The following is a 227,591-nucleotide window of genomic DNA, read 5'->3' as shown; positions in this document are numbered from 1 at the left end:
TTGACGCTCACGCCGCGCTTGCCCATGTTGAGCTGCAGGAAGTAGGCGCTTTGCTGATCGTCGAGGACGGTGGCGTGCTGGCGTCCGGCATCGCCGCTGCCGGGACGTTCGACCTTGATGACTTCCGCGCCGAGCGCCGCGAGGCAGCGTCCGACATACGGACCGGCGAGAAAGTGGCTGTAATCGACGACGCGAATACCTTCGAGAGGACGGGCTTGCATCAGAACGCTCCCGGACGGCGCGGCACCATCAGACGATGCTCGCCATGCTGCACGACCTCGCCATGCTGATTGATCAGCTCGGACGGCAACACGACGATGCCCCAGTCAGGCCGGCTCCTGCTCGCGCGCATCGCGCCCACGCGGAATTTGACGTGCAGCACGTCGTTGACCTTGATCGGCAGATTGAAGTCCCACGTCCAGCCGAGCGACATGCCCGGCAGAAAGCGATAGTCGCTTTGCGTCTTGAGGCCATCGGCGATCGAGAGCCCGAAGAGGCCATGCGCGACGATCGAACCGAAGTGACTCGCGTTGGCGTATTCCTCGTCGACATGCACGGGCGTGTGATCGCCGGTGAGATCGGCGTACGCCAGAATGCGCGCTTTGGTGACGGTGTATGTCGGGCTTACGCACTCGTCGCCTTCGCGCGCATCGTCCCAGTATTTATCGATGATGGTCATGTTCAAGCCTCCGCACGCGGATTGATTTCGAGGGCCCGCGCAACGCACGAGGCCGGCTTCGCCTGGATCAGTTCGATGGCGAGGCCGTCGGGCAGACGCAGCCAGTTGCGGCCCTGCGGCATTGCCGTGGCGTCGTAGCGTTGCGCGGCGCTCAACGCGGCTTCGAGGTCTTCGCACATCACGCCGAGATGCGCGAGCCGGCCTTCGGGCGCTTCGTGCTTCGGGTCGTGGATGAATTGCAGGCCGCCGAGCGTCCAGTACTGACGGGGTGCATCGACGGTGCCGTCGACTTCGCGCATCGTCATGCCGAGCACGTCTTCGAAGAAGCGGATGTGCCAGTGAATGTCCTTCACGAAGATGGCGACATGCTCCAGATAGGCTTTCGATGCGCTCATGCTCGCGCTCCTTCACGTTGAAGGTCCGTCATGGCGCGCTCGATGCCCCTGATGCATGCAACCAGAGTGGCATTGACCGGAGTCGGCACGCCGAGGCGTTCGCCCCAGCGCACGACCGCTCCGTTGATGAAGTCGATCTCGGTGATCGAGCCTTTTTCGAGGCTTTGCAGCATCGACGTCTTGAAGGCCGAGGGCAGTCCTTCGGACGCGAGCGTCCACGCCTGGTCCGGGTCCGTGATGGATAGCGTGACGCCCGCCGCCTTCGCTGCGGCCATCGCTTCGGCGACGGCCGCGAGCGCGGTCGCCTTGAGAACGGGTTCCTCGTAGAGCTGTCCGTAAGTGAGACGGGTGATGCCCGTTATCGCGCCCGTCGCGACGTTGATCAGCAACTTGTCCCACATCGTGCCGAGGATGTTGTCGCTCACCGTGGTCATCAGACCCGACGCATTGAAGGCTTCGGCAATCGCCTGCACCCGCGCGGTGAGCTGGCCGTCGAGTTCGCCGATGTAGGTCAGTTTCCCTTTCACGCCGGACTGTATGTGTCCGGGCCCGCGCAGCACGCCGCCCACGTACGTCTTGCCCGCCAGCACGCGCTCGCGGCCCACGACGTCGGCGAGCACGTCTTCATGGCCGAGGCCGTTCTGCAACGAAAGCACCAGCGTTTCAGGTCCGATGAGATCGAGCGCGCCGCGCATGGCCGAATCGGTATGGAAGGACTTGACCAGCACGACGACCAGATCCACGGCGCCGACTTCGGCGGCTTTAGTGGCCGCGCGCACTTCGACGTGTCGGGAGCCATCGGCATCGTCGACTTGCAAGCCGTCGCGACGCATCGCATCGACGTGCGCCGGCGAGCGGTCGATCAGCCAGGTTTCGTGACCGCCCTGCGAGAGGGTGGAACCGATGGCGCAGCCCAGCGCGCCGGCTCCGAGAATTGCGATCTTCAATGGCGTCTCCCTGATGTGTTGACGCCACGATAGGAGTTGCCGCTCATCATGGCAATGCAATAGCTACAATGACGTCATTGCGTATGGTAATAACGCCATGATTCCGACCGAACTGCCGGACCTGAAGCTGCTGCAGCTTTTCGACCTTCTTTACGACGCTCGCAACGTCACGCGCGTGGCCGAGAAGCTCGGCCAGAGTCAGCCGACCATCAGCATCTGGCTCGGACGTCTGCGCGAGCATCTGCAAGACCCGTTGTTCATTCGCACGCCGGGCGGCATGGCGCCGACCCCGCAGGCCGATGCGCTGATCGGGCCGTGCCGGGAGATTCTCGAATCGTTGCGGCGCTTCACCGCGTGGGAGATCGCCTTTGATCCCGCCACGGCGAAGCGACGGTTTCGCATCTGCATGACCGATGCGAGCCATATCACGCTGCTGCCGCGAATGCTTGCGCATGTCCGCGCCCAGGCGCCGGGCATTCGTCTGGAGGCGGCGAGAATCGACGGCAACACGGAACGTGCGCTGGAGTCGGGCGAGGCCGATCTGGCCGTCGGCCATGTGCCCTGGCTAGGCGGCGGCATCTACCAGCAACAGCTCTATACGCAGGACTGGGTGTGCCTGACCAATCCGCATCATCCGCGTGTGCGCGCAAGGCTGGGTGTGAAGCAGTACCGCGCGGAAGGCCACGTCGCGATCGCGGCAGGCACCGGCGCTCAACTGCTGGAGCAGGCGCTCGTGCGCGAGCAGATCGAGCGGGATGTCGTTCTGGAATTGCCCGGCTTTCTCGGGCTGGGCGCGATCATCCAGACAACCGATTTGATCGCCACGCTGCCGCGGCATATCGGGCAGACGCTCGCGAAGGTCAATGGCCTTTCGCTTCATCCGTGCCCGATTCCCGTGGAGGGTTTTGCCGTGCGGCAGCACTGGCACGCGCGGTATCACCATGAAGCGGGCAATCGCTGGCTGCGCGATCTGATGGCACAGCTATTCAGCAGCTTGCGCTGAGCGCGATCGCGCGATCAGGCGTCGCGTTCGTCAGTCGCCGACGCCGCCTGCCACAAGGCAAATTCGCCGTGCGCGAGTTCCTGCTTGAGGAAGTCGATGCAAACGCGCACATTTGGCAACTGCGCGGCGCGCGCGGCCGACGACGACGCCGGAAGTGCTGCGCTTGAGCCCATCCTCTTACGAGAAAGCGACATGACGACGACACCTCAATTCGGCTGGTGCGGGCCGCTGCAAAACGCGAGCTTGATGAAGGAGGCTGGGCTCGACTACATCGAGGCGCAGCTCGTGCCGATGAAACTCGAAGACGACGCATCGTTCGCCGATGCAAAGGCGCGGGTGCCTGACCTGCCATTGCCCGCGAGCGCCTTCAGTTATTTGTTCCCGCACGATGCGCGCATCGTCGGTCCGGAGAAAGACGAGCGTCGCAATCGTGCGTATTTCGATCGCGTCGTCGAATTGCTGACGATTGCGCGAGCGCGCGTGGTCGTGCTCGGCAGCGGCTGGACGCGCAACATTCCCGAAGGCTGGACTCAGGCGCAGGCGGAAGACGAATTCCTGAGCGCGCTCGAATGGTGCGCGGACGCCTTGCGAGGCAGCGGCACCACGCTCGCGATCGAGCCGTTGAATCGCAAGGAGTCGAATCTGGTGAACAGCGTCGGCGATGGCGCGCGGCTCGCGACGAAGCTGAACCGGCCCGAAGTGCGCGGACTTGCGGACTTCTATCACATGGACGAAGAGAATGAGCCGCTCGACGAGTTACGCGAGCATTGCGAGTGGCTCGCGCACATTCATCTCGCCGACACCGGCCGGCTGAATCCGGGCACGGGTTCGTACGATTACCCGAGTTTTTTCGGTCATCTCAAAGCACGCGGTTATCAGGGTTTGCTCAGCGCGGAGTGCGGCTTCAAGGGTGAACCGCTGGCGTCGATGCGCGAGAGCGTGAACTTCATGCGGCAGGCGTGGAACGCCGCATAGCAAAGTGACGGCGGTACCCATCGTTTACCCTAGCTATGCCGATCATTCGCGCTCCGTCGAAAACTTATTCAGGCGCGAAATGTCCGACGGAGTCCCCGCGCAACACGCCGAACACGAAGCGCAAAGTTCGATAAATCCGGCCACTACGGGATTCCCCGCTCGTACCCTCCTTGAAATTGTCAAACTCGGTCCATATAATTAGCACTCACTGCACGAGAGTGCTAACAAGATTGCCGTCCGGCGAGATTGTTCTCAACGGACGGGTTTTCCCGCGTTTTCAGTCTCAATCAAGAGAGGAGTGTGTATGAACCTTCGTCCTTTGCACGATCGCGTCATCGTCAAACGTCTGGACCAGGAAACCAAGACCGCATCGGGCATCGTGATCCCGGAAGCAGCGGCTGAGAAGCCGGACCAAGGCGAAGTTCTGGCCATCGGCCCGGGCAAGCGCGATGACAAGGGCGTGCAGAACGCCCTCGACGTGAAGGTCGGCGACCGCGTCCTGTTCGGCAAGTACGCTGGCCAGACCGTCAAGGTCGACGGGCAGGAACTGCTCGTCATGCGCGAAGAAGACATCATGGCCGTTCTGGTCAAGTAAGCATCCTTCCTGCACGTTCGGCTTCGCCAACAAGCCGCAGCCCGTTTCGGGCGCGCTGAGCGAAGCCGGAAAATCGAATCGAATCAAGGAGTTTGGATATGGCAGCTAAAGAAGTCACTTTTGGCGATTCCGCACGCGCCAAGATGGTCGAAGGCGTGAACATCCTCGCCAACGCCGTCAAGGTCACGCTGGGTCCGAAGGGCCGCAATGTCGTGCTCGAGCGCTCGTTCGGCGGCCCGACGGTCACCAAGGACGGTGTCTCGGTCGCGAAGGAAATCGAACTGAAGGACAAGCTCCAGAACATGGGCGCGCAAATGGTCAAGGAAGTGGCTTCCAAGACCAGCGACAACGCAGGTGACGGCACCACGACCGCTACCGTGCTCGCGCAATCCATCGTTCGCGAAGGCATGAAGTACGTCGCATCGGGCATGAACCCGATGGACCTGAAGCGCGGCATCGACAAGGCCGTCACCGCAGCAATCGAAGAACTGCGCAAGATCAGCAAGCCCTGCACGACCAACAAGGAAATCGCGCAAGTCGGCTCGATCTCGGCGAACAGCGACACGTCGATCGGCGAGCGCATCGCTGAAGCGATGGACAAGGTCGGCAAGGAAGGCGTCATCACCGTCGAAGACGGCAAGTCGCTGCAAGACGAGCTGGACGTCGTGGAAGGCATGCAGTTCGACCGCGGCTACCTGTCGCCGTACTTCATCAACAACCCGGACAAGCAAGTCGCCGTTCTGGACAACCCGTTCGTGCTGCTGCACGACAAGAAGGTCTCGAACATTCGTGACCTCCTCCCGGTTCTGGAACAAGTGGCGAAGGCTGGCCGTCCGCTGCTGATCATCGCGGAAGACGTCGAAGGCGAAGCGCTCGCTACGCTGGTCGTCAACAACATCCGCGGCATCCTGAAGACGGTTGCCGTCAAGGCTCCGGGCTTCGGCGACCGTCGCAAGGCAATGCTGGAAGACATCGCGATCCTGACCGGCGGTCAAGTGATTGCGGAAGAAACCGGCCTGACGCTCGAAAAGGCGACGCTGGCTGAACTGGGCCAGGCGAAGCGCATCGAAGTGGGCAAGGAAAACACGACGATCATCGATGGCGCTGGCGAAGCCGCGAACATCGAAGCGCGCGTGAAGCAAGTGCGCACGCAGATCGAAGAAGCGACGTCGGACTACGACCGTGAAAAGCTGCAAGAGCGCGTGGCCAAGCTGGCTGGCGGCGTTGCGGTGATCAAGGTCGGCGCTGCGACCGAAGTCGAAATGAAGGAAAAGAAGGCACGTGTCGAAGACGCACTGCACGCAACGCGCGCAGCTGTGGAAGAAGGCATCGTGGCGGGCGGCGGTGTTGCGCTGATCCGTGCTCGCCGTGCGATCGACGGCCTGAAGGGCGCCAACGCCGATCAGGACGCAGGCATCAAGATCGTTCTGCGTGCAATGGAAGAGCCGCTGCGCCAGATCGTCACGAACGGCGGCGAAGAAGCTTCCGTCGTGGTGGCGGCTGTTGCTCAAGGTACGGGCAACTACGGCTACAACGCGGCCACCGGCGAGTACGGTGACCTGGTTGAAGCCGGCGTCGTCGACCCGACGAAGGTCACGCGCACCGCGCTGCAAAACGCGGCATCGGTGGCAGGCCTGCTGCTGACGACCGACGCAGCCGTTGCCGAACTGCCGAAGGAAGACTCGCCGATGCCTGGCGGCATGCCCGGCGGTATGGGCGGCATGGGCATGGACATGTAATCTGGCTTCGGCCGATTGCATCGGCGCGGACTTCGAAAGAGGTTTCGCGCCGTGCCAAGAAAAAACCCGCAGCGATGCGGGTTTTTTTTCGTCCATACCAAGGCTATTTGTTCATCTCGTCGCGAAGTTTCTGCGCGGCAGCCTTGTAATCGTAGGTCGGATAAAACTCCGTTCGATAGCCGCCCCACGCGGTGCTCTCGATCGCGCGGTTCACTTCGCGCAGCCGGTCGGCGGGGACGCGCAGCGTCACCACCTGCCCGATGCCCATCATCACGTACCACGACACCACCTCCACGCCCGGCGGCGGAAACTGCTTGAAGTAGCCTTGTTCCTTCAGTTGCTGATTGATCTGCGGCAGCGTCTTCGATTCATCGTGCTTGAGGAAGATCGTCAGCAGGAACGTGCCGTCGCCCGCGGGCGCGGCGCCGGGCGGCGGCGCGGCATTCTGGGCGTGAGCGGGCAGGGCGAGATTGAACAGCGAAACGAACAGCGTGGCTCCAAGCAAACGGGCGATTCGTGCTGCCGGCTTATGCATCGGGAAACCCTCCGTAGCGTCGAACGTGGTCAGACTTTGTGATGAATCCGCAACCGCTCCATCAGATGCAGCGCGTTGGGCTGCGCATGGCCCTCGGCGGTGTTATCGAAGATGCACCAGACTTCGGGCGTCTTTTTCGCGCGGTTATGCAGGGTGCGCGCGAGGTCGTCGAGATAGGTGTAGTCGTAGGAAGATTTGTAGAGCTCGGGCGAGCCGTGCAGCCGCACATAAACCAGCGACGCGTCCGCGCGATGCTTGATCTCGCATTCGTCGGGGATCGGGTCGGCGTCCACGTACGCGATGTGATGCGCCTTCAGCAGCGCCGCCGCGTGCGTCGTGAACCAGCTATGCTCGCGCGCCTCGAATGCGACCGGCAGCTTCGTGCGTTCGCGCAGGGCCTTGAGAAAAGTTTCGGCGATGTCGTGATCGAAGGGCAGGCTCGGCGGCAATTGCACGAGCCAGCAACCGAGCTTGTCGCCCAGGTGCCCGGCTGCCTGAAGGAATTCATCGAGCAGGGAAGCGGTATCGACGAGACGCGCATCATGCGTGATCGCCTTCGGCAGCTTGACCGAGAAGCGGAACGATTCGGGCACGCTCTCGGCCCAGTGCGCGTAGGTCTGCTCGCGATGCGGCTTGTAGAAACTGGAGTTGATCTCGACGCAGGTCAGCACATGCGAATAGCGTTCGAGGTGCGTGCCTTCGTGCGGAAAGCTCGCGGAGACGGCGCTCGACAGGCCCCAGCCCGCGCAGCCGATGCGGATTGCGCCTTGCGGGCCGGGCTTGTGCAGATGGGGCAGTCGATATGGCATGCGCTCGCGTCGCCTCCCTTATTGTTCGGGTGTCAGTGTCGGGCTTCTCCGGGCAGCCCCGTCGGATCATCAGGTAGCGCGGATGTTTCGCCGTCTTCGTCGGCGTCGTTCGAGCGCGCCCAGAAGAAGCGGTCCGGCAGATACGCGCCCATGCCGGGCCGAAAAGCGGCGCGCGCAGCCTGGAACACATATTCCTGCGCCTCGCGCGCGGCCTCGGCGGGCTCCTGGCCGTTCGCGAGCAAAGCGGCGACGGCCGAACCGAGCGTATCGGTCAGGCCCATGATGCGCTGCACGCCGCGCTCCCAGGTGTCCTGCCGCACTTGCCCCTCTTCGCTGTAGAGCGTGTTCACATGCCGGTGCGTGCCGGTTTCCATCGCGAGCACGTACTCGCAACCTTGCGCCAGGATGTGGGAAATCGCGGAATCGAGCGTCGGCGATTCGGCGTCGCTGTCCGGCTGGGCGAGCTGCAGTAACGTGGCGTGATCGGCGATCAGCATGGTGGTCTGCGGCACGAGCAGATCGGCAAGCGATTCGCGGAGTTCGTCGGCGGACAATACGTGTTCGTCGTCGAGCGTGAAATCGGGCGCGAGGATCAGCGGCACGTCGTCGTAATCGGACACGACTTCGGCGATGGCCGATACGAGTTCCGCGCGCGTCGCCGCACCGATCTTGAACGCGGCGATCGGCATGTCCTCCAGCAACATGCGCGCCTGGGTCGCGACCGTGTCCGGATCGAGCCCGGTCACTTCATCGCAGGTGGCGGAGTCGCGCACCGCGTAGCCGGTGAGCACGGTCGCGCCGTGGCAGCCCATGCTTGCGAGCGTGAGCAGGTCGGCTTGCAGGCCCGAGCCGCCCGTGGGATCGAAAAGGCCGAAGGTGAGTACGATCGGAGGGGAGTCGCCGGTCATGGCAAAAACGGACATTATGGTATTGATTGCTTGATTGGACGGTCGGCTCTAAGGGCACTCGCCCGCGCCTTGTGCGCGTGAGCGAATGCCCGCTCGGTCATGTCTGATTATGCGGCCTAATGTCGCCCGGCTGTTCTCTTTGCGCACTTTTTTCGGGCGCGCGAGCCTGGGTCGCGGAAAGCCGTCGCGGTGACCGTTTCGACCGATATCACGATGCGCGCACCCCGGACGGCCCGCTTGCTAGGCATCGACACGGCAACACGGTACCATCATGTCCTAATTTCAACCGACCTATCGACGCGGCATAAGTATGGAATACAGAAGCTGGATGTGCCTGATCTGCGGCTGGATCTACGACGAGGAGGCGGGATTGCCCGAAGAGGGCATCGCGCCGGGCACGCGCTGGGAGGACGTTCCGATCAACTGGACCTGTCCCGAATGCGGAGCCCGCAAGGAAGATTTCGAGATGGTTCAGATCTGATCTTGTCGTTCTGCCGCGCCGCATGACTCGCGTCATGCGGCGCGCGTTTTTTGCGGCCCGCGTTCGAATATGACAACGCGTGCCGCGCGCATGCTGCCGCCGTGCGGCTTGCCCGATTTTTCGGTTTTTGTAGCGTAAGGCGAGTTCGTTGCGGCGATTCCGGCGTCGCGCGATGTTGGAGAACAAAGGTGAAAGGTGCGAAAAGCCTCGGCGGGCGCATTCGATTTCCGCTCCCGCTGGATGAGGCATACGCTTGAAGCAGGCGTGGCGACGCTCGTCCCGCCTACCGATGACGCATTTTCAACGGCGTGCGACGGCGGCGTTCGATCACCGCGCCCGCGAACCGGCTTGTGAGCGCTTGTTATGACATCTCGTCCCGATCTGCCCGTTCCCTTCGAAGCCCTGCCCAATCCGCGCGGTGGATCGGTGCGACTCGCCGAAATGGCGCTGACCGACGCGCTGCACGCGTTCCAGCGCCAGGGCGAAACCGGGGCCGCGTTGAAGCGCGCCATCGCTGCGCTGCATTCGGCGGGCTGGCTGCCCGGGCAGCGTTTCGCCGAGGCGCTCGCGCTCGTCGCGCCGCTCGGCGACGAATCGGAGGGAAGCCACGCGCGCATCGCCGACGCGATCGCGGTGTTTCGCGGCGCGGTCGAGCGCCACAATCTGCGCGAACTCTCGTGCTCGACCGGGCTTTTCGATCACTATCGCGGGCTGCACGCGCTCCTGGCCGCGCACACGCGGGTCGCGCCCGTTTCCTACGACGACCTCGCGCTCGCGGGCCGCGCGATCGCGCCGGCGACACTGCGCGGCATCGCGCCCGAGCGGCTCGCGCACCTGCGGGCGCATTACGAGGCGACGCTGCTCAAATTGCTGCGCGGATCGGCCGAAGAATCCGCCAATGCCTTCGCGCGCCTCGATACCTGTCTCGACGAACTGCGCGGTTCCGATCCCTACGATTTCTGGCGGCTCGCGTCGTCGACGGTGCGGGCGCTGCGTGAGCGCGCCGAACGCAGCGGCGGCGCGCTCGACCATATCGCCGACGCGAAGCGTCTCTACGCGCGCTTCAATCTCGTGCTGGCGGACCAGGCGCACGCGCTGACGTACGCGCCGCGTTCGCTCGTGCGCGCGACGCTCGCGTTGCTGTGGCGCGATTTCGCGCTGTACGGCGCGGCGCCCGAAGACACCGAGCACGTCGACGTGCTGCGCGACTACGGACTGACCGTGGCGTGGCACGTCGCCGCGACGCAGGCATCGGAGGCCGCGTGGGAAGCGGGCGCCGCGCAGGCGAGCGAGGAAGCCTCGCGCGATGCCGCGACCCGCGATCTCGGCGTGCTGCGCGTGAACGCGGCCGCCTACGAGGATTTCCTGCAGAGCGCTGAGACATCGATCGATGCGCTCGTCGAGCGCGGCACGCAGGCGAGCGAAACCGGCACGGTCGACGAAGCCGCGGCGCTTTCCGCGGCGGACGCGTCGCATCGGCTGGGCGCGGCGGCGTGCGCGCTGGGCCTCGGGCATGTCGCGCTGCTCGCGGACACGCTCGGCCTGGCGTGGCGGCGCGTCGCGCATCACGGAGAAACGCACGCCGATGGCGCCGAAGGCGCGACACGCGGCATCGATGCCACCGTGCCCGAGCGCGCCGCGCAAATGCTGCGTTCGATGCTGCATCAGGCGGCGGCCGGCATCGCGCCTTCGGAAGGGCGCGGATCGATCGTCGCCCTCACCGCGATGATCGAGAAGCCGGCGCTCGTCGCGCGTTAGTCGTCCTCGGGCGGCGCGGCGTCTTTCGCGCCGGGCTTGCGCACGACGTCATAGCGCGCGAGCGTGCGCTTTCTGGCGGCGTCGTGATCGACGATCGGCTGCGGATAATCCGCGCCGATCGAGACTTTCGCGGCCTTCAGCGCATCCGGCTTCGCGAGCCACGGCGCGTGGATGTCGCGATCCGAAAGGCCCGCGATCTCCGGCACGTAATGCCGGATGAACTTGCCCGCCGCATCGAATTTCCGCGACTGCGTGACCGGATTGAAGATACGGAAATACGGTTGCGCGTCACAGCCGCTCGACGCGGCCCATTGCCAGCCGCCGTTGTTGTTCGATAGCTCGAAGTCGTTCAGCAGCGCTTCGAAATACGCCTCGCCGCGCCGCCAGTCGATACCGAGATCCTTCGTCAGAAAGCTCGCGACCACCATGCGCAACCGGTTGTGCATGTAGCCGGACGTATTGATCTGCCGCATCGCCGCATCGACGAGCGGATAGCCCGTCTGACCCGCGCACCACGCGGCGAAGCTCGCGTCGGCGGCGTCGCCCGTTTCCCAGCGAATGCGGTCGTATTCCGGCTTGAACGCGCGATGATCGCCCGCCACGCCGACATGCGGAAAATGGTGCAGCACGGAGAAATAGAACTCGCGCCAGATCAGCTCGCCGAGCCAGGTTTCCGCGCCCTTGTCGCCGTGACGCTGCGCATCGTGCGCGCTGCGGGCGAGCGCGCGAATCGACATGGTGCCGTGCCGCAGATGCACGCCGAGATAACTCGGGCCTTTCAGCGCGGGGAAATCGCGCGTGCGGCCGTAATCGGTCATGCGGTCGCGGAAATCGTCGAACAGCTCGTAAGCGCCGCTCGTGCCGGCGGGAAACGCGGGACCGTGCGTGTCTGGAAAGCCGAGCGCGGCGAGCGAAGGAACCGCGTGCTTCACGCCCGCCGGCGGCTTTGCGAGCGCGCTCAGATGATCCTCCGACGCATACGGCTTCAGCGCATCCGGCGTGAGCGCGGCGAGCCACTTGCGCTTGTACGGCGTGAAGACGGTGTAGGGCTTGCCTGCGCCTGTCATCACGTCGTCATGATCGAAGACGGCCTGATCGCGGAAAGTGAAAAAAGCGATGTCCTGACTCGCGAGCTTCTTCGCGACGGCCTCGTCGCGCGCCTTCGCGGCTGGTTCGTAATCGCGGTTGGCGAACACGGCATCGACGCCGCATTCGCGCGCGAGCGCCGGAACATCGTGAACCGGATGACCGTGCCGCACGATCAGCCCGCCGCCGGCCTCGCGCAGCGTGCGATCCAGTTCGACGACGCTCGCATGGATAAAGGGCACGCGCCGGTCCTTTTTTTCGAGCGGCGAGAGAATATCGCGATCGAAAATGAACGCACACAGCACGCGGCGGCACCGTGTAAGCGCATGATAGAGTGCAGCATTGTCTGCCGCGCGCAGGTCCCGCCGAAACCAGACCAGACCTACATCAAAGTCGGCCATCTCGCAGCGCCTTTGTTAAAATTCTGAATTATGTCCAAGACTTCCGATCGCATCAATTTGACGAATCAGTTCCTGATCGCCATGCCCAACATGGCCGATCCGACGTTTTCAGGAACGGTGGTCTACCTGTGCGATCACACGGAGAAAGGCGCGCTCGGCCTCGTCATCAACCGGCCGACCGATATCGATCTCCAGTCGCTCTTCAACCGCATCGATCTCAAGCTGGAGATCGAGCCGCTCGTCCATTTGCCCGTGTATTTCGGCGGTCCCGTGCAGACCGAGCGCGGCTTCGTGCTGCACGAAGCGGGCGAGGGCGAACCGTACAGTTCGTCGATGAGCGTGCCCGGCGGTCTCGCCATGACCACGTCGAAGGACGTGCTCGAAGCGGTCGCGAGCGGCAAGGGTCCCGAGCGTTTCCTGCTCACGCTCGGTCACGCGGGCTGGGGTGCGGGGCAACTCGAAGAGGAAATCTCGAAGAACGGCTGGCTCACGGTGGAAGCCGATCCGCGCATCATTTTCGAGGTGCCGGCCGAAGACCGCCTCGAAGCCGCGCTCTCGCTGCTCGGCGTGTCGCGCTCGATGTTGTCTGGCGAAGCAGGGCACGCATGAGCCGCGAAGCCACGCTGCTGGCATTCGATTATGGCGAGAAGCGAATTGGTGTCGCCGTCGGCAATACGCTCACGAAACACGCGCGTGCGCTCGTCACGCTGGAAAATCGCGATCGCGAATATCGCTTCGTCGAAGTGGGCAAACTGCTCGACGAGTGGAAGCCCGATACCGTGGTCGTCGGCATGCCGATGCATCCCGACGGCACGCCGCATGAAATGAGCGCGCTCGCGAAGCGCTTCGGCAATCAGGTGAACGGCCGTTTCAACGTGCCCGTGCAATGGGTGGACGAGCGCTACTCGTCCGTCGACGCCAAAGCCGATTTGCGCGAACGCGGCGTGCGCACCAACGCACGCGGCAGCTTCGACGATATCGACGCCGAAGCTGCCCGCGTCATTCTTCAACAATATCTCGACGGACTTCCCGACGATCATGAGTTCCATTGACGCCGAGTCGCTCTATCGCGCGCTGGTCGAACAGATTCGCGCTGCGTTCGGACAATCGCTTGCCGCACCGGATGGCCCCGTTCTCGCCGGCATCTACAGCGGCGGCGTGTGGCTTGCCGAGCGGCTCGCGAAGGACCTGAACGCACCGCACTTCGGCGTGGTGAATGTCGCGCTGCATCGGGACGACTATGCGAAAAAGGGCCTGCACAGCCAGGCCCGCCCGACCGAGCTGCCTTTCGATGTGAACGGCCGTCGCATCATCCTGATCGACGACGTGTTGTCGACGGGGCGCACCGTGCGCGCGGCGATCAACGAGTTGTACGACTACGGCCGCCCGGCGTCGATCGACCTCGCGGTGCTCGCCGATCGCGGCGGGCGCGAAATGCCGATCGGCGCGCGCTTCACGGGCGCGACGGTTGACGTGCCCGCGAACCAGAACCTCGTGCTCGCGCGTCGCGAGGACGGCGGATTCACTTTTACGACCGAAGCCCGCTGAGCGACGCTCGCAGCTTCTTTCCAGTAACACCCGGGATCACCATGAACACCGCCACTCAGGGCGCAACCGAGACGGGCGCGCCTACCCAAGACAAGTTCCGGTACGGCTTTCTCAAGGGCAACCCGCAGCTCACGAAGAACGGCGAGCTCAAGCACTTGCTGACCATCGAAGGACTGCCGCGCTCGATCGTCACGCACATTCTCGATACCGCCGAGCAGTTCGTGAGCGTGACCGACCGCGAAGTGAAGAAGGTGCCGCTCCTGCGCGGCAAGTCGGTGTTCAATCTCTTCTTCGAGAACTCGACGCGCACGCGCACGACGTTCGAGATCGCGGCGAAGCGCCTGTCGGCGGATGTGCTGAACCTGAACATCAACGCGTCATCGACGAGCAAGGGCGAATCGCTGCTCGACACGATCAACAACCTCTCCGCGATGCACGCGGACATGTTCGTCGTGCGTCACGCGTCGAGCGGCGCGCCGTATCTGATCGCCGAGCATTGTGCGCCGCACGTGCACGTGATCAATGCGGGCGATGGCCGGCACGCGCATCCGACGCAAGGCCTGCTCGACATGTACACGATCCGCCATTACAAGCGCGACTTCACGAAGCTGCGCGTGGCGATCGTCGGCGACATTCTGCATTCGCGCGTCGCGCGCTCGGACATTCACGCGCTGACCACGCTGGGCGTGCCGGAAGTGCGCGCGATCGGCCCGCGCACGCTCTTGCCGGGCAACCTCGACCAGATGGGCGTGCACGTCTATCACAATCTCGACGAAGGCCTGAAGGGCGTCGACGTGATCATCATGCTGCGCCTGCAGAACGAGCGCATGAGCGGCGCGCTCCTGCCGTCCGCTCAGGAGTATTTCAAGAGTTGGGGACTCACGCCGGAGCGTCTCGCGCTCGCTGCGCCCGATGCGATCGTCATGCATCCGGGCCCGATGAATCGCGGCGTGGAAATCGACTCGCAGGTGGCCGACGGCCCGCAATCGGTGATCCTGAATCAGGTGACCTTCGGCATCGCCGTGCGCATGGCGGTGATGGGCATCGTGGCCGGCAACAGCGACTGAAGAAGACGACATGAAGATCCAGATTCAAAACGGCACGATCATCGATCCGGCCGCGGGCACGGAAGAACGCAAGGACGTTTTCATCGCGGCGGGCAGGATCGTCGGCCTGGGCGAGGCGCCCGCGGATTTCAACGCGGCGAAGATCATCGACGCGTCGGGGCTTTACATCGCGCCGGGTTTCGTCGATCTGTCCGCGCGGTTGCGCGAACCGGGCTTCGAGCACAAGGCGACGCTCGAATCCGAAATGGCCGCCGCGATGGCCGGCGGCGTGACGAGCCTCGTGTGTCCGCCCGACACCGACCCGACGCTCGACGAGCCGGGCCTCGTCGAAATGCTCAAGTTTCGCGCCCAGAAGCTGCATCTCGCGCATGTGTATCCGCTCGGCGCGCTGACCGTCGGCTTGAAGGGCGAGGCCATCACCGAGATGGTCCAGTTGACCGAGGCGGGCTGCATCGGCTTTTCGCAGGCCGATAACCCGATCGTCGATACGCGCACGCTGCAACGCGCGCTGCAATACGCGACCACGTACGGCTATACCGTGTGGCTGCGTCCTCAGGACGCTTACATGTCGAAGGGCGGGGTGGCGGCGAGCGGCGCGGTGGCGTCGCGGCTCGGGTTGTCGGGCGTGCCGGTCGCGGCGGAAACCATCGCGCTGCATACCATCTTCGAATTGATGCGCGTGACCGGTGCGCGCGTGCATCTGTCGCATCTGTCGTCGGCGGCGGGCGTCGAACTCGTGCGCGCGGCGAAGGCCGAGGGTCTCGCGGTCTCGTGCGACGTGACGGTCAATCATGTCCATCTGACCGATATCGACATCGGCTACTTCGATTCGCAATTCCGTCTCGATCCGCCGCTGCGCTCGCAGCGCGACCGCGACGCGATCCGCGCGGGCCTCGCGGACGGCACCATCGACGCGATCTGCTCCGATCACACGCCGCTCGACGACGACGAAAAGCTGCTGCCCTTCGCTGAAGCCACCCCGGGCGCGACCGGTCTCGAGTTGCTGCTGTCGCTGACGGTGAAGTGGGCGCTCGACGCGAACGTGCCGCTCGCGAAGGCGCTCGCGCGCATCTCGTCTTCGCCCGCCGATGTGCTCAAGCTGCCCGCGGGCCGCATCGCGACTGGCGCGATCGCGGATCTCTGCGTGTTCGACGCGGCGGGCGAATGGCGCGTCGATCCGGCGAAGCTGAAGAGCCAGGGCCGCAACACGCCGTTCCTCGGCTATGAGCTGCCGGCGCGCGTGCGTGCGACGATCGTCGGCGGTCACGTCGCGTACGAGAGCCGCTGATCATGTTCGCTGGGCGAAAGCTGCGGCTCGTCATCCACTTGCTGTACGGCATGTGGGTCGTCGCGAGGCGCTTTCCGCGCGCGTCCGCAGGCGAGCGCGCCGCGATGAATCGCGTGTGGTCGCTCGAGATGCTGCGGCTTTCCGGGATGAAGCTCGTCGTGCATAACGACGAAGCCCGGCTCGATGCGGGCGTGCTCGTCGTCGGCAATCACATCTCGTGGATCGATATCTACGTGATCAACGCGTGGCGTCCGACGCCGTTCGTGTCGAAGGCGGAGATTCGAAAGTGGCCGGTCGTCGGCTGGCTGGCGCAACAGCTCGGCACGGTGTTCGTGCAGCGCGAGAAGCGTAGCGATGCGAAGCGCATCATGCACGAGCTGGCCAACCGGCTGCTCGCGGGCGAAATGATGTGCGTGTTCCCGGAAGGCACGACCACCGATGGCACGTCGCTGCTGCCGTTTCACGCCAACATGTTTCAGGCGGCGGTGTCGGCGTCGTGTCCGGTGCAGCCGATCTGCCTGATGTACGAGGACGCGCAAGGGCGGCAATCGACTGCGCCTGCGTATATCGGCGATATGTCGCTCGACGATTCGCTGAACGCGTTGCTCGGCGCGGGGGAGATCACCGCGCATCTGTATGTGTGTGATCCGCTCGCGCCGGGGGCGGATCGGCGGTTGCTTGCGAGCGAGGCTCAGGCTGCTGTCGACGCGGCGCTACAGCGCATGCGTGGTGCACCGGCCGTCGTCGAAACGACGGCCGAGGTCCCGCTCACTTCTTCATCGAGCAGCTCACCTGCGTGACCACGCGCTGCGCGGGATCGGCGGTCATGCGCACCGCCGATAGCTTGTTGCCCCAGACGCAGCCCGAATCGAGACACAGCACGTCGTCGCGGATCATGAGGCCCAGCGCGGCCCAATGGCCGAAGACGATCGTCACGTCCTGCGTACGGCGGTTCGGTACGTCGAACCACGGCATATAGCCGGGCGGGGCGGCGTCGGGGCCGCCGTTGTTGGCAAATTCCATTGCGCCTTCGGGCGTGCAGAAGCGGATGCGCGTCAACGCGTTGTAGATCACGCGCAGGCGGTCCGCGCCCTTCAGGTTGTCTTCCCAGCGATGCGGCTCGTTGCCATAGAGCGCCGCGAGCGTTTCTTTCCAGTTCGGCGCGCGCAAGGCCCGTTCGAGCTCGTGGGCGAGTTCCATCGTCATCGTCGCGTCCCATTGCGGCAGCACGCCGGCGTGGACCATCAGGATGTCGTTCTCGAAGTGCGCGACGGGCTTGTGGCGGACCCATTCGATGAGATCGGCTGCATCTGGCGCTTCCAGAATTTCATCGAGCGTGTCGCCTTTCTTCGGTTTGCGCAGACCGGCGGCGACTGAAAGCAGGTTCAGGTCGTGATTGCCGAGTACGACCGTCGCGCGCGTGCCGAGGGCGATTACTTCGCGCAACGTCTGCAATGATTTCGGACCGCGGTTGATGAGGTCGCCCGCGAACCAGAGCGGTGTGTCGGGAGCGGGGGCGGCTTTTTTCAGGAGGCGCTGGAAGGGGTCGCAGCAGCCCTGGAGGTCGCCGAAGACTAGGGGGGCGAGGGAGGTGGCGGTGCTGGAGGCAAGGGCGTCGGTCATAGAAAGTGAATGCACACGTACCGCGGCGAACTTGAAGTATGCGGAGATTATGGAGCAGGGGGTGAATACCGTCTGACTTGGTTTAACGCAACGCTAAAAGCGTTTCGCAGTTACACATTGCAACGCCGTGCAACTGAGCGTGGATAGCTGTATCAAGGTGTTATGCGTATAAGTTTTGCAGGGTCTAGCCTTATAATTCGAGGTTTTACGAAACTGAGGCTAGAGGCGTATTGAATCGGTCATAGATTCCGATTTGCGTTTAGAATCAGCGTCGGTTGCAATTTTTTCGCATATTCGAGCTTTGAGCGTGACGTGTAAGTCGCGTAAAAGCAACAAAGAGGGCCAAGTATGATTCTCGTGACGGGCGGCGCCGGTTTTATCGGCGCTAATTTTGTTCTGGATTGGCTCAAAGGCTCGGATGAACCCGTGCTGAACGTCGACAAGCTCACGTATGCGGGCAATCTGGGCACACTCAAAACGCTCAAGGACGACCCGCGCCACGTGTTCGCGCGCGCCGACATCTGCGATCGCGAGGCTATCGATGCGCTGCTCGAACAGCATAAGCCACGCGCCATTCTGCATTTCGCTGCCGAGAGCCACGTTGACCGCTCGATCCACGGTCCGGCTGAATTCGTGCAGACGAACGTCGTCGGCACGTTCATATTGCTCGAAGCCGCGCGGATGTACTGGAGCAAGCTGCCCGAAGACGAGAAGCAGGCGTTCCGCTTCCTGCACGTGTCGACCGACGAGGTCTACGGTTCGCTCTCCTCCACCGATCCGCAATTTTCGGAGACCACGCCTTACGCGCCGAACAGCCCATATTCCGCGACCAAGGCAGGGTCCGATCATCTTGTGCGCGCGTATCATCATACGTACGGCCTGCCGGTCCTGACGACCAATTGCTCGAACAACTACGGCCCGTACCAATTCCCCGAAAAGTTGATTCCGCTGATGATCGCCAATGCGCTCAACGGCAAGCCGCTGCCGGTCTATGGCGATGGCCAGAACGTGCGCGATTGGTTGTACGTTGGCGATCACTGCTCAGCGATCCGCGAAGTGCTCGCGCGTGGCGCGCTCGGCGAGACGTACAACGTCGGCGGCTGGAACGAAAAGAAGAATCTCGAAGTCGTGCACACGTTGTGTGACCTGCTCGATAAAGCGAAGCCGAAGTCGAGCGGTTCGTATCGCGACCAGATCACTTATGTGAAAGACCGTCCGGGCCACGATCGTCGCTACGCCATCGATGCGCGCAAGCTCGAGCGCGAGCTCGGCTGGAAGCCTGCGGAAACCTTCGAGACCGGTCTCGCGAAGACGGTCCAGTGGTATCTGGACAATCAGGCGTGGGCGGACGAAGTGGCTTCCGGCGAATACCGGAAATGGGTCGAGACGAACTACGCGCAGCGCGCGTAAGGGGCTGATGATGGCGCGCAAAGGCATCATTCTCGCCGGCGGTTCCGGCACGCGGCTTTATCCGATCACGCACGCGGTGTCGAAGCAACTGCTGCCGGTTTACGACAAGCCGATGATCTACTATCCGCTCTCTACGTTGATGATCGCGGGCATTCGCGACGTGCTCATCATCTCGACGCCGCAGGACACGCCGCGCTTCGAGTCGATGCTCGGCGATGGTAGTCAGTGGGGCATGAACATCCAGTATGCGGTGCAGCCGTCGCCGGATGGACTTGCGCAGGCGTTCATTATCGGCAAGGAATTTGTCGGCAACGATCCGTCGGCGCTGATTCTCGGCGACAACATCTTCTACGGTCACGATCTCGCGAAGCAACTCGAGAGCGCCGATCAGCGCACTGAAGGTGCGACCGTGTTCGCATATCACGTGCACGATCCCGAGCGATATGGTGTCGTCGAGTTCGACCAGCAGTTTCGCGCATTGTCGATCGAAGAGAAGCCCGCGAAACCGCGTTCCAACTATGCGGTGACAGGTCTCTATTTCTATGACAATAAAGTATGCGATATCGCGGCAGACATCAAGCCGTCGCCGCGCGGTGAGCTCGAAATCACCGACGTCAATTCGCGTTATCTCGAACAAAAGAAGCTCGACGTCGAGATCATGGGACGCGGCTATGCATGGCTCGACACGGGCACGCACGATTCGCTGATCGATGCGGCCACCTTCATCGCGACGTTGCAAAAGCGACAGGGGCTCGTCGTGGCGTGTCCTGAAGAAATCGCGTATCGCAAGCGCTGGATCGGCGAGGAACAACTGCTGGCGCTCGCGAAGCCGCTGGCGAAGAACGCCTACGGTCAATATCTGCTCAATCTTCCGAAGGACCAAGTCGCATGGCCATCCAAGTAACTGCAACGGCGCTGCCCGAAGTCAAAATTATCGAGCCGAAGGTTTTCGGCGATGCGCGTGGTTTCTTTTACGAGAGCTTCAACGCGCGCGAATTCGCGGAGCAGGTGGAAGGCGGCGTCGAGTTCGTGCAGGACAACCACTCGCGCTCCGCGAAGGGCGTGCTGCGCGGTCTGCATTATCAGATTCAGCATGCGCAGGGCAAGCTCGTGCGCGTGGTGGAAGGCGAGGTGTTCGATGTCGCCGTGGACGTCCGCAAAAGCTCGCCTAATTTCGGCAAGTGGGTGGGCGTGACTCTTTCGGCGGAAAATCATCGGCAACTGTGGGTGCCGCCGGGATTCGCGCACGGCTTCGTCGTGCTGTCGGATGCGGCGCAGTTCCTCTACAAGACGACGGATTACTGGTTTCCCGAGTTCGAACGCAGCATCGTGTGGAATGACAAAGAGATCGGCATCGAATGGCCGATCGATTTCGAACCCTTGCTCGCGGCCAAAGACGCGGCGGGCAAGCGCCTGGGCGAAGCCGAGTGTTTCGAGTGAGCGACGCGATGAAGAACGATGATCAACGCACGATCCTTCTGACAGGCGTCAACGGTCAAGTCGGCTTTGAGCTCGCGCGCACTTTGCAGGGACTCGGCAGGATCGTCGCACTCGACCGCAGCAAGCTCGACCTCGGCGATCTCAACGGAATCCGAAAGGTGGTTCGCGAGGTGAAGCCGTCGCTGATCGTCAATCCCGCGGCTTACACGGCGGTCGACAAGGCCGAAAGCGATGTCGAAGCCGCGATGTGCGCGAACGGCGAAGCGCCCGGTGTGCTCGCGGAAGAGGCGAAGCGTCTGGGCGCCGCGCTGGTTCACTATTCGACCGATTACGTGTTCGACGGCACGAAGGACGGCGTCTATGTCGAAGACGATGTGGTGAATCCGCAGAACGTCTATGGCAAGAGCAAGCTGGCTGGCGAGCAGGCGATCGCCGCTTCGGGCTGCGATCATCTGATCTTCCGCACGAGTTGGGTCTATGGGACGCGCGGAAAGAATTTTCTTCTGACGATGCTGCGGCTCGGTGTCGGGCGCGACGAACTAAATGTTGTTGCAGACCAGTTCGGTGCGCCGACGTGGGCCGTGACGATTGCCGCGCTGACCTCGAATGTGCTGGCGCAATCCATCACGGCGGATGATAGCTGGTGGGCGGTAAAATCGGGTGTCTATAATCTGACGGCAGGTGGATCGACCTCGTGGCACGGTTTTGCCAAGGCAATCTTTGAATCGAGCGGTCTCGACACAAAACCGGTCGTGAAACCCATTCCGACAGCCTCTTATCCGACGCCGGCCAAGCGGCCGGCCAATTCGCGCATGTCGGGAGAAAAGCTTTTCGCTGCCTTCGGGCTAGAGGCGCCTAAGTGGAATGACGCATTGCGCCTGAGTTTGGCCTCGCTGCCGAGACATTGTTTTTAGGAACCGGGCGCTGGAAAGATCAATATGGTTGGGAATCAAGGAAGCACCACTGCGGCGATCAGCAATCTATTGGTTGCTGAACCCGTGTCGCGACAGCGTCTTGGCGCATCGAAAGTTCTGATTGTTGGCGACGTTATGCTTGACCGCTATCTGTTCGGCGACGCGAATCGCATTTCGCCGGAAGCGCCGGTTCCAGTCGTGCATGTGCAGCGGACCGAGGAGCGTCTGGGCGGGGCCGCGAATGTCGCGTGCAACATCGCTGGGCTCGGCGCGCTGGCATCGCTTGTTTGTGTCATCGGCTGCGACGAACCCGGCGAGCGTCTCGTCTCGCTGCTCGAAAAGAGCAACGTGCAGGCGCATGCCGAACGGGACAGCACAATTGCGACCATAATCAAGATGCGCATCATCGCCCGGCATCAGCAACTCGTGCGTGTCGACTTCGAAGAAAAGCCAACCAAGGAAATTCTGCTGGCGGGTCTCGCGCGTTTCGAGGCCGTGCTCCCGAACGTGCAGGTCGTGCTGCTGTCGGACTACGCAAAGGGCGGACTGACACACGTGACCGCGATGATCAAGCGCGCCCGCGAAGCGGGCAAGCAAGTCCTGATCGATCCCAAGGGCTCAGATTGGTCCCGCTACCGAGGCGCGACCCTCATCACGCCGAACCGGGCGGAACTTCGCGATGTGATCGGCGCATGGTCCTCGGAAGAGGCGTTGACGGAGCGAATCACCGAGTTGCGCCTCTCGCTCGACATCGACGCGTTGCTGCTTACGCGCTCGGAGGATGGCATGACGCTGTACACCGACGACGCCATCCTGAATGTGCCTACCGAGGCGCGCGATGTATACGATGTCTCCGGCGCCGGCGATACCGTCATCGCGACTGTCGCGGCGATGCTCGGCGCCGGTCTTCCATTGGCCGACGCTGTAGTCTACGCAAATCGCGCGGCCGGCATCGTGGTAGGAAAGGTCGGCACGACGCCCGTGAGCTATGAAGAGCTCTTTCCGGCAGAGGCTTCGCAGCACTAACCCGTCCGTTCTCCTCCAAAATATCTAAATGACCCTCATCGTAACCGGCGCGGCCGGATTCGTCGGCAGCAATATCGTCAAGGCGCTCAATGAACGCGGCGAGCGCGTGATCGCCATAGACAACCTCGCGCGCGCGGACAAATTCAAGAACCTCGTCGACTGCGAGATCGACGACTATCTCGACAAAACCGAGTTTGTCGCGCGTTTTCGGCGAGGCGACTTCGGGCGCGTTCGCGCGGTTTTCCACGAAGGCGCGTGCTCGGACACGATGGAGTCCGATGGTCGCTACATGATGGAAAACAACTTTCGCTATAGCCGGGAAGTGCTCGACGTCTGCCTCGAGAATGATATCCAGTTCCTCTACGCGTCGTCTGCCGCGGTGTATGGCGGTTCGGAGCAATTTGTCGAACGCCGTGAATTCGAGAAGCCGCTAAACGTCTACGGTTACTCAAAGTTCCTCTTCGATCAGATCATTCGTCAGATTCTGCCACGCGCGAAGAGCCAGATTGCGGGGTTCCGCTACTTCAACGTGTACGGGCCGCGTGAAGCGCATAAATCCCGCATGGCATCGGTTGCCTTTCACAATTTCAATCAGTTTCTCGAGCAGGGCAAGGTCAAGCTGTTCGGTGAATATCTCGATTACGCACCGGGTCAGCAGACGCGCGATTTCATCTCTGTCGAGGACGTGGTCAGAGTCAATCTCTTTTTCTTCGATCATCCTGACAAATCTGGCATCTTCAATCTCGGCACGGGACGCGCGCAGCCCTTCAACGACATAGCGCGAACGGTGGTCAACACCTTGCGTGAACAAAGCGGCGAAGCTGCGCTGCCGTTGGAGGAACTGGTGGCGCGCGGTCTGATCGAGTACATCCCGTTCCCGAACGCGCTGCGCGGCAAGTACCAATGCTTCACGCAAGCCGATCCGTCGAAGCTGCGCAGCGCGGGCTATGATGCGCCGTTCCTGACGGTCGAGGAGGGCGTGAGCCGATACGTACGATGGATGACTGACCAACGTGGCTAACGGCAGTCCCCTCGGTATCGTCGTGGTCTATTACCACCCCGACGAACATTGCGTGCAGCGTGCGAATAGCTTCGCCGATTCGGGTGTGTGCGTTGTCGTCGACAATACCGAACAGGCATGCTCGAAGCGGGAGTTGGGGCTGCGCGAGAAGGTTCAGCTCATTTCCAATGGCGCGAATCTCGGGATTGCGACAGCCTTGAACCAAGGCGTTCGCGCCGTGCACGATGCCGGCTGCGACTGCGTTCTACTATTCGATCAGGACAGCGAGCCGTCCGGCGAACTGCTGAATGAATTGCCGCGGATGCTTCGCGCCGAAGCGGCGGCCGGACGGCGCGTGGCACTGATGGGTCCGGCCTACGAGGACGCTCGTTTGGGCGGGGTTACGCCATTCGTGCGCTTCGGGTTCCCAGCGTTGCAGCGAATCGCCCCCGTTGGCACGTTACCTCTTCAGGTCGATTTTCTGATCACATCGGGGTCCTGCTTGAATCTGGCGGCGTGGCCTGCCATCGGACCCATGGACGAGTCGCTGTTCATCGATTTCGTCGATCTCGAATGGTGCGCGCGCGCGCGCAGGGCCGGTTTCGATTTGCTCGGCGTGCCGCACATCCGGCTACGGCATTCGCTGGGCGGGGATCCTGTTCGCGTGCTTGGGCGCGCCTACCCGAGCCACAGTCCGCTCAGGCATTACTATCTGTTTCGCAATGCGGTCAATCTGATCGGCCGCGGCTACATGCCGTGGACGTGGAAATGGACCGAACTGGTGAAGATGCCGTTCCGCCTTGTTATTTATGGCGTTTGGCTCAAGCCCCGAACCGCTCACGTCAAGATGGCGTTCCTCGGCATCTGGCATGGATTGACCGGACACATGGGGGCGCTCAGAGGGCGATGAAGTCCCGGTGCCGGGAATAGCGAAGGGGCCTGCCGGCCCGTCCTCAATTAACGGAGTTGAAAGACCTACAATGTTCAAATCTGCATCCGCAGACCTGCGGCAAAGTCTTACGTCCTGGCGGCTATGGACACTTCTCGGCTGGCTCGAGGTTCGTCAACGCTATGCGCGCTCGCGAGTGGGACCGTTCTGGCTCACTATCAGCATGGGCGTCATGATCGGATCGATCGGCGTAGTGTACGGCACGCTGTTCGGCATGAGCATGCGTGACTATCTACCCTTTCTCTCCATCAGCCTCGTCATGTGGACGACGTTTGCGCAGACTGTGCAGGAGGGCAGTGTCGCATACATCAACAGCGGGACTTACATCCGGCAGGCGGCGACACCGAAGCTGATCTATATCCTTCAGGTGGTCTGGCGCAATCTCGTCATCCTTGCCCACAATTTCCTGATCGTGCTCGTTCTGCTCGTCATTTTTGGCGTCAAGAGTTGGGTCACGCTACCGATCTTCATCCCAGCACTGGTCGTCTACATGCTCAATGCAATGTGGATCGCCATGGTTGCCGGGTTGTTGTCCGCGCGTTTCCGGGACCTTCCGCAGATCATTGCGGCGCTGATTCAGATCGCGTTCTATGTAACACCCATCATCTATCGCCCTGATGCGCTCAAGCGCTTCTCGTTTATCGTCGAATACAACCCGCTCGCGCATCTCATCGAACTGGTCCGTTCTCCGCTGATTGGCCAGGGGCCGAGCGACCTGACCTGGATAGTGACGATCGGCATGGCGCTGGTCGGCTGGTCATTCGCGCTCGCGATGACGGGCCGTTTTCTAAAACGCATCCCTTACTGGGTCTGAGGTTAGTCCATCATGGCTTTCGTTGAATTGAAGGGCGCCACGCTAGACCTGCCGATCTACGACGTCCAGGGACGCTCGCTGAAAAAGCAAGTGCTGCGCATGGGTCGGCGCAATACGATCGCCGAAGACAATGCGGGCGTGATCGTGGTTCGCGCAATCGACAACGTCGATCTCCGTCTCGAGAGCGGTGACCGCATCGGGCTTATCGGGCATAACGGTGCGGGCAAGTCGACGTTACTCAGAACCATGGCCGGCATCTATTCCCCCACGACCGGAACGGTGACGAGCGAAGGCAAGATCGTGCCGCTGCTGGACATAAGTCTGGGCATGGACGACAACTCCAGCGGATATCAGAACATTCGTCTGCGCGGCCTGCTCCTCGGCATGACAGATGCCGAGATCAAGCAGAAGGCCGACGAGATCGCGGAATTTTGCGAACTCGGCGACTATCTTGACCTGCCTTTGCGAACGTATTCCAGCGGGATGCGCGTACGTCTCGCTTTCGCGGTTTCGACCGCCGTCGACGCGGAAATTCTGTTGCTCGACGAAGTTATGGGCGTGGGTGACGCTTCGTTCATGCACAAGGCGAAAGAGCGCCTCGCCGACCTGCACAGCCGGGCCGAGATCGTCGTGCTTGCGATGCACGCGAATGCGGAAATCCGCAGGGTCTGCAATAAGGCGCTCTGGATGGAGCGAGGCAAGGTGCGAGCGTTTGGACCCGTCGAAGAAGTCGTGGCCGCCTACGAGGCGCAGGTCTGATTCATGCGATGGCGCGCGGTGCTTCTATCGCCGCAGCAAATGCTGCGAACCGTCGGGCAGGCCATTCGCGTCCGCGGCGGTCCGCTGCCGGTTGCGCGTGCGTTGTTGAGCGTCGTGCGGCGCGAGGGCATGCATGGCGTGCGCCGGATGATCGCACGCGCAGGCAGGAGCGATGACTACGCCCGGTGGGTGCGTGATTTCGACAGCATCGACGATACGATGCGCGCGCGACTTAGGGCTGAAGCCGGAGCGCTCCCAATTGCGCCGTTGATCTCCGTGATCGTGCCCGTGTTCAACACGCCGCAGGCATTCCTGCGCGACATGATCGAGTCGGTGCGCGCCCAGTTGTATCCGCACTGGGAGTTGTGCATTTGTGACGACGCATCGACCGAAGCGCACGTATGGCCCATGCTCTGCGACTATGCGCGGCGGGACGATCGCATCAAGGTGATGCGGCGTTCGGCAAACGGTCATATCTGCGCCGCCAGCAACGACGCCTGCGCGCTGGCGTCTGGCGAATTCATCGCCCTGCTCGATCACGACGACCTGCTTGCGGAGCATGCGTTACTGATGGTCGTGCGCTATCTGTCGCGCCATCCCGATGCACGCATGTTCTTCAGCGACGAAGACAAGCTGGCGGCCGATGGCAGCCGCATTGAGCCGTATTTCAAGTCGGACTGGAATCCCGTGCTGATGCTCGGGCAGAACATGTTTTCCCATCTTGGCGTGTTTCAAGCAAGGTTGTTGCGGGAGACAGGCGGTTTTCGCGAAGGCATGGAGGGAAGTCAGGACTACGATCTGGCGCTTCGCTGCGCGTTGTGCGTAGACGCGGATCAGATCGTGCATATCCCCCACGTGTTGTACCACTGGCGGCTCGATGCGAGCAGCACGGCGGCCAACGTAGCTGCGAAACCCTACGCGAGAAATGCGGCGCTGCGCGCCGTGCGCGATCATCTGGCGCAAAGCGGCCGCAAGGCTCAGGTGGAGCCGTTGAACGACCGCTCGCCCATGTTGCGTGTGCGATTCGACGTTTTGAAGCCGACACCACTCGTTTCCATTCTGATCCCAACGCGAGACCGTCCGGACCTGCTGCGGCAATGCGTCGAGAGCATTCGGGCGAAAACGCACTACGGCTCGTTTGAAATCATCCTGATCGACAACGGCACGAACGATCCCGAAGCATTGGATCTGCTGCGGGAGTACGAGAAAGCGGAGAATACGGAAGTTCTGCGAATCGACGCTCCGTTCAATTTCTCGGCACTGAACAACGCGGCGGCGGCGCGCGCAGGGGGAACCGTGCTTTGTCTCATGAACAACGATATCGAAGTCAGCGATCCCGACTGGCTCGGCACGCTGTGCGGCTACGCCATGCAGCCCGGCGCCGGCGCGGTAGGCGCGGCGCTGTGGTACGGCGATGAGCGGCTGCAGCATGGTGGCGTCGTGCTTGCGGGGAATAGCGTTGCTGGTCATCTGCATCACCGCTTGCATCGGGGAGATCCAGGCTACTTCGGCCGTGCAGTGCTTGCGCAAGAGGTGAGCGCCGTGACCGCCGCGTGTCTGGTCGTGCGCAAGGATCGCTATGATGAAGTTGGCGGCCTCGACGAAGTACATCTGAGGGTCGCGTATAACGACGTAGACTTCTGTCTGAAGCTGACGCAGGCCGGGTACCACAATGTGTATGTGCCGTACGCCGCGCTGTTTCATCACGAATCGGCGACGCGAGGGCCTGACCGTGACGGAGCGCGAGCAAGGCGTCTCGAACAGGAAGCACATACTATGATCGGGCGTTGGGGCGATCGCCTCCATTCTGATCCTTTCTATAATTCGAACCTCGAAATCAATGGAGGACGGTTCTTTGCGCTGGCATGCCCTCCGCGCATTGGACAGTTCGACTAATAAGCCACACACGACGAAACCATGAAATTTACTGGCGGACTTTACGTTCCTGGTCAACACGGCAAGATAGAACTGGAACATCGCTATCTGTGCGTGGCGGAAGTTGCGGTCGGACGCGACGTACTCGATTTGACCTGCACCGACGGCCACGGCGCTGCCTTACTCGCACGGAAGGCACGCAGTGTCGTCGGCATCGAGCAATCCGCTGAGGCGGTGCGTCATGCGTGCGAGCGTTATCAAAGCAACAACATCGCGTTCCGTGAACGAGCAGCAGCAATTCCACTCGGCGATGCAGCCGTCGATGTCGTCGTCGATTTCGGACCGGAAGCACACTGCGTTGCAATGCTCGATGAAATCAAGCGCGTTTTGCGACCAGGCGGCGTGCTGATCGCTTCCGGCACGAAGGTGAATCGCGACGAGTTCGAACGGCTATTACACGCGGGTTTCTCAAACGTTTCAATCTATGGCCAGCGAGCTGTGCACGGGTCCGCGTTGTTGGGAGAAGGGAACGGTCCGCTCGCGAGCTTCGTGCAGGCAGAGTCCACCGGCACCGTGAGGCGCTCGAGCGGAGTGGTCGATCCGACCTGTCTTGTCGCGCTCGCATCGAGCGTCGAACTGCCAAAGCTGGATTCCGGCGTATTTGAACTCCAACAAACGAATCTCGCGCAAACTACGAATGCCGAGGCGATGCCACTGGTTGAGCGTGATGTCGAAATCGCACGGCAGGCCGCATCGCTGAACTCACTGGGAAAGAGTCTTTTCGAAGCGCGTGCGGAGATAGTCCGGCTGCAGCGCGAGAAGAAGCACGCGGAGGCGTCGATCGATCAGCTCAGCGCACGCATCGGAGTGCTGGACGCGGCCTTGCACGCTTATAAATGTTCGTGGAGTTGGCGCTTGTCGGCGCCGCTTCGCGTGCTGACGAGGGCCGCGCGAATGGCTAAGGATCTCGCCGTGATGCCAATGCGTTTCGCCGCGAATCGGTCGCGGCCGCCGTTCTCGCCGATAGTGGATGTCGAAGTCACGAAGTCGGGTTTCGTCAGTACTGGCAATGATCCACAGTTTCATGTCACTCCTGCTTGGACCGGCCTGAAGGCCGGTTGGGCGATGGTCGAGCTGGACATCGAAGCAGGCGGAACACAACTCAGTCCGATCCTTTATGCCTTCTCCGGTCACGACGGTTCGCAGGTCCATGCGTTTCCTATCGCCAGCTATAAGCGAGGTCTCGAACGGCGTCTGATCGTTCTGCCGCCGGACGTGCGTTCATTACGCTTTGATCCGACGGACCAGAGCGGCGTACGATTCACCATCCGTCATCTGTCGGTCCGCAACCTCAGTAAGCTCGGTCTCGCGCGCGAAGCTTTCGGCGCGCTGGACGCGGGGCAGCGCACGGCACTCGTGCGGGCAATCGTGAAAGGCAATCTCGGGCTGGCGAAAACACTTCTACAAGGCGGTGTCACGAGCCGTCACGACAGCGGCGAATATCGCGCGTGGGTCGAGTTGCATGATTCGCTTACTCCGGACGATATCGCCGCTATCCGTGCGAAATGTGCGGCCATGCCCGTCAAACCGCTGATTTCGGTCTTGATGCCCGTCTACAACACGCGTCCTAAATATCTCCGCAAGGCGCTGGATTCGGTGTTGGGGCAACTCTACGAAAACTGGGAACTCTGCATTGCCGACGATGCATCACCCTCTCCGGAGATTCGTCGTGTGCTCGAAGAGTACATGGAGCGCGATAGCCGCGTGAAGGTCGTGTTCCGGCAGAAGAACGGACACATATCGGCCGCGAGCAACTCAGCGCTCGAAATCGTGACAGGCGAGTTCGTGGCGCTGATGGATCACGACGACGCCATTCCTGCGCACGCACTTTATATGGTCGCAGACGAGATCGTGCGGCATCCGGACGTCGACCTGATCTATACGGACGAGGACAAGGTCGATGAGAACGATCGTCGTCACGATGCGCACTTCAAGACCGACTGGAACAGAGAACTGTTCTATTCTCAGAATTTCATTGCGCACATGGGGGTGTACCGGACGTCGATCGCGCGCAAGATCGATGGTTTCCGCGTCGGCTTCGAAGGCAGCCAGGACTATGACTTCGTGCTTCGCTTCCTGATGCATACGGAAGCATCGAAGATTCGCCATATTCCGCATGTGCTTTACCATTGGCGCATTTTTCCTGGTGTTACGAGCTTTTCAACCGACAATCCGGACTCGTCGGTCGAAACCGCTCGCCGCGCGCTGGTGGAGTATTTCCAGCAAGCGGAGCCGACCGCCGAAGTCGTCGGGATCACTCAGTTTCCCGGTTGGTGGCGCATCAAGCGCAAAGCGCCCGATGTCTTGCCGCGCGTTTCGCTCATCGTTCCTACACGGGATCGTCTCAATGTCCTCAAGGCGGCAGTGGAAGGACTGATGCACTCGACGCGCTACGATGATCTCGAAATCATCATCGTCGATAACGGAAGCATCGAGGCGGAGACGCTGCAATTCTTTGAGCAGGTTCGGCATGATCCGCGCGTGAAGATTCTTCGCGATGACGGTCCGTTCAACTTCTCCGCGTTGAACAACCGCGCTGCTGCCATGGCCACTGGATCAATCCTCGGCTTCTTCAACAACGACATTGAAGTAATTCACGACGACTGGCTCCTCGAAATGGTCGCGCAGGTCAGTCGTCCGGGCATTGGTGCCGTAGGCGCCAAGCTCTATTACGCTAACGAGACCATACAGCATGCCGGCGTGATCATGGGCTTATACGGAGTCGCCGCGCACGGACACCGGCATTTCCCGCGAAACTCCGTCGGCTATTTCGGCCGGCCGCTGCTCACGCAGAATCTCTCGGCTGTCACCGCGGCGTGCATGCTCGTGCCGAAGTCGGCATTCGAGGAAGTAGGCGGCTATGATGAGGAAAACCTGACCGTCGGATATAACGATGTCGACCTTTGCCTGAAGATCAGGGCGGCGGGCTACGATGTCGTCTACACGCCGTTTGCCGAGTTGTATCACCTCGAGTCGGTGTCCCGCGGTAACAACGTCAGCGCGGCGCAGATTGAGCGGGACGCGCGAGAACGGTCTTACATGTTGTCTCACTGGGCCGAAGTGATTGCTCGGGATCCTTTCTACAGTCCCAATCTCACAGTTTCGAGTGAAGATTTTTCGTTGGCGTTTCCGCCGCGTGCTCATAAACCTTGGCTGGAATAGGCTCCCATGGCCGACACATTATTCAAGCGCGGCGTCCGGCGCGTCATCAGACAGGTCGCGTCGAGCCTTCGCACTCCAGCGGCGCCGTCCGTCCGAGAAGAAGCACTCGGTCGCGCACGCGCGACGTTGTCGGGCGTGCAGGGACGTTTCGACGATGCACATCCTATTACAGCGGACACGCTAGTCCGGGCCGCGAAAGAGTCGTCGATGATCGTCGCGGGCTTTACGCCATTTCCGAACGTGGCGATGCTTGTCGATGCGCTTCGGTTAGAACGCATTCACTTGGGCGAACTGGTTATTGTCGATGCCACCGCTGAAGAGCCTAGGCTCGTCGCGATTCGCGATCATCGGCTTGCATGGGGAAGACGTCTGCCCTTGACCCGTATTGTCGTCGTGCCGTACGCGCGTCAGGAATTCCGATTCGCCGATGCGATGAACGAGGGCATGCGATATGCGAGCGGCAAGTACATCTGGATTGCTGGCCGCGACCTCGTGCCGGTTCAGGGGTGCTTCGAGTATTTGCTCAAGGCTATGCTCGCGCGAGGCGAGAAGGCGGTCGTGATCAGCGAATTGTTTGGACCCGACGGCCAGCGCATGGAAACGAACCTGCCTTCAGCCGCGACCAGCGGACGGCCGCTTCCGGGCGCGACGCAGTCGCTGGACGTCAGGCTATATCCTTCGTCGGTGTCGCCGCACAACGACCTCGCTGCCGATTTCGCGGAATCGGCTCCGCCGGTCTCAAACTTCATTCGCGGCCTCTTCGGCGGGCCACGCTCATTGATTGCAGATAAGTCAAACGGAGTGTTCGACCCGCGTTTCATCACGAACATCGCTGTCGCCGATTACTCATTGCGGCTTGCCGAGGGTCAGGTAAATATCTATCGGGCGCCGGCGGCTGCGTGGTCCCAACGGGGCGAACCCACCGATGCGGGGGCGCCGTGGGAAGCGCTGCACGACTGGCGCTGGCTGATCGATCGACGGGCGGAGCACGCGAAGTCGGAACGGATCGAACTTGTGTGTCCGTTCCATCGTGGTGATGTCGTGCTCGCGACTCAGGTGGCCGCCCATGCGGTCGGATTGGGCAAGCTTGTTCGGTTGCACGTTGCGCGCGGCTTGATGTCGTGGGTGCGTGATTTCGCGCCCGACCTTCCGTTAGAAGCGGTGGATGTTCCGATCGCGTCAGCTGAAGACACTTATCCGCTTCTGCTCCAGGCATATCACGCGGTGTCACAGCGTCCCGACGCATCTCCCCTGATCGCGCGCTGCCATCCGTCGAGAAGCTTGTCGGAAACGGGGCTGAACCTGGTCGAATACATGCTCGAAGAGGTCGGGTTGCCTCTCGATACGCTGCTGGGCAATATCGAGCCGCTGTCGACGGACGAACAACGGCGCGTGGCCGACGAACTGATGCGCGAATTTGGGTCGAACGTCATGTTCGTGCACCCTTTTGGCGGGTGGAGTTTGAAGTCCATTCCGCCGCATATCCTGCAAGAGTTCGCGCAGCACGTTCACGAGCACGGGTTCAAGCTGGTTCAGATCGGCGGTGCGCAGGACCGACGGCTGGAGTGTTGCGACGGTGCGATTCTGCAGAATTTCCTCCCCTCGCAGTGGCGTGAGATTCTCGCTCGAGGCAGTGCCCTGTCCGGCGTCGACTCCTGGACCGCTCATTTCGGTGCGATTCTTGATATCCCGCAGATATCGTTTTTTGGATCGACGCACCCGAAACATGTCAGTACGAAGCGATTCTTTGCGAAGCAAACGCGGCCTAACCTGGTATTAGGGCCAGTGGTGAACTGTTCGCCCTGCAACTCTCTGACTTGCATCTCGTTTCCTGATCGGGACTATTGCACCGGATACGCGATCGACGCAGACGCGCTGCATCAGTTTCTATCGGCGCTCGGGTGCTCGGGCGCGCAGATGTGGGAGCGGCGAATCCCTAACGAAATGGTCTTTCGTAAATAGGCTGACGAGATGATTTATCGGTTTTCTGCGCGGCGACCGGAATGCCACTGCATCGCGCCAGCGCCATACTTGAAGGGTGGCATAATTTCGTCCACCTCGAAGTTCAGAATAGAGGAGCCTCAATGAAGCGCATGAACATTCTCGTGAGTTCTAGTCGCCAATGGAATCCTGGAGATGAGTTCATCCGCAAAGGCGTCGAGAGGCTATTGCAGAACATTCTGGGAACCGACCAGAACTGGCTGCTATGGAACCGCAATCCCGACCTGTTCATTGACCGTTGGATCGATCGTCGGATGCGAACGGATTTCCTCACAAATTCAATGCGCGATCCCTCGCTTGACGTGGTCGATCTCGTCGTTTTCGCCGGTACCCCGGAATGGTTCGGCCAACCCGTCGAACGAATTTACCGCTGCCTGTTGACGCATCCGGACGTTCCGGTCCTAGTGTTGGGAGCAGGTTCGGGCACTGATATGCCGCAACTCGCGCCTTATGAGGTCGAGGTGCTCGATCGCAGTAATGTCTTCATCACTACGCGAAGTCCTGACCTCGCTGAGTGCCTGAATGCTCAGCTATCGACGCCAAAAGCAATCCCGCTGCCGTGCCCGGCGTTCTACAGTGCCGATGAGTCTCAAGGATGGGTCATGCGCCACCGTGTCGGAGTGATCGTGCAGAGCTCGGGGGCGCCGAATCAAAGCATTGGGGAAGAACTGGTACAGGGCCTGATCACTGAGTTGCGGAAGGCTGAGGGCAGAATCGAATTGGATATCATCAGTCTCTATATCGACGAGCATATGCGTTTCTCACGCCTCGGCCTGAAGCATCCGTGCATGTACAGTTATGAGCCCGATCACTTTCTGGCTCAGTTCTCGAAGTATTCGACCATTATCTCGACTCGGCTGCATGGAGCGATAGCAGGGCTATCTGCTGGTGTTCCTTCCATTCTGCTGGCGGAAGAGAACAACTTCAGATTGCGGAGCACACAGAAGCCGTTCAATGATTTCCTGCCGATTCATAGCGTGAGAGAGGCTTTCGGGCTCGCGGCCGAGACGTCGGCAGAGCAGTGTCGCCAGAAAGCAATGGATCTTCGATCATTCCGGACCAACGCGTTCAATGATCTCAAGGGAAGAGTGAAGGCGTTCATCGCCGATTTCATGCCTGAAGAGTCGGCGTGACCAGATCACTCGGCAATGGGCGGTTTGGCGCATGCAGATGGATCGATGCGATGTTGCGCTTCGCATGAAAGTCGGAATGCCGAAAGCGCTTAAAGGAGCGAGTCGGAGCCGAATTCGAGGCGCCCGGTTCAGCGGAAATCTAGCTGAAAAGGGCGGGGATGCCTTGAAAGTGTCGAGTGCACCGCGCCCTTCTCGTACTTCAAGCGCACTTCTGCGAGGTTGAGATTTCGCGCCGGTCGCTTAGCGAACCGCATCGTGACTGACGTCCTTTCAGACGTGCGGACCAGTTTCAGTCAGGCTGTCTCGGCAGCGTGTTCTTAATCTTCATCCTTGTGCAGGGAGGCATTCAAGCATCATGAGTATCCTTGACGCGATTCCGGTCGTTGCCGAGTTTTCCGCCTCCGATAGCCACAGCACCGAACAGTGGTGTACTGGGCTTCATTCAGGCAACATCGGCGATGTTATTTACTCATTGCCGACCTGTCAGATGCTCGGAGTCAATCACGTGATTCTCAACGTGTGTGCTGATCCGGCTTTCGGCGGGCGGGTGCTCAATGAGCAAGCCGCGAAGGCACTCGCACCTTTGCTGCTCGCGCAGGAATTTATTCGGCGCGTATCGATTATCAAATCCGGTGTTCCTTGGGAATATGCCGATCCGGCGCAACTTGGCGTCGACTACATCCTGGATTCGTTTCGGGCAAGCTTTACCAATCCCAGGCTGCATCTTTTGTACGCTCATGGTGTGCCGTTCAACCTGATGGTCGATGGCGCGAAACCCTGGGTCACGTTGGGCTCGGACGATGACCAGACACCAGCGAAGACGCAGCCGTACATCGTCGTTGGCCTGACGAGCCGCTATCGCCGTTACGACCACGCGTACTACGAGTACCTTTTCCGCAATGTACCGCCGGAACGGGTTTTCTTCGTCGGAGTAGGGCATGATCAAATCGAGCGGAGAAACATTGGAGGCACGGCGTTCCAGACGAAGAGCTTTCTCGATCTCGCGAGACTTCTGCAGAATGCCGCTTTGTTCATCGGGAATCCTTCGTTCGCGTATGCGTTGGCCGAAGGGCTCAAGCTGAATCGCATCGTCGAGGTTCCGGAAGAAAACAATGTGTACCCACTGGACGGATCAGGCTCGCTGCTTCACATGTTGGCGCCTGAAGCAGTGCGAGCGAAGATTTTCAACGCTCTGCAACTGAAGGATTGCTCCAATGCCTCAGCGCCGACCCTGCTGACGGGGTACACGCTGGCAAACATGCAGCATGCGCAGCTTTACTTCGATACCGGTCCAGGATTCAATGAGACGGAGTCGATCCCCAAGCCAGTTTTCAGAGGCGCCAATCGCTACGCGTTCGATGGTTTTCCAGAAGGTGCCAGCGTTCGGTGTTTACGATTTGATCCGGTCAACGATCACGTCATCGCGCGGGTCAATAGCATTAAACTGTCAGGCAAAGCCGGCGAAGCGAGTCTCAGTGCCACTCCGTCAAATGCATTGTGCGTAAACGATGGACAATATTGTTTCGCCAATGACGACCCGCAGTATTCGATCGACGTACCCGAGCAGTTTCGGAACGGTATCGAGCAGATCGTCATTGATATGGAAGTGATTGCGATTGGCACGGACGAAGTTGCGAGGGCACTGTATCCACGTCAAATCGAATCTCTCGTTGCGCGCCAGAGACAACTGGACGCAGACAAAGATGCGATGGCAATCGCCAATCAGCGGTTGCTGACGGAGCAAAGACGACTGACCGCGGAGAGAGACAGTCTGGTGGCGGGTCGGGACCAATTGCTGGCTGAGAAAAATCAATTGTCGGTACAACGAGATCGACTGACAGCGGAGCGAGATCAGCTGTCGGTACAACGAGATCGACTGACAGCGGAGCGAGAACAGTTAGCGGCGCAGCGAGCGGCATCGGACGAGCAATGGAATCAGCTGCTGAAGAGCCGTTCCTGGCGCATAACCGCTCCGTTACGCTGGCTGTCCCGGCGCCGCACATAGATTTGGAGGGAGCAGCGGTACGCATTTGCAGGAGCTTGATTCATCTGTGATGCACCCGCGAAGTTGAAGTCGCTTCAGCGGGTGGCTCGGATCGGTCGCTAGTCGCTTTACATCGTGCAGACTGCGGGCGGGTCCGTCGAGCTGTCCAGCCGAACCACCGTGCTCAGCCGCGCAGTCAGCAGCGCTAAATCTGGAGGGGGTCATCACCGCCGCTGAAAGTTCGTCGACGGGATGCCTACTCTCGCTCGATGGTCAATAATGGATATCTTGACGGGGCGGTTCTAAGAGTGCTGCGTCATGAGAGCGATTGATCAGCGAAGCCCGAAACGGCGTAGGAGCGAGGTCTTGACATGCATGCTCGTTGGGATCCCGAACTTCATGAAGCGATGCTCAATATGCCGATAAGTGATCGCGGAGCAAATAACGGTAAGCGCGCCAATCGCCGCAGTGATACACCAATATGTTTCCAATCTCAGCGACGCAATCGGAACGAAATGGTTCGCGAGTCGGAAAACGAGATACAGGATGATGTTATGAATCAGGTACGCGCTGTAGCTAATTGCGCCGAGCACTCGCGCAGGTCGACAAGTCAGTGCTCCGAACAGCGTGTTGCCACTCGCAATGATCAAGAATGCCAGGAAGAATAGCGGCGCCTGGTGAGGATCATAAGCGGTTTGAGCGGTCCTGGAGATCACGAACAGCAACGCAACGAGAGCAACAGATCCCATAGAGCCAGCCAATATCTTCCCGATCGAGGGAAGGTAGTAAATGACGTTTGCCGTCAGTGCTCCGTAAATGAAGTACCACTCGACATTACTGGATGAATGCCAGTAAATAAGTAACGCGCATACGCCGATAACAATGAAGGAAGCGAAGCCGCTTGCAAAGAAAATCAGTATTGGAAAAATCAGGTAAAACTTCCATTCGTATACAAGTGACCAATACACCGTATTGATTAAAGGCGTGTCAGAATATCCGTTGACAGCGGGCGTGCCCGGGAAAGTGAAAAGCAGCCAAGCAGAACAGTCTTTTGCGAACTGGGAGAGTGGAACGTGCAGGCTAAAGTGCGTCAGAGCACAAGCTACAAAGACTACGATAAAGGCAGAGGCCATGTACATTGGCACTATGCGCTGAATCCGTGACCAGAAGAACCGCCGCAGATTGAGCCGTCCTTTGAGCGTCAAAGCCCGATGCCAAAAGAGCAGCGATGTCACCATAAAAAACATGGCGACTCCGCCTTGTCCTGACAGAGTTGCTATGCGCGACGGTGGCGTTGACCATTGCCCGACGGAGTAGAAGAAGTAGTTCACCACGCAGTGGTGCAGCAGCACGAAAATGGCGAGAAAACCGCGAAGTCCGTCGATCGAATGGAATCGATTGGCTGCCTGTTCGCGGTCCACCAGTCGGGAATAGAATTCCGAGTGCCTTTCAATGAACCACGCCAACATCATGAGCACGGCGACGATAAGGAAACTGGGGGCGACGAGGTTGGCTAGGCCGGCTAATGGCATGGATATTTCGTGAGGAGAAGAGAAGTACGTTCTCTGAATGGCATGCTGCGCGATGATCCTACCGATGTTTGATTCTTCGCGACGTCGGTTACTGCTGCGGCCGGAATCGCGCCGTCGAACGTATCGAGAGCCTTCGATCTCGTTCCGAATCCGGATATCGAACTAGACGGCGACCGGCTCGCCCACGGACTGCCGTCCCTCGATGCGAATGCGTTCGTCGGCGCCGTCTGGCAATCACGCCACATATGAAGGCGCTGGGCGAGCTTCAGCGGGGCAGCGAGGCGTAGGCCGTGGCAAGATGGTACGCTGTGGTCGAAGGCATATCGGCGCGCGAGACGGCGCCATCTTCGGAACGACTTTCCACCCATCCTCGCGCGTGTAGGAATCGTCTTCGGTAGCGTTCGATTTGCGCGCCGAGCACATCGGCGGCGACGCCACGCGTCGCGAGTGCGCGCAAGTACTCGGTCTGCGCCCAAATGCGCTGGGTGCTGTCGATTACGCTGCCTGACTCATCGAGCGCGGCATAGACTGCGCCCGAGCGTTCGTCCACGCCATGCCGCTCCGCAAAGTCGAATGCGCGTGCGAGCCGCCGGTCCAGACCCGCCGACACGAACGCCGGATTATCGCTTCCCATGCACAGGAAAAACCATTCGAACTGGTGACCAGGCTCGATCCGATTGTCCATTGAGCCGATCGGTAATTCGGCGATGCAGCCCGTGGCCTCGTCGACGAACGTGCGTGCGACGCTTCGCAAAAGCGCGGCCAAGCGGACGTCGTAGGTCGAGTCGCCGGTCGCCTCGCGCGCCGCCAGCCATGCTTCCGCCAGGTGCATGAGGGGATTCTGCAGCGGTCCGGTTTGCGTCGCGCTGAAGTCCTCGGAAACCTCGGCGTTGAGCAGTCCATCGCCAGTGGCGAAGCGTGCTTCGATGAGCTTCGCAGTCTCATCGACTAAATCGAATGCCGCCTTGGTGCCTGAGATTCTCGCGTAATGCGCACAGGCGAACACGACGAACGCATGTGTATAGAGATCTTTCTGGCGCTCGAGCGGCGCGCCGTTTTCATCGACGCTGTAGAACCACCCACCGTTTTGCCCATCGTAGAAGTAGCGCCGCAACGATGCGAAGAGCGTTGCAGCATGCGTCAGATCTCCGATCTCGGAAAATACGAAGAGCTGTCGCGCACATGCCATCGCACGATAGCGTTTGGGCGGCAGTGGCATGTGATCCTCTGATGAGATGGCTTCGAACGGCAGACCCATCGCGGCATTGAAGCCAGCGTGACGCCATATCGGCAGCACGACGTTCAGATAGTGTGCACGTATCTCGGCGATGCCTGACTCAGACAACGATTGCGTGCTGCACGGGTGCTCGGTAAGGTAGGTGATTGGATTCTGCATGGATGAAGCGTTATCGTGAACTGACGGCTGCAGCACGGTCACGGGATTCAGTGGCGACCGCAAATGCGAAAGGCCACAAGGATAGCAAACCGCGCGAAGCCACATGGCGGCTTTGAAGGACGCTGCCTTGTCAGGGAAAGGAAATCATTTGTAGCTGAGCATTTGTTGGCCGTTACACTGGGATCCGAACGCCGTTCGATTACGGCCGTCTCACGCCGATGCCGGGTGATTCGATTCATCGATAAACGAGGGTCGACACCGGAATCGCAACTGCCACGGATTCATTGACGCGTCAGGCAGTAACGCACTTTTCCTCAAGCTCTGGCTCGGGGAGCGCGCCAAGGCAGCCAAGGAAGAAATCGGGCACGTCGGGCCTACATCGCATGTCAAATTCGCTAGGAAAGATGCGGTGACAAAGTGTGAATTGGTGATCTGCACGGCGAACGTATGTAAGCTCCATCGTGTCGGGCATCATGACACCACCGACGATTCCAATGTACCCATGGTTGTTTGCATGCACATGGACAGGCTGGTGCGTCCGGTAGAGCTTCTCAAGGACGCGAGCGATTCTCGTCTGCCGCTCAGGCCCGCCTAGTACGAGCATGTGCACTTCGAGAACAATCTGCGAGAACTGAAGCTGCGTCGACTCGCTCATCGACTCGAACGTCTCCCATTCGAATCCCTCGATGTCCATTTTGAGGATCAGGTCCTCGCGGCCTGTGTGTCCGTTTGCTTCAATCAGACCGTCCAGGCGATCCAGTAGGCCGTCATCTGTCGGTTTTGCTGCGATGCCCTTTTTGGACCAATGAAAGTTGGGATGCTCGACGGGAAGCCTGGAAATAGTGTGATCGTATTGATAGATGTGACACCCGATCGCTGCCATGTCGAGATCCCACGAAACGTCGTCATTGATGCCCAGTGAATAGGCGACAACGTTGTGAAGGTTGTGATCGACCATCATGTATCCGCCGTCGTGGGGACGACCTTTTCGGATCAGTTGCCTCCCCACGACGTCCATAGGGCGCATGAGCGACCACATTCGACGCGCGGTATCTCCCATACTGGGGTCGGCGCTTCCAAAAAGAAGAGGGTACGGTCCGCCCTCCCGTTCGACGAGCGACTTTGTGAGCGCCGCGTTCCTATCACGTAGTTCGGCAACTTGTGAAGTATCGGCTTCACACCTTTTTGTCAGTTCTCGAACATGCTGCTCCAAAGCGCATTGGGCGCTGCGCAGGCCGTCACGCTCGGCGGTGGTTTGCGCCAGTAGTTCAAGAACTTTCCGCACTCTCGGGATGCGTCGATGAATTCCGAAAGGGATTCGCATATGGATGCTCTCTCGTTGTGTCGCCGATCCATCTACTTTAAACCCAAATTTGTCTTCGTCCGCGCCGATTGCTCGTATTGGGGCACCCACCGCGCCCTCGGGAAGGAGGCGACGGTAGAAGTTGCTTGTCCTACGAATTTGAAGTCTTGTGCTTCCCACGTTGCAACTATTCGATGATATATGAAAGTCGCTTCAAGCGATCAAAGGCGCGTGCTGACGTCGGGGGCATAGGAGTCTGGACGCCGGTCCAGTGAATGTTTTGGGGGCTGACTACATCCGAAGGCCGCGGCGTTGCTCACTTCCGTAAGATGATTCATCGAATGGGTCTGGTCGGACGAAATTTGGATCGGTCCATTTAAGCATTCGAGCGCTTGCCACATGCGGACGTGTCGACGAATTCGCCTGCTACATCGGTTCATACGTCGGGTTATGTTTGCTCCTGCTGGCGTCGTTGGAACAATGAAAAGGTTCGCACCATTCATCGAGAGTTAGCAGCCCCTTCGTTCATTCTGTTAAGGGTTCTAAGTGCGTCCGCATACGGGAATTATTCAGCTCGGGTTACTTCGCTGGCCTTTACTGATCAGTTCGATCGATCGCTTCGCGAGGCATCTCGAGTGAAGGGGGAAACCTTGCGCATCATCAGACGGCTGCATCGACGTACATTATTTCCGCTGTTCCAAACGGTGCTCAACGTGGTAATGCATTCGACTGCCGCACGCGCCGCTGACGCATATGCGGGAACAATGGCCGCAGATTCATTGATCTGGTCTCGTAGCTGGCAGATAACGTTTTGGCCGTCACGAAAGGACTTGGACTCGACAAGAATGTATATTGCTCCGGTCCCAACATCGAACTACCTTTCCCTTCGGCTCGGGTCATCGTGCGAGAAGTGAGGCGCGTTCAAATAGCTATCCCGGTCCCTGACCATGCAACTCGCCCTGCTCTACACCTTCTTCGCCGCCATCGCGACTGCCGCCAACATCGGCGCGCAGGACCTCACCACGCGCCTCTACACTGGCCCGTGGCACATCCTGCTCTCGGTATTCATCGGCACGGGCGTCGGTCTCGTCGTGAAATACGTGCTCGACAAGAAATGGATCTTCCGCTTCAAGGCCGAAAGCGCGCGCCACGACGCGACCATGTTCACGCTTTACGTGACGATGGGCCTCGTCACGACCGCAATCTTCTGGGGCGTGGAATTCGGCTTCAACCACATTTTCGGAACGGCGGAGGCGCGCTACATCGGTGCGTGCATCGGCTTGGCGATCGGCTACGTGATCAAGTACCGCCTCGACAAGCGCTACGTCTTCCGCACCTTCGCCTGACCTAAAGCGAAGCCCGCTTAAACACAAAACGAGGCACATTGCGAATGATCAGCATGATGCCCCACCAGAACCACGGCGTATAAAGCACGTCCTTCTTCCTCTCGATCCCGCGCACGATATCCTTCGCGACCTTCTCCGGCGTCGCGACGAGCGGTCCCGGCAGCGGCAGACCCGCGGTCATCGGCGTGGCGACGAAGCCGGGCTTGATATCGACCACATGCACGCCCACCTTGAAAAGCCGCGCGCGCAAGCCTTCGAGAAACGCCTGTAGCGCGGCCTTCGCGCTGCCATAAAGATAGTTCGACGGCCGCCCGCGATCGCCCGCCACCGACGAAATCACCGCGAGCGTGCCATGCCGCTGCGCTTCGAGCCGATTGGCGATCGGCGTGAGCAGCGCGATAAGCGAGAGCGCATTGGTATGAAACTCCCGCACCGCGACGGCAGGATCGCTCTGGCAAGCGGCCTGATCCGGCAGCGTACCCGACGCGACCAGCACGATATCGATCGAATCCATCTTTGCGGCGCAGTCGGCGAGCATCGCGGCGTGATCGTCGAGCTTGTCGATATCGAGCCGATGCACAGTCGCCGAAGCAGCGCCGCGCGCGGTCAGATCGGCGGCGACCTGCTCCATGCGCTCCTGATTGCGCGCGACGAGAAAGAAGCGCGCGCCTTTGGTCGCCCATTCGCGCGCGCAGGCGATGGCAATGGCGGACGTGGCGCCCACGATGACGATGTTCTTCATAGGCCGGTCATTCGTTTCCAGAAATGCGACAGCATCGTCGGATCGCGGAGCGATTCGAGTTGCTGCCATCGAGGATAGGCGGCGCGAAAATCGGCGCCCGACATGTGCGCGTCCTTGGCCGGATAGATGCGTCCGCCGGCTTCGCGCACGATCGTGTCGAGCGCGCCGAAGAGTGACGAGTTGCGCATTTCGTGCTGCGGAAAGTCGAGCGCGAGCGAGGTGCCTTCCATCGGAAACGACAATAGTCCCGGCGATGAAATGTCTCCGCAACGCTTGAGCACCGCGAGAAACGAACCCGTGCCGCTCGATGAAATGCGATCGAGCATCGCGCGGACCGCATCGCGCGCGCTCGCCGCCGGCACGACGCACTGATACTGCTGAAATCCCGACGGCCCGTAGATGCGATTCCATTCGAGCAGGCTGTCGAGCGGATAGAAATATCCGTCATAGCCGACGCGCGAAAGCTCGATCGGCTTGCGCTGCTTGCGGTAATACAGTTCGTTGAACGCGCGCAGCGTGAGGCCGTTGATGAGCGACACGGGCGGCGTGAACGGCACGCGGCGCTTGTTGCGTTCCTCGACATCGAGCGAGCCGTGAATCGCATGATCGCCCGCCATGAAAATGCCGCGTCCGAGCGCAGGCCCGCGGCTCGCGCAATCGACCCACGCGACGCAGTATTCATGCTTCGCGTCGTACTCCTCCGATAGATCGAAGAACTCGTCGAGCTTGCCGAAGCGGATGCTCGTCACGTCGATGAGACTCGTGCGAATCGGCATCAACGAGAACTCGGCCCACAGGATGAGACCGGTGAGCCCGAGGCCGCCGATCGTCGCGCTGAAGAGTTCGGTGTTCGATTCGGGCGAGCATTCGACCAGCGTGCCGTCGCTGCGCGCGAGGCCGAACGCGCGCACATGCCGCCCGAACGTGCCGCGCACGTGATGGTTCTTGCCGTGCACGTCGTTGGCGATGGCGCCGCCCAGCGTCACGTACTTGGTGCCCGGCGTGACCGGCAGCATCCAGCCGCGCGGCACCGCGATCGCGAGAATCTGCTCGAACGTGATGCCTGGCTCCGCGCGCACGATTCCGCGCGTCCAGTCGGCGCTGATGATGCGATCGAGCGCGAGCGTCTGGAACACATGATTCGAACTGGCGAGGCAGACGTCGCCGTAACTGCGGCCATTGCCGAATGCGAGCGTCGTGCCGTGCGCGCTCTGCACGTCGTGCCAGCGCGTCTGCGCTTCGTCGCGCCAGTGCGCGGCGTGCGCCGTCTGCGGCAGATGCGGGTAGCGGCCCCAGGAGAGCAGATCGCTCATGGGTCAGATCGCGAGCCAGAACGCGACGCCGCACAGCGCGACGACGAGCAGGCTCATGCGATCGCGCGCCGCGAACACGATCGGATCGTCGTTCATTCTGCCGCGATGCGTGATGACCCATGTCCGGCTGAACCAGTAGAGCATCAGCGGACAAACCATCCAGATGAATTGCGGATGCCGGTAAAGCATCGTGGTGCGCTCGTCCTGGATATACAGCGCGAGCACGAGCACCGAGATATAGCCCGACGACGTCCCGAGCGACGACACGATCGAGAGATCGCTTGCCAGATAGCCGCGCCCGCGGGCGCTGTCGCGGCCGGCCTTCATCATCGCGTGAAGCTCGGTGTAGCGCTTCACGAGCGCGAGGCTCAGGAACGCGAACATCGAAAAAGCCAGCAGCCAGAAAGTAAGCGGCACGTGGATCGCCGCGGCCCCGGCGACGATGCGCGTCGTGTAGAGCGCGGCGAGCACGACGACATCGATCATCACCTGACGCTTGAGCGCGAGCGAATAGGCGAGCGTCAGCACGTAGTAGCCGATCAGGGCCGCGTTGAACTTCCACGACAGGAACGTGAGCGCGATCGAGAACGCGGCGGCGAGCAGGACAGGGCAGAGCGCCACGCCCCACGCGAGCGGCATCGTGCCGGCGGCGAGCGGGCGCTTGCGCTTCACCGGATGCTGGCGGTCGTCCTGCAGATCGAGCAGATCGTTGAGCAGATACACGCTCGACGCGCACAGGCCGAACGCGAAGAACGCGAGCACCGCGAAGCCGATCGCAGTCGGCGACTTCAACTGATGCCCTGCCAGCAGCGGTACGAAAATCAGCACGTTCTTCAGCCACTGATGCAGACGCAACGACTTCGCCCAGACCCTGAGCGTCGGCTGGCGATTCTCGAAAACCTGTTCGATGTTGTCGTGTTTCGACGCCGCGCGCATCACGCCCGCGTGCGGATTGACCACGTACGCGCGATCGGCGGCGGCCCAGACGGCGATGTCGTCGTGCGAATTGCCGACATAGTCGAAACCCTTCTCGCCATACTCCGCGACGAGCCGGTCGCGCTTGCGATGCGAGGAAAGGTTCACGTGCTCGTCGGTGGCGAACACGCGATCGAAGATGCCGAGATGCTCCGCGATCCGCTGCGCGAACGTCTCATGGCTCGCCGTGGCGAGCGCGATCGTGCGGCCCGCGGCGCGCATCTCCCGCAGCCAGTTCACGACCTGCGTGTTGTAGGGTAGCGTCGTGACGTCGATGCTCACATGTTCAGCGAGCCGCGACTTCAGTGCGGGCTTGCCGCCACTCGAGAGCCATTGCAGCGGCTTATAGAATCTCTGCGGAAACGATCTCAGGAAGGCGAATCCGCTCTCGACGAGAATGTCGGAGTGGATCAGCGTTCCGTCCAGATCGACGACAATGGGCTTGTTCATACAATTCACGTCAGGTGATCGGTTAAGCCCACAGCGCGTCCAGTCCGAAACAAACGAAAGACGCGGCAGAATCCATCACGTGCTCGCGGAATTTAGCACAATCTGTAACAAGAAAAATTCGACTTGCCTCGCTGTGTGTCATGCCGCGCGGTTGCCGAAAACACCCACATTGAGCACAATCTTGGCGTCTTCCACTCGTCGATGCGGTCCGTTTTCCTTTCGTGGCGCGGACACCCCCTCTGTCCGATGAACGCGAACGCATCACCGATCACCCTCAGCATCTCCATCGTCGTCTACCGGCCCGATACCGCGCTGCTCGCACGCACCATCGAAACGCTCGAAAGCGCGCTCGCGCAGTTGCACGACGTCGCCGGGCGCCCGTGTCTGTATCTGATCGACAACGGCAATCCAGGCGAACTCGCCGATCTGCCGACCCCGTCCGATGCCGAATTCGACACCGTGGTGCTGAAAGGGCACGGGAACGTCGGCTACGGGCGCGGCCACAATCTCGCGATTGCGCGCGCCAACAGCCGCTATCACCTGATCCTGAACCCCGACGTCGAACTCAATGCGGACGGCCTGCGCCGCGCGCTCGCCTTCCTGCGCGATTCGCCCGAAACGGGCCTGCTCGCGCCGTGGATCGGCGGTGACGACGGCCGTCAGCAGTTTCTCTGCCGCCGCTATCCGACCGTGCTCGATCTCTTCGTGCGCGGCTTCCTGCCGTCCGCGCTGCGCAAACCGTTCGCGGGACGCCTCGCGCGCTACGAGATGCGCGATGTCATCGGCGAGACGAACATCGTGTGGGATCCGCCGATCGTGAGCGGCTGCTTCATGCTCTTTCGCACCGACGTGCTCGAATCGCTCGGCGGCTTCGATCCGCGCTATTTTCTCTATTTCGAGGACTACGACCTGAGCCTGCGCACGCGCCGCGTCGCGCGCATCGCCTATGTGCCGTCGGTGCGCATCCTGCATCACGGCGGCGGCGCGGCGAAGAAGGGCTCCGTGCACATCAAGCTCTTCGTCACGTCGGCGTACCGGTTTTTCAACCGCTTCGGCTGGAAGTGGCTGTGAGCGATACCGGCCGACGTATCGCGATCACCGGCGCCAACGGCTTCGTCGGCCGTGCGGTGAGCCGTGGGCTGCTCGCGCGCGGCATCGGCGCGACAGGACTCGTGCGGCATGACGCGCAGTGCGAGCCGGGCGTCGACATCCGGCATATCGACAGCCTCGAATCGATCGCGCCCGACGCGTTCGCTGGCTGCGATGCGGTGATTCACCTCGCCGCGCGCGTTCATGTGATGACCGACGCTGCGCACAAGAACGCCGAGGCGCTGCTGAACGCGTACCGCGCGACCAATGTCGAGGGCACCCTCGCCGCCGCCGAAGCCGCGCGGCGCGCGGGCGTCACGCGTTTCGTGTTGATGAGCAGCATCAAGGCGCTCGGCGAATGCGATCCGGGCCGCCCGTTCACCGAGGACGACGAGCGCAATCCGCCCGATGCCTATGGCGTCTCGAAGGCGGAAGCCGAAGTGACACTGCTCGAATTCGGCAGCCGTACGGGACTGGAGGTCGCGATCGTGCGGCCGCCGCTCGTCTACGGTCCCGGCGTGCGCGCCAACTTCCTCGCGATGATGCGCGCGATCGCACGCGGCATGCCGTTGCCGCTCGGCGCGATCGATGCGCGCCGCAGTCTCGTCTCCGTCGACAATCTGGCGAGCGCGACCATCGAATGCGCGCTCAATCCGGCCGCCGCTGGACGCCTGTTCCATGTGACCGACGGCTACGATCCGAGCGTCGCCGAACTCGCGCGCAAGCTCGGCGAGCATCTCGGCAAGCCCGCGCGGCTCGTGCCGGTGCCGGCCGGACTCTTGCGCGGCGTCGCGCGCGTTGCCGGCAAGACTGCGCAGATCGATCGGCTGACCGGCAGCCTGCGGGTCGATTCGCGCCGCATCCGCGACACGCTCGGCTGGAACGCGCCGCAAACGCTCGACGAAGGCCTGGCCGCCACGGCCGCGTGGTTTCGTTCGACGCGCGGGCGATAACCGGTCTCGCGCCGCCGAAAAGGCCAGCCGCGAACGTTAAAATACGCGCTGCTTCGACGCAGGCATTGCAAGACGCCTGACAGATATCGTCGAGGCGATTTTCCTTATTTTTCATATATTTAAAACTAAAACCCGGCGGTCGTTCGCGTATGCTTCGGGGTCGATAACTCAATAACATTGCATGCTGCATTCGTATTTTGAAGCTTCGCCGCTGCTGGCCGCGATGGCGGTGGCGGTATTGGCCTTCGCCGCGTGCGCGCTGATTCTGCGGACGCTCATTCGCACCGGCCTCGCGTGGCGGCTCGCCACCGATATCCCCAACGAACGCTCGTTGCACGAACGGCCCACGCCGCGCGTCGGCGGCTGGGGCATCGTGCCGGTCGCCGTGGTCGCGCTCATCGTCGCGGCGCCGTCGATGTGGCTGGTCGCGGCCTGCGCCGTCTTTCTCGCCGCCGTATCGCAGATCGACGATCGCCGCGGGCTGCCCGCGCGCGTGCGGTTCGCGGCGCACATCGTCGCGGTGGCGCTCGTCATCGTCGTGCATCCGGCGGACGTGCCGTGGTGGGCGCTCGCGCTCGTCGGCTTTCTGATGCTGTGGCTGGTGAATCTCTACAACTTCATGGACGGCTCGGACGGACTCGCGGGCGGCATGGCGCTGTTCGGCTTCGGCGGCTACGCGCTCGCGGCGCTCGCCGGACCCGCGCCGCAAGCCGATCTCGGCCTCGCGAGCCTCGCTATCGCAGGCGCGGCGGCCGGATTCCTGACCCTCAATTTCCATCCGGCCCGGATTTTTCTGGGCGATGCCGGGTCTATTCCGTTAGGGTTTCTCGCGGGCGCGCTCGGTTATTGGGGCTGGCAACGAGGCGCATGGCCGGTCTGGTTTCCGGCGCTCGTGTTTTCGCCGTTCATCGCGGACGCCACAGTCACGCTGTTGCGCCGCCTCGCGCGCGGCGAAAAATTTTGGCAGGCCCACCGGGAGCATTACTATCAGCGCATGGTGCGCCTCGGATTGGGGCATGCGCGCACCGCAATCACGTGGTATCTGCTCATGCTGGCGGGCATAATGCTCGCAAACTGGGCGCTGCGGTTCTCTTTCGCGGGGCAGTGGGCGGCAGTTGCGGGCTGGGCAGTCGTGGTTGTGGCAGCGGGCGCGGTGGTCGACGCGCATTGGCGGCGTCATGAGGCCCGCCATTCCGGACAATCTTGAGGGTCCAAGCTGATGAATCGAATAAAAGCTACATGGCTATCGGCGGGGGCGTTCGGCTTCGATCTCGTGGCCGTCGTCGGATCCTGGCTCATTGCATATCTGTTGCGCTTCAACGGCGCGATTCCCCATGACTTCCGCCAGGGCGCGCTCGCCGCGCTCGTCTGGGTCGTGCCGGTCTACGCCGTCGTGTTCCGCGTCTTCGGCCTTTATCGCGGCATGTGGGTGTTCGCGAGCCTGCCCGATCTGATGCGCATCTCCAAGTCCATCATCGTGGGCGCGCTCGTCGTGATGGTGGGCGCGGTGATGTCGCAGCCGATTCCGATCATTCCCCGCTCGGTGCTCATCGTTTCGCCGCTCCTGCTCTTCCTGTCGATGGGCGGCGCGCGCGCTCTCTATCGCGCGGGCAAGGAGTTCTATCTGTACGGCGGCCTCGTCGGGCAGGGCAAGCCCGTGATCGTGCTCGGCGCGGGCACGGCGGGCGCGATGCTCGCGCGCGAACTGGCGCGTTCCAGCGAATGGCGCCTGGTCGGCCTGCTCGACGACGATCCCGCCAAGCGCGGACGCGAAGTGCTCGGCCACAAGGTGCTCGGTTCGTTCAGCGAGCTGCCACGCTTCGCCGAGCAGTTCAAGACGGATTACGTGATCATCGCGATTCCGTCGGCGTCGGTCGAGGAACAGCGGCGCGTCGCCACGCTGTGCGTGCGCGCCGGGGTCAAGGTGATGGTGCTGCCCGCGCTCAGCCAGCTGACGGCGGGCGAGGGCAACTTCCTGTCGCGCGTGCGCCAGATCGACCTCGAAGACCTGCTCGGCCGCGAGCCGGTGAAGATCGACATGCCGCACGTCGAACAACTGCTGCACGGACGCGTCGTGATGGTGACAGGCGCGGGCGGTTCGATCGGCTCGGAACTGTGTCGTCAGATTCTGCGTTTCTCGCCCGCGCAACTGGTCGCCTATGATCTTTCCGAGTACGCGATGTATCGCCTCATCGAGGAACTGCACGAGCGTTTTCCGGAATGCTCGGTGATTCCGGTCGTCGGCGACGCGAAGGACTCGCTGCTGCTCGATCAGACGATGGCGCGCTTCACGCCGCACATCGTGTTCCACGCGGCCGCGTACAAGCACGTCCCGCTGATGGAAGAGCAGAACGCGTGGCAGGCGGTGCGCAACAACGTGCTCGGCACGCTGCGCGTCGCGCGCGCGGCGATGCGCCACGACGTGCGCCACTTCGTGCTGATCTCCACCGACAAGGCCGTCAACCCGACCAACGTGATGGGCGCGAGCAAGCGTCTCGCCGAAATGACGTGTCAGGCGTTGCAGCAATCCGCGCCGCGCACGCAGTTCGAGACGGTGCGCTTCGGCAACGTGCTCGGCAGCGCGGGCAGCGTGATTCCGAAGTTCCAGCAACAGATCTCGAAAGGCGGCCCGGTGACCGTCACGCATCCGGAAATCACGCGCTTCTTCATGACGATCCCGGAAGCCGCGCAACTCGTGTTGCAGGCGTCGAGCATGGGGCGCGGCGGCGAAATCTTCATTCTCGACATGGGCCAGCCCGTGAAGATCGTCGATCTCGCGCGCGACCTGATTCGTCTCTACGGTTTCTCGGAAGAGCAGATCCGCATCGTGTTCACGGGCCTGCGTCCCGGCGAGAAGCTCTACGAGGAACTGCTCGCCGACGACGAAACCACCACGCGCACGCCGCATCCGAAACTGCGCATCGCGCAGGCGCGTGGCGTGCCGAACGATTTCATCGACGCGTTGCTGCCGTGGCTCATGCAGCATCGCGTGCTCTCCGACGAGGAAGTACGCCGCGACCTGCGCCGCTGGGTGCCGGAGTATCAGACGGCGACGCTGCCCGTCCTGCAGAGCGTCACGGCCGTGCCGACGGCGCGCGAGCGCGGCGCGGCGGGCTGACGCGCACGGTCACGCATGACGACGCTCGACGATGTTCATGCGCTGACCCACGCGGGCTCGCTGTTGTCGCCGGGCGGCGAGATCGTCGCACCGTACGATCTAGAAGTCGCGCACGCCGACGCATCCGGTTTTGCGGACCTGCCCGCCGATATTTTGAACGCGGGCCGAGAAGCCTTCGATGCGGACTACGCGCGTGCGCGCCACGTGCACCTCGTCAACGCATTCGGCGTCACGCTCGGCGATTCCGTCATCGGGCTATCGGCGCTCTTCGCGGTGAAGCGCCGTCATCCGCATCTTCGGTTCACGATCTATCGTCCGGCGCGCGCGCCGCGCTACGTTCAGCGTCTCTACGCGCTCGCCGCGCCGGGGTTCGGCGATATCGTCGATCTGCCCGTGCCGCTCGCGAGCCTGCCCGCGAACGGACTCAGGATCGACATCGGCAATCAGCTTTTCTGGCCGCGCTTCGCTTCGATGCCGATGATCGATTTCTTCCTGTGGGCGATGGGTGTCGCGCCCGAGAACATCGCCGCTGGCGACAAGCGCAATCGGTGGCTTGCCGATGTGCCGCTGAGAGCCATCGAGAGCGAGCCCTACGCGCTCTTCTGTCCGGACGCGAGCACGCCGGTGCGCAGCATTCCGGCGTCGGTGCGCGCGCGCATCGTCGCGCGGCTCGCGGACGAAACCGGCTTGCCGGTGCTGGGCTTCGGCGCGGTGGATCATCCGCGTTATCGGGATATCGCGCCGCTTTGCATCGACACGGACGATTTCCTCGCGTGGATCGGACACGCGCGCTATCTGGTCACGGCGGATTCGGCGGCGCTGCATATCGCGGCCGGCTTCGACGTTCCGACGACCGCGTTCTTCACGACGATTCCCGCCTTCATGCGCGCGCGGGATTACGCCAACTGCGTCGCGGTCGAATTCGCCTTGCCGCATCTGCAAGGCATTCACGCGAGCGCGCGCCCCGCCGATCTGGACGCGCTCCAACGCGCGTATCGCGACTACGACTGGCGCGCGATGCCGTTCGCGCGCGACGCATCGCTCAGTTCGAGTTCGGCTTGCCGCTCACCTGAAACGACGGCAGCCGCCCATACAGCTCCGCGACCCAGTCGATGAACACGCGCACGCGGCGCGGCTGATGGCGATTCGACGCATAGAGCACCGACACCACACGCGGATACGACGGATACTCTTTCAGCACTTCCCTGAGCGCGCCGCTTCTGATGAGCGGATCGAGCGTATAGCTCGAACTCTGGATCAGGCCGAGTCCCGTCACGCCCGCGGCGATGTACGAGTCGCCATCGTTCACGGCGATCTTGTGCTTCATCGCGACGATGCGCGTTTCGCCATCCACGACGAATTCCCAGTTGCGCACGCGGCCCGAGTTGTTGAGCACATAGCCGACGGCGAGGTGCTCCTCTAGGTCATCGAGCGACACCGGCTCGCCGTGCTTTTCGATGTATCCCGGCGACGCGCACGTGATCTGCGTATAAGCGCCGACGCGTTTCGCGACCAGCCCGACATCGCCGACCGCGCCTACGCGCACGACGCAATCGACCGCTTCCTCGACGAGATCGACTTGCCGGTCCGTGAGCAGCAACTCGACGCCGATATCCGGATACGCCGCGAAGAATTCCGGCAGCGCGGGAATGATCGTGTTCTTCGCCATCACCGTCGGCAGGCTTACTTTGACGTTGCCCTTGGGACTCAGCTTCGAGTGCGAGAGCGACGCTTCCATGTCGTCCACTTCGCCCAGCACGCGCACGCAGCGCTCGTAATAGGCTTCGCCGTCCTCGGTGATGCTGATGCTGCGCGTCGTGCGGTTGATGAGGCGCGCGCCGAGATGCGCTTCGAGCGCCTGGAGCGTGCGCGAGACGCTCGCGGGCGGCAGGCGCAGGGCGTCGGCGGCTTTGGAGAAACTGCCCGCCTCGACGACCCGCGCGAAGACTTTCATTGCAAGAAAGCGGTCCATGCTCGGGTTCCGGAAACGTGATCGCGCGCCGGCAAGGGCGCGCGCGAAAGGAGAGCGTGAGTTTTCAAGCGACGATCATACTTGGGATCGCCTCGACCGGACAGGCGATGAGATCAGATCCCGAGCCCCTGGCAGAGCCACCCCGAGTAGTGTTCGATCATGCGTTGAAACGGCGCGTGATGGCCGTAGGCGATCGACGACACGGCAAGCAGCCCGCAACCCGCGACGAGCGCGCGCGGCATCTTGCGCGGCTGATCGAAAACGCGCACGAGGAAGAGCGTGGCGATGATCGCACCGAGCACCCAGCCCGCGACGACTTCCGCGGGCGTGTGCGCGTCCTGCATGATGCGGCTCGCGCCGATCGCCGCCGCGAGCGCGAGTCCGCCCGCCGCGCCCAATCGATACCAGCCGCCGCCGAAGCCGCCGAGCAGCAGTCCGCCCGCGACCGTATAGATCGATGCGGCGAGCATCGTGTGGCCGCTGATCATGCGCAACTGGATCGCGGCGATTTCGAGGCCGCAGCCGGCGTAGAGAATCTTCGAGAGACCGACGAGCCCCATGCCGATCGCGAGCAGGATCGCCCAGCGCAACGCGAGACGCGCGTCCACGGTGCGCAGCCACAGCGCGCAGACGAGGGCGAGCGGGAGCAAGAAAGCCGCGTCGCCGAGATTCGAAAGTGTCCAGAGTACCTTTGATTCCATGCGTGTCCGTTAGAGGCAGGCTGGCTCGCGGGCTCGATCGAAAGCGCTACGAACCGTCGCCCAGTTTTCGGCGGCCGGCCAGCCGGTATTCGGTCGGCGATATCGACAGCCGTTTGCGGAAGATCTTCGCGAGGCCGTCGCCGCTGCCCGCGCCGCAACGCCGCGCGATCTTGTCGACGGGAAGATCGGTCGCGGCAAGCAACATGCAGCTCGCATCGAGGCGCGCGCGCAGCAGGTATTCCGATGGCGTGAGCCCGATCTGCGCCTTGAAGCGGCGCAGGAAATTGCGCTCGCTCATCGCGGCGACGCGTGCGGCGTCGGTGATCGAGATCGGCCGCACGTAGTTCTCGCGAATCCAGCGCGCGGCCGCATCGATCTTCTGGCGCACGCCGCCGGCTTCGGTATCGTCGAGAACGGTGGCGAGTTTTTGCCATGCGCCCGGGATCGAGCGCTCCGAGACTTCACGCGCGAGCGCGGCGCCGTGATCGCGCTTGATGATCGAAAGCGCCGCCGCGATCGGCCCTTTCGGATCGTCGAGGGTGAGCGTCTGCTCGGCGATGAAAAGCGGGTTCGACAACGCCGACGGAAGTGCGCGATGCCCGGACTCTCCGGTGAAATCGAGCGAGCGGTTCTGCACGGTGAGATTGGCGGCGGCGAGAATGTGTGCGCCTTCGCCGATCGCCTTGATGAACGGAATCTTCGGCGCGACGCGGCCAAGCCGTTTTTTCAGCACGACGTCGTTGCGCGCATGCCGGGCGCCGACGCCGCCTGCGATGAAGAGCGCGTCGCATTCGTTCGTCCAGCGCGTTTCGAGACCTTCTGTCCAGATGCGCATCGAGCAACTGCTCGCCACGCTGCCGCCTTCACTCGATAAAAACCGCAGCGAATAGTTCGGCGCTTCGGCGTGCTGGCCGGCGTCGGCGGGCACGCGAACCTGATTCGCGACCGAGAAGACCTCGGAGATCGAACTGACTTCGACGAGCGAAAAGTCCTCGAAGATCAGAATGCCGATCCGCTTCTCCGAGCTGGCCATATCGGCGGGCGGCGCGTCGGGCGCGACGCCGCGCACGACCTGAAGCCTGCCCGTACCATTGGCGTACACCATCGACTTCTCTCCGGTGCGGACTGGAGCCGGCGCTGTCACGCCTTGCCCGGGCCCGGTCCATGAAGGAACGTAAGTAACGGGAAAGTGAGCTTACATGGGTCGCACTATACGCGGCGCCTAACGGTCGCCGCGCCCCGAGTCCGAAATTGACGAACTGTTGGCAGATGATCTCGGTACGCGGGGAAGAGGCTCGCAGTCGGCCTGTCGTCTGACTAAATCGGACGGCGCGATTTGCGTTATCGCGCGCTCAAGAACGGACGCTCGCGTACCGTTATCAAGGGAAGCAGTAGATGATCGATGGTTCTTGGCGGTAGGGCGGGCGGCGCGCAGCAATGCGCGCCGTTTGTCCTTCAGCGCGCGCTTTCGATCCGGATCAGCGGAAGTAGGCCTTCGTGTACTCGTGCACGTCGTCGAGCGCGAGCAAGTCGTCGGGCAGGAGCCATCGATAGTCGCTGTGCTGATCGAACCGGCCGATCGGCACTTTGCCGCTCAGCGTCATCGTGTACGCGAGCACGATGTAATGCGTGCCGATTTCGTCGGCGCCCGCGAAGTTGTCGTCATACAGATGCTCGTACACGCCGAACAAACGCGAGGCCGAACGCTGCGCGCTCGCGACGCCGAGCTCGTTATGGACGATGCGCCTGAACGCGGCGTCGAGCGTTTCGTTCTTGGTGATGCGCCCGCCCGGCACGAACCACGTGCCCTGCGCCGGCCGGTTGCGCCGATGTCCCAGGAGAATGCGCCGGTTGCCGTCGGTGACGATCAGGTCGATCGCCACGAGCGGCGTAAGCCGCACCACCGTCAGGAAGTCCGCGTTGCTCAGCATCGTTGCTCCGTGTTAGCCGTCGTCGTGCGCAACGCAAACGATGCTGCCTGCGTCATCGCATGACCGTGCGCATGCGCACGCGCCGATGTGCTTCGTCCGAAGACGGGGAACATCGATTCTCAAGAGTGAAACAAGCAAGGCTGACGAGTTCGGCCATCACAGGTATTTCCATAAGCGGCAAACCTGACCGATCCGCAAGCCCGTTCGTCATGTCGAAATCGTCGCCGCGCGAATTGCGAACGTGCGCGCGAATTGGGCGGCATTCGACCGAAGAATGAAAAAGTTTGATTGGACGATTCAACAAATAGTGTCACAGCGTGCGCCGCCGCAAAAAGACTAGCCGATGGCGGACCGGGACAGTCCCCTGGTCCCGCGCGCACGCGGGTTCGACGCCGCCATTCGCATATTGCGGCACAGCATCCAGCCTCTTTTGAAAACACCGCATTATGCTCTTGAATAAAAATCGAAAGGGCTAATTTAAAATGGCTCGATTACCTGATATACGATTAATGGAAAATCAGCGCCATTCAACTGCCAATCCAATCGGACTTTTAAATAGGCGGCTGAAATATCTATTACATCCGGTTCCCAAATGTAACGGCAAACCCGAAATTTTCCGATTCACGCGGTACGAACGTCCGCTTTTTCGTCCACTCGACGTTTCAAATCTGAATCAATTTCTTTGATCCGACATGGCCGCCGAAGTGCGTGGCGACCCGCACAGGGCCGTCACTCGGGGCGTCGCGGCCGCGCGAATGTCCGATTTGGCGGCACGGCAATCGAATTGCGCTAAGCCCGCCCGGCAAAGTTTGTATGACAAATCCATTTCCCGTAATACATGCTTTGAAAACGGCATTCCAGAATCTGGGGAGCGATATCAATGTGCGCTCACCCTCACAGCGGAACAGATTCTGTGGTTTAAGCGCGAAAATCTAGAGCACAAAAAAGATTGTCTGCTTATTATTCAAGCCAGCGGATCGATTCCGCCAACACTTCGTTCCAATCGGTCACGGCAACCCGGCGAAGTTCGGGAAAGTCAATTGGTGCGCCGCAATGGCCGAGAAACTCTTCCGCGCCTTCCAGGAAGCAAAGCTGCAGAGGATGACCATGCCTTACGCCACTCTAGAACCCGCTGTCATGGGTTGGACACCTCCCGCGACGAAAGCCTCGCCGACCGAGGTCCGCCAGATCGCGATTTTGCTGTTCGACGGTTTTTCCCTGCTCGGCGCGGGGATCGTCGCGGAGGTCTTCCACATGGCGAACGAGTTCGCGTCGGCGAAGTCACGGCCGGACTGCAGCTACGACGTGCGCTTTCTGTCCGTCGAGGGCGGCAACGTGGCGTGCTCGTCGTCGGTGCGCGTGTGGACGGACGGACTGGACGCGCGCCACTACGGCGGCTTCGACGCGCTCTTCGTCGCGGGCGGCCGCGGCGCCGACGACGCCGCGAAGGACGATCGCATCATCGAATGGCTGCGCCGCGTGCAGTCGAAGACCACGGTCGTGCGCGCGATTTCCGAGGGCCGCAAGGTGCTCGACGCCGCGGGCATCGGCCAGGCGCAGGACTCGCAGGCGCGCTTCAACAACGCGATGCATCTCGTGCGCGACGAGCAGCAGGGCGACGCGGGCGATCGCTACGAGTCCATGAAGGGCGCGCTGCTGATCGTGAAGCGCGATCTGGGCATCGACGTGTCGCGCAGCGTGGCCGAGCGTCTGATGCCCGGCTCCGCCGCGAAGCTCGTGTCGATTCTCGGCGACAGCGGCGCGGCGTCCGCCGGCGACAAGATCCGCGCGGCGGCGCGCTGGTTGCAGGACAACTGTGAGCGGCCGATTTCGGTCGTCGATGCGGCGCAGGTGGCCGCGATGAGCGAGCGCAACTTTTTGCGCCGCTTCAAGATCGAGATGGGCATCACGCCATCCGATTATTTGTTGCAGGCGCGCCTCGCCGTGACCTGCGCGCTTCTGACGGATTCGGAATTGCCGGTCGACAAGATCGCGCGCAGAAGCGGCATGGGTAACGGCGACAGGCTCGCGAAGATTTTCCGCAAGCGTCTTCTGATCTCTCCGACGGAGTACCGGATGCAGAGCAGACGCGAGGCGAACGGCTGACCCGCGTGGAGTGTGACGTGGGCCGCTCTGACGCCGACTATGGCGAAAAGCGTCGGACCTTTGGCCGGACCCGATCGGTTCGGCATTTGATCATTTCCCGGACGGCATTGTCGTTCGAATGAATTTGCAGGCAGGAGTCCTCTATGACGAATGAAGCACGCACGAAAGGTGGGGTGGAGCAGGGAGCAGCAGGTGTGGAGGCAGGCCCGGCCAAGGTGGCCGGGCCGTGCCGCCGCCTCGTCCCTGTGATCCTCGCCGGCGGCTCGGGCACCCGCCTGTGGCCGATGTCGCGTGAACAGTTCCCGAAGCAATTGATCGGTGTCATCGGACATGACTCGTTGTTGCAGGCTACGGTTGCGCGGCTGAAAGGCTTTGCGGGCGACTTCAAGGTGGACGGCGAGCCGATCATCGTGTGCGGCGAGGAGCATCGTTTCACGACGGAAGAGCAGACGCGCGAGAGCGGCGTCGATGCACGCATCATCGTCGAACCGGCGCGCCGCGACACCGCGCCCGCGCTCACGCTGGCGGCGCTCGCCGCGGTGAAGGACGGCGAGGACGCGATCATGGTCGCGATGCCGGCCGATCACTCCATCGCGGACATTCCCGCGCTGCATCGCGCCATCGCGATCGCGGCGGAGCATGCGGAGCGCGGCGTGATCGCGACGCTCGGCATTCCGCCGACGCGCCCCGACACCGGCTTCGGCTACATCCGTCTGGGCGACGCGCTCGACGACGGCGCGCACAAGATCGATCGCTTCGTCGAGAAGCCCGCGGCGGAACTCGCCGCGCAATACGTCGCGGCGGGCACGTACTGGTGGAATAGCGGCATCTTCATCGTGCGTGCGAGCGTGTGGCTCGCGTCGCTCAAGAAGCTCAACGCCGACATGCACGCGGCCTGCTCGGCCGCCGCGCAGGAAGGCGAGGACGACGGCAAGTTCTTCCGGCCGCACGCCGCGCAATTCGGCCGCGCGCCGTCCGACTCGATCGACTACGCCGTGATGGAACACATCGGCACGCCGAGCAAGCCGTGCGACGGCGTCGTCGTGCCGCTCGTCGCGGGCTGGTCGGATCTCGGCTCGTGGGACGCCGTGTGGGACGCGATGGACAAGGACGAGTCCGGCAACGTCGCGAGCGGCCGTGTCGTGTTCGAAGGCGCGACGTCGAGCTATGCGCGCTCCGAAGGCGGACGCCTCGTCGCGTGCGTGGGCACGACCAACGTGATCGTCGTCGAGACGGACGACGCCGTGCTCGTCGCGGACCGTTCGCGCGTGCAGGACATCAAGGGGCTCGTCGCGCGCATTCGCGAGCAGCACGCGCCCGAAGCGGATACGCATCGCAAGGTGCGCCGTCCGTGGGGCTTCTACGATTCGATCGAGCACGGCGAGCGCTTTCAGGTGAAACGCATCGTGGTGTCGCCGGGCTCGAAGCTGTCGTTGCAGATGCATCACCATCGCGCGGAGCACTGGGTCGTCGTGTGCGGCACGGCGCTCGTCACGCGCGGCGAAGAGCAGTTTCTGCTCTCCGAGAACGAATCGACGTTCATTCCGCTCGGCGTGCGGCATCGTCTGGAGAACCCGGGCAAGGTGCCGCTCGAGATCATTGAAGTGCAGTCGGGCAGCTATCTCGGCGAAGACGACATCGTGCGCTTCGACGACACCTACGGACGCCATTGAGCGCTCGAAGGGCAAGGGCATGACGGTTTGAGGCAACTGACTTCTTTGCAACGGCTTTCATTCGAAAAGACGGGCTAAGGCGAGGAGGAGACTGAGGCGGGCGGTAAAGGGCTGATTGCGTTCCGGGGAAAAAAACATGCGCGATTTACAGGGATTGCTCGCGCGTCTGTTCGACGTCGTGATGATCGTCGGCGGCGCGGCAGTGGCGTCGCAAATCAGGTTCGAGTACATCGAGGCTCACACCTATTCGATGGCGTTCGTCGCGTTCGCGGCGGCGTTTTCGCTCGCCCTTTTTCCTGGCTTCGGCGTCTACCAGTCATGGCGCGGCCGCAGCAAGCTCCAGCTCGCCTGTCAGGTCTCGCTCGGCTGGCTCGTCGTGCAGGGCTGCGCGCTCGCGCTGATGTTCTCGCTGCACCGCCTCGATTATGTGTCGCGCCTCTGGTTCGCTTACTGGACCGCGATGTCCGGCGGCCTCATGATCGCCGGGCGCCTCATCACGCACGCGATCCTCGCGCACATGCGCAACGCCGGCCTGAACTTGCAGCAGGTGGCGATCGTCGGCAGCGGCAGGCATTGCGATGCGATCCTGCGCAAGATCGAGCGCTCGCAGGACACGGGCTTTCGCATGCGCGCGGCATTCAACGCGGCGCCGGGCAAGGCGCGGCTCAACACGCGCGTGCCGGTGTACGACGACTTCGACGACTTCGTGAGCTTCGTGCGCACGCAGAACGTGCACGAGGTCTGGCTCGCGCTGCCACTTTCCGAAGAGCCCACGATCCTGCGCTTCGTGAACGAATTCCGCGACGATCTGCTCAACGTGCGCTTCATCCCCGACGTGCGCAGCCTCGCGCTCTTCGAAAGCGGCGTGACCGATCTGCTCGGCCAGCCCGCGATCAATCTCGTCGCGTCGCCGCTGTCGGCATCCGCGCAGTTGCAGAAGGAACTCTTCGACCGCGTGTTCGCGCTCGGCGCGATCATCGCCGTCTCGCCCGCGCTGATCTGCATCGCGCTCGCGATCAAGCTGACTTCGCGCGGGCCCGTGCTCTTCCGGCAAAACCGCAAGGGCGCGGATGGCCGCGTCTTCACCATCTACAAGTTCCGTTCGATGCGCATGCACACGGAACAGGCCGGAGTGCTCCGCCAGGCCACGCGCGACGATCCGCGCGTGACCCGTGTCGGGGCGTTCCTGCGCCGCACCAGCCTCGATGAGCTACCGCAGTTCTTCAACGTTCTGCGTGGCGACATGTCGGTCGTGGGCCCGCGTCCACACGCGCTCGAACATGACGACCTGTATCAGAAGGTCGTATCGGGGTATATCCATCGTTACCGGATCAAGCCAGGCATCACCGGCTGGGCCCAGGTCAACGGTTTTCGTGGAGAAACGGATCGGATCGAAAAGATGGAAGGACGCGTCGCTCACGATTTGTACTACCTGGGTAACTGGTCGTTCGGACTCGATATGAGAATCATCGCCGCAACGATCTTCAAGGGACTACGCCACACCAACGCTTACTGAAGCAGGGGACGACCATTATGCACAACCAACAACAACCGGGCACCAACTCCATGGCCGCCAACACCAACGTGTCGCGTATCTTCCGCCTCACGAGCCTGGCTGCGGCAGCTTCCATCTCCGTGATCCTGACGGGTTGCGGGCTCTCGCCGGGCATGCACATGGAAAAGCCGGCGCAGCTCGTCGAGACGTCGAACGATCAGGGCGATCCGGCCACCACGACCAACATTCCGATCACCACGATCGATGCCGCGCTCGTGAAGAAGATGCGCACCGCGCAGCCTTCCGCGGCGACCGATCCGAACGCGTCGCTCTACGGCAAGCCTGCGCCGTACAAGCTGGGCGTCGGCGACGTGCTGCAGATCACAGTGTGGGATCACCCGGAACTCGTCGCGGCGCTCGGCCAGCCCGCGAATCAGACGCGCACGTCGGATGCCGCGCCTGGCTTCGTCGTCGATGCGGACGGCAATCTGCAGTTCCCGTATGTGCCGGGTTCGCTGCATGTCGCGGGCAAGACCGAGACGCAGGTTCAGCGCGAGCTGTACACGCAGCTTTCGAAGGTCTTCGTGAAGCCGCAGGTGACGGTGCGCGTCGCGTCGTTCCGTGCGTCGCAGGTGTATATCGACGGCGACGTGCGCACGCCGGGCTCGCAGCAGATCAACGACATTCCGATGACGCTCACCGAGGCGATCGGCCGCGCGGGCGGCTTCGCGACGACGGCGGACCAGAGCCGCGTCACGCTGATCCGCGACGGCGTCACGTACAACATCAACATGGCCGGCATGACGGCGAAGGGCCGCAGCCCGTCGGACATCATGCTTCGCCCGGGCGATGCGCTGCGTGTCGATTCGCGCGACGAGAACGGCGTCTACGTGATGGGCGAAGTGACCAAGCCCGCCACCGTGATCCCGATGCGCAACGGCAAGCTCACGTTGTCGGACGCGATCTCGCAGGCGGGCAGCTTCAACCCGGAAACGTCGAACCCGCGCGAGCTGTACGTGATCCGCAACGGCGCGACGGACCAGCCGGAGGTCTACAAGCTCGACGCGCTCTCGCCGGTGTCCATGCTGCTCGCGAACAACTTCGAGCTGCAGCCGCATGACGTCGTCTACGTAGACAACAGCGGGCTCGTCCGCTTCTCGCGCGTGTTGAACCTGCTCTTGCCGGCGATCAACGCGGGTCTGACGGCCGCCGTGCTGACGAAGTAAATGCTTTGACCGCAGGCGTTTGACCGGCGCGCGCGGGGGCGCGCCGGAGCATCATTGTTCGACTCAAAAAATACAAGCGAGCGAGATCATGGCCATGAACTTTGACACGCGGTATACAGACATATCGACAGCCGACGAATTGCGGCTGTCCGATTATCTGGCCGCGGTGATGCGCAACTGGAAGCTCGTGACGCTCGTCACGCTCGCCGTGGTCGCGCTCGGAACCGCCTACGCCTACCTTGCGCCGCCGACCTACAAGGCGGACGCGATGATCCAGGTGGACGAAGCCAGCGGCAACAACGCCAAAACGAACGCCAGCGCCGAGGCGGTGCAGGCGGTCGCGCCGCAACTCACCGATACGAAGTCCGTGACCGCCGCGCAGATCGAGCTTCTGCGTTCGCGCCTCGTCATCGACGATACGGTGCGGCGTCTGCATCTCGACATCGGCGCGTCGCCGCGTTCTTTTCCGGTCGTCGGCAAGCTCGTCGGCAACGTGTTCTCGATGCTGAACAGGCCGGTGCCGCCGGGCTATCTGTCGCGCTTCGCATGGGGCGGCGAAGAGATCGACGTGCCGCTCTTCGACACGCCGAAGGCGCTCTACGACAGGAAGTTCACGCTCGTCGCGGGCGAGCATGGCGCATACGTGCTTAAGGACCCGGACGGCCTCGGCATTCTCACCGGCCACGTCGGACAGGAAGCGTCCGGCATGACGCCGCAAGGTCTCATCACGCTCAAGGTCGACAAACTCACGAGCAAACCGGGCGTGCAGTTCGACCTGCAACGCTTCTCGACGCTCACGACCATCGATCGTTTGCAAAAGCGCCTCACCGTGGCGGAGACGGCATTGCAGTCGGGCATCATCGGCGTATCTCTGGAAGGTAGTAATCCGAAGGAAATTGCGGCGATCGTCAATAACATTGCGAACCGTTATGTGCAGCAGGACACGCAGAAGCGCTCGGCCGAAGCCGAACACACGCTCGCGTTTCTGGAGCAGCAACTGCCGGTCGTGAAGAAGCAGCTCGACGAAGCCGAGCAGCGCTACAGCGCGTTCCGCAACAAGCAGGGCTCGGTCGATCTCTCCGAAGAAAGCCGCCTGCTTCTGCAACAGGTCGTCGACAACAAGACGAAGCTCACGGATTTGCAGCAACAGCGCGCCGAACTCTCGCTGCGCTTCACGGCGAATCACCCGTCGGTGCAGGCGCTCGATGCGCAGATCGCCGCGCTCACCGTCGCGCAAACGCGCCTCGGCAAGAACGTGTCGACGCTGCCCGATACCGAGCAGACCGCGCTGCGCTACATGCGCGACGTGCGTTCGAGCACCGAGCTCTACACGAACCTGCTGAACAGCACGCAGCAACTGCGCATCGCGAAGGCGGGGCAGGTGAGCAACGTGCGCATCGTCGATCTCGCGCAGCCCGCCGACGATCCCGTGCGTCCGAAACGCGCGCTCGTGATCCTGATATCAGCGGGCATCGGACTCGTGCTCGGCATCATCGTCGCGTTCATTCGCAAGGCGCTGTATGGCGGCGTCGAGCGTCCGGAAGACATCGAACGGCAACTGGGTACGCGCGTCTTCGCCATCGTGCCGCGCAGCACGCAGCAGCTTCGTCTGCAACGGCAGGTCGGGATGCGCCGCGAAGGGCTGCACGTGCTCGCCGCGCAGGCGCCGGAAGATGCGGCTGTCGAAGGCATTCGCGGTCTGCGCACCTCGCTGCAACTGCAGCTTTCCGATGCGCGCAACAACGTCGTGATGCTGACCGGCTCGCGTCCGGAAGCGGGCAAGTCGTTCCTCTCGGCGAATCTCGCGACGCTCGTCGCCTCGACGAGAAAGCGCGTGCTATTGATCGACGCCGACATGCGCCGCGGCGATATCCACTCGCACTTCGGCGTGCGCCATTCGCCCGGTCTCTCCGACGTGCTGATGGGCGCCGACGTGATGAGCACGATCCTGCACGACGTACTGCCCGGCGTCGATCTGATTCCGAAGGGCGCGCTGCCTTCTCATCCGGCGGAGTTGCTCGCGAGCGACCGTCTCGGTGAAATTCTCGCCGAGCTGAAGCAGCATTACGATCTCGTGGTCATCGATACGCCGCCGGTGCTCGCCGTGACCGATGCGACCGTGATCGGCAGGCACGCGGGCACGAGCCTGCTCGTCGTGCGGCACGGCAAGAATCAGGTGCAGGAGATCGGCGAAACGATGAAGCGCCTGTATCACGGCGGCGTGCACATGAAAGGCGTGCTGCTCACCGATGTTCCGCAATCGAAGGTGCTGATGGGCAGCACGTACGCCGGCTATTACGGCTACGAAAGCATCGCGGAGTAGAGCCTCCGGCGCGCTTCAATACGGCGACTTGTAGATGTCGCGCGAGCGCGCCGCGGTCGGCGCCGGCGGGTTCAGGCCCGGCGGCGCCGGATAGAGCGCCGCCGCCGCGCTTTTCGGCGCCATCATCGACTTGGCGTCGGCCTTGTGTCCGCTCGGACGCAGCCGCGCGCCGCCCGCGGGATTCCCCACATAACCGTTCTGCTGCGCGAGCAGCTTGTCTGTCGGCGATGCATCGTCGGCATGGGCGGCCGAGGACGCGAGTGCGGTCATCGCCAGCGACAAAAGCGCCGTGCCTAGCGCATGTTTCATGATGTCTCCTCCGGGCTTGTCGGATGCGCTGACGGCGAGTCGCGCACGCATGAACACAGGATATTGCGCGCTGCCGGCCGCCGACGCCAAAAACCATGCACGAGCGGCCATTCACCCGATGCAGCCGAGTTTTACGCGCGACGAGAGCGGGCGTCGTTATAATCGCCGTCCGACCTGGTTTTTAGGCTGTCCGTCCGTGAAAAAGCTCATCGCTCTCGCACTCGCTTCGGTTGTCCTCACCGCCTGCTCGTCCGCCGAGAAGGAGCAGCAGAAGGAACGCACGTTCCTGCTCTCTCAGCAGACGCTCGACGACGCGCAACGCAACGCGACCGTCTCGTGCCGCGACGCCGCGCAATGCGATGCGGCCTGGAAGCTGACGAAGACCTACGTCGCGCAGAATTCGAAGGAACGCCTGACCCGCGCCGACGATGCCGCCATCGAAACCGATATGCCATCGGATTCCGGCAAGCCGGTGTTTTCGGCGACGCGCATCGCCAACGGAAACGGCGCGACGATCTCGCTCTTCGCCCAATGCAAGGACATGTACGGCGATGAACGCGCGCGCGGCTCCGATTTCAACGACTGCGCGACGAAAATCATCTCCGTGCAGAACGGCTTCGCGCAGTATCTGAGGGCGCACCTTCCCGCGCAGTGAACCTGACCGCGCTATTGCGCGGGCAGCGAGCCGGGCGCGCGCGAGGGATTCGCCGGCAGGATTTCCGGTAACGGTTCGTCCTGCGGGCGCATGTCGGGCGGCGTGCCAAACCACGGCGGTCTCTGCGGCGGCTCATACCCGGCCGCTTCGGCGGCGCGCATCTGCATGACGTGCGCGATGCGCGCATACGACGCGACGACGAGTCCGAGCGCGACGCCAAACACGACGCCCGAGAAGCGGTCGCCGAGCGGATTGCCGCCGATCGACGTCGCGGGTAGCGCCGCGAGCACGAAGAGCGCGCGTCCGAGCACGGACAGATGCGGCGCATCGGGCGCGCGATGCCGCCACGCGCGATAGGCCATCGAGCCGCGCCAGAGCGCCCACAGCACGGCGAGCGGCAGCGCGAGGCCGAACAGCAGGCCGCCCGCGAAGAACTGATAGACCCAGAAGTCGTGGCCGGCCGCCCAGATTCTGATCGCGTAGAAATCCTTCTCGCTGATCATGCCCGCGAGATCGGGCAAGTACGACGGCGAGTAGCGATAGTCGTGTCCGTATCCCATGCCGACCATCGTCGAGAGCGTCGAGGATGTCGTCTGATCGACCTGATCCTTCATTTCCGCGAGACGCGCGATCGTGACCGGATCGCGTGCGGCCGGCACGTCCTTCGCGAACGACATGTGCTGCATGAACTGCTGGGCGACGGTCGGGAAGAACGTGGCCGTTGCGGCCGCCATCGCGCCGAGCAGCGTCAGAATCGCGACCGCGCGCAGGCCGGCGGTGAAGAAAGGCCGGATCGAAGGCGCGGCGAGCCACGTCGCGTAAGCGATGAGCAGCACCGTGCCCACAAGCAGGCTGGGCGTGGCGCAGACGATCTCCACGGCGATCGTCGCGAGAAAGAGCAGCGCGGCGAGCTTCGCGATGCGCTGCGCGAAGACGAACTCGTGCAGCAGCAGCCCTTGCAGACAAAGGAACGTGACCGGGACGACATGCATGCTCATGTTCCCGGTTCCTTCGGACATCGCGATGTCGAAGCCGACGCCGAACACGATCGATGCGATCAGCGAGCCGATCATCGCGCGCTCGATCTGTTCGAGGCGCTGCGCATCCCACGGACGGCAGCCGACGAAATAGCCGAGCAGCATCAGCAGGAACGGCAGGATCACGCGCGCGTAGTTGCCCGCGTCGTTGCCTTGCAGCAATTGCGTCGCGACGCTGCCGAAGATCGTAAGCAGAAAGAGCGAGGTGACGAGCGTGCGCATGCGCGAACGGCGCGCGAAGCGCGGCGCGATCAGCAGAATCGCGCAGGCGGCGCCCATCGAGGTCACGGTGAGCAGAATATCGACCGTCCTGCTGGCCGCCTCCACGCCCTTGAAGTCGAATGCGAGCGGAAGCAGGCAAAGCCAGATCCAGATGACGGCGAACTTGTTGCGCATGACGACCCCGGGAACCCCATTTTTTGCGTCGAATATATCAGCGGCTTTTATCGCGCGCCGTCGCGGCGGCGTCAGGCGCCTAGTCTTCGGCGTGAAACGACGGACGCGCATGTGCGCCGCACCACGCATCGTTGGGCGCGTTTCTTCGTCGCGCGCGCCTGTCCGCAAAGCACGGGATTCTGGCGGATCGTCCCCGATTTGCGGACCGAAGATTGAATGGCCGGAAGCGACATGTTCCGGCGTGAGACCACTCAATACGTGCGATGTGCGTGCACGTGCCGATACGAGGTAACCCGGTTTCGGGGTAAGCAGGCCCACGAGGACGCGCGGTCCGCCGCGCGAGCCACTCGACAACAAACGACCCTCGCAGAAGGGAAACGGCATGGGCTTGTTCGGCGCAACACGCATGCAGGAACCCGATCGATCGATACGATTCGATTTCATCCGGGGACTCGCGATCATCGCAGGGACGGGTGGCCCGTTCTCCGCACGCCGAATCCGCGCGATTCAAAGCTGGCGCGCGCGCCGATTTTCGCGTATCAAATAGGTTCCTGCCGCAAGGCAGGCCGCGTTGCGCTTCGTGCATCGATCGCTTCGTCCCCAACGCGCGGAGCTTTCTCCGATAGCCCGTGTCTCATCGTCACACACGCGAATCACACTTCGATTACCGGCCAGGCGCGCGCTCGATCGGGCCTTTGCGCGCTTTCGATTCACGACATCACTCAGGAGACTCCCATGTCCGACAGGCTCAGCATCTCCACGCCCGACGGCAATTTCGACGCCTACGTCGCCTATCCCGCGCAAACGCCCGCGCCCGCCGTGGTCGTGATTCAGGAGATATTCGGCATCAACGCCGACATGCGCGAAACCTGCGACGAGTACGCGCGCCAGGGCTACGTCGCGCTGTGCCCCGATCTGTTCTGGCGGCTCGAACCGAACGTCGAACTGACCGACAAATCCGAAGCCGAGTGGCAACAGGCGCTGAAGTACTACAACGCGTTCGACGTGAACACGGGCGTCGAGGACATCGCGGCGACCATCGGCTTTGCGCGCGGACTCTCGCAGGTGCAGGGCAAGATCGGTTCGGTCGGATTCTGTCTCGGCGGCCTGCTGTCTTTCCTGACGGCCGCGCGCACCGATGTCGACGCATCGGTTTCCTATTACGGCGGCGGCACCGACCAGTATCTCGCCGAGCTGCCGAAGATCAAGGTGCCGCTGATGCTGCATCTCGCGGAAGAAGACGAGTTCATTCCCGCCGACGCGCGCAGTCGCGTGCTCGCGGCGGTGCAAGGGCACGCGAACGTCGAGGCGTTCACGTATCCCGGCTGTCATCACGCGTTCGCGCGCAATCAGGGCGCGCACTACGACGCGGCGGCCGCGCAGCTCGCGAACGGCCGCACCGCGGAGTTCTTCAAAAAGCATCTGACGTAAGCGAGGCCGCAAACGAAAACGCCGCCCGGAGCGGGGCGGCGTTCATCGACACGGAGAGCGCTTACTTCTTCACGGTGTGCGGCCGTCGGAACACGAGCCAGCGCGGCGACTTGAAGCGCACGATGCTCATGTAGAGCCACACATACGTCGCCGCGAACACGACGACGAAGCAGAACAGATGCACCGTGTGCCGCCAGAAGAGCGTCGCGGGAATCACCGCGATCAGGCACAGCAGCCACAGATACGGCGACGTGAGCGAGTTGCGGCGCGTCAGTTCGTGCGCGTTCTTCGCGCCGACGGCCCAGCGCATCAGCCGCTTGTAGACGAGCATATGCAGATGCACGCCGTCGGGAATGCCGGGCGAGATGCCGCGAATGAACTTCTTGCGATAGATCGAGAAACACGTCTCGAAGATCGGATACATGAAGAGCAGTACCGGATACCACGCGGAGACGTCGCGGTTGCGCATGACGAGCATGATGGAGAGCTCGCCCAGCATGAAGCCGACGAAATACGCGCCGCCGTCGCCGAGAAAGATCAGGCCGGCGGGGAAATTCCAGATGAAGAAGCCCATCACCGCGCCCATCATGATGAGCGATCCCGACAGCACGACGGGATCGTGCACCTGGAACGCCACGTAGGCGAGCGACGCGAACATCATGAAGCTGACCATCGACGCGAGGCCGTTGAAACCGTCGATGATATTCACCGCGTTCGCGAGCGCCGCGACGGCGAGCACCGTCACCGCGCAGGAAATGATCGCGTAGGACAGCAGGAAATCGAGCGGCGGCACGCTGATGCGCGTGACCGCGATATTCAGCAACGCATAGGCGAGGCCCGCGGCGGCCATCGTGCAGACGAGGCGGGCGAGCGGCGAGACGCGCTTGGTCAGGTCTTCGATCAGCCCGGAGAGAAACGCCGGCAGGCCGCACGCGACGATGCCGAGAATCCCGCCCGACACGGCCGGATAACTCCATCGCAACTGCACCGCCGATGCGGTCAGCCCGCAAATGATGCCCACGCCGCCGATGCGCGGCACCGGGCGCGCGTGAAACTTCTGCACGCCGGCGAGATCGGTGTCGCCGAGCACGCCTTCCTGCAGGTGTGCGAAGCGCACGATCAACAAGGTCACGAGCAGCGAGATCAGAAAAGCAAGCGCGAAACTAAGCATGAAAATAGAACCGGTTGGGAGAAGCAGCCCCGCATCGCTCGGAACGACGACGCGGGGCGCAGCGAGACTTTACGCGAACCCGTTCGGGTTTTGCGACTGCCAGCGCCAGTGATCCACGCACATGCGTTCGATGCCGTGCTCCGCGCGCCAGCCGATCAGTTCCGCGGCGGCGGCCGGATCGGCGTAGCAGGCGGCGATATCGCCCGGGCGGCGCGGCACGAGCTCGTACGGCACCGGTTTGCCCGACGCCGCCTCGAACGCCTTCACGACATCGAGCACGCTATAGCCCTGGCCCGTGCCGAGATTCACGACGAAACTGCGGTCGAGCGTCTTCAGCGCGTCGATGGCCGCGATGTGCCCGCGCGCCAGATCGACGACGTGAATGTAATCGCGCACGCCGGTGCCGTCGTGCGTATCGTAATCGCTGCCGAACACGCGCAGCCGCTCCAGCTTGCCGACGGCCACCTGCGCGACATACGGCATCAGGTTGTTCGGAATGCCCGCCGGATCTTCGCCGATCAGCCCGCTCTCATGCGCGCCGACCGGATTGAAATAACGCAGCGTCGCGATGCGCCACGACGGATCGGAAACTTCGAGATCGCGTAGGATCTGTTCGGCGATGAGCTTCGACTGGCCGTAAGGGTTGGTCGCCGAAAGCGGAAAAGATTCGTCGATCGGCACGCTCTTCGGCACGCCATAGACCGTCGCGGACGAGCTGAACACGAAGTTGCGCACGTTGCGCTCTTTCATCACCTTCAGCACGGCGAGCAGGCTGCCGATGTTGTTGTTGTAGTACTCGACCGGCTTCGCGACCGACTCGCCCACGGCCTTGAGCGCCGCGAAGTGGATCGCGCCGGTGATCTCGTGTGTGTCGAAGATATGGTTGAGCGCGGCTTCGTCGCGCGCGTCGGCGTGATGGAACGCGACGCGCTTGCCAGCGATGCTTTCGACGCGCTTCAGCGATTCCGCGCGGCTGTTCACGAGATTGTCGATGACCACGACGCCATAGCCCGCGTCGAGCAATTCGACGCACGTATGCGAACCGATAAAGCCCGCGCCGCCGGTGACGAGAATCGTGCCCTTCGTCGGCTGATTACCATTCATCTTTTGCTCTCCCGATTGCATGAAATCAGAGTGAAATGCCTGTAATGGCATGTATTGTGCCCTTGTAGCGTTCGACGACATTCTTTTCGTCGAATTCGCTCGTGACTTTTTCGCGGCCGCGCAGGGCCATCGCCTCGCGCTGGCCGGACGAGAGCGTCAGCATGCGTTCGAGCGCTTCGGCCAGGCTGTCGGCGTTCTTCACCTTGCAGAGAAGACCGTTCACGCCGTCCTCGACGACCTCGCGGCAGCCGGGCACATCGGTGGCGACGATCGGGCGGCCCATCGCCGAGGCTTCCATCAGCGTGCGCGGCACGCCCTCGCGATACGAGGGCAGCACGACGCAATCCGCCGCGGCGACGAGCGGGCGCACGTCGTTGGCTTCGCCCAGATACTCGACGATATTCTCCGCTTCCCACTTCTGCACATCCGTGCGGCTGATCGCGCTGGGATTGTCGACGCCGACCGGCCCGAGCAATTGAAAACGCGCGTGCGGATATTTCGCGCGAATCCTGCGTGCGGCCTCGACGTATTCCGCGACGCCCTTGTCCCACAGGAGCCGCCCGATCAGGATGAAAACGAAGTCCGCGCGCGCGGGCAGCGGCTGAAACGCGAATTCATCGAGATCGACGCCTTCGCCGTGCAGACGCCGCGCGCGCTCCGGATGCGCGAGCAGATTCTCGTGCAGAAAGGCTTCGTGATCGTCGCGATTCAGAAACCACACTTCGCGCGGAAAGCGGAACGCGAAACGGTAGAGCAGCTTCGCGACCTGCGCCGTGCGGCTCTTCTGGATGAAGACGTAGCCGAGGCCCGTGGTCACCGCGATCGACGGCACGCGCGCGAGCATCGCGGCGAGCGAGCCGTAAATGTTCGGCTTGATCGTGTAGTGAAACACGATATGCGGGCGCGTCGCTCGATATTCGCGATAGAGCGCGGCGAGCGTCCTGAAGTCCTGGCGCGGGTCCGTTCCCTTCGATGCGACCGGCAGCTCGACGCAGCGGCAGCCCATTGCCGTGAGCGGCTCGAAGGTGCGATCGCGCGGCGCGATGATCGTCACTTGCGCACCGGCCGCGGTCAGCATGCGCAGCACGCCTTGCCGGTAGGTGTAGATCGCCCACGCCGTGTTGCAGACGAGGGCGATGCGAAGACTCGACATTTCTTTCGTCATCCGGAAGAGCGCTCAACGTGGCGCGAACTGAACATTGGAATTTTCACGCGGAAGACGTGGACTTCAGCAATCGCGCCTTCAGACCACGCAACGCGCGATACGGCAGGACGAGATGCGCGATGCTTTTTGCGACGCCCGCCCAGTCGAGCGGATTCGTCACGCGCAGATGGTGCAGTTGCAGGCGCAGTGTCGACATCACCTGCACGCGCCGCTTCGTCGCGCTGATGCCGCCTTCGTTCAGCTCGTAGAACAGACCGAACTCGGGCAGGTTCGCGCCGTCGTGCCGTTGCAGGAGCCGCAGGATCAGATCGAGATCTTCCGCCGCGCGATAGTCCGCGCGATAGTTGCCCGCTTCGATCACGGCATCGATACGCAGCATCAGCGACGGATGCGTGAAGCACGTGCGCGCGAGCATCGTGCGGCGGATCGCGGCGGGCTCGGTCGGCGGCGTCAGGTCGAAGAGCGGCGCGCCTTGCGTCGAAACGACGTGCGTCCACATGCCCAGCACCGCGACGCGCGAATGGTCCTCCATGTACGCGCGTTGCTTCGCGAGACGGCCGGGCGTCGCCAGATCGCCTGCGTCGATGCGCGCCGCGTAACGTATGCCGCCCGTGGCGAGCGCCGCGATGCCCGCTTCGAGCGCGCGCTCGATGCCGCCGTTTCGCGGCATCCGCAGAATGTCGATGCGCATGCCGTCGATGACGGGCGCGACGATCGGCGGCGTGCTGCCATCGTCGACGATCAGCACGTTCACCGTCGAGGCTTCCCTGAACGATGCGAGCGTGCGTTCGACCTCGGCCTGGCCGTTGAACGCGGGCATCAGCACGGCGACATCGGATAGATCGTTCATGCGCGCAGCCGCAAACGGATGTAGTAAAAATTCACCGACGCCGCCGCGACATAGCCCGCCGCGAGCCCGATCAGCGCGCCGTAGCCTTCGATGCGCGGAATCGTGAACCAGTTCACCGCGAACGCGACGGCCAGCGCGAACAGCCATTTCGACAGCAGCACGTACTTCGCCTGATATTTCAGCACGACGAGATTGCCGATCGCCTCGATGCCCGCTGGCACGGACAGCCACACGGCCCAGCGGAAAATATCGGCGGCGCCCGCGTAGTTCGGGCCGAACACGCGCGCGATGATGAAGCCCGCGAGCGCATCGAGGACGGCGGCGCCCGCGATCATCAGCACGGCGGTCATCGCGAAGAGGCGCACGAGATTGCGCCTGAGGCGCGCGGTTTCCTGCACGCGATAGACGAACGCCGGCGCGATGGTCTGCGAGAGCATCAGCGCGAGCGCGATCCAGTTCTCGTTCAACTGCTGCGCTGCGGAGTAGAGCCCGAGTTCCGCGAACGACACGCGATGCGCGAGCATGAGCCGGTCGAGCTTGAGAAACAGATACATGCAGATGAGTCCGAGCCAGAACACCGTGCCCGCGCTCGCGAAATGTCGGAACAGTGCGCGATCGAAGCGCCAGCCGAGCGTGCCGCCGTGACGGCGCATGTAATACACGATGAGCGCGGCGCTGATCGCCGCGGCTTCGAGCGCCCAGAGCCAGCCGAAACTCGACGGCGCGGCCATCGCGCGCACCAGCGCGAACACGAGCGCCGCCTTGACGATGGCCGCCGCCATGCTCGCGATGAGTTGCGGCTTGCTGTAGGTGAGACTTTGCAGCCACGAATTGACGACGCCGATGAACGGCTCGCGAAAGAGCATCGTGACGGCGAGGCCGGCGAGCATCAGGCCGACCATCGGGTCGGTGCCGCCTGCCGCGATCCGCATCCATGTGACGACGAGCGCGATGATCGAGACGCCCATGCGCAGCACGAACGCGCTGCCGAGCACCGCGCCGGCTTCGGCGGGCGTGCGGTTGACGATCGTCGGCACGAGGATTTCCGCGCCGCAGACCCAGGTGATCGGCGCGATCACGAGCAGGAGCGTGTTCGCGTATTGCCATTTGCCGAAAACGTCGGGGCCGAGATAGCGCGCGAGCAGTCCCGAAATGACGATCGCCACTGCAATCTGCGTGAGCCGTTCGAGCCCGAGCCAGACGATATTGGCGAGCGCGCGGGCGACGTCCGGATTGCCGGAGCGCGTCAGCGCCTTCATGCGGCCGATCCGGCCGCACAGGCGGGCACACGGCGTGCTACCTCAGCCTGACCGCCCTGCAAGTCTGCGTGTTCGGTCAAGTTTTGTGTGTTTGCACGCAGACGCGCCTCATTCGAAGGCATCGAGGCGAAAGAGCGTTTGAGCATTGGATTAGAATGAACGCGCAGGCTTTGAACCGCCGCGCGCAACCACGAGAGCGCCGAAAGACAGCGATTATAAGTGCGATCCGCGGCTTGCCCGTTGCGCTGGTTTTGCATCCAGTTGCTTCCAATTGTTTCTTTCGTGTTGATTTGACAGACGCATAGGCAGAATTCGTACGTCATCTGGCAGTCGTTCACGCGCCTCGCACGCTGCATGGCGCGCCAACCGTCACGACCTGCATGCCCTCATGGCTGCATCGCCGAGAAACCATCAATTAATAGAGAAGAGGTAGCCATCTCATGAGCCAAGTATCCCAATCCATCTTCAAGGCCTACGACATTCGCGGCATCGTCGGCAAGACGGTCGACACGGATGTCGCGAAGAGCATCGGCCAGGCATTCGGCAGCGAGATCAAAAGCCAGGGCGGCGACTCGGTCGTCGTCGCGCGCGACGGACGTCTCTCCGGCCCCGAACTCGTCGGCGCGCTTTCCGAGGGCTTGCGCGCGGCGGGCGTCGATGTCGTCGATGTCGGCATGGTGCCTACACCCGTCGGCTACTTCGCGGCGAGCGTGCCGCTGCCGTTGCCTTCGGGCGAGCGTCGCGTGGATTCGTGCATCGTCGTGACGGGCAGCCACAATCCGCCCGACTACAACGGCTTCAAGATGGTGCTGCGCGGCGCGGCGATCTACGGCGACCAGATTCAGGGCTTGTACAAACGCATCGTCGATAGCGACTTCACCACGGGCGAAGGCACGTACACCGAGTTCGACGTATCGCAGATCTATCTCGATCGCATCGTGTCGGACGTGAAGCCGGTACGCGGGATGAAGATCGTCGTCGATACGGGCAATGGCGTCGCGGGCGGCCTCGCGCCGAAACTGTTCAAGGCGCTCGGCTGCGAACTCGTGGAACTGTTCACGGACATCGATGGCACTTTCCCGAACCATCACCCGGACCCGGCGCACCCGGAAAATCTGCAGGACGTGATCAAGGCGCTCAAGGAAACGGATGCCGAAGTCGGCTTCGCATTCGATGGCGACGGCGACCGTCTCGGCGTCGTGACGAAGGACGGGCAGGTCATTTATCCGGATCGCCAGCTGATGCTGTTCGCGCAGGAAGTGCTGTCGCGCAACAAGGGCGGCCAGATCATCTATGACGTGAAGTGCACGCGCAATCTCGCGAAGTGGGTGCGCGATCAGGGCGGCGAGCCGGTGATGTGGAAGACCGGCCACTCGCTCGTGAAGGCGAAGCTGCGCGAAACCGGCGCGCCGCTCGCGGGCGAGATGAGCGGCCACGTGTTCTTCAAGGACCGCTGGTATGGCTTCGACGATGGCCTGTACACGGGCGCGCGCATGCTCGAAATCCTGTCGCGCGTGGCGGATCCGAGCAAGCTGCTCAACGATCTGCCGAATTCGCTATCGACGCCTGAGTTGCAGCTTAAGCTGGAAGAGGGCGAGAACTTCGAGCTGATCGCGCGTCTGCAAAAATCGGCGAAGTTCACCGGAGCGGACGATGTGCTCACGATCGACGGATTGCGGGTGGAATATCCGGATGGGTTCGGGTTGGCGCGCTCGTCGAATACCACGCCGGTGGTCGTGATGCGTTTCGAAGCGGATAACGACGCGGCGTTGAAGCGGATTCAGGAGGATTTTCGTCGTGTGATTCTGGCTGAGAAGCCGGATGCGAAATTGCCGTTTTGAATGGTCTTGTCCGTAGATGACAAAGCGGCACGGTTTTTCGACCGTGCCGCTTTTTTTGTCACTCCGGATAGAACTCGGTCGACAGGATTTGTGCTGTCGACCAGGGAAGATTCTCGGGGAACAGGTCGAGTCCGGTTTCTTCGACGGCTTTGGAAACGGCGTCAGCCCAGGTTCCGGTCAGCCAGTCCGGGTCGGCCAAAGAGTTGCGAAGACTCGGCGTTTTCTGCAACGCGACGCCCACCGCGCGACGTTGCTCCCTGATCGTGCGTTGCCAGCTCGAGCCGCGGCGGCCGGGTTGATATTGCCACTTGAGCAGATGAGCCAACAGCACCGCCATGCGGCTCGATAGTTCGCGTTGTTCGCTCTTGCCCACGTCTTCGATTTCCTCTGCGATGTGCTCGACGTCGATCGCCGAGAACTTCCCTTCTCGCAGCAGGGCAGCTTGTTCCCGCGCCCACGCCACTACGTCTTGTTCGTAACGCGTTCCCATCGCGTACTCCTCTTGTCGTCGGATTTGCCCGGACTTCGACATGTTACCGGCTTTTTTCCGGCCCAAATCGCCCCGAGCGTGACGATCTGTGTCCGTTCAGCAAGCAAGCCGCGCTAAAATCCCCGTTTCCCTGCTCACCGCGCAGCGCCCTCCCGCGCCTCCCCACCCCAGCGTGCAAAAGATCCTGATCGTCCGCGTGTCGTCGCTCGGCGACGTCGTCCACAACATGCCGGCCATCGCCGACATCCTCCGCCGCTATCCCGATGCGCAGATCGACTGGCTCGTCGAGGAAAGTTTCGCAAGTCTCGTCGAACTGGTGCACGGCGTGCGCCGCGCGATCCCGTTCTCGCTCAGGCGCTGGCGCCGTGGGTTCGCATCGCCCGAGAACTGGCGCGAGATCGGCAAGTTCAAGCGCGAACTCGCCGCCGAAAAATACGATCTAGTCATCGACTGTCAGGGTCTCATCAAGACCGCGTGGGTCGCGAGCTGGGCGCGCGGGCCGCTCGTCGGTCTCGGCAATCGCACCGACGGCGCGGGCTACGAATGGCCCGTGCGCTTCTTTTACGACCGGCGCGTGCCGATCGAGCCGCGTACCCACGTCGTCGAACGCACGCGGCAACTCGTGGCGGCGGCGCTCGATCTGCCGAAGCCGCAGATGACCGACGACATCGACTTCGGCATCGACACGCGCCGCGCAACGCTCGCCGTCTCCGAGCTCGGGCTGAATCTGCCGGTGCCGTATGTCGTGTTCGTGCACGCCACCTCGCGCGCCGACAAGCAATGGCCCGAAGCCGCGTGGATCGAACTCGGGCAGGCGCTCGTTACGCGCGGCGCGTCGATCGTGCTGCCGTGGGGCAGCGACGCCGAACGCGCGACGAGCGAAAAGCTCGCGAAGGAATTCGGCGCGGCCGCGATCGTGCCGCCGAAGCTGTCGCTGCCCGCGGTGGTCGGACTGATCGACGGCGCGGCCGCGACCATCGGCGTCGATACGGGCTTGGTGCATATTGCCGCGGCGCTGAAGCGCCCGACCGTCGAGTTGTACAATTTCTCGACCGCATGGCGCACCGGCGGCTACTGGTCGCCGCAGGTGGTCAATCTCGGCGACGCGAGCCGGCATCCGACGCTTTCCGAAGTCAAGGCCGCGCTCGCGGGCTTCGGCCTGCTGTAGCGTGTCCTTCGCGCGCCGCGCCGTGCTCGGGCAACTCAAGGTCGTAGACACATGACGGAATCTCAAATCATCGAAGTCGCGTCTGGCGATTGGCAGGGAAAGAATCTTTCCGTGCCGCGCGAGACGCTCCTTGCCGGCGTCGAAAACGGCAAGGTGCTGTATTTCCCCAATCTGCGTTTTCCGATCGAAGGCGGCGAACTCGCGCTGCTCGATCCGAAGATCGCGGACCCCAAACGCAAGAACATCAGCCTCGCGCCCAACGGCGGCGCGCTGAACGGCGTGCTCGGCGAGAACGTGACGCAGTCGGCGGTGCGCTCGCTCATCAAGCGCTATCAGGATCACGCGCGCTCGCTCGTCGATGGCCTTTTCCCCGAATACGATGGCAAGCTGCGCGTCGCGCCCACGAGCCTCAGGCTGCATCAGGTCGAAACGCGAGAGACATCCTGGCGCAAGGACGACAGCCGCCTGCACGTCGATGCGTTCCCGTCGCGCCCGAACTACGGCGAGCGCATTCTGCGCGTGTTCACGAACATCAATCCGCAAGGCGCGCCGCGCGTATGGCGCGTCGGGGAACCGTTCGAGGACATGGCCAAGCGCTTCCTGCCCGGCATCAAGACGCAGATGCCCGGCTCGGCATGGCTCATGAATCTGCTGCACATCACGAAGTCGCCGCGCAGCGAGTACGACCACCTGATGCTGCATCTGCATGACGCGATGAAGGCCGATCTCGACTATCAGAAGACCGCGCCGCAGGAGGCGATGCCGTTTCCGCCGGGCTCGGTGTGGGTCTGCTTCTCCGATCACACTTCGCACGCCGTGATGTCCGGCCAGTTCATGATGGAACAGACCTTCTTTTTGCCCGTCAAGGCGATGGCGCGCCCCGATTGCGCGCCGCTCGGCATTCTCGAGCGCCTGAAGGGCAGGGCGCTCGTTTGAGCGGCGCCGCTTCCCCGGGCGCATCGGCTGCGGTGCTGAGGCTCGTCTATCGATCGCTCTGGTGGATCGTCGCGCCGCTCGCCGTGCTGCGGCTCTACATCCGTTCGCGCAAGGAGCGTGGATACCGCGAGCACATCGGCGAGCGCTTCGGATGCATCCCGCCGCGCCGCGCCGACGATCTCGCGCCGCTCATCTGGGTGCATGCGGTATCGGTCGGCGAGACGCGCGCGGCGCAACCGCTCATCGACGCGTTGCTGAAAACGCATCCCGAAGCGCGCGTGCTGCTGACGCACATGACGCCGAGCGGCCGCGCGACGGGCCTCGAATTGTTCGGCGATCGCGTGTGGCGCGGCTATCTTCCCTACGATCTGCCGGTTCTCGTACGGCGCTTCCTGCGTGCGTGGCGTCCGTCGCTCGGCATCGTGATGGAAACGGAAGTCTGGCCGACGCTCATCGATGAATGCAAGCGCGGCGACGTGCCGCTCGTGCTGACGAACGCGCGCATGTCGGAGCGTTCGTACCGGCGCGCGGCGAAGTTCGGGCGCGCGGTGCGCGAAGTGTTCGGCGGCTTTTCTCGCGTGCTCGCGCAGACGCCGTCCGACGCCGAACGGCTCACCGCGCTCGGCGCGCGCAATGTCGCGGTGCTCGGCAATCTGAAGTTCGATATGACCGCGCCGCCCGAACTGGTCGCGCGCGGTCAGGCGTGGCGCTCGGCGATCGGCGACCGGCCGGTGTGGGTCGCGGCGAGCACGCGCGAAGGCGAGGAGACGCTGGTGCTGCGCGCCTTCGCGGCGCTCAATGTCCCCGATGCATTGCTGATTCTCGTGCCGCGTCATCCGCAACGTTTCGATGAAGTGTCGGCGCTGATCGCGAGCCTCGGGCTGACGAGCGCGCGCCGTTCGCTGTGGGCGCCGAAGCCGGCCGCGGCGGGATCGGGCGCGGACGTGCCGGAACCGTTGCCGGCGAACGTGCAGGTCCTGCTCGGCGATTCGATGGGCGAACTCGGCGCGTATTACGCCGCGGCCGATCTGGCGTTCATCGGCGGAAGTCTGTTACCGCTCGGCGGGCAGAATCTGATCGAAGCGTGCGCGGCGGGCGTGCCGGTGCTGATCGGGCCGCACACGTTCAACTTCACGCAGGCGACCAACGATGCGATCGCGGCAGGCGCCGCGTTGCGTGTGCAGGACCCGCAGGAGCTTGCGCGCGGTCTGCGCGAAATCTTCAGCGACAAGGCGAGGCGGCTCGCGATGAGCGCGGCGGCGTCGGCGTTCGCGGCGCGGCATCGCGGCGCGACGGAGCGAACGGTGAGCGTGCTGAGCGCATTGCTCGAAGAGGAAAGCGACGCGGCGAAGTGATCGTTCGCCGCACCAGCGGCGCGCGCCCGATCGACTGGCCAATCCGCCCGCTTTTTCCGTTCTTTTCCCCGAATCATCTGACAAAATCGTGCATTCTGCCGACAAATAGAGGGTTGAACGTCGAAAAGGTTAGGGGGATACTGAACGCCCCGCCGGCCCCCTCGAACGGGTACCAATGGGCCGGACGCCTGCGAACGTGCTGCCAATCTTCTTTAGAGGACGCGCATGCAAGATCTCCTCAAGTCCGTTGTCAAAGACATGATGCCGCCCGGGCTCCTGCGCCTCTTGCGGCCACATCCGGGACCGACCGATGCATGGGGCACCGTCCGGTACGGCGCGCACGGTCTCGTGCTGCCGGGTAACCGGCGCTTCGAATATCGGCCTTGCGCGGCGGATCGCGAGGTGTGCAGACAGATCTTCTTCATGCGCGAGTACGCCACGGATCATCTGGTTCGCGCGAAGGAAATCGCGGCGTTTTACGATGCCTGCGAGAATCCGCTGATCGTCGATGCCGGGGCGAATATCGGCGCCGCCGCGGTGTGGCACGCGCTCACCTATCCGAAAGCGAAGATCGTCGCGATCGAGCCGGATGTATCGAATTTCGCGCTGCTCAAAAAGAACGCGGAGGCCTTTCCGTTGATCACGCCGCTGAATGCCGCGATCGCGGCGAGGCGCGGCACGCTCTATCTCAACGATCCGGGCGGCGGCGAATGGGCCTTCCGCACGGCCGACAAGCCCATCGAGAAAGGTTATGCCGTCGACGCGCTCACGCTCGAAGACGTGATGCCCACATCCGGCGTGACGCCGTTCATTCTCAAGATCGATATCGAAGGCGCGGAGTCGGACCTGTTCTCGCGCCATTGCGATGCGCTGAACCAGTTCCCGGTCGTCGTGATCGAGTTGCACGACTGGATGCTTCCCGGCGAATCGAACAGCCGCAACTTCCTGCAATGGCACGTCGAGATGAAGCGTGATTTCGTGCAGATGGGCGAGAACGCGTTCTCGATATCGAATTCGATATCGCTGATGTAGCGCGTCTCACGCGAGCAGCAGCCCCTTCTTCTCGATGAAGCGAATGACGTCATCGAGCCCGTCGAGCGCCTTCAGATTGCACATCACGAAGGGCCGCTCGCCGCGCATCTTTTTCGCGTCGCTTGCCATGATGTCGAGATTCGCGCCGACATGAGGCGCGAGGTCGGTCTTGTTGATCACGAGCAGATCCGACTTCGTGATGCCCGGACCGCCCTTGCGCGGAATCTTCTCGCCGCCCGCGACATCGATCACGTAGATGGTCAGATCGGAGAGTTCCGGGCTGAAGGTCGCCGCGAGGTTATCGCCGCCGGATTCGATGAACACGATATCGGCATCGGGAAACTTCGACACCATGCGATCGACGGCTTCGAGATTGATCGACGCATCCTCGCGGATCGCCGTATGCGGACAGCCGCCCGTCTCGACGCCCATGATGCGCTCGGCCGGCAGCGCGCCCGCGACCGTCAGCAGGCGCTGATCTTCCTTCGTATAGATATCGTTGGTGATGGCGACGAGGTCGTACTTCTCGCGCATCGCCTTGCAGAGCATTTCGAGCAGCGTGGTCTTGCCGGAGCCGACCGGCCCGCCCACGCCCACGCGCAACGGCGGCAGTTTCTTGGTTCGGCGAGCGGCGGAAGAGTAAGCGGGAGTGTTCATGGAATATCGGTTCAGGAGCGGAAAAGCCGCGAGTATTGCGATTCGTGCCGCGCGGACAAAACGCCGAGTTGCGGCGCGAAAGTGTTGACCCGTTCGGGCGATGTATCGAGCGCGCGGCGCACGGCGGCATCGATCGGCTCGCGCAACGCGACGATGATCCGCTGCCCCGCAAGCTGGCCGAGCGGCACGGCTTTTAGCGCGGCCGCCGCCTGATTCTCGACCCAGCTGAACGCGTAGGCCGCGAGCGCTGTTTCCGTCGTCGCATCGTGCGCGAACGCGGCGAAGGCGAACGCGCTCGGCTGCGCGATGGGTTTGATCGCGGCGAGCGTCGCGCGGCGCGCTGCGTCGCCCCATTCGAGCGATGCGCACAGTTGCGCGAGCGACCAGCCCATCTGCTCGGTTTCGCGTTTCAGCTCCGCCGATTCGCGGCTCGCGATGTATTCATCGTTCGCGGCTCGCAGCGCGGCTTCGTCGTGCGAACGCCAGTGTTCGATCTGATGCGCGAGCAACGGCAATTCGCCTCGCGCGAGGACGGTGCTCAGGCCGCTCGCGATCCAGTCGCGCGCGCTGTCGCCGTCGTGGATCAGGCCGTGCTCGATCGCCGCTTCGAGTCCCTGCGAATAGCTGAACGCGCCGATCGGCAGCGCCGGCGACGCGAGATGCAGAAGCGCGGTGAGCTCAGCGATGCGCATGACCGTGATGATGACGATCGTGGTCGTGATCATGACCGCACGAAGAGTGATCGTGATCGTGGTCGTGGTCGTGCGAATGATCGTGCCCGTGATGCTCGTCGAAAACCTTCTGCGCGAGCGCGTAGTCTTCGCTGAAGGTTTCGTCGTGGCCGTGCTTGTGGCCGCCGCCGTATGCGCCGGTTTCGGGCTGGAACGGCTGCGATTCATGCGCGACGAGCACGCCAAGACGCTTCAGCATGTCTTCGAGCACGGGATCGGCTTCGAGCTTGAGATAATCCGCGCCGACTTCCAAGGGCGTATGCCGGTTGCCGAGGTGATACGCGGCACGGGTCAATAGCCGCACGCTCGGCGCGCGCACGACGAGCACGTCCTCCGCCGCCGCGACCACACGCACGAAGCCGCCGTCATCCGCGACGAGCATGTCGCCGTCCGCGAGCACGGTGCCGCGCGGCATCACGAGGGCGACTTCCTCGCCGTTGTCGAGCGTGGCGGCGAGACGGCTCTTGCCGCGCGCATCGAAAGGCAGGGTCAGGGTGGGCGCGCGCTTCACGAGCACGGGCGCGAGCTTGGCGGTCAGACGTTTGTCGATGGTACGCATGGCGACTCAGAACAGGAAATAGCGCTGCGCCATCGGCAGAACGGTGGCGGGATCGCAGGTGAGCAATTGCCCATCGGCGATCACCTGATAGGTCTGCGGATCGACGCTGATGGACGGCTGCCATGCATTGTGAATCATGTCGGCCTTCGTCACATTGCGGCAGTTCTTCACCGCGACCACTTGCTTGCTGAGACCGTAACGATCCGCGATGCGCGCTTCCATCGCCATTTGCGACACGAAGGTCAGCGATGTCTTGCCGAGCGCGCCGCCGCGCGTCGCGAACATCTCTCGATAATGCACCGGCTGCGGCGTCGGAATCGATGCGTTCGGGTCGCCCATCTGCGCGACCGCGATCATGCCGCCCTTGACGATCATCGCGGGTTTAACGCCGAAGAACGCCGGCTCCCAGAACACGAGATCGGCCCACTTGCCCGGCTCGATGGAACCGACTTCATGCGCGATGCCATGCGTGATCGCCGGATTGATCGTGTACTTCGCCACATAACGCTTCGCGCGGAAATTGTCGTTGCGCGCGTTGTCTTCGGCGAGTGCGCCGCGTTGCACCTTCATCTTGTGCGCGGTCTGCCAGGTGCGGATGATGACTTCGCCGACGCGGCCCATCGCCTGCGAATCGGACGACAGCATCGACAGCGCGCCGAGATCGTGCAGGATGTCTTCGGCCGCGATGGTCTCGCGGCGAATGCGCGATTCCGCGAACGCGATATCTTCCGCGATCGACGGATCGAGGTGATGGCACACCATCAGCATGTCGAGATGCTCGTCGAGCGTGTTGATGGTATAGGGGCGCGTCGGATTGGTGGAAGAGGGGAGCACGTTCGATTCGCCCGCCACCTTGATGATGTCCGGCGCATGGCCGCCGCCCGCGCCTTCCGTGTGATACGTGTGGATCGTGCGGCCCTTGAACGCGGCGATGGTCGTCTCGACGAATCCCGCTTCGTTGAGCGTGTCGGTGTGGATGGCGACTTGCGTGTCGGTGTCGTCGGCGACCGAGAGGCAGTTGTCGATCGCGGCGGGCGTCGTGCCCCAGTCCTCGTGCAGCTTCAGACCGATCGCGCCCGCCTTCACCTGCTCGATCAGTGGCGCGGGCAGGCTCGCGTTGCCCTTGCCGAGAAAGCCGAGATTGACCGGCCAGCCATCGGCGGCCTGGAGCATGCGCTCCATGTGCCAGGGGCCCGGCGTGCAGGTCGTCGCGTTGGTGCCGGTCGCGGGGCCGGTGCCGCCGCCGAGCATCGTCGTGACGCCGCTCGCGATCGCTTCGTCGATCTGCTGCGGGCTGATGAAGTGGATGTGCGTATCCACGCCGCCCGCCGTGACGATCATGCCTTCGCCCGCAATCACTTCGGTCGCCGCGCCGATCGCGATGTTCACGTTCGGCTGGATATCCGGATTGCCCGCCTTGCCGATCGCGAAGATGCGTCCTCCCTTGATGCCGATATCCGCTTTCACGATGCCCCAGTGATCGAGGATCAGCGCGTTGGTCACGACCGTATCGACGACCTCGGCCGATGGACGTTGCGACTGGCCCATGCCGTCGCGAATCACCTTGCCGCCGCCGAACTTCACTTCTTCGCCGTAGGTGGTGAAGTCGCGCTCGACTTCGATGATGAGATCGGTGTCGGCGAGGCGCACGCGGTCGCCGGTCGTCGGGCCGAACATTTCAGCATAAGCGCGGCGGCCGATGCGTAGCGTCATGTTTTTGATGTCCTGTTCAGAGTGGGCCCATCACGAGGCCGTTGAAGCCATAGACGTGCCGGTCGCCCGCGAGCGCGACGAGTTCGACGGTGCGTTCCTGTCCCGGCTCGAAGCGCACGGCCGTGCCCGCCGCGATATTGAGGCGAAAGCCGCGCGCCTTCTCGCGTTCGAACTTGAGCGCCGCGTTGACTTCATAGAAATGAAAATGCGAGCCGACCTGCACGGGCCGGTCGCCATGATTCGCGACGAGGACCGTCACGGTCTCGCGTCCCGCGTTGAGCTCGTGCTCGCCATCGTCGATGAAATATTCGCCGGGGATCATGTTTTCAGGGGATCGGATGATGAACCGTCACGAGCTTCGTGCCATCGGGGAAGGTCGCTTCGATCTGGATGTCGGGAATCATCTCGGGCACGCCTTCCATCACGTCGTCGCGCGTGAGGAGGGTGGTGCCGTAGTGCATGACTTCGGCGACGGTCCTGCCGTCGCGCGCCGCTTCCATCAATGCGGCCGAAATGAACGCGACGGCTTCGGGATGATTGAGTTTCAGGCCGCGCGCGCGGCGACGTTCGGCGAGCAATGCCGCGGTGAAGATCAGCAGCTTGTCCTTTTCTCGGGGCGTGAGTTTCATGTCTCTTTCGTTTTAGGGCGCAAGGCATTGGGCCTTGCAATGCTAGCATCGGATGGGCTTTCGACGAGCTTGCAGTTCATTGGATGAAGCGCTGCAACTCGACCGTCGAAGGCCGCTCGAATATCTCTTCCGGCGCACCCGATTCCCACACGCGCCCCTGATGCATGAACACGACCTTGTCGCTCACCTTGCGAGCGAAGCGCATCTCGTGCGTGACCATGATGAGCGTCATGCCGTCGCGCGCGAGATCTTCGACCACCGCGAGCACTTCGCCGACGAGTTCGGGATCGAGCGCCGACGTGATCTCGTCGCAGAGCAAAACGGTCGGCTTCATTGCGAGCGCGCGCGCGATGGCCACGCGCTGCTGCTGGCCGCCGGAGAGCTGATCGGGATACGCATCGAACTTGTCGCCGAGACCGACGCGTTCGAGCACCGTGTGCGCGGTCGCGCGCGCCTTCGCCTTGTGGATCTTCCTGACGACCGTTTGCGCGAGCATCACGTTCTCTCCCGCGGTGAGATGCGGAAAGAGGTTGTACTGCTGAAACACCATGCCGACCTTGAGACGCAGCGCGCGCAAGTCGGCATGACGCGCATCGAAATGCTCGCCGTCGATTTCGATCGAACCTTCGTCGATGCTTTCCAGCCCGTTCAACGTGCGCAACAGCGTGCTCTTTCCCGAGCCGCTGCGTCCGATGATCGATACGACCTGTCCGCGCTCGACGGCAAAGTCGATACCCTTCAGCACCTGATTCGCGCCGAACTGCTTTTGAAGATTGCGGGTTTCAACGAGCGGCATTCCATTTCCTTTCGAGCGTGCGCGCATAGCGTGTCAACGGATAGCAAAGCACGAAGTAGATGATGGCGACGAGCCCATACACGAGGAACGGCCGGAAAGTCGCATTCGAAATCATCGTGCCGGCCTTCGTGAGTTCCGTGAAGCCGATGATCGATACGAGCGCCGTGTCCTTCACCGCCTGCACCGCGAAGCCGACTGTCGGACCGACGGCGATGCGCGTCGCCTGCGGCAGGATCACGTGCCGAAGCTGCTCGAAATAGCTCATCGCGAGACTCGACGACGCTTCCCATTGTCCCTTCGGCACCGCTTCGACCGCGCCGCGCCAGATCTCCGCGAGATAGGCGCTGGTGAAGAGCGTGAGACCGACCGTCGCGGCGAGCCACGGCGAAACGTCGATGCCGAGCAGCGGCAGTCCGAAGAACACGAGGAACAACTGCATCAGGAGGGGCGTGCCCTGAAAAATCTGGATATAGGCTTTGACGAACGCGCGCAGCACTTGCGATTTCGACACGCGCATGACCAGCAGCGCAAAGCCGGCGATGCCGCCCAGCACGAACGACACGATCGACAGCACGACGGTCCAGCGCGCCGCGAGCAACAGGTTCTCGAAAATCTGCGCGAGGGTGAACTCGATCATCGCGCGGCGCTCCGGTGGTTCATCAGAAAGCGTTTGCCCGCCGCGTTCAGCGCGGTGCGCAACGCGAGCGCCATCATGAGATAGGCTGCCGTGATGAAGAAACACGTCTCGAATGCGCGGAAGTTGCGCGACTGGATATAGCTCGCTGCATAGGTGAGGTCGGGCACCGAGATCTGCGATACCACGGCTGAGCCGAGCATCGTGATGACGATCTGGCTGGTCAGCGCGGGAAACACCTTCGCGAGCGCCTGCGGCAGCACGACATGGCGAAAGGTCTCGCCACGCGACATCGCAAGCGAAGCCGCCGCTTCGTGATGCCCCTTCGGCACGGCCGCGACGCCCGCGCGGATGATCTCGATCGAATACGCGCCGAGATTGAGCGTCATCGCGAGAATGGCCGCGACGTACTCGCTCAAATGAATGCCGAGCGCGGGCAGGCCGAAGAACACGAAGAACAGTTGCACGATGAACGGCGTGTTGCGGACCGCTTCGACATAGCCGCCGACGATCGCACTCAACCACGCACGCCGGCTGTCGCGCGCGGCGGCGCCGAGCACGCCGACCGACACCCCGAGCGCCGTCGAGACCGCGGTCAACGCGAGCGTCGTCGCCGCGCCACTCGCGAACATGCCCGCGTATTGCGCGAGATCGGCGAATTGAAGTTCATAGGCCATACGTTGCCGTGTGCTCTCTCAAAGGCTCGCGGGCAGCGGCTGGCTGAACCACTTCTTCGACATCGTGTTGAGCGTGCCGTCCTTTTTCGCCTGCGCGATGGTGTCGTCGACCTTGGTCATCAGGCGCGGCTCGTTCTTGTTCATGCCGACGAAGCAGGGCGAATCCTTGATGATGAACTTCGCTTCCGGGCGGCGCGGCGGATTCTTCGCGAGGATCGCAGCCGCGACGATGTTGCCCGCCGCGATCAGTTGCACCTGTCCCGAGAGAAACGCGGAGATGGTCGCGTTGTTGTCCTCGAAGCGCTTGATGGTCGCGTTCGGCGCCATCTGCGACAGCGCGATTTCTTCGAGCGCGCCGCGCGTCGCGCCGACGGTCTTGCCGGTGAGATCGGCGGGGCTGGCGACCTTGATGTCGGCGGGGCCGAACACGCCCTGGAAGTAGGGCGCATAAGGCGTCGAGAAATCGAGCACCTTCTCGCGTTCCGGCGTCTTGCCGAGCGATGAGATCACGAGATCGACCTTGTTGGTCGTGAGATACGGAATGCGGTTCGCGCTGTTCACGGGCACGAGTTCGAGCTTCACGTTCATCGATTTGGCGAGCAGCGCGGCCATGTCGACGTCGTAGCCTTGCGGCTTCATGTCGGCGCCGACCGAGCCGAAGGGCGGATAGTCTTCGGGCACGGCTACGCGCAGCGTGCCGTTCTTCGCGATGGTGTCGAGGGCGTCGGCGTGTGCGGCGAAGGGAGCGAGGGAAAGCAGCAGCGCGACGAGCGCGGTGCGTCGCGCGCGGGAGAAAAGGGTGAGCGTGATGAACATCGATGATCCTTCGGTCTTGAGCGGCCGCGTTGGAAGGCGCGGCTCTTGAGCCGAGGCTTAAAGCGAGAGTCGTGCCATCGATGTCTTTTCTTTGTATCGTCTGCGTTCGCGAGTTGCGCGTCCATGAGCGCGCACAACGGCTGTGCAAACGGATGCGCTTCTCTGGTGCGTACTAGGTAGTCCACAAACGCAGAGGCCGCGCATCGACGCCATGCACGATGGGACGAAGACGCGTCCAGCATTCGATGAGCGCGTTTTGCAGCGGCTCCATCGAGCGGCTGACTGCGCGCACGATCAGCACGCCCGGTCCGACGCACGATGCGCCAGCGCGCAGTTGATCGTCGAAGGGAAGTTGCGCGGTGAGGGCTTCGGCGAGCGCATCGTCGCAAGCGGGGCCGATCGCCCAAAGCGTGCCGTAGGCGGGGAAGCCGGCGAGTCCTTGCGCGGCATCGCGCAGCGGATCGTTCGCGTCGAGCAGCGTGCGCTCGAACCAGAGCGTCGTGCCGTCGCGCCGCGCGATGCGCGATATCGCCTTGATGTGTCCTTGCGTCCACGTCTCGCTGGCGGCGGCGCGGCCGAGCAGCATCGCATCCCAGCCGATAGCGCTCGCGCTTTCATCGAGCGTGAGATTGAATTCGAGCTCGACGTTCGACGATTCGAACACGATGTTGTTTTGCGGTAGCCAGTCGAGCTTCGCATGCGCCGCGAGACCGATGTCGATGCGCTGCGTCGCGAGCTTGCCGTTGGCCTTGTACCACTTGGTCGCGCCGGGCGTCGTGATGACGGCGTGCGTGTGCTCCTCAAGGCGAACATCGATGGACAAGCGATCGCCGCCTGCCACGCCGCCCGGCGGATGCACGATGACCGAGTGACAGATATCGCCTTCGGGGTAGAGCGGGCGTTGCAGCCTCAACGGCCCTTCGTGCTTGCGATGAACGCAAACCGTGCGGCCATGCTGATGCGCGTAGCCGAGTTCGAGCGAGCCGCGCCAGATGTTTGGATCGACGAGCGTTGCGTGGGATTCGTGGTGCATGAGCGGTGCGTTTCAGAGCTGAGCCTGAATCATACGGCGATCAGCTCGCGCACTCCATGCGCATCCATTTCCGATCCCGCGCCGCCCGCGACGATTTCGCCGCGGCTCATTACCCAGTAGCGGTCGGCGAGCTCGCGGGCGAAGTCGTAGTATTGCTCGACGAGCAGCACCGTCATGCCCATTTCATCGACGAGCTGCCGCAGCGTGCGGCCTATGTCGCGGATGATCGATGGCTGGATGCCTTCGGTCGGTTCATCGAGGATGAGCAGTTGCGGCTCGCTCATCAGCGCGCGGCCGATTGCCAGTTGCTGTTGCTGACCGCCGGAGAGATCGCCGCCTCGGCGGTTTTTCATGTCTCGCAGGACGGGGAAGAGATCGTAGATGCGGTCGGGAATCTTCGATGGCGCCTTGCGGCTTGCTGCGCCTACCAGCAGGTTTTCTTCTACCGTGAGACGGCCGAAGATATCGCGTCCCTGCGGCACGTAGGCGAGGCCGTTTGCGACGCGCGCATGCGTCGGCATCGAAGATATCTTGTTGCCGCGCCAGTTGATCGTGCCGCTTTTCGTTGGGACGACGCCCATCAGGCAGCGCAGGAGCGTCGTTTTGCCTACGCCGTTGCGGCCTAGCAGGACCGTCAGCTCGCCGTCGGGGACGGTCATCTTCACATCGCGGAGGATGTGGCTGCCGCCGTAGTATTGGTTCAGATTGTCGACTTGTAGCATTTTCGGTTTTCGGTTTTCGGGTTGGCTTTCTTTCGGGGAATCCTGAATTCGCGGTGGTCTATTAGCACTGCCCCTCCCCGGGGCGGGGGTCACTTTCTTTGCTGCTGCAAAGAAAGTAACCAAAGAAAGCAGCTATCCCCAGCCTAAGCACTTCACACCGGCCGCGGCACAGGCGATTGGCTGAATGGCCCGGCAGTAGCGAGTGCCTCCGCAAGCAGACAAAGACTTGGACCGCGCACGGTCTGACACCTCGCACCACGCAACAGACTGGTTCAGCACCAAATAGCTCCAGCCCGCTACGCGGCCGATGGGTCAATCGAGTGCGCGCGTGCTTCTTCTTCGGTTTCCCTCATATACCCGACGGCAGCGCGCAGCGCTGTGCCGATGCTCTTTCGTGCTGAACCCGCGCCCTAAAACAACTAGCTTGTCAGACCGTGCGCGAGCCAAGCCCGAGTGGGCCTATGAGGGCGACACTTAGGCGAGTGCCATCGACGGCTGGCAAGCATGGCCAAACTGCGTGTGACCGCGGGCGGTGAGAAGCTGTTTCTTTGGTTACTTTCTTTGCAGCAGCAAAGAAAGTGACTGCCGCCCCGCACAGGGGCAGTGCCAATAGACCACCGCGAATTCAGGATTCCACGAAAAGAAAGCCACCGACATAAAAAGCAAATCACCGCCCGAGATAAGACTCAATAACGGCCTCGTCCCGTTTGACGTCATCCAGCGTCCCTTCGGCAAGAACACGCCCCTCGGCCATCACAGTAACCTTCCCACGCTCCCCCGCAAGCGCGGCAACAAACTCCATATCATGCTCGACGACCATCATCGAACACGATCCACGCAGCTTGTTGAGCAATTCGGCAAGTTCCATCGTCTCATGATCGGTCATGCCAGCCGCAGGCTCATCGAGCAGCAAAAGAGAAGGCTGCTGCATCAGCAACATGCCGATTTCGAGCCGCTGCTTCTGTCCATGCGACAGCTCACCCGCAAGCCGCGTCGCCTGATGCTGCAATCGAATCAACTCCAGCGTTTCCTCGATTCGCGCCTGCGCCTGGCCGTCGAGCCTCGCGCGCAATGAAGCAAACCAGCGCTTGTCGGTCTTCATCGCGAGTTCGAGGTTTTCCCACACGGGATGATTCTCGAACACAGTCGGCTTCTGAAACTTGCGGCCGATGCCCGTGCGCGCGATCACCGGCTCCGACATGCGCGTGAGGTCGAGCGTCTGCCCGAGAAACACCTTGCCGTCATCGGGACGCGTCTTGCCGGTGATGACATCCATCATCGTCGTCTTGCCCGCGCCGTTCGGTCCGATCACGCAGCGCAACTCGCCGACATCGATGGACAGCGTCAGCTTGTTCAGCGCGCGAAAGCCGTCGAAGCTCACGGTGACGTCTTCGAGATAGAGAATCGTGCCGTGCGATACGTCGATCTCGCCGGGCGCGAGCACATGGCCCAGGCCGGAGATGACGTTGATGTTCTTGTGGTTCGATTCGAGCGAGTCCGGCGCGGGCGGAATCGGCGGAAGATCGACGATCAATGCATTGTGTGCGGTCATTCTGCGGAGTCTCCTGCGCTCTTTCTGCGGCGCGCGAGATCGACGAGACCCATGATGCCGTTCGGCAGAAGCAAGGGCACGAGCGTGAAGATGAGGCCGAGAAAAAACAGCCAGTATTCCGCGAAGTACGCGGTGAAAAAGCTCTTCGCACCATTCACCGCGAATGCGCCGACGATCGGACCGATCAACGTGCCGCGTCCGCCGACCGCGACCCAGATCGCCATTTCGATCGAGTTCGCCGGCGACATCTCGCTCGGATTGATGATCCCGACCTGCGGCACATACAACGCGCCCGCGATGCCGCACAGCACGGCCGACACCGTCCAGATGAAAAGCTTGTACGCGAGCGGGCTGTAGCCGAGGAACATCAGACGTGCTTCGCCGTCGCGCACGCCGGTCACGACACGCCCGAGCTTCGACGTGACGACCCAGCGCGCCGCGAGAAACGCGAGCACGAGAATCGCGAACGTGATGAGGAAGAGCGCCGTGCGCGTACCCGGATGCGTGATCGGAAATCCCGCGATGCGCTTGAAGTCCGTGAAGCCGTTGTTGCCGCCGAAGCCCGTTTCATTGCGATAGAAGAGCAGCATCGCGGCGAAGGTCATCGCCTGCGTGATGATCGACAGATACACGCCCTTCACGCGCGAGCGAAACGTGAAGAAACCGAACACCCACGCGAGCACGCCGGGCACCAGCACGACGAGCAGCAGCGCATACCATAGATGCTCCGTGCCTTCCCAGTACCACGGCAGCTTGTGCCAGTCGAGGAACACCATGAAATCGGGCAGGTCGCTCTGATACGTGCCCTCGCGGCCGATCGAGCGCATCAGGTACATGCCCATCGCGTAGCCGCCGAGCGCGAAGAAGAGCGCGTGGCCCAGGCTCAGGATGCCGCAATAGCCCCACACGAGATCGAGCGCGAGCGCGCCGATCGCGTAGCACATGAGCTTGGCCGTGAGCGTCATCGCATAGGCGGACAAATGGAACGTGCTCGTCTCCGGCAGCACGAGCGCGCTGACCGGCACGAAGATGCCCATCGCGATGATGAGCGCGATCAGCGCGAGCCAGCCCTTGCGCGGCAGGAGCGAGGCGCGCGGCGGCAGGCCGAGCGCGAAGCCCGCGCGCGCGGCGCTCGGATCGGGTTGCGGCGCGACGTCGAGATTCGCGCCGATATTGGTCGAGGCGGTCATGGCTCAGGCCTCCGCGCTGCGGCCCTTCAGGGCAAACATGCCCTGCGGACGCTTCTGGATGAACAACACGATGAGCACGAGCACCGCGATCTTCGCGAGCACCGCGCCCCAGAACGGCTCGACGGTCTTGCTCACTAGCCCGAGCCCGAAGCCGCCGATCACCGTGCCCGCAAGCTGGCCCACGCCGCCGAGCACCACCGCCATGAACGAATCGATGATGTAGCTCTGGCCGAGATCCGGACCGACGTTGCCGATCTGCGAGAGCGCGCAGCCGCCGAGTCCCGCGATGCCCGCGCCGAACGCGAACGCATACGAATCGACGCGCGCCGTCTTCACGCCGACGCACGCGGCCATGCGGCGGTTCTGCGTCACCGCGCGCACGAACAGACCGAGACGCGTCTTGGTGAGTACGCCCCACGCGATCGCCACCACCGCGAGCGAGAACGCGAGGATCGTCAGACGGTTGTACGGCAGGATCAGGTTCTGCATCACGGAGACGCCGCCGCTCATCCACGAAGGATTCGTCACCTGCACGTTCTGCGCGCCGAAGAGCGTGCGCGTCGCCTGAATCAGGATCAGGCTGACGCCGAAGGTCGTCAGCAGCGTTTCGAGCGGACGTCCGTAGAGATGCTTCAGCACGAGCCTTTCCAGCACGATGCCGACCAGCGCCGCCGCGACGAACGATGCGGGCACCGCGAACAGCGGATACCAGTTGAACGCGGCGGGCGCGTAATGCTGCACGAGGTTCTGCACGACATAGGTCGCATACGCGCCGATCATCAGGAATTCGCCGTGCGCCATGTTGATGACGCCGATCAGGCCATAGGTGATCGCGAGGCCGAGCGCCGCGAGCAGCAGCACGCTGCCGAGCGAGAGGCCCGCGAAGATCGTGCCGAAGATTTCGCTGCGGCGCTGGATCGAATCGAGCGCGTAGAGGCCTTCCTGCGCCGCGTTGCGCACGCTCTCGTCGGGTTCGTTGAACGAGCCGTCCGCTTTCTTCGCGACGATCGGGCGCAGCAGCTCGTACATGTCGAGATCGTGCCGCGCCGCGACGAGTTGCGCCGCTTCGAGACGCTTGCCGGCGTCGGGATCGTGAAGGGCGGTCATCGCCCAGAGCGTGTCGAGCCGCTTCTTCAGTTCGGGATCTTTCTCGATGGCGCGGGCGCGGTCGATCAGCGGCTTCATCGAGGCGTCGGGGTTCTTCAGAAGCGCTGCGATCGCGTCGCGGCGTTTCGCGATATCGGCGGAGGCGAGCTGCAGCCCCGACAACGCGCCGGCGACTTTCGTGCGCAGCGTGTTGGAGAGCGTGATCTGCTGCGCGTCGGGCGCTTCGACGGTCTTGCCGGTGAGCGGGTCCTTGTTGACGTCGTCGGACTGGATATAGACGTGGCCGTTGTCGGTCGCGACGAGCGAGCCATCGGACAACGCGGTGAGCACGGCGACCGAGGGCGCATCCGCATTGGCGATGAGCTTGTCGATGGCGGCGGATTTGGCGTCGAAGTCGTCGCCGGCGAGCGGGGCGAGATCGTCGTTCGAGAGTGCATGGGCGCTGAACGGCGCGATCGCGATGAAGAGCGCGAGCAATACCCGCATGATTGAACCGGTCATGATGGCCTTTCTGATGAGACATGGACGGCCGCGCGAATCACGAACGAGCGCGCGGCCTCACTGCTTCAAACCATCACTGCATCACGCGACCTGCACGCGCTGCCGGCGCAGGAACGCGGGAATGGAGCTGACGATATCCGGCTTGCCCTGATTGCCCGCGATATACGGACTCCACGGTTGCGCGCGCACCGCGGTCTTCGTCTTCCACACGACGTTGAACTGCCCGTCGCCGCGAATTTCGCCGATCATCACGGGCTTGTGCAGATGGTGATTGCCGTCCATCGACAGCGTGAAACCCGAGGGCGCGGCGAAGGTCTGGCCGATCATCGCGGTGCGCACCTTGTCGACGTCGGCGCTCTTTACTTTTTCGACGGCCTGCTTCCACATATGGATGCCGACGAAGGTCGCTTCCATCGGATCGTTCGTCACGCGCTTGTCGCCGCCCGGCAGGTTTTGCGCCTTCACGTACTCGAAGAATTCCTTCTCGAACTTCGAGTTGTTGGTGTTCTTAACCGACATGAAGTAGTTCCATGCGGCGAGGTGGCCGACGAGCGGCTTGGTGTCGATGCCGCGCAGCTCTTCTTCGCCGACCGAGAACGCGACGACGGGCACGTCGGTCGCTTTCAGGCCCTGGTTGCCGAGCTCCTTGTAGAACGGTACGTTCGAATCGCCGTTGATCGTAGAGATGACAGTTGTCTTTCCCCCTTGGGCAAATGTCTTGATGTTCGCGACGATGGTTTGATAGTCGCTATGTCCGAATGGTGTGTAGACCTCTTGAATGTCCGCATCCTTGACTCCCTTGGAGTGTAGGAACGCGCGCAGGATCTTGTTGGTCGTGCGCGGATACACGTAGTCGGTGCCGAGCAGGAAGAAGCGCTTGGCGCTGCCGCCTTCCGGACCCATCAGATATTCGACGGCGGGGATCGCCTGCTGATTCGGCGCCGCGCCGGTATAGAACACGTTGCGCGACATCTCTTCGCCTTCGTACTGAACGGGGTAGAAGAGCAGGCCGTTGAGTTCCTCGAAGACTGGCAGCACCGACTTGCGCGACACCGACGTCCAGCAGCCGAACACGACCGCGCACTTGTCTTGCGTGAGAAGCTGACGCGCTTTTTCGGCGAAGAGCGGCCAGTTCGAAGCCGGATCGACGACGACGGGTTGAAGCTGTCGGCCCATCACGCCGCCGCTCTTGTTGATATCGGCGATAGTCATGAGCGCCGTGTCTTTCAGCGACGTCTCGGAGATCGCCATCGTGCCCGACAGCGAATGCAGGATGCCGACCTTGATCGGACCCGTATCGGCGGCCTGAGCTTTCGTGATCGGAAGCTGACCCGCGAGGGCGAGCGCGCCCGACATGGAGCCGAACTTCAGCAGACTGCGTCGTTTCATGATGAGTGTTCCCCTTGCCGATGTGTTTGTTTGAGCAATGACGATTGCTCGGATCGTTCTGCAAGGGTTATGCCAATTGGGGTGGAATGCTTTTGGGGTAAGGGTTTGATGCTCGTACAGCGGAGTTTTTACTGAGCGGGATACGCAGTAGGCGGCGGGGTTTTGGTGCACGTCGGGGCGTGCGTGCATCGTTAAGGTGCGGGTTCGCTTTGTTGCGGTCACTTTTGATTATTGCAGGACTTCGTGGCGGGATGGGATTTATTAGCCGTGCACCGGCTTCTTTCGATACGTCAATGCGGTCCCCTAGAGTCCCGCAGACGGCTGGAAGCTCGCTTAAGGCGCTTTCATTGGCGGTCGCTGTTTTTGAGACTGCTCCGTAGAGACGAGCCTGCGTCTCGCTAGGATTAGCAGTCCCGTAAAAAAGTGGAGGTGACATGTCGTTTCCCGAATGGGGATATTCATATAACGCGCTCTACGTGCCGCTTTCCGGAGGCTGGCATTGCGCGCTGATGCCTTTTCGCGAAGCGCCACAGGTGGATCGCGGATGGCGGTTGTCCTACGAAGAGCGTAAGCAGGAGAAAAAGGAAAGGGACGAGCAGTTGGAGCGGGACCGGCAAGACTTTGACCGGCTCTTCGAGGTGCGCATCGACCGACGAAGCGCGCGCACCTGCTCCGAGTTTCGCGAATACGTGGCGTTCATCAATCTTCACTTGCGCGCATCGAGTTGGGACTTGCTCGATGGCGAAGGCATCACACGGATACTGCGCGTCGCAGTGCGAGACGGCCATATCACGCCAGTGATCGCTCGGAACTGGCACGGCGGACCGCGCGTGTTTCGACACTACGCTCCGCAACGCTGGCCGCGCGCTGCCAGCGGTGTTTCCTTTGCGATGAGCGGCGGCGGGTCGAACGCGCCGGCAGGCCGATTCACGGGTCCGTTCGCTGCCGCTATGCATGCAGCGGACACTGTACTGAACAGCAGACTTGCCGGCAGCGGTCGCACGTTCAGTAGCGAGGCGAGTGGTGGCCGTAACGGCTTTGATTGGCTCGGCGCGCTTGACGCGGCGGGTGATGCGGTGGCCGGAACTGCGCTCGGCAGCGCAAAGGGCTGCGGCGACGATACGATGCGCGAAAGCTTTTGCGATTCAGACGGCGGCGGCTCGTCGCTTGGTGACGCGCAGCCCTTTGAATATCAGTCGGAATCCTCGGATGGTGCGGTGACTGGACTGTCCGCGCGTGGTGTCAGCGAAGCGAACGAAACCGAGTGCTTCGCAGACTACGAAATGGACATGGAAATGTGCTCCGCTGGGGGCGCAATGTACAAAAGCCCCACTTACTATCTTGAATGTAAAGCGCGCGCCTTTCAAAGGTACCAACAATGCAGAGGATATTGAAATGACTAAACCCCCGCGAGCAGCGATTTTTTTCTACGATGAAGACTCCCAAGAATTCAAAGTCTGCAACGTTCAGCGATCGCAAGTGCAGGCGTTGATCGATCGCGCGATGGCCATGCCCGTATTACTTGAGGAGCAGAACACGCCGAATGCAGCGATCACCGACGAGGATGCGCGCCGGCTAGGCGGAATGTTGATGCTGATGCAGGGGACCACGAACCCTGACCTCCGCGAGCGATTCAAATTCACCACGGAACGGCCGATGAATTGGGAGTCCGCCAACCGCGGCGAGCAAGGTTGAGAAGTGAAGTCCGGCACATGGTTGCGCCGGACTCAGGTCTGTATCTTTCTTGGAGGCGCGACGCCCGCGCAATGCGGGCGAAGAGTTCGGCAGCGTTGACAAGCGCAATGCCGTCAATGCCGCCTTTCGAAAGACTCTATCGATTCACCATCCGCGCCGGCACGCTCAACGCGAGCACGGCACCAAGCACGAGAAACCCTGCAAGCATATACATGCCGCTCGCGGTAGAAGCGGTCACTTGCTTGAGCCATCCAACGAGATAAGGACTCAAAAACCCGGCCAAGTTACCCAAAGAATTGATCATCGCAATCCCCGCCGCCGCACCGGTACCGGCGAGAAATGCCGTCGGCAGACTCCAGAACAACGGCAGCGTGGTGAGAATACCCATCGTCGCAAGCGTGAGGCCGATCATCGCGAGCGTCGTGTTCGACGACCACACCACCGACAGCACCAGCCCGATCGCACCGATGAACGCCGGAATCGCGATATGCCAGCGACGCTCGCCGGTCCGGTCCGCGCTGCGCGCCGCATACAGCATGCCGATCACCGCCGCGCCATACGGAATCGCGGACAGCAGACCGACCTGCAACGCATCGGAGACGCCCATCGACTTGATGATCGTCGGCAGCCAGAAGCTCACGCCGTAAAGTCCCATCACGAACGAGAAGTAGATGAGGCTCATCAACCAGACCTTCGGGCTCGACAGAATCTTGCCAAGCGAATGATCTTCCTTCGCGACGTTATCCGCCACGATATTGCGCTCGAGCAACTCGCGTTCTTCCTGCGTGAGCCACTTGGCTTTCGCGATGCGGTCATCGAGCAGCGCAAACACGAAGAAACCCACGATGATCGACGGAATGCCTTCAAGCAACAGTAGCCATTGCCAGCCATGCCAGCCGTGCACGCCGTCGAAGGTCTTCATGATCCAGCCGCTGATCGGGCCGCCGATCAGACCGGACAACGCGATGGCCGTCATGAAGAGCGTCGTCATGCGCCCGCGCCTGCGCGCGGGAAACCAGTACGTCAGATAAAGAATGATGCCGGGGAAGAAGCCCGCTTCGGCCGCGCCGAGCAGAAAGCGCATCACGTAGAACATCGTCGGCGTGGTGATGAACATCGTGAGCGCCGAGATGATGCCCCACGAAATCATGATCCGCGCAATCCACACGCGCGCGCCCACGCGATGCAGGATCACGTTGCTCGGTATCTCGAAGATGAAATAGCCGAAGAAGAAAATGCCCGCGCCGAAGCCATACACGGCGTCCGAGAGTTGCAGGTCGGCGGCCATCTGCAGTTTTGCGAAGCCGACGTTCACGCGGTCCAGATACGCGACCACATAGCAGATCAGAAGAAGCGGCGAGAGCCGCCACGCGACCTTGCGATACGTCGCCTCCTCGAAGGCCGATGGCACGCCCGCGCCGGGGCGGGGCATGGGATTGGCGGTGCTGGCCATGTTGCTTGTCTCCTCTAGTTTTTAGCGGTCCGGGTCGAGCGGATGGGCCCGCTCGCGATTACAGACGCGTAAGGATTCTAGCCCGTCGGCATTCACGCCAAGCGCTTGTTCTTGCTAGGGAAAGCACGGATGTTTGGGCGCACGCCGCATTCGTCGCGCGGCGTGCGCCTGGCATCGCTCAGACGCAGCGCCCGCCGTCCACTTCGAGCGCGACGCCGGTGATGAACTCGGCATCGTCGGAGGCGAGATAGAGCGCCGCGTTGGCGATGTCCTGCGGCGTCGAGAGGCGGCCGAGCGGAATCGTCGCGAGGAACTTCCGGCGATTCTCGGGCGTGTCTTCCATGCCCATGAACTCGGAGAGCAGGGCGGTTTCGCCCATCACCGGATTGATGCAGTTCACGCGGATGCGGTCCGGGCCCAGTTCGACCGCGAGCGCCTTGCTCGCGATGATGACCGCCGCCTTGCTGCCGTTGTACCAGACGAGTCCGGGACGCGGCCGCACGCCCGCCGTCGATGCGATATTGATGAACGCGCCGCCGCCCTGCTCGCGGAAATACGGCACGAACTGCTCGACGCTCCAGTAGATGCTCTTCACGTTCACCGCGTACACGCGGTCGAATTCGGCTTCGGTCACGTCGAGCACGGGTTTGTTGCGATGAGTCGTGCCCGCATTGTTGACGACGACCTGCACGCTGCCGAAGTCCTGGATGGCCGCATCGAAGAGCGTTTGCCAGTCGGCGCGCTTCGTGACGTCGCCCGCCACGGCGATCGCGCGCCCGTGCTTCACTTCCGCCGACGACGCGAGCGCGATCTCGCTCGCCACGCGTTCGGCGGCCGGGCCGTTGAGATCGTTGACGACGACGTTCGCGCCCTCGCGCGCGAAGGTCTTCGCGATGCCTTCGCCGAATCCCGAACCGCCGCCCGTCACGATCACCGTCTTGCCTTGCAGTCGCATATCGTCTCCCGTTATCCGTGTTTGATGGCAATGGTTTTCAACGTCGTGAAGCCGTACAGCGCCTCGAATCCTTTCTCGCGTCCATGTCCGGAATGCTTCACGCCGCCGAACGGCAATTCGATGCCGCCGCCCGCGCCGTAGTTGTTGATGAACACCTGCCCCGAGCGCACGCGGCGCGCGAGGCGCATCTGCCGCGCGCCGTCGCGTGTCCAGATGCCGGCCACGAGGCCGTAGTCGGTGCCATTGGCGAGTTTCAGTGCTTCGGCTTCGTCGTCGAAGGGCATCGCGGCGAGCACCGGACCGAACACTTCCTCGCGCGCGAGACGGTGCGTCGGCGGGACATCGCGCAGCAACGTGGGCGCCTGATAGAAGCCCGCTTCGGGCGCATCGCCGACGACTTCGCCGTGCGCGGCCATCGGGATACCGTCGTGCTGGGCATCGGACAGGAAGTCCCACACGCGCTGCTGCTGCTTCGCGCTGATGAGCGGGCCGCAGTCGAGATCGAGCTTGCTCGGGCCGACCTTCAGCGCCGCGAACGCCTGCGACAGGCGCTCGATAAGCGGCTCGTAGGCCGCGCGCTCGATCAGCACGCGGCTGCCCGCCGAGCACGTCTGCCCCGCGTTCTGCACGATCGCGGCGACGAGCACGGGCAGCGCGGCGTCGAAGTCGGCATCGGCGAACACGATTTGCGGCGACTTGCCGCCCAGTTCCAGCGTCACGGGGACGTGGTTATCGGCGGCCATCTTGGTGACGGCCGCGCCCGTCGCGGGGGAGCCCGTGAACGAGATGTGATCGATGCCCGGATGCCGCGCGAGCGCCGCGCCCGCTTCGTGGCCGTAGCCGGTGACGATATTGAGCGCGCCGTCGGGCAGGCCCGCTTCCGCCGCCAGTTCTGCAATGCGCAACAGCGACAGGCACGCGTCTTCGGCAGGCTTCGCGACGCACGCATTGCCGGTCGCGAGCGCGGCGCCGACGCTGCGTCCGAAAATCTGCAGCGGATAGTTCCACGGCACGATATGGCCCGTCACGCCGTGCGGCTCGCGGATCGTGAGCACGGTGTAGCCGGATTGATAGGGCAGGGTTTCGCCGTGCAGCTTGTCGGCGGCGCCCGCGTAGAACTCGAAGTAGCGCGCGATGCCGGCGGCGTCGGCGCGTGCCTGCTTCAGCGGCTTGCCGGTGTCGCGCGCCTCGATCTGCGCGATGTCCTCGTGGCACGCGGCGATCAGCATCGACAGGCGCGCGAGAATGCGTCCGCGCTCGACGGCGCTCATCGCGCCCCATTCGCCTTCGAATGCGACGCGGGCGGCGGCCACCGCGCGGTCGATATCGGCCGACGTGCCGCGCGCGATCTGCGCGAAAATCTGCCCGTCCGATGGATCGACGACGGGAATCGTCTCGTTGCCCGATGGCGCGACCCATCGGTTATTGATGAAATGCTTCGCGTCTTCCATGCATGTCTCCTGAATACGGGTTTTTGTTGCCGGAATTCGATGCCGCTTCCGATTATCGCGCCAACGCCCGCCCCGCGCCGTGCGTGCAAAGGACGCGCAAACCGATTGGCTATAATGACGCAATCACGCATCTACGCGCGCGAGGGCCGCGGCGGTTCGCGAATGACCGTCCGCCCGTGCGATTCCATCTCCGACCTCAACTTCTCCAGAGAGTGCTCATGAGCTTCAACAACGTACCTCCCGGCAAGGATCTCCCGCAGGATTTCAACGTCATCATCGAGATTCCCGCGCAGAGCGATCCGGTCAAATACGAAGCGGACAAGGACATGGGCCTGCTGGTCGTCGACCGCTTCATCGGCACCGGCATGCGCTATCCCGCCAACTACGGCTTCGTTCCGCAGACGCTCTCCGGCGACGGCGATCCGGTCGACGTGCTCGTCATCACGCCGTTCCCGCTGCTGGCAGGCTCGGTCGTGCGCGCGCGTGCGCTCGGCATGCTGCAGATGACCGATGAATCCGGCGTGGACGCGAAGCTCGTCGCCGTGCCGCACGACAAGATCTGCCCGATGACGGCGAACATCAAGTCGATCGACGACGTGCCCGAATATCTGAAAGACCAGATCAAGCACTTCTTCGAGAACTACAAGTCGCTCGAAAAGGGCAAGTGGGTGAAGGTCGAGGGCTGGGCGGGCATCGACGCCGCGCACAAGGAAATCTCGGAAGGCGTCGCGAACTTCAAGAAGTAAGCGCGCTTTTTGACGAAACGCCGCCGCGTTGCCGAAACGCGGCGGCGTTTTTTATTCTTCTTCGCTTGCCTCGATCCGGGGCAGCAACGATTCGAGCGTCCGCTCTCCCGCGATCAACGCGCGCTTCTGCTGCGCGGTCAGTCGCTTCACGCGATATTCGGCGCGCAACGCCTCCGATCTCCCCGCCAGTTCGAACGACGCGAGCACACGCAGCGGCTTTCTTGCGCGTGTATAGCGCGCGCCCTTGCCGCTCGCATGCGCGCAGAAGCGCGCTTCGACGTCCGTCGCGATGCCCGTGTAGAGGCTGCCGTCGGCGCATTCGATCAGATAGAGGAACCACGGCATCGCGTTTCGTCGGCGCTCGATGAAAGATTTGCCGCGCATTATCGCCGAAAGCACCGCGTCGGGGCGCTTTTGTCCGCTTCGGCGTGCCGCAGCGACTTGCGCGAGAATAGCCGCTTTCGGGCGCGGCTTTGCACGGCTCGCGCTCATCGATATTTCAGCGAGGTAGCCTGTTGAATCGCGAGGTCGAAATTCATGTGGTCGATGCGCTGGACGAAATTCCGGCCGACGACTGGAACCGGCTCGCCGGCGATAACCCGTTCGTGCGTCACGCGTTTCTCTCGGCGTTGCAGGAGACCGGGTGCGCCGTCAAGCGCACCGGCTGGCGCGCGCATCATCTGGTATTGAAGCGCGGCGGCGAGTTCGCTGGCGCGATGCCGCTCTATCTGAAGTCGCATTCGCGCGGCGAGTATGTGTTCGACCACGCGTGGGCCGACGCCTTCGAGCGCCACGGCCTGCGCTACTACCCGAAGGCGCTGTCCGCCGTGCCGTTCTCGCCGGTGACGGGCCCGCGCCTCATCGCCGCGCATCACGAGGATCGCGTATTGCTCGCGCGTGGGGCCATCGAACTGACGCGGCGTCTCGAACTTTCGTCGCTTCATGTGCTGTTTCCGCACGCGCAGGATGTCGCGGCGCTGACGGACGCGGGCTACATGCTGCGCGAAGGCGTGCAGTTCCACTGGGAAAACCTGCCCGGCGACGGCTACGAAAACTTCGACGCCTTTCTCGCGACGATGAGTCACGACAAGCGCAAGAAGGTGAAGCAGGACCGCCGGCGCGTGACGGAAGCGGGCGTGACGTACACGTGGCTGCGCGGCAAGGAGATCGACGAAAGCGCGCTCGACTTCTTCTACGATTGCTACGACAACACGTATCGCGAGCACTGGAACGCGCCGTATCTTTCGCGGGAGTTCTTCGGCCGGATTCACGCGGATGCGCCCGACAGCATGTTGCTCGTGATCGCCGAAGCAGACGGCGCGCGGCTCGCGTGCGCGCTCAACATGATCGGCGGCGACACGATGTACGGCCGTTACTGGGGCACGCGCGAGTTCATCTCGGGGCTGCACTTCGAGACGTGCTACATGCAGGGCATCGCGTACTGCATCGAACATGGGCTCGCGCGTTTCGAGGGCGGCGCGCAGGGCGTGCACAAGATGTCGCGCGGTCTCCTGCCGACGCCGACATGGTCCGCGCACTGGATCGCCGATCAGCGCTTCGCGCACGCGATCGCCGAGTTTCTCGACGCCGAGACGCAGGCGATGGATCAGCATATCGAGGAACTCGAAGCGCATACGCCGTTCAGGAAGAAAACCTGATGCGATAATCGACGAGACTTCTCGTTGCAACACGCGCACGCACATCCATCCCGACCATGAGCAGAAACTTCTTCAACCTGTACAGCCACGACTTCGCGCGCGTCGCGGTGGGCGTTCCGTCCTGCAAGGTGGCCGATCCCGCGTTCAACGCGGCGCAGACGATCGAACTGGCGAGAGAGGCGGCCGCGCGCGGCGCGGTTCTCGTCGCGTTTCCCGAGCTCGGCATTTCCGCCTACACCTGCGACGATCTCTTCCATCAGCGCGCCTTGCTCGATGCCTGCGAAGACGCGCTGCAAAGCATTCTGGATGCGTCGAAGGGATTGAATATCGCGATGATCGTCGGCGCGCCGATCAAGACGGAGCACAAGCTGTTCAACTGCGCGATCGTCATCGCCGACGGTTTCATTCGCGGCGTCGTGCCGAAGAGCTATCTGCCGAACTACGGCGAGTTTTACGAGGCGCGTCAGTTCAGCCCCGCCGATGCCGCCGCGACGAACTCGCTCACGCTCTGCGGTCAGGATGTGCCGTTCGGTGCATCGCTGCTGTTTCAGATCAGGGACCTGCCGCTCTTCAGATTCCACGTCGAGATTTGCGAGGACGTGTGGGTGCCGATTCCGCCGTCGTCGTTCGCGGCGCTCGCCGGCGCCACGGTGCTCGTGAATCTGTCGGCGTCGAATATCGTCGTGGGCAAGTCGGCGTATCGGCATCAACTCGTCGGGCAGCAGTCGGCGCGTTGCGTCGCGGCGTATCTGTACACGTCGGCGGGCAATGGCGAATCGTCCACCGATCTCGCCTGGGACGGGCAGGGCCTCATCTACGAGAACGGCGAGATGCTCGCGGAGTCCGAGCGCTTCTCGGACCGGTCGCACCTGATCTTCGCCGATGTCGATCTCGAACGGCTCTCGCGCGAGCGCATGCGGCAAACCACGTTCGGCCGATCGACGCATCGGCACGCAAGCGAAGTGGAACAGTTCGATGTCGTCGAGTTTCCGCTGACGGTTCCCGCCGACGGCAAGCTGCCGCTCGAACGCCGCGTCGCGCGCTTTCCCTACGTGCCCGCCGACGCCGCGCGCCGCGACGAACGATGCAACGAGGTCTACAACATCCAGGTGCAGGCGCTGTTGCAGCGGCTGCAATCGTCGGGGATGTCGAAGGTCGTCATCGGCATTTCGGGCGGGCTCGACTCGACGCATGCGCTGCTCGTGTGCGCGAAGGCGATGGATCGGCTCGGACTGCCGCGCTCGAACATCCTCGCCTACACGATGCCGGGTTTCGCGACCAGCGATCGCACGCTGCGCCAGGCGCGAGAACTGATGGAAGTCGTCGGCTGCACGGCGAGCGAGATCGACATCCGGCCGAGCTGCATGCAGATGCTGACGGACATCGGTCATCCGCACAGTTCGGGTGCCGAGCAGTACGACATCACGTACGAGAACGTTCAGGCCGGCGAACGCACGAGCCACCTGTTCCGGCTCGCGAACCTCAACAACGCGATCGTCATCGGGACGGGCGATCTGAGCGAGCTCGCACTTGGTTGGTGCACCTACGGAGTGGGCGATCACATGTCCCACTACAACGTCAACGCGAGCGTGCCGAAGACACTGATCACGCATCTGGTGCGCTGGGTCGCGGAGTCGGGGCAGATCGGCGGCACCGGAACCGACGTGCTCGAAAACGTGCTGAGCACCGACATCAGTCCGGAACTCATTCCCGGCAAGACGAGCGGCGTGGTCGAGCAGAAAACGGAGAGCGTCATCGGTCCGTACGAACTGCAGGACTTCAATCTCTACTACACGCTGCGCTTCGGCTTTGCACCAACGAAGGTCGCGTTCCTCGCGCTGCATGCATGGCGCGATCGCGATGCGGGCGCGTGGCCCGAAGGTCCGACGGTCGCGCGGAATCAATACGACCTCGGCGAGATCCGCAAGAATCTGCGGATCTTTCTGGATCGATTCTTCCGCACGAGCCAGTTCAAGCGCTCATGCATACCGAACGCGCCGAAGGTCGGCTCGGGCGGCTCGCTTTCGCCGCGTGGCGACTGGCGCGCGCCGAGCGACGGACAGGCGACGGTGTGGCTCAAGGACCTCGAACGCGTCCCTGAGAAAGAGTGATATCGCTCGTTACCGGACACCTCGCGATTTTCCGGACCGCTTGCGAGATGAAACGCGGCTAGAATCGAAAACATCTGCCCCACGCGGGGCACGACGTTTTTTCGAACCCCTTGAATCGATCTTTACGCGAGGCACGCCATGAAACGCATCACCGCCATCATCAAACCGTTCAAGCTCGACGAAGTCCGCGAAGCGCTCGCCGAAGTGGGGCTCACGGGCCTCACGGTCACGGAAGTGAAGGGCTTTGGCCGCCAGAAGGGGCATACCGAGCTTTATCGTGGTGCAGAGTATGTCGTCGACTTCCTGCCGAAGGTGAAGATCGAAGTCGTCGTCGCGAACGATCAAACCGATCAGGTCATCGATGCGATCATCGGGGCCGCGCGCACCGGAAAGATCGGCGACGGCAAGATCTTCGTCGCCGATGTCGAGCGCGTGATCCGTATCCGCACCGGCGAGGAAAACGAAGCGGCGGTCTGAGCGCCGCGATTTCGTTTTTGCCGATCCGGCCCGCCGTTCGCGCGGGCCTTTTTCCTTCGTCCCTCGATTCGCGCATGCACCAGCGCGATGCCCGTTTTTTTCGCGCGTATTCATCGGCCGACCTCGGATTGCCCCGTCCGTGCGGTAACATCGAATTCCGGTTATTTCTTTGTAAGGAATCGTTTGATGCATCACGCGATCGGCTTCATTCAGGATCTTGCGGTAATCATGGCCATCGCGGGCGTCGTGACGGTGCTGTTTCATCGTCTGAGGCAGCCGGTCGTGCTGGGCTATATCGCCGCGGGCGTGATCATCGGGCCGTACACGCCGCCGTTCAATCTCATTCACGACGAAGTGACGATCCAGACGCTCGGCGAACTGGGCGTCGTATTCCTGATGTTCTCGCTCGGGCTCGAATTCAGCCTGCGCAAGCTCTTCAAGGTCGGCGCGACGGCTATCGTCGCGGCGCTGTCGGAAATCGTGCTGATGATCTGGGTCGGCTACGAGATCGGGCGATGGTTCGGCTGGAACGCGATGGATTCGCTCTTTCTCGGCGCGATGCTCGCGATCTCGTCGACGACGATCATCGTGAAGGCGCTTTCCGAGCTCGGCATGAAGAGCGAGAACTTCGCGCAGATCGTGTTCGGCATTCTGATCGTCGAGGATATTCTCGCGATCGCGATGCTCGTGCTGCTCTCCGGCATCGCGCAGACGGGTTCGGTGAGCGCGGGCGTCGCGGCCGTCACGCTCGGCAAGCTGCTGCTCTTCATGACGGTTTCGCTCGTCGTCGGCATTCTGACGGTGCCGCGCGCGCTCAATTACGTGGCGCGCGCAAAGAGCGACGAGATGCTGCTCGTCACCGTGCTCGGCTTCTGCTTCGGCTTCTGTCTGCTCGTCGTGAAGCTCGACTATTCCATCGCGCTCGGCGCGTTCCTGATCGGCGCGATCATGGCGGAGTCGAAGCATCTCGCGCGCATCGAGCATCTGATCGCGCCCGTGCGCGACATGTTCTCGGCGATCTTCTTCGTGACCATCGGGCTCTTGCTGAATCCGGCCGTGCTCGTCGATTACGCGTGGCCGATCGCCGTCATCACCTTCGCCGTCGTGCTCGGCAAGATCGTCTCGTGCGGGCTCGGCACGTTCCTCGCTGGCAAGGACGGACGCACGTCGATGCGCGTCGGCATGAGCGTCTCGCAGATCGGCGAGTTCTCGTTCATCATCGCGTCGCTCGGGCTGTCGCTCAAGGTCACGAGCAGCTTTCTCTATCCGATCGCGGTGGCCGTGTCCGCGCTCACGACGCTCTTCACGCCGTATCTGATCCGCGCCGCCGATCCGCTCACGATGCGCCTCGCCCGCGCGATGCCCGCGCCGCTCGCGCATACCTTCGGCCTCTACTCGCAGTGGCTCGCGAGCCTCACGCCCGTCTCCGGCGGACCGACGCTCTTCTCGATGACCCGGCGCATCGTTGTGCAGATCGCGGTGAATCTCGCGCTCGTCGCGGCGATCTTTCTCGGCGCGTCGTATTCGGCGCCGTTCGCGTCGGGCTATCTCGCGCGCTGGCTCGATACCGACAACGCGCAACGCGTCGTGCTGTGGAGCGCGGCGCTCGTGGTCGCGCTGCCGTTTCTGGTCGCGGTGTATCGCAAGCTCGAATCGCTCGCGCTGCTGCTCGCCGAAGTGAGCGTGCAGCCGGCGAAAGCGGGGCGCTTCACGCGCGCGATCCGCTCGGCGATCTCCGGGCTGATTCCGATCGTCGCGATGTTCGGCGTCTTTCTGCTCGTCGCGGCGCTCTCGGGCGGCATCCTGCCGCCGTTCGGCCTGATGGTCGGCGTGCTGCTGTGCGCGGCGCTCCTGCTCACCGTGCTGTGGCGCTGGTGCGTGAAAATCCACGCGACGATGCAGATCGCCTTGCGCGAGACTTTCGAGGAACCGCGCGATCATTAAGGCTTGCTTCACGGGATAGCCCTGACAGCGGCTCATCGCGGGTTCCCGCGATAATGTGAGCCAATGTGACCAAATGTGTGCTGGTTTGCCCCGTGCTGGTCTGAGGCGGATAATTGGAATTTGTGCATTCTCCATATGGCGTTCAAGCGCCTGAATCCGGAATGAGCGATAACAAAACGTCCAACGACGCAAGCAGCACCGACGCGCGCCGCACCGGCGCCGACTCTCAAGCCGCGCCGCGAAGCGCGAATCCCACGGCATCGCCCGAAGCGGCGGCAGCCGCCGCCGCGCCCGGCCCGCAGGCGAGCGCGACCGAGCGGGCATCGACGGATGCGCCTTCGAGCGCATCGAACGTCGAACCGGTGGATACCGCGCAGGCCCGGCGCGACGAAGCGCAGCAGGCCTCCCGTGAAGGGCGTGCAGCGGCGGCGAGCGCGACTGCCGCGCAGGAAGCCGCGGTGCGCGAACAGCAGCGCGCATCCGGCAAACCCAGAGCGAGTCTCGCCGAGAATCTCGAAGCCGCGACCGAAGCGGAAGCCGCGAGCACGGCCAGCGCGCAATCCGCTTCATCCGATTCCCCGAGTGGCCGCGCGACCGTCCTGCCGCCCGAATTCGCGGAAGCGCCGGACTTCGGCAAGCTCAATCCGCCGCCGCTGCCCTTGCACGAGCAGGCGGCAGCGCCGGCACAGCCCGCGTATCTCAAGCACTCGGACTCTGCGTGGTCGGTGTTCGGCCGGATCGTCGCGGCGCGTGCGCGTCAGATTTTCGATCGCGCGGGTCAGCGCATTACGCAGCGCACGTTGCGCATTGGCGTGTCGGCGCGCATCTTTCATCCCGAGCCGGGTGCGAAAGGGCTGCGCGGCAAGACGCTGCAATACCTCGAAGAATCGATCGCGCATTGGGTCATGTCGCGCGATGTGCTCGTGTTCATGATCCCGACGGTCGGCCACCAGGGCATGCTGCATCCGAGCAACATTCGTTTGCGCGACTATGCGAAGCATCTCGACGGCCTCTTGCTGCAAGGCGGCGCCGACGTCTCTCCGCAGTCCTACGAGGAAGCGACGACGCGTCCCGAATGGCCGGGCGACCGCGTGCGCGACATGTACGAACTGGAACTGCTGCACGAGTTCGTCGAGTCGGGCAAGCCCGTGCTCGGCGTGTGCCGCGGCTGTCAGCTGATTAACGTGGCGTTCGGCGGCACGCTTTACGGCGATATCGCGACCGATGTGCCGACGGCAGGCCTTCACGTCAGCGAGCATTACGACCAGCATCGCCATTCGATCCGCTTCCCCGATGGTTCGACGCTCGTCAACATGTTCCCGAACCAGCGCGAGGCGATCGTCAACTCGATCCACCATCAGGCGGTGAAATCGATCGGGCGCGATCTGAACATCGAAGCGGTGTCGGCTTCGGACGGGATCATCGAGGCGGTGCGCTACCGGAAGGCGCCGTTCGTCGTCGGCGTGCAGTGGCACCCGGAGTTTCATCGGGCGGGCGGCGCGGAGCTGCTCGATTGCACGCCCTTGCTCGATACGTTCCTGCGCGTCGCGCGAGAAACGCGCTTCTGAGTCGAAGCGCTTTCGCACGTCGCAAAGCAAAAGGCCCGCTCGATTCGAGCGGGCCTTTTTCGTTTTCAGCGCGATGGCGTCACGCTCACCGGCGCGAGTCCCGCTTCCGTCTGCTTCTGAAGCTGTTCGACCTGCATCTGCAGCGCGCGCAGCTTGCGCTCGGCATCCAGCTTGTCCGTTTGCAGTACGGCGGATTCGGCCTGCAGTTGCTGCTGACGCTGCGACACTTGCGAATCCTGCTGCTGCGCGAGCTGGAGGTCGGCGGTGAGACGGTTGGCCCGATCGGCCGATTTCGCGATCACACGATCGAGCAGCGCCTTCTGTGCCTGCAATTGCGTGCGGCGGATTTCGCCATCGGCGAGTTCGAAGCTCTTGCGCGAGAACTGTGCGTAGATCGATTCGGCGCGGACCGTGTCCTGCGTTTTGACGACGCGCCACCAGCGCGCGTCCTGCGAGAGCGCGACGTAGTACACCATCTCTTGCGCGAGGAAGAAAAGCTTTGCGCCGTAGCTGCCGTTGCGCGTGGCGCGCAACTCCGTGAGGCTTCCGGCTTGCACGAGGTTCTGCAACTCGGCGATATTGCCTTCGACGCGCGGCGCGTTCGAATCGGCGTTCAGATCGGACAGGTCCACGAGCGCGGCCTGTGCGGGCTCGTTTGTCGTGGCCGCAGGCTGAACTGTTTTCGCGGCGGCTTGCGCCGTCGCGGGCGCCGCGAATGTGTTCGTGAACGGCACAAACAGGCCGCAGAAGGACAGGGCGAGCGTGAGCGTCGCGTAACGGAGGTAACTGAGTTGCGTCATGTTGGCGTCGTGACCGGAATGGTTGATCGGGCTGGCGGTGCGTATTGCGCTGGTCAGCGCGTGCCATTGGCAGCGCCGCGGCCGGACGAGGCCGCGTTGCTGTCGAGGGTCGGTGAGTGCTGGAGCATCGAGGAGAGCGTGGCCGGGTCCATCGACAAGGAAGCCTTCGACGGTCCGCTCGCGATTTTTTCAGCCGATGCTGCGCGCACGCGCCGCGGCGCCGCCGGTTTCACGACGCGCTCGCTGGTTGCTTGAGCGACATGTGCGGCGCGCTTCGTGTGGGGTGTCAGCACGGCTTTTACCCGGGCGATGTGCTTGCGGTCTTCCGCTGGCGCGACGACATGCACAGGTGCCTCTTCCGGCTCGATTGCGGCGGATGCAACTTCGGTTTTGGTCGCGGCCGAATCGAAAGTCTCGATGGCGTGGCTGTCCGCGCTTGGCGGCGTGGCGACTGCTGGCGGCATCGGTGTTTCCGATTCCTGCTCGACCCGCGCTGCCTGGCCGGTAGGCGCTGCCGGCTGGGCCGGCTGCGTGCGAGTCGCGGTTTTTTCGGCCGGCGCGGGGGGCGTGACGCTTCGCGAGACCGGTGTATGAGCGAACAGCATCCATACGATGAGCACGCCGCAAGCAGCCGCGATGGCGCCGACGACCAGCTTGCCGAAGCCATGTCCGCGAGCGTGCGCCGGTGCATTGACCGTCAGATGAACGGGTTCGGCGCGGGTTTCGTCGGCATCGTCCTGAGCGTTCGAGCCTTGCGTCAGGTTCAGCATCGCGCGCGGTATGTCTTCCTTGGCGAAGATGCCCCACAGGCTCGTCGCGCGATAAGGCGAATGGATGTCGGACAGACTGAGAGCCGGCACATAGGCCGTGACGAGGCGCGCCGCGAAGAGCGCGAATTCTGACGGCGTTTGAACGGGGCGCGAGCGCGCAGGCGACCACTCGAATCCGAAGTTCAAGGACGGCTCCGTCAGCGCGCGCAGCGTCGGCAGACGCAGATTGCCTTCCACTAAGATCAAGGGTTCGGACATGAAGATTCCACATGCATGCGCCCGGGCGCGGGCAAACGAGACGGCCCGCACGGACCATCGTGGCGCATGGAGATAGCGCCGCGGGTTCGGCGCGAGATGGCCAGAATTTCGACCCGCGATCATACGAAACCGTTATGTGCCCGGCGACCAGAAAATTCCTATTGTCTATTTTTGACAGGAATGCTTATTGACCAACTTGATCTTCTTGTGATTAGTCGAGCGGAAACACGTAGCGCAATGAGAAGACGTCGATGCCGCCCACGTGGTCCGCTTCGCGTTCGGCGCACTTCCAGCCACGCGATTCATAGAAGCCGATCGCCGCGGCGTTCTGTTCGAGCACCGAGAGATACAGTTGCCGCGCGCCGCGCGAGCGAGCCCAGCGCGCGGCCTCGTCGAGCATCACGGTGCCCGTGCCGAGGCCGCGATGTCCCGGCATCGCGTGAAGATTGTCGACGAGCACGCTGCCGGTCTCGTCCGGTTCGACGAGACAAATGAAGCCGACCGGTTCCCCTTCGTATTCCGCGATGAACACGCTCGCCGCCCCCGCCGCGACATCCTTCATGCGCGTATTCCAGTGAGCGACGCGCTCGCCTTGCAAATCGCGATCGAGATAAGTGTCCGGCAGGATGCCGCGATACGCCGATGCCCAGCTTCGCGTATGCATCGATGCGATGAGCGCGGTGTCGTCCACAGTCGCCGCGCGCAACGTGATTTTCGGAGTCATGTTTGTTCGTATGTCAGCTTGGAGTTAGGTGAATGTAACCGTATTTTAAGGTTGTTTGACGTGATGTTGCGCGAAGTTATGTGCAGTCATGGGCGGTGCGGCGTTAAGATTGAGGGCGTTGCGTTTACAAAAAACGAAAGAGACCCCGCTTCAGTCGCTGTGCGTTCGCGCAGAACTGAAGTGCGCCCCTAGTTCCCCGAGAAAGTCATGTCCACGACCCACATCGCACCAGCCAACGAATCCAAGTTCAAGTCGGTATTTCGCGTCGTCAGCGGAAACTTCCTTGAAATGTACGACTTCATGGTCTACGGCTATTACGCTTCAGCGATCGCCAAGACCTATTTTCCGAGCGGCGACGAGTTCGCGTCGCTGATGCTCGCGCTGTCCGTCTTCGGCGCGGGCTTCCTGATGCGGCCGGTCGGCGCCATCGTGCTCGGCGCCTACATCGACCATCACGGGCGACGCAAAGGCCTGATCCTCACGCTCGGGCTGATGGCGGTCGGCACCGCGTGCGTCGCGCTGGTGCCGGGCTACGCGACCATCGGTGCGCTCGCGCCGATCATCGTGCTGGGCGGACGATTGCTGCAAGGCTTCTCGGCCGGCGTGGAACTGGGCGGCGTGTCGGTGTATCTGTCGGAGATCGCGACCAAGGGCAACAAGGGCTTTTATTGTTCCTGGCAGTCCGGCAGCCAGCAAGTCGCGGTCGTTTTCGCGGCGCTGATCGGCGTGATCATGAACCGCCTCTTGCCGCCCGAGCAGATGACCGCCTGGGGCTGGCGCGTGCCGTTCCTGATCGGCTGCCTGATCGTGCCGTTCCTCTTCATCATCCGCCGCTCGCTGCGTGAAACCGACGAGTTCCTCGCGAGAAAGCATCGGCCGAGCATGGGCGAGATTGCGCGCTCGATCGCGCAGAACTGGGGCATCGTGATCGCCGGGATGGGCATGGTCATCATGACGACCGTGTCGTTCTACATGATCACCGCGTACACGCCGACCTTCGGCAAGGAAGTGCTGAAGCTCTCCGCCACCGATGCGCTCGTCGTCACGGTGTGCGTCGGCCTCTCGAATCTGATCTGGTTGCCGTTGATGGGCGCGGTGTCGGATCGGGTGGGGCGCCGTCCGGTGCTGCTCGTGTTCACGATCCTCACCATTCTCACGTCGTATCCGGTGGTGCAATGGCTGGTCGCGGATCCGTCGTTCGCGCGCCTCTTGATGTGCGAACTGTGGCTTTCGTTCCTGTACGGCAGCTACAACGGCGCGATGGTGGTCGCGCTGACAGAAGTGATGCCCGTCGATGTGCGCACGACCGGATTCTCGATGGCCTATAGCCTCGCGACGACCATCGGCGGCTTCACCCCGGCGATCTCGACGTACCTGATCCACGCAACCGGCAACAAGGCCGCGCCCGGCCTGTGGATGGGCCTGGCGGCGATCTGCGGGTTGATCGCGACGCTCGTGCTGTATCGCTCGCCCGAGGCGCGCAATCAGTACAAGACGGCCTGACGTAAGCAAGAGGTCGAAAAAAATCCCCGCTTCGACGGGGATTTTTTATGCGGGCAGCAAAGCCAGCGCCGCTGCCGTAGCCTCGATGACGTCGCGCCATCGGCCCGGCGCGCGCTGTCGCACGAGCCGCGCCTGCGGATACCACGCGTTGTCGGCGGTGTCGACGCCCCAGCGCCAGTCGGCGGCGAAAGGCAGCATCACCCAGAGCGGCTTGCCGAGCGCGCCGGCGAGGTGCGCGACGGACGTATCGACGGAGACGACGGCGTCCAGCCGATCGACGATCGCGCCCGTATCGGCGAAATTCTCGAGGCGGCCGTCCAGCGTGTGAATCGACCTCGCGTTCGGATGCGCGCGCAACATGTCACGCTCGCGGCCGGTGATGAACGGCTGGAGCACGATCCAGTCGACGTCTTCGAGCGCGAAAAGCGGCGCAAGCTCACTGACCGGCACCGAGCGCGTCTCGCCTGGCTGCATCCGCCCGGACCACGCGATGCCGATCTTGCGCCGCTCCTGCCCGCCGATCGAGCCGCGCCACTTGCGCCGGTAATCGGCGGGCACGACGAGATAGGGCGCGCGCGCCGGAATCGCTTCGGGCGAAGTCATGCCGAGCGCGAGCGGCAGGCTGAGCAGCGGGCAGTAAGCGTCCGCGTGCGCCGGGACGCCGTCCGACTTGCTCTTCAGCTCGACACGCGCGGCTTGCGCGGCCGGTGCGAGCAGCGGCACGAGCGCCGGCTGCACTTCGAGCACCAGTTTGCCGACGAGCTTCGCCGCGAACGGCACGAAGCGCGCGAACTGCAAGGTGTCGCCAAAACCCTGCTCGGCGCGCACGAGCAGCGTGCGGCCCGGCATCGGCTCGCCATTCCAGCGCGGCAGGCGCGGCGCGGGTTCGCTGCCGGGCGTCTGCAGACGCCATTCGTAGGCAGGCAGACCGCGTGCGTAGTCGCCGGTCGTGAGCAGGGCGAGCGCGCGGTTCAGATGCGCGGCGGGCATCGAAGGATCGATGCGCAATGCTTCATCGAACGCGCGCAGCGCCGCGCGATGTGCGCCGAGCGCCAGATGCGCGTTGCCGAGGCAGAGCCACGCGACGCCATATTTCGGATCGAGTCCCACCGCGCGTTCGAAATTCGGCACCGCTTCGGCGTGACGGCCGAGCTTGGCGAGCGCGTGAGCGAGCCCGAAGTATCCCGGCGCGAAATGCGGCTGCAACGCGACGGCCTTTCGCAGCACGGGCAGCGCGTCCTCGGGATGGCCGTTCGTATCGAGCAGATTGCCGAGATTGAAATGCGCGGCGACGTAATTCGGTTCGGCCTCGAGCGCGGCGCGAAAGTGCGAGATCGCGCCGAGCGTGTCGCCGAGCGCGTTGAGCGCCATGCCGAGATTGTTGTGCGCGCCGGCATGGCGCGGGCGCAGCGCGAGCGTGCGCTTGAACGCGTGCGCGGCGTCCTTGAAGCGGCGCAGCGCGGAGAGCGCGTTGCCGAAGTTGTTCCATGCGGCCGGATCGTTGGGCTGCAGGCGCAATGCCTTCTCGAAGGCATCGGCGGCGTCTTCGTGGCGGCCGGCCGCCGTGTAGGCGTTACCGAGGTTGTACTGCGCGAGCGGAAAGCCCGGCGCGAGCGTCAGCGCGTTGCGAAAGCGCTCGATCGCGTCGTCCAGACGGCCGAGCGCCTTCAGCGCGTTGCCGAGGTTGAGCTGCAGGCCGGCATCGCCCGGACGCAGGTCCACGGCGCGGCCCACGAGCTCGGCCGCCTCCGCGTGCTGCCCCTGTTGATGGCGCAGCACGCCGAGGTAATGCAGCGCGTCGACGTGACGAGGTTCGGCGGTGAGCGCGGCCTGATAGTCGCGCTCCGCGTCGGTCAGGCGGCCATCGCGATGGGCCGCGAAACCGCGGGCGAATACGGTGTCCATGACAGGGAAGACTTCTGGCCGGGAAAAGCAAACCCCGCATTTTCCCACACCGGCGCCGCTCTTCCGGAGAAGCGCGGTTGACATGTTGCGGCGATGGCACTTAACATGTGAACACCTATTCATATGTTAGCGACGATTGTGGCTTCCGATCCGTCCACCACCGCCAGTCCGATCACGTCCGATGACCGCGTCGTGCCGCTCGCCGACCTGTTCCGCCTGCTCGGCGACCCGACGCGCCTGCGCATCGTGCTCGCGTGCGTCGAACAGCGGCGCGCGGTCGGTGCGATCGCGGAGCTGCTCGGGCTGTCGGCGTCGCTCGTGAGCCATCACCTGCGGCTCCTGCGCGCGGCGCGCATCGTGCGGGCCGCGCGCCAGGGCAAGCAGGTGTTCTACGTGGCGGCGGACCGTCACATCAGCGCGATGCTGGGCGAGCTGCTGGAGCACATCGCGGAACCGCAAGCCGACGCCCCCGACATCGAATGACCGCCACCGAATCGCGAGTACGCCCATGAGCACGCATCAGCACGCAGAACACGAGCAACACGAACATCACGAAGGCCACGAAGGCCACGCGCACAGTCACGAGCACGGGCATTCGCACGGCCACGGCGGGCATGGTCATCACCATCACGGCGCGCCGCAGGAAGGGCAGGGCCGAACGTTCGCGCTTGCGGTCGGCCTGAACGTGGTGATCGTGATCGTGCAGGCCGTCTACGGCTTTCTCGCGCATTCGACCGCGCTGCTCGCCGATGCCGGCCACAACCTCTCCGACGTGCTCGGTCTCCTGCTCGCATGGGGCGCCGTGTGGCTCGGCAAGCGCCAGCCCAACTCGCGCTATACGTTCGGCATGGGCAGTTCGTCGATCCTGGCGTCGCTCGCCAACGCGGCGCTGCTGCTCTTCGCGTGCGGCGCGATCGTGCTCGAAGCGATTCAGCGCCTGCTCAATCCGGCGCCCGTCGCGGGGCTCGACGTGTTCATCGTCGCGACGCTCGGCATGATCGTGAACGGCTTCTCCGCGTGGCTCTTCATGCGCGGCAGCAAGGAAGACCTCAACGTGCGCGGCGCGTTTCTGCACATGGCCGCCGATGCAGCCATCTCCGCCGCCGTCGCGGTCAGCGGTCTCATCATCCTGTTCACGGGCGCGAGCTGGCTCGATCCTTTGATGAGCCTGATCGTCGTGTCGGTGATTGTCTACGGCACGTGGGGCCTTGGGCGCGACGCGATGCGCCTCGCGATGGCCGCCGTTCCGTCGTCGGTCGACATGCCGCGCGTCGAGCAATATCTGAAGCAACTGCCCGGCGTACGCGATGTGCACGACCTGCACGTGTGGGCGCTCTCGACGACCGAAAACGCGCTCACGGTCCATCTCGTGATACCCGAGGGCCATCCCGGCGACGCCTTCGTGCAGGGCGTCGTCACGACGCTGCGCCGCGAATATTCGATGCATCACGCGACCGTGCAGGTGGAGTTCGGCGAGGCCTGCCACGCGTGCGTGCTCAGCGAACGCGGGCACGCGCACTGAGTCCGGTGCGGCCGGCGCGCATGCTAAAAGCGGAGGGTACGGGCGTACACTAGACGCCGTGACGTTTTGGGGGAGGACTGCATGTTCGCGCCAAAGCTGAATCCGAACGACAAGCTGGATGTGGCGCCCGTTCTGATCGTAGGCGCCGGTCCGACGGGCCTCGCCGCCGCGATGAGTCTCGCGCGCGCGCACATCCCGGTCAGGCTCGTCGACAAGGCGCGCGAGCCGTCGCCGTATTCACGCGCGATCGGCATTCAGGCGCGCACGCTCGAACTCTTCGAGCAGCATCGCGTGGTCAAGCCGTTTCTCGAACTCGGCCATCGCGCGCGCGTCGCGAATCTCTATTCGAACGGGCAGCGCCTCGCGCGCCTCGACTTCGATCCTTTGCAGACGCGTTATCCGTATCTGCTCTTTCTTGAGCAGTCGCAAACCGAACGCTTGCTCGCGGAGCATCTGGCGACTCAACATGTCGATGTCGAGCGCGGCGTCGAAGTGGTCGATGTCTCGCAGGGCTCGGCAGGCTTGCAGGCGAGGCTGCGTCATCCGAACGGACGCGATGAATTGTTGCGGCCTTCGTATCTGATCGCCGCGGACGGCGCGCACAGTTTCGTGCGGCATCGGCTGGGCATCGGTTTCGACGGCAAGACGTTCGATCAAACGTATCTGCTCGCCGATCTCCAGGCCGACTCCGACTGGCCCGACGACGAATTTCACATCTTCGCGTCGGGCGAGGGGCTCGCTGCGCTCTTCCCGATGGGCGGCGACCGCGCGCGCCTGATCGCGGACATGCCGGCGCCGGCCGCGAACGCCGTCAATGCGGCTGGAACGAAAACCGGCCCGACGCTCGATGAATGCCGCGCGCTCGTCGAGCGGCGCGTGCATCACAAGATCGCGCTGTCGAACCTGACGTGGTCGTCGTACTTTCACCTGAACAGCCGCATGGTCGACAAGCTGCGCATGGAGCGCGTGTTCCTCGCGGGCGATTCGGCGCACGTGCATAGTCCCGCTGGCGCGCAGGGCATGAACACCGGCATTCAGGAGGCGTTCAATCTCGGCTGGAAAATCGCGCGCATGCTCGCGGGCGGCGCGCCCGAGCGGCTGCTCGACAGCTATCACACGGAGCGGCATCCGATCGAGCGCGACGTGCTGCGCCAGACCAGCATGCTCACGCAGATGGCCGGCGCCGAGCACGGCCCGATGAAGCTGATGCGCGAGCATGTGATGCCCGCTCTCGCCGCGATCGGCCCGTTGCGCGACGCGATGCGGCGCACGGTGAGCGAGCTGTCGATCAACTATCGCAAGAGCCCGCTTACGCTGGAGCGTCTGCTCGACGGCGGCCCGCGTGCGGGCGAGCGCGCGCCCGATGCACGCGTGCATGTCATCGACGGGCCGCTCGGAAGGCTGCCCGGCGTCGGCTGTCTCTACGATCTGCACGATCCCGGTTGCTTCTCGCTCTTTCTGCTTCTGAATCCGTCGGGCGAGGACGACATCGCGCTTGCGCCCGCGACCATCACCGTCGCGCACGCGATGCGCGACCCGGACCTCGACGGCTTCGTGAAAGCCCTCGAAAACATCATGCCGAACGCGGTGCGCGTCTGGCGCATCACCGATACGCGCGGCGAGGGCGCTAATTCGCTCACCGACAATTACGGCCGCACGCGTCCGGCGTTCTATCTCGTGCGTCCCGATGGTTATATCGCCGCGCGCGGGCGCGCGCCATCGGATGTGCATGGGTTGCTGCGTCACTGCGAGACGTGGTTCGGCGCGCAGGACACGAGCACCGAGCGGCAGCCGGAACGCGAATATCGCGAGGATTAAAAAAGCCCTGCGGTGCAGGGCTTGGGTCCGTATCGCGAACGACGTCAGGCGGTCGCTGTCTTCGGCTGCAGATCCGCCTTATGCAGATTGAGCGCCTCGCGCAGGATCGGCTCCATCGACGCGCTCGCCTCCGGATCGTCGAGCGCGGCGAGAATCGCGAGCCGCATGCGCGGTTCCCAGAAGCGGCGAATGTGATCCGCGATGCTGTCGATGGCTTCGGCGCGGTCCGGCATCGAATCGAAGAATTCGCCGATGCGGTTCGCCATCTCGATCAGGTTATCGACGTCCATTTATTATTTTCCTGAAGTGGTCGTGGCGAGATTGAGCAACTCGAGCTGCTGCGTGTTGAAGCGCGAGTACTCCTTCTGCCATTGCGACGGCTGTTCCACCGGCATCACCTGCACCGCCGTCACCTTGTACTCCGGACAGTTGGTCGCCCAGTCGGACGAGTCCGTCGTGATGACGTTCGCGCCCGATTCGGGGAAGTGGAACGTCGTATAGACGACGCCCGGCTGCATGCGCTCGGAAATCTTCGCGCGCAACACCGTCTGCCCGGCGCGCGACTCGATGCCGACCCAGTCGTCCTGCTTGATGCCGCGATCCTCCGCATCGACCGGATGAATCTCCAGGCGGTCCTCGTCGTGCCATTGCGAGTTTTCGGTGCGCCGCGTCTGCGCGCCGACGTTGTACTGCGACAGGATGCGCCCGGTCGTGAGCAGCAGCGGATACTTGCGCGTGACTTTCTCCGGCGTCGCGATGAACTTCGTGATGACGAAGCGTCCCTTGCCGCGCACGAATTCGTCGATGTGCATCGTCGGCGTGCCGTCCGGAGCTTTCTCGTTGCACGGCCACTGAATGCTGCCGAGCTCGTCGAGCCGCTCGTATGAAACGCCGTGGAAGGTCGGCGTGAGACGCGCGATCTCGTCCATGATTTCAGACGGGTTCGCGTAGTTCATCTCGTAGCCGAGCGCGCGCGAGAGCTTGATCGTCACTTCCCAGTCGGAGAGGCCCGGCAGCGGCGGCATCACCTTGCGCACGCGCGAGATGCGGCGTTCGGCGTTGGTGAAGGTGCCGTCCTTTTCGAGGAAGGTCGAGCCGGGCAAGAGAACGTGCGCGTACTTCGCCGTTTCGTTCAGGAAGATGTCCTGCACGACGATACATTCCATCGACGACAACGCATCCGCCACGTGCTGCGTGTTCGGGTCCGACTGGACGATGTCCTCGCCCTGGCAGTAAAGGCCCATGAACGTGCCGTGCATCGCGGCATCGAACATGTTCGGGATGCGCAGACCCGGCTCCGGCTGAAGCTGCACGTCCCACGCTTCTTCGAAGAGCGCGCGCGTTGCCGCGTCGCCGATATGCCGATAGCCCGGCAGTTCGTGCGGGAACGAGCCCATGTCGCACGAACCCTGCACGTTGTTCTGGCCGCGCAGCGGATTCACGCCGACGCCTTCGCGACCGACGTTGCCCGTGGCCATCGCGAGGTTCGCGATGGCCATCACGGTGGTCGAGCCTTGCGCGTGCTCGGTCACGCCGAGGCCGTAATAGATCGCGCCGTTGCCGCCCAGCGCGTAGACGCGCGCGGCTTCGCGGACCTGTTGCGCGGGCACGCCGGTGACGGCTTCCATCGCTTCGGGCGAGTTCTCTTCCTTCGCGACGAAATCGCGCCACTGCCCGAACGCGCGCTCTTCGCAGCGTTCGGCGATGAAATCTTCCTTCAGCAAGCCTTCCGTGACGATCACGTGCGCGAGCGAGTTGACCATCGCGACGTTCGTGCCCGGCCGCAATTGAAGGTGATACTGCGCCTTCACGTGCGGCGTATCGACGATATCGATGCGGCGCGGATCGATCACGATCAGCTTCGCGCCTTCACGCACGCGGCGCTTCAGGCGCGAGCCGAAGACCGGGTGGCCGTCGGTCGGATTCGCGCCCATCACGATGATCACGTCCGACTGCTCGACCGATGCGAACGTCTGCGTGCCCGCCGATTCGCCGAGCGTGGCCTTAAGGCCGTAACCCGTCGGCGAGTGGCAAACACGCGCGCAGGTATCGACATTGTTGTTGCCGAACGCCGCGCGCACGAGCTTCTGCACGAGGTAGGTCTCTTCGTTCGTGCAGCGCGAAGACGTGATGCCCCCGATCGAATCGCGGCCGTACTTGTCCTGGATGCGGCGGAATTCGCTTGCCGCATAGGTGAGCGCTTCGTCCCACGACACTTCGCGCCACGGGTCGGTGATCTTCGCGCGGATCATCGGCTTCTTGATGCGATCCTTGTGCGTCGCGTAACCCCATGCGAAGCGGCCCTTCACGCACGCGTGGCCTTCGTTCGCCTGGCCGTTCTTGTTCGGCGTCATGCGCACGACGGTGTTGCCCTTCATTTCCGCCTTCAGCGAACAGCCGACGCCGCAATACGCGCACGTCGTGATGGCCGAGTGTTCGGCCTGGCCGAGCATGATGACGGTCTTCTCTTGCAGCGTCGCGGTCGGGCACGCGGCGACGCATGCGCCGCACGACACGCATTCCGATTCCATGAACGGCACGTTCTCGCTCGCCGCGACGCGCGATTCGAAGCCGCGTCCGGCGATGGTCAGCGCGAACGTGCCCTGAGTTTCCTCGCAGGCGCGCACGCATCGATTGCAGACGATGCACTTCGACGGGTCGTAGGTGAAGTACGGATTCGACTCGTCCTTCTTGTCTTTCAGATGGTTCGCGCCTTCGTAGCCGTAGCGCACTTCACGCAAGCCGACGACGCCCGCCATGTCCTGCAATTCGCAATCGCCATTGGCGGGGCAGGTGAGGCAATCGAGCGGGTGATCGGAGATATAAAGCTCCATCACGTTGCGGCGCAGCGATTGCAGCTTGTCGGTTTGCGTGCGCACTTTCATGCCCGCTTCGACAGGCGTCGTGCACGAGGCCGGATAACCGCGCTTCCCTTCGATCTCGACAAGGCACAGACGGCACGAACCCCACGGCTCCAGAGAATCCGTCGCGCAGAGTTTCGGCACGTTGACGCCGGCTTCGATCGCGGCGCGCATCACCGATGTGCCCGCGGGCACCGTGACGGATTCGCCGTCGATTTCCAGCGTCACGTCGATATCGGCGTGACGCAGCGGCGTGCCGTAGTCGGTTTCGTCGAGCGGATCGCGGCGCTGCACCGACGCCGCGCTCTTGCACGCGCAGTTGCCGGAACCGCAGCCGTTGATGGTGTTGGACATTGTCGTCTCCTTGTTCTATGCCGCTTTCTGTGCAGGCGTGCGGGGCAGCCCGAAGTCCTCGGGGAAGTGATCGAGCGCGGACATCACCGGGAACGGCGTCATGCCGCCCATCGCGCAGAGCGAGCCCGACACCATCGTGTCGCACAACTCGCGCAGAAGCGTGATCTGCTTCACCGACGTATCGCCCTCACGAATCTTCGCGATGACTTCCTCGCCGCGCGTCGAGCCGATGCGGCACGGCGTGCACTTGCCGCACGATTCGAGCGCGCAGAAGTGCATCGCGTATTGCGCGAGTTCGGCGAGGTTCGAGGTGTCGTCGTGAACCACGAGTCCGCCGTGCCCGACCACCGCGCCGACCTTCGCATATTCCTCGTAGTCGAGCGGAATGTCCCACTGGCTTTCCGGCAGATACGTGCCGAGCGGCCCGCCCACTTGCACCGCGCGCGCCGGACGGCCGCTCGCGGTGCCGTCGCCGTAGGTGTAGAGCAGTTCGCGCAGCGTCACGCCGAACGCCAGTTCGACGAGCCCGCCTTGCTTCACATTGCCCGCGATCTGGAAAGGCAGCGTCCCGCGCGAGCGGCCCATGCCGAAGTCGCGATAGAAGGCCGCGCCCTTCGCGAAGATGATCGGCACGGTCGCGAGCGTGATGACGTTGTTGATGACCGTCGGCTTCCCGTACAGACCGGTGAGCGCCGGCACCGGCGGCTTCGCGCGCACGATGCCGCGCTTGCCTTCGAGCGATTCGAGCAGCGCGGTTTCCTCGCCGCACACATACGCGCCCGCGCCCTTCGCGACATACAGCTCGAATGCGTGCGACGTGCCGAGCACGCTCGCGCCGAGCCAGCCTGCATCACGCGCCTTGTCGATCGCGCGATTGAGCGTCGCGATCGAATGCGGATACTCGCTGCGCACGTAGATGTAGCCCTTGGTCGCGCCCACCGCCACGCCCGCGATGATCATGCCTTCGATTAGCATGTACGGATCGCTTTCCATGACGAGACGGTCGGAGAACGTGCCGGAGTCGCCTTCGTCTGCATTGCAGACGATGTACTTCTGATCCGCATACGCGCCGCGCACCGTCTTCCACTTGATGCCCGCGGGAAACGCCGCGCCGCCGCGACCGCGCAGGCCGGAATCGAGCAGCGCCTGGCAGACGGCGTCGCCGTTCATGTCGAGCACCTGGCGCAATCCTTCGAGGCCGCCGAGCGCGGTGTAATCGTCGATGGACAGCGGGTCCGTGATGCCGATGCGCGCGAACGTCAGACGCTGCTGGTTCTTGAGGTAAGGAATCTCGTCGACGACGCCGACGTTCTTCTCGTGCGCCTTGCCCTCGTGAAAGCCGGCATCGAAGAGCGCGGCGACATCATCGGCTTCGACGTTCGAATAACCGATGCGCCCATCTGCCGTCTCGACTTCGACGAGCGGTTCGAGATAGAAAAGTCCGCGCGAACCGTTGCGCACGAGTTGCACGTCGATGCCGCGCTTCTCCGCTTCGCTCGCGATGGCTTCCGCGACGCCTTGCGCGCCCAGCGCGAGCGCGGCGGAATCGATGGGAACGCAAATGCGCGTCATGCCGTCACCTCCGCGACCTTCGTTTGCGCCGCAGCGTACAGGCGGTCGAACTTCGCCGGCGTCACGCGCGCGTGCAATTCGCCGTTGATCATCATTGACGGAGACAGCGCGCATTGACCGAGGCAGAACACGGATTCGAGCTCGGTGTCCTCGGCATGACCGCTGTCGAAGCGGCAACCCGTGTGTCCTTCGATGTGGTCCTTCAACGCTTCCGTGCCCATGCTGCGGCACGCTTCCGCGCGGCAAAGCTGCACGGTTACGCGGGCGGGCGGGGCGGAACGGAAGTGATGATAGTAGGTGATCACACCGTGGACTTCTGCGCGCGACAGCGATAGCGCCTGCGCGAGCGGCGCGATGGCCGTCTCGGGCACGTAGCCGACTTCGTCCTGGATGGCGTGAAGAATGGTCATCAACGTCGCGTCTTGTACCGCGTGGCGACGGACGAGTTCAGCGGATGCAGCGGCGGAAAGCTGCGGATGTGTCATGGGGCTCCTCCAACACTCGGCATATGTTTTGTCGGTACATATTTACGTCGATATAATTACGGGTGCCGAGCCTGTATAAGAACAATAGGCGTCGTGATATATCTTGGCAATAGGATGGGGGAGTGCATATGGTGGACGTCGAATGCCGGGCCGAACTGGTCCTGCGGGACGCCGATGGCCGGGAAACCAGTCTCAGCGCGGTTGTCCCGCTTTTACAACTCGTCGCACAGACGGGCAGCATCGCGAATGCCGCGAACGCTAAGGGTTTGTCCTATCGGCATGCGTGGGGTTTGTTGCGCGAAATCGAAGCGCGGCTGGGCGGCGCGCTCATCACGAAATCGCGCGGGCGCGGCTCGGTGCTTTCCGAACTGGGCGAGTCGGTTCTGCGTGCGCAACGGGTTTGCGGCGAGCGGCTCGAAGCGCCGCTGCAGGCGGTGGCGAACGACGTCGCCGTGGAATTGAACCGGCGCCTCGCGGGCGGCATCACGCAGGTGCGGATTCACGCGTCGCATGGTTATGCGGTCGCGACGCTCGTGCGCGCGCTCGGCGATCAGCGCGTGCCGGTCGATATCAAGTATCGGGAGAGCGCCGAGGCGGTGAGTGCGCTCGCACGCGGCGAATGCGAACTGGCCGGTTTCCATCTGCCGATCGGCGAATTCCGCTCGACGTGCGCGGAGATCTATCGGCCATATCTGGACCGAAACAAGCATCAACTGATACGGCTCACGCGCCGCACGCAGGGTCTTTTTCTGCCCAAGGGCAATCCGAAGGGCATCTCCGGTTTGCGCGATCTCGCGCGCAGCGACGTGCGCTTCGTCAATCGCCAGCCGGGTTCGGGTACGCGCATGCTGCTCGATTTGTCGTTGCGTCGCGTGGGCGTCGATCCGGACCAGATCAATGGGCATGCGACGACCGAACTGACGCATTCGGCGATCGCCGCGTTCGTCGCCAGCGGCATGGCCGATCTCGGCTTCGGCGTGCAACCGGCGGCGCAGCATTTCGCACTCGATTTCATACCGATCATCGACGAGGACTACTTCTTCGCTTGCGAACGCGCGCGGCTCGACGAGGCGCGGCTTGCTTCCGTGTTGCGCATCTTGCGCAGCCCGGGGTTCACGGACAGCGTCGCTCATCTGGAAGGCTATGATCCGGCGCATTGCGGGTCGCTCGTCGATGTCGACGAAGGTTTGCGCGGCTGAAGTAAGCGCGTGAGGCGCACCGGAAACGCGCGGTAAGAGAGCGGGGCGGGCATAAAACTGCCGCCGGCGGCGAATTGGGTTAACCTAACGGCTTGCTGTCGACTTTACTGCTCTGAGCGCGATTCTCCGCGCGATATACCGCCATGAAACTCTCGTTGCTTGCTTGTTCCTCCGCCGCGCTCATCGCTGGCGCGGCGTATCTGGTTCCAGTCGCCTTTGCGCAGAATTCCCCGGGCATGCCGGGCGGGGTTCTGCAAGACGAATTCCGCTTCAATGCGCATCCGCAGATGCAGTTCGCGGCGTCCGCGCCGTCGGATAAGTATCAGAAGGGTAAGTCGGCGATGCGTCGTCGCGGCGACGACGGCGATCCCAACGGCTGCAATCTGAAGTGTCCGAAGGATGGGACGAACTGAGTGGTCTCACGCTGCTGCGGGGCGTCTTTGGCCGCTGCCGAAGGCGCACGCGTCGAAACGGTTGTTAACTGACACAAGGCAACGGTATTAGGACCGCTCCGATTCGGCCGATACCTGTCGCCGCTTATTCTCTCGGGCGTAGCGAAGGTCGTCTCTGTCCTTGCTACGTCTCTCAAGGATGTTTGCCCCGCCTCGCGCGGGGTTTTTTTCGTCTTTTCGCCGGCGAAGAAAAACCCGCGATGCTTGCGCAATCGCGGGTTTTTGGCAAGTGTTCTGGTGGAGGCGGCGGGAATCGAACCCGCGTCCAGAAGCGCTCTACGAACAGTTCTACATACTTAGTTCTGTCTTTTGATTTAACCATAACGACGCGGACGAACACGCTGCGTTACGGCGATTCACTAATTTTTCGACCTTGGCGTCGTGACGCCGCAAAGGCTTATCTGACGTATATGACCTCTCGTGGCATTGCTACCCTAACCCGTCAGCGAATTAGTGAGAGGACGGCGGCCCTTAGGCTGCCAGTGCGAACGTATCGTCGTTTGCAGTTACGATTTTCCCATTGATTAACGAGGTGACGGGTCCTCGGTATGCCCTGACCGCTTCACAACCCCTGTCGAAACCAGGTCGCCCCCGAAACGGAATAAGGATTATCCCACGAAACACGATGTGAGGCGAACGGCGCAGTTTTCAAGCCGCCTGTTTCGCCTCGCCACTCAAGCGATGTCGCGCAACAAGTGCTGAAGTTCTTCCGTCGAATCGACCACGTGATTGGCGTGCCAGCGACGTGGCGGAATGTCGTCGCCGCAATAGCCGTAGGCGGCCGCCACGGTGATCATGCCCGCGGCAAACCCGGCCTGCACGTCGCGCAGATCATCACCGACATAGACGATGCGCTCCGGCGCGACATCCAGCAATTCCGCCGCATGCAGGAGCGGCGCGGGGTGCGGCTTCGAATGCGGCGTGGTGTCGCCGCAGACGAGGCAGCCAGCGCGCGTATCCAGTCCCAGCAAGCCGACGAGCGGCGCGGCGAACCGTGTCGCCTTGTTCGTGACGATGCCCCATCGCACGCCGCGCGCATCCAGTTGATCGAGTATCTCCGCGATGCCCGGAAACAGCGTCGTCTCGATGCACAGATCGGCCTCGTAGTTCGCGAGAAATTCGTCGCGCATCGCGGCGAAATCGTGATGCTCCGGCCCGATCTCGAACGCGCCGCCGAGCAGTCCGCGCGCCCCCGCCGACGCATAGGGCCGCAGCGTTTCGAGCGGCCGCATCTCGAGGCCGCGGTCGTGCCGCATCTTGTTCACCGCGGCGACGAGATCGGGCGCGGTGTCGGCGATGGTGCCGTCGAGGTCGAACAGCACGGCCTGGCACAACCCGAGACCATCGCCCTCGGTGAGTCGCTGGGGCAGGGGAATCGTTTCTTCCGGCAGGGGCTTGGTATCGATGGTGCCCGTGGACAAGGGATCGTCGTTGATCATGGCGTCAGGCTTCGCGGCGGCAAGCCATCATGTAGTTGATGCTCGTGTCGTTTGACAGGCCGAAATGCTTGGAGATCGGCCGATACGTGATGCCTTTGATGTCGACCGTCAAAAGCGAAGCCGCGCGCGCGAACGTGGCCAGTTCGGACGGCTTGATGAAGCGCGCGTAATCGTGCGTGCCTCGCGGCAGCATGCGCGCGATGTATTCCGCGCCGATCACGGCAAACAGATACGCCTTCGCGTTGCGATTCAGCGTGGAGAAAAACACCCAGCCGCCCGGCTTCACCAGTGCGGCGCACGCGGCGACGGTCCCTGCGGGATTCGGCACGTGTTCGAGCATCTCCATACAGGTCACGACGTCATACGAACCGGGCTCGCGCGCGGCGAGTGCTTCAGCCGAGATCTCTTCGTACGCGACTTCCACACCGCTTTCGAGGCTATGCAGATCAGCGACGCCAAGCGCGCTCGACGATAAATCGATGCCTTTCACGTTCGCGCCGCGCGTGGCCATCGACTCGGACAGAATGCCGCCGCCGCAGCCGATATCGAGAACACGCTTGTTCATCAGATGCGCGTGCGCATCGATCCAGTCGAGCCGTACCGGGTTCAGTTCATGCAGCGGCTTGAACTCGGCGTTTGGGTCCCACCAGCGATGCGCGAGCTCGCTGAATTTCTGCAGTTCGTGGGGATCGACATTGGTCATGTTCGGAAGTGCCTTTTTGAGTCGTGAATCGATTAGGACCGAGTATATAGGCGCCGCAATAGGCGGGCAAAAAGCGGAATAGATGAAGCCTACCCGAATCGGCGGCTCATTAAGCGAATGCCCAAAAGGCGTCAGGCATAAAAAAACCCCCGCCGAGGCGGGGGTTTGATCTGCGGCAATCCAACTCGCGATTACTGCTGCGGCTGACGCGTCGTGCCGACAACTTCGATCTGCACGCGACGATCCGGCGCGAGGCAGGCGATGAGTTGCTTGCGATTCTTCTGCTGGCAGCTGTTGCCCGTGACCGGGTCGCGCTTGCCCTTGCCTTCCGTGTAGATACGGTTGGCTTCGATGCCCTTGCTGACCAGGTAAGCCTTCACAGCTTGCGCACGGCGCAGCGACAGACGATCGTTGTACTTGTCCGAACCGATGCGGTCGGTGTAACCCGTTGCAACCACGACTTCGAGGTTCAGCGCGCCGATCTTCGATGCCAGATCGTCAAGCTTTTCCTTACCAGCCGGCTTCAGGACTGCCTTGTCGAAGTCGAACAGAGCGTCAGCCTGATAGGTGACCTTCTGGCTCTGGATGACCGGGGGCGGCGGAGCGACCGGTGCCGGCGGCGTCGGTGCTTGCGCGACCAGCGCGCCATCGCACTTTGCGTTTGCCGTAGCCGGGGTCCAGAATGCGTCGCGCCAGCACAGTTCGTTCGTGCCGTTCATCCACACATACTCGCCCGTGCCGTTCACCCAGTTGTCGTTCACAGCTTGTCGCGAGGCCGGCACCGACTGTGCCGAGGCCGATGCAGCCATAACTGCGGTAGCTGCAATGAACGCGAGCTTTGAAAGTTTATTCATATTTCTCCTCTCGAAATTGAGATTACCGCAGGTTTACTGCGAGCCTGTAGACGAAGACAAGTCATACATTGCTCGAAGTATAACATTCCCTACGGAACAAAACGCGCTGTATAGACTTCGAGCAATGTCTAAGTTTGTGCGTTGGCATTTTGCCATATCGTTCCCTTGCAACGATAAAAATATCCCCGCACGCTGTACGCCCGCAACCTTATGTGGTGCATGCGCAACAAGAAAGGGACAGGAGACGGTCAAGGCTGAAGAAGGCGCGAAACGTGCGCACATTGCGTGCCCGAGAGCGATTTCCTGCGAGTTTTTATCGTCGGTGTTTTTGCGTCTGGCAAAACGACGAGGCGGCATGATAGCCCGCCCACATGTCGAATTGACGGAATGCGTTCCCCGGTTTTTGTAAGTAATTGGTACAGCATTGCACATTGCGAATTCTCGCTGCGCATTCCGGTTTCGCACTCGACACACACTGTATGTATACAGCGTGCGTCCGGGCACAAATGTCGCGCATGGTAGAATCTCCTGATGCGCTGCGTTCGCACGCATAAAAAGGCATGCGCTGCATATGCGGCGCGCAGCGTACGTCGGCTACGCGCCACGCCGGCACATGTCGCGCGGCCGGCGGGCGAGTCCGCGAAATCACCGCGCGCGCTGCCGTGTCGCCGCTGCAAAGTTCAAGACACGGATAATGGATCAATTCGCCAAAGAGACTCTGCCAATCTCCCTTGAGGAGGAAATGCGCCGCTCGTATCTCGATTACGCGATGAGCGTGATCGTCGGGCGCGCGCTTCCCGATGTCCGCGATGGCTTGAAGCCGGTGCATCGTCGGGCGCTCTACTCGATGCACGAGCTGAACAACGACTGGAATCGCGCGTACAAGAAATCGGCGCGTATCGTCGGCGATGTCATCGGTAAATACCATCCTCACGGCGACGCGTCCGTCTACGAGACGATCGTTCGCATGGCGCAGCCGTTCTCGCTGCGCTACATGCTGGTCGACGGCCAGGGCAACTTCGGTTCGGTCGACGGCGACAACGCCGCGGCGATGCGCTACACCGAAATCCGCATGGCGAAGATCGGCCACGAGCTGCTGGCCGACATCGACAAGGAAACCGTCGACTTCGGTCCGAACTACGACGGCAGCGAAAGCGAGCCGCTCGTTCTCCCGGCGCGCATTCCCAATCTGCTGATCAATGGCTCGGCCGGCATCGCGGTCGGCATGGCGACGAACATTCCGCCGCACAACCTGCGCGAAATCGTCGACGCCTGTCTGCATCTGCTGAACACGCCCGAGGCCACCGTCGACGAGCTGATCGAGATCGTGCCGGCGCCGGACTTCCCGACGGCCGGCATTATCTACGGCGTCGCGGGCGTGCGCGACGGTTACCGCACCGGGCGCGGTCGCGTCGTGATGCGCGCGGCCACGCACTTCGAAGAGATCGATCGCGGTCAGCGTCAGGCGATCATCGTCGACGAGATTCCGTATCAGGTGAACAAGCGCACGCTGCTCGAGCGCATCGCCGAACTCGTCAACGAGAAGAAGCTGGAAGGCATTTCCGACATCCGCGACGAATCCGACAAGAGCGGCATGCGCGTCGTGATCGAGCTGAAGCGCGGGGAAGTGCCTGAAGTCATCCTGAACAATCTGTACAAGCAGACACAGCTTCAGGACACCTTCGGCATGAACATGGTCGCGCTTGTCGACGGCCAGCCCAAGCTGCTGAATCTGAAGGAAATGATCGAGTGCTTCCTGTCGCATCGACGGGAAGTGCTGACGCGGCGCACTGTATACGAACTGCGCAAGGCGCGCGATCGCGGGCACGTGCTCGAAGGTCTCGCCGTCGCGCTCGCGAACATCGACGATTTCATCGCGATCATCAAGGCCGCGCCGACGCCGCCGATCGCGAAACAGGAGTTGATGGCGCGTCCGTGGGATTCGTCGCTCGTGCGCGAAATGCTCACGCGCACCGAGACCGAGGCTTCGGGCGGCCGCGTCGCCTATCGTCCGGAAGGGCTGAATCCGGCGTACGGTCTCCAGGAAGACGGCCTGTATAAATTGTCGGACGTCCAGGCGCAGGAAATTCTGCAGATGCGCCTGCAGCGCCTGACTGGGCTCGAGCAGGACAAGATCGTCGGCGAATATCGCGAAGTGATGGCGCAGATCGCCGATCTGCTCGACATCCTCGCGCGGCCTGAGCGTATCCGCCAGATCATCGTCGATGAGTTGGGTCAGATCCGCGCCGAATTCGGCGACGACCGCCGCTCGCGCATCGAAATGAACGCGACGGAGCTCAACACCGAAGATCTGATCACGCCGACGGACATGGTCGTGACCATGTCGCACTCGGGCTACGTGAAGTCGCAGCCGCTTTCCGAATACCGCGCGCAGAAGCGCGGCGGGCGCGGCAAGCAGGCGACGCAGATGAAGGAAGACGACTGGATCGACACGCTCTTCATCGCGAACACGCACGATCACATGCTGTGCTTCTCGAACCGCGGCCGCGTGTACTGGATCAAGGTGTACGAAGTGCCGCAGGGCTCGCGCAATTCGCGCGGCCGTCCGATCGTCAACATGTTCCCGCTGCAGGACGGCGAGAAGATCAACGTCGTGCTGCCGATCAAGGAATTTTCGGCGGACAAGTACGTGTTCATGACGACCGCGCTCGGTACCGTCAAGAAGACGCCGCTCGAAGCATTCAGCCGTCCGATGAAGAAGGGCATCATCGCGGTCGGTCTGGATGACGGCGACTACCTCATCGGCGCGGCTATCACTGATGGCGAGCATGACGTGATGCTGTTCTCGGACGCGGGCAAGGCCGTACGTTTCGACGAGAACGATGTCCGCGCGATGGGCCGCGAGGCACGCGGCGTGCGGGGCATGCAACTGGAAGACGGGCAGCAGGTCATCGCGATGCTGGTCGCGGGCGGCGAGAATCAGTCGGTGCTCACGGCTACCGAGAACGGCTACGGCAAGCGCACGCCGATCAACGAGTACACGCGTCACGGCCGCGGCACGAAGGGTATGATCGCGATCCAGACATCGGAGCGCAACGGCCGGGTCGTCGCTGCGACGCTCGTCGAGCCGGAGAGCGAGATCATGCTGATCACGACTTCGGGCGTGCTCATCCGCACGCGTGTTTCCGAAATCCGCGAAATGGGCCGTGCAACTCAAGGTGTTACACTCATCAGCCTTGACGAGGGAACGAAGTTGTCGGGACTGCAGCATATCGCCGAGGCGGAAGCCGAGGCCGAACTCGAGGCAGACGCCGGTTCGGAAGACTCTGCCGCCAAGTCCGGCGACACGGAAAATGATGAAGGCGGAGAAAGCGCCTGATATTTTTTGTGTCGCGGGTCTCTCGTTATCGCTTTTGAAAGCTCGGATTAGTTAAGCTGCGCGACGTGAGTTCGTTATCGACGTCAGGCGAGGCCGGCGTCGGAAAACGGGCAAAAGCTCGTCGCCAGTGCTGAACTGGATATTTTTTACAGGGAGTAATGATGCAAGGACGTTTCAAGCAGTGGATGTTGCTGGCCGCTTTCGTGCCGACTATCGCGATGGCTCAGTCGCTTCAGAACCAGGCGCCCGCACAGTCGGCCGCACCGGCGGCCGCAGCAGCACCGGTTGATCCGGCCAAGCAAGCCGCGATCAAGGACCTGCTCGACGCGATCGATGCGCAGAAGCTGGTCGGCGCGATCGGTAACAGCGCACAGATGCAATCGAAGCAACTCGTGCCGGCGATCCTCTCGGACGCGCTGTCCGAGAACAAGACGCTGAACGACAAGCAGAAGCAAGCCGCTGTTCCGTCGCTGCAAAAGAATGCAGTGCCGAAGCTGGTCGATTCCGCTGGCCAGGTCTTCGCAACCGACGCATTCCGCAAGGACGCGATGCAGGCTCAGTACGACGCGTACGCGAAGTACTACTCGACCGACGAGATCAAGGATCTGACCAACTTCTACAAGAGCCCGACCGGCCGCAAGTTCATCCAGGTTCAGGACCAGGTTGGCCGCGACGTCGTGAACGGCCTGATGCAGAAGTACATGCCGCAAGCCATCAAGGCAACGCGCACGCAAGCCGATCAGGAAGTGGCGAGCGTCAAGCCGAGCGCCAAGTAAGCGTAGCCTCGGTCTGACCGAAATCCGCAGGACGGCGCTTGCCGTCCCTTGCATTGGCGGGTTTTCAGGACAGTGCGATAATGGCTGTTTGCGCAAGACGCGCAAACAGCCATTTCTTTTTGGACGTGAGAACGCGGCCTTCGTTTGATCCGCCGTTCATCCGCGTCTGCAAATCGTATTTCCGGGATCTCCAGATGCGCGTGTTCAATTTCTCCGCCGGCCCCGCCGCCATGCCAGAAGAAGTTCTGAGGCAAGCCGCCGATGAAATGCTCGACTGGCAAGGCAGTGGCATGAGCGTGATGGAAATGAGCCACCGCGGTACGGAATTCATGTCGATCCACGAGGCCGCGCTCACCGATCTGCGCGATCTGCTGAAGGTGCCCGCGTCGCATCGGATCTTGTTTCTGCAGGGCGGCGGCATCGGCGAAAACGCGATCGTGCCGATGAACCTGCTCGGCAACAAGCAGACCGCCGACTTCGTCGTGACCGGTTCGTGGTCGACGAAATCGTTCAAGGAAGCGCAGAAATACGGCACGCCGCATCTTGCGGCCAACGGCAAGACCGAAGAAGGTTTCACGCGCGTTCCGGCCTTCAGCGAATGGAAGCTGTCGGACGATCCGGCCTATGTGCATCTGTGCTCGAACGAAACCATCGACGGCGTCGAAGCCTTCGAGATTCCCGATCTGGGCGACATTCCACTCGTCGCCGATGCGTCCTCGCACATCCTGTCGCGCCCGATGGACATCGCCAAGTACGGCGTGCTCTTCGGCGGCGCGCAGAAGAACATCGGCATGGCGGGCGTAACCGTCGTGATCGTGCGTGAAGACCTGCTCGACCGCGCGCTGCCCATCTGTCCGTCCGCGTTCGAGTGGAAGATCGTCGCGGAAAACAACTCGATGTACAACACGCCGCCGACCTACGCGATCTATATCGCGGGCCTCGTCTTCAGGTGGCTGAAGAAGCAGGGCGGCCTGGAAGCGATCGAGGCGCGCAACGTCGAAAAGGCGAAGCTGCTGTACGACACCATCGATTCCAGCGATTTCTACGTCAACAAGGTCGAGCGCCAGAACCGTTCGCGCATGAACGTGCCGTTCTTCCTTGCCGACGAATCGCGCAATACCGATTTCCTGGCCGGCGCGAAGGCGCGCGGGCTGTTGCAACTGAAGGGCCACAAGTCCGTCGGCGGCATGCGGGCATCGATCTACAACGCGGTGCCGATCGAGGGAGTCAACGCTCTCGTCGATTACATGAAGGAATTCGAGCGCACGAGCGCTTAACGGCGCGACGCTCACTCAACCGCACAAGCTCAAGCACCGCATGGACGACGATCTCAATTCAAGACTCAAACCGCTGCGTGAGCGCATCGACGTGCTCGACGCGCAGCTCATCGCGCTGTTGAATCAGCGGGCATCGGTCGCGCTGGAAGTCGGCGAAGTGAAGAAGCATTTCAATGCGCCCGTGTTTCGCCCGGAGCGCGAGATGCAGGTCATCGCGCGACTGCAGGAAATGAGCGACGGGCCGCTCGCCGATGAGCACATCGCGTCGATCTGGCGCGAGATCATGGCCGCGAGCCGCGCGCTCGAACAGACCATCAGCGCGGCGTTCCTGGGTCCCGTCGGCACGTACAGCGAACAGGCGATGTTCGAATACTTCGGGCATTCGATTCACGGCGTGCCGTGCCCGTCGATCGACGAAGTGTTTCGCGCCGTCGAAGCGGGCGCGGCGCAGTACGGCGTCGTGCCGGTCGAGAATTCGGCGGAAGGCGCGGTGTCGCGCACGCTGGATTTGCTGCTGCAGACGTCGCTTCTGATCGGCGGCGAGCTTGCGCTGCCAATCCATCACAACTTGATGACGGCGTCCGGCACGCTTGATGGCGTGAAGCGCGTGTGTGCGCATCCGCAGGCGCTTGCGCAGTGTCAGCGATGGTTGAGCGCGAACGCGCCGCAACTGGAGCGGCAGGCAGTGTCGAGCAATGCGGAAGCCGCGCGCATGGCGGTCGATGATCCGACGGTCGCGGCCATCGCAGGCGATCGCGCCGCGACGCATTACGGCCTTGGCGTCGTGTTCTCGATGATCCAGGACGATCCGCATAATCGCACGCGTTTCGTGATCATCGGCAAGCAGCCGACGGATTCGAGCGGCCACGATCAGACGTCGCTCATCGTCACGGTGGAGAACGAGTCCGGCGCGATGTACAAGCTGCTGGAGCCGCTCGCCAAGCATGGTGTCTCGATGACGCGCTTCGAATCACGCCCGGCGCGTTCCGGCGCGTGGGAGTACTACTTTTATATCGACATCGAAGGCCATCGCGACGATGCCGCCGTGGCCGGCGCGCTGGAGGAACTGGGGCGCAAGTCCGCGTTCCTGAAAATCCTCGGCTCGTATCCGCGGGCGCGCTGATTGGCTCATCGCCGCTGCGATGAATCGCGGCGGTTCGTTTCACCTTGCGTCGGACGACGCGCTCTTATCGATGTCTCGTGGCTGCGTTCTCTTTCAACAAACTGGTTATCTTCGGCGTCGGTCTGATCGGCGGTTCGCTTGCGCGCGCCTTGCGTGAACGCGCGGGGCTCGCGGGTCGTGTGGTCGGGGTGGGGCGTTCGGCTGCATCGGTCGAGCGCGCGCTCGAACTCGGCGTGATCGACGAAGCCGCCGCGCTCGGCGACGACAAAGCGCTCGCGAACGCGCTTCAAGGCGCGGATGTGGTGCTGCTCGCCGCGCCCGTCGCGCAGACCGAGCCGCTGCTCGCGCGTATCGCACCGTTTCTCGACGCGCGCACCATCGTCACCGATGCGGGCAGCACGAAGACGGATGTCGTCGCTTCGGCGCGGCGCGCGCTGGGCGAGCGCATCGCGCAGTTCGTGCCGGGGCATCCGATCGCCGGGCGCGAGTCGAGCGGCGTCGAGGCCGCGTTGCCCGATCTGTACGTCGATCGCAACGTCGTGCTATGCCCGTTGCCCGACAACGCAGCGGACGATGTCGAGCGCATCGCGTCGATGTGGCGCGCGACCGGCGCGTGCGTGCGCGAGATGAGCGAGGCGCAGCACGATCGCGTGTTTGCATCGGTGAGTCATCTGCCGCACGTGCTGTCGTTCGCGCTCGTCGATCAGATCCTCGATACGCCCGATGCCGACTTGAAATTTTCGTTCGCCGCGGGCGGCTTCCGCGATTTCACGCGCATCGCGGCTTCGAGCCCGGAAATGTGGCGCGATATCTGTCTCGCGAATCGCGCCGCGCTGCTCGCCGAACTCGACGACTACACGGCCGTGCTCGCGCGGTTTCGCGCGGCGATCGACGCATCGGATGGCGCGGCGCTAGAAGCGGCGTTCGCGCGTTCTCGCGTGGCGCGCAAAGAGTGGCAGGAACGCGGCGGCATCAAGCCGTCCAACGACATCGCCGCGAAATAAGCTGTGACCCAAGGAACCACTATGGAACATCTCGATCTCGGACCTTTCTCTCGCGCGTCCGGCACCGTGCGCCTGCCCGGCTCGAAGAGCATTTCGAACCGCGTGCTGCTGCTCGCGGCGCTCGCGAGCGGGGAAACGTCCATCACGAATCTGCTCGATTCCGACGACACGCGCGTCATGCTCGCCGCGCTCAAAACGCTCGGCGTCGCGGTGCGTGAGGATGGCGAGCGCGTGATCGTCGACGGGACGGGCGGCGCGTTTCCGTCGAAATCGGCGGAGCTGTTTCTCGGCAACGCGGGCACGGCGGTGCGGCCGCTGACGGCGGCGCTGGCGGTGAACGGCGGCGAATATCGCGTGCACGGCGTGCCGCGCATGCACGAGCGGCCGATCGGCGATCTCGTCGACGGGCTGCGTCAGATCGGCGCTGCGATCGATTACGAACTGAACGACGGCTTTCCGCCGCTGCGGATTCACGCCGCGAAGATCGCGATCGACAAGCCGGTCCGCGTGCGCGGCGACGTGTCGAGCCAGTTCCTGACCGCGCTCCTGATGACCCTGCCGGTCGTCGTCGATCGGAACGGTCCGGTTGCGATCGAGATCGAAGGCGAGCTCACCTCGAAGCCGTACATCGACATCACGATCCGCTTGATGGAGCGCTTTGGCGTGACCGTTGAGCGCGAGGGCTGGTCGCGTTTCACGATTCCGGCCGGCGCGGGCTACAAGTCGCCGGGCGCGATCATGGTCGAAGGCGACGCGTCGTCCGCGTCGTATTTCCTCGCGGCGGGCGCGATCGGCCACGGGCCGGTGCGCGTGGAAGGCGTCGGACGTTCGAGCATTCAGGGCGATGTCGGCTTCGCGGACGCGCTCAATCGCATGGGCGCGAACGTGATGATGGGCGAGGACTGGATCGAGGTGCGCGGCGTCGAGTCGGACGACGGCAAGCTCGCGCCCATCGACATGGACTTCAATCTGATCCCCGACGCCGCGATGACCATCGCCGTGGCCGCGCTGTTCGCGAGCGGCACGACGACCTTGCGCAATATCGCGAGCTGGCGCGTGAAGGAAACCGACCGCATCTCCGCGATGGCGACCGAGTTGCGCAAGGTCGGCGCGACCGTGGAAGAGGGCGCGGACTTTCTCGTCGTCACGCCGCCGGCGAAGCTCACGCCGAACGCCGCGATCGATACCTACGACGATCACCGCATGGCGATGTGCTTCTCGCTCGTCAGTCTCGGCGGCGTGTCGGTGCGCATCAACGATCCGAAATGCGTGAACAAGACTTTTCCGGACTATTTCGAGCGTTTTTCGACGCTCGTGAAAGCGTAATCGGAGCGCTGTACCGTGAAACGCGATGACTTCGAATTCAATGACCGCAATAACGGGCCAGACCGGCCAGACTCGATGAAACCGACCCGTCCTTTCGACCCTACTCCAGTGATCACCATCGACGGGCCGACGGCTTCGGGCAAGGGCACGGTCGCGGCGATCGTCGCGGCGACGCTCGGCTTCCACCTGCTCGACAGCGGCGCGCTCTACCGGCTCGCGGCGCTCGCGAGCATCCGCTACGAGGTGGCGAAGGACGATGCGCCCGGCCTTGCAAAGCTGATCGAAGCGCTCCATATCACCTTCCGCGAAGGCTGCGCGCAGCTCGACGGCGTCGACGTTTCGGGAGAGATCCGGCAGGAAGAGGTCGGCAACCGCGCGTCCGCGATCGCCGTTTATCCCGAAGTGCGTCAGGCGCTGGTCGCGCGTCAGCGGGCGTTTCGCAAGCGCCCCGGCCTCGTCGCCGACGGCCGCGACATGGGCACCGTCATCTTCCCGGACGCCACGCTGAAGGTATTTTTGACGGCGAGCGTCGAGGCACGGGCGGCGCGACGGCATAAGCAATTGATGCAAAAAGGTTTTTCTGCTAATATGGATGACTTGCTGCGTGATTTGCGCGCACGCGACGACCGGGACATGAACCGGAGCGCCGCGCCGCTCAAGCCCGCTGCGGACGCGAAGACGCTGGACACCTCCGGTTTGTCGATCGATCAAACGGTCGAACAGATCATCGGCTGGTACAGCGCAATTCGTGTGTAACGAGTTGGTGTAGTGAAGAGGCAAGGTGCTCCGTCGAAAGCGGAGCGTGTGTTAAACCCTTTAACCCCGTATGGCGTTGCGCTTCACCGGTTCAATCCTGAACCACCGCGCAAAGGCTGTGCAAATTCAGATTTTTATGTCCGACCTGCAAACCTCCACCCCGAATACCGAATCTTTCGCGGCTCTGTTCGAAGAGTCGCTGACCAAGCAGGACATGCGCGCCGGCGAAGTGATCTCCGCCGAAGTCGTGCGTGTCGACCACAACTTCGTGGTCGTCAACGCTGGTCTCAAGTCCGAAGCCTATATTCCGCTCGAAGAGTTCCTGAACGACGCGGGTGAAGTGGAAGTGCAGGCGGGCGACTTCGTTTCCGTCGCGATCGACGCGCTGGAAAACGGCTATGGCGACACCATCCTGTCGCGCGACAAGGCGAAGCGTCTGGCTTCGTGGCTGTCGCTGGAAAAGGCACTCGACAACAACGAACTCGTGACCGGCACGATCACGGGCAAGGTCAAGGGCGGCATGACCGTGATGGTCAACGGCATCCGCGCGTTTCTGCCGGGTTCGCTCGTCGACACGCGTCCCGTCAAGGACACGACGCCGTACGAAGGCAAGACGCTCGAATTCCGCGTCATCAAGCTCGACCGCAAGCGTAATAACGTGGTGCTGTCGCGCCGCGCGGTGATCGAAGCCACGCAAGGCGAAGAGCGCGCAAAGCTGCTCGAGACGCTGAAGGAAGGCGCGATCGTCGAAGGCGTGGTCAAGAACATCACCGACTACGGCGCGTTCGTGGACCTCGGCGGTATCGACGGCCTGCTGCACATCACGGACATCGCATGGCGTCGTGTGCGTCACCCGTCGGAAGTGCTGTCGGTTGGCCAGGAAGTCACCGCCAAGATCCTCAAGTTCGACCAAGAAAAGAACCGCGTTTCGCTCGGCATCAAGCAACTCGGCGACGATCCGTGGGAAGGCATCTCGCGCCGCTACCCGTCGGGCACGCGCCTGTTCGGCAAGGTCACGAACATCACCGACTACGGCGCATTCGTCGAAGTGGAATCGGGCATCGAAGGCCTCGTCCACGTGTCGGAAATGGACTGGACCAACAAGAACGTTGCGCCGTCGAAGGTTGTTCAGCTGGGCGACGAAGTCGAAGTCATGGTTCTCGAAATCGACGAAGACCGCCGCCGTATCTCGCTCGGCATGAAGCAGTGCAAGCCGAATCCGTGGGATGACTTCAGCCGCAACTTCAAGAAGGGCGACAAGATCAGCGGCGCCATCAAGTCGATCACCGACTTCGGCGTGTTCATCGGTCTGCCTGGCGGCATCGACGGTCTGGTTCACCTGTCGGACCTGTCGTGGTCGGAAACCGGCGAAGAAGCCGTCCGCAAGTACAAGAAGGGCGACGAAGTCGAAGCCGTGGTTCTGGGCATCGACGTCGAGAAGGAACGCATTTCGCTCGGCATCAAGCAGCTCGAAGGCGATCCGTTCAGCAACTTTGTCGCGATCAACGACAAGGGCGCAATCGTCGACGGCGTCGTGAAGTCGGTCGATCCGAAGGGTGCTGTCGTTACGCTGTCCGGCGAAGTCGAAGGCTACCTGCGTGCTTCGGAAATCGCGCAAGACCGCGTGGAAGATGCGCGCAACGTGCTGAAGGAAGGCGACAAGGTCAACGCGATGATCATCAACATCGATCGCAAGTCGCGTGGCATCAACCTGTCGATCAAGGCGAAGGATTCGGCCGAACAGCAGGAAGCCATGCGCAGCCTGCAGGGCGACTCGAACGCCGCCGCGACCGGCACGACCAACCTCGGCGCGCTGCTCAAGGCCAAGCTCGACGGCCAGAACAGCTAAGCCCTTAACGGCACAGCTGCAGAATGACCAAATCGGAATTGGTCGCCCAGTTGGCGTCGCGATTTCCGCAACTTGTCCTCAAGGATGCGGATTTCGCGGTGAAGACGATGCTCGATGCGATGTCGGAGGCTTTGGCCAACGGTCACCGCATCGAGATCCGCGGCTTCGGCAGCTTTGGGCTCAACCGTCGTCCGTCTCGCGTCGGGCGCAATCCCAAGTCGGGTGAGAAGGTGCTGGTACCGGAGAAATTCGTGCCGCACTTCAAGCCGGGCAAAGAATTGCGCGAACGCGTCGACGGCCGTGCGGGCGAGCCTCTGAAGGCGTCGAATGACGACGATGCGGACGATCTCTGATCGGCGCATCCTGACTGATGATCCTTCTGGATTTTCGGTTCGCGGCGTCCGGCCACGAGGCAATCGACCAGGAAAGCACCCTTCGGGGTGCTTTTTTTATGCGCGGCGTTTATTCACCGACGATGTGACGCGACGGGTTCATTGTTTGCTAAAAAATCGAGCGGCGAACCGGCGACCGCCAGCGCTCGGACGCATCAATTACAATACCGGTCACTTTGACCTGGGTGTTCAACCGCGCAGGCCCGGCCGAAAAGGGCGGGTCGACTGGTGCAACCGCTCTTGCGAGACCCTACATGAAATTCATCGTCTGGCTGATCCGCGTTCTGGTATTCGTGTTGTTGCTGGTGCTGGCGCTCGCCAATACTCAGTCCGCGACGTTGAACTTCCTCGCGGGCTACGCCTGGACAGCGCCGCTGATTCTGATCGGCCTCGCGTTTTTCGTCGTCGGATTGCTGGCGGGACTCGTATCCGCGGTGCCGGCGATGGTGCGTCTGCGCATGGAAAACGGCCGCCTCAGGCGCGAACTGCGCGTCGCGCGCGAGACACCGGTTGTCAAGGAAGAACCGCCGATGCCGCCGCTCATCTGACGCGCCGCGAAAGCAGACACCTAACATTCAACGACTAATCGCATGGATCTAGACTTCTGGTGGCTGCTCGTCATTCCCGTCGCGTTCGCGCTGGGGTGGATGGCGTCCCGCTATGACCTGAAAACGCTGCTGTCCGAGAATGCGAACCTGCCGCGATCGTATTTTCGCGGCCTCAATTTTCTTCTCAACGAACAACACGACAAGGCGATCGACGCATTCATCGAGGTCGCCAAGCTCGATCCAGAAACGATCGAACTGCACTTCGCGCTCGGCAATCTGTTCCGCCGCCGTGGCGAAACCGATCGCGCGATCCGCGTGCACCAGAATCTCCTGAGCCGCGCGGATTTGCCGGCCGCCGAACGCGATCACGCGTTATATGAACTCGGTCAGGACTTTCTGAAGGCGGGCTTGCTGGATCGTGCGGAGGAAACGTTCAAGTCGCTGAACTCGGGCGAGTATTCGCTCGGCGCGCAGCGCGCGCTCCTGACCATCTACGAGATCGAAAAAGACTGGCCGAAGTCGATCACGACGGCCGAGCAGATCGAGAAGATGGGCGCGCCGTCGCTGCATATGGAGATCGCGCATTTTCACTGCGAGCTCGCGCAGGAAGCCTTGCAGCGCAAGAATCCCGATGGCGCGCGCGCCGAACTGAAGCTCGCGCTGGCGTCGAACCCGGACAACGTGCGCGCGACGATCCTCGCGGGCGATGTCGAAGCCGCCGCGGGCAACGTCGAAGCTGCGATCGCGAACTGGAAGCGTGTCGAGGAACAGAACGAAGCGTATCTGCCGCTTGTCGCCGAGAAGCTGATGAAGGCGTACAGCGCGCTCGGGCACAGGGACGAGGGCGTCGACCTGCTGATCGATTACACGACCCGTTATCCGTCGAACGATTTGCTCGATGTCGCGTACAAGCACGTGCAGGAATTGCGCGGCCTGGAAGCGGCGCACGCGCTCGCGCGCAAGCAGATGCAGAGCGCGCCGAATCTCGCGGGCATGACGCGCCTGCTCGAAGCGCAGGAAGCGACAGCCGACGAGCCGCGCCGCGGCGAGCTCGAGCTGATGCGTAATCTGGTGAAACAGCGCACTAAGAATCTGCCGCGCTATACGTGTCAAACTTGCGGCTTCCGTGCGCGACTATTCTATTGGCAATGTCCCGGCTGCAGCGGCTGGGAGACGTACGCACCGCGCCGCGTCGAGCCGATCACGAACTCGGCCTGAACCCGCGCGGCAAGCACGACATCATGCGGCGCGTGCGCGCGCCGCTTCCGCCACCGGCATTTCAGAAACCACCGGAAAGCGTATGAAAGTAACCATCGTCGGCACGGGTTACGTCGGTCTTGTGACCGGCGCGTGCCTTGCCGAAATCGGCAATGACGTGTTTTGCGTGGACGTCGATCCGCGCAAGATCGAAATTCTCAACAATGGCGGCGTGCCGATCCACGAGCCGGGCCTTCAGGAAATGCTGAGGCGCACGCGCGCGGCCGGCCGCATCCAGTTTTCCACCGACGTGAAAGCGAGCGTGGAGCACGGCGATATCCAGTTCATCGCCGTGGGCACGCCGCCCGACGAAGACGGCTCGGCCGACTTGCAGTACGTGCTCGCGGCGGCGCGCAACATCGGCAAATATTCGAACGGCTTCAAGGTGATCGTCGATAAATCGACGGTGCCGGTCGGCACGGCGCTGCAGGTGCAGAAGGTCATCGACGAAGAGCTGAAGACGCGCGGGCTCGAAGGCTCGGACAAACATCGCTTCTCGGTCGTGTCGAATCCGGAGTTCCTGAAGGAAGGCGCGGCGGTCGATGACTTCATGCGCCCCGATCGCATCGTGATCGGCATCGACGACGACGACGCGGGCAATCGCGCGCGCGAGAAGATGAAGCGCCTCTACGCGCCGTTCAACCGCAATCACGAGCGCACGCTGTACATGGACGTGCGCTCGGCAGAGTTCACGAAATACGCCGCCAACGCGATGCTCGCGACGCGCATCTCGTTCATGAACGATCTGTCGAATCTCGCGGACACCGTCGGCGCCGATATCGAATCGGTGCGGCGCGGCATCGGCTCGGATCCGCGCATCGGCTATCACTTCCTGTACGCGGGCTGCGGCTACGGCGGCTCGTGCTTTCCGAAGGACGTGCAGGCGCTCGCGCAGACGGCGCGGGAGAACGGCCACACGCTGCGCATTCTCGAAGCGGTGGAAGCGGTCAATAACGACCAGAAGGAAGTGCTCGTCAACAAGATCGTGAAGCGCATGGGCGAAGACCTGCGCGGGCGCACGTTCGCCATTTGGGGCCTCGCCTTCAAGCCCAATACCGACGACATGCGCGAAGCGTCGAGCCGGCGCATCATCGAGGCGCTTCTGCGGCGCGGCGCCACCGTGCGCGGCTACGATCCCGTTGCGCGCGATGAGGCAGAGCGCGTGTTCGCGCTCGATCTCGCGGATCGCCCGGAAGACCTGAAGCGCCTGCACTTCATGAAGACCCAACAGGATGCGCTGACGGGAGCGGACGGGCTCGTCATCGTGACCGAATGGAAGGAATTCAAGAGCCCGGATTTCTGGCATCTGAAGAGCGCATTGAAGACGCCGGTGATCTTCGACGGCCGCAATCTGTATGAACCGGAAGCGATGGCCGAAATGGGCATCGACTACTTTGCAATAGGACGTCCCCATGTCGAACTCGGCCGCAACGGCAGCAGCAACTAAAGCCGATATTCCCGTCGTGCCGCGTGCGCGCATTTCGGCGGCGCGTGTGCTGGTGGTCGGCGACGTGATGCTCGACCGTTACTGGTTCGGCGACGTCAACCGCATCTCGCCCGAAGCGCCCGTTCCGGTCGTGCACGTGCAGAAGAAGGAAGACCGTCTCGGCGGCGCGGCGAACGTCGCGCGAAACGCGGCGGCGCTCGGCGCGCAGACGGGGCTGCTTTGCGCGGTCGGGCACGACGAGCCGGGCGAGCGCGTCGTCGAACTGCTCGGCGAGAGCAAGGTCGCGGGGCACCTCGAACGCGACCCCGAACTGCTCACGACGATCAAGCTGCGCGTGCTGTCGCGCCAGCAGCAACTGCTGCGCGTCGATTTCGAGAACACGCCGAATCACGAAGTGCTGCGCGCGTGCCTCGCGCGTTTCGCGGAACTGCTGCCTCTGCACGACGTGATCCTCATGTCGGACTACGCGAAGGGCGGCCTGACGCACGTCACGCAGATGATCGCGGACGCGAAGCGCGCCGGCAAGCCGGTGCTCGTCGATCCGAAGGGCGACGACTGGGACCGTTATCGCGGGGCCACGCTCATCACGCCGAATCGCGCGGAACTGCGCGAGGTGATCGGCCAATGGAAGTCCGAAGAGGATCTGCTGGAGCGCGTGACGAAGCTGCGCGCCGAACTCGAACTCTCGGCGCTGCTGCTCACGCGTTCCGAGGAAGGCATGACGCTCTTCACCGAGAACCAGGTGCTGCACACATCGGCCGAAGCACGCGAAGTGTATGATGTCTCGGGTGCGGGCGACACCGTCATCGCAACGGTCGCGACCATGCTGGGCGCGGGTGTGCCGCTCGTCGACTCGATCGTCTATGCGAACCGCGCGGCGGGTATTGTCGTGGGCAAGCTCGGCACGGCGACCGTCGACTACAACGAACTCTTCGCCTGACCTTATCTGATACTTCGCCATGACCATCATCGTTACCGGTGCTGCCGGGTTCATCGGCAGCAATTTCGTCAAGGCGCTCAACGAACGTGGCGAGAACCGCGTGATCGCGGTCGACAATCTCACGCGCGCCGACAAGTTCAAGAATCTGGTCGATTGCGAGATCGACGATTACCTCGATAAAACCGAGTTCGTCGAGCGCTTCAGGCGCGGCGATTTCGGGAAGGTGCGCGCGGTGTTCCATGAAGGCGCCTGTTCGGACACGATGGAAACCGACGGCCGCTACATGATGGACAACAACTTCCGCTACAGCCGCGACGTCATGGACGCGTGCCTCGCGCAGGGCGCGCAGTTCCTGTACGCGTCGTCGGCGGCGACTTACGGCGGGTCGAGCCGCTTCGTCGAGGAGCGCGAAGTCGAGAAGCCGCTCAATGTCTACGGCTATTCGAAATTCCTCTTCGATCAGATCGTGCGTCAGGTATTGCCGAAGGCGCAGAGTCAGATCGTCGGCTTTCGCTACTTCAACGTGTACGGCCAGCGCGAGACGCACAAGGGCCGCATGGCCTCGGTTGCGTTCCACAACTTCAACCAGTTCCGCTCGGAAGGCAAGGTCAAGCTTTTCGGCGAATACAACGGCTACGCGGCCGGCGAACAGACGCGCGATTTCATCTCGGTCGAAGATGTCGTGAAGGTGAACCTCTTCTTCTTCGATCATCCGGAGAAGTCGGGCATCTTCAATCTCGGCACGGGACGCGCCCAACCGTTCAACGATATCGCGTCGACGGTCGTGAACTCGTTGCGCGCGCTCAACGGCGAAGCTTCGCTGTCGCTCGCGGAGCTGGTGCAGCGCGGGCTCATCGAGTACATTCCGTTCCCCGACGCACTGCGCGGCAAATATCAATGCTTCACTCAGGCGGACCAGTCGCGCCTGCGCGCGGCGGGTTACGACGCGCCGTTTCTGACCGTTCAGGAAGGCGTCGATCGTTACGTGCGTTGGCTATTCGGCCAGCTATAAACGCGTTTCGCGTCTCTCTACACTGGGTCTCACGGTCGGCGCTGGTGCCGGCCGGTTCTTCTCGGAGACTCAGTCATGTTCAAGCAAGCACTCTCGTCGATCGCCGCGTTCGCGCTCATCTTTTCCATCGGTAGCGCGTGGGCGGCCGTCGACGTCAATACCGCCAACTCTGACGCGCTGCGCGGCATCAAGGGCATCGGTCCGGCGAAGGCGAAAGCCATTCTCGATGAACGTCAGGCGCACGGCCCGTTCAAGGACGCCACCGATCTCGGCACGCGCGTGAAAGGTATGGGCGGCAAGACGGTTCAACGTCTCGAAGCGGAGGGCTTGACGGTGGGCGCCGCGTCGAAGACGGCAGCGGCCGCAACGCCGGGTAATGCCGCACCGCCCGGCGCCGCAAACTCGGCGGTCGCGACGCAGGTTTCGGCGTCCACGTCATCCAAACCGGTTGTCGTGAAGAAATAGCGGACGGCTCGAAGGCGCGTCACCGGTCTCCTTCAGCCTTCCGATGTTTTGGGCTCCCCGCGGACGGCCTCCCCGCGGGGTTTTTTGCATATGCGCACGGCGCGTAGGCGCGGCCGGGGTTCTGTCATCCGGCTTACGGCTTCGCGCGGCAATCCATCCGCGCATCAGGGGCGCGCCGGCATCGGCGGGACCACTGGGCTACAATCGACGCATCCCCTACACCAAATTCCCCGCTGCAGACGCGTCGTGCGTGGGGATCGACCGCTTTCGCATATGGCTTACATGACTATCGAAGACACGATCGGCAACACGCCGCTCGTGCAACTCGTCCGCGTCGTGGACGATGAAATCCGCAGCCGTAACAACATCGTGCTCGGCAAGCTCGAAGGCAACAATCCGGCGGGCTCGGTGAAGGATCGTCCGGCGCTGTCGATGATTAGGAAAGCTGAAGAGCGCGGCCGCATCAAGCCGGGCGACACGCTGATCGAAGCGACGAGCGGCAACACCGGCATCGCGCTCGCGATGGCCGCCGCGATGCGCGGCTACAAGATGGTGCTGCTGATGCCCGAAGATCTGTCGGTCGAGCGCCGTCAGAGCATGGCCGCGTATGGCGCGGAAATCGTGCTCACGCCGGTGACGGGCGGCATGGAATACGCGCGCGATCTCGCCGATCAGATGCAGCGCGATGGCAAGGGCATCATCCTCGATCAGTTCGCGAATCCCGACAACCCGCTCGCGCACTACGAAGGCACAGGGCCCGAGCTGTGGCGTCAGACCGAAGGCCGCCTCACGCACTTCGTCTCGTCGATGGGCACGACCGGCACGATCATGGGCGTGTCGAAGTATCTGAAGGAACAGAACCAGAAGATCGAGATCATCGGTGCGCAGCCGGAAGAGGGCTCGCGCATTCCGGGCATCCGCAAGTGGCCGGAAGCGTATCTGCCGAAGATCTTCGATCGCAGCCGTGTCGATCGCGTGGAGAACGTGAGCCAGGCGGCGTCCGAAACGATGGCGCGACGCCTCGCATCGGTGGAAGGGATCTTCGCGGGCATTTCGTCCGGCGGCGCGTGCGAGGTCGCGCTGCGCATCGCGCGTCAGGTGGAGAACGCAACCATCGTGTTCATCATCTGCGATCGTGGCGATCGTTATCTGTCGACGGGCGTATTTCCGGCTTGATGCCGCGCGTTTCGCCAGTTCGATGAAAAAAACCCCGGCGTGTGCCGGGGTTTTGTTTTTTTCAGCGCGGGGACGACATCACTGCGGGTTCGTGCCCGTATCGCCCGCCATCATGCGCGCCTTCACTGCTTCGCCCAGTTGATACACGGCGAGCGCATAGAAGAAGCTGCGGTTGTAGCGCGTGAGCACGTAGAAGTTCTTCAGCCCCAACGTGTATTCGGTCGCGCGGCCGGGCGTGGGCAGATCGACCACGGTGAGCGGCGTCGGCGCTTCGGCCGCGATGTTCAGTCCCGGCTCGTTGAGCAGCATGCCGGCCTTCGTCAGTTGCGCGAGCGACCACTTCGGTTCCGGCGCGCCATCGGCGGCGGCTTGCGCGATGCCCTGACTGCCGACATCCCCCGCGATACGCCACACGACCGGCCGACCCGGCTCCCAGCCGTTCTGCTTCAGATAATTCGCCACGCTGCCGATGGCATCCGCCGGGCTCGTGCGCAGATCGATGCGGCTGTTGCCGTCGTAATCGACCGCGTATTGCACGATGCTGCTCGGCAGGAACTGCGGAATGCCGATCGCGCCGGTGTACGAACCGAGCACGGTCGTCGGATCGATCTGCGAGTCGCGCGTCCACACGAGCAGGTCTTCCAGATTCTTGCGGAAGGTCGCCATGCGCTCGACGCGGTTCGGCGTGTTCGGATAATCGAAGGTGAGCGTGGTCAGCGCGTCGAGCGCGCGGAAGTTGCCCATGTACTTGCCGTAGATCGTCTCCACGCCGATGATCCCGACGATCACTTCGGGCGGCACGCCGAATTGCTCCGCGGCGCGTTGCAACGTGGCCTGATTCGCGCGCCAGAACTTCACGCCGGCATTGATGCGTACCGGCTCGATGAAACGCGCCTGATACGCGCGCCAGTTCTTGGTTTGCGGCGTGGGGGACGGCAGGACCAGCTTCGCCGCCGTCGCCGAATAACTCACGCGGGCGAACAGGTCGTGCAGCGCCGACGAATCGAAGTCGTAGCGCGCGACCATGTCGTTGATGAACGCTTCGACATTCGGATTGTTCGCGTAGCGCTGCGGCACGATCTCTTCTTCGAACATCTGCCCTTGCGGCGTCGCGGCCTGCGGTTGCTGCGACTGCGCAAAGGCACTGTTGCCGGAAAGAAAGCCGAGCGCGCAGACGAGGGAACCAACGAGTGCGCGCTTTGCCGGCTTGAACGGAGCCGTGAAGTCGAACGGAGCAAACTGGAAAGTCATAGTGTGCGTGGTTGAGGGCGGTAGGGACGATGCCAGATGCACGAGCGGCCAAAACGCCTAACGGAACGCAACGGCCTGCAAGCTGCCGCGCGCAACCGCTCGGCCGGCAAGGCGTCGGGGCAGTATAACCGACGCATCGCGCCCATACTGTCCATGTGCCGGAGGGAGGGCGGGCGTGCCGAACGGTGTGGTAACTTAACGTCAATTGCGCGACACGTGGTCGCGTATGACGAAAAAATACGAGACGAGAGCCGACGAAAGCGGCATTGCGAGACATCATGGCCACCGGCTTTTACTCCCACCCCGACTGCCTTCGACACGACAACGGCCAGTGGCATCCCGAGTGTCCGGCGCGTTTGCAGGCGATCGAAGATCAGCTGATCGCGAGCCGGATCGATTCGCTCATCGAGCGCGAGGAAGCGCCGCTCGCCGAGGAAACCGACCTCGCGCGCGTGCACACGCAGGCGCACATCGACTACATCAAGAGTCGCACCCCGGAGTCGGGCAGAAGCGAACTCGATCCCGATACGTCGATGTGCCCCGAGTCCTATCGTGCCGCGTTGCGCGCGGCGGGCGCGGCGATCGCGGCGACCGATGCCGTCATCGAAGGCCGCTACGACAACGCGTTCTGCAGCGTGCGCCCGCCGGGCCATCACGCGGAGCCCGCGCGCGCGATGGGCTTCTGCCTCTTCAACAACGTCGCGATCGCCGCGCGTCATGCGCTCGAAGTGCACGGCTTGCAGCGCGTCGCCATCGTCGATTTCGACGTGCATCACGGCAACGGCACCGAGGCCGCGTTCAGCGGCGATTCGCGCGTGCTGATGTGCAGCTTCTTCCAGCATCCGTTCTATCCGTTCAGCGGCGCCGACAATCACGCGTCGAACATGGTCAACGTGCCGCTGCCCGCGCGCACGAAGGGCATGCAGGTGCGCGAAGTCGTCGACATGTTATGGCTGCCGCGGCTCGAGGAATTCAAGCCGCAGATGATCTTCGTCTCCGCCGGCTTCGACGCGCATCGCGAAGACGACATGGCCAACATGGGCCTCGTCGAGGACGATTACGCGTGGATCACCGAGCAGGTCCGCGCGGTGGCGAAGCGTCACGCGCAAGGGCGCATCGTGAGTTGTCTGGAAGGCGGCTACAACCTGTCGGCGCTGGGTCGCAGCGTCGTCGCGCATCTGCGGGTGCTCGCGGAAATCTAGCGGGGCGTATGCGTGCGCGCGTAGTCGGCGCGCACCAGAATCCAGTCGATGAGCTCGCGGATCACGCGATCGCGGTCGAGATCGTTGAGCGTTTCGTGCGCGCTGCCTACGTGAATCGCGAGCGTGCTGTCGGTCGATCCCGCGTTCGCTTCGAATTCGCGGCTGCCGGCGGGATCGCAGATCGCGTCCTCGTTGCCGTGGAAGACGAGAAGCGGCAGTGCGATCTCGCCTCGTTTCGCCGCCACGCGCTCCATCCCGGCGAGAATCTGCGCGGCCGTGCGCGCCGGGACCGCGCCGTGAAGCACGAGCGGATCGCGCTTATACGCTTCGACGACACCCGGCGCGCGCGAAAGCAGCGCCGGGTCGATGCTGAACGCGGCCAGGCGCGGCGCTACCGTCCCGACGATACGGGAAAACTTCGCCTTCCAGCGTGGCGTGCCCGCGCCGATCTTCAATGCAGGACTCGACAGAATCAAACCGGCCAGTTTTTTCTCTTTCGCGCGTTCGGCGGCATAGAGCGCCGCGATCGTGCCGCCCATGCTATGGCCCATCAGAAAGAGCGGCGTGGCGACGGGCGGCGTCGCGGCGCACGCTTCGAGCAGCACGTCGGCGTCACGCAGATAGTCCGTGAACACGCGCACCCACGCCCGATCGCCCGACGACTTCCCGTGCCCACGCAGATCGATCGCGATCACTTCGATGCCCGCCGCGTTCAACGCGATCGCGAGCGCGTCGTAACGCCCCGCGTGCTCGCCGAGGCCGTGAACGAGCGCGATGCGCGCGTTCAGTTCGACATCCGGCGCGGGCTGCCAGCGATGCAGGAACAGTTCCACGCCGCTTCGCGTCGTGACTGCGCTCCTCGAATAAATATGCCGGGACATGGGCCTGTAAATATCTCCACGTTATTAGTCGATCTGAAATCATTATTAAACAGAATGTAACGCGTCCGGTAAAATCGCGGGCGACGGTACTACTACGACTACAAACAGGCGGCGGCCGGCGGCGCGGGTGCGTTTCACCCGGCGAGCCTTCCGCCGTTTGCATTTTTCATGATCGAAATACGCAATCTCTCGCAGCGCTTCGCGGGGCCCCGGGGCTGGGTCGAGGCGCTGCACAACGTCAATCTGACGATTCCCGCCGGCGAAGTGTTCGGCATCATCGGGCGCAGCGGCGCTGGCAAGAGCACGCTGGTGCGCACCATCAATCTGCTGACGCGGCCAAGCGAAGGCAACGTGATCGTCGACGAACGCGATCTCACGACGCTCGGCAAGGACGATCTGCGCGCGGCGCGCCGCGACATCGGCATGATCTTTCAGCATTTCAATCTGCTGAGCTCGCGCACGGTGTACGACAACGTCGCGTTGCCGCTCGAACTCGCCGGCAAGAAGCGCGCGGAAATCGAGGCGGCCGTCTTGCCGCTGCTCGATCTCGTCGGTCTTACGACGCACAAGGACAAGTATCCCGCGCAGATCAGCGGCGGGCAGAAGCAGCGCGTGGGTATCGCGCGGGCGCTCGCGAGCAGGCCGAAAGTGCTGCTTTCCGACGAAGCCACGTCCGCGCTCGATCCGGAAACCACGCGCGCGATTCTCGATCTGCTGCGCAAGATCAATCGCGAACTCGGTCTCACGATCGTGCTCATCACGCATCAGATGGAAGTGATCAAGCAGGTGTGCGATCGCGTCGCTGTGCTCGACGCGGGCCGCGTGGTGGAGGAGGGCAAGGTCGTCGATGTCTTCATGCAGCCGCATCACGAAGTCACGCGCGCGCTGATCGGCGATGTGATCGCGCACGAGTTGCCGCCCGCGTTGAAGGCGCGCGTCATCGAGCGCCTGAAGACCGGCAGCGGCCATTTGCTGCGGCTCGCGTTCACCGGCTCGGGCGTCGATCAGCCGATTCTCTCGGAGACGATCCGCCGTTACGAGCTCGATTTCAACATCCTGCACGGCCAGATCGACGAGATTCAGGGGCAGGCGTTCGGCTCGCTCGCGGTGCTCGCGGGTGGCCAGCCGGTGAAGATCGCGGAAGCGATCGAGTATTTGCGTTCCCAGGGTGTCGTCGTGGAGGAGTTGTCCCATGTTGAGTGAAATGTTCGACATGTTCGTGCAGTCGTTCTGGGAAACGCTGATCATGGTCGGCATCTCGGGACTCGTCGGCGCGGCCGTCGGTTTGCCGCTCGGCGTGCTGCTCTATCTGACCGATCGCGATGGCGTGTTGCAGAACATCGGCGTGAATCGCGTGCTCGGCGGCATCGTCAATGCGGTGCGTTCGACGCCGTTCATCATCCTGCTCGTCGCGGTGATTCCGTTCACGCGGCTCGTCGTCGGCTCGTCGATCGGCACCGCGGCCGCTGTCGTGCCGCTGACCATCGCCGCCGCGCCGTTCATCGCGCGGCTTGTCGAAACCGCGCTGCGCGAAGTGGATCGCGGTCTCATCGAAGCCGCGCAGGCGATGGGCGCGACCACGAGCCAGATCGTCTTCAAGGTGCTGCTGCCGGAATCGCTGCCGGGCGTCGTGGCGGGGCTCACCATCACGTTCGTGTCGCTCGTCGGCTATTCGGCGATGGCGGGCGCGATCGGCGGCGGCGGTCTCGGCGATCTCGGCATCCGCTATGGCTATCAGCGCTTCTTGCCTGAAGTGATGATCACCGTCGTGGTCATCCTCATCGTATTCGTGCAGCTCGTGCAATCCTTCGGCGACTGGCTCGTTCGTCGTCTCAGCCACAAATAACCACTCAAGAAAACCATGCAACGTCGATTCATTTTGAAGTTCGCCGCCGCGCTTCTGAGCGCAACGCTGTTCAACGGCGTCGCGCACGCTGAAGACGCGATCAAGCTGGGCGTGACCGGCGGCCCGCACGCGCAGATCATGGATGTCGTGAAGCAGGTCGCCGCGAAGAACGGCCTCAAGATCACGGTCGTCGAGTTCTCGGATTACGTGCAGCCGAACGCCGCGCTCGCCGCCGGCGATCTCGACGCGAACAGCTATCAGCATCTGCCGTATCTCGACGCGCAGGTGAAGGACCGCGGCTACAAGCTCATCCGGATCGCCGATACCGTGACGTTTCCCATGGGCATCTATTCGAAGAAGCTGAAGTCGCTGTCGGCGCTCGGCAACGGCGCGCGCATCGCGGTGCCTAACGATCCGACCAACGGCGGCCGTGCATTGTTGCTGCTGCAGAAGCAAGGCCTGATCAAGCTGCGCGCGGATGCGGGCCTGAAGGCGACGCCGCTCGATATCGTCGAGAATCCGAAGAAACTGAAGATCGTCGAACTCGACGCCGCGCAGATTCCGCGGTCGCTCGACGACGTCGACGCCGCCGCCATCAACACGAACTTCGCGATGGAAGCCGGCCTCAAGCCGAAGTCGGACGCGATCGCCATCGAGGATCCGCGCGGTCCGTACGTCAACATCATTGCGATCCGCGCGGCCGACAAGGACAAGCCGTGGGTCGCCAAACTCATCGCGGCGTATCACTCGCCGGAGGTGAAGCAGTTCGTCGAAGGCAAATATGCGGGGGCGGTGATTACGGCCTGGTAATCGATTTCACGGGTGATGTTCGGGTTTTCGTGGATAGAAATAGAACGACCGTTCGATAAAAATAAGCGCATAGCTATTGCACGATGCCTCAACCCACCCGTCGCGGGAGGGGTTATCCGTCGCGTCGCTCGTATAATGACGCTGGGTTGACGTAATCGTAACTTTGGAGCGTGTGCATGAAAATTCTGGTGCCAGTCAAGCGCGTGGTCGACTACAACGTGAAGGTCCGGGTGAAGTCGGATAACACGGGCGTCGATATCGCCAATGTGAAGATGTCGATGAACCCGTTCGACGAGATCGCCGTCGAAGAGGCGGTGCGTCTGAGGGAAGCGGGTGTCGCGACGGAAGTGATTGCCGTGTCGTGCGGCGTGACACAGTGTCAGGAAACGCTGCGTACTGCGCTGGCAATTGGCGCGGATCGCGCGATCCTCGTCGAATCCGCCGACGAACTGCAACCGCTGGCGGTGGCGAAGATTCTGAAGGCGCTGGTCGATCAGGAAAAGCCTGAACTCGTCATCCTCGGCAAGCAGGCAATCGACGACGATTCGAATCAAACCGGTCAGATGCTCGCTGCACTGGCGGGTCTGCCGCAGGCGACGTTCGCATCGAAGGTCGTGGTCGCGGACGGCAAGGCGACTGTGTCGCGTGAAGTCGATGGCGGCGCGGAAACGCTGTCGCTGAAGCTTCCCGCAGTGATCACCACGGATCTGCGCCTGAACGAGCCGCGCTACGTGACGCTGCCGAACATCATGAAGGCGAAGAAGAAGACGCTGACGACGGTGAAGCCCGCCGATCTGGGCGTCGATGTCGCGCCGCGTCTGAAGACGCTGAAGGTCGTCGAGCCGCCGAAGCGCAGCGCGGGCATCATGGTGCCCGACGTGAAGACGCTGGTCGAGAAGCTCAAGACCGAAGCCAAAGTGCTGTAAAGGAGACGCGAAAAAATGACGATTCTGGTAATTGCGGAACACGACAATGCGTCGATCAAGGCAGCGACGCTGAACACGGTTGCAGCGGCGGCGAAGGTTGGCGGCGATGTGCATGTGCTGATCGCAGGTTCGAACGCGCAGGGCGCGGCGGATGCGGCCGCGAAGATCGCGGGCGTTTCGAAAGTGCTGCTCGCCGATGCGCCTCAACTCGCGGACGGCCTCGCAGAAAACATCGACGGCACGGTACTGAACATCGCGAAGGACTATTCGCATATCTTCGCTCCCGCGACCGCTTACGGTAAGAACATCGCGCCGCGTATCGCAGCGCATCTCGATGTCGCGCAGATCAGCGATATCACCGCCGTCGATAGCGCCGACACGTTCGAGCGCCCGATCTACGCGGGCAATGCGATCGCCACGGTGCAATCGAGCGATCCGATCAAGGTCATCACGGTGCGCGCGACGGGTTTTGATCCGGTTGCGGCCGAAGGCGGTAACGCTCAGATCGAAAAGATCGAAGCCGCAGCCGATGCAGGCATCTCGCAGTTCGTGAGCCGTGAAGTGACGAAGCTGGATCGTCCGGAACTGACGAGCGCACACATTATCGTGTCGGGTGGACGCGGCCTCGGCAGCGGCGAGAACTATACGAAGACGCTCGAACCGCTCGCCGACAAACTCAACGCGGCCTTGGGCGCATCGCGCGCGGCAGTCGATGCGGGCTATGTGCCGAACGATTATCAGGTCGGTCAAACCGGCAAGATCGTCGCGCCGCAACTGTACGTGGCGGTCGGCATCTCGGGCGCGATTCAGCATCTGGCCGGCATGAAGGATTCGAAGGTCATCGTCGCGATCAACAAGGACCCGGAAGCGCCGATCTTCAGCGTGGCCGATTACGGTCTCGTCGGCGATCTGTTCGCGGTCGTGCCGGAACTGGTGAAAGAACTCGGCTAAGTCTCGCCGGTGTGAGTCGAACACTCGCCACAAAGAAAAACAAAGGGCGCGACGAACGTTGCGCCCTTTTTTTGTACCGAAATATCGTTAGAGAGAGGAGACAAGACGATGAGCTACAGCGCCCCGGTCAAGGACATGCTGTTCGTAATGAAGGAACTGGCGGATATCGACAGCATCGCCGCGCTGCCTGGTCACGAAGATGCAGGCTTCGACACGGCGCAGGCCGTCGTCGAGGAAGCCGCGCGTTTTTGCGGCGAAGTCCTGGCGCCGCTGAATGTCGCCGGTGACCGCACGCCGAGCGCGTGGGCGAACGGCGAAGTCACGACGACGCCCGGCTTCAAGGCCGCGTTCCGTCAGTTCGCGGAAGGCGGCTGGCAAGGCGTCATCCATCCGGTGGACTTCGGCGGGCAGGGCTTGCCGAAGCTCATCGCGACGCCGTGCATCGAAGCGCTGAACTCGGCGAATCTCTCCTTCGCATTGTGTCCGCTGCTCACCGACGGCGCGATCGAGGCGCTCCTCACCGCAGGCAGCGATGAACAGAAGGCGCGCTATCTGCCGAAGTTCATCGAAGGTGAATGGACCGGCACGATGAATCTCACGGAGCCGCAGGCGGGCTCCGATCTGGCGCTCGTGCGCACGCGCGCCGAGCCGCAGGGCGACGGCACGTACAAGATCTTCGGCACGAAGATTTTCATCACCTACGGCGAGCACGATATGGCGAAGAACATCGTGCATCTCGTGCTCGCGCGCACGCCCGACGCGCCCGAAGGCGTGAAAGGCATCTCTCTCTTTCTCGTGCCGAAGTTTCTCGTCAACGAAGACGGCTCGCTCGGCGCACGCAACGACGTGCATTGCGTATCGATCGAACACAAACTCGGCATCAAGGCCAGCCCGACCGCGGTGCTGCAATACGGCGATCACGGCGGCGCGATCGGCTATCTGATCGGCGAGGAGAATCGCGGTCTCGAATACATGTTCATCATGATGAACGCGGCGCGTTTTGCCGTCGGCATGCAGGGTGTCGCGGTCGCCGAGCGCGCATATCAGCAGGCGGTCGCGTATGCGAAAGAGCGCGTGCAGAGCCGTCCTGTCGATGGCAGCGCGAAGGAGCCCGTGACGATCATCCATCATCCCGACGTGCGCCGCATGCTCTCGACGATGCGCGCCTACACCGAAGGCGCCCGCGCGCTCGCGTATGTCGCGGCGGCGCATAGCGATTTCGCGCACGGTCATCCGGACGACGCCGCCAGGAAGAGCCATCAGGCGATCTACGAGTACCTCGTGCCGATCGTGAAGGGCTTCAGCACGGAAATGTCCGTCGATGTGGCGAGCATCGGCGTGCAGGTGCATGGCGGCATGGGCTTCATCGAGGAGACGGGCGCGGCGCAGCATTATCGCGATGCGCGCATCCTGCCGATCTACGAAGGCACGACGGCGATTCAGGCCAACGATCTCATCGGCCGCAAGACCGTGCGCGATGGCGGCGCCACGGCGCAGGCGCTGCTCGCGCAGATCGATCAGACCATCGCGGCGCTCGCGGAAGCGGACGGCCAGCCGTTCAAGTCGATGCATCGGCACTTGAGCGCGGGAAGTCTGTCGCTTGCGCGCGCGGTCGAGTTCATCGTCGCGAAATTCAAGAGCGATCCGAATGCGGTGTTCGCGGGCAGCGTGCCGTATCTGCGGCTTGCGGGCATTGTGTTGGCGGGATGGCAGATGGCGCGCGCGATGATCGTCGCCCAGGCGAAGCGCGCGGACGACGAGCGTTTCTATTCCGCGAAGATTGCGACGGCGGAGTTTTTCGCCGAGCACATTCTGTCGCTCGCGCCGGGGATCGAGGCGTCGATTGTCAGCGCGAACGGGCGGGAAGGCGTGCTCGCGTTGAGCGAAGACCAGTTCTAAAAGACTAAAAGAAAAGGCGCCGCAAGGCGCCTTTGTTTTTCATGCGATACCGGCAATCATGCGTTCGCGTATCCCGGACGCGTCTTCACGCCGACATCGCCGAAGTAGCGGTGAACCGACAGATCGTCGGCACGGATCGCGGGCTGCTTGCCCGACATCAGGTCCGCCAGCAACTGACCCGAGCCGCACGACATCGTCCAGCCGAGCGTGCCGTGACCGGTATTCAGGAACAGATTCGGCACCGGCGTGCGGCCAACGATCGGCGTGCCGTCCGGCGTCATCGGACGCAGGCCGGTCCAGAACGTGGCGCTCGCGGTATCGCCGCCGCCCGGGAACAGGTCGTTCACGCACATTTCGAGCGTTTCGCGACGCGCTTGCTTCAGCTTCTTGTCATAGCCGACGATTTCCGCCATGCCGCCCACGCGGATACGGTCGTCGAAACGCGTGATCGCGATCTTGTACGTCTCGTCGAGCACGGTCGAGACCGGCGCGCGCTTCGCATCGACGATCGGCGCGGTGATCGAGTAGCCCTTCAGCGGATAAACCGGAATCTTCACGAGATCGCCGAGCAGCTTCGGCGAATACGAGCCGAGCGCGACGACATACGAATCCGCCGTCACCAGTTCCTTGCCGCACTGCACGCCGGCGATGCGGCCGTTGCTGACAGCGAGCGCGTCGATCGACGTGTTGTAGCGGAACTTGACGCCGAGCGCTTCGGCCATGGCGGCGAGTTGCGTCGTGAACATCTGGCAGTCGCCGGTTTCGTCGTTCGGCAGGCGCAGACCGCCCGTCAATTTATGCGACACGGCGGCGAGAGCGGGTTCGGCCTTCTTCAGCTCATCGGCCGTGAGCAGTTCGAACGGCACGTTCGCGTCCTTCAGCACCGCGATGTCCTTGCCCGCGCCGTCGAATTGCTGCTGCGTGCGGAACAGTTGCAACGTGCCGCCCGTACGGCCTTCGTACGAGATGCCGGTGTCGGCGCGCAACGCCTGCAGGCAATCGCGGCTGTATTCGGCGAGGCGGACCATGCGGCCCTTGTTGACCGTGTAGCGATCCTGCGTGCAGTTGCGCAGCATTTGCCACATCCACTGCAACTGATTCATCGTGCCGTCGAGGCGGATGGCGAGCGGCGCGTGCTTTTCGAACATCCACTTCACGGCCTTGAGCGGCACGCCCGGTGCGGCCCACGGCGATGCGTAGCCCGGGGAGATCTGACCGGCGTTCGCGAAACTCGTTTCGAGGGCGGGGCCAGCTTCGCGGTCGATGACCGTGACTTCGTGACCGGCGCGAGCGAGGTAATACGCACTCGTGACACCGACGACGCCGCTTCCGAGAATAACGATTCGCATGTGATCTCCATCCAGATTCGATGAAACTTCCGAGTGCGCGGGCGTTAAGGCGATCGACGCGACAAACTGAAGCTCGTATAGTGTTATCGACTATGGTATGGACTTCGACCCAGTTTTAGTTATTGTATTTGATCGATTTTCAGGAAAAACCAATGCGAACGCAGCGAAATCCAGTACGCGCTCTCGACAAGCTCGATCACAAGATCCTGAACATTCTTCAAGAGGACGGCCGCATCGCGATGAAAGACCTGGCCGAGCGCGTCGGGCTGTCGGTGACGCCTTGCATCGAGCGCGTGAAACGCATGGAGCGCGATGGCGTCATCATGGGCTACTACGCGCGCGTGAATCCGAACGAGCTGGGCGCTGCGCTGCTCGTATTCGTCGAGATCACGCTCGATCACAAGAGCGGCAACATGTTCGAGCAATTCAGGCGCGAAGTTCAGAAGATTCCCGAGGTGCTCGAATGCCACCTCGTATCGGGCGATTTCGACTATCTGATCAAGGCGCGGATCGGCGAGATGGCGGACTATCGCAAGCTGCTCGGCGACATCCTTTTGCAGTTACCGGGCGCGGTGCAGTCCAAGAGCTATGTGGTGATGGAGGAGATCAAGGAGACGCTGAAGATTCTCGTCGAGACGTGATTTTCCGCTTGCGATGGCGAAGTAATACTGTATATTTATACAGTATTAATCGATGGATTTCGTCGCAATGTCATCGCCCGATCGTGAGTATCCCGTCGCGCCACCGGCTCCGCTGAAGGGGCGCGGGGCGGTCACGAATATCCAGGGTCGTTACGAGAAGGATGAGCGTGAAGGTGTCGACGACGGCTGGGCGCACACCGCCGATCCCGAGGACGAAGGCGCGCCACCGCTGCGCACCCAGATTTTCGAGGAGCGGGCGAAAAGCATTCTGACCCGCAACAGCTCGCCGGACATTCCGTTTTCCGTTTCGCTGAATCCCTATCGCGGCTGTGAGCACGGCTGCATCTATTGCTTCGCTCGCCCTACGCACAGCTATCTCGGACTATCGCCGGGGCTGGATTTCGAAAGCCGGATCTACGCGAAGATCAACGCGCCGGAATTGCTCGAACGCGAACTGGCGAAACCGAACTACGAAGCCGAGCCGATCGCGCTCGGCGTCAACACGGACGCGTATCAACCGGTCGAGCGCGATTTGCAAATCACGCGGCGTGTCATTCAGGTGCTGCACGATTGCGGGCATCCGTTCGCAGCGATCACGAAGAATTCGCTGATCGAGCGCGACATCGACCTGCTTGCGCCGATGGCCGCGCGCGGACAGGTGATGGCGGCGATCACGGTCACAACCCTCGACGCCGATATCGCACGAACACTCGAGCCACGCGCGGCGACGCCGTCGCGGCGTCTTCGCACGATCCGGACGCTTGCGGAGGCGGGCATTCCGGTAGGCGTGAGCATCGCACCGGTCATTCCGTTCGTGACGGAGCCGGACATGGAGCGTGTTCTCGAAGCGTGCGCCGAAGCCGGGGCGACAAGCGCGAGCTATATCGTGCTGCGTCTGCCGTGGGAAGTTGCGCCGCTCTTCAAGGGCTGGCTTGCCGCGCATTTCCCCGATCGCGCGGATCGCGTGATGAGCCGCGTGCGCGACATGCGTGGCGGCAAGGACTACGACTCGGATTTTTCGACGCGCATGAAAGGCGAGGGTCTGTGGGCCGATATGCTCAAGCAGCGCTTTCAAAAGGCGACGAAACGGCTTGGGCTTAATGCACGGCAACGCGGGATACTCGACATGTCCGAGTTCCAGCGGCCCGCGAAACGAACGGGGCCGCCGTCCAGCCCGCAACTCGACCTGTTCTGACGTTTTATTGCGACAGCGTTTTCGCCGCCTCGACCTGACTTTCGAAGTACGTCTGGAAAGTGAGCGCGAGACCGGTCATCAGCAGAAACGCGCCGAACAGGAGCGAAAAAATCACGACGAAAATGACCGTCCAGCCGGAGCGGCTGCTGCGGCCGGTGTGCGCATTGAACTGCGCGTCCCATTTGGCGTCGGGGCGCAGGCCGTAGACGATGGCCGAGAGAAAGGCGGCCAGCAGCGAAATCGCACCCGGAAACGCCAGCACCCAGCCGAGAAGCGAAGCGCGCTCCGTTTCCGCGAGCAACAGATAGCCGAACGCACCCAGAACGATGCCGACGATATGCGCCCAGCCGTACTTGTCGCGCATTCCATACAGATAGAAGCGGTGCAAGCCGATGTAGCCGAACAGGAACGCGAGCGCGGCGGTCAGCGTCTTCGAGCGGAAGTAGGGTGGAACCTGCTTGCCGGCCGGTTTTGAGCCAGCTTGCGTGGCGATGGACGAGGAAGTCATCAGCGAAAGCGGTGGTGGAAAGAGGCGGACGTCGCTTGCAAGCCGACGCGGTCAGTCATTTTACGCCGACGTGCGCCCGCGCCACCAATGGCGCGTCGCCGCGTCGGCGTGATTCCCGGTATCCGGAAACGTGCTGGAAACGTTACGAATACGGCTTGAATCCAAAAAATGCGTTAAGTGTTTGTTAGAGCTTCACATTCCGGCTATAATCGCCTGTTCTCGTTGTTCCGAACCCCGGTTTTCAAGGATTTCAGCATGGTCATCATCCGCTTGGCTCGTGGCGGCTCGAAGAAGCGCCCGTTCTACAACATCGTTGCAACCGACTCGCGTAGCCGCCGTGATGGCCGCTTCATCGAGCGCGTGGGTTTCTACAACCCGGTCGCGACCAAAGGCGAATCGCTGCGCATCGCTCAGGATCGTCTGACGTACTGGCAAGGCGTTGGCGCGCAACTGTCGCCGACCGTCGAGCGTCTCGTCAAGCAGGCTCAGCAAGCCCAGCCGGCTGCTTAAGCTCGCTTCGTCGACGCTGTAACTGCCGCTCGAAACCTGCCCAAAGATTCGCCGATGTCTACGCGCAATTCTGAATCCGGCCGCGTGCCGGAAGATGTCGGCCGATCAAAGCCGGGGCACGATGAGAGTTCCGCCACGTTTGGCGCGTTCGTCCGCAAGCCGGGCGCGCGTCACGTGGCGGTCGACATTTCGAGCTTGAAGACGCCGCAAGGCGGAATCGAATCGGTCGAGGCTTTGCCTGACGACGCCGTCGAACTCGGTTTCATCGCCGATGCATACGGTCTCAAAGGCTGGGTCAAGATCGTGCCGCACGCGAACGGCAAGCAGGGCGGCGACGCGCTGCTGAACGCCAAACGCTGGTGGCTCGTCAAAGGCCGCGATTACAAGTCCGCGCGCTGCCTGCAGTCGAAAGTGCATGCCGATACGATCGTCGCGCGCTTCGCCGGCTGTGATGACCGCGATACGGCGCTCACGCTGAAAGGCCACACGGTGAATATCGCGCGCAGCGATTTCCCGAAGCTCGACAGCGAAGACGAATTTTACTGGGTCGATCTGATCGGCTTGGATGTCGAAAGTGAAGCGGGCGTGGCCTTGGGTCGCGTTGCCGATCTGATCGACAACGGCGCGCATTCCATCCTGCGGATCGAGTATCCGAGTACCGACAAGGATGGCAAGCCCATCACCGGTGAGCGGCTGATTCCGTTCGTCGGCGTGTATGTGAAGACGGTGGACCGGGCGGCGAAGCGTATCGTCGTCGACTGGGACGCCGACTATTGAACATCGTCACGTTACGGAGAGAGCGATGCAGTTCGATGTCGTGACGCTCTTTCCCGAGATGTTTCGCGCGCTGACCGACTGGGGCATTACCAGCCGGGCGGTGAAGCAGGAGCGGTTCGGTTTGCGGACGTGGAATCCGCGCGACTTCACTACGGACAACTACCGCACCATCGACGATCGCCCATACGGCGGCGGCCCCGGCATGGTGATGCTGGCGCGCCCGCTGGAAGACGCGATCCACGCGGCTAAGGCTGCGCAGCGCGAGCAGGGAATTACGTCGACGCGCGTCGTGATGATGTCGCCGCAAGGTGCGAAACTGAACCACGATCGCGTGATGCGGTTTGCGCAGGAACCGGGTCTCGTGTTGCTGTGCGGCCGTTACGAAGCGATCGACCAGCGCCTGATCGATCGTGAAGTGGACGAAGAGGTGAGCCTCGGCGACTTCGTGCTGTCGGGCGGAGAACTTCCCGCGATGGCGCTGATGGACGCCGTGGTGCGCCAGTTGCCCGGCGTGTTGAACGACGCGCAATCGGCGGTGCAGGATAGCTTCGTCGACGTATTACTCGACTGCCCGCACTACACGCGTCCGGAAGAGTACGAGGGCGTGCGTGTTCCCGATGTGCTGCTCGGCGGCCATCACAAGGAAATCGACGCCTGGCGCAGGCGCGAAGCATTACGCAACACATTCAACAAGCGGCCCGATCTGATCAGGCGGGCGCGTGACAGCAAGATGTTGAGCCGCACCGACGAGGCGTGGCTCGCAGAACTCGCGAAGGAAGCGTCGAAGTCTGCATAGATTTCGGGCGGACGAGCGGGAAAATGGGGGCGCTGGCTGAAAATCGGCGCCTGAAGCAAACCCATCCTCTACCGAGGCCTGACGCAAATACAAGGCACGCAACTTCGGCAAGATGGCACAAGGAGTCAGTAATGAATCTGATTGAGCAACTCGAGAAGGAAGAGATCGCACGCGTTCTGGGCGAGAAGAGCATCCCCGACTTCGCGCCGGGCGATACCGTCATCGTCAACGTGAACGTGGTCGAAGGCACGCGTAAGCGTGTCCAGGCTTACGAAGGCGTCGTCATCGCGAAGCGTAACCGTGGCCTGAACTCGAACTTCATCGTCCGCAAGATTTCGTCGGGCGAAGGCGTCGAGCGTACGTTCCAGACGTACTCGCCGCTGCTCGCGAGCATCGTCGTGAAGCGCCGTGGCGATGTTCGCCGCGCGAAGCTCTACTACCTGCGCGAGCGTTCGGGCAAGTCGGCTCGGATCAAGGAAAAGCTGGTCTTCAAAGACAAGGCTGCTGCTTCCGCAGAGTAAGCCGCTGTCCAGGCGTAGTACGGAAAAAGCACCCCATGTGGGTGCTTTTTTCTTTGGTGTGTTCAAATTGAGTCTTCGACAGCCCAGTTCTCGACCCCGTGTCCACCGGAAAGACTTCGACTCCCCGCATCCTCGAACCCGAAAAGATGCCCGTCCTCTCGACGGGTGAGACACTCCCGCCCATTCCGCCAGAGCGCCTCACGCCGGAAGGCTTGCGCGCGCGTTTCGCGCTGAATCTCGACTGGACGCAGGAAGAGCGCGAGCAGCGCATCAAGGCGATCGGCGGCGATCCGCGCGTGGCTTCCGTGTTGGTGCCGCTCGTCGTGCGTGAGGGCGGCTTGACCGTGCTGCTGACGCAGCGGGCCGATCATCTGTCGGATCACGCCGGGCAGATCAGCTTTCCCGGCGGCCGACGCGAGCCCGAAGACGCCGATGCCGCCGCCACCGCGCTGCGCGAGGCCTACGAAGAAGTCGCCCTGGGCGCGGAACATTGCGAGATCATCGGGGCGATGCCCGAATATCTGACGGGCACGGGTTTCAAGGTGACGCCTGTCGTTGCGCTGGTGCATCCGCCTTTTACCTTGAAGGCCGATACATGCGAGGTCGCCGACATTTTCGAAGTGCCGCTCGCGTGGCTCATGAATCCGGCGAACCACGAAGTGCGCGTTTTTCGCTGGGAAGGCGGCGAGCGTCGTTTTTTTGCGATGCCTTACACGCCGGGCGAAAGAAAGGCTCCTTATTTCATCTGGGGCGCAACGGCCGGCATGTTGCGCAATTTTTATCGCTTTCTCGCGGCTCGCGCGTGACGGCGCGGAAAGTCCGCGCGCTCGCCGCGGCTTGCGCAATTACTCAGCGCGCTAAACGCGTATGGCGCTGTGCTATCGTTACGCGAAACTCGAACTAATCCGACCGTTTCGGCGCTTCGCATGACTTTTTTCTCCGTATTGCTGGCTCTCGTCATTGAGCAAATGCGCGCCTTGTCGCCGCACAATCCGATTTCGGCGTTGCTCCAATATCATGCGGAATCCACCGCGCACGGTTTCGATGCTGGCAAGGAGAAACACGGCATCGTTGCGTGGCTCGTGGTCGTGCTGCCGTGGACGCTCGCGGTCGGGCTCGTCTATTACGTGCTGTACCGGATCAACTTCGCTCTGGCGTTTCTGTGGAACGTGGTGATCGTGTACTTCACGCTCGGCTTCCGGCAGTTCAGCCACTATTTCACCGACATCCACCTCGCGCTCAACAACGACGACGTGCCGCGCGCGCGCGAAGTGCTGAACGAATGGACCGGCATCGACACTGTCGATATGCCCGTCAGCGAAATCGTGCGGCATACGCTGGTTCACGCGGTGGTGGCATCGCACCGGCATGTGTTCGGCGTGTTCTTCTGGTTCCTGATTCCGATCGGCCCGGCGGGCGCGGTGCTGTATCGCATCGCCGAATATTTGGCACGCGCGTGGGCGAAGCCGAATCCGGAGCGTACCGCCGAGTTTTCGTCGTTTGCACAGCGCGCGTTTTTTGTCATCGACTGGGTGCCGGTGCGTCTGACCGCGCTCGGCTTTGCGATCGTCGGCAATTTCGAGGATGCGATCTACGCGTGGCGCAATCACGCGCGTCAGTGGCCGGACGCGAACGAAGGTGTGTTGCTCGCGGCGGGCAGCGGTGCGCTGGGCGCGCGTCTCGCGGGTCCGCTGGCGGAGCCGCTTTCGGTCGAAGCACTTGCCGTGGGCGATGCGAGCCCGCTGCCCGTCGGCGACGACTGCACGCCGCGCACGCTGCAATCGGCCGTCGGTCTCGTGTGGCGCGCGGTGATTCTGTGGATGCTGTTGCTGCTGATGCTGACGATCGCCGTGTGGCTGGCGTAATCAGTCGTCGAGCGGATCGCGCGCCGTCTGGCAATTCCAGCACACGGTGAATTGCGGTTCCAGCCACTCGCCGCAATGCTTGCATCTCCAGGGCCGGGCGTTCGCGTCCGGCCCTTTTCTCGCGCGCTCCAGAAGGCGCAAGGCCAACGCTTCGTCGCGATCGTCGACGATCCATATCTCCGGCGCGCACTGATCCGCCGGAATCTCTCCCATCGCGCCGTTCAGATAGCGGTTGTGCAACTCGCACGGCACGCCCGCGGTCGCGAGCACGTTCACCCAGTGCTGCGCCGTGATCAGGTTGGGAGCGCGCGTGAGACGCTTCATCGAACGATCTGGCTGGCTTCGTGGACGAGCTGTGCGTAGAGCGCGTGACGCCCGAGGCGAATCTTGCCGGCATCGACGGCTTCGAGGACCGCGCAGCCAGGCTCGTGCAGATGATGGCAGTTGTAGAAGCGGCAATGCCCGAGATAGGGCCGGAAATCCGCGAAGGCGCGTTCGAGCTGGCCTTCGGACAGATGATGCAGGCCGAACTCCTGGAAACCCGGCGAATCGATCAGCGCGCCGCCGCCGGGCAAGTCGTAGAGACGCGTGAACGTGGTCGTGTGGCGGCCACTATTGAGCGCCGATGAAATCTCGCGCGTGGCAGCGTCGGCATCGGGGACGAGCAGGTTCACGAGCGTCGATTTGCCCATGCCCGACTGGCCGAGCAGGATCGTCGAGCGATCTTTCAGACGGGCATCGAGTTGCGGATGGACGTCGCCGGGCATCATCTTCGCCGACAGTTCGACCACCGTATAACCGAGTTCGCGATACGGCGCGAGCCGTTCGCGCGCGAGCGGCACCGCATGACCGACGTCGATCTTGTTGAGCACGATGAGCGACTCCAGCCCATGCGCCTCCGCCGCGATCAACGCGCGTCCGAGCAGGTCTTCGCTGAAATGCGGCTCTGTCGCGAGCACGATCAGCAGTTGATCGAGATTCGCGGCGAAGAGCTTCGACTTGAACTGATCCGAGCGGTAGAGCAGATTGCGCCGCTCGCCGATCTCGACGATCACACCCTGATCCGCCGACGACTGCTCATAGATCACGCGATCGCCGACGGCCACTTCGCTTTTCTTGCCGCGCGGGAAGCACTGAAGCATCGCGCCGCCGTCTTGCGGATTCACCAGATAGTGACGCCCGTGCGCCGCGATCACCGTGCCTTCGAGGCGCGCGCCCACGCTCGGATGCTTGGACCCGCGCGTCATGCGGCGTGTTGCATCAGGCGGTCGATGCGCTGCGAAGCGGGCGGATGCGAATAATAGAACGCGGTGTAGATGGGATCGGGCGTGAGCGTCGACGCGTTGTCCTCGTAGAGCTTCACGAGCGCGTTCACGAGATCCTTCGGATCGGTCTGGCTGGCGGCGAAGGCATCGGCTTCGAACTCGTTCTTGCGCGAAGTCAGGCTGCCGAGCGGCGTGATGAAGAACATGAACACCGGCAGCACGAGCATGAAGAGCACGAGCGCGAGCCCGTTGTTGCTGCCGACGAGCGACGGCCGCACGCCCAGACCCTCGTAGAACCACGTGGTCTGGATGAGCCAGCCGAGCAGCGCGAGCATCGCGAGGCTGATGCCGAACATGACGATCATCAGCTTCAGCACGTGACGGCGCTTGAAGTGACCGAGCTCGTGCGCGAGCACAGCTTCGATCTCGCTGCCGGAAAGACGCGCGAGCAGGGTATCGAAAAAGACGATGCGCTTGGTCGCGCCGAAGCCCGTGAAATACGCGTTGCCGTGCGCGGAACGGCGGCTGCCGTCCATCACGAACAGGCCCTTCGCGGCGAAGCCCGTGCGCGACATGAGATTCGTGATGCGCGCGACGAGCGCCTCGTCCTTCAGCGGTTCGAACTTGTTGAAGAGCGGGGCGATGAAGGTCGGATAAATGATCATCGCGAGCAACTGGAATGCGACCCATACCATCCACGTCCACAGCCACCAGAACGTGCCGGCGCGGTCCATCAGCCAGAGCGTGAGCAGCAGAAGCGGCGCGCCGATCACGACCGCGAGCACCGTGCCCTTCACGAGATCGACGAAAAAGAGCTTCTTCGACATGCGATTGAAGCCGAACTTTTCCTCGATCACGAAATGGCGGATGTAATCGAACGGAAGATCGATGATGCTCGTGATCGCGACCACCGACGCCACCAGCGCGATCTGACCGAGATAGCCGCGGCCGAGCCAGTCCGAAATGGCGAGATCGAGCGCCTGGACGCCGCCGAGCAGCGTCAGCGCGACGAGCACGACTGCGCTCGTGACGACCTCGATCATCGTGAGGCGCGTGCGCTCGACGGTGTAATCCGCGGCGCGCTGATGCGCGGTCAGCGGGATCGTGCCCGAGAATTGCGAGGGCACGCCGTTGCGGTGCGCGGCGACATAGCGAATCTGCCGTGACGCGAGCCAGAGCTTGGTCGAGACCATCGCGACCAGGGCGACGACGAAGATCGTCGAGAAAGCAAGAGTGAGGTTGGTCATCCGGGACTTCCGATTGAACTATGCGAGAATTATAGGTTCTAGGCCGTGCCGACGCGCAGTGGCTTTCCCATCTCTCAGGCCGCTTCTCATGACCGACATCTCCGCCGCCCCCGAATCAGACGAAAACGCGCTCGTGCGCAGCGACATGAACCTCGTGTGGCTCGACATGGAGATGACCGGTCTCGATCCGGACAACGATCGCATCATCGAGATCGCGGTGGTCGTGACGAATTCGACGCTCGACAGGATGGTGGAAGGGCCGGTGCTCGCGATTCATCAGACGGACGAGGCGCTCGGCCGCATGGATGAGTGGAATCGCAACACGCACGGACGCTCGGGGCTGACCGAACGCGTGAAGGTGTCGACGGTCGATGAAGCCGAAGCCACGCGCCAGATCCGCGAGTTTCTCGGCCAGTACGTGCCGCCCGGCAAGTCGCCGATGTGCGGCAACTCGATCTGCCAGGATCGCCGTTTCATGGCGCGCTGGATGCCCGAGCTGGAGACGTTTTTCCACTACCGCAATCTCGATGTCAGCACCCTGAAGGAACTGTGCCGCCGCTGGCAGCCGGCGATCTACAAGGGCTTCCAGAAGCGCGCGATGCATACCGCGCTCGCCGACATTCACGAGTCCATCGACGAACTCAAGTATTACCGCGAGCATTTCCTGATTCCGTCGGCGCCTGCCGCCGCGTCTTAATTTTTCGGCGGTCGGATCGCGCTTTTCGGGCGGAACGCCGTGACCACGTCCGGCCGCGTTTCGATATACGGTCCGCCGATCAGATCGATGCAGTACGGCACGGCCGCGAAAATGCCCGGCACTTTCTGCTTGCCGTCCGCGTCTTTCAATCCTTCGAGCGTTTCGCGGATCGACTTCGGCTGTCCCGGCAGGTTGATGATCAGCGCGGCGTGATCTTCAGTTTCGCGGATGACCGCGACTTGCCGCGAAAGAATTGCGGTCGGCACGAAATTCAGGCTGATCTGACGCATCTGCTCGCCGAAGCCGGGCATCGGTTTCGTGGCGACGGCGAGCGTCGCCTCGGGCGTCACGTCGCGGCGCGAGGGGCCGGTGCCGCCCGTCGTAAGCACGAGATCGCAGCCGAGCGTATCGACGAGCTCGACGAGGGTCGCGGAAATGGTCGCGGCATCGTCCTGGATGAGGCGCGTCTCCGCGCGAAAGGGCGTGGTGAGCGCCTCGCCGAGCCACGTTTGCAGCGACGGCAAGCCCTTGTCCTCGTAGACGCCTTGCGACGCGCGATCGCTGATCGACACGAGCCCGACGATCAGCTCGTCCGGATGATTACGCTTCGGTTTCGTCACGATCGTCCTCGTCGCCTTCGACGTCTTCGTCGTCTTCCGCGCCCGCCGCGTTCTTGATCCACTGGAACAGTTCGCGGTAATAGCGCGGCGGCTTTTGCTGCTCGCGCTCCTTGCGCGCGTTGCGGATCAGCGTGCGGCCTTCCTGCGGATCGACGCCCGGATGATTGCGGATGAATTCGGTGAGCGCGGCGTCGTCGGCGAGAAGCTTTTCGCGCGTGCGCTCGATCCAGTGCAGCCGCGCGGTTTCGGATTTGTTCACGCCACGGTGAGTATCGAGCGCCGTGCGCAGGGCCGCGACCTCGTCCTCGATCAGCGAGCGCATGACCTTGCCGACGTACTGCACCTGGCGGCGCTTGCCTTCGTGGTCCGTGATACGGCGCGCCTCGCGCACGGCGTCGCCGAGATTCTCCGGCATCGGCATGCGTTTGAGCGCATCTTTGGGCAGCGCGATCAGCGCTTCGCCCAGCTCCTGCAGCGCGTGCATGTCGCGCTTGAGCTGGGATTTGCTCGGACGGTCGTAACCGTTTTCGTCGGGCTCGCGCTCGTCGTCGCGGCCGGAATCGATCGGTTGAATGCGGGTTTTACGGTTCATCCCGACATTGTAGCTTGCGTGCGCACCGTGCCTGAAGCGCGCGTCCGCGTCTGCGACAAAGCTTGGCGGGTGAATGCACGCCGTCCTTGCTATGATCGCGTGATAGGCCAGTTCCGTTGCTCGACGCCCGATTGCGTGCGCGTCGAGCCGGACATTCCGAAGCAACCACGACATGCGCGGGCGCGCGCCGCCCGACTTCCAAAGGCAACCAAAAATGGCAGCAGACATGGACGTCAAGCAACGCTACTTCCCGCATACGCAGGACGAACTCAAGGAGATCGCCTCCGATATCCTGCGTTACGCGAAGGAACTCGGCGCGAGCGATGCCGCCACCGAGATCTCCGAGGGCGACGGCCTGTCAGTGAGCGTGCGGCGCGGCGAAGTCGAGACGATCGAGCACAATCGCGACAAGATGGTCGGGGTGACCGTCTTCATCGGCAAGAAGCGCGGCAATGCGAGCACCGCCGACTTCACGCGCGACGCACTGCGCGACACGGTCGCCGCCGCGTACAACATCGCGCGCTTCACGGCCGAGGACAGCGCGGCGGGCCTCGCCGAAGCGGAACTGCTCGAGAAGGCGCCGCAGGACCTCGATCTCTATCACCCGTGGGACATCGATGCGGAGGAAGCGGCCGAGATCGCGCGCCGCGCAGAAGCCGCCGCGTTCGCGGTCGACAAGCGCGTGACCAACTCGGAAGGCGCGAGCGTCTCGGCGCAGCATTCGCAATTCGTGCTCGCGACCTCGCGCGGCTTCATGGCGGGCTATCCGTACTCGCGGCATTACATCGCGTGCGCGCCGATCGCGGCAGCGGGCCGCGACATGCAGCGCGACGACTGGTACACGTCCAAACGCGATGCGTCCGGCCTCGCCGCGCCCGAAGCGGTCGGACGTTACGCCGCCGAGCGCGCGCTCGCACGCTTGGGCGCCAGGAGTCTCGACACGCGCAAGTGCCGCGTGCTCTTCGAGGCGCCGCTCGCGGCGGGCATTCTCGGCGCGTTCGTGCAGGCGGTGAGCGGCGGCGCGCTGTATCGCAAGACCACGTTCCTCGTCGACACCCTCGGCAAGCCGGTGTTCGCGCCGCATATCCAGATCGTCGAAGACCCGCATGTGAAGGGCGGCATGGGCAGCGCGCCGTTCGACGAGGAAGGCGTGCGCACGCAGCGTCGCAGCGTGGTCGAGGATGGCGTCGTGCAGGGCTATTTCCTGTCGACGTATTCGGCGCGCAAGCTCGGCATGAAGACCACCGGCAACGCGGGCGGCTCGCACAATCTGACGATGAAGAGCACGCACACGAAACCCGAAGACGATTTCGAAGCGATGTTGAAGAAGCTCGGCACCGGACTCTTGCTGACCGAACTGATGGGGCAGGGCGTGAACTACGTGACGGGCGATTACTCGCGCGGCGCGTCGGGCTTCTGGGTCGAGAACGGCAAGATCGTGCACGCGGTCGAGGAAATCACCGTGGCGAGCACGTTGCAGGAGATGTTCCGCCACATCGAGGCGATCGGCGCGGATACCGTCGTGCGCGGCACGAAGGAAATCGGCTCGGTGCTGATCGAACGGATGACGATCGCGGGACAGTGATCCGCATCCGCTGAAAGACGAAGGCTCCGGAACGCATCCGGAGCCTTTTTTCATTCCGAGGCCGCGATGCGCTCGTAGGTCACGAACGCGAATGCGAAATCGTTCGGCGCCGCCGCGCGATGCGGCTCGCGGGACACTTCGCGCCACAGTTCCGGATCGGGCGCGGGAAAGCGCGTGTCGCCATCGAAATCGGCGTCGATCTCGGTGACGATCATCTTGTCGGCGCGCGCGATGGCGTCGCGATACAACTGCGCGCCGCCGATCAGAAACGCTTCCTTCGCCGGTTCGAGCGCGAGCGCCGCTTCGAGGCTCGTCACGACGTCGCAGCCGTCGTAGCGCCGCGTGGCGTCGCGCGATATGACGATGTTGCGCCGCCCCGGCAACGGCCGGCCGATCGATTCATGCGTCTTGCGGCCCATGATGATGGGCGCGCCCATCGTCGTGCGCTTGAAGAATGTGAGGTCTTCCGGCAGGCGCCAGGGCAGTTGGTTGTCGCGTCCGATCACGCCATTGCGCGCGCGGGCGACGATCAGGGTCAGCGTCGTCATGTGAGGGAGGTCGAGACAAACAGGCGCGCGGGCCGCGCCGCCGGGGCCTCGATTCTAACCGACACTTCGGACCGAAACTGCCGCAGCAGCGCCGCGCGGACTCACGCCTCGGGCGAATCGTCGTCAAGCGGCGGCGCGTAAGTCGGGGCGGGCGCGACCTCGTCCCATAGCATCACGCTGACGCCTGAGCCCGTCGGACGGATAGCGGGCTGTTTCGCATCGCCCGGTTCGTCCGCTTCCTCGCGGTCTTGTTGCGCGCCGCCTGATTCGTCGCGCCGGTATGAACTATCGAGTGCCATCGTAACGACATAACCCAAGGTAATTATTCCCGGCGCAGAAAGATCCGGAAATAAAGTAATCGTCTCGCCGGTATGAACGATTAAGCTGAAGATGAATGCGGGACAGAATATGAACGCGCGTTCTATAGACAGTATTTCTTACCATCCGACGCGTTCCGAGTCGAGCGAATTATGTGCCATGCGTCGGAAAGCATTGCCACGCAATGAATGGCGGAAGTCGACGGCAGGCGCGCTGCAGAAACTTGGACGAAAACGTTTCACAGTTGAAACATAGAGGCAGAAAAACATGAAGTTCTCGTGAAATCGGTATAAGATTTTGTCTTATTAAATTGTGCGTAAAGTTTTTAATAATCGTGTGAGAAATTCTTGCGAGGCCCGTCCTATCAGGGTTTTGTGGCTAAACCGGCGGCTCTCGCGATATTTGTTTTCGGGGTTTCTGGGTTATAGTAGTCTCTCAAAAACGGCACAGAATCAGACATAAAGGGTTTCGTGGAAGAGCGCGTGGTGTGTCGCGCTATGTCCCGGGGGCGTCGTATCGAATGGGCAAGTCCCTCTCCATACGTTTGAGAGAAACGTGCGAGGGCAACGAAGTCTGCGATGTAGTGCGAGCCTGAACTACGTGACCTTTTCAACGAATGTTGAACAAAGGATCTGAATAATGGACGTCGCTCGGCGGCAACTCATCTATGTGACTCGCGATCCAAGCGAGACGCTGTGCGCGCGATTCGAGGAGCGCGGCTGGCATATCGAAATCGTCGCGAGCGCGCGCGACACGCGCAAGGCACTGCGTAGCGATCTGGCGACCGGCGGTTTGCTGGATCTGTCGAGTCATTTCGAATCTCATGAACTGGCGGCGTTCGAATCGTCGCTGACGATGACCAACGTGGGCTGGGTCGCGGCCACCGTTGCCGGACAACTGGAAGACGCCGCCGTGCGGCGTCTGATTCGCGACTATTGCTTCGATTACGTGACGCTGCCGACGTCGAACGACCGCATCGTCGATTCCGTCGGTCATGCGTATGGCATGGTTTCGCTGCACGACGCCGCGTCGCACGATGCGCGCAGCGAAGGCCGCGCCGAGGGCGAGATGGTCGGTTCGTGCGACGCGATGCTCGCGCTCTTCCGTTCGATCCGCAAGGTCGCGATGACCGACGCACCCGTGTTCATCTCGGGCGAATCCGGTACCGGCAAGGAACTGACGGCCGTCGCCATTCACGAGCGTTCCGCGCGTCGCGATCAACCGTTCGTGGCGATCAACTGCGGCGCGATTCCCGCGCATCTGCTGCAATCGGAGCTTTTCGGCTACGAGCGCGGCGCGTTCACGGGCGCCAACCAGCGCAAGATCGGTCGCGTCGAGGCGGCCAACGGCGGCACGCTGTTCCTCGATGAAATCGGCGATCTGCCGCTCGAAAGCCAGGCGAGCCTGTTGCGCTTCCTCCAGGAACGCAAGGTCGAGCGCCTGGGCGGTCACGGCTCGACGCCGGTGGATGTGCGCATCATCTCGGCGACGCACGTCGACATGCAGACCGCGATGATCGAAGGGCGGTTCCGCGCGGACTTGTATCACCGGCTGTGCGTGCTGCAGATCGACGAGCCGCCGCTGCGCGCGCGCGGCAAGGACATCGAACTGCTTGCGAAGCATATGCTCGACCGCTTCAAGAAGGACGCGAGCCGGCGCCTGCGCGGATTTTCCCCCGATGCGATCGCCGCGATCCATAACTACGGCTGGCCGGGCAACGTGCGCGAGCTCATCAACCGCGTGCGGCGCGCGATCGTGATGTCGGAGGGGCGGCAGATCACCGCTCGCGATCTCGAACTCGGCGAGTACGTCGAAGTGGCGCCGGTTTCGCTCGCGCAGGCGCGTGAGGCGGCCGAACGGCAGGCCATCGAGCTTGCGCTCCTGCGCCATCGCGGACGTCTGGGCGACGCGGCGCACGAGCTGGGCATTTCGCGCGTGACGCTGTATCGGCTATTGAGCGCGCATGGGATGCGTCACATCGAGGTCGATGCGCCGTCGGAGCACGCCACGCGCGGCTGAACGCACATCACCGACATTCACCACCGGACGGGCGCTTTCAGGCGCCCGTTTTTTCGTGCCGCTGAAATAAGCGCCGGTCCCCGTCGCTTGGTAAAATCTCGTGTTTACGCCCTCCGTTCGCGAGGGCATGCGGCACACCCAGGGAACATCGAATGAAACAGTATCTCGAGCTCGTCCAGACGATTCTCGATACCGGCACTTGGCAGGAAAACCGCACGGGCATCCGCACGATCAGCATTCCCGGCGCGATGCTGCGTTTCGACTTGCAGCAAGGCTTTCCGGCCGTGACAACGAAGAAGCTCGCGTTCAAATCCGCGATCGGCGAGTTGGTGGGCTTTCTGCGGGCGGCGAAGAGCGCGGCGGATTTCCGCGCGCTCGGCTGCAAGGTCTGGGACGCGAACGCGAACGAAAATCCGCAATGGCTCGAGAATCCGTACCGGCAAGGCCCGGACGATCTCGGCGACGTCTACGGCGTGCAGTGGCGCAAATGGCCCGCGTACAAGCTCGTCGACGCCGGCGCGAACGATCAGATCGCCGATGCGACCAATCGCGGCTTCCAGGTCGTGACGAGCTTCGTCGAGAACGGGCGCGAACAGGTGCTGCTGTACAAGGCGATCGATCAGTTGCGTCAGTGTCTCGACACGATCATCGAGCGCCCGACCGACCGGCGCATTCTGTTTCATGCGTGGAATCCGGCGAAGCTCGATGAGATCGCGCTGCCCGCGTGCCATCTGCTGTATCAGTTCATCCCGAACGCGGTGACGCGCGAGATTTCGCTGTGTCTCTATATCCGCAGCAATGACGTCGGGCTCGGCACGCCGTTCAATCTGGCCGAAGGCGCGGCGCTGCTGCATCTCGTCGGCCGGCTGACCGGGTTCAAGCCGCGTTGGTTCACGTATTTCATCGGCGATGCGCACATCTACGAGAATCAGCTCGACATGCTGCAGGAGCAATTGAAGCGCGAGCCGCTGCCGTCGCCGCAGTTGATCATCTCCGATCGCGTGCCCGATTACGCGGTCACGAAACGCTACGAGCCGGAATGGCTCGAGAAGATCGAGCCGAAGGATTTCGCGCTGGAAGGCTACAAGCATCACGAGCCGCTCACGGCGCCGATGGCGGTCTGAGCGCCTCGGTTCTGCATGCGAAAACGCGCGGCTTCGGGCCGCGCGTTTTCGTTGTGCCGCCTGCTCATCGCCTCAACTCCGATGATGATCGTTGTTGCCGCCGCCGTGTTGCGGCTGCTGTGCCTGCTGAGGTTGCTGACGGTTTTCCTGATGAGGTTCCTGATGCGGTGGCTGACGCACTTCCTGATGCATCGGCTGGCGCGGCGGCGGTTCGGGATGGAATTGAGGCCGCTGCGCTTCCTGTTGCGGACGAGGCGACGGCATCTCGTGACGCGGCTGCTCGGCGCGCGGCTGACGGTAGGCTTCGGGCGGCGGCTGGTGTTGCTGCGGCGCGGGCGGCGCGTGTTGGGCGAATGCGGGCTGCATCGATGGATTGGGCGTTCCGCGCTCGACATGCGGCGCGTGGTTGGGCTGCGGTTGCATCGGCGGCTGCGCTTGCTGCTGCGGCCTGTTCGGCTGAAACGCCTGCTGCGGCGCACGCGGTCCGTTCTGGACATCGTGGCCGCGCGACGGATCGCCGTGAGCGAAGTGCGGATCGCCGCCGCCGAACTGTGATGCCTGAGGCGGATGCGGGACGCCGTTGCTATGCGGCTGTCCGGGCTGTCCGGACTGCACGGGACCGGGCGAGGGCGGCGCGCCGCCTGCGATCACCGAACGCGCCGGCCCATGCGTCGCCACAAGATGCACCTGTTCGTTGCGCGCGCCGGGCCCGTGCGTATCGCGGGCCTGCTGCGGGTATCGATCGTGAAAAGCCGGCGGCGCAACCGGCGCGCGGGTCGCGACCACCGGACGTCCGAATCCGCCCTGCGGCGGCCGATAATCCGCGCGCCGCGCACCCGGCGCAAAACTGTCGTGCGCCGGCGCGATGCCCGGCGCTCCCGCGAAGAAATGCGGATTGCGCCAGCGCGACGGATCGACCGCATACGGCTGACGTCCGACCGGCTGACCATGCACGAACATGTTTGCCGGCACGGCCGTCAGCCCACGCGGGGCGCGGTAGTTCACGTACGTGTTGTTCACATGCACCGAGCGATCGACGTAGACATTGCGGTTCACGCGCTCGTAATAACGCTGGCTCCAGCCATCGCGATGCGGACGCCACGCCTCGCCCGGCCCCAGCGGGAACCACGCGACGCCCGCCGCCGCGATGCCGCCGACCGTCAGCGCGACGTTCCAGTCGACGCCGCTGCCGCCATCGCCGACGAACGCGACGAGCGCGGGCGAATAGGCGGGCGGCGCGCTCACGGCCATCGGGCCGGGCACCCACGCCCATTTCGATCCGACGTACGCCCAGCGCCCGTAGTGATACGGCGCGAAGCCCCAGGGCGCGTCGTCGATCCAGGTCCAGCCCCATGGGTCCTGCCACGCCCAGTGTCCCTGCCGATACGGCGCCCAGTCGGCCGAAACGGAATTCGGCACCCAGACCGGCCCGTAGGACGGATCGCTGCGCCACGTGCCGTTGGCGTCGAGATCCTGGTAGCCGGGAATATCGCGCGACACGTAACGCGCCGACACCGAGCGATCCTCGGACGCATCGCGGCTCGCGGCCCATTGATCGAACGCATCCGGCGCGGGCGCAGCATTCGCCGATGCCTGCTGGAGATTCGTGCCCTCGAACGTCATCTGCTGGCCGCCCGCGAGCTGCACCGACCCGCCGTCGCCATACGCGGTGACGCCGCCGCTTCGCACCGTCACCGTCGTCGAACGGCCGTCGGGCGCCACGTCCACGCGCACGTCGCCGGGCGTCGTGATGGCGAGCGCGGCGTTCGGCGTATCGATTTCATAGCGCGTGCCGGGCGGCAGTTCGCGCACGCGCGTCGACAGCGTGCCTTGGGCGACCTTGAGCTGCGCGGTGTTGTCGTCGAGAGCGAGGACGGAAAGGGCCGTCGATGAACCCAGACGCACCGCCGTCGAACCGATGTGCATTTCCGAGCGCGCGTTTTCGTCGTTCCACAGCTGATCGCCCGTCGTGAGCGGGCGGTTGATCTGCGCGTAGGACCAGTCGGACGCGCCAGCGGGCTCGGTCGTCACGGTGCCCGCCATGTAGTTCAGGCGCGCGATGCGTCCGGGCGGATCACCCGCCTCGTCGGGCGGTGTTTGCGCGAACGCGCCTGACCCCGATATCGATACGAGCGCCCATAACGTGGCGGCCGCGATGGTCTTGATTTTCATCGTATTCTCCGGCGGCCGCGCGTGCGTCGTGTGTGACGCTGTCGGTGCGCGAGGCCTGCCGGATCAATGTATCGCCGGGGCGTGTATCCGTACGATGCCGTTTGTAACGGCGCACAGGTGCGCGTAACAAAGCTTTATCGCGCGGCTAAAAACCCTTCGAAGTGCCGATGTCCCGCCGGCGTCACGCGCAATACGCGCCGCGTGGCCGTGTGCTCGATCCAGCCATGCGACTCGCACGCTTCGAGAAATGCCGCGCCGAGCGCGCCGCCCAGATGCGGCCGGCGCTCGCTCCAGTCGATACATGTGCAAGCGAACCGCCGCCGCCGCGCGCGTTGTGTCTTCAGGTCGATGCCGAGCTCGGCGAACGCCTGCGCGCCTTCCGGCGTCGCGTCAAGCGCGGCGGGGCCGTGCGCCTGTTCGTGATCGTCGGCGGCGGCGAGCCAGTTGCGCGCGATCATCCGGTCGAAGAGTTGCACGGCCAGTTCGCCCGCGAGATGGTCGTAGCAGGTCCGCGCGAAACGCATCTCGACCGGCACGGCGGAAGGCGGGCGTTCCGGCGCGCGCTGCGGCGCGCTGGCCCGCGCGAGATTGGCGAGCGCTTCGATGGCCGCGGCGATATCCGGCGTCGCGATACGGTAGTAGCGATGCCGCCCGCTCACTTCGAGCGCGAGCAGCCCGCCTTCGGTCAGACGCGAGAGATGCCCGCTCGCGGCCGACGGCGACAGCCCCGCGATCATCGTCAGTTCGCCTGCGGGGCGCGCGGTGCCGTCCATCAGCGACCAGAGCATCGCGGCGCGGCCGGGATCGGCGATGAGCGCGCCGATGCGCGACAGTCCGGGAAAATGGCGCGCGCGCGATTCGGCTTCGTCGAAAGCGGAGTTCATGGCGATGTCCCGGTCGGGCGTAGTAATCGACCTATCCACTCTAGCGCGGCTCCGCATCCGATGTTTCACCGCGCGCCGAAATGTCGATGCACGAAGCGCGGGGCTAGAATGACCGCTGGCATCTCAGCCAGCAGGAGAATTTCCATGTCCAGATTCATTCTCGCGAGCGTGATCAGCCTTCTCATGCTCTGTGCGGGCTGCGCGGGCGGGCCGTCGTCATCGGCGGGCGGTGGCGGCAGCATCACGATGTACGGCACCATCGATCAGGGCATTACCGTCCACGATTGAATATTGCCGACCCTATAATCGGCATTCATTTCCGCACCAGACGGGCATCCCCATGAATACGCCGACCTCATCTCCCATTCCCGCGGTCTCCAAAAGCCGCGCCGAAACCACTTTCCGCTTTCTCGCCGAGCCGACCTCGGTGAATTTCGGCGGCAAGGTGCACGGCGGCGCGCTGATGAAATGGATCGACGAAACAGCCTATGCCTGCGCCGCGATGTGGTCCGGGCGCTACGCGGTGACGGTCAGCGTCGGCAATATCCGCTTTCGTCGGCCGATTCTCGTCGGCAATCTGGTGGAGTTGCGCGCGCGCGTGGTGACGACCGGGCGCACCAGCATGCACATTCATATCTCCGTGCACGCGGGCGATCCGAAAGTCGGCGAGCTTCAGCAGACGACCGATTGCCTGATGGTCTTCGTCGCCGTCGATGAAAAAGGCCAGCCGACGCCCGTGCCTGCCTTCGTGCCGGAAACGGACGAGGAAAAGCGGCTTGCGAAGTACGCGATGGATGTGAAGGATGCGCTCGACGCGATCGTCGAACTGAAGCCGGAAGAGGTCGCGGCGGGGAAGGTCTGATCCCGCCGCTTTTGTCGGAGAAGGGCGCGCCTACTTGTTCCCCACCATATCGCCCGGCTTGACCCATTCGTCAAACTGCTGCTCGGTCACATGACCGAGCGCGAGCGCCGCGGCCTTGAGCGTCGTGCCTTCCTTGTGCGCCTTCTTCGCGATCTGCGCGGCCTTGTCGTAGCCGATATGCGGATTGAGCGCCGTCACGAGCATCAGCGATTCATTGAGCAGACTGTCGATACGCTTTTCGTTCGGCTCGATGCCGACCGCGCAGTTGTCGTTGAAGCTCTGCGCGCCATCCGCGAGCAGTCGGACGGACTGCAGCACGTTATGCGCGATCATCGGCCGGAACACGTTCAGTTCGAAGTTGCCGCTCGCGCCGCCGAAGTTCACTGCGACATCGTTGCCGAACACCTGGCAACACAGCATCGTCACGGCTTCGGATTGCGTCGGGTTCACCTTGCCCGGCATGATCGAGCTGCCCGGCTCGTTCTCCGGAATCGACAGTTCGCCGAGCCCGCAGCGCGGCCCGCTCGCGAGCCAGCGGATGTCGTTGGCGATCTTCATCATGCTCGCGGCGATCGTCTTCAGCGCGCCGTGCGCGGCGACGAGCGCATCGGCGGCGGCCATCACCTCGAATTTGTTCGGCGCGGTTTCGAAGGGCAGGCCGGTGAGCTTGCCGATCGCCGCCGCGACCTTCACCGCGAAGTCCGGATGCGCGTTCAGTCCCGTGCCGACCGCCGTGCCGCCCTGCGCGAGCTGATACAGATGCGGCAGCGTCGCCTCGACATGCCTGATGCCCTGATCGAGCTGCGCCACGTAACCTGAAAACTCCTGCCCGAGCGTGAGCGGCGTCGCATCCTGCAAGTGCGTGCGGCCGATCTTCACGATCTTGTCGAAGGCCTTCGCCTTCTTGTCGAGCGTATCGCGCAGCGTCTTAAGCGACGGAATCAGATGCTTCGTGATCGCCATCGCCGCGGCGACGTGCATCGCCGTCGGGAACACGTCGTTCGACGACTGGCCGCGATTCACGTCGTCGTTCGGATGCACGAGCCGTTCTTCGCCTCGCGAGCCGCCCATGATTTCGCTCGCGCGATTGGCGATCACCTCGTTGAGGTTCATGTTGGTCTGCGTGCCCGAGCCGGTCTGCCACACGGCGAGCGGAAACTCATCGGCATGCTTGCCGTCGATGATTTCCTCGGCGGCCTGAATGATCGCCTTCGCCTTCTTCGAATCGAGCACCTTCAGCCCTTCGTTCACCTCGGCGGCCGCGTGCTTGATGATCGCGAGCGCGGTGATCAGCTCGGGCGACTGCTTTTCCGTCGAAATCTTGAAGTTCTGCAGCGAGCGCTGCGTCTGCGCGCCCCAAAGCTTGTCGTTCGGCACGGCGATTTCGCCGAACGTGTCCTTCTCCATCCGTACGTCGCCCTTCGCATCGTGTGTCATGGCGTGAGTTCCCTTACGAAGTTGGATCAAAGCTGCTTGTCGACGGGCAGCAGCATGAAGAGGCCCGTCATCGCATTGCGATAAAAACCTGCCTCGGGATCGAAATTGTAGGTGACGAGATCGCCGTTCGCCTCGGTGGTCCAGACGAGGCCCGACTGCGGCGCGCCCGTGCGCCTCAGCTCCTCGGTGACCGCCGCGCTCGCCAGTTGCACGCGCCAGCTCATCTTCGGCGAGATGCCGTTCGCGAACAGCCTGGCGGCTTCCTCGGCGATCGGCTTGCTGTGGATCACCAGCGCGAGTTCGGTATTCAGCTTGGCCGAGCGCGGATCGAGATTCATGGAGCCGATCACGAGGATACTCCGATCGATCACATAGGCCTTCGCGTGCAGGCTCGCGCGCGACTGCGAGCCGAAGAGACCCGCGCGCGGGCTGCTTTCGCCTTCGGCCTGAATCGGCTTGAATTCGTACAGTTCGACGCCGTTCTGCAACATCGGAATGCGATACGGCGCGTAGCCCGCCTGCACCGCGACGGCATCGGTCGCAGCGAGCGAATTGGTCAGCACCGCGACGCGCACATGGCGTTTCGTCAGATCGCCGAGCGCCTTCACGCCCGCGTCGTGCGGCACGAAGTAGGGCGAGAGAATCAGGAATTCGCTCTGCGCGTCTTTCAGCAAGTTGATGAGCCGCTGCATCGGCGGACTCTTGTAGTCGTCGCTCGGATGTTCGATCTTCGACGGCGAATCGACATGGAATTCCGTCGGCGCCCACACGAGGCCCATTTCCTCGCGCGAAATCTGCTGCGCGAGCGGCGTCGCGTTGAGCGGCTTCGCGTTCAGCGGCTCGGCCTGTTGGCGCCAATGCGCGCGCAGGTCGTCGCGGGTTTTGTCGAGCTCGGACGGATCGAATTTCTGCTTGTTCAGCGCGCGCAGCGGATACGCGAGCGAGCTGTTCCAGTAATCGTCGAAGCTCGCGGAGATTTCGTGCGTCACCGGGCCGGCGGCGAAGACGTCGAGATCGCGGAACTGCAGCGTCGGGCTCGCGTTGAAGTATTCGTCGCCGAGATTGCGTCCGCCGACGATCGCGATCTGGTTGTCCGCGATCATCGCCTTGTTATGCATGCGGCGCGTGAAGTGGCCGAGATTCGTGAAGAAATTCTGCGTGCGCTCGGAAAAGCTGCGCTGCGCGCTGCCGTACGGGTTGAACACGCGAATCTCGATCTTGTCGTGCGAATTGAGCGCCGCCATGATCTGGTCGATGTCCTTGAAGTTCAGATCGTCGACGAGCATGCGCACCCGCACCCCGCGATCCGCCGCATAGAGCGCCGCGCCCAAGAGCAGCTTGCCGGTGTTGTCCTCCTCGGCGATGTAGTACTGCATGTCGAGCGTCTTCGTCGCCGCGCGCGCGAGCGCGATGCGGGCCTGCAGCGCGTCGGTGCCGGTCGGCAGAAGGCGCACCGCCGACTGATCCGGATGCTGCCGTTCCAGCGGCGCGAGCGCGTTCGCGAGCGGCGTCGCTTCGTTCGACGCCAGCGCGCGGCTCTCCGGCCGATCGAACGCCGTCGCGGGCGGGCGCGTCGCGCAGGCGGCGAGCGCCGTCGTCAAAACGACGATGGCCACATTGCGCACGGCGTCGCTCAATCTTCTTTCGATGCTGGCGTGCTTCGCGCCACGCTCTGTCACTTCCCACATCCCCCGGCTTTCCGACACTTCGATTCCTCGTTTTTAGTTGTCGCGACTCGGCACGTCCTGACGCATTCGACGGACGGCACGATGAAGCAAGGCGCGTTCTCGCACCGCGCATCTCGAAATTATTTTATGGGAAATCGGAAAAAGGTCGGACGGAATGCCCGCGAGTGAGGGGAAGAGGACGCTGAAGACAAAAAAAAGCCCGCTTGGCTGAAGCGGGCTGACAACCCCTGTCACAGATGTCTCAAGGAGGAGACGGGTTCATCGTAGCAATGCGCGCCGTGCGGCCCAACCAAGCATTCGTGCTATGCAAATCGGCGCGTGCATCGTGTGCTTATCAGACGTGTCCGTGCGGCGCGGCACTTGCGGCATCGGTGTCGTCGGGCCGCGGCGCGACGCCCGTTTCGATGAAGCGCCGGCTGATGCGATGAAACCGCAGCGTCATCAACACGGCGACGCTCGCGAGTCCGGCGGCGAGTCCCCACCACAGGCCTTTCGCGCCCAGCTCGAAATGGAACGCGAGCACATAGCCGGTCGGAAAGCCGACGCCCCAGTAGCCGAACGCGGCGGCGAGCATCGGGATGCGCGTATCTTTCAGGCCGCGCAGGCAGCCTGAGCCGACCGTCTGCATGCCGTCGACGATCTGGAACACGGCCGCGACGCCGAGCAGCGACGCCGCGAGCGCGACGGTATGCGAGTTGGCGGGATCGTCGAGATTCAGATACAGGCCGACGATCGCGCGCGGCACGGTGATCAGCACGAGTCCCGAGCACACCATGAAGCCGACGCCGAGCGCGAGCGCGACGAAGCCCGCATGCCGGGCCGCGAGCGGCACGCCCGCGCCGACCCAGTAGCCGACGCGCACGTTGGCCGCCTGACCGATCGCGAGCGGCACCATGAACGCGACCGACGCGACGTTGAGCGCGATCTGATGCGCGGCGAGCGGCGCTTCGCCGAGCAGGCCGACCATCATGCCGGTGGCGAGAAAGAGCGTCGATTCGACGCCGTAGGTGATCGCGACGGGCCAGCCGAGGCCGAAGAGCTCGCCCATCAGCGGCAGACGCGGACGCGCGCGCACGACGAAATGCCGGTAGCGCGGCCGCAGATGCAGCACCGCGACGAGCGCGATCGCGATGCCCCAGACGGTGATCGTGGTCGCGGCAGCCGAACCGAGGAAGCCTTCGCGCGGCAGGCCGTACGCGCCGTGGATCAGCCCGTAGTTGAGAAAACCGTTGACGAACACTCCGCCGATCGAGATCCACAGGAGCCTGCGCGCCGCGCCGATCGCGGGCAGAAACGCGCGCATCATCCCGACGCCGATGAGACTGGCCGGCGTCCCCCAGCGCAGCACCGCGCAATATTCGCCGACGTTCTTCGCGAGCGTCGCCGGTTCGTGGAACGCGAGCAGGATCGGCTCGGCGTAGCTCAGCAGCACGAACGCGGGCACGGCGAGCAGGATGGAAAGCACGAGCCCCGTCCAGTAGATGCCCGGCACGCGGTCGTCGGCGTTCGAGCCGCGCGCGTGCGCGACCGAGACGGCAACCGATGTCAGCACGCCCTGCAGCAGCGTCACGACGACGAAGAAGAGGTTCGCGCCGAGTCCGCCCGCCGCGAGCGCGTCGGGGCCGAGCGAGCCGAGCAGGATGGTGTCGGTGACGCCCATCGCCATCTGCGAGAGTTGCGCGATGGCGAGCGGCGCGGCGAGGCGCGCCGTATCGACGGCATGACGCGAGAGGCTCGGCGGTCCTTGATGCGCGCGTGTGGCGCGCGTGACTTGCGGTTGCATGGCTGCTCGGATCGAAAACAAAGGCGGCGCTCAGCGCACTGAGCGTCGCGGACTGGAAAGCGGAAGGGCGACAAGCGGAGCGCGCTGCGAAACGTGCGCTGACGGGAAAACCGACGCTACAGACCCGGCGCTGAAACCAGAACGAAAGACGACTAGCTTATTGCGTCGCGTGCGGCATGTCGATGACGCGATCGCTTATGGCCGGATTTTCTCAAGTGCGCGACGTGTGCGAGCAAGTAGCGGCGATGCTATTCGGGCGCGCGGACGTGAATCGTCTGGCCGTCGAGTTTCACCCGCTGACCCGCGCGGATCTTGCACGTTTTGCGCAGTTCCACCTTGCCGTCGACAGTGACATCGCCCATTGCGACGCGCGCCTTCGCGGAGCCGCCGCTGTCCGCGAGGCCCATCAGCTTCAGCAGATTGTGGAGTTCGACGTAATCGCCGGTGAGGGTGAACTGGAGTGGCGGCATGGGACGGGTGATGCAGGAAAGGCCTCCATGATAAACCACGCACAACCGTGCGCCGGGCATGCGTCGTGCTGAGTGGCATCGCGGGACCGGTAATCGGATCGCAAGCGAGGCGGTTGGCAAATGTAGCCAGATGAAACCGTCGGTAACAATGACTGGTTTTGGAGAACTCGCCCGATCGTCGCCCGGTCCGACCGTTTGATCGATGAAGCTTCGGTCATCTTTCCAAGCGACAAAAGTCGCGCGGCTCGCTCGTTTCACCGCTTTCAGCGCGCCGCCGACGCCAACTACAGAGAGGACTAGCTTATGACTCGCGCACGAATCCTTTTGATCGGCTCCGCCATCGCCACGTTCGCCGCTTCGGGCGCTTACGCGCAGACCGCGACACAGCCCGAGCCGGTGCAACCGCAGCCGATGCAGGCCCAGCCGATGACGCCGCCGCAGCAGAACGTCGTCGCGCCGGCGCCGACCGATCCGCTCGTCCAGCGCCGCAACGCGAACGCGCAGGCCAACGCCGAGTATCGCGCGTCGAAGAAGGCGTCGAAGGCCGAGCTGAAGGCGCAGAACCAGCAGGCCAAGGCGCAATACAAGGAAGAGGTGCAGAACGCGAAGATCAATCGCAAGGCGGACAAGGACGCCGCCAAGGCGGAACTGAACGCGACGGAGCCGGGCACGCCGAAGGACGCGGGCCTGCAGCACTGAGCGTGACGCGCCGCGAGGCCGCGCGTCGTGGCGCTCGCGGCATCTAAAAGAAGGGAGAACATCATGAATCGAAAAACCAATGCGCTGCTGGCGGCGCTGATCGCCGGGACGCTTGCGAGCGTGAGTGCGGCATCGTTCGCGCAGACGACATCCGACGCCCCGACCGCCGCCGATCAGAAGGCCGCGAAGGAACAGTCGAAGGCCGACAAGAAGTCGGCCGTCGCGCAAGCCAAGGCCGACAAGAAGAAAACGGAGGCGCAGTCCGACGCCAACGAAGCCGCCGCCGACGCGAAGCTGAAGAACGCGAAGAAGGCAGAGTAGCACGCGCTTTCGTGGCAATGCGAGCCCGGTTCATCGCGAACCGGGCTCGTTTCATTTGGGGCCAAAAGCCCAGTCGAGCCAAAGACTTGCGCGCGCGGGTTGTATGGATATACAGTGTGCGTCACTCTTTTGCCGCCGCCTTCCTTCACGTGCTCACGCTTCCCGACACCGCCGACGCCGCTTCCGATTCCACCGCGAAACAGGTCGCCGACTATCTCGCGAAGCTCAACGAGGCGCAGCGCGAGGCCGTCGAGTTCGGCGTCGATGAACCGGGTCGCATGGGCGGGCCGTTGCTCGTGATCGCGGGCGCAGGCTCGGGCAAGACCAACACGCTGGCCCATCGCGTCGCGCATCTGCTGGTGAAGGGCGCCGATCCGCATCGCATTCTGCTGCTCACGTTTTCGCGCCGCGCGGCGCTCGAAATGACGCGGCGCGTCTCGCGCATCGCGATGAACGCGCTCGGCAAGAAGAGCGCGATCGCGCAGGGGCTGACGTGGTCGGGCACGTTTCACAGCGTCGGCGCGCGGCTGTTGCGCGATTACGCCGATCTCGTCGGGCTCGCGCCATCGTTCACGATCAACGATCGCGAAGATTCCGCCGATCTCATGAATCTGGTGCGGCACGAGCTCGGGTTGTCGTCGAAGGAGAAGCGCTTTCCCGCGAAGTCGACCTGCTTCGCGATCTACTCGCGCGTCGTGAACACGGGCGCGTCGCTTGGTCATGTGCTCGATCAGTCGTATCCGTGGTGCCGCGAGTGGGAAGCCGACCTTAAGCGTCTGTTCGCCGCCTACGTCGCCGCGAAACAGGCGCAAAGCGTGCTCGATTACGACGACCTGCTGCTCTACTGGTCGCATCTCGCGGCGGAGCCTTCAGTGGCGGCGGATCTCGCTAGTCGGTTCGACCACGTGCTCGTCGACGAATATCAGGACACCAACCGCCTGCAGGCGTCCATCCTGCTCGCGATGAAGCCCGACGGGCGCGGCCTCACGGTCGTCGGCGACGATGCGCAGTCCATCTATTCGTTTCGCGGCGCGACGGTGCGCAACATCCTCGATTTTCCGGGCCATTTCGATCCGCCCGCCGCGACCGTCACGCTCGATCGCAACTATCGCTCGACGCTGCCGATTCTCGAGGCATCGAATGCGGTGATCGGGCTCGCGTCGGAGCGCTACACGAAGAACCTGTGGACCGACAAGGCATCGGCGCAGAAGCCGCGCGTCGTCTCCGTCGCCGATGAAGCCGATCAGGCGCGCTATGTCGTCGAAAAAGTGCTGGAGGCGCGCGAGGCGGGCATGAAGTTGAAGGCGCAAGCGGTGCTGTTCCGCGCCGCGCATCACAGTGCGACGCTCGAAATCGAACTCACGCGGCGCAATATTCCCTTCGTGAAGTTCGGCGGGCTCAAGTTTCTCGATTCCGTCCACGTGAAAGACGTGCTGGCGGTGCTGCGCTGGGCGGAGAATCCGCGCGACCGCGTCGCGGGTTTTCGGGTCGCGCAGTTGCTGCCGGGCATCGGTCCGGCCATCGCCGGGCGCTTGCTGGATAGCGTCGCGCAAGATCAGGCACCGGCCGCGATCGCACGATTTCAGGCTCCCGCGCGAGCCAGCGAAGACTGGCCGCGCTTCGTCGGGCTAATGGCGAAACTTTGCGGCCGCGAATCCGGCTGGCCGGCCGAGTTCGAAATGATCCGCCGCTGGTATGAGCCGCATCTGGAGCGCAATCACGAGGACGCGGCAATCCGCATCGGCGATGTGCTGCAGATGGAGAGCATCGCGGCGACGTATCCCACGCGCGAGCGCTTTCTCACCGAACTCACGCTCGATCCGCCCGACGCGACGAGCGACGAATCCGGCGTGCCGATGCTCGACGAGGATTATCTGATTCTCTCGACCATCCACTCGGCGAAGGGCCAGGAGTGGCGCAACGTGTTCGTGCTGAACGGCGTGGACGGCTGCATTCCGTCCGATCTGGGCACGGGCAGCGACGAGGAAATCGACGAGGAGCGGCGTCTGCTCTACGTGGCGATGACGCGCGCGAAGGAAGACCTGCACATCGTCACGCCGCAGCGGTTCTACGTGCACAACCAGACGCATCTGGGCGACCGGCACGTCTGGGCGCAGCGCACGCGCTTCATCCCGCCGCATCTGATGCAGAACTTCGAAGCGGCCGCGTGGCCGCCGGTGATCGTACCCGCCGCGCCGACGGCGGCGGGGCTGGCGGCGGCCGCGAAAGCAAAAATCGATATCGCGGCGCGCCTGAAGGGAATGTGGGATTAACGCTGCGCGCGTGACGGTCGCGGAGCGCGCGGCGACGGTGCAAAGATGCTGCGCAGCCACGCGGCGAAGCGCGTGAAGCCGTCGTAAGGCTCTTCGACGAACAGTTCGGGCCGCAGCGAGCGCACATATTCCAGCACCTGTTGCGCTTCCTGCTTCTGGATCGACCCATAGAAAATGCCGAGCCGCAGCAGGCAGCGCAGTTCGCCCAGCTTTTCACGCGCGGTCGAGCCGATGCTCGTCTCCACGGAAATCTTCGTTTCGTACACGCGCTGGCGCAGCGAATCGGCGAGACGCCACGCGGGCGTCTGCATCTTTTCCTCGACTTCGCGAATGTCCGCCGCAGCCGATTTCATCTGCGACGCGAGCATGTCCACTTGCGACACGTCGCCCTTCGCCTCGGTGACGATCGCGGTCGCCCACGCGCGCGACGCCGCGATGAGATCCTCCGCTGTCCAGTCGGCGCGTATGGCGAACGCGAATCCGTGCTCGGAGGCCTGACGGATCAGAATTTCGACGACATCGGGAAACTCCTTGTCGAGCGCGCGCTTGGCCCACGCGTACTGGCCGTGCGTGAGCATGCGCTGCACCGCCTGCTCGGTCAGCGGCGTGTCGTTGTCCAGCAGCTTCGCGCGCAGGAAGTCTTCGAACGTCGGCGTGACGAATTGCGGATCCAGCTTCAGCGACAGGCGCATGAACGCTTCGAAATCGCGATGCAGCGAAGCGATCGTCTCTTCGCGCAACGAAAGGGTGATTTGACGCATGTTGGTTCCCGGTTCCGCGTCCGGATGGTCCGGAGCGCGAGAAATGCCTTTGGCGCCGCTCTCGGGGCGGAGTCCATTCGTTTCTGATATCGGCGCGATTTCCGGGAACTTGAGGATTTTTCGATGCTTTTTGAAAGCCGTTGGCTAGCGAATTGACGGAAACGTTTAGCGCAGCACGGCGAACTGCCAGACGAAAAATACCGTCAGCGACACCGCAATCGTCAAAAGCGGCCGTTTCGTGAGCGCGCAAACGATGATCGCGACAATTGCCGCCACGAGTTGCGGATTGCGCCAGGTGATCTCGGCGCCGTTGCCGTGCGGCGAGACGGCCATCGGCACGATGATCGCCGTGAGCACGGTCACCGGCACGAACGAGAGCGCGGTGCGCACGATCGGCGGAAAGGGCAGGCGCTCGCCCAGCACGAATACGGCGGCGCGGATCACATATGTGACCACCGCCATGCCGAGGATCAGCGTGATGTAGTTCATTGCGTGCGCTCCTTGGCGTTCTTCAGGCGGTTTTTCTCGTGCGGCCGGTTCTCCATCAGCGTGAGCACCATGCCGACGGCGACGCCCACGAACACCGCCGCGAGCAGCCCGAGCTTGTACGGCCAGCCCTGCCAAGCGAAGGACAGCACGCCCGATGCGAGCGCGGCCGCGACGAAACGCACAGCCACGAGCTGCGGCACGATGATCGCGATGAACGTCGCGACCATCGCGAAGTCGAGGCCGAGCGACTTCAAACCGGGAAACGCCGCGCCGAACAACAGGCCGAGGAGCGTCCACAACTGCCAGTTCAGGTACATCGCGACGCCGGAGCCGAAAAAGTAATGCGGACCGGTCTCGCCCGGCGCGCGCTTCTGATAATGCGCGTAGGCGACGGCGAAGACTTCGTCGGTGAGAACGCCCGCGAGCGCCCAGCGCCAGCGGCGCGGCAGATGCGCGACATACGGCGCGAGCGTCGCCGAATAGAGCACGTGTCGCAGATTGACGACGAGCGTCGTCGCCCAGATGACGGCGAAGCTCGCATGCGACGCGATCAGGCCGACCGCGATGAACTGCGCGGAGCCCGCGAACACCGCGAGCGACATCAACTGGCCATGCCAGAGCGCGAGCGGACTTGCGGTGACGAGCGTGCCGAAGATCACGCCGAAGGGCGCGGCGCCGATCATCATCGGAATGGTGTCGCGCGCGCCGGCAGCGAATTCGCGCAATGCGGCGCCGGAAGGTTGTGCGGGTGTTGCTTTCAAGGTTTCCTCCTATGGAAGCGAGGATACGCAAGACGCCGGCTTACGCGCTTGTACGTTCTTGCGCTTTCCTGGCTGGGCGGAGCGCTCAGCGCCAGCGGCCGGGCGGCACGCCGAACGTCCGCTTGAAATGGCGCGTGAAATGACTCTGGTCGGTGAAGCCGCTCGCCGCGGCGACGTCGGTCACGGATGCGCCCGCGCGCAATGCCGGCAACGCGCGCACGATACGCAACTGGTTGCGCCATGCGTGCGGCGCGAGGCCCGTTTCGCGTGTGAAGAGACGCGCCGCGTGGAAGGTCGAGAGACCGACCGTCTGCGCGAGTTCGGCGAGCGTGACCGGTTCGAGCAGATCGTCGGCGAGGCGGGATTTCATCGCCGTGACGCGGTGTGTGTCGGCGGCGAGCGGCGCGATGTCCGGGCGTTCCAGCGCATGGCGGCCGAGCAGCGTCGTCACGGCATCGACGAGCGCCAGTTCCGCGGCAAGCGGATCCGCGCCGCTTTCCAGCAACCGATGCGCGACGACCAGGCGCCGCGCCAGATCGGGATCGCGGATGATGTCATCGGGAAACCAGGGCGACGATTCCCGCCGCCCCGACATGTCCCGCGCGAGGCCTTCGACGAACGGCACCGGCAGATAGAACACGCGATAGCGCCAGCCCGCATCGACGGCCCGCGCGCCCGTATGCACCTCGCCGGGATTGATCACCGGCACCGAGCCCGTTTCGGCCACGTGATGCGCACCGCGATAGTCGTAGCATTCCGCGCCGGCTTCGATGACGGGCACCGTGTAGGCGTCGTGCCAGTGCGGCGAGAATTCGTGATCGTAGTATTCGGCCGTGACCATGTCCGCGTCCGGCACGAGCGGCGAGCGCCAGTAGCGTGCGGCGTTGCGGAAACGGTCGGCGTTCATCGTCGGGAAGTTCTGAAGCGGGCGGAATCGCTCAGTTTACAACTTTGCTACGCGCCGGACAGGACAGTTGCGCATCACTTCACCGGTATGGTCGTGCCTTCGGGCACCGGCACGGCGGTCACGCTGTTCTTCGGGCTGCCGGTCGCGACGCGGTCGCTGTACGTCAGATAGACGAGCGTATTGCGTTTCGCATCGACGATGCGCACCACGTGCAGCGTCTTGAAGATGAACGACATGCCGGCCGAGAACACATCGGTTTTCTGCTTGAGCGGCTGTGCGATCTTGATCGGCCCGACCTGACGGCAGGCGATGGACGCTTCGGTCGGGTCTTCCGCGATGCCGAGCGTGCCTTTGACTCCGCCCGTGCGCGCGCGCGACACGTAGCAGGTCACGCCCTGGACGAGCGGGTCGTCGTAAGCGTCGACGCTCACGCGATCCGAACCGGTGAAACGGAAATTGGTGTTGACGCTGGCGATCTCCTCCGCGTGCGCGAATCCCGCGCCGAGGAGGGTGGCGAGCAAGGCCAGATTTCGGGCGAGCGCAAGGACGGAGGGTTTCATCATCGTCTTCCGGAAATGAGAAAGGGCGTCGTATTGTATCGACGCCCTTGGCTCTTCGATGCATCTCGCGCTTCGCATGCAGTCAATGAAAGATCAGATACAGAATCACCAGCACGATCACCGGCACGCCGAGCAACCATCCGAGTAGGTAAGGCATGTCGTCCTCCTTCGCGTGTTGTTGTTGACGATTCCAGTATCGCGAGGAAGGCGGGCGCGCGTTAGCCGTGCATGTCCGAAATCTGTGTAGGTGTTGTCCTATCAGGACTTTCTCGCGGCTTACAGATTCGTAAGGCGATTCGATTCAGGCGACGCGCTTCTTCCGTGCCGCGATGTCGGCGTAGAGCGTGCGCACGTAGTCGAGATGCGCGCCCGCGCACTCGCGCGCACGGGCGGGATCGCGCGCGACGATCGCATCGAAGATCGCGCGATGCTGCGTCATCAGATTCGCTTCGACTTCATCGTCGTAATCGACGAGACGATGCGAGGTCAGCATCGATTCGCGAACCAGTTCGTTGAGGCCGTGCATGACGTGCGTGAGCGCCACGTTGTGCGTCGCGTCGGCGATCGCGAGATGGAACGCCGCATCCTTTTCCGCGATGCGCGTGCTCTTGTCGGCGACGGCGGTCTGCAGCGCGTCGAACGCGGCGGCGATGCGCGCGATATCGGCGTCGGTGGCGCGCTCGGCGGCGTAAGCGGTGGACAGCGTTTCGAGGCCGTGGCGCAATTCGAGCACGTCGGCGCTGGCGTTCGGCTGCTGTTCGAGCAGTGCGGCGAGCGGATGCGACACGAGCGGCGCGGTCACATCCGACACGACGAAACCGCCGCGTCCCGCCGCGCGTATGAATCCGTCCGATTCCAGCCGTATCAGCGCCTCGCGCAGCGACGGGCGCGACACGTTCAACTGCTCGGCCAGATCGCGCTCGGCGGGCAGGCGCTGGCCGGGCAGGAGCGTGCCGTTCGAGATCAGTTCGCGAATCTGACCGGACACGACATCGGAGAGGCGCACGCGTGCGTACGAGTGCGCATGGACGGGCTGAAAACTCATCGCTGGACGTATAGGCCGGTTGAAAGCTGGTGAATATCCGAGTTTGACACGAAAGAGGCATCTCATTAAAGTCTTGGTCAGACCAAGCTTACCAAAAATGATTGTCCAACCCCACGATCGGACCTCATGAAAGTTGCCCTGTTCGTCCCCTGTTTCATCGACGCGTTCTATCCGCAGATCGGCATCGCCACGCTCGAATTGCTCGAGCGGCTCGGCGTGGACGTCGACTATCCGCCGGATCAGACGTGCTGCGGCCAGCCGATGGCCAATAGCGGCGCGCACAAGGACGCCGCGGGCGCCGAGCGCGTGTTCGCGCGCAATTTCGCCGACTACGACTATGTGGTCGGGCCGTCGGCGAGCTGTGTGCATCATGTCCGCGAGCACTTCACCGCGATCGAGCAGACGAGCGCGGTGCAGAAGGTTCGTCGCAATACGTTTGAGCTCGTCGAATTCCTGCATGACGTGCTGAAGGTGCGCGACTTTCCGTGGGCCGAGTTTCCGCACAAGGTCGGGCTGCACAACAGTTGCAGCGCGGTGCGGCATCTGCGCGAGACATCGAATTCGGAAGTCGCGGGCACGCCGTTTTCGAAGCCTCGCGCGCTGCTCGAAGGCGTGAAGGGCATCGAGTTCGTCACGCCCGCGCGTCCCGATGAATGCTGCGGGTTCGGCGGCACGTTCTCGGTCACCGAAGAGGCGGTCTCCGTGCGCATGGGGCAGGACAAGGTGCGCGATCACGTCGGGGCGGGCGCGGAGTACATCGTGTCGGGCGACATGTCGTGTCTCATGCATCAGCAAGGCTGCGCGGAGCGCATGAAGGCCGATGCGAAGTTCATCCATATCGCGCAGGTCCTGAACGGAGCACGCGCATGAGCAGGACCGTTCGCATCGATCACGCGAAGGCGGCGGGGGCGTTCCTGCAAAAGCCGGATCACGTCGCGTTCCACGACAAGCGTCTGTGGGACTTGCGCAGCAAGCGCGACGCGCAGGCGCACGGCATCCCGGAATGGGAGACGATGCGCAATCTCGCGTCGCAGATCAAGGAGCACACGCTTTCCAATCTGGCCGATTACATCGCGCAGTTCGTCGATCAGGCCGAGAAGAATGGCGTCGTCGTGCATTTCGCGGCCGATGCGCAGGAACACAACGAACTCGTCTATAAGCTGATGAGCGAGCGCGGCATGACCTCGCTCGTGAAGAGCAAGTCGATGCTCACCGACGAGTGCTACATGCGCGACTATCTCGAGCCGCGCGGCATCACGGTGATGGAAACCGATCTCGGCGAGCGTATCCAGCAGCTCGATCATCAGGACCCGAGCCACATGGTCGTGCCGGCGGTGCACAAGCTGCGCGCGGATGTGGCCGAGCTCTTCGGCAAGACCATCGGCACCGATCCGCAGAACAGCGACATTCACTATCTCGCCGAAAGCCAGCGCATGAACACGCGGCCGTACTTCGTGCGCGAGAAGACGGCGGGCATGACCGGCTGCAACTTCGCGGTTGCGGAAACGGGCACGGTCGTCGTGTGCACGAACGAAGGCAACGCGGATTTGTCGGCGAACGTGCCGCCGCTGCATATCGCGTCGATCGGCATCGAGAAGCTTATTCCGACGATCGCCGATCTCGGCGTGTTCGTGCGCATGCTGTCGCGCAGCGCGCTCGGGTCGCCGATCACGCAGTACACGTCGCACTTTCGCCAGCCGCGTCCGGGCACGGAGATGCACTATATCCTCGTCGACAACGGCCGCGCCGAGCGGCTCGCGATGGACGATTTCTGGTACTCGCTCAAATGCATCCGCTGCGGCGCGTGCATGAATACGTGTCCGGTGTATCGGCGCAGCGGCGGGCTTTCCTATGGCGGAACGTATTCCGGGCCGATCGGCGCGATCATCAATCCGACCCACGACCTGAAGCGCTACAGCGCGCTGCCGTTCGCCTCGACGATGAACGGCAGTTGCACCAACGTCTGCCCGGTGAAGGTGAACATCCACGAGCAGATCTACAAGTGGCGCGAGGTGATCGCGGAGAAACACGAAGTGCCGTTCGTGAAGCAGGAAGTCCTGAAGATGGCGGGGCGACTGCTCGCGAGTCCGACGCTTTATCGCGCGACGGTGGCGTCGCTCGGCGGCGCGCTGAAGCGCCTGCCCAATTTCGTGCTCTACAACCCGCTCAACATCTGGGGACGTCAGCGCGATTTGCCCGAAGCGCCCGCCGAGACTTTTCACGAGTGGTACAAGAAAAACCGGAAGCCTGAAAAATGACGACTCGCGAAGCTTTTCTTTCGAAGATCCGCGCGGCGCAGCCTGCATCGCGTCCGCGTCCCGATGTGCCGCTCTTTCCGACGCCCGAAGGCGATCATCTGAAGGCGCGTTTCACGGCGGCGCTCACCGCGATGGGCGGCACGTGTATCGACGCTGGTGGTCTGGACGATGTGAACGCGCTGATCGCGTCGCGCTTCCCGGACGCGAAGGTGATCGCGTCGGCGGTGCCTGGGGTCGAGGGCACGCGGCCGCTTTCGCCCGATACGCCGCCGGCGTCGCTCCAGGATGTCGATGTGGGCGTCGTGAGAGGGCGTTTCGGCGTCGCGGAAACGGGCTCGGTGTGGTTCAGCGAGCAAGAATATGTCGTGAACTCAGTCGGCTATCTGTCGCAGCATCTCGTCGTGCTGCTCGATCCCGCGCTGCTCGTCGAGGGCTTGCAACAGGTGTATCGACGGCCCGATTTCGCATCGGCGCGCTATGCGGTGCTCGTGACGGGACCGTCCGCGACGGCGGATATCGAAGGCGTGTTGATTCGCGGCGCACAAGGCGTGCGCTCACTCACCGTCGTGTGGCTTGCGTGAAGCATCAGTGCTTCCAGACGGCGGAAAAGCAAAAAGCCCAATCATATGACTGGGCTTTTTGGCTGAAGCTTTTGGCTCCCCGACCTGGGCTCGAACCAGGGACCTACGGATTAACAGTCCGGCGCTCTACCGACTGAGCTATCGGGGAACAACTGAGATATCTGCTGCTGAGATAAAAAACCCAGCCGATTGACTGGGTTCTTTTGAAACCGACTTGCTGGAGTTTTTGGCTCCCCGACCTGGGCTCGAACCAGGGACCTACGGATTAACAGTCCGGCGCTCTACCGACTGAGCTATCGGGGAACATCTACAGCAGAGAAGCGAAATTATAGGGGGCTGAGATTATCGTGTCAACGCCCAATCTTCACTCGAAAAGCAAATTTTTGCAGTCAAACCGAAGCGTGATGCGAACAAACGCGCGATTTAACGCTCGAGCAGGTTCAGCTTGTCCTTGACGTCCTTGAAGTCGTCGGCCTCGGGCAGCGAGCCCTTCGTCTTCGTGATGCTGGGCCAGTTACGCGCGAGGTCGGCGTTCAGTTCGGTGAAGTGCTGCTGGTCCCCGGGTACGTCTTCTTCGGCGTAGATCGCGTTCACCGGGCACTCGGCCACGCAAACGGCGCAGTCGATGCACTCGTCCGGATCGATCGCGAGAAAGTTGGGACCTTCGCGGAAGCAATCCACCGGGCACACGTCCACGCAATCGGTGTACTTGCACTTGATGCAGCTTTCGGTCACAACGTGAGTCATTCAGGCTCCTGCATGCGGAATTCTTGGGGGCGGCGCCCTGAGCGGCTACGTGGGCCGGGAGGTGCGCGTATCGAAACGCGTATTGTAGCGTAACGGTAAAAGCGGGCGCGAGCCGCACGCAGCGCGCTTTATATCGATTCGTGATGTACGTATGCGCCGCTTCGCAAAAGGGCGGGGCATGAGTCATGCCGTCGTACACATTCGGGTAACATGGCCTAAAGGCATACGGCCTGGCGCCGGGCGCACGGCCAATTCGCGTGGATGTTCCAGTCAGAACCATGATCATCAATTCGCTGCTCGATACCGACCTCTACAAGTTCACGATGATGCAGGTCGTGCTGCATCATTTTCCCGCGGCGCATGTCGAATATCGCTTCCGCTGTCGCACGCCGAACGTGGATCTCGTGCCGTACATCGACGAGATTCGCGACGAGGTGCGCCAGCTCTGCAATCTGCGCTTCAAGGAAGAAGAGCTGGATTATCTGCGGCGCATGCGCTTCATCAAGAGCGACTTCATCGATTTCCTCGCGCTCTTTCATCTGAATGAGAAGTCCATCCGTATCGCACCGTCGCCCAAGAATAATGGCGAGATCGACATCGAAATCGAAGGGCCGTGGCTGCACACGATCCTCTTCGAGATTCCGGTGCTCGCAATCGTCAACGAGGTCTATTTCCGCAACACGCAGCGCAAGCCCGAGTACGAAACCGGCCGCACGCGTCTGCGCGAGAAGATCAAGCTGCTCGCCACGCCGCCCGAATATTCCGACTGCAAGATCGCCGATTACGGCACGCGCCGCCGCTTTTCGGGACAGTGGCACGAGGAGGTCGTGCTGACGCTGAAGGACAAGCTCGGCGCGCAGTTCGCCGGCACGAGCAACTGTTTCTATGCGATGAAGCATGGCCTGCGGCCGCTCGGCACGATGGCGCATGAATACCTGCAGGCGTGTCAGGCGTTGGGCCCGCGGCTGCGCGACTCGCAGATTTTCGGCTTCGAGATGTGGGCGAAGGAGTATCGCGGCGATCTCGGCATCGCGCTGTCGGACGTCTACGGCATGAAGGCGTTCCTGCGCGACTTCGACATGTACTTCTGCAAGCTGTTCGACGGCGCGCGCCACGATTCCGGCGATCCCTTCGACTGGGGCGAGCGCCTTCTCAGGCATTACGAGGAGAACCGCTGCGACCCGCGCACCAAGGTGCTCGTGTTTTCCGACGCGCTCGACATCCCCAAGGTGCTGCAGCTCTATCAGCAGTTTCGCGGGCGCTGCCAGCTCGCGTTCGGCGTCGGCACGAATCTCACCAACGATCTCGGCTATCAGCCGCTGCAGATCGTCATCAAGATGGTCCGCTGCAACGGCCAGCCGGTCGCCAAGCTCTCGGATTCGCCCGGCAAGAACATGTGCGACGACAAGGCCTATCTCGCCTATCTGCGTCAGGTGTTCGGCATCGAGCAGCCGGTCGGCGACGACTGACGGCATTGCAGCCGTGCGTTCGGCCTATGCCGTTCGGCCGAGGTTCGTGCGCGTATGTCGCTCGCTATAATTCGAACGCGTCGTCGATCAGTCCGGCGCGTTCGAATCTCAAGCACGCCAACACGAGGACGGCACCATGGATACATCGGTCGCGCGCCGCAATATTCTCGCGCGCATTCGCAACGCGCAGGGCCGTCGCGGCACGCCTACGGAAGCCGAGCGCGAGGCGGCGCAAGAGTATGTCGAGCGGCATCCGGCGGGTCCGCGTCCTCCGTTGCCTCAGACCCGTGACGAGCTGATCGCGCGCTTCAGGCTCGAAGCCGAGCGTCTTTCCACGACGATCGCCGAAGTGGAATCGCTCGCGGACGCACCCGCCGAAGCCGCGCGCTATCTTCAGTCGCTGAACCTTCCCGTCGATGTCGTCGCGTGGCCGGCGCTCGGCGATCTGCCCTGGGCGCAAGCGGGCATTCAGGCGGCGCTGCGCAAACCGGCGGACGCCGATCTCGTCGGCATCACCGGCTGTTTTTGCGCGACAGCCGAAACCGGTTCGCTCGTGCTGCTCTCAGGCGCCGATACACCCGCATCCGGCGCGCTTCTGCCTCAGACGCATATCGCCATCGTGCCGACGTCGCGCATCGTCGCGGCGCACGAAGACGCGTTCGCGTTGATGCGCGCCGAGCGGGGCGATCTCCCGCGCGCGGTGAACTTCGTTTCGGGGCCGTCGCGCACCGGCGATATCGAACAGACCATCGTGCTCGGCGCGCATGGGCCGTATCGCGTGCATGTGATCATCGTGCGCGGGGCCTGAGCACGATGCGACGTTTCGTTTCCGGCGCGCTGTGCGCGGGGCTGGCGCTCATCGCCGCACCCGCCAGCGCGGCGACACCCGATGGCGCGACGCTTCCGGCTACGTGGGGCATTCCGTTCATCGGCGTCCTGCTTTCCATCGCGGTGTTTCCGCTCATCGCGCCGAAGCTCTGGCATCACCACTTCGGCAAGATCGCGGCCGCGTGGACCGTCGCGTTTCTCGCGCCGTTCGCGCTCGCGTTCGGGCCCGGCACGGCGGGCGGCGTACTGATTCACGCGATGCTCGAAGAGTACGTGCCGTTCATCGTCCTGCTGGCGTCGCTCTATACGGTCGCGGGCGGCATCTGCGTGCGCGGCAATCTGCACGGCTCACCGCGTCTGAATACGGGGCTGCTCGCGCTCGGCACCGCGCTCGCGAGCATCATGGGCACGACGGGCGCGGCCATGCTGCTGATCCGTCCGCTCTTGCGCGCGAACGACAATCGCAAGCATGTCGTGCATGTCGTCGTGTTCTTTATTTTTCTTGTCGCGAATGCGGGCGGCTCGCTCACGCCGCTCGGCGATCCGCCGCTCTTCCTCGGCTTTCTGAACGGCGTCGGCTTCTTCTGGACGACAGTGCATCTCGCACTGCCGATGCTCTTCGTCTGCGGCGTGCTGCTCGTGGTGTTCCACGTGCTCGACAGCTACTACTGGCGCAGGCACGACGCGCGGCCCGCCTTTCTCGATCCGACGCCCGACACGCCGCCGCTCGGTATCGACGGCAAGATCAATTTCGCGTTGCTCGCCGTGATCGTCGTGCTCGTGTTGATGAGCGGCGTATGGAAGCCCGGCATCGCGTTCGACGTGTTCGGCACCGAGGTGAAATTGCAGAATCTCGTGCGCGACGTGCTGCTCATGGCCGTGCTCCTTGCCTCGCTCGCGCTCACGCCGAAAAGTGCGCGCGCGGGCAACGCGTTCGACTGGGCGCCCATCGCGGAAGTGGCGAAGCTGTTCGCGGCCATCTTCATTACGATCGCGCCCGTCATCACGATCCTGCGCGCGGGCGAGGCGGGCGCGTTCGCCGGCATCGTGCACGCGGTGTCGGATGCGCACGGCAAGCCGATCGACATCGCTTACTTCTGGGCGACGGGCCTGCTGTCCTCGTTCCTCGACAACGCGCCAACCTACCTCGTGTTCTTCAATCTCGCGGGTGGCGATGCGCACACGCTCATGACCACCGACGCCACGACGCTCGCCGCCATCTCCGCGGGCGCGGTCTTCATGGGCGCGAACACGTATATCGGCAATGCGCCGAATTTCATGGTGAAGGCGATCGCGGAATCGCGCGGCGTGCACATGCCGAGTTTCTTCGGCTATATCGCATGGTCGGGCGTGGTCCTCCTGCCGATTTTCGCCGTTCTGGGCTGGCTATTTTTCTAGGAGCAATCGATGAAGAAGGTACTTGTCGCGCGTCCCACCTTTCCCGATGTGATCGAGCGCCTGAAACAGTATTTCGATGTCGACGTGAACCTCGGCGACGTGCTTCCGCAGGACGAGTTCGCGCGCCGTATCGCCGACAAGGACGGAGCGTTCACCGCGGGCGAGTGGGTCGGCGAGAAGGAACTGGCGGGCGCACCGAACCTGAAAGTCGTCGCGAACATGGCGGTCGGCTACAACAACTTCGACATGAAGGCCTTCGACGCGCACAAGGTCCTCGGCACCAACACGCCGAACGTCCTGAACGAGACCACCGCCGATTTCGGCTGGGCGCTGATGATGGCGGCTGCGCGCCGCGTCACCGAATCCGAACACTATCTGCGCGCGGGCAAGTGGCAGAAGTGGTCGTTCGATTCGTTCCTCGGCGCCGATGTGTACGGATCGACGCTCGGCGTGATCGGCATGGGACGCATCGGACAGGCGCTCGCGCGGCGGGCGGGCGGCTTCGACATGCGCGTGATCTATCACAATCGCTCGCGTGTCGCGCCCGAGATCGAGGCGCAGCTGAGCGCCGAATACGTGTCGAAGGAAGACCTGCTCAAGCGCGCGGATCATGTCGTGCTCGTGCTGCCGTACACGAAGGAGAACCATCACACGATCGGCGCGTCCGAGCTCGCGCTGATGAAGCCCACGGCGACGCTCACGAACATCGCGCGCGGCGGCATCGTCGATGATGCGGCGTTGATCGTCGCATTGCGCGACAAGCGCATCGCGGCGGCGGGCATCGACGTGTTCGAGGGAGAGCCGGACTTCAACCCGGATTTCCTGCTGCTCGACAACGTGGTGCTGACGCCGCACATCGCGAGCGCGACCGAGGGCACGCGCCGCGCGATGGCCAATCTGGCGGCGGACAACCTCATCGCCGGGCTCGGCGAAGGGCCGCGCGCCGGAAATCCGCCCAACCCGATCAATCCGGACGTGCTGAAGAAATGACGGAATTGCTGTATGGCGCTGTCGCTGTGTTGGCGATCGCGCTGGTCGTGTCGCTTTTTGCGCTCATCGTCGCGATTCGGCGTAACTCGAACGCGCATATTTACGATGAATTCGAGGCGCTCACCGATCGCGTGAACGACATGGGCGAGGCGCATGCGCGCGCGCAAGAGCGGCTCGAACGCGGGCTGCGAGGCGACATTGCCGAGAGCGCGCGCGTGTCGCGCATGGAATCGCAAAGCGGCTTCACGCAATTCCATCAGACGCTCGCGACGCAACTGGCGAGCACGTCGAGCGTGCAGAACGCGCAGTTCGACGCGCTCGCCCAGCAACTCGCGCAACAAAGCCAGCAGGCGCGCGAGGATCAGGGCAACGCGCTGAAGCGTTTCGCCGATTCCATGTCGCTGCATCTGTCGCAGATGTCGGAGGCGAACGAGCGTCGGCTCGGCGAAGTGCGCGCGACGCTCGAAGCGCGTCTGAAGGACATCGAGGCCAACAACGCGACGAAGCTCGACGAGATGCGCCGAACCGTCGACGAAAAGCTGCACGCAACGCTCGAACAGCGGCTCGGCGAGTCGTTCAAGCTCGTGTCGGATCGGCTGGAGCAAGTGCATCGCGGGCTCGGCGAAATGCAGACGCTCGCGGCCGGCGTCGGCGATCTCAAGAAGGTGCTCACCAACGTCAAGACGCGCGGCATCTGGGGCGAAGTGCAGCTCGAATCGCTGTTGGAGCAATTGCTTACGCCGGATCAGTACGCAAAGAACGTCGCGACGATTCCGAAGAGCAACGAGCGCGTCGAGTTCGCGATCAGGCTACCTGGCCGGCACGATGCGCCAGGCGCGCCGGGCGACGCCGCGACGCCCGTGTGGCTGCCTATCGACGCGAAGTTTCCTCGTGAGGACTACGAGCGCCTGATCGACGCGCAGGAGAGGGCGGACGTGGTCGGAGTCGAAGACGCGTCGCGCGCGCTCGAAGGCCGCCTGCGCGCGGAAGCGAAATCGATCGCGCAAAAGTACGTCGCGCCGCCGCACACCACGGACTTCGCGTTGCTGTTTTTGCCGACCGAAGGACTCTACGCGGAAGTGCTGCGCCGCCCCGGCCTGAGCGATTCGCTGCAGCGTGATTATCGGGTGACGATCGCCGGACCGACCACGTTGACCGCGCTGCTCAACAGCCTGCAGATGGGTTTCCGCACGCTCGCCATCGAGAAGCGTTCGAGCGAAGTGTGGCAGGTCCTCGGCGCGGTGAAGACCGAGTTCGGCAAGTTCGGCGAAGTGCTGGCGAGAACGAAGTCGCAGCTCGAAACCGTCACGCGCTCGATCGAAGCTGCGCAGACGCGCACGCGGCAGATGGGCAAGCGCCTACGCGATGTCGAGGCGCTGCCGGGAGAACAGACGGCGGGGCTGTTGGGCGATGCGCTCGGAGATCCGTCATCGCCGGAAAGCGACGACGACCTGTGACTTACTGGGCGAGGCGTTCGAGCGGCTCGCCGGTCACGCGCACGATGCGCCAGTCGGGGAGAACCGTCGCGCCCATCTTCTCGTAGAAGTCGATGGCGTTCTGATTCCAGTCGAGCACAGACCACTCGAAGCGGCCGCACTGACGCTCGACCGCGAGCGCGGCGAGCTTCTTCAGCATCAGCGTGCCGAGACCGCTGCCGCGCATCGACGGACGCACGTACAGGTCTTCGAGATAAAGGCCACGTTTGCCGAGAAAGGTGGAGAAGTTCTGAAAGAAGAGCGCATAGCTCACGACTTCCCCTTCCTGCTCCGCGACGAGCGCTTCCGCGGCGGGACGCGCGCCGAAAAGGGCCTCGTGCACGCCTTCCCTGGTCGCGATGAACAGATGCGTGAGCTTCTCGAACTCCGCGAGCTCGTACATCAGGCCGAAGATGGCGGCGACGTCGGCGGGTGTGGCGGCGCGGATCGTCGCATTCCCGTTCGCCGTACTCATGCTTCCTCCGGCGCGTCGGACAACACGATTTCGATGCCGCCGAAACGCGACGCCACCCAGTTGTACGCGTGGCACGCGATCCACAGCAGGATGAAACCGAGAATCGCGTTGAGCAGCAGCGCGCTCGTGACGGTGCTCACTTCCACCGAGCCGTATCGCACGAACGCGACCACGACGCCGAGCAGCACGATGGGCACGCTGAAAGTCAGGTACACGAGGATCAGCGCCTTGGCGGTCTGTCCGGGTGCAATGAATGAGATCTGCTTTTTCATGGAAGGAAAGCCCCGTCTATCGATGTAGGAATGTTTGTGCTGGCGACGTTCGTTGCGGCGCGCGTCAGATCAGGCCGTCGAACGGCACGATCTCGATATCGTCGCCGGCGTCGATGTCGCCGCGCGCGTGCTCGAGCACGATGAAGCAGTTGGCTTCGCTCATCGAGCTGAGCACGCCGGAACCTTGCGGGCCGGTGGTGACGACGCGAAAGCGGCCGTCGTCGTCGCGCGTTGCGATGCCGCGCTGGAACTCGGTGCGGCCCGCGCGTTTTTTCATCGGCTCGGCGGCGCTCGCGCGGATGACCGTGAGCGGTTGGCGCGTCGCACCGGACATCGCAATAAGCGCCTCGCGCACGATGAAGTAGAAGGTCGCCATCACGGCGACCGGATTGCCCGGCAAGCCGAAGAAGAGCGCCGACTTGCCAGTGCCCGCCCGCGCGCCTGACCACAGGCGGCCGAACGCGAGAGGCCGGCCCGGGCGCATCGCGATCTTCCAGAAGGCGACGTCGCCGAGCGAATTCATCAGCTCGCGCGTGAAGTCCGCGTCACCGACAGACACGCCTCCCGAACTGATGACGACATCCGCGCTTTCGGTCGCATGGCGCAGCGCCTTTTCGAGCGATGCGCGGTCGTCGCGCACGATGCCGAGATCGACCGTTTCGACGCCAAGGCGTTTAAGCATCGCGAAGAGCGTGTAACGGTTGCTGTCGTAGAGACTGCCCGGGCTCAGCGTTTCGCCGACCGAGCGCAATTCGTCGCCCGTCGAAAAGAAGGCCACGGTGAGGCGCTTGCGAACGGACACTTCGCCGATGCCAAGCGACGCGAGCAGACCCAGGTCCGATGCGCGCACGACGCGGCCAGCGAGCAGCGCCGGCTTGCCTTTCGCGAGATCCTCGCCCGAGAGACGCCGGTTCTGGCCCGCGCGGATCTTCGCATTGGAGAAGCGGATCGCATTGCCTTCGCGCGTGACGAGCTCCTGCGGCACGACGGTGTCGCAGCCCGGCGGAATGAGCGCGCCCGTCATGATGCGTACACACTCGCTCGCACCCGGCTCGCGTTCGAACGGCTTTCCGGCGAGCGCGGTGCCCGCGACGGACAAATCGAGCGTATCGCCACCGCGCGAGAGCGCCTCGCCGGCGAACGCGTAGCCGTCCATCGCGGAGTTGTCGAACGCGGGCACGTCGATGGGCGAGATCACGTCGTCGGCAAGCACGCGGCCGAGCGCGTCGTGCAGGCCCACGCGCTCGACCTGCGTGTCCCGCGTGCGCGGCATGGCCCACTGACGCACGATTTCCTGCGCGGCTTCGACAGGAAGCGCATTCGGATCGTACTGGGCGACGCAGGCGGAGAGGTCCTTGGACGTGGTCATGAATCGGCGTGAATCGCGCCGGAACCCGGCGAAGAAGCAGCCACGAGGCCGCGCGGTGGTAGAACGCCTGTACGCGGATTGCCGCAATGGCGGACGTGAGAATCAGCGGCGTTCCAGCTCGGCCAGCTGCTGTAAATCATTGATATTGTAAAACGCGCGTTCATCGTGAAATCGCACTTCCACCGGCTTGTGGCGCGCGTACCACGCGCGGACCTTGCGTTCTCCGCGGTCGAGCCAGGCGTCGAGATCGTCGGCGAGCGAGGTGCGCAGGAGCGCGAAAACCGGATGCGCCATGACTTGCCCGGACGCATCGATTGTTGCGGCGTACGCAACGTCGCCGCCATGCGCGTCGAGCGCTTGCATCAACGTGACGCCGATATGTTCGTCGACGAAAGGCGCGTCGCAAGGCGCGGTCAGCACATATTGCGTGGTCGCGGCGCGCAGTGCGGCGGCGATGCCGGCGAGCGGCCCCGGATAATCCGCTCGTGTATCGGGGATGACGCGCGCGCCGAACGCAGCGCCGAGGCGCTCGTAATCTTCGATCGAACGGTTTGCGCTGATCAGGAGCGCGTCAGCCTGAGGCGCGATGCGTCGCATGACATGCAGTGCGAGCGGCTCGCCGTGAAACGGCTGCATGCCTTTGTCGACGCCGCCCATGCGCGAACCGCGTCCGCCCGCGAGCACGAGCGCGGTGACAGTCGAGGCGGAATGGGCGTTCAGCACGAGCGATCCGACGCGCTCAGCCGCCGATGTACGACATCTCGACGCGACGCGCATCGTCGCGCGACGGCGCCGATGCGCTGCCGCGCAATTGCGAATAGCGGTCGCCGCGCGCTTCCCAGATGCGTGCGACGGCCGTCGCGACTTCCTCGTCGCTCGCGCCGCTGCGGATCAGGCCGCGCAGGTCGTGGCCCGATACCGCGAAGAGACACAGATAGAGCTTGCCTTCGGTCGAGAGCCGCGCGCGCGTGCAGGAGTCGCAAAAGGCGCGCGTGACGCTGGAAATCACGCCGATTTCGCCGCTGCCGTCGCGATAGCCCCAGCGCTGCGCCGTTTCGGCCGCGGTATGGGCTTCGAGCGGTTCGAGCGGGAAATGCGCGTCGATGCGCTCGACCACTTGCGCCGACGGCAGCACTTCGCTCATGTTCCAGCCGTTCGACGCACCGACATCCATGTATTCGATGAAGCGCAGAACCGCGCCGCTGCCTTTGAAATGGCGCGCCATCGGCACGATTTCCTGATCGTTCGTGCCGCGCTTCACGACCATGTTCACCTTGATCGGATCGAGGCCGGCGGCTTGGGCCGTTTCGATGCCGTTCAGCACGTCGGCGACGGCGAAATCGGCGTCGTTCATACGGCGGAAGAGCGCATCGTCCAGCGCGTCCAGGCTGACCGTGACGCGCGACAGGCCCGCGTCCCTCAGAGACCGGGCCTTGCGCGCGAGCAGCGAGCCGTTCGTGGTGAGCGTCAGGTCGAGCGGACGGCCTTCCGGCGTGCGCAGGAGCGCGAGCCGCTCGATCAGGAATTCGATATTCTTGCGCAGAAGCGGCTCGCCGCCCGTCAGGCGAATCTTCTCGACGCCATGCGCGACGAACACGCGCGCAAGCCGCTCGATCTCTTCGAACGAGAGCAGGGCGGCGTGCGGGAGAAACTGGTAATCCTTGTCGAACACTTCGCGCGGCATGCAGTACACGCAGCGGAAGTTGCAGCGGTCCGTCACCGAAATGCGCAAGTCGCGCAGCGGGCGCGCGAGCGTGTCCGTGAGCAATCCGGACGGCGACGCCGTCACGCCGGAGAAATCCGGGATTGCGCTGACGTCGGCGAGAGGAATGATGCGTCGGGACATGATGACTCGGGGCTTGGCCTGCGGCCTTGTTCGAATGATGGTTACACCGTCTCATTTTAGCGGAACCGGACGTAAGGACGCACCGACACTAAGTCGCGGTTTTCCCTTGTCATCGACCAAAAAAAACGCCATCGACCGGAATCGATGGCATTTTTTCTGCTGCTGCCGGTTCACCGAAGCGAACCGGCTCGTGCGAGCGCGCTTAGTGGACGTGCTTACCCGTTTCCACTTGCTGCATCGGCGTGGTGTCGGCCGGCGGGAGCACCTTGCGCTCGCGCGGCACGCGCACTGCGGCCGGCTCGCGCGCGGCGGCGGCGTTCGCCTCGCGCAGCTTGCTTTCGTCGGTGTTGACCCAGACGAGACCGGCTTGCTCCAGCATCGGCATGAGCGTTTCGACGGCGATCGGCTTCGACGTCGCGGGCGCGGCCGGGGCGGCGGACTTCACCGGCTCAGCAACGACGGCGACCGGCTCTTGCGCGGCCACGGGCGTCGGCGCTTGCACTTCCGTGCTCTCGACAGGCGTTACCGGCTCGACGATCGTCGCTTCCGGCGTCGGCGCAACCGCGGCGGTTTTCACCGGCTCGGCGACTTCGACGGGCTCAGCCGCTACAGGCTCGACGGGCGTCGGCGCCGTTTCGACGGGCTTTACCGCTTCGACCGGCTTCGGCGCTTCCGTCGCGGCGGGCGCGAACGGATCGGCGGTTGTCGTGTCGGCAACCTTCGGCGACGGGCCGAACGGATTCTCGACCGGCGTCGCGGAAGCGGGCTTCGCGAAGACATCGAACGTGGCCGGTTCGGGCGTTTGCGACTTCAGCTCGAACGGCTCGGCTTCGACGGCCTTGGCGACCGGCGCCGCTTCGGCTGCTGCGGGCGCTTGTTCTTGCGCTTCTGCCTTCGCCTCGACCGGCGTCGCAACCGGCTGCTCGATGACCTGGTCGACCGGTTGCGGTGCGACCGGGCGGCTTTCGCGACGCGCGGACGCTTCCTGCGCGGCTTCGGCGTCGAACACGCCGGCTTGCGCGGAGACGCTTTCGGCGGAGCCTTCTGCTTCGGCGACGTCGGCTGCGTGATTCACGGTCATGCCGTCTTCATCGCGATCGCGGCGGCCACCACGACGGCCACGGCGACGGCGGCGACGCTCTTCGCCCTCACGCGCCGCTGCCTGTTCGGCGGCGTCGATGCCAGCCTGTTGCGCATCGAGATTGAGTTGCGTCGCTTCGACGATTTCCGACGGCACCGTTTCGCCCTGCGTCAGCGCCTCGACGGCGGCTTCCGGTTGCGGCTTGCGGCGCTCGCCGCGTTCCGCGCGCTCGGTGCGCTCACCGCGATCAGTGCGTTCACCGCGTTCGGCACGCTCGCCACGGTCGGGGCGTTCGCGGCGTTCCTGACGCTCGGCCGCTTCCGGACGGGCGGCGCGTTCCGCGTTGCGATCGCGCGTTTCACGCGGTTCACGTGCTTCACGCGGCTCGCGGGGTTCGCGTGCCTCACGCGGTTCACGGGTCTCGCGGGGTTCGCGGACTTCGCGCAGCTCGCGTCCTTCACGGCCGCCACGCGGTTCGCGATCCTCGCGACGCGCGCCCTGGCGGCTCGCGCCGTTGCTACCCGTCGCGGTGCCTGCCGCAGCGCCTTCGCGTCCGGCGCCGCTGCCGCCGCCACGACGGTTGCGATTGCGATCGCCGCCGCCCGTGCGCTCGCCGCGTTCACGCGGAGCGCGCGTGGCCGGTTGAGCTTCCACCGGTGCCGGAGCGGGCTGCGCTTGCGGCTGAATGCCGAACAGATTCTTGATCCACGCGATGAAACCGCCGCTGGCCGGCGCGGGCGCCGCAACGGGCGCGGCCTCGACGGGCGCCGGCTTGACCGGTGCGCTCGGCGCCGGCTTTTCGGGCGTGATGCCCTTCACGGCCGCTTCCTGCTTCGGCTTCACTTCCTCGGTGCGCTTGCTGTAGCCGGTTTCCGACTCCAGCTCGCTCGCCGCTTCGACGGCCATCTTCCACGACGAGCGCGGTTCGTCGAGGCGTGCATCGTCGTGACGCAGACGTTCCAGCTTGTAGTGCGGCGTTTCGAGATGCTTGTTCGGGATCAGAACGACGTTGACCTTGAAACGCGACTCGATCTTGTTGATTTCCGAGCGCTTTTCGTTCAGCAGGAAGGCGGTCACCTCGACCGGCACCTGGCAGTGGATCGCCGCGGTGTGTTCCTTCATCGCTTCTTCCTGAATGATCCGCAGCACTTGCAGCGCGGACGATTCGGTATCGCGGATATGACCCGTGCCGTTGCAGCGCGGGCAGGTCACATGGCTGCCTTCGGACAGCGCCGGGCGCAGACGCTGACGCGACAGCTCCATCAGGCCGAAGCGCGAAATCTTGCCCATTTGTACGCGCGCGCGGTCGTGCTTGAGCGCATCTTTCAGGCGCTGCTCGACTTCGCGCTGGCTCTTGGCCGACTCCATGTCGATGAAGTCGATCACGATCAGCCCGCCCAGATCGCGCAGACGCAACTGGCGCGCGACTTCGTCGGCGGCTTCGAGGTTGGTGCGCGTGGCGGTTTCCTCGATATCCGCGCCCTTGGTCGCGCGCGCCGAGTTCACGTCGATGGCGACGAGCGCCTCGGTGTGATCGATCACGATCGCGCCGCCCGAGGGCAGCGGCACCGTGCGCGAGTACGCCGTTTCGATCTGATGCTCGATCTGGAAGCGCGAGAAGAGCGGCACGTCGTCGTGATAGCGCTTCACCTTCGAGAGGTTGTCGGGCATCACGATGTCCATGAAGGCGCGCGCCTGATCATGGATTTCGGTCGTGTCGATGAGGATTTCGCCGATGTCCGGCTGGAAGTAATCGCGGATCGCGCGGATCACGAGGCTCGATTCGAGATAAATGAGCATCGGCTGGCCGGCGACGCCGCTCTGCGACGCGGCTTCGATCGCGCGCCAGAGTTGCATCAGGTAGTTCAGGTCCCACTGGAGCTCTTCCGCCGAACGGCCGATACCGGCGGTCCGCGCGATGATGCTCATGCCTTCCGGCAGTTCGAGCTGCGCCATGGTTTCGCGCAGTTCCTGCCGCTCGTCGCCCTCGATCCGGCGCGACACGCCGCCGCCGCGCGGGTTGTTCGGCATCAGGACGAGATAGCGTCCGGCCAGCGAAATGAACGTGGTCAGCGCCGCGCCCTTGTTGCCGCGCTCTTCCTTCTCGACCTGAACGATGAGTTCCTGGCCTTCGCGCAGCGCGTCCTGGATGCGCGCGGAGCGCATCTCGACGCCATCGCGGAAATACTGGCGGGCGACTTCCTTGAACGGCAGAAAACCGTGGCGGTCTTCGCCGTAGTTGACGAAGCAGGCTTCGAGCGACGGCTCGATGCGGGTGATAACTCCCTTGTAGATATTGCCTTTGCGCTGTTCGCGTCCGGCGGTTTCGATGTCGATGTCGATGAGCTTCTGCCCATCGACGATGGCGACGCGCAATTCTTCTTGCTGCGTCGCGTTAAACAGCATGCGTTTCATGAAACGGCTCCAGAGCGGCTCCGTCCTTCCTCGTCGGGCGAATCGGCGTCAGTGACAGGTAACGTCACGCGCGCGAAGCGGGAGGGTGGGCGTGCCACGCTTTTTTGTGTGTTGTCACAAAGCACGCTGGAGCGGGACTTCTGGCGGGAGAATTGCCGAAAGCAGGCGTTGGCGCCCGAATGGGGCAGCCGCGCCGTGGGGCTCATTGCGAAACAACTGCGAGGCGTCGGATGCGTCGCGCGGCGCGTGGCGAGGATGAACGGCGGCGCTGCGGCTGCGCGTCTCAAAAAAGACGCGCCGAACCGACCCGCGCTCTTGCGAAAAGCCTGATTCCTCCCAACGGCGGCTGCGGGACGAACGGTCTCGCGCAAACCAGCGCGATGCTTCGTGACCGATCCTCTTCGCTGCCATACCGCGCCGGCGCGGCCGCGGGCTCGATTGCTCCCGTCGGCTCGCGGCCGTGTGTCTCGCCTCATTTTGCGGCGTCGGCGCGCTTCGCAGAATTCAGCGCAGCAGCGGTTTTCGCCGGCAATTGTTCGCAAAACCGGCGAGCGTCGATTTGCCTATTTCTCCCGCTCGATGGCAGGGTCGATTCGGGCTGGCTTCCGGCTTTGCTTGCCGGGCGCCGTCGCTTCTCGCCGATAAAATTCTTTTTGACCAAAAATCCGTTACCGTCGACGATCGACTCGACCGAACGCGCCTGTGGGCTCCGTCCCTGCCGGTGATATCGCCGTGCGTGCAACTCGTCGCTCTCGATTTCCGGGTGAGCAACCGACCTCGGGCGCAAGTAAAATGATGGTTTATCGCTTGCACCTGTACAGTCTGATCAATCTCGGCCGCTGCTTGATCTTAAGCGTCGACCTTTTCAGGCTGTTCGCAAATTATATTCAGAATGAATGAGTTAGGCAAAACATCCCATAAACGGGTCGCAAGCGAGCAAGTGTCGATGATCGAAGTCGACGAAACCGCCGCCGGTCAGCGAATCGACAATTTTTTGCTGCGCGTCTGCAAGGGCGTCCCCAAAAGCCACATTTACCGCATTCTCCGCAGCGGGGAAGTGCGCGTGAACAAGGGGCGCATCGACGCGGCGTACCGGCTCGAACTGGGCGACCTCGTGCGCGTCCCGCCGATTCGCACCGCGCAGCAGGACGAGGCGCCGGTGTCGTCGAACGCGCCCGCCGCCGAATTCCCCATTCTTTTCGAGGACGACCATCTGATCGTCATCGACAAGCCATGCGGCGTCGCGGTGCATGGCGGCAGCGGCGTCGCGTTCGGCGTGATCGAGCAATTGCGCAATGCGCGGCCGCACGCGAAGTTCCTCGAACTGGTGCATCGGCTGGATCGCGAAACCTCCGGCGTGCTGATGCTCGCGAAAAAGCGCGCCGCGCTCGTCAATCTGCACGAGCAGATCCGCGAGAATCGCATCGACAAGCGTTATTACGCGCTCGGCCACGGCGACTGGCAGAGCGACTGGGGCCGCCGACGCATCGTGAAGGCGCCGCTGCACAAGTACGTCGCGGCGGACGGCGAGCGGCGCGTGCGCGTTCAGGAGAACGGTCTGCCGTCACACACCGTTTTCAATCTGATCGAGCGCTGGCACGACTACGCGTGGGTCGAGGCGGAACTGAAGACGGGGCGCACGCATCAGATCCGCGTGCATATGGCGAGCATCGGCCTGCCGATTGCTGGCGACGCCAAATACGGCGATTTCGCGCTGAACAAGGATTTGGCCCGTCCGAACGCCAAACCGTCGCTGAAACGCATGTTTTTGCACGCATATCGTCTGAAAATTACCCATCCCGCGACGGGCGAGCCGTTGCAGTTCGAAGCGCCGCTGCCCGTCGAATGCAAGCGGGTCATCGAGCAACTGAAAAATCGAGAGACAGCGTAAATGGCGCGGCAGCAATTTGATCTGATCGTTTTCGACTGGGACGGCACGCTGATGGATTCGACCGCCCACATCACGCGCAGCATTCAGGCTGCGTGCCGCGACCTCGGGCTGCCGGTTCCGGCGGATGAATCCGCGAGCTACGTGATAGGTCTGGGCCTGAAGGACGCGCTGCAAATCTGCGCGCCGACGCTCGATCCGTCCGACTATCCGCGCCTCGCCGAGCGTTATCGGTTTCATTTCCTGACGATGGGCCAGAAGACCGAACTCTTCGACGGCGTGCGCGAGTTGCTGCAGGAACTGCGCGATCTCGGCTATTTCCTCGGTGTCGCAACGGGCAAGAGCCGCGTCGGGCTGAATCGCGCGCTCGACGAATCGCGGCTCACGAGTCTCTTCGACGGCACGCGCTGCGCCGACGAAACATTCTCGAAACCGCATCCCGCGATGCTCCACGAGCTCACGCGCGAACTCGGCCAGGATCTCGGGCGCACGGTGATGATCGGCGACACCACGCACGATCTGCAAATGGCGATCAACGCGGGCGCGGCGGGCATCGGCGTCGGCTACGGCGCGCATCCGGCGGATTCGCTCGCGGCGCTCAAGCCGCAGTTTTGCGCCGACAGCGTCGCTTCGCTGGCGGGCTGGCTGCGGGAGCACGCGTGACGGCGCCCGCGGGGGACGCGATTCGCGTGTGCGCATCGGAAGAACTCGTCGATGGCGGCGCGGGCGTGCGCGTTCCGGCAACGGAAGCGAGCGGCGACGCCGTCGTCTTTTTCGTGCGCTACGACGGCAAGCCGCACGGCTACCTGAACCGCTGCGCGCACGTGCCGATGGAGCTCGACTGGAACGAGGGCCAGTTCTTCGAAAGCTCGGGCCTATACTTGATGTGCGCGACCCACGGGGCGATCTACGAGCCCGACACCGGAAAGTGTGTCGGCGGTCCGTGCCGCGGCGCGCGCCTTCGGCCCGTGACCGTCGAGGAACGCGATACGCCGGAAGGCCGCGCGGTCTTCTGGCTCCCCGACGACGCGTTGCGTCCCGCCTGACTCCCTTCTCATCACATCCATAACGCATGTCCGACAACATTCCGCCGCGCGGCAACGACAATTGGGAGCGCGACGCGCTCGAACGCATCGCGCTTGCCGCCATCCGCGAGCAGCGCGCCGCGCGGCGCTGGCGCATTTTCTTTCGCTTCGTGTTCCTTGGCGTGATCGCGCTGATCGCGTGGGGCGTGTTCGATTTCACCGGCGACCGCGTCGCGAAAGCCGGCAAGCACACGGCGCTCGTCGATTTGCAAGGCGAAATCTCCGCAAATAGCGATGCGAGCGCCGACAACATCGACGGGGCGCTTCAGAGCGCGTTCGAGGACGAAAACACGGCAGGCGTGATCCTGCGCATCAACAGCCCGGGTGGCAGTCCCGTGCAGGCGGGCATCATCAACGGCGAGATCCGGCGGCTGCGCACGAAATATCCGAAGACTCCGCTGTACGTGGTCGTCGACGACATGTGCGCGTCGGGCGGCTATTACGTCGCCGCGGCGGCCGACAAGATTTACGTCGACCGGGCGAGCATCGTCGGCTCGATCGGCGTGCTGATGGACGGATTCGGCTTCACCGGTTTGATGGACAAGCTCGGCATCCAGCGCCGCATCCACACGTCGGGTGCGAACAAGGGCGCGTTCGATCCGTTCTCGCCGGAAACGCCCGCGATGAACGCGCACGCGCAGGACATGCTCGACCAGATCCACACGCAGTTCATCGACGCCGTGAAACTGGGGCGCGGAAAACGCCTGAAAGACGATCCGGAGCTCTTTTCCGGCATGTTCTGGACGGGCGAGAAGAGCGTCGAACTCGGTCTCGCGGACGGTTTCGGCGACGCCAGCTACGTGGCGCGCGAGGTCATCAAGCAGCCGGATATCGTCGACTACTCGCAGAAGGAGAGCATCAGCGAGCGTGTAGTGCGGCGCTTCGGCGCTTCGGTCGGCGATGCCGCCATGCGCGCGCTCACGCTCGGCGGCAAGCCCCAGTTGCGCTGATTACGACGCCAGCAGCAGAAAAATCGCCGGACGCTTGTGCAGCTCCGGCGCGCTCTGTTTCTTCCAGTCGGCCGCGGTGCGCGTGACGATGGTTTCGCCAGCCAACGTCAGATCGACGGCGACGCAGATCAGCGTCGAAGGCGCGCAGGTGGCGATGAGCGTATCGAGCATCGCGCGGTTCCGGTACGGCGTCTCGATGAAAATCTGCGTCTGATTGGCCTTGCGCGATAGTTGCTCGAGTTCGCGCAAGCGCTTGCCGCGCTCGCTGGCGTCGACCGGCAGATAACCGTTGAACGCGAAACTCTGGCCGTTCATGCCCGAGGCCATCAGCGCGAGCAGAATCGAGCTCGGACCGACGAACGGCACGACCTTCACGCCGCGCTGATGCGCGCGCCGCACCAGCAGCGCGCCCGGATCGGCCACGGCAGGGCAGCCGGCCTCCGAGACGAGTCCCGCGTCGGTGCCGGCGAGAATCGGCGCCAGGAGTTTGTCGATTTCGGCGGGCGGTGTGTTGACATTCAACTCGCGCACTTCGATTTCCTGAATCGGCCGCTCCGTGCCCACTTTCTTCAAAAACGCGCGCGTCGTTTTCGCGTTTTCTCCGATGTAATACGCGAGCGCCGCCGCCTGCGCGCGCACCGGTTCGGGCAGGACGTGCGCGAGCGCATCGGCATCGCCTTCGCCGAGCGTATTCGGGATCAGATAGAGAACGCCGCTCATGCCGCCTCCAGAACCGGATATCCGGCGTTGACCAGCATGCCGGTCAGCGCGATCAGCGGCAAACCGATGAGCGCAGTCGGGTCGTTCGAGTCGATGGCTTCGAGAAGCGCGATGCCGAGGCCTTCCGCCTTCGCGCTGCCGGCGCAGTCATACGGCGTTTCGGCGCGCAGATAGGTTTCTATCTGCGCATCCGAATAGCGGCGAAATCGCACGCGGGTGACGATGTCGGCGGACTGCACGTCGCCCGTGCGGCTGTCGAACAGGCAGAGCGCGCTATGGAATTCGACGCTGCGGCCACGCATCGCCCGTAGCTGCGCGACGGCGTTTTCGTGCGTGCCGGGCTTGCCGATCTGCTTGCCGTCGAAGGTCGCGACCTGATCGGAGCCGATCACGAGCGCGCTCGCATGGCCGTCGAGGCGCTCGGCGGCGGCGCGCGCCTTGGCGATCGACAGTCGCACGGCGGTCGCTTCGGGCGTTTCGCCGGCGTGCGGCGTCTCATCGATATCGGGCGAGACGACATCGAAAGGAATGCGCAGGCGCGCTAGCAACTCGCGCCGATAAGGTGAACTGGACGCCAGAATCAGGCGCGGCGGCGTTTTTGAAGCTTCGGACATGGAGCGAATCCGGCAAAAAAGGGTGTAAAAACGACGGGCGGCGGGTCCGCCCTTAAGTATTTGACTCGAAAGAATAAAGCCGATATGATTTTGGGCTTTTCATCGGTACTTGCGCGGCGAAGCCGTCTCCTCGTGCCGATGAGCCGGTGGAAGAAGGCCTTCAGTCAGGCTTTGCCAAGAAGCACGAATGTCGGCTCGATGCAAATTCGGGCAAGCCACGCGTTCCTCGATGTAGCATCGCGGTGCATACTGAGCATTCACCGGAAGCACTAACCAAGCAAGGCCAAGCAGGAGCGCACATGACTCAGAATCCTGGCAAACCTGTGAGCCCCGCCGATCTGCGCGCGCTCGACATTTACGACTTCGCCAAAAGCGGCAGGCAAGCGGCCGGCGCGCTGCGCTTGTCGCAGATGCCGCGCATGTTAGCTGAAGTCCCGGCGGAAGCGCCAGACCGCGACACCGTGTTCACGTGGCAGGGCGAGGGCTCGACCCAGCCGGAATTGCAGAACGACGGCACGGAGGCGCCGCAGCCGTATCTGCGCCTCGCGGTGCACGGCTCGGTGTGGCTCATGTGTCAACGCTGCCTTCAGCCGTATTCGCAACATCTCGATGTCGATGCAACGTATCGGATCGTGGCGACGGAGGAAGAAGCGGACGAATTTCCGCTCGACGACGATGAAGTCGAAGTGATCGTAGGCTCGCGCCAGTTCGATCTCGTCGACTTGATCGAAGAGGAATTGTTGCTGTCCTTGCCGCTCGTGCCCAAGCACAACGTGTGTCCCGAGATCCACGAAAGTTTGCTCCCGGGCGATGCGGACGACGAGTCGGATGAAAGCGGTGCGCAGGAAGAGGATGACAAGCCGAATCCTTTTGCCGTTCTGGAGAAGCTGAAGCAAAGCGGACCCGACGACAAGAAGCACTGAAATGGTTTTGTAGCACGCAACAAACTGGTAGCGCGATGTGCGCACCCGATGGCCGAACGGCCGAGGGCTGTCGGCGGATCGGGCTGTGTTAGAATTCGCAAAATTTTTCTGGAGTAATCATGGCAGTTCAGCAAAACAAGAAGTCGCCGTCGAAGCGCGGCATGCACCGTTCCCACGACTTCCTCACGACGGCTCCGCTGGCTGTCGAGCCGAGCACGGGTGAAGTGCATCTGCGCCACCACGTGAGCCCGAACGGCTACTATCGTGGCAAGAAAGTCATCAAGACGAAGAACGACTAAGCGTTCGTCGACGCTTGATGCGCCCGTCGGAACCGTTTTGCGGGCACGCGGGCGCAACTCGCTCTTGACACTTTCCCGGTACGACGAGAAGGCGGCATTTCACTGCCGCTTTTTTGTGCCCGAAATTCGTCGCGTTCCATGACTGTAAAGATAACCATCGACTGCATGGGAGGCGACCACGGTCCAGCCGTGACCGTTCCCGCTGCCGTCAATTTCGTGCGCTCGCATCCCGACGCGCACCTGATGCTCGTCGGTCTCGAGCAGCCCATTCGCGCGCAGTTGAAGAAGTCGAAGGCGCTCGATGACCCGCGCCTGACCATCGTTCCCGCAAGCGAAGTCGTCGCGATGGACGATCCGGTCGAAGTCGCGCTGCGCAAGAAAAAAGATTCCTCGATGCGCGTCGCGCTCAACCTCGTGAAGGAAGGCGAGGCGCAGACCTGCATTTCCGCCGGCAATACCGGCGCGCTCATGGCGGTGTCGCGCTATGTGCTGAAGACGCTCGCCGGTATCGAGCGTCCGGCCATCGCGTTCGCGATGCCGAGCCAGAAGGGCTACACCACCGTGCTCGACCTCGGCGCCAATGTCGATTGCGAACCGGAGCATCTGCTGCAGTTCGCGGAAATGGGCCACGCGCTCGTGTCGGCGATCGAAGGCCGCGAGCGGCCCACCATCGGCCTGCTCAACATCGGCGAAGAAGTCATCAAGGGCAACGAAACGATCAAGCGCGCGGGCGAGCTTCTGCGCGCGAGCACGCTCAACTTCTACGGCAACGTGGAAGGCAACGACATCTACAAAGGCACGACCGATGTCGTCGTGTGTGATGGCTTCGTCGGCAATGTCGCGCTGAAGACTTCGGAAGGCCTCGCGAAGATGCTCGCCGACATCATCAAGGAAGAGTTCAGCCGCAACTTCGCCTCGAAGCTGATGGCGCTCGTCGCACTGCCCGTGCTTAAGCGCTTCAAGAAGCGTGTCGATCCCGCGCAATATAACGGCGCGGCATTGCTCGGCCTGCGCGGGCTGGTCATCAAGAGTCACGGTTCCGCTGAGGCCTTCGGGTTTGAGTGGGCTATCAAACGCGGGTATGATGCGGTCAAAAATGGCGTGCTTGAACGCCTGGTGCGTGCGATGGAAGAGAATGCGCCCGCCGCGCGCGAGGCCGGTGCGAACGCTCCCGCGTCCAGCGCGCCGGTTGCGGCGGATCAATCGATCCAGCCGCCTGCTGCACCGCTCAACTCACAGCCCAACTCGCAGCCGAACCCGCCGGGCGAGTCCGGTACTGCGCTACATTCGAAGGCATAATGGCTCATTCCAATCTTTACTCTCGCGTGCTGGGCACCGGCAGTTACCTGCCGTCCGAGCGCGTCACGAATCAGGACTTGGCGGACCGTCTCGCGAAGCAGGGCGTCGAGACGAATGACGAATGGATCGTTGCGCGCACCGGCATTCACGCGCGCCACTTTGCCGCTCCGAACCAGACGACCAGCGATCTCGCGCTCGTCGCATCGCAGAGGGCGATCGAAGCGGCGGGCGTCGATCCCCAATCGATCGACCTGATCATCGTCGCCACGTCCACGCCGGACTTCGTGTTCCCGAGCACCGCTTGCCTGCTGCAGAACAAGCTGGGCATCAAGAACAACGGCGCGGCCTTCGACGTCCAGGCCGTGTGCTCCGGTTTCGCGTACGGTGTCGCGACGGCCGACAGCTTCATTCGCAGTGGCATGAACCGCACCGCGCTCGTCGTCGGTGCGGAGACGTTCTCGCGCATCCTCGATTTCAATGATCGCACCACGTGCGTGCTGTTCGGCGACGGCGCCGGCGCAATCGTGCTGCAAGCGTCCGAAGAGCCGGGCGTGCTGTCGAGCGCGCTGCACGCGGACGGCAGCTATTCCGACATTCTCTGCACGCCGGGCAATGTGAACGGAGGCGTGGTGGAAGGCCGCGCGTTCCTGCATATGGACGGTCAGGCCGTCTTCAAGCTCGCGGTCAACGTGCTCGAAAAAGTTGCGCTCGAAGCGCTCGACAAGGCGAAGCTCGCGCCGGAAGACATCGACTGGCTGATCCCGCATCAGGCCAATATCCGCATCATGCAGAGCACCTGCCGCAAGCTGCATCTGCCGCCGGAGCGCATGGTCGTGACGGTCGGCGAGCACGGCAACACGTCGGCGGCATCGATTCCGCTCGCGTTCGACGTCGCGGTGCGCGACGGGCGCATCAAGCGCGGCGACAACGTGCTCATCGAAGGCGTGGGCGGCGGCTTCACGTGGGGCGCGTCGGTCATCCGCTACTGATCGTTTATCGATTCCCTCTACTCATTCGCAACTGATCCCGTCGTCACGATGCCGCCGCGCGCCACATTTGCGCGAGGCGCGTGCACAGACACCGACGACATCGCGGATCATTCCAATCAACGAGGACGATATGAAATTTGCGTTCGTTTTCCCCGGACAGGGCTCGCAGTCGATCGGCATGCTCAACGCATTCGCCGATCACGCCATCGTGCGTGAGACGGTGCAGCAGGCATCCGACGCGCTCGGCCAGGATCTCGGCAAGCTGATCGCCGAAGGCCCCGCCGAAGAGTTGAACCTGACGACGAACACGCAGCCCGTCATGCTGACGGCGGCCTACGCGATCTACCGCGTATGGGAAAAGGAAACGGGTTTGAAGCCGGCGCTCGTCGCGGGCCACAGTCTCGGCGAATACACCGCGCTCGTCGCGGCCGGCGCGCTCGCATTCGCGGACGCCGTGCCGCTCGTGCGTTTCCGCGCGCAGGCGATGCAGAGCGCCGTGCCGGTGGGCGAAGGCGGCATGGCCGCGATCCTCGGCCTCGATGACGACACCGTGCGCGCCGTGTGCGCGGAGGCGTCGTCGGCGGGTGTCGTCGAAGCGGTGAACTTCAACGCGCCCGCGCAGGTGGTGATCGCGGGTTCCAAGGCGGCTGTCGAGAAGGCGTGCGAAGTTGCCAAGGCGAAGGGCGCGAAGCGCGCGCTACCGCTGCCGGTATCGGCGCCGTTCCATTCGTCCCTGCTCAAGCCCGCATCGGACCAGTTGCGCGACTATCTCGCGAAAGTCGAGATCAAGGCGCCGCAGATTCCGCTGATCAATAACGTCGATGTCGCGATCGTTTCCGATCCCGTCGCGATCAAGGACGCGCTCGTGCGTCAGGCCGCGGGTCCGGTGCGCTGGGTCGAGTGCGTGCAGGCGATGGCGAAAGAGGGCGTGACGCATGTCATCGAATGCGGTCCCGGCAAGGTGCTCGCGGGTCTGACGAAGCGTATCGACGGCAATCTCGTCGGCGGTTCGATCTTCGATCCGGCATCGCTCGACGAAGCGCGCAAACTGATCGCTGGCTGAGGAACAACGACATGAGTCTCCAGAATCAAGTAGCAATCGTCACGGGCGCGTCGCGCGGCATCGGACGCGCGATCGCGCTCGAACTCGCGAAGCAGGGCGCGACGGTCATCGGCACGGCGACGAGCGAAAGCGGCGCGGCCGGCATCGGCGAAGCGTTGCAGCAGGCGGGCGGAAAGGGCCGCGGCGCGGTGCTGAACGTGAACGACGCGGCCGCGGCGGACGCGTTCATCGACGGCATCGTGAAGGAATTCGGCGCGCTGAACGTGCTCGTCAACAACGCGGGCATCACGAAGGATCAACTCGCGATGCGCATGAAGGACGACGAATTCGACGCCGTCATCGACACCAACCTGCGCGCGGTCTTCCGTCTGTCGCGCGCCGTGCTGCGCCCGATGATGAAGGCGCGTGGCGGCCGGATCATCAATATCACGTCGGTGGTCGGTTCGTCGGGCAATCCGGGTCAGGCGAATTACGCCGCCGCGAAGGCCGGCGTCGCGGGCATGACGCGCGCGCTCGCGCGCGAAATCGGCAGCCGCAACATCACCGTGAACTGCGTCGCACCGGGTTTCATCGATACGGACATGACCAAGGTCCTGCCGGAAGAGCAGCGGACCGCGCTCACGGCGTCTATCCCACTTGGCCGACTGGGCGCGCCGGAAGATATCGCGCATGCTGTGGCATTCCTGGCATCGCCGTTTGCCGGTTACATCACCGGTACGACGCTGCACGTGAACGGCGGCATGTACATGTAAGGCCTTAATAGGCATTTCGCGGAATTTCGCTTAATATCCGCGCCGGGACGGGCGCGCGAAATGCTCAAAAGGGCTTCGTGCGCACCGCTTCAGCGCGGCAGTAACAAATTAGTGCGACGTCAGCGGCAGCCCTCTTGATGAAGGGCGCCGGACGACGGAGCATGGAACTGACGCGCCGTATTTTGCGGGTCCAAACCTGATAAAATGCGCGCACTCGTATTTTTGAACTTTTTTCCCTCGGAGGGCTGCATGGACAACATCGAACAGCGCGTGAAGAAGATCGTCGCCGAACAACTGGGCGTGGCGGAAGCCGAAATCAAGAACGAAGCTTCGTTCGTGAACGATCTGGGCGCTGACTCGCTCGATACGGTCGAACTCGTGATGGCGCTGGAAGACGAATTCGGCATGGAAATTCCCGATGAAGAGGCCGAAAAGATCACCACGGTTCAGCAAGCGATCGATTACGCTCGCGCGAACGTCAAGGCCTGAGGCCGGACGCGCCAGCGACTCATCGCTCAACCAGCTTGATCGTCGCTGCAAACCGATTTGACAGCCACAGGGCACACAGGGCGGTTTCCTGTGGCCGCTGTGGCTTTTGTTTTTCGTCATTTTATGGATAAGGGGTTACCGTGAGCCGTCGTCGAGTTGTTGTTACAGGCCTGGGGCTCGTTTCGCCTGTCGGCAATACTGTTGCCGACGGCTGGGCCAATCTGGTCGCGGGCAAGTCGGGCATCGCCAATATCACGAAGTTCGATGCAACGAACTTTTCCACGCGTTTCGCCGGCGAGGTGAAGGGCTTCAACATCGAAGACTACATGCCCGCCAAAGAGGCGCGCCATATGGATACCTTCATCCATTACGGCTTCGCCGCGGGCGTCCAGGCCATGCAGGACAGCGGCCTCGAGATCACCGATGAGAACTCGGAGCGCGTGGGCGTCGTGGTCGGCTCGGGCATCGGCGGTCTGCCGATGATCGAAGTCACGCAGACCGAGCTGCTCAATCGCGGCCCGCGCCGCATTTCGCCGTTCTTCGTGCCTGCGTCGATCATCAACATGATCTCCGGCCATTTGTCGATCCGCTTCGGCCTGAAGGGCCCGAACCTGTCGATGGTGACGGCCTGCACGACCGGCCTGCACTGCATCGGCGAGGCGTCGCGTCTGATCGAATACGGCGACGCGGACGTCATGATCGCCGGCGGCGCGGAAGCCACGGTTTCCCCGCTCGGCATCGGCGGCTTCGCGGCGGCGCGCGCGCTTTCGCAGCGCAACGACGATCCCGCGACGGCGAGCCGTCCCTGGGATACCGACCGCGACGGCTTCGTGCTCGGCGAAGGCGCCGGCGTGATGGTGCTCGAAGAGTACGAGCACGCGAAGAAGCGCGGCGCGAAGATCTATGCCGAGGTGCTTGGTTACGGCATGAGCGGCGACGCGTATCACATGACCGCACCGCCGGAAGACGGCGACGGCGGCCGCCGCGCGATGGTCAACGCGATGAAAAACGCGCGCATCAACGCGGACGAGGTGAATTACGTCAACGCGCACGGCACGTCGACGCCGCTTGGCGATATCGCGGAAACCATCGGCATCACGCGTGCGCTCGGCGATCAGGCGAAGAAGGTCGTCGTGAACTCCACCAAGTCGATGACCGGCCACTTGCTGGGCGGCGCAGGCGGCCTGGAATCGGTGTTCACCGTGCTGGCGATCCACAATCAGGTGTCGCCGCCGACCATCAACATCTTCAACCAGGATCCGAAGTGCGACCTGGATTACTGCGCCAACACGGCGCGGGAAATGAAGATCGACGTGGCCGTGAAAAACTCGTTCGGCTTCGGCGGCACGAACGGCTCGCTCGTCTTCAAGCGCCATTGAGCACGGCGCGCTCGTCATCACGGGGATCGATATGACGGGCGCGTGCGTAGATCGGCCGCATCGGGAAACCGGCTCCGCGCCGGCCGTCGCGATGCGGCCGTCGCGTTTTATGCTCGGCGCGATGCTCGGATTCGCGAGCGTTGCGGGCGCGTCGGTGTTTCAGTGCGTCCTCGCGCAAGCGGAACACGCCGGGCATGCGTTCGTGGCGTGCGCGGCGACATTGGCGGTGCTCGGGCTCGCGTCGTATCGATGGGTGCGGGCTCAGCCTTCGGCCATCGGCTTGCTGCCGGACGGCCTCGCGGTCTGGAACCAGACCGGGGCGGTGCGGTACACGCGTATCGCGGGATGCGCGCAATGGAGCGGTCGGCTCCTTGTACTGACCCTGCTGGACGCGCGCGAGCGGCGCGAAACGCTCGTCGTCGCAGCCGATTCGGTCGATGCCGGCACCTTTCGGCAACTCTCCGTACAGGCGCGCCGCGCCGCGGCTTCCCACCTGTAACGACTGTAACGGCGCATGAGCGTACCGGTTGCCTTACAGGCGGTAACGCTACAATAGCCCTCCGCGCAACACCCCAAGTTAAACGGATTTCACAGGTGAGCGAAAAAGAAATCGACCAATTGCTGGTCGAGCGTGTCCAGAAAGGTGACAAGGCCGCGTTCGAACTGCTGGTCGCCAAATACCACCGCAAGATCATTCGACTGATCTCGCGCCTCGTGCGCGACCCCGCCGAGGTCGAAGACGTCGCCCAGGACGCCTTCATCAAGGCCTATCGCGCGCTGCCCCAGTTTCGCGGCGAATCCGCGTTTTATACCTGGCTCTACCGGATTGCGGTCAACACCGCAAAGAACTACCTTGCGACACAGGGCCGCCGTGCTCCCACTTCTACCGAGGCCGATGCAGAAGAAGCGGAAACTTTCTCCGACGCGGACCAACTAAGGGATATCAACACGCCCGAGTCGATGTTGATGAGCAAGCAGATTGCCGAAACGGTCAATGCTGCGATGGCGCTGTTGCCGGAGGAATTGCGCACTGCCATCACGCTCAGGGAAATTGAAGGTCTGAGTTACGAGGAAATCGCCGAAATGATGGATTGCCCGATCGGCACCGTCAGATCGAGAATTTTTCGTGCTCGCGAAGCCATTGCGGCAAAATTGCGTCCGTTGTTGGACACTCCCGAAGGCAAGCGCTGGTAGGCGGCGGAATCCTCGGGGCAGGGACGCGATATCTGGGTTGGTGGTGTCACAACGGGGTGTGGTCAAAGATGGGGAGCATCATGGGGTCGGTCTCGATGCAGAATCAAACACAGACGGGTTCGCGCAGCGAGCGCATGTCGGCGTTCGTCGACGGTGAATCGCTCGATGAAATGGGTGATGTCAGCCAGTTTCTCGCGGAACTGAAAAACGGCGAACGCGCGGCTTGGTCGGCCTATCACCTGATCGGCGACGCCCTGCGTTCGGACGATCTCGCGGTCAGCCCGGCGCGCAGCAGTGCGTTCATGGCCGCCTTCTCAGAGCGCTTCGAGGCCGAAGCGCATGTGCTGGCGCCAGCGGCGCTGCCCGCCGCAGCGGCGAAAGCGCGTGGCGGCATGCTGCGCCGTCGCGTGATGCCGGCCTTCGCGGTAGCGGCGGCGGCCGCCACATTGACGTGGATCGTCGTACCGCAACTGCAAGGCGTGGGCGGCCGCTCCGGCACGCAGGTGGCGAGCGTCGCACCGGTGGATTCGATGCAGCGCGTCGCGCTCGCGTCGGTGCCGGCAGCAACCACGCGCTCGCCGATCGTGGAAGCGAACATCATCCGCGACGCCGATCTCGATCAATACCTCGAAGCGCATCAGCAGTTCTCCCAGCAGCCCGCGATGCCCGGTTCCATGCCTTTGATTCGCGCGGCGGCTACGTCGCAGGGCCAATAATTTGATGCTGAATGTGCGGTTGAATAAAAAAAGTTACTGGGGGCGGCTGCCGGCGTTGATGCTCTGCGCAGCCGCGTTGTTGACAGCGGCAACTAGCTCCTATGCTCAGGGAGACGATCCCGCCGCCGTTCGCAAGACAGCCGCCAGCCTGCTCAACCGCATTCACGAAGCGGCCCAGCAGCAAAATTACGAAGGCACCTTCGTCTATCAACGCGGCGCGACGGTTCAATCGTCGCGCATCACGCACGTCGCCACGCGCGGCGACGGCGAATACGAATCGCTCGAAAGTCTCGATGGCGCGCAGCGCAAGATGCTGCGTCACGACGACGACATGTTCACGTTCGTACCCGAGCGGCATCTTCTGGTGGTCGAGCATCGGCAAAACCGGGATTCCTTCCCGGCGCTGCTTTCGACCAGCGGCGACCAGGTGCTTTCCGTCTACGAGCCGAAGCTTCTGGGCAACGACCGCGTCGCGGGCGTCGAAAGCCAGGTGCTGGAACTCGATCCGAAAGATTCCTATCGATTCGCCTACAAGCTCTGGGCCGACGCGAAGACCGGCTTGCTGCTGCGCGCGCAGACGCTCGATCCGGACGGTCAGGTGCTCGAACAGCTTTCGTTCTCGCAAGTGCGCATCGGCGGGCCGATCGACAAGACGCCGATCGCGAACGGCATTCGCGGCACGTCGGGCTGGACCATCGTGCGGCCGCCCGTGCAGCCCGTCGACATGGAAGCGCAAGGCTGGCAACTGACGCCGAATATTGCGGGTTTTCGCAAGATTCGCGAGCTTCGCCGTCCGATGGCGTCGAGCCAGCAGGGTCAGCCGCCGATTCCGGTCGATCAGGCCGTGTTTTCCGACGGACTCGCGACGATCTCCGTTTTTGTCGAGCCGGTCGAGAAAAATACGCGCAAGGAAGGCGCGGGCAATAGTGGCGCCACGCATGTTCTGGTGAAGCGCCGTGGGGATTTCTGGATCACCTTGCTGGGTGAAGTGCCGCAAGCCACATTGCAGCAATTTGCTTCTACCATAGAATACAAGCCTTCCAAGTAATCCAGATCCCGGCCTCCAACATATGAGCAACTTCTCGCTGCGCAAGTTCATCGCGGCCGCGGCGCTCGCCGTGTGCCTGCCGTTCGTATCGCAATCTGCGTCAGCGGTGCCCACGGTGAACCTGCCGGACTTCACGACGCTCGTCGACAAGGTGGGGCCCTCGGTCGTGAACATTCGCACGACCTCGCGCGTGGGTTCAAGCAGCGATCTGCGCGGCCTGCCGCCGGGTCTCGATGAAGGCGACATGTCCGAGTTCTTTCGCCGCTTCTTCGGCATTCCGATGCCCGGCCAGCCTCCGCGCGGCGGCGGCGGCGGTGGTGGCGGCGGCGGCAACAACGGCGGCGGCAGCGGTGGCGACCAGGGCAAGGGCGGCAGCCGCAGCGCGCCGGACGACAACCAGGACAACTCGGAGCAGAGCAGCGGCGTCGGCTCGGGCTTCATCCTGTCGACCGACGGTTACGTGATGACCAATGCGCACGTCGTCGACGATGCGGACACCATCTACGTCACGCTCACCGACAAGCGCGAATTCAAGGCGCGGCTCGTCGGCGTCGACGAGCGTACGGACGTGGCCGTCGTGAAGATCAGCGCGACGAATCTGCCGGCGATCACCATCGGCGATTCGAACAAGGTGCGCGTCGGCGAATGGGTGCTCGCGATCGGTTCGCCGTTCGGCCTGGACAACACGGTGACCGCGGGCATCGTCAGCGCGAAGGGGCGCGACACGGGCGATTACCTGCCGTTCATCCAGACCGATGTCGCCGTGAATCCGGGCAACTCGGGCGGTCCGCTCATCAACATGGCGGGCGAGGTGATCGGCATCAACTCGCAGATCTACAGCCGCACAGGCGGCTTCATGGGCATTTCGTTCGCGATTCCGATCGATGAAGCGATGCGCGTGGCGGATCAGTTGAAGACGTCGGGCAAGGTCGTGCGCGGGCGCATCGCGGTCGCGATCGGCGAAGTGACGAAGGACGTCGCCGATTCGCTCGGGCTGGCGAAGGCGCAGGGCGCGCTCGTATCGAGCGTCGAATCGGGCGGTCCGGCGGATAAAGCGGGCGTGCAGCCGGGCGACATCATCCTGAAGTTCAACGGCCAGAATGTCGAGACCGCGACCGATCTGCCGCGCATGGTCGGCGACACGAAGCCCGGCACGAAGACCACGCTGACGATCTGGCGCAAGGGCCAGACGCGCGATCTGTCGGTGACGATCGCCGAGATGCAGCCGGACAAGGTCGCGAAGACCGAGCAGAAGAAGGCGCCGCAACCGAAGGAGCGCGCGAGCAATTCGCTCGGTATGGCGGTGAGCGACATTCCGGCGGATCAGAAGAAGGCGCTCAAACTGTCGAGCGGCGTTCAGGTCGATGCCGTCGAAGGACCGGCGGCGCGCGCGGGCTTCCAGAAGGGCGACATCGTCATGCGCATCGGCGATACGGATATCACGAGCGCGAAGCAGTTCCAGGAAGTCGCGCAAGGTCTGGACGCCAGCAAGATGGTCGCGATTCTCGTGCGTCGCGGCGACAACACGCAGTTCGTGCCGCTGCGCCCGCGCGTGCCGGCGCAGAAGTAAGCGCATGACCTCGGTTTCGGGCGCGCCTTTTGTCCTGTACGGGCGCGCCTGGTGTCATCTGTGCGAGGACATGCGGGCCGAACTGGCGCCGATCGCCGCGCATCACGGAAAGGCGATCGAATGGATCGACATCGATGAAGATCCGCTGCTGGAGGCGCGCTACGACGAGCGCGTGCCGGTGCTCACGCTAGACGGCGTCGAGTTGTGCCAGTACCGGCTCGACCCGCGCGCCGTGTACGCGGCGCTCGGCGCGCGTGAGCCGTGAGTCTGGCAGAGGCGAAATCCGCCGGGGCAACCCCGTTTTCGGCTAAAATGCTGAAGTTTTCCCCAAATTTTCAAGGCGTGCTCCGCGTTGGTGAGGGCGCGCCTTTTTCGCTTTTTTCGGGCTTGCGGCACTGAATGGACCATATTCGTAACTTCTCGATCATTGCGCACATCGACCACGGCAAGTCGACGCTCGCCGACCGCATCATCCAGTTGTGCGGCGGCTTGTCCGACCGTGAGATGGAAGCGCAGGTGCTCGATTCGATGGACCTCGAGCGCGAGCGCGGCATCACGATCAAGGCGCAAACTGCGGCGCTCACCTACAAGGCGCGCGACGGCAAGGTCTACAACCTGAACCTGATCGATACGCCGGGGCACGTCGACTTCTCCTACGAAGTCAGCCGCTCGCTGTCCGCGTGCGAGGGCGCGCTTCTCGTCGTCGATGCGAGTCAGGGCGTCGAGGCGCAAACCGTCGCGAACTGCTACACCGCGATCGAACTGGGCGTCGAAGTCGTGCCGGTGCTGAACAAGATCGACCTGCCGGCGGCGAATCCCGAGAACGCGATCTCCGAAATCGAGGACGTGATCGGCATCGATGCGACTGACGCCGTGCATTGCAGCGCCAAGACCGGTCTGGGCGTCGAGGACGTGCTCGAATCGCTGATCGCGAAAGTGCCGCCGCCGAAGGGCGATACGGAAGCGCCGCTGCAGGCGCTCATCATCGATTCGTGGTTCGACAACTACGTCGGCGTCGTGATGCTGGTGCGCATCGTCAACGGCACGCTGAAGCCGAAAGACAAGATCAAGATGATGGCGACCGGTGCGCAATACCCGGTCGAGCACGTCGGCGTGTTCGCGCCGAAGTCGACGAACCTCGCGCAGCTCTCGGCGGGGCAGGTGGGCTTCGTAATCGCGGGCATCAAGGAGCTGACCGCCGCGAAAGTGGGCGATACCGTCACGCTCTCGACCCGCGCCGCCGAAGCGCCGCTGCCGGGCTTCAAGGAAGTGAAGCCGCAGGTTTTCGCCGGCCTCTATCCAGTCGAGGCGAACCAGTACGACGCGCTGCGCGAATCGCTCGAAAAGCTGAAGCTCAACGATGCATCGCTGCAATACGAGCCCGAAGTGTCGCAGGCGCTCGGCTTCGGTTTCCGCTGCGGCTTTCTCGGTCTGCTGCACATGGAAATCGTGCAGGAGCGGCTCGAGCGCGAGTTC

General features: G+C 63.2%; 215 protein-coding genes, 2 tRNA genes and 1 other RNA gene (2 of these 218 cut by a window edge). 125 read left to right on the top strand and 93 right to left on the bottom strand.

What is annotated here, in order from left to right; genetic code table 11:
* The 4 genes in view from IAG25_RS17355 to IAG25_RS17340 are tightly spaced (at most 2 nt apart) and all read right to left on the bottom strand, a layout consistent with a single transcriptional unit that may run on beyond the window.
* Positions 1–221, bottom strand: the 5' end (the start) of a protein-coding gene (locus IAG25_RS17355) for a CaiB/BaiF CoA transferase family protein (protein ID WP_187605947.1). The gene continues 991 nt to the left of window position 1, outside the view; 221 of the gene's 1,212 nt are visible here — the first part of the coding sequence; it begins with the start codon at positions 219–221; its stop codon lies off the left edge, out of view.
* Complete coding sequence (locus IAG25_RS17350) at positions 221–679, bottom strand: MaoC family dehydratase (RefSeq protein WP_187605946.1); 459 nt, start codon at positions 677–679, stop codon at positions 221–223. The genes IAG25_RS17355 and IAG25_RS17350 overlap by 1 nt, the downstream gene beginning before the upstream one ends.
* Positions 680–681: 2 nt before the next feature.
* Positions 682–1,074: a VOC family protein gene (locus IAG25_RS17345; RefSeq protein ID WP_187605945.1), complete on the bottom strand. Its 393-nt coding sequence runs from the start codon at positions 1,072–1,074 to the stop codon at positions 682–684.
* Complete coding sequence (locus IAG25_RS17340; RefSeq protein WP_187605944.1) at positions 1,071–2,021, bottom strand: ketopantoate reductase family protein; 951 nt, start codon at positions 2,019–2,021, stop codon at positions 1,071–1,073. Before IAG25_RS17340 ends, IAG25_RS17345 begins: the two co-directional genes overlap by 4 nt.
* Before the next feature lie 97 nt (positions 2,022–2,118).
* Between IAG25_RS17340 and IAG25_RS17335 the strand changes: the two genes are divergently transcribed.
* From IAG25_RS17335 to groL, 4 genes are all read left to right on the top strand, one after another.
* Positions 2,119–3,024: a LysR family transcriptional regulator gene (locus tag IAG25_RS17335; protein ID WP_187605943.1), complete on the top strand. Its 906-nt coding sequence runs from the start codon at positions 2,119–2,121 to the stop codon at positions 3,022–3,024.
* 192 nt (positions 3,025–3,216) lie between these two features.
* Positions 3,217–3,999, top strand: coding sequence for a sugar phosphate isomerase/epimerase family protein (locus tag IAG25_RS17330; RefSeq protein ID WP_187605942.1), 783 nt, complete (start codon positions 3,217–3,219; stop codon positions 3,997–3,999).
* A gap of 304 nt (positions 4,000–4,303) precedes the next feature.
* Positions 4,304–4,594 (top strand): co-chaperone GroES, encoded by a 291-nt coding sequence (locus tag IAG25_RS17325; RefSeq protein WP_035500852.1) that lies wholly within the window; start codon positions 4,304–4,306, stop codon positions 4,592–4,594.
* Between the two features lie 98 nt (positions 4,595–4,692).
* A complete protein-coding gene (groL, locus tag IAG25_RS17320; protein WP_187605941.1) occupies positions 4,693–6,333 on the top strand; it encodes a chaperonin GroEL in 1,641 nt (546 codons plus the stop codon).
* Positions 6,334–6,436: 103 nt separating this feature from the next.
* Here groL and IAG25_RS17315 read toward each other — a convergent pair whose 3' ends face one another.
* The 3 genes from IAG25_RS17315 to thiD are packed head-to-tail and all read right to left on the bottom strand — an operon-like array spanning position 6,437 to position 8,585.
* Positions 6,437–6,868: a hypothetical protein gene (locus IAG25_RS17315; RefSeq protein WP_187605940.1), complete on the bottom strand. Its 432-nt coding sequence runs from the start codon at positions 6,866–6,868 to the stop codon at positions 6,437–6,439.
* A gap of 29 nt (positions 6,869–6,897) precedes the next feature.
* Positions 6,898–7,677, bottom strand: coding sequence for a DUF72 domain-containing protein (locus IAG25_RS17310; RefSeq protein ID WP_187605939.1), 780 nt, complete (start codon positions 7,675–7,677; stop codon positions 6,898–6,900).
* A 32-nt stretch (positions 7,678–7,709) separates the two neighbouring features.
* Entirely contained in the window at positions 7,710–8,585 is an 876-nt protein-coding gene (gene thiD, locus IAG25_RS17305) for a bifunctional hydroxymethylpyrimidine kinase/phosphomethylpyrimidine kinase (protein WP_187605938.1), read from the bottom strand.
* Positions 8,586–8,895: 310 nt separating this feature from the next.
* On the opposite strand from thiD, the gene IAG25_RS17300 reads away from it, so the two are divergent.
* Complete coding sequence (locus IAG25_RS17300) at positions 8,896–9,066, top strand: rubredoxin (protein ID WP_025527884.1); 171 nt, start codon at positions 8,896–8,898, stop codon at positions 9,064–9,066.
* A 363-nt stretch (positions 9,067–9,429) separates the two neighbouring features.
* On the top strand, positions 9,430–10,824 hold the full coding sequence (locus IAG25_RS17295; RefSeq protein ID WP_187605937.1) for a hypothetical protein: 1,395 nt from the start codon (positions 9,430–9,432) through the stop codon (positions 10,822–10,824).
* Here the strand turns inward: IAG25_RS17295 and IAG25_RS17290 are convergent.
* Positions 10,821–12,311: a cryptochrome/photolyase family protein gene (locus IAG25_RS17290; protein ID WP_187605936.1), complete on the bottom strand. Its 1,491-nt coding sequence runs from the start codon at positions 12,309–12,311 to the stop codon at positions 10,821–10,823. The two genes, IAG25_RS17295 and IAG25_RS17290, sit on opposite strands and share 4 nt — an antisense overlap.
* A gap of 30 nt (positions 12,312–12,341) precedes the next feature.
* Here IAG25_RS17290 and IAG25_RS17285 point away from each other — a divergent pair, with 30 nt between their 5' ends.
* The 6 genes from IAG25_RS17285 to IAG25_RS17260 are packed head-to-tail and all read left to right on the top strand — an operon-like array spanning position 12,342 to position 17,014.
* Positions 12,342–12,920 (top strand): YqgE/AlgH family protein, encoded by a 579-nt coding sequence (locus IAG25_RS17285; protein ID WP_187605935.1) that lies wholly within the window; start codon positions 12,342–12,344, stop codon positions 12,918–12,920.
* Entirely contained in the window at positions 12,917–13,363 is a 447-nt protein-coding gene (gene ruvX / locus IAG25_RS17280; protein WP_187605934.1) for a Holliday junction resolvase RuvX, read from the top strand. The genes IAG25_RS17285 and ruvX overlap by 4 nt, the downstream gene beginning before the upstream one ends.
* Positions 13,350–13,859 (top strand): bifunctional pyr operon transcriptional regulator/uracil phosphoribosyltransferase PyrR, encoded by a 510-nt coding sequence (gene pyrR / locus IAG25_RS17275; RefSeq protein WP_187605933.1) that lies wholly within the window; start codon positions 13,350–13,352, stop codon positions 13,857–13,859. The genes ruvX and pyrR overlap by 14 nt, the downstream gene beginning before the upstream one ends.
* A 41-nt stretch (positions 13,860–13,900) precedes the next feature.
* Complete coding sequence (locus IAG25_RS17270; RefSeq protein WP_035500867.1) at positions 13,901–14,926, top strand: aspartate carbamoyltransferase catalytic subunit; 1,026 nt, start codon at positions 13,901–13,903, stop codon at positions 14,924–14,926.
* A gap of 10 nt (positions 14,927–14,936) precedes the next feature.
* Positions 14,937–16,214 (top strand): dihydroorotase, encoded by a 1,278-nt coding sequence (locus tag IAG25_RS17265; protein WP_187605932.1) that lies wholly within the window; start codon positions 14,937–14,939, stop codon positions 16,212–16,214.
* Entirely contained in the window at positions 16,214–17,014 is an 801-nt protein-coding gene (locus tag IAG25_RS17260) for a lysophospholipid acyltransferase family protein (protein ID WP_187606134.1), read from the top strand. The genes IAG25_RS17265 and IAG25_RS17260 overlap by 1 nt, the downstream gene beginning before the upstream one ends.
* Here IAG25_RS17260 and IAG25_RS17255 read toward each other — a convergent pair.
* The gene (locus IAG25_RS17255) at positions 16,983–17,837 is read right to left on the bottom strand and encodes a symmetrical bis(5'-nucleosyl)-tetraphosphatase (RefSeq protein WP_187605931.1); all 855 of its coding nucleotides are present in this window, start codon (positions 17,835–17,837) and stop codon (positions 16,983–16,985) included. The two genes, IAG25_RS17260 and IAG25_RS17255, sit on opposite strands and share 32 nt — an antisense overlap.
* 348 nt (positions 17,838–18,185) lie before the next feature.
* On the opposite strand from IAG25_RS17255, the gene rfbB reads away from it, so the two are divergent.
* The 14 genes from rfbB to IAG25_RS17185 all read left to right on the top strand — a co-directional run bounded on the left by rfbB (position 18,186) and on the right by IAG25_RS17185 (position 36,385).
* Positions 18,186–19,247 carry a dTDP-glucose 4,6-dehydratase gene (rfbB, locus tag IAG25_RS17250; protein WP_187605930.1) on the top strand — a complete coding sequence of 354 codons (1,062 nt, stop codon included), beginning with the start codon at positions 18,186–18,188 and terminating at the stop codon, positions 19,245–19,247.
* A 10-nt stretch (positions 19,248–19,257) separates the two neighbouring features.
* The gene (rfbA, locus tag IAG25_RS17245) at positions 19,258–20,151 is read left to right on the top strand and encodes a glucose-1-phosphate thymidylyltransferase RfbA (protein WP_187606133.1); all 894 of its coding nucleotides are present in this window, start codon (positions 19,258–19,260) and stop codon (positions 20,149–20,151) included.
* Positions 20,136–20,687, top strand: coding sequence for a dTDP-4-dehydrorhamnose 3,5-epimerase (rfbC, locus tag IAG25_RS17240; protein ID WP_187605929.1), 552 nt, complete (start codon positions 20,136–20,138; stop codon positions 20,685–20,687). Before rfbA ends, rfbC begins: the two co-directional genes overlap by 16 nt.
* An 8-nt stretch (positions 20,688–20,695) precedes the next feature.
* Positions 20,696–21,601, top strand: coding sequence for a dTDP-4-dehydrorhamnose reductase (gene rfbD, locus IAG25_RS17235; RefSeq protein ID WP_187605928.1), 906 nt, complete (start codon positions 20,696–20,698; stop codon positions 21,599–21,601).
* A 24-nt stretch (positions 21,602–21,625) separates the two neighbouring features.
* Complete coding sequence (gene rfaE1 / locus IAG25_RS17230; RefSeq protein ID WP_187605927.1) at positions 21,626–22,627, top strand: D-glycero-beta-D-manno-heptose-7-phosphate kinase; 1,002 nt, start codon at positions 21,626–21,628, stop codon at positions 22,625–22,627.
* Between the two features lie 28 nt (positions 22,628–22,655).
* Positions 22,656–23,648: an ADP-glyceromanno-heptose 6-epimerase gene (rfaD, locus tag IAG25_RS17225; protein ID WP_187605926.1), complete on the top strand. Its 993-nt coding sequence runs from the start codon at positions 22,656–22,658 to the stop codon at positions 23,646–23,648.
* Positions 23,641–24,537, top strand: a complete 897-nt coding sequence (locus tag IAG25_RS17220; protein WP_309243944.1) for a glycosyltransferase family 2 protein — start codon at positions 23,641–23,643, stop codon at positions 24,535–24,537. Before rfaD (IAG25_RS17225) ends, IAG25_RS17220 begins: the two co-directional genes overlap by 8 nt.
* Positions 24,538–24,607: 70 nt before the next feature.
* Positions 24,608–25,390: an ABC transporter permease gene (locus tag IAG25_RS17215; protein ID WP_187605925.1), complete on the top strand. Its 783-nt coding sequence runs from the start codon at positions 24,608–24,610 to the stop codon at positions 25,388–25,390.
* Between the two features lie 12 nt (positions 25,391–25,402).
* Complete coding sequence (locus IAG25_RS17210) at positions 25,403–26,149, top strand: ABC transporter ATP-binding protein (protein WP_187605924.1); 747 nt, start codon at positions 25,403–25,405, stop codon at positions 26,147–26,149.
* A 129-nt stretch (positions 26,150–26,278) separates the two neighbouring features.
* Positions 26,279–28,045 (top strand): glycosyltransferase family 2 protein, encoded by a 1,767-nt coding sequence (locus tag IAG25_RS17205; protein ID WP_255503765.1) that lies wholly within the window; start codon positions 26,279–26,281, stop codon positions 28,043–28,045.
* Between the two features lie 21 nt (positions 28,046–28,066).
* Entirely contained in the window at positions 28,067–31,246 is a 3,180-nt protein-coding gene (locus tag IAG25_RS17200; RefSeq protein ID WP_187605922.1) for a glycosyltransferase, read from the top strand.
* 6 nt (positions 31,247–31,252) lie between these two features.
* Entirely contained in the window at positions 31,253–33,208 is a 1,956-nt protein-coding gene (locus IAG25_RS17195) for a glycosyltransferase (RefSeq protein ID WP_187605921.1), read from the top strand.
* A gap of 122 nt (positions 33,209–33,330) precedes the next feature.
* Complete coding sequence (locus tag IAG25_RS17190) at positions 33,331–34,380, top strand: polysaccharide pyruvyl transferase family protein (protein WP_187605920.1); 1,050 nt, start codon at positions 33,331–33,333, stop codon at positions 34,378–34,380.
* Positions 34,381–34,735: 355 nt separating this feature from the next.
* The gene (locus IAG25_RS17185; RefSeq protein ID WP_187605919.1) at positions 34,736–36,385 is read left to right on the top strand and encodes a hypothetical protein; all 1,650 of its coding nucleotides are present in this window, start codon (positions 34,736–34,738) and stop codon (positions 36,383–36,385) included.
* A gap of 311 nt (positions 36,386–36,696) precedes the next feature.
* Here IAG25_RS17185 and IAG25_RS17180 read toward each other — a convergent pair whose 3' ends face one another.
* The 3 genes from IAG25_RS17180 to IAG25_RS17170 all read right to left on the bottom strand — a co-directional run bounded on the left by IAG25_RS17180 (position 36,697) and on the right by IAG25_RS17170 (position 40,616).
* On the bottom strand, positions 36,697–37,896 hold the full coding sequence (locus IAG25_RS17180; RefSeq protein WP_187605918.1) for an acyltransferase family protein: 1,200 nt from the start codon (positions 37,894–37,896) through the stop codon (positions 36,697–36,699).
* A 265-nt stretch (positions 37,897–38,161) separates the two neighbouring features.
* Positions 38,162–39,292, bottom strand: a complete 1,131-nt coding sequence (locus IAG25_RS17175; RefSeq protein ID WP_187606131.1) for an AGE family epimerase/isomerase — start codon at positions 39,290–39,292, stop codon at positions 38,162–38,164.
* 292 nt (positions 39,293–39,584) lie between these two features.
* Positions 39,585–40,616 carry an FkbM family methyltransferase gene (locus IAG25_RS17170; RefSeq protein ID WP_187605917.1) on the bottom strand — a complete coding sequence of 344 codons (1,032 nt, stop codon included), beginning with the start codon at positions 40,614–40,616 and terminating at the stop codon, positions 39,585–39,587.
* 926 nt (positions 40,617–41,542) lie between these two features.
* Between IAG25_RS17170 and IAG25_RS17165 the strand changes: the two genes are divergently transcribed.
* Positions 41,543–41,941: a GtrA family protein gene (locus IAG25_RS17165; protein ID WP_187605916.1), complete on the top strand. Its 399-nt coding sequence runs from the start codon at positions 41,543–41,545 to the stop codon at positions 41,939–41,941.
* A gap of 1 nt (position 41,942) precedes the next feature.
* On the opposite strand, the gene IAG25_RS17160 is transcribed toward IAG25_RS17165, so the two are convergent.
* From IAG25_RS17160 to IAG25_RS17150, 3 genes are read right to left on the bottom strand one after another with little or no spacing between them, the layout of a single operon-like run.
* Positions 41,943–42,683, bottom strand: a complete 741-nt coding sequence (locus tag IAG25_RS17160; protein ID WP_187605915.1) for an SDR family oxidoreductase — start codon at positions 42,681–42,683, stop codon at positions 41,943–41,945.
* Positions 42,680–43,996, bottom strand: coding sequence for an FAD-binding protein (locus IAG25_RS17155; RefSeq protein WP_187605914.1), 1,317 nt, complete (start codon positions 43,994–43,996; stop codon positions 42,680–42,682). The genes IAG25_RS17160 and IAG25_RS17155 overlap by 4 nt, the downstream gene beginning before the upstream one ends.
* 3 nt (positions 43,997–43,999) lie before the next feature.
* On the bottom strand, positions 44,000–45,421 hold the full coding sequence (locus tag IAG25_RS17150; protein WP_187605913.1) for a UbiA family prenyltransferase: 1,422 nt from the start codon (positions 45,419–45,421) through the stop codon (positions 44,000–44,002).
* Positions 45,422–45,667: 246 nt separating this feature from the next.
* Between IAG25_RS17150 and IAG25_RS17145 the strand changes: the two genes are divergently transcribed.
* The 5 genes from IAG25_RS17145 to IAG25_RS17125 all read left to right on the top strand — a co-directional run bounded on the left by IAG25_RS17145 (position 45,668) and on the right by IAG25_RS17125 (position 51,697).
* The gene (locus tag IAG25_RS17145; protein WP_187605912.1) at positions 45,668–46,492 is read left to right on the top strand and encodes a glycosyltransferase family 2 protein; all 825 of its coding nucleotides are present in this window, start codon (positions 45,668–45,670) and stop codon (positions 46,490–46,492) included.
* The gene (locus tag IAG25_RS17140; protein WP_187605911.1) at positions 46,489–47,463 is read left to right on the top strand and encodes a UDP-glucose 4-epimerase family protein; all 975 of its coding nucleotides are present in this window, start codon (positions 46,489–46,491) and stop codon (positions 47,461–47,463) included. The genes IAG25_RS17145 and IAG25_RS17140 overlap by 4 nt, the downstream gene beginning before the upstream one ends.
* A 181-nt stretch (positions 47,464–47,644) precedes the next feature.
* On the top strand, positions 47,645–48,670 hold the full coding sequence (locus IAG25_RS17135; protein ID WP_187605910.1) for an MraY family glycosyltransferase: 1,026 nt from the start codon (positions 47,645–47,647) through the stop codon (positions 48,668–48,670).
* A gap of 12 nt (positions 48,671–48,682) precedes the next feature.
* Positions 48,683–50,581, top strand: a complete 1,899-nt coding sequence (locus IAG25_RS17130; protein ID WP_187605909.1) for a polysaccharide biosynthesis protein — start codon at positions 48,683–48,685, stop codon at positions 50,579–50,581.
* Between the two features lie 15 nt (positions 50,582–50,596).
* Positions 50,597–51,697 carry an ADP-heptose--LPS heptosyltransferase gene (locus IAG25_RS17125; RefSeq protein WP_187605908.1) on the top strand — a complete coding sequence of 367 codons (1,101 nt, stop codon included), beginning with the start codon at positions 50,597–50,599 and terminating at the stop codon, positions 51,695–51,697.
* Here IAG25_RS17125 and IAG25_RS17120 read toward each other — a convergent pair.
* The 4 genes from IAG25_RS17120 to IAG25_RS17105 form a co-directional block, all read right to left on the bottom strand.
* Positions 51,624–52,553 (bottom strand): LysR family transcriptional regulator, encoded by a 930-nt coding sequence (locus IAG25_RS17120; protein ID WP_187605907.1) that lies wholly within the window; start codon positions 52,551–52,553, stop codon positions 51,624–51,626. The genes IAG25_RS17125 and IAG25_RS17120 overlap by 74 nt on opposite strands.
* A gap of 113 nt (positions 52,554–52,666) precedes the next feature.
* A complete protein-coding gene (locus tag IAG25_RS17115) occupies positions 52,667–53,254 on the bottom strand; it encodes a phosphatase PAP2 family protein (RefSeq protein WP_187605906.1) in 588 nt (195 codons plus the stop codon).
* Between the two features lie 46 nt (positions 53,255–53,300).
* Entirely contained in the window at positions 53,301–54,359 is a 1,059-nt protein-coding gene (locus IAG25_RS17110) for a GlxA family transcriptional regulator (protein ID WP_187605905.1), read from the bottom strand.
* 373 nt (positions 54,360–54,732) lie between these two features.
* On the bottom strand, positions 54,733–55,185 hold the full coding sequence (locus IAG25_RS17105) for a GDP-mannose mannosyl hydrolase (RefSeq protein WP_187605904.1): 453 nt from the start codon (positions 55,183–55,185) through the stop codon (positions 54,733–54,735).
* Between the two features lie 1,107 nt (positions 55,186–56,292).
* Here IAG25_RS17105 and IAG25_RS17100 point away from each other — a divergent pair.
* The 5 genes from IAG25_RS17100 (at position 56,293) to IAG25_RS17080 (ending at position 64,008) form a co-directional block, all read left to right on the top strand.
* Positions 56,293–57,291 carry a GlxA family transcriptional regulator gene (locus IAG25_RS17100; protein WP_035500959.1) on the top strand — a complete coding sequence of 333 codons (999 nt, stop codon included), beginning with the start codon at positions 56,293–56,295 and terminating at the stop codon, positions 57,289–57,291.
* A gap of 143 nt (positions 57,292–57,434) precedes the next feature.
* Positions 57,435–58,964, top strand: a complete 1,530-nt coding sequence (locus IAG25_RS17095; protein ID WP_222946537.1) for a mannose-1-phosphate guanylyltransferase/mannose-6-phosphate isomerase — start codon at positions 57,435–57,437, stop codon at positions 58,962–58,964.
* Positions 58,965–59,100: 136 nt separating this feature from the next.
* Complete coding sequence (locus tag IAG25_RS17090) at positions 59,101–60,480, top strand: undecaprenyl-phosphate glucose phosphotransferase (RefSeq protein WP_187605903.1); 1,380 nt, start codon at positions 59,101–59,103, stop codon at positions 60,478–60,480.
* A 50-nt stretch (positions 60,481–60,530) separates the two neighbouring features.
* Positions 60,531–61,685 (top strand): polysaccharide biosynthesis/export family protein, encoded by a 1,155-nt coding sequence (locus tag IAG25_RS17085; protein WP_035500925.1) that lies wholly within the window; start codon positions 60,531–60,533, stop codon positions 61,683–61,685.
* A gap of 88 nt (positions 61,686–61,773) precedes the next feature.
* On the top strand, positions 61,774–64,008 hold the full coding sequence (locus tag IAG25_RS17080) for a polysaccharide biosynthesis tyrosine autokinase (protein ID WP_187605902.1): 2,235 nt from the start codon (positions 61,774–61,776) through the stop codon (positions 64,006–64,008).
* 15 nt (positions 64,009–64,023) lie between these two features.
* Here IAG25_RS17080 and IAG25_RS17075 read toward each other — a convergent pair whose 3' ends face one another.
* Positions 64,024–64,317, bottom strand: coding sequence for a hypothetical protein (locus tag IAG25_RS17075; protein WP_187605901.1), 294 nt, complete (start codon positions 64,315–64,317; stop codon positions 64,024–64,026).
* 196 nt (positions 64,318–64,513) lie between these two features.
* Between IAG25_RS17075 and IAG25_RS17070 the strand changes: the two genes are divergently transcribed.
* Complete coding sequence (locus IAG25_RS17070; protein WP_187605900.1) at positions 64,514–64,972, top strand: hypothetical protein; 459 nt, start codon at positions 64,514–64,516, stop codon at positions 64,970–64,972.
* A gap of 11 nt (positions 64,973–64,983) precedes the next feature.
* Here the strand turns inward: IAG25_RS17070 and IAG25_RS17065 are convergent, their stop codons facing one another.
* Positions 64,984–66,405 (bottom strand): hypothetical protein, encoded by a 1,422-nt coding sequence (locus IAG25_RS17065; RefSeq protein WP_187605899.1) that lies wholly within the window; start codon positions 66,403–66,405, stop codon positions 64,984–64,986.
* A gap of 735 nt (positions 66,406–67,140) precedes the next feature.
* Here IAG25_RS17065 and IAG25_RS17060 point away from each other — a divergent pair.
* A complete protein-coding gene (locus IAG25_RS17060; protein WP_035500928.1) occupies positions 67,141–67,836 on the top strand; it encodes a dienelactone hydrolase family protein in 696 nt (231 codons plus the stop codon).
* Positions 67,837–67,897: 61 nt separating this feature from the next.
* Here the strand turns inward: IAG25_RS17060 and IAG25_RS17055 are convergent, their stop codons facing one another.
* From IAG25_RS17055 to IAG25_RS17035, 5 genes are all read right to left on the bottom strand, one after another.
* Positions 67,898–69,007: an MraY family glycosyltransferase gene (locus IAG25_RS17055; RefSeq protein WP_187605898.1), complete on the bottom strand. Its 1,110-nt coding sequence runs from the start codon at positions 69,005–69,007 to the stop codon at positions 67,898–67,900.
* A 69-nt stretch (positions 69,008–69,076) separates the two neighbouring features.
* Positions 69,077–70,111 carry a UDP-glucose 4-epimerase GalE gene (gene galE / locus IAG25_RS17050; protein ID WP_187605897.1) on the bottom strand — a complete coding sequence of 345 codons (1,035 nt, stop codon included), beginning with the start codon at positions 70,109–70,111 and terminating at the stop codon, positions 69,077–69,079.
* Between the two features lie 25 nt (positions 70,112–70,136).
* Positions 70,137–71,276: a glycosyltransferase family 4 protein gene (locus IAG25_RS17045; RefSeq protein WP_187605896.1), complete on the bottom strand. Its 1,140-nt coding sequence runs from the start codon at positions 71,274–71,276 to the stop codon at positions 70,137–70,139.
* Positions 71,277–71,319: 43 nt separating this feature from the next.
* Positions 71,320–72,126 carry a glycosyltransferase gene (locus tag IAG25_RS17040; RefSeq protein WP_187605895.1) on the bottom strand — a complete coding sequence of 269 codons (807 nt, stop codon included), beginning with the start codon at positions 72,124–72,126 and terminating at the stop codon, positions 71,320–71,322.
* On the bottom strand, positions 72,123–73,385 hold the full coding sequence (locus IAG25_RS17035; RefSeq protein ID WP_187605894.1) for an oligosaccharide flippase family protein: 1,263 nt from the start codon (positions 73,383–73,385) through the stop codon (positions 72,123–72,125). Before IAG25_RS17035 ends, IAG25_RS17040 begins: the two co-directional genes overlap by 4 nt.
* Positions 73,386–73,825: 440 nt before the next feature.
* Here IAG25_RS17035 and IAG25_RS17025 point away from each other — a divergent pair, with 440 nt between their 5' ends.
* Positions 73,826–75,226: a phosphomannomutase/phosphoglucomutase gene (locus tag IAG25_RS17025; protein ID WP_187605892.1), complete on the top strand. Its 1,401-nt coding sequence runs from the start codon at positions 73,826–73,828 to the stop codon at positions 75,224–75,226.
* 58 nt (positions 75,227–75,284) lie between these two features.
* On the opposite strand, the gene IAG25_RS17020 is transcribed toward IAG25_RS17025, so the two are convergent.
* Positions 75,285–75,716 (bottom strand): DUF29 domain-containing protein, encoded by a 432-nt coding sequence (locus IAG25_RS17020; RefSeq protein ID WP_187605891.1) that lies wholly within the window; start codon positions 75,714–75,716, stop codon positions 75,285–75,287.
* Between the two features lie 172 nt (positions 75,717–75,888).
* On the opposite strand from IAG25_RS17020, the gene waaC reads away from it, so the two are divergent.
* The 4 genes from waaC (at position 75,889) to IAG25_RS17000 (ending at position 80,207) form a co-directional block, all read left to right on the top strand.
* Entirely contained in the window at positions 75,889–76,884 is a 996-nt protein-coding gene (waaC, locus tag IAG25_RS17015) for a lipopolysaccharide heptosyltransferase I (RefSeq protein WP_187605890.1), read from the top strand.
* A 51-nt stretch (positions 76,885–76,935) separates the two neighbouring features.
* Positions 76,936–77,820 carry a Kdo hydroxylase family protein gene (locus tag IAG25_RS17010; protein ID WP_187605889.1) on the top strand — a complete coding sequence of 295 codons (885 nt, stop codon included), beginning with the start codon at positions 76,936–76,938 and terminating at the stop codon, positions 77,818–77,820.
* Between the two features lie 32 nt (positions 77,821–77,852).
* On the top strand, positions 77,853–79,175 hold the full coding sequence (waaA, locus tag IAG25_RS17005; protein ID WP_187606129.1) for a lipid IV(A) 3-deoxy-D-manno-octulosonic acid transferase: 1,323 nt from the start codon (positions 77,853–77,855) through the stop codon (positions 79,173–79,175).
* A gap of 225 nt (positions 79,176–79,400) precedes the next feature.
* Positions 79,401–80,207, top strand: a complete 807-nt coding sequence (locus IAG25_RS17000) for an FkbM family methyltransferase (protein WP_187605888.1) — start codon at positions 79,401–79,403, stop codon at positions 80,205–80,207.
* A 6-nt stretch (positions 80,208–80,213) separates the two neighbouring features.
* Here IAG25_RS17000 and ureG read toward each other — a convergent pair whose 3' ends face one another.
* The 16 genes from ureG to urtA all read right to left on the bottom strand — a co-directional run bounded on the left by ureG (position 80,214) and on the right by urtA (position 94,913).
* Positions 80,214–80,864 (bottom strand): urease accessory protein UreG, encoded by a 651-nt coding sequence (gene ureG / locus IAG25_RS16995; RefSeq protein WP_187605887.1) that lies wholly within the window; start codon positions 80,862–80,864, stop codon positions 80,214–80,216.
* 11 nt (positions 80,865–80,875) lie between these two features.
* Positions 80,876–81,556 carry an urease accessory protein UreF gene (locus IAG25_RS16990; RefSeq protein ID WP_187606128.1) on the bottom strand — a complete coding sequence of 227 codons (681 nt, stop codon included), beginning with the start codon at positions 81,554–81,556 and terminating at the stop codon, positions 80,876–80,878.
* Complete coding sequence (ureE, locus tag IAG25_RS16985; RefSeq protein WP_187605886.1) at positions 81,543–82,154, bottom strand: urease accessory protein UreE; 612 nt, start codon at positions 82,152–82,154, stop codon at positions 81,543–81,545. The genes IAG25_RS16990 and ureE overlap by 14 nt, the downstream gene beginning before the upstream one ends.
* Positions 82,155–82,160: 6 nt before the next feature.
* A complete protein-coding gene (ureC, locus tag IAG25_RS16980) occupies positions 82,161–83,867 on the bottom strand; it encodes an urease subunit alpha (RefSeq protein WP_187605885.1) in 1,707 nt (568 codons plus the stop codon).
* A gap of 16 nt (positions 83,868–83,883) precedes the next feature.
* Complete coding sequence (locus IAG25_RS16975; protein ID WP_035503136.1) at positions 83,884–84,189, bottom strand: urease subunit beta; 306 nt, start codon at positions 84,187–84,189, stop codon at positions 83,884–83,886.
* A 4-nt stretch (positions 84,190–84,193) separates the two neighbouring features.
* A complete protein-coding gene (locus IAG25_RS16970; protein ID WP_014192076.1) occupies positions 84,194–84,496 on the bottom strand; it encodes an urease subunit gamma in 303 nt (100 codons plus the stop codon).
* Between the two features lie 76 nt (positions 84,497–84,572).
* The gene (locus IAG25_RS16965; RefSeq protein ID WP_187605884.1) at positions 84,573–85,292 is read right to left on the bottom strand and encodes an amino acid ABC transporter ATP-binding protein; all 720 of its coding nucleotides are present in this window, start codon (positions 85,290–85,292) and stop codon (positions 84,573–84,575) included.
* Complete coding sequence (locus IAG25_RS16960) at positions 85,279–85,929, bottom strand: amino acid ABC transporter permease (RefSeq protein WP_187605883.1); 651 nt, start codon at positions 85,927–85,929, stop codon at positions 85,279–85,281. The genes IAG25_RS16965 and IAG25_RS16960 overlap by 14 nt, the downstream gene beginning before the upstream one ends.
* Positions 85,926–86,603 carry an amino acid ABC transporter permease gene (locus IAG25_RS16955; protein WP_035503140.1) on the bottom strand — a complete coding sequence of 226 codons (678 nt, stop codon included), beginning with the start codon at positions 86,601–86,603 and terminating at the stop codon, positions 85,926–85,928. The genes IAG25_RS16960 and IAG25_RS16955 overlap by 4 nt, the downstream gene beginning before the upstream one ends.
* Before the next feature lie 18 nt (positions 86,604–86,621).
* Positions 86,622–87,419 (bottom strand): transporter substrate-binding domain-containing protein, encoded by a 798-nt coding sequence (locus IAG25_RS16950; RefSeq protein WP_187605882.1) that lies wholly within the window; start codon positions 87,417–87,419, stop codon positions 86,622–86,624.
* Between the two features lie 172 nt (positions 87,420–87,591).
* Positions 87,592–88,452, bottom strand: a complete 861-nt coding sequence (locus IAG25_RS16945; RefSeq protein ID WP_187605881.1) for an urease accessory protein UreD — start codon at positions 88,450–88,452, stop codon at positions 87,592–87,594.
* Positions 88,453–88,481: 29 nt separating this feature from the next.
* Complete coding sequence (gene urtE, locus IAG25_RS16940; protein ID WP_035503144.1) at positions 88,482–89,174, bottom strand: urea ABC transporter ATP-binding subunit UrtE; 693 nt, start codon at positions 89,172–89,174, stop codon at positions 88,482–88,484.
* Positions 89,175–89,841: 667 nt separating this feature from the next.
* A complete protein-coding gene (gene urtD, locus IAG25_RS16935; protein ID WP_222946535.1) occupies positions 89,842–90,726 on the bottom strand; it encodes an urea ABC transporter ATP-binding protein UrtD in 885 nt (294 codons plus the stop codon).
* A complete protein-coding gene (urtC, locus tag IAG25_RS16930) occupies positions 90,723–91,916 on the bottom strand; it encodes an urea ABC transporter permease subunit UrtC (protein ID WP_187605880.1) in 1,194 nt (397 codons plus the stop codon). Before urtC ends, urtD begins: the two co-directional genes overlap by 4 nt.
* Before the next feature lie 3 nt (positions 91,917–91,919).
* Positions 91,920–93,524 (bottom strand): urea ABC transporter permease subunit UrtB, encoded by a 1,605-nt coding sequence (gene urtB / locus IAG25_RS16925; RefSeq protein ID WP_187605879.1) that lies wholly within the window; start codon positions 93,522–93,524, stop codon positions 91,920–91,922.
* An 81-nt stretch (positions 93,525–93,605) separates the two neighbouring features.
* A complete protein-coding gene (gene urtA, locus IAG25_RS16920) occupies positions 93,606–94,913 on the bottom strand; it encodes an urea ABC transporter substrate-binding protein (protein ID WP_187605878.1) in 1,308 nt (435 codons plus the stop codon).
* Positions 94,914–95,347: 434 nt separating this feature from the next.
* Between urtA and IAG25_RS16915 the strand changes: the two genes are divergently transcribed.
* Together IAG25_RS16915 and IAG25_RS16910 are read left to right on the top strand one after the other, a co-directional pair.
* Entirely contained in the window at positions 95,348–96,307 is a 960-nt protein-coding gene (locus tag IAG25_RS16915; protein ID WP_187605877.1) for a hypothetical protein, read from the top strand.
* Position 96,308: 1 nt separating this feature from the next.
* Complete coding sequence (locus IAG25_RS16910; protein ID WP_187605876.1) at positions 96,309–96,608, top strand: hypothetical protein; 300 nt, start codon at positions 96,309–96,311, stop codon at positions 96,606–96,608.
* Positions 96,609–96,744: 136 nt separating this feature from the next.
* Here the strand turns inward: IAG25_RS16910 and IAG25_RS16905 are convergent, their stop codons facing one another.
* The 3 genes from IAG25_RS16905 to IAG25_RS16895 all read right to left on the bottom strand — a co-directional run bounded on the left by IAG25_RS16905 (position 96,745) and on the right by IAG25_RS16895 (position 100,467).
* A complete protein-coding gene (locus tag IAG25_RS16905) occupies positions 96,745–98,061 on the bottom strand; it encodes an MFS transporter (protein WP_187605875.1) in 1,317 nt (438 codons plus the stop codon).
* A gap of 178 nt (positions 98,062–98,239) precedes the next feature.
* A complete protein-coding gene (locus IAG25_RS16900; RefSeq protein WP_035503154.1) occupies positions 98,240–99,016 on the bottom strand; it encodes an SDR family oxidoreductase in 777 nt (258 codons plus the stop codon).
* A gap of 11 nt (positions 99,017–99,027) precedes the next feature.
* Entirely contained in the window at positions 99,028–100,467 is a 1,440-nt protein-coding gene (locus tag IAG25_RS16895; protein ID WP_187605874.1) for an aldehyde dehydrogenase family protein, read from the bottom strand.
* 218 nt (positions 100,468–100,685) lie between these two features.
* Here IAG25_RS16895 and ppa point away from each other — a divergent pair, with 218 nt between their 5' ends.
* On the top strand, positions 100,686–101,213 hold the full coding sequence (gene ppa / locus IAG25_RS16890; protein ID WP_187605873.1) for an inorganic diphosphatase: 528 nt from the start codon (positions 100,686–100,688) through the stop codon (positions 101,211–101,213).
* A 51-nt stretch (positions 101,214–101,264) separates the two neighbouring features.
* Here the strand turns inward: ppa and IAG25_RS16885 are convergent, their stop codons facing one another.
* Positions 101,265–101,558, bottom strand: coding sequence for a GIY-YIG nuclease family protein (locus IAG25_RS16885; RefSeq protein WP_035503311.1), 294 nt, complete (start codon positions 101,556–101,558; stop codon positions 101,265–101,267).
* A 170-nt stretch (positions 101,559–101,728) separates the two neighbouring features.
* Here IAG25_RS16885 and IAG25_RS16880 point away from each other — a divergent pair, with 170 nt between their 5' ends.
* The 5 genes from IAG25_RS16880 (at position 101,729) to IAG25_RS16860 (ending at position 108,971) form a co-directional block, all read left to right on the top strand.
* Complete coding sequence (locus tag IAG25_RS16880; RefSeq protein WP_187605872.1) at positions 101,729–102,871, top strand: GNAT family N-acetyltransferase; 1,143 nt, start codon at positions 101,729–101,731, stop codon at positions 102,869–102,871.
* 56 nt (positions 102,872–102,927) lie between these two features.
* Positions 102,928–104,982, top strand: coding sequence for an NAD(+) synthase (locus tag IAG25_RS16875; protein WP_187605871.1), 2,055 nt, complete (start codon positions 102,928–102,930; stop codon positions 104,980–104,982).
* 138 nt (positions 104,983–105,120) lie between these two features.
* Positions 105,121–105,459 carry a P-II family nitrogen regulator gene (glnK, locus tag IAG25_RS16870; protein WP_008342452.1) on the top strand — a complete coding sequence of 113 codons (339 nt, stop codon included), beginning with the start codon at positions 105,121–105,123 and terminating at the stop codon, positions 105,457–105,459.
* A 186-nt stretch (positions 105,460–105,645) separates the two neighbouring features.
* Positions 105,646–107,403, top strand: a complete 1,758-nt coding sequence (locus IAG25_RS16865; RefSeq protein ID WP_187605870.1) for a cation:proton antiporter — start codon at positions 105,646–105,648, stop codon at positions 107,401–107,403.
* A gap of 161 nt (positions 107,404–107,564) precedes the next feature.
* A complete protein-coding gene (locus tag IAG25_RS16860; RefSeq protein WP_187605869.1) occupies positions 107,565–108,971 on the top strand; it encodes a gamma-glutamyl-gamma-aminobutyrate hydrolase family protein in 1,407 nt (468 codons plus the stop codon).
* Positions 108,972–109,036: 65 nt separating this feature from the next.
* Here the strand turns inward: IAG25_RS16860 and IAG25_RS16855 are convergent, their stop codons facing one another.
* From IAG25_RS16855 to IAG25_RS16845, 3 genes are all read right to left on the bottom strand, one after another.
* Positions 109,037–109,771: a DUF2968 domain-containing protein gene (locus IAG25_RS16855; RefSeq protein ID WP_187605868.1), complete on the bottom strand. Its 735-nt coding sequence runs from the start codon at positions 109,769–109,771 to the stop codon at positions 109,037–109,039.
* A gap of 53 nt (positions 109,772–109,824) precedes the next feature.
* Positions 109,825–110,799 carry a hypothetical protein gene (locus tag IAG25_RS16850; RefSeq protein ID WP_187605867.1) on the bottom strand — a complete coding sequence of 325 codons (975 nt, stop codon included), beginning with the start codon at positions 110,797–110,799 and terminating at the stop codon, positions 109,825–109,827.
* Positions 110,800–111,010: 211 nt separating this feature from the next.
* Positions 111,011–111,523 carry a GNAT family N-acetyltransferase gene (locus IAG25_RS16845; RefSeq protein ID WP_187605866.1) on the bottom strand — a complete coding sequence of 171 codons (513 nt, stop codon included), beginning with the start codon at positions 111,521–111,523 and terminating at the stop codon, positions 111,011–111,013.
* Between the two features lie 207 nt (positions 111,524–111,730).
* Between IAG25_RS16845 and IAG25_RS16840 the strand changes: the two genes are divergently transcribed.
* The gene (locus IAG25_RS16840) at positions 111,731–113,026 is read left to right on the top strand and encodes an MFS transporter (RefSeq protein WP_035503173.1); all 1,296 of its coding nucleotides are present in this window, start codon (positions 111,731–111,733) and stop codon (positions 113,024–113,026) included.
* A gap of 45 nt (positions 113,027–113,071) precedes the next feature.
* On the opposite strand, the gene IAG25_RS16835 is transcribed toward IAG25_RS16840, so the two are convergent.
* Entirely contained in the window at positions 113,072–114,931 is a 1,860-nt protein-coding gene (locus IAG25_RS16835) for a tetratricopeptide repeat protein (protein ID WP_187605865.1), read from the bottom strand.
* 123 nt (positions 114,932–115,054) lie between these two features.
* Between IAG25_RS16835 and IAG25_RS16830 the strand changes: the two genes are divergently transcribed.
* From IAG25_RS16830 to IAG25_RS16820, 3 genes are all read left to right on the top strand, one after another.
* Positions 115,055–115,414, top strand: a complete 360-nt coding sequence (locus IAG25_RS16830) for an ArsR/SmtB family transcription factor (protein ID WP_187605864.1) — start codon at positions 115,055–115,057, stop codon at positions 115,412–115,414.
* A gap of 25 nt (positions 115,415–115,439) precedes the next feature.
* Positions 115,440–116,453, top strand: coding sequence for a cation diffusion facilitator family transporter (locus tag IAG25_RS16825; protein WP_187605863.1), 1,014 nt, complete (start codon positions 115,440–115,442; stop codon positions 116,451–116,453).
* Positions 116,454–116,534: 81 nt separating this feature from the next.
* Complete coding sequence (locus tag IAG25_RS16820; RefSeq protein WP_187605862.1) at positions 116,535–118,271, top strand: FAD-dependent monooxygenase; 1,737 nt, start codon at positions 116,535–116,537, stop codon at positions 118,269–118,271.
* Positions 118,272–118,315: 44 nt separating this feature from the next.
* Here IAG25_RS16820 and IAG25_RS16815 read toward each other — a convergent pair whose 3' ends face one another.
* From IAG25_RS16815 to IAG25_RS16800, 4 genes are read right to left on the bottom strand one after another with little or no spacing between them, the layout of a single operon-like run.
* Positions 118,316–118,561: a formate dehydrogenase subunit delta gene (locus IAG25_RS16815; protein WP_187605861.1), complete on the bottom strand. Its 246-nt coding sequence runs from the start codon at positions 118,559–118,561 to the stop codon at positions 118,316–118,318.
* 3 nt (positions 118,562–118,564) lie between these two features.
* Complete coding sequence (gene fdhF, locus IAG25_RS16810; protein ID WP_187605860.1) at positions 118,565–121,486, bottom strand: formate dehydrogenase subunit alpha; 2,922 nt, start codon at positions 121,484–121,486, stop codon at positions 118,565–118,567.
* A gap of 15 nt (positions 121,487–121,501) precedes the next feature.
* Positions 121,502–123,058 carry a formate dehydrogenase beta subunit gene (locus IAG25_RS16805; protein ID WP_187605859.1) on the bottom strand — a complete coding sequence of 519 codons (1,557 nt, stop codon included), beginning with the start codon at positions 123,056–123,058 and terminating at the stop codon, positions 121,502–121,504.
* A complete protein-coding gene (locus tag IAG25_RS16800; RefSeq protein ID WP_035503185.1) occupies positions 123,055–123,543 on the bottom strand; it encodes an NAD(P)H-dependent oxidoreductase subunit E in 489 nt (162 codons plus the stop codon). Before IAG25_RS16800 ends, IAG25_RS16805 begins: the two co-directional genes overlap by 4 nt.
* A 128-nt stretch (positions 123,544–123,671) precedes the next feature.
* Between IAG25_RS16800 and IAG25_RS16795 the strand changes: the two genes are divergently transcribed.
* The gene (locus IAG25_RS16795) at positions 123,672–124,742 is read left to right on the top strand and encodes a substrate-binding domain-containing protein (RefSeq protein WP_187605858.1); all 1,071 of its coding nucleotides are present in this window, start codon (positions 123,672–123,674) and stop codon (positions 124,740–124,742) included.
* A 143-nt stretch (positions 124,743–124,885) separates the two neighbouring features.
* On the top strand, positions 124,886–125,155 hold the full coding sequence (locus IAG25_RS16790) for a hypothetical protein (protein WP_035503189.1): 270 nt from the start codon (positions 124,886–124,888) through the stop codon (positions 125,153–125,155).
* A gap of 274 nt (positions 125,156–125,429) precedes the next feature.
* Here the strand turns inward: IAG25_RS16790 and ssrA are convergent.
* The 4 genes from ssrA to ompA form a co-directional block, all read right to left on the bottom strand.
* Positions 125,430–125,787, bottom strand: a transfer-messenger RNA (tmRNA) gene (ssrA, locus tag IAG25_RS16785).
* Positions 125,788–125,868: 81 nt separating this feature from the next.
* Positions 125,869–126,633 carry a phosphoglycolate phosphatase gene (gene gph, locus IAG25_RS16780; protein WP_255503760.1) on the bottom strand — a complete coding sequence of 255 codons (765 nt, stop codon included), beginning with the start codon at positions 126,631–126,633 and terminating at the stop codon, positions 125,869–125,871.
* A 4-nt stretch (positions 126,634–126,637) separates the two neighbouring features.
* Positions 126,638–127,336 carry a bifunctional 2-polyprenyl-6-hydroxyphenol methylase/3-demethylubiquinol 3-O-methyltransferase UbiG gene (ubiG, locus tag IAG25_RS16775; protein WP_187605857.1) on the bottom strand — a complete coding sequence of 233 codons (699 nt, stop codon included), beginning with the start codon at positions 127,334–127,336 and terminating at the stop codon, positions 126,638–126,640.
* 191 nt (positions 127,337–127,527) lie between these two features.
* Positions 127,528–128,190, bottom strand: a complete 663-nt coding sequence (gene ompA / locus IAG25_RS16770; protein ID WP_035503193.1) for an outer membrane protein OmpA — start codon at positions 128,188–128,190, stop codon at positions 127,528–127,530.
* A gap of 694 nt (positions 128,191–128,884) precedes the next feature.
* On the opposite strand from ompA, the gene gyrA reads away from it, so the two are divergent.
* The 16 genes from gyrA (at position 128,885) to cysM (ending at position 146,878) form a co-directional block, all read left to right on the top strand.
* On the top strand, positions 128,885–131,530 hold the full coding sequence (gene gyrA, locus IAG25_RS16765; RefSeq protein ID WP_187605856.1) for a DNA gyrase subunit A: 2,646 nt from the start codon (positions 128,885–128,887) through the stop codon (positions 131,528–131,530).
* Positions 131,531–131,691: 161 nt separating this feature from the next.
* Positions 131,692–132,306 (top strand): DUF2059 domain-containing protein, encoded by a 615-nt coding sequence (locus tag IAG25_RS16760; protein ID WP_187606125.1) that lies wholly within the window; start codon positions 131,692–131,694, stop codon positions 132,304–132,306.
* A 194-nt stretch (positions 132,307–132,500) separates the two neighbouring features.
* Positions 132,501–133,583: a 3-phosphoserine/phosphohydroxythreonine transaminase gene (serC, locus tag IAG25_RS16755; RefSeq protein WP_187605855.1), complete on the top strand. Its 1,083-nt coding sequence runs from the start codon at positions 132,501–132,503 to the stop codon at positions 133,581–133,583.
* A gap of 40 nt (positions 133,584–133,623) precedes the next feature.
* Entirely contained in the window at positions 133,624–134,706 is a 1,083-nt protein-coding gene (gene pheA / locus IAG25_RS16750; protein ID WP_187605854.1) for a prephenate dehydratase, read from the top strand.
* A 77-nt stretch (positions 134,707–134,783) separates the two neighbouring features.
* Positions 134,784–135,710 carry a prephenate dehydrogenase gene (locus tag IAG25_RS41450; protein WP_309243943.1) on the top strand — a complete coding sequence of 309 codons (927 nt, stop codon included), beginning with the start codon at positions 134,784–134,786 and terminating at the stop codon, positions 135,708–135,710.
* A gap of 21 nt (positions 135,711–135,731) precedes the next feature.
* Positions 135,732–137,036, top strand: a complete 1,305-nt coding sequence (gene aroA, locus IAG25_RS41445) for a 3-phosphoshikimate 1-carboxyvinyltransferase (protein WP_255503757.1) — start codon at positions 135,732–135,734, stop codon at positions 137,034–137,036.
* Between the two features lie 75 nt (positions 137,037–137,111).
* Positions 137,112–137,792, top strand: a complete 681-nt coding sequence (gene cmk, locus IAG25_RS16740) for a (d)CMP kinase (RefSeq protein ID WP_187605853.1) — start codon at positions 137,112–137,114, stop codon at positions 137,790–137,792.
* Between the two features lie 118 nt (positions 137,793–137,910).
* Positions 137,911–139,641, top strand: coding sequence for a 30S ribosomal protein S1 (gene rpsA / locus IAG25_RS16735; protein WP_181291061.1), 1,731 nt, complete (start codon positions 137,911–137,913; stop codon positions 139,639–139,641).
* A 23-nt stretch (positions 139,642–139,664) separates the two neighbouring features.
* A complete protein-coding gene (locus IAG25_RS16730; protein ID WP_008342376.1) occupies positions 139,665–139,994 on the top strand; it encodes an integration host factor subunit beta in 330 nt (109 codons plus the stop codon).
* A gap of 293 nt (positions 139,995–140,287) precedes the next feature.
* Positions 140,288–140,581 carry a LapA family protein gene (locus IAG25_RS16725; RefSeq protein ID WP_035503208.1) on the top strand — a complete coding sequence of 98 codons (294 nt, stop codon included), beginning with the start codon at positions 140,288–140,290 and terminating at the stop codon, positions 140,579–140,581.
* A 42-nt stretch (positions 140,582–140,623) separates the two neighbouring features.
* Positions 140,624–141,799: a lipopolysaccharide assembly protein LapB gene (lapB, locus tag IAG25_RS16720; protein WP_187605852.1), complete on the top strand. Its 1,176-nt coding sequence runs from the start codon at positions 140,624–140,626 to the stop codon at positions 141,797–141,799.
* A gap of 82 nt (positions 141,800–141,881) precedes the next feature.
* Positions 141,882–143,285 carry a UDP-glucose dehydrogenase family protein gene (locus IAG25_RS16715; protein ID WP_187605851.1) on the top strand — a complete coding sequence of 468 codons (1,404 nt, stop codon included), beginning with the start codon at positions 141,882–141,884 and terminating at the stop codon, positions 143,283–143,285.
* On the top strand, positions 143,251–144,225 hold the full coding sequence (rfaE1, locus tag IAG25_RS16710) for a D-glycero-beta-D-manno-heptose-7-phosphate kinase (RefSeq protein WP_187605850.1): 975 nt from the start codon (positions 143,251–143,253) through the stop codon (positions 144,223–144,225). Before IAG25_RS16715 ends, rfaE1 (IAG25_RS16710) begins: the two co-directional genes overlap by 35 nt.
* Before the next feature lie 19 nt (positions 144,226–144,244).
* Complete coding sequence (gene rfaD / locus IAG25_RS16705) at positions 144,245–145,237, top strand: ADP-glyceromanno-heptose 6-epimerase (RefSeq protein WP_187605849.1); 993 nt, start codon at positions 144,245–144,247, stop codon at positions 145,235–145,237.
* 75 nt (positions 145,238–145,312) lie between these two features.
* Positions 145,313–145,702: a ComEA family DNA-binding protein gene (locus IAG25_RS16700; protein ID WP_187605848.1), complete on the top strand. Its 390-nt coding sequence runs from the start codon at positions 145,313–145,315 to the stop codon at positions 145,700–145,702.
* Between the two features lie 273 nt (positions 145,703–145,975).
* The gene (cysM, locus tag IAG25_RS16695; protein WP_187605847.1) at positions 145,976–146,878 is read left to right on the top strand and encodes a cysteine synthase CysM; all 903 of its coding nucleotides are present in this window, start codon (positions 145,976–145,978) and stop codon (positions 146,876–146,878) included.
* 78 nt (positions 146,879–146,956) lie between these two features.
* On the opposite strand, the gene mltB is transcribed toward cysM, so the two are convergent.
* Positions 146,957–148,129 carry a lytic murein transglycosylase B gene (mltB, locus tag IAG25_RS16690; RefSeq protein ID WP_187605846.1) on the bottom strand — a complete coding sequence of 391 codons (1,173 nt, stop codon included), beginning with the start codon at positions 148,127–148,129 and terminating at the stop codon, positions 146,957–146,959.
* Positions 148,130–148,407: 278 nt separating this feature from the next.
* Between mltB and IAG25_RS16685 the strand changes: the two genes are divergently transcribed.
* Positions 148,408–149,331 (top strand): histone deacetylase family protein, encoded by a 924-nt coding sequence (locus IAG25_RS16685; protein ID WP_187605845.1) that lies wholly within the window; start codon positions 148,408–148,410, stop codon positions 149,329–149,331.
* Here the strand turns inward: IAG25_RS16685 and IAG25_RS16680 are convergent.
* Positions 149,328–150,212, bottom strand: coding sequence for an alpha/beta hydrolase (locus tag IAG25_RS16680; protein WP_187605844.1), 885 nt, complete (start codon positions 150,210–150,212; stop codon positions 149,328–149,330). The genes IAG25_RS16685 and IAG25_RS16680 overlap by 4 nt on opposite strands.
* A 168-nt stretch (positions 150,213–150,380) precedes the next feature.
* Here IAG25_RS16680 and IAG25_RS16675 point away from each other — a divergent pair, with 168 nt between their 5' ends.
* The 6 genes from IAG25_RS16675 to IAG25_RS16650 all read left to right on the top strand — a co-directional run bounded on the left by IAG25_RS16675 (position 150,381) and on the right by IAG25_RS16650 (position 156,644).
* Positions 150,381–151,415 (top strand): methionine ABC transporter ATP-binding protein, encoded by a 1,035-nt coding sequence (locus IAG25_RS16675; protein ID WP_187605843.1) that lies wholly within the window; start codon positions 150,381–150,383, stop codon positions 151,413–151,415.
* The gene (locus tag IAG25_RS16670; protein ID WP_008342358.1) at positions 151,405–152,058 is read left to right on the top strand and encodes a methionine ABC transporter permease; all 654 of its coding nucleotides are present in this window, start codon (positions 151,405–151,407) and stop codon (positions 152,056–152,058) included. Before IAG25_RS16675 ends, IAG25_RS16670 begins: the two co-directional genes overlap by 11 nt.
* Positions 152,059–152,073: 15 nt before the next feature.
* Positions 152,074–152,868: a MetQ/NlpA family ABC transporter substrate-binding protein gene (locus tag IAG25_RS16665; protein WP_187605842.1), complete on the top strand. Its 795-nt coding sequence runs from the start codon at positions 152,074–152,076 to the stop codon at positions 152,866–152,868.
* 176 nt (positions 152,869–153,044) lie between these two features.
* Entirely contained in the window at positions 153,045–153,794 is a 750-nt protein-coding gene (locus tag IAG25_RS16660; protein ID WP_035503223.1) for an electron transfer flavoprotein subunit beta/FixA family protein, read from the top strand.
* Positions 153,795–153,809: 15 nt separating this feature from the next.
* Positions 153,810–154,745: an electron transfer flavoprotein subunit alpha/FixB family protein gene (locus tag IAG25_RS16655; RefSeq protein WP_187605841.1), complete on the top strand. Its 936-nt coding sequence runs from the start codon at positions 153,810–153,812 to the stop codon at positions 154,743–154,745.
* Positions 154,746–154,853: 108 nt separating this feature from the next.
* Entirely contained in the window at positions 154,854–156,644 is a 1,791-nt protein-coding gene (locus IAG25_RS16650; protein ID WP_187605840.1) for an acyl-CoA dehydrogenase, read from the top strand.
* Between the two features lie 56 nt (positions 156,645–156,700).
* Here the strand turns inward: IAG25_RS16650 and IAG25_RS16645 are convergent, their stop codons facing one another.
* Complete coding sequence (locus tag IAG25_RS16645; protein ID WP_035503226.1) at positions 156,701–157,993, bottom strand: D-amino acid dehydrogenase; 1,293 nt, start codon at positions 157,991–157,993, stop codon at positions 156,701–156,703.
* A 152-nt stretch (positions 157,994–158,145) separates the two neighbouring features.
* Between IAG25_RS16645 and IAG25_RS16640 the strand changes: the two genes are divergently transcribed.
* Both IAG25_RS16640 and IAG25_RS16635 read left to right on the top strand, forming a co-directional pair.
* Positions 158,146–158,634, top strand: coding sequence for an Lrp/AsnC ligand binding domain-containing protein (locus IAG25_RS16640; RefSeq protein ID WP_035503319.1), 489 nt, complete (start codon positions 158,146–158,148; stop codon positions 158,632–158,634).
* Between the two features lie 67 nt (positions 158,635–158,701).
* The gene (locus IAG25_RS16635) at positions 158,702–159,829 is read left to right on the top strand and encodes a PA0069 family radical SAM protein (RefSeq protein WP_187605839.1); all 1,128 of its coding nucleotides are present in this window, start codon (positions 158,702–158,704) and stop codon (positions 159,827–159,829) included.
* A 4-nt stretch (positions 159,830–159,833) separates the two neighbouring features.
* Here the strand turns inward: IAG25_RS16635 and IAG25_RS16630 are convergent, their stop codons facing one another.
* Complete coding sequence (locus tag IAG25_RS16630; RefSeq protein ID WP_187605838.1) at positions 159,834–160,337, bottom strand: TM2 domain-containing protein; 504 nt, start codon at positions 160,335–160,337, stop codon at positions 159,834–159,836.
* A 255-nt stretch (positions 160,338–160,592) separates the two neighbouring features.
* On the opposite strand from IAG25_RS16630, the gene rpsP reads away from it, so the two are divergent.
* From rpsP to IAG25_RS16600, 6 genes are all read left to right on the top strand, one after another.
* Positions 160,593–160,847 (top strand): 30S ribosomal protein S16, encoded by a 255-nt coding sequence (gene rpsP / locus IAG25_RS16625; RefSeq protein WP_008342343.1) that lies wholly within the window; start codon positions 160,593–160,595, stop codon positions 160,845–160,847.
* Between the two features lie 54 nt (positions 160,848–160,901).
* Positions 160,902–161,624, top strand: coding sequence for a ribosome maturation factor RimM (gene rimM / locus IAG25_RS16620; RefSeq protein ID WP_187605837.1), 723 nt, complete (start codon positions 160,902–160,904; stop codon positions 161,622–161,624).
* Between the two features lie 25 nt (positions 161,625–161,649).
* A complete protein-coding gene (trmD, locus tag IAG25_RS16615; protein WP_187605836.1) occupies positions 161,650–162,420 on the top strand; it encodes a tRNA (guanosine(37)-N1)-methyltransferase TrmD in 771 nt (256 codons plus the stop codon).
* A 131-nt stretch (positions 162,421–162,551) separates the two neighbouring features.
* Complete coding sequence (gene rplS / locus IAG25_RS16610; protein WP_035503232.1) at positions 162,552–162,941, top strand: 50S ribosomal protein L19; 390 nt, start codon at positions 162,552–162,554, stop codon at positions 162,939–162,941.
* Positions 162,942–163,087: 146 nt separating this feature from the next.
* Entirely contained in the window at positions 163,088–163,747 is a 660-nt protein-coding gene (locus IAG25_RS16605) for a CoA pyrophosphatase (protein WP_035503233.1), read from the top strand.
* A 120-nt stretch (positions 163,748–163,867) separates the two neighbouring features.
* The gene (locus IAG25_RS16600; RefSeq protein ID WP_035503234.1) at positions 163,868–164,806 is read left to right on the top strand and encodes a CobD/CbiB family protein; all 939 of its coding nucleotides are present in this window, start codon (positions 163,868–163,870) and stop codon (positions 164,804–164,806) included.
* On the opposite strand, the gene IAG25_RS16595 is transcribed toward IAG25_RS16600, so the two are convergent.
* From IAG25_RS16595 to IAG25_RS16585, 3 genes are read right to left on the bottom strand one after another with little or no spacing between them, the layout of a single operon-like run.
* Entirely contained in the window at positions 164,807–165,130 is a 324-nt protein-coding gene (locus IAG25_RS16595; protein WP_035503235.1) for a putative signal transducing protein, read from the bottom strand.
* Complete coding sequence (gene rsgA / locus IAG25_RS16590; protein ID WP_187605835.1) at positions 165,127–166,053, bottom strand: ribosome small subunit-dependent GTPase A; 927 nt, start codon at positions 166,051–166,053, stop codon at positions 165,127–165,129. The genes IAG25_RS16595 and rsgA overlap by 4 nt, the downstream gene beginning before the upstream one ends.
* Positions 166,050–167,318: a M48 family metallopeptidase gene (locus tag IAG25_RS16585; protein WP_187605834.1), complete on the bottom strand. Its 1,269-nt coding sequence runs from the start codon at positions 167,316–167,318 to the stop codon at positions 166,050–166,052. Before IAG25_RS16585 ends, rsgA begins: the two co-directional genes overlap by 4 nt.
* Positions 167,319–167,406: 88 nt before the next feature.
* On the opposite strand from IAG25_RS16585, the gene orn reads away from it, so the two are divergent.
* Entirely contained in the window at positions 167,407–168,015 is a 609-nt protein-coding gene (gene orn / locus IAG25_RS16580) for an oligoribonuclease (protein WP_187605833.1), read from the top strand.
* On the opposite strand, the gene mog is transcribed toward orn, so the two are convergent.
* Together mog and yjgA are read right to left on the bottom strand one after the other, a co-directional pair.
* A complete protein-coding gene (gene mog / locus IAG25_RS16575; protein ID WP_187606124.1) occupies positions 168,012–168,638 on the bottom strand; it encodes a molybdopterin adenylyltransferase in 627 nt (208 codons plus the stop codon). The two genes, orn and mog, sit on opposite strands and share 4 nt — an antisense overlap.
* Entirely contained in the window at positions 168,616–169,227 is a 612-nt protein-coding gene (yjgA, locus tag IAG25_RS16570) for a ribosome biogenesis factor YjgA (RefSeq protein WP_187605832.1), read from the bottom strand. Before yjgA ends, mog begins: the two co-directional genes overlap by 23 nt.
* A 214-nt stretch (positions 169,228–169,441) precedes the next feature.
* On the opposite strand from yjgA, the gene pmbA reads away from it, so the two are divergent.
* Positions 169,442–170,812: a metalloprotease PmbA gene (gene pmbA / locus IAG25_RS16565; protein ID WP_035503247.1), complete on the top strand. Its 1,371-nt coding sequence runs from the start codon at positions 169,442–169,444 to the stop codon at positions 170,810–170,812.
* Between the two features lie 50 nt (positions 170,813–170,862).
* On the opposite strand, the gene IAG25_RS16560 is transcribed toward pmbA, so the two are convergent.
* Together IAG25_RS16560 and IAG25_RS16555 are read right to left on the bottom strand one after the other, a co-directional pair.
* The gene (locus IAG25_RS16560) at positions 170,863–171,360 is read right to left on the bottom strand and encodes a dihydrofolate reductase (RefSeq protein WP_187605831.1); all 498 of its coding nucleotides are present in this window, start codon (positions 171,358–171,360) and stop codon (positions 170,863–170,865) included.
* Between the two features lie 101 nt (positions 171,361–171,461).
* Positions 171,462–171,659 carry a hypothetical protein gene (locus tag IAG25_RS16555; protein ID WP_187606123.1) on the bottom strand — a complete coding sequence of 66 codons (198 nt, stop codon included), beginning with the start codon at positions 171,657–171,659 and terminating at the stop codon, positions 171,462–171,464.
* 658 nt (positions 171,660–172,317) lie between these two features.
* Here IAG25_RS16555 and IAG25_RS16550 point away from each other — a divergent pair.
* Together IAG25_RS16550 and IAG25_RS16545 are read left to right on the top strand one after the other, a co-directional pair.
* Positions 172,318–173,697, top strand: coding sequence for a sigma-54 dependent transcriptional regulator (locus tag IAG25_RS16550; protein ID WP_035503252.1), 1,380 nt, complete (start codon positions 172,318–172,320; stop codon positions 173,695–173,697).
* Between the two features lie 152 nt (positions 173,698–173,849).
* Positions 173,850–174,821, top strand: a complete 972-nt coding sequence (locus IAG25_RS16545; protein ID WP_187605830.1) for a thymidylate synthase — start codon at positions 173,850–173,852, stop codon at positions 174,819–174,821.
* Positions 174,822–174,893: 72 nt separating this feature from the next.
* Here IAG25_RS16545 and IAG25_RS16540 read toward each other — a convergent pair whose 3' ends face one another.
* Both IAG25_RS16540 and IAG25_RS16535 read right to left on the bottom strand, forming a co-directional pair.
* Entirely contained in the window at positions 174,894–176,993 is a 2,100-nt protein-coding gene (locus IAG25_RS16540) for a DUF6600 domain-containing protein (RefSeq protein WP_187605829.1), read from the bottom strand.
* Between the two features lie 134 nt (positions 176,994–177,127).
* A complete protein-coding gene (locus IAG25_RS16535) occupies positions 177,128–177,877 on the bottom strand; it encodes an ArsR/SmtB family transcription factor (protein WP_187605828.1) in 750 nt (249 codons plus the stop codon).
* 144 nt (positions 177,878–178,021) lie between these two features.
* Between IAG25_RS16535 and IAG25_RS16530 the strand changes: the two genes are divergently transcribed.
* The gene (locus tag IAG25_RS16530; protein ID WP_187605827.1) at positions 178,022–178,165 is read left to right on the top strand and encodes a hypothetical protein; all 144 of its coding nucleotides are present in this window, start codon (positions 178,022–178,024) and stop codon (positions 178,163–178,165) included.
* 52 nt (positions 178,166–178,217) lie between these two features.
* Positions 178,218–178,739 carry an acyl-CoA thioesterase gene (locus IAG25_RS16525; RefSeq protein WP_187605826.1) on the top strand — a complete coding sequence of 174 codons (522 nt, stop codon included), beginning with the start codon at positions 178,218–178,220 and terminating at the stop codon, positions 178,737–178,739.
* A gap of 30 nt (positions 178,740–178,769) precedes the next feature.
* Here the strand turns inward: IAG25_RS16525 and fumC are convergent, their stop codons facing one another.
* The 4 genes from fumC to IAG25_RS16505 all read right to left on the bottom strand — a co-directional run bounded on the left by fumC (position 178,770) and on the right by IAG25_RS16505 (position 184,117).
* Positions 178,770–180,176, bottom strand: a complete 1,407-nt coding sequence (gene fumC, locus IAG25_RS16520) for a class II fumarate hydratase (protein ID WP_187605825.1) — start codon at positions 180,174–180,176, stop codon at positions 178,770–178,772.
* Positions 180,177–180,202: 26 nt separating this feature from the next.
* Positions 180,203–181,864, bottom strand: coding sequence for a phospholipase D family protein (locus tag IAG25_RS16515; protein ID WP_187605824.1), 1,662 nt, complete (start codon positions 181,862–181,864; stop codon positions 180,203–180,205).
* 334 nt (positions 181,865–182,198) lie between these two features.
* The gene (locus IAG25_RS16510; protein ID WP_187605823.1) at positions 182,199–183,647 is read right to left on the bottom strand and encodes an MATE family efflux transporter; all 1,449 of its coding nucleotides are present in this window, start codon (positions 183,645–183,647) and stop codon (positions 182,199–182,201) included.
* A 248-nt stretch (positions 183,648–183,895) separates the two neighbouring features.
* A complete protein-coding gene (locus IAG25_RS16505) occupies positions 183,896–184,117 on the bottom strand; it encodes an RNA-binding S4 domain-containing protein (protein WP_035501732.1) in 222 nt (73 codons plus the stop codon).
* Between the two features lie 303 nt (positions 184,118–184,420).
* Here IAG25_RS16505 and IAG25_RS16500 point away from each other — a divergent pair, with 303 nt between their 5' ends.
* From IAG25_RS16500 to IAG25_RS16490, 3 genes are all read left to right on the top strand, one after another.
* Positions 184,421–184,816, top strand: coding sequence for a hypothetical protein (locus tag IAG25_RS16500; RefSeq protein ID WP_187605822.1), 396 nt, complete (start codon positions 184,421–184,423; stop codon positions 184,814–184,816).
* Positions 184,817–184,879: 63 nt separating this feature from the next.
* Positions 184,880–185,137, top strand: coding sequence for a hypothetical protein (locus IAG25_RS16495; protein ID WP_187605821.1), 258 nt, complete (start codon positions 184,880–184,882; stop codon positions 185,135–185,137).
* Positions 185,138–185,286: 149 nt separating this feature from the next.
* Complete coding sequence (locus IAG25_RS16490; RefSeq protein WP_187606122.1) at positions 185,287–187,410, top strand: ATP-dependent helicase; 2,124 nt, start codon at positions 185,287–185,289, stop codon at positions 187,408–187,410.
* Here IAG25_RS16490 and IAG25_RS16485 read toward each other — a convergent pair.
* The 6 genes from IAG25_RS16485 to IAG25_RS16460 all read right to left on the bottom strand — a co-directional run bounded on the left by IAG25_RS16485 (position 187,407) and on the right by IAG25_RS16460 (position 191,933).
* A complete protein-coding gene (locus tag IAG25_RS16485; RefSeq protein WP_187605820.1) occupies positions 187,407–188,171 on the bottom strand; it encodes a DUF4088 family protein in 765 nt (254 codons plus the stop codon). The two genes, IAG25_RS16490 and IAG25_RS16485, sit on opposite strands and share 4 nt — an antisense overlap.
* A 165-nt stretch (positions 188,172–188,336) precedes the next feature.
* Positions 188,337–188,660, bottom strand: coding sequence for an AzlD domain-containing protein (locus tag IAG25_RS16480; protein WP_187605819.1), 324 nt, complete (start codon positions 188,658–188,660; stop codon positions 188,337–188,339).
* Positions 188,657–189,421, bottom strand: a complete 765-nt coding sequence (locus tag IAG25_RS16475) for an AzlC family ABC transporter permease (protein WP_187605818.1) — start codon at positions 189,419–189,421, stop codon at positions 188,657–188,659. Before IAG25_RS16475 ends, IAG25_RS16480 begins: the two co-directional genes overlap by 4 nt.
* An 85-nt stretch (positions 189,422–189,506) precedes the next feature.
* Entirely contained in the window at positions 189,507–190,328 is an 822-nt protein-coding gene (locus IAG25_RS16470; RefSeq protein ID WP_035501725.1) for a helix-turn-helix transcriptional regulator, read from the bottom strand.
* 74 nt (positions 190,329–190,402) lie between these two features.
* On the bottom strand, positions 190,403–190,888 hold the full coding sequence (locus IAG25_RS16465) for a CreA family protein (RefSeq protein ID WP_187606121.1): 486 nt from the start codon (positions 190,886–190,888) through the stop codon (positions 190,403–190,405).
* 301 nt (positions 190,889–191,189) lie between these two features.
* Complete coding sequence (locus tag IAG25_RS16460) at positions 191,190–191,933, bottom strand: FadR/GntR family transcriptional regulator (protein ID WP_035501722.1); 744 nt, start codon at positions 191,931–191,933, stop codon at positions 191,190–191,192.
* Between the two features lie 126 nt (positions 191,934–192,059).
* On the opposite strand from IAG25_RS16460, the gene IAG25_RS16455 reads away from it, so the two are divergent.
* The 3 genes from IAG25_RS16455 to IAG25_RS16445 are packed head-to-tail and all read left to right on the top strand — an operon-like array spanning position 192,060 to position 194,772.
* Positions 192,060–192,803, top strand: a complete 744-nt coding sequence (locus tag IAG25_RS16455; protein WP_187605817.1) for a (Fe-S)-binding protein — start codon at positions 192,060–192,062, stop codon at positions 192,801–192,803.
* Positions 192,800–194,191: a lactate utilization protein B gene (locus IAG25_RS16450; RefSeq protein WP_187605816.1), complete on the top strand. Its 1,392-nt coding sequence runs from the start codon at positions 192,800–192,802 to the stop codon at positions 194,189–194,191. The genes IAG25_RS16455 and IAG25_RS16450 overlap by 4 nt, the downstream gene beginning before the upstream one ends.
* Positions 194,188–194,772 carry a LutC/YkgG family protein gene (locus IAG25_RS16445; RefSeq protein WP_187605815.1) on the top strand — a complete coding sequence of 195 codons (585 nt, stop codon included), beginning with the start codon at positions 194,188–194,190 and terminating at the stop codon, positions 194,770–194,772. The genes IAG25_RS16450 and IAG25_RS16445 overlap by 4 nt, the downstream gene beginning before the upstream one ends.
* 72 nt (positions 194,773–194,844) lie before the next feature.
* Here the strand turns inward: IAG25_RS16445 and IAG25_RS16440 are convergent.
* The 3 genes from IAG25_RS16440 to fdxA form a co-directional block, all read right to left on the bottom strand.
* Positions 194,845–194,920: transfer RNA gene (locus tag IAG25_RS16440), tRNA-Asn, on the bottom strand.
* A 79-nt stretch (positions 194,921–194,999) separates the two neighbouring features.
* Positions 195,000–195,075: transfer RNA gene (locus IAG25_RS16435), tRNA-Asn, on the bottom strand.
* Positions 195,076–195,195: 120 nt separating this feature from the next.
* Positions 195,196–195,519 carry a ferredoxin FdxA gene (fdxA, locus tag IAG25_RS16430; protein ID WP_187605814.1) on the bottom strand — a complete coding sequence of 108 codons (324 nt, stop codon included), beginning with the start codon at positions 195,517–195,519 and terminating at the stop codon, positions 195,196–195,198.
* A 278-nt stretch (positions 195,520–195,797) separates the two neighbouring features.
* Here fdxA and pncB point away from each other — a divergent pair, with 278 nt between their 5' ends.
* The 5 genes from pncB to IAG25_RS16405 all read left to right on the top strand — a co-directional run bounded on the left by pncB (position 195,798) and on the right by IAG25_RS16405 (position 201,661).
* Complete coding sequence (gene pncB, locus IAG25_RS16425) at positions 195,798–196,988, top strand: nicotinate phosphoribosyltransferase (RefSeq protein WP_035501715.1); 1,191 nt, start codon at positions 195,798–195,800, stop codon at positions 196,986–196,988.
* A gap of 136 nt (positions 196,989–197,124) precedes the next feature.
* Positions 197,125–197,796, top strand: a complete 672-nt coding sequence (locus IAG25_RS16420; protein ID WP_187605813.1) for a LutC/YkgG family protein — start codon at positions 197,125–197,127, stop codon at positions 197,794–197,796.
* 5 nt (positions 197,797–197,801) lie between these two features.
* Complete coding sequence (locus IAG25_RS16415; protein WP_187605812.1) at positions 197,802–199,214, top strand: sodium:proton antiporter; 1,413 nt, start codon at positions 197,802–197,804, stop codon at positions 199,212–199,214.
* Between the two features lie 9 nt (positions 199,215–199,223).
* Positions 199,224–200,204, top strand: a complete 981-nt coding sequence (locus tag IAG25_RS16410) for a 2-hydroxyacid dehydrogenase (protein WP_187605811.1) — start codon at positions 199,224–199,226, stop codon at positions 200,202–200,204.
* A complete protein-coding gene (locus tag IAG25_RS16405; protein ID WP_187605810.1) occupies positions 200,201–201,661 on the top strand; it encodes a DNA recombination protein RmuC in 1,461 nt (486 codons plus the stop codon). Before IAG25_RS16410 ends, IAG25_RS16405 begins: the two co-directional genes overlap by 4 nt.
* A 1-nt stretch (position 201,662) precedes the next feature.
* On the opposite strand, the gene IAG25_RS16400 is transcribed toward IAG25_RS16405, so the two are convergent.
* The 6 genes from IAG25_RS16400 to IAG25_RS16375 all read right to left on the bottom strand — a co-directional run bounded on the left by IAG25_RS16400 (position 201,663) and on the right by IAG25_RS16375 (position 209,137).
* Positions 201,663–202,154 (bottom strand): GNAT family N-acetyltransferase, encoded by a 492-nt coding sequence (locus tag IAG25_RS16400; protein WP_187605809.1) that lies wholly within the window; start codon positions 202,152–202,154, stop codon positions 201,663–201,665.
* Positions 202,151–202,426 (bottom strand): hypothetical protein, encoded by a 276-nt coding sequence (locus tag IAG25_RS16395; protein WP_008342276.1) that lies wholly within the window; start codon positions 202,424–202,426, stop codon positions 202,151–202,153. Before IAG25_RS16395 ends, IAG25_RS16400 begins: the two co-directional genes overlap by 4 nt.
* A gap of 64 nt (positions 202,427–202,490) precedes the next feature.
* On the bottom strand, positions 202,491–203,795 hold the full coding sequence (gene moeA, locus IAG25_RS16390) for a molybdopterin molybdotransferase MoeA (RefSeq protein WP_187605808.1): 1,305 nt from the start codon (positions 203,793–203,795) through the stop codon (positions 202,491–202,493).
* Positions 203,796–203,897: 102 nt separating this feature from the next.
* A complete protein-coding gene (gene mobA / locus IAG25_RS16385) occupies positions 203,898–204,518 on the bottom strand; it encodes a molybdenum cofactor guanylyltransferase MobA (RefSeq protein ID WP_309243942.1) in 621 nt (206 codons plus the stop codon).
* A gap of 16 nt (positions 204,519–204,534) precedes the next feature.
* Positions 204,535–205,641, bottom strand: coding sequence for a GTP 3',8-cyclase MoaA (gene moaA / locus IAG25_RS16380; protein ID WP_187605806.1), 1,107 nt, complete (start codon positions 205,639–205,641; stop codon positions 204,535–204,537).
* 202 nt (positions 205,642–205,843) lie between these two features.
* Complete coding sequence (locus IAG25_RS16375) at positions 205,844–209,137, bottom strand: Rne/Rng family ribonuclease (protein WP_187605805.1); 3,294 nt, start codon at positions 209,135–209,137, stop codon at positions 205,844–205,846.
* Between the two features lie 892 nt (positions 209,138–210,029).
* On the opposite strand from IAG25_RS16375, the gene rluC reads away from it, so the two are divergent.
* The 4 genes from rluC to IAG25_RS16355 are packed head-to-tail and all read left to right on the top strand — an operon-like array spanning position 210,030 to position 213,060.
* On the top strand, positions 210,030–211,028 hold the full coding sequence (gene rluC / locus IAG25_RS16370; RefSeq protein WP_035501695.1) for a 23S rRNA pseudouridine(955/2504/2580) synthase RluC: 999 nt from the start codon (positions 210,030–210,032) through the stop codon (positions 211,026–211,028).
* On the top strand, positions 211,029–211,688 hold the full coding sequence (locus IAG25_RS16365) for an HAD-IA family hydrolase (RefSeq protein WP_187605804.1): 660 nt from the start codon (positions 211,029–211,031) through the stop codon (positions 211,686–211,688).
* Positions 211,685–212,071 carry a Rieske (2Fe-2S) protein gene (locus tag IAG25_RS16360; protein ID WP_187605803.1) on the top strand — a complete coding sequence of 129 codons (387 nt, stop codon included), beginning with the start codon at positions 211,685–211,687 and terminating at the stop codon, positions 212,069–212,071. The genes IAG25_RS16365 and IAG25_RS16360 overlap by 4 nt, the downstream gene beginning before the upstream one ends.
* Before the next feature lie 26 nt (positions 212,072–212,097).
* Positions 212,098–213,060, top strand: coding sequence for a S49 family peptidase (locus IAG25_RS16355; protein ID WP_187605802.1), 963 nt, complete (start codon positions 212,098–212,100; stop codon positions 213,058–213,060).
* On the opposite strand, the gene IAG25_RS16350 is transcribed toward IAG25_RS16355, so the two are convergent.
* Positions 213,061–213,780 carry an SAM-dependent methyltransferase gene (locus IAG25_RS16350; protein WP_187605801.1) on the bottom strand — a complete coding sequence of 240 codons (720 nt, stop codon included), beginning with the start codon at positions 213,778–213,780 and terminating at the stop codon, positions 213,061–213,063.
* Positions 213,777–214,394 carry a Maf-like protein gene (locus IAG25_RS16345; protein WP_187605800.1) on the bottom strand — a complete coding sequence of 206 codons (618 nt, stop codon included), beginning with the start codon at positions 214,392–214,394 and terminating at the stop codon, positions 213,777–213,779. The genes IAG25_RS16350 and IAG25_RS16345 overlap by 4 nt, the downstream gene beginning before the upstream one ends.
* Before the next feature lie 299 nt (positions 214,395–214,693).
* On the opposite strand from IAG25_RS16345, the gene IAG25_RS16340 reads away from it, so the two are divergent.
* The 15 genes from IAG25_RS16340 to lepA form a co-directional block, all read left to right on the top strand.
* A complete protein-coding gene (locus tag IAG25_RS16340; RefSeq protein WP_187605799.1) occupies positions 214,694–215,317 on the top strand; it encodes a DUF177 domain-containing protein in 624 nt (207 codons plus the stop codon).
* A 119-nt stretch (positions 215,318–215,436) separates the two neighbouring features.
* Positions 215,437–215,616, top strand: a complete 180-nt coding sequence (gene rpmF / locus IAG25_RS16335) for a 50S ribosomal protein L32 (RefSeq protein WP_035501683.1) — start codon at positions 215,437–215,439, stop codon at positions 215,614–215,616.
* A gap of 138 nt (positions 215,617–215,754) precedes the next feature.
* Complete coding sequence (gene plsX / locus IAG25_RS16330; RefSeq protein ID WP_187605798.1) at positions 215,755–216,915, top strand: phosphate acyltransferase PlsX; 1,161 nt, start codon at positions 215,755–215,757, stop codon at positions 216,913–216,915.
* Positions 216,915–217,904: a beta-ketoacyl-ACP synthase III gene (locus IAG25_RS16325; RefSeq protein WP_035501680.1), complete on the top strand. Its 990-nt coding sequence runs from the start codon at positions 216,915–216,917 to the stop codon at positions 217,902–217,904. The genes plsX and IAG25_RS16325 overlap by 1 nt, the downstream gene beginning before the upstream one ends.
* A 130-nt stretch (positions 217,905–218,034) precedes the next feature.
* Entirely contained in the window at positions 218,035–218,967 is a 933-nt protein-coding gene (fabD, locus tag IAG25_RS16320; RefSeq protein WP_187605797.1) for an ACP S-malonyltransferase, read from the top strand.
* A gap of 11 nt (positions 218,968–218,978) precedes the next feature.
* Positions 218,979–219,719, top strand: coding sequence for a 3-oxoacyl-ACP reductase FabG (gene fabG, locus IAG25_RS16315; protein WP_035501677.1), 741 nt, complete (start codon positions 218,979–218,981; stop codon positions 219,717–219,719).
* Between the two features lie 249 nt (positions 219,720–219,968).
* Entirely contained in the window at positions 219,969–220,208 is a 240-nt protein-coding gene (gene acpP, locus IAG25_RS16310) for an acyl carrier protein (RefSeq protein WP_004197638.1), read from the top strand.
* Between the two features lie 140 nt (positions 220,209–220,348).
* Positions 220,349–221,587, top strand: a complete 1,239-nt coding sequence (gene fabF, locus IAG25_RS16305; RefSeq protein WP_035501675.1) for a beta-ketoacyl-ACP synthase II — start codon at positions 220,349–220,351, stop codon at positions 221,585–221,587.
* A gap of 31 nt (positions 221,588–221,618) precedes the next feature.
* The gene (locus IAG25_RS16300; RefSeq protein ID WP_187605796.1) at positions 221,619–222,086 is read left to right on the top strand and encodes a protein YgfX; all 468 of its coding nucleotides are present in this window, start codon (positions 221,619–221,621) and stop codon (positions 222,084–222,086) included.
* A 95-nt stretch (positions 222,087–222,181) separates the two neighbouring features.
* Entirely contained in the window at positions 222,182–222,781 is a 600-nt protein-coding gene (gene rpoE, locus IAG25_RS16295; protein ID WP_035501673.1) for an RNA polymerase sigma factor RpoE, read from the top strand.
* 80 nt (positions 222,782–222,861) lie between these two features.
* Positions 222,862–223,497, top strand: coding sequence for a sigma-E factor negative regulatory protein (locus tag IAG25_RS16290; protein WP_187605795.1), 636 nt, complete (start codon positions 222,862–222,864; stop codon positions 223,495–223,497).
* A gap of 4 nt (positions 223,498–223,501) precedes the next feature.
* Positions 223,502–224,545, top strand: a complete 1,044-nt coding sequence (locus IAG25_RS16285) for a MucB/RseB C-terminal domain-containing protein (RefSeq protein ID WP_187605794.1) — start codon at positions 223,502–223,504, stop codon at positions 224,543–224,545.
* Positions 224,546–224,567: 22 nt separating this feature from the next.
* On the top strand, positions 224,568–226,115 hold the full coding sequence (locus IAG25_RS16280) for a DegQ family serine endoprotease (RefSeq protein ID WP_187605793.1): 1,548 nt from the start codon (positions 224,568–224,570) through the stop codon (positions 226,113–226,115).
* A gap of 4 nt (positions 226,116–226,119) precedes the next feature.
* Positions 226,120–226,380, top strand: coding sequence for a glutaredoxin family protein (locus IAG25_RS16275; protein ID WP_187605792.1), 261 nt, complete (start codon positions 226,120–226,122; stop codon positions 226,378–226,380).
* Between the two features lie 134 nt (positions 226,381–226,514).
* Positions 226,515–227,591 carry the 5' portion of a translation elongation factor 4 gene (gene lepA / locus IAG25_RS16270; protein ID WP_035501666.1) on the top strand. It continues 714 nt past the right edge of the window, so only the first 1,077 of its 1,791 coding nucleotides appear in the window; the start codon lies at positions 226,515–226,517; the stop codon falls past the right edge of the window.

The organism is Caballeronia sp. EK, assembly GCF_014384845.1.
Taxonomy (GTDB): Bacteria; Pseudomonadota; Gammaproteobacteria; order Burkholderiales; family Burkholderiaceae; genus Caballeronia; species Caballeronia jiangsuensis.
This window is presented reverse-complemented; position numbering and strand designations above follow the sequence as displayed.

Coding starts and splice junctions, on each gene's coding strand:
- fdxA (WP_187605814.1), bottom strand. CDS start 195,519: ATGACTCACGTTGTGACCGAAAGCTGCATCAAGTGCAAGTACACCGAT.
- IAG25_RS16910 (WP_187605876.1), top strand. CDS start 96,309: ATGACTAAACCCCCGCGAGCAGCGATTTTTTTCTACGATGAAGACTCC.
- IAG25_RS17045 (WP_187605896.1), bottom strand. CDS start 71,276: ATGACGAAAGAAATGTCGAGTCTTCGCATCGCCCTCGTCTGCAACACG.
- IAG25_RS16285 (WP_187605794.1), top strand. CDS start 223,502: ATGCTGAATGTGCGGTTGAATAAAAAAAGTTACTGGGGGCGGCTGCCG.
- IAG25_RS16900 (WP_035503154.1), bottom strand. CDS start 99,016: ATGCGACTGCAAGGCAAGACGGTGATCGTGACGGGCGGCGGTTCGGGA.
- IAG25_RS16875 (WP_187605871.1), top strand. CDS start 102,928: ATGAGCAGAAACTTCTTCAACCTGTACAGCCACGACTTCGCGCGCGTC.
- IAG25_RS16485 (WP_187605820.1), bottom strand. CDS start 188,171: ATGCGTCAAATCACCCTTTCGTTGCGCGAAGAGACGATCGCTTCGCTG.
- IAG25_RS16460 (WP_035501722.1), bottom strand. CDS start 191,933: ATGAGTTTTCAGCCCGTCCATGCGCACTCGTACGCACGCGTGCGCCTC.
- IAG25_RS16585 (WP_187605834.1), bottom strand. CDS start 167,318: ATGACCAACCTCACTCTTGCTTTCTCGACGATCTTCGTCGTCGCCCTG.
- IAG25_RS16535 (WP_187605828.1), bottom strand. CDS start 177,877: ATGAACTCCGCTTTCGACGAAGCCGAATCGCGCGCGCGCCATTTTCCC.
- IAG25_RS16470 (WP_035501725.1), bottom strand. CDS start 190,328: ATGAACGCCGACCGTTTCCGCAACGCCGCACGCTACTGGCGCTCGCCG.
- IAG25_RS16375 (WP_187605805.1), bottom strand. CDS start 209,137: ATGAAACGCATGCTGTTTAACGCGACGCAGCAAGAAGAATTGCGCGTC.
- IAG25_RS17210 (WP_187605924.1), top strand. CDS start 25,403: ATGGCTTTCGTTGAATTGAAGGGCGCCACGCTAGACCTGCCGATCTAC.
- IAG25_RS16860 (WP_187605869.1), top strand. CDS start 107,565: ATGAGCGATAACAAAACGTCCAACGACGCAAGCAGCACCGACGCGCGC.
- IAG25_RS17055 (WP_187605898.1), bottom strand. CDS start 69,007: ATGCTTAGTTTCGCGCTTGCTTTTCTGATCTCGCTGCTCGTGACCTTG.
- rfaD (WP_187605926.1), top strand. CDS start 22,656: ATGACCCTCATCGTAACCGGCGCGGCCGGATTCGTCGGCAGCAATATC.
- IAG25_RS16450 (WP_187605816.1), top strand. CDS start 192,800: ATGAGCAGGACCGTTCGCATCGATCACGCGAAGGCGGCGGGGGCGTTC.
- rluC (WP_035501695.1), top strand. CDS start 210,030: ATGAATGAGTTAGGCAAAACATCCCATAAACGGGTCGCAAGCGAGCAA.
- lapB (WP_187605852.1), top strand. CDS start 140,624: ATGGATCTAGACTTCTGGTGGCTGCTCGTCATTCCCGTCGCGTTCGCG.
- IAG25_RS16395 (WP_008342276.1), bottom strand. CDS start 202,426: ATGAAAAAGCAGATCTCATTCATTGCACCCGGACAGACCGCCAAGGCG.
- IAG25_RS16665 (WP_187605842.1), top strand. CDS start 152,074: ATGCAACGTCGATTCATTTTGAAGTTCGCCGCCGCGCTTCTGAGCGCA.
- IAG25_RS16545 (WP_187605830.1), top strand. CDS start 173,850: ATGAAACAGTATCTCGAGCTCGTCCAGACGATTCTCGATACCGGCACT.
- IAG25_RS16675 (WP_187605843.1), top strand. CDS start 150,381: ATGATCGAAATACGCAATCTCTCGCAGCGCTTCGCGGGGCCCCGGGGC.
- IAG25_RS16550 (WP_035503252.1), top strand. CDS start 172,318: ATGGACGTCGCTCGGCGGCAACTCATCTATGTGACTCGCGATCCAAGC.
- IAG25_RS16600 (WP_035503234.1), top strand. CDS start 163,868: ATGACTTTTTTCTCCGTATTGCTGGCTCTCGTCATTGAGCAAATGCGC.
- serC (WP_187605855.1), top strand. CDS start 132,501: ATGCGCGTGTTCAATTTCTCCGCCGGCCCCGCCGCCATGCCAGAAGAA.
- gyrA (WP_187605856.1), top strand. CDS start 128,885: ATGGATCAATTCGCCAAAGAGACTCTGCCAATCTCCCTTGAGGAGGAA.
- IAG25_RS16850 (WP_187605867.1), bottom strand. CDS start 110,799: ATGTCCGAACCCTTGATCTTAGTGGAAGGCAATCTGCGTCTGCCGACG.
- ompA (WP_035503193.1), bottom strand. CDS start 128,190: ATGAATAAACTTTCAAAGCTCGCGTTCATTGCAGCTACCGCAGTTATG.
- urtC (WP_187605880.1), bottom strand. CDS start 91,916: ATGACCGCCTCGACCAATATCGGCGCGAATCTCGACGTCGCGCCGCAA.
- ubiG (WP_187605857.1), bottom strand. CDS start 127,336: ATGACCAATGTCGATCCCCACGAACTGCAGAAATTCAGCGAGCTCGCG.
- IAG25_RS17335 (WP_187605943.1), top strand. CDS start 2,119: ATGATTCCGACCGAACTGCCGGACCTGAAGCTGCTGCAGCTTTTCGAC.
- rsgA (WP_187605835.1), bottom strand. CDS start 166,053: ATGACGCGCGGGTCCAAGCATCCGAGCGTGGGCGCGCGCCTCGAAGGC.
- rfbD (WP_187605928.1), top strand. CDS start 20,696: ATGAAGAACGATGATCAACGCACGATCCTTCTGACAGGCGTCAACGGT.
- IAG25_RS17040 (WP_187605895.1), bottom strand. CDS start 72,126: ATGAACGATCTATCCGATGTCGCCGTGCTGATGCCCGCGTTCAACGGC.
- IAG25_RS16845 (WP_187605866.1), bottom strand. CDS start 111,523: ATGACTCCGAAAATCACGTTGCGCGCGGCGACTGTGGACGACACCGCG.
- orn (WP_187605833.1), top strand. CDS start 167,407: ATGACCGACATCTCCGCCGCCCCCGAATCAGACGAAAACGCGCTCGTG.
- IAG25_RS16555 (WP_187606123.1), bottom strand. CDS start 171,659: ATGGCACTCGATAGTTCATACCGGCGCGACGAATCAGGCGGCGCGCAA.
- IAG25_RS16905 (WP_187605875.1), bottom strand. CDS start 98,061: ATGGCCAGCACCGCCAATCCCATGCCCCGCCCCGGCGCGGGCGTGCCA.
- ureE (WP_187605886.1), bottom strand. CDS start 82,154: ATGCGTACCATCGACAAACGTCTGACCGCCAAGCTCGCGCCCGTGCTC.
- IAG25_RS16495 (WP_187605821.1), top strand. CDS start 184,880: ATGAATCGAAAAACCAATGCGCTGCTGGCGGCGCTGATCGCCGGGACG.
- IAG25_RS16515 (WP_187605824.1), bottom strand. CDS start 181,864: ATGTGGGAAGTGACAGAGCGTGGCGCGAAGCACGCCAGCATCGAAAGA.
- IAG25_RS17105 (WP_187605904.1), bottom strand. CDS start 55,185: ATGCTGAGCAACGCGGACTTCCTGACGGTGGTGCGGCTTACGCCGCTC.
- IAG25_RS17100 (WP_035500959.1), top strand. CDS start 56,293: ATGCCTTACGCCACTCTAGAACCCGCTGTCATGGGTTGGACACCTCCC.
- IAG25_RS17300 (WP_025527884.1), top strand. CDS start 8,896: ATGGAATACAGAAGCTGGATGTGCCTGATCTGCGGCTGGATCTACGAC.
- IAG25_RS16895 (WP_187605874.1), bottom strand. CDS start 100,467: ATGGAAGACGCGAAGCATTTCATCAATAACCGATGGGTCGCGCCATCG.
- IAG25_RS16350 (WP_187605801.1), bottom strand. CDS start 213,780: ATGAGCGGCGTTCTCTATCTGATCCCGAATACGCTCGGCGAAGGCGAT.
- IAG25_RS16595 (WP_035503235.1), bottom strand. CDS start 165,130: ATGAAGCGTCTCACGCGCGCTCCCAACCTGATCACGGCGCAGCACTGG.
- IAG25_RS16480 (WP_187605819.1), bottom strand. CDS start 188,660: ATGAACTACATCACGCTGATCCTCGGCATGGCGGTGGTCACATATGTG.
- IAG25_RS17285 (WP_187605935.1), top strand. CDS start 12,342: ATGTCCAAGACTTCCGATCGCATCAATTTGACGAATCAGTTCCTGATC.
- IAG25_RS16465 (WP_187606121.1), bottom strand. CDS start 190,888: ATGAAACCCTCCGTCCTTGCGCTCGCCCGAAATCTGGCCTTGCTCGCC.
- IAG25_RS17350 (WP_187605946.1), bottom strand. CDS start 679: ATGACCATCATCGATAAATACTGGGACGATGCGCGCGAAGGCGACGAG.
- IAG25_RS16410 (WP_187605811.1), top strand. CDS start 199,224: ATGAAGAAGGTACTTGTCGCGCGTCCCACCTTTCCCGATGTGATCGAG.
- IAG25_RS16950 (WP_187605882.1), bottom strand. CDS start 87,419: ATGTTCATCACGCTCACCCTTTTCTCCCGCGCGCGACGCACCGCGCTC.
- IAG25_RS16830 (WP_187605864.1), top strand. CDS start 115,055: ATGTTAGCGACGATTGTGGCTTCCGATCCGTCCACCACCGCCAGTCCG.
- IAG25_RS17200 (WP_187605922.1), top strand. CDS start 28,067: ATGAAATTTACTGGCGGACTTTACGTTCCTGGTCAACACGGCAAGATA.
- rfaE1 (WP_187605850.1), top strand. CDS start 143,251: ATGTCGAACTCGGCCGCAACGGCAGCAGCAACTAAAGCCGATATTCCC.
- IAG25_RS17120 (WP_187605907.1), bottom strand. CDS start 52,553: ATGGACCGCTTTCTTGCAATGAAAGTCTTCGCGCGGGTCGTCGAGGCG.
- IAG25_RS17255 (WP_187605931.1), bottom strand. CDS start 17,837: ATGACCGACGCCCTTGCCTCCAGCACCGCCACCTCCCTCGCCCCCCTA.
- IAG25_RS16970 (WP_014192076.1), bottom strand. CDS start 84,496: ATGAAACTCACGCCCCGAGAAAAGGACAAGCTGCTGATCTTCACCGCG.
- fumC (WP_187605825.1), bottom strand. CDS start 180,176: ATGACACACGATGCGAAGGGCGACGTACGGATGGAGAAGGACACGTTC.
- IAG25_RS16420 (WP_187605813.1), top strand. CDS start 197,125: ATGGATACATCGGTCGCGCGCCGCAATATTCTCGCGCGCATTCGCAAC.
- IAG25_RS17165 (WP_187605916.1), top strand. CDS start 41,543: ATGCAACTCGCCCTGCTCTACACCTTCTTCGCCGCCATCGCGACTGCC.
- moeA (WP_187605808.1), bottom strand. CDS start 203,795: ATGACCACGTCCAAGGACCTCTCCGCCTGCGTCGCCCAGTACGATCCG.
- urtB (WP_187605879.1), bottom strand. CDS start 93,524: ATGACCGGTTCAATCATGCGGGTATTGCTCGCGCTCTTCATCGCGATC.
- IAG25_RS17205 (WP_255503765.1), top strand. CDS start 26,279: ATGCATGGCGTGCGCCGGATGATCGCACGCGCAGGCAGGAGCGATGAC.
- IAG25_RS17315 (WP_187605940.1), bottom strand. CDS start 6,868: ATGCATAAGCCGGCAGCACGAATCGCCCGTTTGCTTGGAGCCACGCTG.
- IAG25_RS16915 (WP_187605877.1), top strand. CDS start 95,348: ATGTCGTTTCCCGAATGGGGATATTCATATAACGCGCTCTACGTGCCG.
- rfbC (WP_187605929.1), top strand. CDS start 20,136: ATGGCCATCCAAGTAACTGCAACGGCGCTGCCCGAAGTCAAAATTATC.
- IAG25_RS17085 (WP_035500925.1), top strand. CDS start 60,531: ATGGCCGCCAACACCAACGTGTCGCGTATCTTCCGCCTCACGAGCCTG.
- IAG25_RS16415 (WP_187605812.1), top strand. CDS start 197,802: ATGCGACGTTTCGTTTCCGGCGCGCTGTGCGCGGGGCTGGCGCTCATC.
- IAG25_RS16405 (WP_187605810.1), top strand. CDS start 200,201: ATGACGGAATTGCTGTATGGCGCTGTCGCTGTGTTGGCGATCGCGCTG.
- IAG25_RS16365 (WP_187605804.1), top strand. CDS start 211,029: ATGGCGCGGCAGCAATTTGATCTGATCGTTTTCGACTGGGACGGCACG.
- IAG25_RS16280 (WP_187605793.1), top strand. CDS start 224,568: ATGAGCAACTTCTCGCTGCGCAAGTTCATCGCGGCCGCGGCGCTCGCC.
- ppa (WP_187605873.1), top strand. CDS start 100,686: ATGAGCTTCAACAACGTACCTCCCGGCAAGGATCTCCCGCAGGATTTC.
- IAG25_RS16840 (WP_035503173.1), top strand. CDS start 111,731: ATGTCCACGACCCACATCGCACCAGCCAACGAATCCAAGTTCAAGTCG.
- IAG25_RS17150 (WP_187605913.1), bottom strand. CDS start 45,421: ATGAACAAGCCCATTGTCGTCGATCTGGACGGAACGCTGATCCACTCC.
- IAG25_RS17185 (WP_187605919.1), top strand. CDS start 34,736: ATGAGTATCCTTGACGCGATTCCGGTCGTTGCCGAGTTTTCCGCCTCC.
- IAG25_RS16825 (WP_187605863.1), top strand. CDS start 115,440: ATGAGCACGCATCAGCACGCAGAACACGAGCAACACGAACATCACGAA.
- IAG25_RS17035 (WP_187605894.1), bottom strand. CDS start 73,385: ATGAAGGCGCTGACGCGCTCCGGCAATCCGGACGTCGCCCGCGCGCTC.
- IAG25_RS17345 (WP_187605945.1), bottom strand. CDS start 1,074: ATGAGCGCATCGAAAGCCTATCTGGAGCATGTCGCCATCTTCGTGAAG.
- fdhF (WP_187605860.1), bottom strand. CDS start 121,486: ATGTCCAACACCATCAACGGCTGCGGTTCCGGCAACTGCGCGTGCAAG.
- IAG25_RS16790 (WP_035503189.1), top strand. CDS start 124,886: ATGAAACTCTCGTTGCTTGCTTGTTCCTCCGCCGCGCTCATCGCTGGC.
- IAG25_RS16730 (WP_008342376.1), top strand. CDS start 139,665: ATGACCAAATCGGAATTGGTCGCCCAGTTGGCGTCGCGATTTCCGCAA.
- IAG25_RS16655 (WP_187605841.1), top strand. CDS start 153,810: ATGACGATTCTGGTAATTGCGGAACACGACAATGCGTCGATCAAGGCA.
- rpsP (WP_008342343.1), top strand. CDS start 160,593: ATGGTCATCATCCGCTTGGCTCGTGGCGGCTCGAAGAAGCGCCCGTTC.
- rfaD (WP_187605849.1), top strand. CDS start 144,245: ATGACCATCATCGTTACCGGTGCTGCCGGGTTCATCGGCAGCAATTTC.
- IAG25_RS16685 (WP_187605845.1), top strand. CDS start 148,408: ATGGCCACCGGCTTTTACTCCCACCCCGACTGCCTTCGACACGACAAC.
- IAG25_RS16670 (WP_008342358.1), top strand. CDS start 151,405: ATGTTGAGTGAAATGTTCGACATGTTCGTGCAGTCGTTCTGGGAAACG.
- urtA (WP_187605878.1), bottom strand. CDS start 94,913: ATGAAACGACGCAGTCTGCTGAAGTTCGGCTCCATGTCGGGCGCGCTC.
- IAG25_RS17090 (WP_187605903.1), top strand. CDS start 59,101: ATGCGCGATTTACAGGGATTGCTCGCGCGTCTGTTCGACGTCGTGATG.
- galE (WP_187605897.1), bottom strand. CDS start 70,111: ATGAATGGTAATCAGCCGACGAAGGGCACGATTCTCGTCACCGGCGGC.
- IAG25_RS17110 (WP_187605905.1), bottom strand. CDS start 54,359: ATGGTGTACGCCAATGGTACGGGCAGGCTTCAGGTCGTGCGCGGCGTC.
- rfaE1 (WP_187605927.1), top strand. CDS start 21,626: ATGGTTGGGAATCAAGGAAGCACCACTGCGGCGATCAGCAATCTATTG.
- plsX (WP_187605798.1), top strand. CDS start 215,755: ATGACTGTAAAGATAACCATCGACTGCATGGGAGGCGACCACGGTCCA.
- gph (WP_255503760.1), bottom strand. CDS start 126,633: ATGATCAACGACGATCCCTTGTCCACGGGCACCATCGATACCAAGCCC.
- pheA (WP_187605854.1), top strand. CDS start 133,624: ATGGACGACGATCTCAATTCAAGACTCAAACCGCTGCGTGAGCGCATC.
- IAG25_RS16680 (WP_187605844.1), bottom strand. CDS start 150,212: ATGTCCCGGCATATTTATTCGAGGAGCGCAGTCACGACGCGAAGCGGC.
- IAG25_RS16645 (WP_035503226.1), bottom strand. CDS start 157,993: ATGCGAATCGTTATTCTCGGAAGCGGCGTCGTCGGTGTCACGAGTGCG.
- IAG25_RS16630 (WP_187605838.1), bottom strand. CDS start 160,337: ATGACTTCCTCGTCCATCGCCACGCAAGCTGGCTCAAAACCGGCCGGC.
- aroA (WP_255503757.1), top strand. CDS start 135,732: ATGGAACATCTCGATCTCGGACCTTTCTCTCGCGCGTCCGGCACCGTG.
- rfbA (WP_187606133.1), top strand. CDS start 19,258: ATGGCGCGCAAAGGCATCATTCTCGCCGGCGGTTCCGGCACGCGGCTT.
- fabD (WP_187605797.1), top strand. CDS start 218,035: ATGAAATTTGCGTTCGTTTTCCCCGGACAGGGCTCGCAGTCGATCGGC.
- IAG25_RS16760 (WP_187606125.1), top strand. CDS start 131,692: ATGCAAGGACGTTTCAAGCAGTGGATGTTGCTGGCCGCTTTCGTGCCG.
- fabG (WP_035501677.1), top strand. CDS start 218,979: ATGAGTCTCCAGAATCAAGTAGCAATCGTCACGGGCGCGTCGCGCGGC.
- IAG25_RS16725 (WP_035503208.1), top strand. CDS start 140,288: ATGAAATTCATCGTCTGGCTGATCCGCGTTCTGGTATTCGTGTTGTTG.
- IAG25_RS16650 (WP_187605840.1), top strand. CDS start 154,854: ATGAGCTACAGCGCCCCGGTCAAGGACATGCTGTTCGTAATGAAGGAA.
- urtE (WP_035503144.1), bottom strand. CDS start 89,174: ATGCTACAAGTCGACAATCTGAACCAATACTACGGCGGCAGCCACATC.
- IAG25_RS17265 (WP_187605932.1), top strand. CDS start 14,937: ATGAAGATCCAGATTCAAAACGGCACGATCATCGATCCGGCCGCGGGC.
- rfbB (WP_187605930.1), top strand. CDS start 18,186: ATGATTCTCGTGACGGGCGGCGCCGGTTTTATCGGCGCTAATTTTGTT.
- IAG25_RS16955 (WP_035503140.1), bottom strand. CDS start 86,603: ATGGCCTATGAACTTCAATTCGCCGATCTCGCGCAATACGCGGGCATG.
- rimM (WP_187605837.1), top strand. CDS start 160,902: ATGTCTACGCGCAATTCTGAATCCGGCCGCGTGCCGGAAGATGTCGGC.
- IAG25_RS17310 (WP_187605939.1), bottom strand. CDS start 7,677: ATGCCATATCGACTGCCCCATCTGCACAAGCCCGGCCCGCAAGGCGCA.
- IAG25_RS17290 (WP_187605936.1), bottom strand. CDS start 12,311: ATGGCCGACTTTGATGTAGGTCTGGTCTGGTTTCGGCGGGACCTGCGC.
- IAG25_RS17135 (WP_187605910.1), top strand. CDS start 47,645: ATGCTGCATTCGTATTTTGAAGCTTCGCCGCTGCTGGCCGCGATGGCG.
- IAG25_RS17325 (WP_035500852.1), top strand. CDS start 4,304: ATGAACCTTCGTCCTTTGCACGATCGCGTCATCGTCAAACGTCTGGAC.
- mltB (WP_187605846.1), bottom strand. CDS start 148,129: ATGACTTTCCAGTTTGCTCCGTTCGACTTCACGGCTCCGTTCAAGCCG.
- IAG25_RS17215 (WP_187605925.1), top strand. CDS start 24,608: ATGTTCAAATCTGCATCCGCAGACCTGCGGCAAAGTCTTACGTCCTGG.
- thiD (WP_187605938.1), bottom strand. CDS start 8,585: ATGACCGGCGACTCCCCTCCGATCGTACTCACCTTCGGCCTTTTCGAT.
- cysM (WP_187605847.1), top strand. CDS start 145,976: ATGGCTTACATGACTATCGAAGACACGATCGGCAACACGCCGCTCGTG.
- IAG25_RS17075 (WP_187605901.1), bottom strand. CDS start 64,317: ATGAAACATGCGCTAGGCACGGCGCTTTTGTCGCTGGCGATGACCGCA.
- IAG25_RS16445 (WP_187605815.1), top strand. CDS start 194,188: ATGACGACTCGCGAAGCTTTTCTTTCGAAGATCCGCGCGGCGCAGCCT.
- IAG25_RS16945 (WP_187605881.1), bottom strand. CDS start 88,452: ATGCACCACGAATCCCACGCAACGCTCGTCGATCCAAACATCTGGCGC.
- IAG25_RS17295 (WP_187605937.1), top strand. CDS start 9,430: ATGACATCTCGTCCCGATCTGCCCGTTCCCTTCGAAGCCCTGCCCAAT.
- IAG25_RS17175 (WP_187606131.1), bottom strand. CDS start 39,292: ATGCAGAATCCAATCACCTACCTTACCGAGCACCCGTGCAGCACGCAA.
- IAG25_RS16345 (WP_187605800.1), bottom strand. CDS start 214,394: ATGTCCGAAGCTTCAAAAACGCCGCCGCGCCTGATTCTGGCGTCCAGT.
- IAG25_RS16340 (WP_187605799.1), top strand. CDS start 214,694: ATGACTCAGAATCCTGGCAAACCTGTGAGCCCCGCCGATCTGCGCGCG.
- IAG25_RS17125 (WP_187605908.1), top strand. CDS start 50,597: ATGACGACGCTCGACGATGTTCATGCGCTGACCCACGCGGGCTCGCTG.
- acpP (WP_004197638.1), top strand. CDS start 219,969: ATGGACAACATCGAACAGCGCGTGAAGAAGATCGTCGCCGAACAACTG.
- rplS (WP_035503232.1), top strand. CDS start 162,552: ATGAATCTGATTGAGCAACTCGAGAAGGAAGAGATCGCACGCGTTCTG.
- IAG25_RS16510 (WP_187605823.1), bottom strand. CDS start 183,647: ATGCAACCGCAAGTCACGCGCGCCACACGCGCGCATCAAGGACCGCCG.
- IAG25_RS17000 (WP_187605888.1), top strand. CDS start 79,401: ATGCAAGATCTCCTCAAGTCCGTTGTCAAAGACATGATGCCGCCCGGG.
- IAG25_RS17065 (WP_187605899.1), bottom strand. CDS start 66,405: ATGCGCAACAAGTTCGCCGTCATCTGGATCTGGCTTTGCCTGCTTCCG.
- IAG25_RS16275 (WP_187605792.1), top strand. CDS start 226,120: ATGACCTCGGTTTCGGGCGCGCCTTTTGTCCTGTACGGGCGCGCCTGG.
- IAG25_RS17160 (WP_187605915.1), bottom strand. CDS start 42,683: ATGAAGAACATCGTCATCGTGGGCGCCACGTCCGCCATTGCCATCGCC.
- IAG25_RS17095 (WP_222946537.1), top strand. CDS start 57,435: ATGACGAATGAAGCACGCACGAAAGGTGGGGTGGAGCAGGGAGCAGCA.
- IAG25_RS16815 (WP_187605861.1), bottom strand. CDS start 118,561: ATGGACGTCGATAACCTGATCGAGATGGCGAACCGCATCGGCGAATTC.
- IAG25_RS16640 (WP_035503319.1), top strand. CDS start 158,146: ATGCGAACGCAGCGAAATCCAGTACGCGCTCTCGACAAGCTCGATCAC.
- IAG25_RS16525 (WP_187605826.1), top strand. CDS start 178,218: ATGAATACGCCGACCTCATCTCCCATTCCCGCGGTCTCCAAAAGCCGC.
- IAG25_RS17195 (WP_187605921.1), top strand. CDS start 31,253: ATGGCCGACACATTATTCAAGCGCGGCGTCCGGCGCGTCATCAGACAG.
- IAG25_RS16500 (WP_187605822.1), top strand. CDS start 184,421: ATGACTCGCGCACGAATCCTTTTGATCGGCTCCGCCATCGCCACGTTC.
- groL (WP_187605941.1), top strand. CDS start 4,693: ATGGCAGCTAAAGAAGTCACTTTTGGCGATTCCGCACGCGCCAAGATG.
- glnK (WP_008342452.1), top strand. CDS start 105,121: ATGAAACGCATCACCGCCATCATCAAACCGTTCAAGCTCGACGAAGTC.
- IAG25_RS17020 (WP_187605891.1), bottom strand. CDS start 75,716: ATGGGAACGCGTTACGAACAAGACGTAGTGGCGTGGGCGCGGGAACAA.
- IAG25_RS17010 (WP_187605889.1), top strand. CDS start 76,936: ATGACGGAATCTCAAATCATCGAAGTCGCGTCTGGCGATTGGCAGGGA.
- IAG25_RS17330 (WP_187605942.1), top strand. CDS start 3,217: ATGACGACGACACCTCAATTCGGCTGGTGCGGGCCGCTGCAAAACGCG.
- IAG25_RS16605 (WP_035503233.1), top strand. CDS start 163,088: ATGCCCGTCCTCTCGACGGGTGAGACACTCCCGCCCATTCCGCCAGAG.
- IAG25_RS16975 (WP_035503136.1), bottom strand. CDS start 84,189: ATGATCCCCGGCGAATATTTCATCGACGATGGCGAGCACGAGCTCAAC.
- trmD (WP_187605836.1), top strand. CDS start 161,650: ATGCAGTTCGATGTCGTGACGCTCTTTCCCGAGATGTTTCGCGCGCTG.
- IAG25_RS17130 (WP_187605909.1), top strand. CDS start 48,683: ATGAATCGAATAAAAGCTACATGGCTATCGGCGGGGGCGTTCGGCTTC.
- IAG25_RS16715 (WP_187605851.1), top strand. CDS start 141,882: ATGAAAGTAACCATCGTCGGCACGGGTTACGTCGGTCTTGTGACCGGC.
- urtD (WP_222946535.1), bottom strand. CDS start 90,726: ATGACCGCACACAATGCATTGATCGTCGATCTTCCGCCGATTCCGCCC.
- IAG25_RS16660 (WP_035503223.1), top strand. CDS start 153,045: ATGAAAATTCTGGTGCCAGTCAAGCGCGTGGTCGACTACAACGTGAAG.
- IAG25_RS16505 (WP_035501732.1), bottom strand. CDS start 184,117: ATGCCGCCACTCCAGTTCACCCTCACCGGCGATTACGTCGAACTCCAC.
- IAG25_RS16820 (WP_187605862.1), top strand. CDS start 116,535: ATGTTCGCGCCAAAGCTGAATCCGAACGACAAGCTGGATGTGGCGCCC.
- IAG25_RS17190 (WP_187605920.1), top strand. CDS start 33,331: ATGAAGCGCATGAACATTCTCGTGAGTTCTAGTCGCCAATGGAATCCT.
- yjgA (WP_187605832.1), bottom strand. CDS start 169,227: ATGAACCGTAAAACCCGCATTCAACCGATCGATTCCGGCCGCGACGAC.
- IAG25_RS16355 (WP_187605802.1), top strand. CDS start 212,098: ATGTCCGACAACATTCCGCCGCGCGGCAACGACAATTGGGAGCGCGAC.
- cmk (WP_187605853.1), top strand. CDS start 137,112: ATGAAACCGACCCGTCCTTTCGACCCTACTCCAGTGATCACCATCGAC.
- IAG25_RS17025 (WP_187605892.1), top strand. CDS start 73,826: ATGAGCCAAGTATCCCAATCCATCTTCAAGGCCTACGACATTCGCGGC.
- IAG25_RS17115 (WP_187605906.1), bottom strand. CDS start 53,254: ATGGAATCAAAGGTACTCTGGACACTTTCGAATCTCGGCGACGCGGCT.
- IAG25_RS16325 (WP_035501680.1), top strand. CDS start 216,915: ATGGCTCATTCCAATCTTTACTCTCGCGTGCTGGGCACCGGCAGTTAC.
- IAG25_RS16400 (WP_187605809.1), bottom strand. CDS start 202,154: ATGAGTACGGCGAACGGGAATGCGACGATCCGCGCCGCCACACCCGCC.
- IAG25_RS16560 (WP_187605831.1), bottom strand. CDS start 171,360: ATGACGACGCTGACCCTGATCGTCGCCCGCGCGCGCAATGGCGTGATC.
- IAG25_RS16805 (WP_187605859.1), bottom strand. CDS start 123,058: ATGACGCGCATTTGCGTTCCCATCGATTCCGCCGCGCTCGCGCTGGGC.
- IAG25_RS16835 (WP_187605865.1), bottom strand. CDS start 114,931: ATGGACACCGTATTCGCCCGCGGTTTCGCGGCCCATCGCGATGGCCGC.
- IAG25_RS16455 (WP_187605817.1), top strand. CDS start 192,060: ATGAAAGTTGCCCTGTTCGTCCCCTGTTTCATCGACGCGTTCTATCCG.
- IAG25_RS16795 (WP_187605858.1), top strand. CDS start 123,672: ATGGTGGACGTCGAATGCCGGGCCGAACTGGTCCTGCGGGACGCCGAT.
- ureC (WP_187605885.1), bottom strand. CDS start 83,867: ATGACGCTACGCATCGGCCGCCGCGCTTATGCTGAAATGTTCGGCCCG.
- IAG25_RS16960 (WP_187605883.1), bottom strand. CDS start 85,929: ATGATCGAGTTCACCCTCGCGCAGATTTTCGAGAACCTGTTGCTCGCG.
- IAG25_RS17170 (WP_187605917.1), bottom strand. CDS start 40,616: ATGCGAATCCCTTTCGGAATTCATCGACGCATCCCGAGAGTGCGGAAA.
- IAG25_RS17080 (WP_187605902.1), top strand. CDS start 61,774: ATGGCCATGAACTTTGACACGCGGTATACAGACATATCGACAGCCGAC.
- IAG25_RS17155 (WP_187605914.1), bottom strand. CDS start 43,996: ATGAGCGATCTGCTCTCCTGGGGCCGCTACCCGCATCTGCCGCAGACG.
- IAG25_RS16635 (WP_187605839.1), top strand. CDS start 158,702: ATGTCATCGCCCGATCGTGAGTATCCCGTCGCGCCACCGGCTCCGCTG.
- rpmF (WP_035501683.1), top strand. CDS start 215,437: ATGGCAGTTCAGCAAAACAAGAAGTCGCCGTCGAAGCGCGGCATGCAC.
- ruvX (WP_187605934.1), top strand. CDS start 12,917: ATGAGCCGCGAAGCCACGCTGCTGGCATTCGATTATGGCGAGAAGCGA.
- IAG25_RS17180 (WP_187605918.1), bottom strand. CDS start 37,896: ATGCCATTAGCCGGCCTAGCCAACCTCGTCGCCCCCAGTTTCCTTATC.
- IAG25_RS16300 (WP_187605796.1), top strand. CDS start 221,619: ATGACGGGCGCGTGCGTAGATCGGCCGCATCGGGAAACCGGCTCCGCG.
- pncB (WP_035501715.1), top strand. CDS start 195,798: ATGATCATCAATTCGCTGCTCGATACCGACCTCTACAAGTTCACGATG.
- pyrR (WP_187605933.1), top strand. CDS start 13,350: ATGAGTTCCATTGACGCCGAGTCGCTCTATCGCGCGCTGGTCGAACAG.
- moaA (WP_187605806.1), bottom strand. CDS start 205,641: ATGTCCCGACGCATCATTCCTCTCGCCGACGTCAGCGCAATCCCGGAT.
- IAG25_RS17060 (WP_035500928.1), top strand. CDS start 67,141: ATGTCCGACAGGCTCAGCATCTCCACGCCCGACGGCAATTTCGACGCC.
- IAG25_RS16885 (WP_035503311.1), bottom strand. CDS start 101,558: ATGCCGTGGTTCCTCTATCTGATCGAATGCGCCGACGGCAGCCTCTAC.
- IAG25_RS17145 (WP_187605912.1), top strand. CDS start 45,668: ATGAACGCGAACGCATCACCGATCACCCTCAGCATCTCCATCGTCGTC.
- IAG25_RS16530 (WP_187605827.1), top strand. CDS start 178,022: ATGTCCAGATTCATTCTCGCGAGCGTGATCAGCCTTCTCATGCTCTGT.
- IAG25_RS17270 (WP_035500867.1), top strand. CDS start 13,901: ATGAACACCGCCACTCAGGGCGCAACCGAGACGGGCGCGCCTACCCAA.
- pmbA (WP_035503247.1), top strand. CDS start 169,442: ATGGCAGCAGACATGGACGTCAAGCAACGCTACTTCCCGCATACGCAG.
- IAG25_RS16865 (WP_187605870.1), top strand. CDS start 105,646: ATGCATCACGCGATCGGCTTCATTCAGGATCTTGCGGTAATCATGGCC.
- IAG25_RS16855 (WP_187605868.1), bottom strand. CDS start 109,771: ATGACGCAACTCAGTTACCTCCGTTACGCGACGCTCACGCTCGCCCTG.
- IAG25_RS16540 (WP_187605829.1), bottom strand. CDS start 176,993: ATGAAAATCAAGACCATCGCGGCCGCCACGTTATGGGCGCTCGTATCG.
- IAG25_RS16700 (WP_187605848.1), top strand. CDS start 145,313: ATGTTCAAGCAAGCACTCTCGTCGATCGCCGCGTTCGCGCTCATCTTT.
- IAG25_RS16990 (WP_187606128.1), bottom strand. CDS start 81,556: ATGCGCATCGCTGAGCTCACCGCGCTTCTGCATCTCGCGTCGCCGGCG.
- IAG25_RS16965 (WP_187605884.1), bottom strand. CDS start 85,292: ATGCCGCTCGTTGAAACCCGCAATCTTCAAAAGCAGTTCGGCGCGAAT.
- IAG25_RS16290 (WP_187605795.1), top strand. CDS start 222,862: ATGGGGTCGGTCTCGATGCAGAATCAAACACAGACGGGTTCGCGCAGC.
- ureG (WP_187605887.1), bottom strand. CDS start 80,864: ATGAACACTCCCGCTTACTCTTCCGCCGCTCGCCGAACCAAGAAACTG.
- IAG25_RS16800 (WP_035503185.1), bottom strand. CDS start 123,543: ATGACACATCCGCAGCTTTCCGCCGCTGCATCCGCTGAACTCGTCCGT.